The 219,161-nt window shown below is 64.6% G+C and carries 219 protein-coding genes, 1 tRNA gene and 5 pseudogenes (2 of these 225 only partly in view); 125 read left to right on the top strand and 100 right to left on the bottom strand.

Going from position 1 to position 219,161, the window contains the following annotated elements; translation table 11 throughout:
- Positions 1 to 397: the beginning of a dicarboxylate/amino acid:cation symporter gene (locus HQN78_RS14175; RefSeq protein ID WP_227106888.1), read on the bottom strand. Its footprint begins 938 nt before the window's first position; 397 of the gene's 1,335 nt are visible here — the first part of the coding sequence; the start codon lies at positions 395 to 397; its stop codon lies beyond the left edge, outside the window.
- 239 nt (positions 398 to 636) lie between these two features.
- Between HQN78_RS14175 and HQN78_RS14170 the strand changes: the two genes are divergently transcribed.
- Positions 637 to 1,362 carry an ABC transporter substrate-binding protein gene (locus HQN78_RS14170; protein WP_107798129.1) on the top strand — a complete coding sequence of 242 codons (726 nt, stop codon included), beginning with the start codon at positions 637 to 639 and terminating at the stop codon, positions 1,360 to 1,362.
- A 25-nt stretch (positions 1,363 to 1,387) separates the two neighbouring features.
- On the opposite strand, the gene HQN78_RS14165 is transcribed toward HQN78_RS14170, so the two are convergent.
- Together HQN78_RS14165 and HQN78_RS14160 are read right to left on the bottom strand one after the other, a co-directional pair.
- Positions 1,388 to 1,990: a MarC family protein gene (locus tag HQN78_RS14165; RefSeq protein ID WP_019100349.1), complete on the bottom strand. Its 603-nt coding sequence runs from the start codon at positions 1,988 to 1,990 to the stop codon at positions 1,388 to 1,390.
- Between the two features lie 196 nt (positions 1,991 to 2,186).
- Positions 2,187 to 2,480, bottom strand: coding sequence for a DUF1484 family protein (locus tag HQN78_RS14160; protein WP_158274225.1), 294 nt, complete (start codon positions 2,478 to 2,480; stop codon positions 2,187 to 2,189).
- An 818-nt stretch (positions 2,481 to 3,298) separates the two neighbouring features.
- Between HQN78_RS14160 and HQN78_RS14155 the strand changes: the two genes are divergently transcribed.
- Positions 3,299 to 3,652, top strand: a complete 354-nt coding sequence (locus HQN78_RS14155) for a type II toxin-antitoxin system HicB family antitoxin (RefSeq protein WP_081544270.1) — start codon at positions 3,299 to 3,301, stop codon at positions 3,650 to 3,652.
- Between the two features lie 91 nt (positions 3,653 to 3,743).
- Here HQN78_RS14155 and HQN78_RS25885 read toward each other — a convergent pair whose 3' ends face one another.
- A complete protein-coding gene (locus HQN78_RS25885; RefSeq protein ID WP_370646545.1) occupies positions 3,744 to 6,596 on the bottom strand; it encodes a THUMP domain-containing protein in 2,853 nt (950 codons plus the stop codon).
- A 126-nt stretch (positions 6,597 to 6,722) separates the two neighbouring features.
- Here HQN78_RS25885 and mutY point away from each other — a divergent pair, with 126 nt between their 5' ends.
- The 15 genes from mutY (at position 6,723) to HQN78_RS14075 (ending at position 22,037) form a co-directional block, all read left to right on the top strand.
- Positions 6,723 to 7,763 (top strand): A/G-specific adenine glycosylase, encoded by a 1,041-nt coding sequence (gene mutY, locus HQN78_RS14145; RefSeq protein ID WP_235089813.1) that lies wholly within the window; start codon positions 6,723 to 6,725, stop codon positions 7,761 to 7,763.
- A gap of 44 nt (positions 7,764 to 7,807) precedes the next feature.
- Positions 7,808 to 10,012: a bifunctional (p)ppGpp synthetase/guanosine-3',5'-bis(diphosphate) 3'-pyrophosphohydrolase gene (locus tag HQN78_RS14140; protein WP_107798131.1), complete on the top strand. Its 2,205-nt coding sequence runs from the start codon at positions 7,808 to 7,810 to the stop codon at positions 10,010 to 10,012.
- Between the two features lie 317 nt (positions 10,013 to 10,329).
- A complete protein-coding gene (gene deoC / locus HQN78_RS14135) occupies positions 10,330 to 11,097 on the top strand; it encodes a deoxyribose-phosphate aldolase (protein WP_107798132.1) in 768 nt (255 codons plus the stop codon).
- A 214-nt stretch (positions 11,098 to 11,311) separates the two neighbouring features.
- Complete coding sequence (deoA, locus tag HQN78_RS14130; RefSeq protein ID WP_107798133.1) at positions 11,312 to 12,637, top strand: thymidine phosphorylase; 1,326 nt, start codon at positions 11,312 to 11,314, stop codon at positions 12,635 to 12,637.
- Between the two features lie 15 nt (positions 12,638 to 12,652).
- Positions 12,653 to 13,867, top strand: coding sequence for a phosphopentomutase (locus HQN78_RS14125; protein ID WP_235084379.1), 1,215 nt, complete (start codon positions 12,653 to 12,655; stop codon positions 13,865 to 13,867).
- A gap of 70 nt (positions 13,868 to 13,937) precedes the next feature.
- On the top strand, positions 13,938 to 14,648 hold the full coding sequence (deoD, locus tag HQN78_RS14120; protein ID WP_235084378.1) for a purine-nucleoside phosphorylase: 711 nt from the start codon (positions 13,938 to 13,940) through the stop codon (positions 14,646 to 14,648).
- A 499-nt stretch (positions 14,649 to 15,147) separates the two neighbouring features.
- On the top strand, positions 15,148 to 15,576 hold the full coding sequence (rplM, locus tag HQN78_RS14115) for a 50S ribosomal protein L13 (protein WP_019102901.1): 429 nt from the start codon (positions 15,148 to 15,150) through the stop codon (positions 15,574 to 15,576).
- Between the two features lie 15 nt (positions 15,577 to 15,591).
- A complete protein-coding gene (gene rpsI / locus HQN78_RS14110) occupies positions 15,592 to 15,984 on the top strand; it encodes a 30S ribosomal protein S9 (RefSeq protein WP_019102900.1) in 393 nt (130 codons plus the stop codon).
- 156 nt (positions 15,985 to 16,140) lie between these two features.
- Positions 16,141 to 17,169: an N-acetyl-gamma-glutamyl-phosphate reductase gene (gene argC, locus HQN78_RS14105; RefSeq protein WP_107798135.1), complete on the top strand. Its 1,029-nt coding sequence runs from the start codon at positions 16,141 to 16,143 to the stop codon at positions 17,167 to 17,169.
- A gap of 219 nt (positions 17,170 to 17,388) precedes the next feature.
- Positions 17,389 to 17,721, top strand: coding sequence for an iron-sulfur cluster insertion protein ErpA (erpA, locus tag HQN78_RS14100; RefSeq protein ID WP_197083112.1), 333 nt, complete (start codon positions 17,389 to 17,391; stop codon positions 17,719 to 17,721).
- 62 nt (positions 17,722 to 17,783) lie between these two features.
- The gene (locus tag HQN78_RS14095; protein ID WP_107798136.1) at positions 17,784 to 18,635 is read left to right on the top strand and encodes a CheR family methyltransferase; all 852 of its coding nucleotides are present in this window, start codon (positions 17,784 to 17,786) and stop codon (positions 18,633 to 18,635) included.
- Positions 18,636 to 18,702: 67 nt separating this feature from the next.
- On the top strand, positions 18,703 to 19,959 hold the full coding sequence (locus HQN78_RS14090) for a D-amino acid dehydrogenase (protein ID WP_235084377.1): 1,257 nt from the start codon (positions 18,703 to 18,705) through the stop codon (positions 19,957 to 19,959).
- A gap of 115 nt (positions 19,960 to 20,074) precedes the next feature.
- On the top strand, positions 20,075 to 21,283 hold the full coding sequence (gene purT / locus HQN78_RS14085; RefSeq protein ID WP_235084376.1) for a formate-dependent phosphoribosylglycinamide formyltransferase: 1,209 nt from the start codon (positions 20,075 to 20,077) through the stop codon (positions 21,281 to 21,283).
- Positions 21,280 to 21,672, top strand: coding sequence for a group II truncated hemoglobin (locus HQN78_RS14080; protein WP_227106904.1), 393 nt, complete (start codon positions 21,280 to 21,282; stop codon positions 21,670 to 21,672). The genes purT and HQN78_RS14080 overlap by 4 nt, the downstream gene beginning before the upstream one ends.
- Before the next feature lie 74 nt (positions 21,673 to 21,746).
- Entirely contained in the window at positions 21,747 to 22,037 is a 291-nt protein-coding gene (locus HQN78_RS14075) for a hypothetical protein (RefSeq protein WP_235084375.1), read from the top strand.
- A 61-nt stretch (positions 22,038 to 22,098) separates the two neighbouring features.
- Here the strand turns inward: HQN78_RS14075 and HQN78_RS14070 are convergent, their stop codons facing one another.
- Together HQN78_RS14070 and HQN78_RS14065 are read right to left on the bottom strand one after the other, a co-directional pair.
- The gene (locus tag HQN78_RS14070) at positions 22,099 to 22,524 is read right to left on the bottom strand and encodes a PaaI family thioesterase (protein ID WP_235084374.1); all 426 of its coding nucleotides are present in this window, start codon (positions 22,522 to 22,524) and stop codon (positions 22,099 to 22,101) included.
- A 73-nt stretch (positions 22,525 to 22,597) separates the two neighbouring features.
- The gene (locus HQN78_RS14065; RefSeq protein WP_048415680.1) at positions 22,598 to 22,957 is read right to left on the bottom strand and encodes a dihydroneopterin aldolase; all 360 of its coding nucleotides are present in this window, start codon (positions 22,955 to 22,957) and stop codon (positions 22,598 to 22,600) included.
- A 73-nt stretch (positions 22,958 to 23,030) separates the two neighbouring features.
- Between HQN78_RS14065 and plsY the strand changes: the two genes are divergently transcribed.
- Positions 23,031 to 23,660, top strand: a complete 630-nt coding sequence (gene plsY, locus HQN78_RS14060) for a glycerol-3-phosphate 1-O-acyltransferase PlsY (protein WP_107798141.1) — start codon at positions 23,031 to 23,033, stop codon at positions 23,658 to 23,660.
- Between the two features lie 62 nt (positions 23,661 to 23,722).
- Here plsY and HQN78_RS14055 read toward each other — a convergent pair whose 3' ends face one another.
- Positions 23,723 to 24,682, bottom strand: a complete 960-nt coding sequence (locus tag HQN78_RS14055) for a histone deacetylase family protein (RefSeq protein ID WP_107798142.1) — start codon at positions 24,680 to 24,682, stop codon at positions 23,723 to 23,725.
- A gap of 73 nt (positions 24,683 to 24,755) precedes the next feature.
- On the opposite strand from HQN78_RS14055, the pseudogene HQN78_RS14050 reads away from it, so the two are divergent.
- From HQN78_RS14050 to HQN78_RS14035, 4 genes and pseudogenes are all read left to right on the top strand, one after another.
- Positions 24,756 to 25,610 (top strand): annotated as a pseudogene (locus HQN78_RS14050) (AAA family ATPase); the annotation flags it as partial.
- Between the two features lie 24 nt (positions 25,611 to 25,634).
- On the top strand, positions 25,635 to 26,603 hold the full coding sequence (locus HQN78_RS25880) for a DUF58 domain-containing protein (RefSeq protein ID WP_370646611.1): 969 nt from the start codon (positions 25,635 to 25,637) through the stop codon (positions 26,601 to 26,603).
- Positions 26,590 to 27,711, top strand: a complete 1,122-nt coding sequence (locus HQN78_RS14040; protein ID WP_235084370.1) for a DUF3488 domain-containing protein — start codon at positions 26,590 to 26,592, stop codon at positions 27,709 to 27,711. Before HQN78_RS25880 ends, HQN78_RS14040 begins: the two co-directional genes overlap by 14 nt.
- Positions 27,672 to 28,526, top strand: coding sequence for a transglutaminase family protein (locus HQN78_RS14035; protein WP_235084368.1), 855 nt, complete (start codon positions 27,672 to 27,674; stop codon positions 28,524 to 28,526). The genes HQN78_RS14040 and HQN78_RS14035 overlap by 40 nt, the downstream gene beginning before the upstream one ends.
- 52 nt (positions 28,527 to 28,578) lie before the next feature.
- Here HQN78_RS14035 and rpoS read toward each other — a convergent pair whose 3' ends face one another.
- The 5 genes from rpoS to nadA all read right to left on the bottom strand — a co-directional run bounded on the left by rpoS (position 28,579) and on the right by nadA (position 33,195).
- Positions 28,579 to 29,526 carry an RNA polymerase sigma factor RpoS gene (gene rpoS / locus HQN78_RS14030; RefSeq protein ID WP_019102885.1) on the bottom strand — a complete coding sequence of 316 codons (948 nt, stop codon included), beginning with the start codon at positions 29,524 to 29,526 and terminating at the stop codon, positions 28,579 to 28,581.
- Between the two features lie 49 nt (positions 29,527 to 29,575).
- Entirely contained in the window at positions 29,576 to 30,835 is a 1,260-nt protein-coding gene (locus tag HQN78_RS14025; RefSeq protein WP_235084366.1) for a peptidoglycan DD-metalloendopeptidase family protein, read from the bottom strand.
- Positions 30,748 to 31,419, bottom strand: a complete 672-nt coding sequence (locus tag HQN78_RS14020) for a protein-L-isoaspartate(D-aspartate) O-methyltransferase (RefSeq protein WP_019102883.1) — start codon at positions 31,417 to 31,419, stop codon at positions 30,748 to 30,750. The genes HQN78_RS14025 and HQN78_RS14020 overlap by 88 nt, the downstream gene beginning before the upstream one ends.
- Positions 31,401 to 32,147: a 5'/3'-nucleotidase SurE gene (surE, locus tag HQN78_RS14015; RefSeq protein ID WP_235084364.1), complete on the bottom strand. Its 747-nt coding sequence runs from the start codon at positions 32,145 to 32,147 to the stop codon at positions 31,401 to 31,403. Before surE ends, HQN78_RS14020 begins: the two co-directional genes overlap by 19 nt.
- 130 nt (positions 32,148 to 32,277) lie before the next feature.
- Positions 32,278 to 33,195 (bottom strand): quinolinate synthase NadA, encoded by a 918-nt coding sequence (gene nadA, locus HQN78_RS14010; protein WP_107798147.1) that lies wholly within the window; start codon positions 33,193 to 33,195, stop codon positions 32,278 to 32,280.
- 188 nt (positions 33,196 to 33,383) lie between these two features.
- On the opposite strand from nadA, the gene HQN78_RS14005 reads away from it, so the two are divergent.
- From HQN78_RS14005 to xerD, 8 genes are all read left to right on the top strand, one after another.
- A complete protein-coding gene (locus HQN78_RS14005; RefSeq protein ID WP_227106919.1) occupies positions 33,384 to 34,394 on the top strand; it encodes a cation diffusion facilitator family transporter in 1,011 nt (336 codons plus the stop codon).
- The gene (locus HQN78_RS14000) at positions 34,391 to 37,066 is read left to right on the top strand and encodes a bifunctional acetate--CoA ligase family protein/GNAT family N-acetyltransferase (protein ID WP_107798148.1); all 2,676 of its coding nucleotides are present in this window, start codon (positions 34,391 to 34,393) and stop codon (positions 37,064 to 37,066) included. The genes HQN78_RS14005 and HQN78_RS14000 overlap by 4 nt, the downstream gene beginning before the upstream one ends.
- A 106-nt stretch (positions 37,067 to 37,172) precedes the next feature.
- The gene (gene rpsP / locus HQN78_RS13995; protein ID WP_019102878.1) at positions 37,173 to 37,421 is read left to right on the top strand and encodes a 30S ribosomal protein S16; all 249 of its coding nucleotides are present in this window, start codon (positions 37,173 to 37,175) and stop codon (positions 37,419 to 37,421) included.
- Between the two features lie 35 nt (positions 37,422 to 37,456).
- A complete protein-coding gene (gene rimM, locus HQN78_RS13990; protein WP_227106922.1) occupies positions 37,457 to 37,963 on the top strand; it encodes a ribosome maturation factor RimM in 507 nt (168 codons plus the stop codon).
- Positions 37,963 to 38,730, top strand: a complete 768-nt coding sequence (gene trmD, locus HQN78_RS13985; RefSeq protein WP_048415670.1) for a tRNA (guanosine(37)-N1)-methyltransferase TrmD — start codon at positions 37,963 to 37,965, stop codon at positions 38,728 to 38,730. The genes rimM and trmD overlap by 1 nt, the downstream gene beginning before the upstream one ends.
- A gap of 3 nt (positions 38,731 to 38,733) precedes the next feature.
- Complete coding sequence (rplS, locus tag HQN78_RS13980) at positions 38,734 to 39,102, top strand: 50S ribosomal protein L19 (protein WP_019102875.1); 369 nt, start codon at positions 38,734 to 38,736, stop codon at positions 39,100 to 39,102.
- A gap of 85 nt (positions 39,103 to 39,187) precedes the next feature.
- On the top strand, positions 39,188 to 39,655 hold the full coding sequence (locus HQN78_RS13975; protein WP_107798150.1) for a methylated-DNA--[protein]-cysteine S-methyltransferase: 468 nt from the start codon (positions 39,188 to 39,190) through the stop codon (positions 39,653 to 39,655).
- Between the two features lie 196 nt (positions 39,656 to 39,851).
- Complete coding sequence (gene xerD / locus HQN78_RS13970) at positions 39,852 to 40,760, top strand: site-specific tyrosine recombinase XerD (protein ID WP_370646544.1); 909 nt, start codon at positions 39,852 to 39,854, stop codon at positions 40,758 to 40,760.
- Between the two features lie 53 nt (positions 40,761 to 40,813).
- Here the strand turns inward: xerD and clpA are convergent, their stop codons facing one another.
- Positions 40,814 to 43,090: an ATP-dependent Clp protease ATP-binding subunit ClpA gene (gene clpA / locus HQN78_RS13965; RefSeq protein WP_227106924.1), complete on the bottom strand. Its 2,277-nt coding sequence runs from the start codon at positions 43,088 to 43,090 to the stop codon at positions 40,814 to 40,816.
- A complete protein-coding gene (clpS, locus tag HQN78_RS13960; RefSeq protein ID WP_019101854.1) occupies positions 43,090 to 43,398 on the bottom strand; it encodes an ATP-dependent Clp protease adapter ClpS in 309 nt (102 codons plus the stop codon). The genes clpA and clpS overlap by 1 nt, the downstream gene beginning before the upstream one ends.
- 231 nt (positions 43,399 to 43,629) lie before the next feature.
- Between clpS and HQN78_RS13955 the strand changes: the two genes are divergently transcribed.
- Positions 43,630 to 43,833: a cold-shock protein gene (locus HQN78_RS13955; RefSeq protein WP_019101271.1), complete on the top strand. Its 204-nt coding sequence runs from the start codon at positions 43,630 to 43,632 to the stop codon at positions 43,831 to 43,833.
- 85 nt (positions 43,834 to 43,918) lie between these two features.
- Here HQN78_RS13955 and mdtH read toward each other — a convergent pair whose 3' ends face one another.
- Positions 43,919 to 45,121, bottom strand: coding sequence for a multidrug efflux MFS transporter MdtH (gene mdtH, locus HQN78_RS13950; RefSeq protein WP_235084363.1), 1,203 nt, complete (start codon positions 45,119 to 45,121; stop codon positions 43,919 to 43,921).
- A gap of 87 nt (positions 45,122 to 45,208) precedes the next feature.
- Between mdtH and HQN78_RS13945 the strand changes: the two genes are divergently transcribed.
- Positions 45,209 to 46,114, top strand: coding sequence for a LysR family transcriptional regulator (locus tag HQN78_RS13945; RefSeq protein ID WP_107798154.1), 906 nt, complete (start codon positions 45,209 to 45,211; stop codon positions 46,112 to 46,114).
- Here HQN78_RS13945 and HQN78_RS13940 read toward each other — a convergent pair.
- The 3 genes from HQN78_RS13940 to HQN78_RS13930 form a co-directional block, all read right to left on the bottom strand.
- Positions 46,097 to 46,765, bottom strand: a complete 669-nt coding sequence (locus HQN78_RS13940) for a GntR family transcriptional regulator (protein WP_107798155.1) — start codon at positions 46,763 to 46,765, stop codon at positions 46,097 to 46,099. The two genes, HQN78_RS13945 and HQN78_RS13940, sit on opposite strands and share 18 nt — an antisense overlap.
- A gap of 497 nt (positions 46,766 to 47,262) precedes the next feature.
- Positions 47,263 to 47,961: a bifunctional 2-polyprenyl-6-hydroxyphenol methylase/3-demethylubiquinol 3-O-methyltransferase UbiG gene (ubiG, locus tag HQN78_RS13935; RefSeq protein WP_235084360.1), complete on the bottom strand. Its 699-nt coding sequence runs from the start codon at positions 47,959 to 47,961 to the stop codon at positions 47,263 to 47,265.
- A gap of 2 nt (positions 47,962 to 47,963) precedes the next feature.
- Positions 47,964 to 49,283: a TRZ/ATZ family hydrolase gene (locus tag HQN78_RS13930; protein WP_107798157.1), complete on the bottom strand. Its 1,320-nt coding sequence runs from the start codon at positions 49,281 to 49,283 to the stop codon at positions 47,964 to 47,966.
- 254 nt (positions 49,284 to 49,537) lie between these two features.
- On the opposite strand from HQN78_RS13930, the gene HQN78_RS13925 reads away from it, so the two are divergent.
- Both HQN78_RS13925 and HQN78_RS13920 read left to right on the top strand, forming a co-directional pair.
- The gene (locus HQN78_RS13925; protein WP_235084358.1) at positions 49,538 to 52,348 is read left to right on the top strand and encodes a bifunctional diguanylate cyclase/phosphodiesterase; all 2,811 of its coding nucleotides are present in this window, start codon (positions 49,538 to 49,540) and stop codon (positions 52,346 to 52,348) included.
- Between the two features lie 32 nt (positions 52,349 to 52,380).
- Positions 52,381 to 53,322, top strand: coding sequence for a sensor domain-containing diguanylate cyclase (locus HQN78_RS13920; protein ID WP_227106930.1), 942 nt, complete (start codon positions 52,381 to 52,383; stop codon positions 53,320 to 53,322).
- A 13-nt stretch (positions 53,323 to 53,335) separates the two neighbouring features.
- Here HQN78_RS13920 and HQN78_RS13915 read toward each other — a convergent pair whose 3' ends face one another.
- Positions 53,336 to 54,238, bottom strand: coding sequence for a LysR family transcriptional regulator (locus HQN78_RS13915; protein ID WP_235084356.1), 903 nt, complete (start codon positions 54,236 to 54,238; stop codon positions 53,336 to 53,338).
- 103 nt (positions 54,239 to 54,341) lie between these two features.
- Here HQN78_RS13915 and HQN78_RS13910 point away from each other — a divergent pair, with 103 nt between their 5' ends.
- On the top strand, positions 54,342 to 55,331 hold the full coding sequence (locus HQN78_RS13910; protein WP_235084354.1) for an aldo/keto reductase: 990 nt from the start codon (positions 54,342 to 54,344) through the stop codon (positions 55,329 to 55,331).
- 8 nt (positions 55,332 to 55,339) lie between these two features.
- On the opposite strand, the gene HQN78_RS13905 is transcribed toward HQN78_RS13910, so the two are convergent.
- Positions 55,340 to 55,789 (bottom strand): hypothetical protein, encoded by a 450-nt coding sequence (locus HQN78_RS13905; protein ID WP_235084353.1) that lies wholly within the window; start codon positions 55,787 to 55,789, stop codon positions 55,340 to 55,342.
- Between the two features lie 211 nt (positions 55,790 to 56,000).
- Here HQN78_RS13905 and HQN78_RS13900 point away from each other — a divergent pair, with 211 nt between their 5' ends.
- Complete coding sequence (locus HQN78_RS13900; RefSeq protein WP_235084352.1) at positions 56,001 to 56,333, top strand: monooxygenase; 333 nt, start codon at positions 56,001 to 56,003, stop codon at positions 56,331 to 56,333.
- A gap of 140 nt (positions 56,334 to 56,473) precedes the next feature.
- Here HQN78_RS13900 and lysS read toward each other — a convergent pair.
- The 3 genes and pseudogenes from lysS to HQN78_RS13885 form a co-directional block, all read right to left on the bottom strand.
- Positions 56,474 to 57,978 (bottom strand): annotated as a pseudogene (gene lysS, locus HQN78_RS13895) (lysine--tRNA ligase).
- Between the two features lie 72 nt (positions 57,979 to 58,050).
- Positions 58,051 to 59,155 (bottom strand): peptide chain release factor 2 gene (gene prfB, locus HQN78_RS13890; protein WP_146176780.1). Its coding sequence is split into 2 segments (ribosomal slippage): positions 58,051 to 59,073 and positions 59,075 to 59,155, totalling 1,104 coding nucleotides; the frame shifts between segments, so codons are not numbered across the junction.
- A 116-nt stretch (positions 59,156 to 59,271) separates the two neighbouring features.
- Positions 59,272 to 60,252, bottom strand: coding sequence for a malate dehydrogenase (locus HQN78_RS13885; RefSeq protein WP_048411376.1), 981 nt, complete (start codon positions 60,250 to 60,252; stop codon positions 59,272 to 59,274).
- A gap of 210 nt (positions 60,253 to 60,462) precedes the next feature.
- Between HQN78_RS13885 and HQN78_RS13880 the strand changes: the two genes are divergently transcribed.
- From HQN78_RS13880 to sucD, 13 genes are all read left to right on the top strand, one after another.
- The gene (locus tag HQN78_RS13880; protein ID WP_048415654.1) at positions 60,463 to 61,197 is read left to right on the top strand and encodes a GntR family transcriptional regulator; all 735 of its coding nucleotides are present in this window, start codon (positions 60,463 to 60,465) and stop codon (positions 61,195 to 61,197) included.
- Between the two features lie 235 nt (positions 61,198 to 61,432).
- Entirely contained in the window at positions 61,433 to 61,807 is a 375-nt protein-coding gene (gene sdhC, locus HQN78_RS13875; RefSeq protein ID WP_019103264.1) for a succinate dehydrogenase, cytochrome b556 subunit, read from the top strand.
- Entirely contained in the window at positions 61,801 to 62,145 is a 345-nt protein-coding gene (gene sdhD / locus HQN78_RS13870) for a succinate dehydrogenase, hydrophobic membrane anchor protein (protein WP_043592734.1), read from the top strand. The genes sdhC and sdhD overlap by 7 nt, the downstream gene beginning before the upstream one ends.
- Positions 62,145 to 63,917 carry a succinate dehydrogenase flavoprotein subunit gene (gene sdhA / locus HQN78_RS13865; RefSeq protein WP_107798167.1) on the top strand — a complete coding sequence of 591 codons (1,773 nt, stop codon included), beginning with the start codon at positions 62,145 to 62,147 and terminating at the stop codon, positions 63,915 to 63,917. The genes sdhD and sdhA overlap by 1 nt, the downstream gene beginning before the upstream one ends.
- Before the next feature lie 13 nt (positions 63,918 to 63,930).
- Positions 63,931 to 64,641, top strand: coding sequence for a succinate dehydrogenase iron-sulfur subunit (locus tag HQN78_RS13860; RefSeq protein WP_107798168.1), 711 nt, complete (start codon positions 63,931 to 63,933; stop codon positions 64,639 to 64,641).
- On the top strand, positions 64,638 to 64,886 hold the full coding sequence (locus HQN78_RS13855; RefSeq protein WP_107798169.1) for a succinate dehydrogenase assembly factor 2: 249 nt from the start codon (positions 64,638 to 64,640) through the stop codon (positions 64,884 to 64,886). The genes HQN78_RS13860 and HQN78_RS13855 overlap by 4 nt, the downstream gene beginning before the upstream one ends.
- A gap of 53 nt (positions 64,887 to 64,939) precedes the next feature.
- Positions 64,940 to 66,232 (top strand): citrate synthase, encoded by a 1,293-nt coding sequence (gene gltA, locus HQN78_RS13850; protein ID WP_107798170.1) that lies wholly within the window; start codon positions 64,940 to 64,942, stop codon positions 66,230 to 66,232.
- A gap of 198 nt (positions 66,233 to 66,430) precedes the next feature.
- Positions 66,431 to 69,259, top strand: coding sequence for a 2-oxoglutarate dehydrogenase E1 component (locus tag HQN78_RS13845; RefSeq protein ID WP_235084351.1), 2,829 nt, complete (start codon positions 66,431 to 66,433; stop codon positions 69,257 to 69,259).
- 52 nt (positions 69,260 to 69,311) lie between these two features.
- Positions 69,312 to 70,553: a 2-oxoglutarate dehydrogenase complex dihydrolipoyllysine-residue succinyltransferase gene (odhB, locus tag HQN78_RS13840; protein WP_081544315.1), complete on the top strand. Its 1,242-nt coding sequence runs from the start codon at positions 69,312 to 69,314 to the stop codon at positions 70,551 to 70,553.
- A 54-nt stretch (positions 70,554 to 70,607) separates the two neighbouring features.
- Entirely contained in the window at positions 70,608 to 70,790 is a 183-nt protein-coding gene (locus HQN78_RS13835; protein WP_048411385.1) for a hypothetical protein, read from the top strand.
- A gap of 49 nt (positions 70,791 to 70,839) precedes the next feature.
- A complete protein-coding gene (gene lpdA / locus HQN78_RS13830; RefSeq protein WP_235084350.1) occupies positions 70,840 to 72,273 on the top strand; it encodes a dihydrolipoyl dehydrogenase in 1,434 nt (477 codons plus the stop codon).
- A 200-nt stretch (positions 72,274 to 72,473) separates the two neighbouring features.
- On the top strand, positions 72,474 to 73,646 hold the full coding sequence (gene sucC, locus HQN78_RS13825) for an ADP-forming succinate--CoA ligase subunit beta (RefSeq protein WP_235084348.1): 1,173 nt from the start codon (positions 72,474 to 72,476) through the stop codon (positions 73,644 to 73,646).
- 27 nt (positions 73,647 to 73,673) lie between these two features.
- Positions 73,674 to 74,558: a succinate--CoA ligase subunit alpha gene (gene sucD / locus HQN78_RS13820; RefSeq protein WP_043592732.1), complete on the top strand. Its 885-nt coding sequence runs from the start codon at positions 73,674 to 73,676 to the stop codon at positions 74,556 to 74,558.
- Between the two features lie 114 nt (positions 74,559 to 74,672).
- Here the strand turns inward: sucD and HQN78_RS13815 are convergent, their stop codons facing one another.
- Positions 74,673 to 75,317, bottom strand: coding sequence for a TetR/AcrR family transcriptional regulator (locus HQN78_RS13815; RefSeq protein WP_081544319.1), 645 nt, complete (start codon positions 75,315 to 75,317; stop codon positions 74,673 to 74,675).
- A 291-nt stretch (positions 75,318 to 75,608) separates the two neighbouring features.
- Here HQN78_RS13815 and HQN78_RS13810 point away from each other — a divergent pair, with 291 nt between their 5' ends.
- Positions 75,609 to 77,495 carry a methyl-accepting chemotaxis protein gene (locus HQN78_RS13810; RefSeq protein WP_107798173.1) on the top strand — a complete coding sequence of 629 codons (1,887 nt, stop codon included), beginning with the start codon at positions 75,609 to 75,611 and terminating at the stop codon, positions 77,493 to 77,495.
- Between the two features lie 131 nt (positions 77,496 to 77,626).
- Positions 77,627 to 78,061 (top strand): hypothetical protein, encoded by a 435-nt coding sequence (locus tag HQN78_RS13805; protein WP_227106984.1) that lies wholly within the window; start codon positions 77,627 to 77,629, stop codon positions 78,059 to 78,061.
- Between the two features lie 87 nt (positions 78,062 to 78,148).
- Here HQN78_RS13805 and HQN78_RS13800 read toward each other — a convergent pair whose 3' ends face one another.
- Both HQN78_RS13800 and HQN78_RS13795 read right to left on the bottom strand, forming a co-directional pair.
- Positions 78,149 to 78,601: an LEA type 2 family protein gene (locus HQN78_RS13800; RefSeq protein WP_107798175.1), complete on the bottom strand. Its 453-nt coding sequence runs from the start codon at positions 78,599 to 78,601 to the stop codon at positions 78,149 to 78,151.
- Between the two features lie 27 nt (positions 78,602 to 78,628).
- Complete coding sequence (locus HQN78_RS13795) at positions 78,629 to 79,519, bottom strand: LysR family transcriptional regulator (RefSeq protein WP_107798176.1); 891 nt, start codon at positions 79,517 to 79,519, stop codon at positions 78,629 to 78,631.
- 121 nt (positions 79,520 to 79,640) lie between these two features.
- Here HQN78_RS13795 and HQN78_RS13790 point away from each other — a divergent pair, with 121 nt between their 5' ends.
- Positions 79,641 to 80,072: a CidA/LrgA family protein gene (locus HQN78_RS13790; RefSeq protein WP_107798177.1), complete on the top strand. Its 432-nt coding sequence runs from the start codon at positions 79,641 to 79,643 to the stop codon at positions 80,070 to 80,072.
- Positions 80,062 to 80,745 (top strand): LrgB family protein, encoded by a 684-nt coding sequence (locus tag HQN78_RS13785; protein ID WP_048415644.1) that lies wholly within the window; start codon positions 80,062 to 80,064, stop codon positions 80,743 to 80,745. Before HQN78_RS13790 ends, HQN78_RS13785 begins: the two co-directional genes overlap by 11 nt.
- 181 nt (positions 80,746 to 80,926) lie before the next feature.
- Here HQN78_RS13785 and HQN78_RS13780 read toward each other — a convergent pair whose 3' ends face one another.
- Complete coding sequence (locus HQN78_RS13780; RefSeq protein WP_235084346.1) at positions 80,927 to 81,586, bottom strand: OmpA family protein; 660 nt, start codon at positions 81,584 to 81,586, stop codon at positions 80,927 to 80,929.
- Positions 81,583 to 82,053, bottom strand: a complete 471-nt coding sequence (locus HQN78_RS13775) for a Cd(II)/Pb(II)-responsive transcriptional regulator (protein WP_107798179.1) — start codon at positions 82,051 to 82,053, stop codon at positions 81,583 to 81,585. The genes HQN78_RS13780 and HQN78_RS13775 overlap by 4 nt, the downstream gene beginning before the upstream one ends.
- A 141-nt stretch (positions 82,054 to 82,194) precedes the next feature.
- Between HQN78_RS13775 and HQN78_RS13770 the strand changes: the two genes are divergently transcribed.
- Positions 82,195 to 84,567, top strand: a complete 2,373-nt coding sequence (locus HQN78_RS13770; protein ID WP_235084343.1) for a heavy metal translocating P-type ATPase — start codon at positions 82,195 to 82,197, stop codon at positions 84,565 to 84,567.
- Positions 84,568 to 84,640: 73 nt separating this feature from the next.
- Here HQN78_RS13770 and HQN78_RS13765 read toward each other — a convergent pair whose 3' ends face one another.
- Positions 84,641 to 85,306, bottom strand: a complete 666-nt coding sequence (locus HQN78_RS13765) for a putative metalloprotease CJM1_0395 family protein (protein WP_235084341.1) — start codon at positions 85,304 to 85,306, stop codon at positions 84,641 to 84,643.
- Positions 85,307 to 85,506: 200 nt separating this feature from the next.
- Here HQN78_RS13765 and HQN78_RS13760 point away from each other — a divergent pair, with 200 nt between their 5' ends.
- Together HQN78_RS13760 and HQN78_RS13755 are read left to right on the top strand one after the other, a co-directional pair.
- On the top strand, positions 85,507 to 86,013 hold the full coding sequence (locus HQN78_RS13760) for an acyl-CoA thioesterase (protein ID WP_199225795.1): 507 nt from the start codon (positions 85,507 to 85,509) through the stop codon (positions 86,011 to 86,013).
- A complete protein-coding gene (locus tag HQN78_RS13755) occupies positions 86,006 to 86,692 on the top strand; it encodes a TIGR01621 family pseudouridine synthase (RefSeq protein WP_235084340.1) in 687 nt (228 codons plus the stop codon). Before HQN78_RS13760 ends, HQN78_RS13755 begins: the two co-directional genes overlap by 8 nt.
- A gap of 28 nt (positions 86,693 to 86,720) precedes the next feature.
- On the opposite strand, the gene HQN78_RS13750 is transcribed toward HQN78_RS13755, so the two are convergent.
- From HQN78_RS13750 to ccoN, 12 genes are all read right to left on the bottom strand, one after another.
- Positions 86,721 to 87,545 carry a ChbG/HpnK family deacetylase gene (locus HQN78_RS13750; RefSeq protein ID WP_227106991.1) on the bottom strand — a complete coding sequence of 275 codons (825 nt, stop codon included), beginning with the start codon at positions 87,543 to 87,545 and terminating at the stop codon, positions 86,721 to 86,723.
- 53 nt (positions 87,546 to 87,598) lie between these two features.
- On the bottom strand, positions 87,599 to 88,006 hold the full coding sequence (locus tag HQN78_RS13745) for a GtrA family protein (protein WP_107798184.1): 408 nt from the start codon (positions 88,004 to 88,006) through the stop codon (positions 87,599 to 87,601).
- Positions 88,003 to 89,016 (bottom strand): glycosyltransferase family 2 protein, encoded by a 1,014-nt coding sequence (locus HQN78_RS13740; RefSeq protein WP_107798185.1) that lies wholly within the window; start codon positions 89,014 to 89,016, stop codon positions 88,003 to 88,005. Before HQN78_RS13740 ends, HQN78_RS13745 begins: the two co-directional genes overlap by 4 nt.
- Positions 89,009 to 90,505, bottom strand: a complete 1,497-nt coding sequence (locus HQN78_RS13735) for a glycosyltransferase family 39 protein (RefSeq protein ID WP_107798186.1) — start codon at positions 90,503 to 90,505, stop codon at positions 89,009 to 89,011. Before HQN78_RS13735 ends, HQN78_RS13740 begins: the two co-directional genes overlap by 8 nt.
- Positions 90,506 to 90,684: 179 nt before the next feature.
- Positions 90,685 to 92,061 carry a peptide MFS transporter gene (locus tag HQN78_RS13730; protein ID WP_107798187.1) on the bottom strand — a complete coding sequence of 459 codons (1,377 nt, stop codon included), beginning with the start codon at positions 92,059 to 92,061 and terminating at the stop codon, positions 90,685 to 90,687.
- Positions 92,062 to 92,507: 446 nt separating this feature from the next.
- A complete protein-coding gene (locus tag HQN78_RS13725) occupies positions 92,508 to 92,927 on the bottom strand; it encodes a YbaY family lipoprotein (protein WP_227106993.1) in 420 nt (139 codons plus the stop codon).
- The gene (locus tag HQN78_RS13720) at positions 92,927 to 93,454 is read right to left on the bottom strand and encodes a FixH family protein (RefSeq protein ID WP_107798188.1); all 528 of its coding nucleotides are present in this window, start codon (positions 93,452 to 93,454) and stop codon (positions 92,927 to 92,929) included. The genes HQN78_RS13725 and HQN78_RS13720 overlap by 1 nt, the downstream gene beginning before the upstream one ends.
- 3 nt (positions 93,455 to 93,457) lie before the next feature.
- Complete coding sequence (ccoG, locus tag HQN78_RS13715) at positions 93,458 to 94,909, bottom strand: cytochrome c oxidase accessory protein CcoG (protein ID WP_107798189.1); 1,452 nt, start codon at positions 94,907 to 94,909, stop codon at positions 93,458 to 93,460.
- 155 nt (positions 94,910 to 95,064) lie between these two features.
- Entirely contained in the window at positions 95,065 to 95,982 is a 918-nt protein-coding gene (gene ccoP, locus HQN78_RS13710) for a cytochrome-c oxidase, cbb3-type subunit III (RefSeq protein ID WP_019102683.1), read from the bottom strand.
- The gene (locus HQN78_RS13705; RefSeq protein ID WP_048410958.1) at positions 95,979 to 96,170 is read right to left on the bottom strand and encodes a cbb3-type cytochrome c oxidase subunit 3; all 192 of its coding nucleotides are present in this window, start codon (positions 96,168 to 96,170) and stop codon (positions 95,979 to 95,981) included. Before HQN78_RS13705 ends, ccoP begins: the two co-directional genes overlap by 4 nt.
- A 3-nt stretch (positions 96,171 to 96,173) precedes the next feature.
- Positions 96,174 to 96,788 carry a cytochrome-c oxidase, cbb3-type subunit II gene (gene ccoO / locus HQN78_RS13700; protein ID WP_019102681.1) on the bottom strand — a complete coding sequence of 205 codons (615 nt, stop codon included), beginning with the start codon at positions 96,786 to 96,788 and terminating at the stop codon, positions 96,174 to 96,176.
- Between the two features lie 16 nt (positions 96,789 to 96,804).
- A complete protein-coding gene (ccoN, locus tag HQN78_RS13695) occupies positions 96,805 to 98,229 on the bottom strand; it encodes a cytochrome-c oxidase, cbb3-type subunit I (protein WP_107798190.1) in 1,425 nt (474 codons plus the stop codon).
- Between the two features lie 471 nt (positions 98,230 to 98,700).
- Between ccoN and HQN78_RS13690 the strand changes: the two genes are divergently transcribed.
- Together HQN78_RS13690 and pepN are read left to right on the top strand one after the other, a co-directional pair.
- Positions 98,701 to 100,479 carry a M61 family metallopeptidase gene (locus HQN78_RS13690; RefSeq protein WP_235084339.1) on the top strand — a complete coding sequence of 593 codons (1,779 nt, stop codon included), beginning with the start codon at positions 98,701 to 98,703 and terminating at the stop codon, positions 100,477 to 100,479.
- A gap of 82 nt (positions 100,480 to 100,561) precedes the next feature.
- Positions 100,562 to 103,186: an aminopeptidase N gene (pepN, locus tag HQN78_RS13685; protein ID WP_235084337.1), complete on the top strand. Its 2,625-nt coding sequence runs from the start codon at positions 100,562 to 100,564 to the stop codon at positions 103,184 to 103,186.
- An 80-nt stretch (positions 103,187 to 103,266) separates the two neighbouring features.
- On the opposite strand, the gene HQN78_RS13680 is transcribed toward pepN, so the two are convergent.
- Complete coding sequence (locus tag HQN78_RS13680) at positions 103,267 to 103,698, bottom strand: Hsp20/alpha crystallin family protein (protein WP_235084336.1); 432 nt, start codon at positions 103,696 to 103,698, stop codon at positions 103,267 to 103,269.
- Positions 103,699 to 103,815: 117 nt separating this feature from the next.
- On the bottom strand, positions 103,816 to 105,486 hold the full coding sequence (locus HQN78_RS13675) for an SgrR family transcriptional regulator (RefSeq protein WP_235084335.1): 1,671 nt from the start codon (positions 105,484 to 105,486) through the stop codon (positions 103,816 to 103,818).
- Between the two features lie 119 nt (positions 105,487 to 105,605).
- On the opposite strand from HQN78_RS13675, the gene HQN78_RS13670 reads away from it, so the two are divergent.
- From HQN78_RS13670 to HQN78_RS13650, 5 genes are all read left to right on the top strand, one after another.
- Complete coding sequence (locus tag HQN78_RS13670; RefSeq protein WP_235084330.1) at positions 105,606 to 106,817, top strand: MFS transporter; 1,212 nt, start codon at positions 105,606 to 105,608, stop codon at positions 106,815 to 106,817.
- Between the two features lie 386 nt (positions 106,818 to 107,203).
- Positions 107,204 to 108,121 (top strand): alpha/beta fold hydrolase, encoded by a 918-nt coding sequence (locus HQN78_RS13665; protein WP_107798196.1) that lies wholly within the window; start codon positions 107,204 to 107,206, stop codon positions 108,119 to 108,121.
- Between the two features lie 59 nt (positions 108,122 to 108,180).
- On the top strand, positions 108,181 to 108,825 hold the full coding sequence (locus HQN78_RS13660) for a 2OG-Fe(II) oxygenase (protein WP_227107001.1): 645 nt from the start codon (positions 108,181 to 108,183) through the stop codon (positions 108,823 to 108,825).
- A 57-nt stretch (positions 108,826 to 108,882) separates the two neighbouring features.
- Positions 108,883 to 109,983, top strand: coding sequence for a chorismate synthase (gene aroC, locus HQN78_RS13655; RefSeq protein WP_235084328.1), 1,101 nt, complete (start codon positions 108,883 to 108,885; stop codon positions 109,981 to 109,983).
- A gap of 50 nt (positions 109,984 to 110,033) precedes the next feature.
- Positions 110,034 to 111,470, top strand: a complete 1,437-nt coding sequence (locus HQN78_RS13650) for an EAL and HDOD domain-containing protein (protein WP_107798199.1) — start codon at positions 110,034 to 110,036, stop codon at positions 111,468 to 111,470.
- Positions 111,471 to 111,557: 87 nt separating this feature from the next.
- On the opposite strand, the gene HQN78_RS13645 is transcribed toward HQN78_RS13650, so the two are convergent.
- The 3 genes from HQN78_RS13645 to HQN78_RS13635 all read right to left on the bottom strand — a co-directional run bounded on the left by HQN78_RS13645 (position 111,558) and on the right by HQN78_RS13635 (position 114,288).
- The gene (locus HQN78_RS13645; RefSeq protein ID WP_235084326.1) at positions 111,558 to 111,956 is read right to left on the bottom strand and encodes a hypothetical protein; all 399 of its coding nucleotides are present in this window, start codon (positions 111,954 to 111,956) and stop codon (positions 111,558 to 111,560) included.
- 120 nt (positions 111,957 to 112,076) lie between these two features.
- A complete protein-coding gene (locus HQN78_RS13640; RefSeq protein ID WP_235084324.1) occupies positions 112,077 to 113,261 on the bottom strand; it encodes an FAD-dependent monooxygenase in 1,185 nt (394 codons plus the stop codon).
- 94 nt (positions 113,262 to 113,355) lie between these two features.
- Positions 113,356 to 114,288 carry a LysR family transcriptional regulator gene (locus tag HQN78_RS13635; RefSeq protein ID WP_235084321.1) on the bottom strand — a complete coding sequence of 311 codons (933 nt, stop codon included), beginning with the start codon at positions 114,286 to 114,288 and terminating at the stop codon, positions 113,356 to 113,358.
- A 328-nt stretch (positions 114,289 to 114,616) separates the two neighbouring features.
- Between HQN78_RS13635 and HQN78_RS13630 the strand changes: the two genes are divergently transcribed.
- From HQN78_RS13630 to adhE, 3 genes are all read left to right on the top strand, one after another.
- Positions 114,617 to 115,000 (top strand): ester cyclase, encoded by a 384-nt coding sequence (locus HQN78_RS13630; RefSeq protein ID WP_235084320.1) that lies wholly within the window; start codon positions 114,617 to 114,619, stop codon positions 114,998 to 115,000.
- 158 nt (positions 115,001 to 115,158) lie between these two features.
- Complete coding sequence (locus HQN78_RS13625) at positions 115,159 to 116,298, top strand: carbonic anhydrase (RefSeq protein WP_235084319.1); 1,140 nt, start codon at positions 115,159 to 115,161, stop codon at positions 116,296 to 116,298.
- Between the two features lie 428 nt (positions 116,299 to 116,726).
- On the top strand, positions 116,727 to 119,396 hold the full coding sequence (gene adhE / locus HQN78_RS13620) for a bifunctional acetaldehyde-CoA/alcohol dehydrogenase (RefSeq protein ID WP_235084317.1): 2,670 nt from the start codon (positions 116,727 to 116,729) through the stop codon (positions 119,394 to 119,396).
- 60 nt (positions 119,397 to 119,456) lie between these two features.
- Here the strand turns inward: adhE and HQN78_RS13615 are convergent, their stop codons facing one another.
- On the bottom strand, positions 119,457 to 120,854 hold the full coding sequence (locus HQN78_RS13615; RefSeq protein WP_235084316.1) for a methyl-accepting chemotaxis protein: 1,398 nt from the start codon (positions 120,852 to 120,854) through the stop codon (positions 119,457 to 119,459).
- A gap of 484 nt (positions 120,855 to 121,338) precedes the next feature.
- Between HQN78_RS13615 and HQN78_RS13610 the strand changes: the two genes are divergently transcribed.
- Positions 121,339 to 122,736 carry an amino acid permease gene (locus tag HQN78_RS13610; protein WP_227107016.1) on the top strand — a complete coding sequence of 466 codons (1,398 nt, stop codon included), beginning with the start codon at positions 121,339 to 121,341 and terminating at the stop codon, positions 122,734 to 122,736.
- Positions 122,737 to 122,789: 53 nt separating this feature from the next.
- On the opposite strand, the gene HQN78_RS13605 is transcribed toward HQN78_RS13610, so the two are convergent.
- Positions 122,790 to 123,233 carry a hypothetical protein gene (locus tag HQN78_RS13605; RefSeq protein WP_235084314.1) on the bottom strand — a complete coding sequence of 148 codons (444 nt, stop codon included), beginning with the start codon at positions 123,231 to 123,233 and terminating at the stop codon, positions 122,790 to 122,792.
- A 420-nt stretch (positions 123,234 to 123,653) separates the two neighbouring features.
- Between HQN78_RS13605 and HQN78_RS13600 the strand changes: the two genes are divergently transcribed.
- Complete coding sequence (locus HQN78_RS13600) at positions 123,654 to 123,995, top strand: DUF6616 family protein (RefSeq protein ID WP_227107020.1); 342 nt, start codon at positions 123,654 to 123,656, stop codon at positions 123,993 to 123,995.
- On the opposite strand, the gene HQN78_RS13595 is transcribed toward HQN78_RS13600, so the two are convergent.
- Together HQN78_RS13595 and HQN78_RS13590 are read right to left on the bottom strand one after the other, a co-directional pair.
- Positions 123,988 to 124,368: a hypothetical protein gene (locus tag HQN78_RS13595; RefSeq protein WP_235084313.1), complete on the bottom strand. Its 381-nt coding sequence runs from the start codon at positions 124,366 to 124,368 to the stop codon at positions 123,988 to 123,990. The two genes, HQN78_RS13600 and HQN78_RS13595, sit on opposite strands and share 8 nt — an antisense overlap.
- Before the next feature lie 99 nt (positions 124,369 to 124,467).
- On the bottom strand, positions 124,468 to 125,235 hold the full coding sequence (locus HQN78_RS13590) for a hypothetical protein (RefSeq protein ID WP_227107023.1): 768 nt from the start codon (positions 125,233 to 125,235) through the stop codon (positions 124,468 to 124,470).
- 148 nt (positions 125,236 to 125,383) lie between these two features.
- Here HQN78_RS13590 and HQN78_RS13585 point away from each other — a divergent pair, with 148 nt between their 5' ends.
- Entirely contained in the window at positions 125,384 to 125,941 is a 558-nt protein-coding gene (locus HQN78_RS13585; RefSeq protein ID WP_107798210.1) for a GNAT family N-acetyltransferase, read from the top strand.
- Between the two features lie 64 nt (positions 125,942 to 126,005).
- On the opposite strand, the gene xseA is transcribed toward HQN78_RS13585, so the two are convergent.
- From xseA to mfd, 3 genes are all read right to left on the bottom strand, one after another.
- On the bottom strand, positions 126,006 to 127,358 hold the full coding sequence (gene xseA, locus HQN78_RS13580; RefSeq protein WP_235084312.1) for an exodeoxyribonuclease VII large subunit: 1,353 nt from the start codon (positions 127,356 to 127,358) through the stop codon (positions 126,006 to 126,008).
- 5 nt (positions 127,359 to 127,363) lie between these two features.
- Positions 127,364 to 127,534, bottom strand: coding sequence for a hypothetical protein (locus HQN78_RS13575; RefSeq protein ID WP_235084308.1), 171 nt, complete (start codon positions 127,532 to 127,534; stop codon positions 127,364 to 127,366).
- 374 nt (positions 127,535 to 127,908) lie between these two features.
- Positions 127,909 to 131,313, bottom strand: coding sequence for a transcription-repair coupling factor (gene mfd, locus HQN78_RS13570; protein ID WP_235084306.1), 3,405 nt, complete (start codon positions 131,311 to 131,313; stop codon positions 127,909 to 127,911).
- A gap of 572 nt (positions 131,314 to 131,885) precedes the next feature.
- On the opposite strand from mfd, the gene HQN78_RS13565 reads away from it, so the two are divergent.
- From HQN78_RS13565 to rplI, 10 genes are all read left to right on the top strand, one after another.
- Complete coding sequence (locus tag HQN78_RS13565; protein WP_235084304.1) at positions 131,886 to 134,888, top strand: EAL domain-containing protein; 3,003 nt, start codon at positions 131,886 to 131,888, stop codon at positions 134,886 to 134,888.
- Between the two features lie 68 nt (positions 134,889 to 134,956).
- Positions 134,957 to 135,712, top strand: coding sequence for a 23S rRNA (guanosine(2251)-2'-O)-methyltransferase RlmB (gene rlmB, locus HQN78_RS13560; RefSeq protein WP_107798213.1), 756 nt, complete (start codon positions 134,957 to 134,959; stop codon positions 135,710 to 135,712).
- A 179-nt stretch (positions 135,713 to 135,891) separates the two neighbouring features.
- Positions 135,892 to 136,461, top strand: coding sequence for a multicopper oxidase domain-containing protein (locus HQN78_RS13555; RefSeq protein WP_235084300.1), 570 nt, complete (start codon positions 135,892 to 135,894; stop codon positions 136,459 to 136,461).
- Positions 136,380 to 137,393: a multicopper oxidase family protein gene (locus HQN78_RS13550; protein ID WP_370646542.1), complete on the top strand. Its 1,014-nt coding sequence runs from the start codon at positions 136,380 to 136,382 to the stop codon at positions 137,391 to 137,393. Before HQN78_RS13555 ends, HQN78_RS13550 begins: the two co-directional genes overlap by 82 nt.
- A 91-nt stretch (positions 137,394 to 137,484) precedes the next feature.
- Positions 137,485 to 137,811, top strand: a complete 327-nt coding sequence (locus HQN78_RS13545; RefSeq protein WP_043632821.1) for a metal-sensitive transcriptional regulator — start codon at positions 137,485 to 137,487, stop codon at positions 137,809 to 137,811.
- A 25-nt stretch (positions 137,812 to 137,836) separates the two neighbouring features.
- Complete coding sequence (locus HQN78_RS13540; RefSeq protein ID WP_048415984.1) at positions 137,837 to 138,139, top strand: hypothetical protein; 303 nt, start codon at positions 137,837 to 137,839, stop codon at positions 138,137 to 138,139.
- Between the two features lie 313 nt (positions 138,140 to 138,452).
- Entirely contained in the window at positions 138,453 to 138,830 is a 378-nt protein-coding gene (rpsF, locus tag HQN78_RS13535; RefSeq protein WP_048410930.1) for a 30S ribosomal protein S6, read from the top strand.
- 17 nt (positions 138,831 to 138,847) lie between these two features.
- Positions 138,848 to 139,147 carry a primosomal replication protein N gene (gene priB, locus HQN78_RS13530; RefSeq protein WP_048415985.1) on the top strand — a complete coding sequence of 100 codons (300 nt, stop codon included), beginning with the start codon at positions 138,848 to 138,850 and terminating at the stop codon, positions 139,145 to 139,147.
- A gap of 5 nt (positions 139,148 to 139,152) precedes the next feature.
- Positions 139,153 to 139,380, top strand: a complete 228-nt coding sequence (rpsR, locus tag HQN78_RS13525; protein ID WP_011137185.1) for a 30S ribosomal protein S18 — start codon at positions 139,153 to 139,155, stop codon at positions 139,378 to 139,380.
- Between the two features lie 22 nt (positions 139,381 to 139,402).
- A complete protein-coding gene (gene rplI / locus HQN78_RS13520; RefSeq protein ID WP_048410928.1) occupies positions 139,403 to 139,852 on the top strand; it encodes a 50S ribosomal protein L9 in 450 nt (149 codons plus the stop codon).
- A gap of 80 nt (positions 139,853 to 139,932) precedes the next feature.
- On the opposite strand, the gene HQN78_RS13515 is transcribed toward rplI, so the two are convergent.
- Positions 139,933 to 140,268 carry a DUF2322 family protein gene (locus tag HQN78_RS13515; RefSeq protein WP_227107032.1) on the bottom strand — a complete coding sequence of 112 codons (336 nt, stop codon included), beginning with the start codon at positions 140,266 to 140,268 and terminating at the stop codon, positions 139,933 to 139,935.
- 464 nt (positions 140,269 to 140,732) lie between these two features.
- Positions 140,733 to 141,284, bottom strand: coding sequence for a hydrolase (locus tag HQN78_RS13510; RefSeq protein WP_235084284.1), 552 nt, complete (start codon positions 141,282 to 141,284; stop codon positions 140,733 to 140,735).
- Between the two features lie 170 nt (positions 141,285 to 141,454).
- On the opposite strand from HQN78_RS13510, the gene HQN78_RS13505 reads away from it, so the two are divergent.
- A complete protein-coding gene (locus HQN78_RS13505; protein ID WP_235084282.1) occupies positions 141,455 to 141,958 on the top strand; it encodes a GNAT family N-acetyltransferase in 504 nt (167 codons plus the stop codon).
- Positions 141,959 to 141,998: 40 nt separating this feature from the next.
- Here HQN78_RS13505 and HQN78_RS13500 read toward each other — a convergent pair whose 3' ends face one another.
- The 4 genes from HQN78_RS13500 to HQN78_RS13485 form a co-directional block, all read right to left on the bottom strand.
- Positions 141,999 to 142,163, bottom strand: a complete 165-nt coding sequence (locus HQN78_RS13500) for a hypothetical protein (RefSeq protein ID WP_227107035.1) — start codon at positions 142,161 to 142,163, stop codon at positions 141,999 to 142,001.
- Positions 142,164 to 142,406: 243 nt separating this feature from the next.
- Complete coding sequence (locus HQN78_RS13495; RefSeq protein ID WP_227107036.1) at positions 142,407 to 142,592, bottom strand: hypothetical protein; 186 nt, start codon at positions 142,590 to 142,592, stop codon at positions 142,407 to 142,409.
- A 151-nt stretch (positions 142,593 to 142,743) separates the two neighbouring features.
- Positions 142,744 to 142,914, bottom strand: a complete 171-nt coding sequence (locus HQN78_RS13490) for a hypothetical protein (RefSeq protein ID WP_199225798.1) — start codon at positions 142,912 to 142,914, stop codon at positions 142,744 to 142,746.
- 32 nt (positions 142,915 to 142,946) lie between these two features.
- A complete protein-coding gene (locus HQN78_RS13485) occupies positions 142,947 to 143,114 on the bottom strand; it encodes a hypothetical protein (protein WP_235084280.1) in 168 nt (55 codons plus the stop codon).
- A 194-nt stretch (positions 143,115 to 143,308) separates the two neighbouring features.
- Here HQN78_RS13485 and HQN78_RS13480 point away from each other — a divergent pair, with 194 nt between their 5' ends.
- On the top strand, positions 143,309 to 144,208 hold the full coding sequence (locus HQN78_RS13480) for a LysR family transcriptional regulator (protein WP_227107041.1): 900 nt from the start codon (positions 143,309 to 143,311) through the stop codon (positions 144,206 to 144,208).
- A gap of 201 nt (positions 144,209 to 144,409) precedes the next feature.
- Here HQN78_RS13480 and HQN78_RS13475 read toward each other — a convergent pair whose 3' ends face one another.
- From HQN78_RS13475 to purM, 11 genes and pseudogenes are all read right to left on the bottom strand, one after another.
- Positions 144,410 to 145,654 (bottom strand): uracil-xanthine permease family protein, encoded by a 1,245-nt coding sequence (locus tag HQN78_RS13475; RefSeq protein ID WP_235089806.1) that lies wholly within the window; start codon positions 145,652 to 145,654, stop codon positions 144,410 to 144,412.
- A 99-nt stretch (positions 145,655 to 145,753) separates the two neighbouring features.
- Positions 145,754 to 146,170 (bottom strand): annotated as a pseudogene (locus HQN78_RS13470) (N-acetyltransferase family protein); the annotation flags it as partial.
- 74 nt (positions 146,171 to 146,244) lie between these two features.
- Positions 146,245 to 146,877 (bottom strand): uracil phosphoribosyltransferase, encoded by a 633-nt coding sequence (gene upp, locus HQN78_RS13465; RefSeq protein ID WP_235084279.1) that lies wholly within the window; start codon positions 146,875 to 146,877, stop codon positions 146,245 to 146,247.
- A 137-nt stretch (positions 146,878 to 147,014) separates the two neighbouring features.
- The gene (locus tag HQN78_RS13460; RefSeq protein WP_107798221.1) at positions 147,015 to 147,827 is read right to left on the bottom strand and encodes an EAL domain-containing protein; all 813 of its coding nucleotides are present in this window, start codon (positions 147,825 to 147,827) and stop codon (positions 147,015 to 147,017) included.
- Between the two features lie 124 nt (positions 147,828 to 147,951).
- The gene (gene grxD, locus HQN78_RS13455; RefSeq protein ID WP_107798222.1) at positions 147,952 to 148,263 is read right to left on the bottom strand and encodes a Grx4 family monothiol glutaredoxin; all 312 of its coding nucleotides are present in this window, start codon (positions 148,261 to 148,263) and stop codon (positions 147,952 to 147,954) included.
- 79 nt (positions 148,264 to 148,342) lie between these two features.
- On the bottom strand, positions 148,343 to 149,725 hold the full coding sequence (locus HQN78_RS13450; protein WP_107798223.1) for a chloride channel protein: 1,383 nt from the start codon (positions 149,723 to 149,725) through the stop codon (positions 148,343 to 148,345).
- Positions 149,726 to 149,836: 111 nt separating this feature from the next.
- A complete protein-coding gene (locus HQN78_RS13445; RefSeq protein ID WP_370646610.1) occupies positions 149,837 to 151,087 on the bottom strand; it encodes an RsmB/NOP family class I SAM-dependent RNA methyltransferase in 1,251 nt (416 codons plus the stop codon).
- Complete coding sequence (locus HQN78_RS13440) at positions 151,083 to 152,252, bottom strand: DUF3108 domain-containing protein (protein WP_235084277.1); 1,170 nt, start codon at positions 152,250 to 152,252, stop codon at positions 151,083 to 151,085. Before HQN78_RS13440 ends, HQN78_RS13445 begins: the two co-directional genes overlap by 5 nt.
- Positions 152,253 to 152,256: 4 nt before the next feature.
- Positions 152,257 to 152,886, bottom strand: coding sequence for a phosphoribosylglycinamide formyltransferase (gene purN / locus HQN78_RS13435; protein ID WP_235084276.1), 630 nt, complete (start codon positions 152,884 to 152,886; stop codon positions 152,257 to 152,259).
- Positions 152,883 to 153,110 (bottom strand): hypothetical protein, encoded by a 228-nt coding sequence (locus tag HQN78_RS13430; protein WP_146176566.1) that lies wholly within the window; start codon positions 153,108 to 153,110, stop codon positions 152,883 to 152,885. The genes purN and HQN78_RS13430 overlap by 4 nt, the downstream gene beginning before the upstream one ends.
- Positions 153,079 to 154,116 carry a phosphoribosylformylglycinamidine cyclo-ligase gene (gene purM, locus HQN78_RS13425; protein WP_107798228.1) on the bottom strand — a complete coding sequence of 346 codons (1,038 nt, stop codon included), beginning with the start codon at positions 154,114 to 154,116 and terminating at the stop codon, positions 153,079 to 153,081. Before purM ends, HQN78_RS13430 begins: the two co-directional genes overlap by 32 nt.
- Before the next feature lie 86 nt (positions 154,117 to 154,202).
- On the opposite strand from purM, the gene HQN78_RS13420 reads away from it, so the two are divergent.
- Genes HQN78_RS13420 through HQN78_RS13410 form a run of 3 tightly spaced genes read left to right on the top strand, consistent with a single transcriptional unit; the run spans position 154,203 to position 156,668 of the window.
- Positions 154,203 to 155,297: an AI-2E family transporter gene (locus tag HQN78_RS13420; RefSeq protein ID WP_107798229.1), complete on the top strand. Its 1,095-nt coding sequence runs from the start codon at positions 154,203 to 154,205 to the stop codon at positions 155,295 to 155,297.
- Between the two features lie 10 nt (positions 155,298 to 155,307).
- Complete coding sequence (gene hda / locus HQN78_RS13415; RefSeq protein ID WP_043591991.1) at positions 155,308 to 155,982, top strand: DnaA regulatory inactivator Hda; 675 nt, start codon at positions 155,308 to 155,310, stop codon at positions 155,980 to 155,982.
- On the top strand, positions 155,979 to 156,668 hold the full coding sequence (locus tag HQN78_RS13410) for an HAD family phosphatase (protein ID WP_107798230.1): 690 nt from the start codon (positions 155,979 to 155,981) through the stop codon (positions 156,666 to 156,668). The genes hda and HQN78_RS13410 overlap by 4 nt, the downstream gene beginning before the upstream one ends.
- Before the next feature lie 89 nt (positions 156,669 to 156,757).
- Here the strand turns inward: HQN78_RS13410 and HQN78_RS13405 are convergent, their stop codons facing one another.
- On the bottom strand, positions 156,758 to 157,033 hold the full coding sequence (locus tag HQN78_RS13405; protein WP_227107052.1) for a hypothetical protein: 276 nt from the start codon (positions 157,031 to 157,033) through the stop codon (positions 156,758 to 156,760).
- A 22-nt stretch (positions 157,034 to 157,055) separates the two neighbouring features.
- Here HQN78_RS13405 and HQN78_RS13400 point away from each other — a divergent pair, with 22 nt between their 5' ends.
- The 7 genes from HQN78_RS13400 to HQN78_RS13370 all read left to right on the top strand — a co-directional run bounded on the left by HQN78_RS13400 (position 157,056) and on the right by HQN78_RS13370 (position 161,581).
- Positions 157,056 to 157,670 carry a MotA/TolQ/ExbB proton channel family protein gene (locus HQN78_RS13400; protein WP_107798231.1) on the top strand — a complete coding sequence of 205 codons (615 nt, stop codon included), beginning with the start codon at positions 157,056 to 157,058 and terminating at the stop codon, positions 157,668 to 157,670.
- Positions 157,671 to 157,672: 2 nt separating this feature from the next.
- Positions 157,673 to 158,086 (top strand): biopolymer transporter ExbD, encoded by a 414-nt coding sequence (locus HQN78_RS13395; RefSeq protein WP_107798232.1) that lies wholly within the window; start codon positions 157,673 to 157,675, stop codon positions 158,084 to 158,086.
- A 4-nt stretch (positions 158,087 to 158,090) separates the two neighbouring features.
- Entirely contained in the window at positions 158,091 to 159,113 is a 1,023-nt protein-coding gene (lpxK, locus tag HQN78_RS13390; RefSeq protein WP_235084274.1) for a tetraacyldisaccharide 4'-kinase, read from the top strand.
- Positions 159,103 to 159,285 carry a Trm112 family protein gene (locus HQN78_RS13385; protein WP_048408720.1) on the top strand — a complete coding sequence of 61 codons (183 nt, stop codon included), beginning with the start codon at positions 159,103 to 159,105 and terminating at the stop codon, positions 159,283 to 159,285. The genes lpxK and HQN78_RS13385 overlap by 11 nt, the downstream gene beginning before the upstream one ends.
- Positions 159,282 to 160,055 (top strand): 3-deoxy-manno-octulosonate cytidylyltransferase, encoded by a 774-nt coding sequence (gene kdsB, locus HQN78_RS13380; protein WP_235084268.1) that lies wholly within the window; start codon positions 159,282 to 159,284, stop codon positions 160,053 to 160,055. Before HQN78_RS13385 ends, kdsB begins: the two co-directional genes overlap by 4 nt.
- Positions 160,056 to 160,125: 70 nt before the next feature.
- Positions 160,126 to 160,782 carry an adenylate kinase gene (adk, locus tag HQN78_RS13375; RefSeq protein WP_107798235.1) on the top strand — a complete coding sequence of 219 codons (657 nt, stop codon included), beginning with the start codon at positions 160,126 to 160,128 and terminating at the stop codon, positions 160,780 to 160,782.
- A gap of 181 nt (positions 160,783 to 160,963) precedes the next feature.
- Complete coding sequence (locus tag HQN78_RS13370) at positions 160,964 to 161,581, top strand: hemolysin III family protein (protein ID WP_019100472.1); 618 nt, start codon at positions 160,964 to 160,966, stop codon at positions 161,579 to 161,581.
- 108 nt (positions 161,582 to 161,689) lie between these two features.
- On the opposite strand, the gene HQN78_RS13365 is transcribed toward HQN78_RS13370, so the two are convergent.
- The 15 genes from HQN78_RS13365 to HQN78_RS13295 all read right to left on the bottom strand — a co-directional run bounded on the left by HQN78_RS13365 (position 161,690) and on the right by HQN78_RS13295 (position 175,673).
- Positions 161,690 to 163,288, bottom strand: a complete 1,599-nt coding sequence (locus HQN78_RS13365) for a DUF3369 domain-containing protein (RefSeq protein ID WP_107798236.1) — start codon at positions 163,286 to 163,288, stop codon at positions 161,690 to 161,692.
- Entirely contained in the window at positions 163,285 to 164,829 is a 1,545-nt protein-coding gene (locus HQN78_RS13360; RefSeq protein ID WP_107798237.1) for a sensor histidine kinase, read from the bottom strand. Before HQN78_RS13360 ends, HQN78_RS13365 begins: the two co-directional genes overlap by 4 nt.
- Positions 164,830 to 164,906: 77 nt before the next feature.
- Complete coding sequence (locus HQN78_RS13355) at positions 164,907 to 165,824, bottom strand: DMT family transporter (RefSeq protein WP_107798238.1); 918 nt, start codon at positions 165,822 to 165,824, stop codon at positions 164,907 to 164,909.
- A gap of 115 nt (positions 165,825 to 165,939) precedes the next feature.
- Positions 165,940 to 167,430: an NAD(P)H-hydrate dehydratase gene (locus HQN78_RS13350; RefSeq protein ID WP_107798239.1), complete on the bottom strand. Its 1,491-nt coding sequence runs from the start codon at positions 167,428 to 167,430 to the stop codon at positions 165,940 to 165,942.
- Positions 167,431 to 167,475: 45 nt separating this feature from the next.
- On the bottom strand, positions 167,476 to 168,111 hold the full coding sequence (locus HQN78_RS13345; protein WP_107798240.1) for a flavin prenyltransferase UbiX: 636 nt from the start codon (positions 168,109 to 168,111) through the stop codon (positions 167,476 to 167,478).
- 34 nt (positions 168,112 to 168,145) lie between these two features.
- Complete coding sequence (gene rapZ, locus HQN78_RS13340; RefSeq protein WP_107798241.1) at positions 168,146 to 168,988, bottom strand: RNase adapter RapZ; 843 nt, start codon at positions 168,986 to 168,988, stop codon at positions 168,146 to 168,148.
- Positions 168,969 to 169,925, bottom strand: coding sequence for an HPr(Ser) kinase/phosphatase (gene hprK / locus HQN78_RS13335; protein ID WP_019104261.1), 957 nt, complete (start codon positions 169,923 to 169,925; stop codon positions 168,969 to 168,971). The genes rapZ and hprK overlap by 20 nt, the downstream gene beginning before the upstream one ends.
- On the bottom strand, positions 169,918 to 170,379 hold the full coding sequence (gene ptsN, locus HQN78_RS13330; RefSeq protein ID WP_107798242.1) for a PTS IIA-like nitrogen regulatory protein PtsN: 462 nt from the start codon (positions 170,377 to 170,379) through the stop codon (positions 169,918 to 169,920). Before ptsN ends, hprK begins: the two co-directional genes overlap by 8 nt.
- A gap of 121 nt (positions 170,380 to 170,500) precedes the next feature.
- Positions 170,501 to 170,815, bottom strand: coding sequence for a ribosome hibernation-promoting factor, HPF/YfiA family (hpf, locus tag HQN78_RS13325; RefSeq protein ID WP_019104259.1), 315 nt, complete (start codon positions 170,813 to 170,815; stop codon positions 170,501 to 170,503).
- Between the two features lie 67 nt (positions 170,816 to 170,882).
- On the bottom strand, positions 170,883 to 172,304 hold the full coding sequence (locus HQN78_RS13320) for an RNA polymerase factor sigma-54 (RefSeq protein ID WP_235084266.1): 1,422 nt from the start codon (positions 172,302 to 172,304) through the stop codon (positions 170,883 to 170,885).
- 3 nt (positions 172,305 to 172,307) lie between these two features.
- Positions 172,308 to 173,036 carry an LPS export ABC transporter ATP-binding protein gene (gene lptB, locus HQN78_RS13315; protein WP_227107056.1) on the bottom strand — a complete coding sequence of 243 codons (729 nt, stop codon included), beginning with the start codon at positions 173,034 to 173,036 and terminating at the stop codon, positions 172,308 to 172,310.
- On the bottom strand, positions 173,033 to 173,587 hold the full coding sequence (gene lptA, locus HQN78_RS13310; protein WP_107798245.1) for a lipopolysaccharide transport periplasmic protein LptA: 555 nt from the start codon (positions 173,585 to 173,587) through the stop codon (positions 173,033 to 173,035). The genes lptB and lptA overlap by 4 nt, the downstream gene beginning before the upstream one ends.
- Complete coding sequence (gene lptC, locus HQN78_RS13305) at positions 173,577 to 174,146, bottom strand: LPS export ABC transporter periplasmic protein LptC (protein ID WP_107798246.1); 570 nt, start codon at positions 174,144 to 174,146, stop codon at positions 173,577 to 173,579. Before lptC ends, lptA begins: the two co-directional genes overlap by 11 nt.
- Positions 174,143 to 174,667, bottom strand: coding sequence for an HAD family hydrolase (locus tag HQN78_RS13300; RefSeq protein ID WP_107798247.1), 525 nt, complete (start codon positions 174,665 to 174,667; stop codon positions 174,143 to 174,145). The genes lptC and HQN78_RS13300 overlap by 4 nt, the downstream gene beginning before the upstream one ends.
- Positions 174,668 to 174,692: 25 nt before the next feature.
- Entirely contained in the window at positions 174,693 to 175,673 is a 981-nt protein-coding gene (locus tag HQN78_RS13295) for a KpsF/GutQ family sugar-phosphate isomerase (protein ID WP_227107058.1), read from the bottom strand.
- A 119-nt stretch (positions 175,674 to 175,792) separates the two neighbouring features.
- Here HQN78_RS13295 and HQN78_RS13290 point away from each other — a divergent pair, with 119 nt between their 5' ends.
- Entirely contained in the window at positions 175,793 to 177,766 is a 1,974-nt protein-coding gene (locus HQN78_RS13290; RefSeq protein WP_107798249.1) for a cation:proton antiporter, read from the top strand.
- A gap of 78 nt (positions 177,767 to 177,844) precedes the next feature.
- Here HQN78_RS13290 and HQN78_RS13285 read toward each other — a convergent pair whose 3' ends face one another.
- The 4 genes from HQN78_RS13285 to HQN78_RS13270 form a co-directional block, all read right to left on the bottom strand.
- Entirely contained in the window at positions 177,845 to 179,995 is a 2,151-nt protein-coding gene (locus HQN78_RS13285; protein WP_107798250.1) for an AsmA family protein, read from the bottom strand.
- 63 nt (positions 179,996 to 180,058) lie between these two features.
- Positions 180,059 to 180,132 (bottom strand) — tRNA-Gly (locus tag HQN78_RS13280).
- A 120-nt stretch (positions 180,133 to 180,252) separates the two neighbouring features.
- Positions 180,253 to 180,732: an SRPBCC family protein gene (locus HQN78_RS13275; RefSeq protein WP_235084264.1), complete on the bottom strand. Its 480-nt coding sequence runs from the start codon at positions 180,730 to 180,732 to the stop codon at positions 180,253 to 180,255.
- A gap of 44 nt (positions 180,733 to 180,776) precedes the next feature.
- Positions 180,777 to 182,225, bottom strand: coding sequence for a PLP-dependent aminotransferase family protein (locus tag HQN78_RS13270; RefSeq protein ID WP_235084263.1), 1,449 nt, complete (start codon positions 182,223 to 182,225; stop codon positions 180,777 to 180,779).
- Positions 182,226 to 182,348: 123 nt separating this feature from the next.
- Here HQN78_RS13270 and HQN78_RS13265 point away from each other — a divergent pair, with 123 nt between their 5' ends.
- Together HQN78_RS13265 and HQN78_RS13260 are read left to right on the top strand one after the other, a co-directional pair.
- Positions 182,349 to 183,413, top strand: coding sequence for an FAD-binding oxidoreductase (locus HQN78_RS13265; protein WP_235084261.1), 1,065 nt, complete (start codon positions 182,349 to 182,351; stop codon positions 183,411 to 183,413).
- Positions 183,414 to 183,450: 37 nt separating this feature from the next.
- The gene (locus tag HQN78_RS13260; RefSeq protein ID WP_107798254.1) at positions 183,451 to 184,143 is read left to right on the top strand and encodes a M24 family metallopeptidase; all 693 of its coding nucleotides are present in this window, start codon (positions 183,451 to 183,453) and stop codon (positions 184,141 to 184,143) included.
- A 164-nt stretch (positions 184,144 to 184,307) separates the two neighbouring features.
- Here HQN78_RS13260 and HQN78_RS13255 read toward each other — a convergent pair whose 3' ends face one another.
- Positions 184,308 to 184,784, bottom strand: coding sequence for a nuclear transport factor 2 family protein (locus HQN78_RS13255; protein ID WP_235084259.1), 477 nt, complete (start codon positions 184,782 to 184,784; stop codon positions 184,308 to 184,310).
- A gap of 190 nt (positions 184,785 to 184,974) precedes the next feature.
- Between HQN78_RS13255 and treR the strand changes: the two genes are divergently transcribed.
- The 8 genes and pseudogenes from treR (at position 184,975) to HQN78_RS13210 (ending at position 192,361) form a co-directional block, all read left to right on the top strand.
- Positions 184,975 to 185,682 (top strand): trehalose operon repressor, encoded by a 708-nt coding sequence (gene treR / locus HQN78_RS13250; RefSeq protein WP_199225800.1) that lies wholly within the window; start codon positions 184,975 to 184,977, stop codon positions 185,680 to 185,682.
- A 233-nt stretch (positions 185,683 to 185,915) separates the two neighbouring features.
- On the top strand, positions 185,916 to 186,395 hold the full coding sequence (locus HQN78_RS13245; RefSeq protein ID WP_235084252.1) for a PTS transporter subunit EIIB: 480 nt from the start codon (positions 185,916 to 185,918) through the stop codon (positions 186,393 to 186,395).
- Positions 186,386 to 187,345, top strand: a complete 960-nt coding sequence (locus HQN78_RS13240; protein WP_235084248.1) for a PTS transporter subunit EIIC — start codon at positions 186,386 to 186,388, stop codon at positions 187,343 to 187,345. The genes HQN78_RS13245 and HQN78_RS13240 overlap by 10 nt, the downstream gene beginning before the upstream one ends.
- A gap of 16 nt (positions 187,346 to 187,361) precedes the next feature.
- Positions 187,362 to 189,013: pseudogene (gene treC, locus HQN78_RS13230) on the top strand (alpha,alpha-phosphotrehalase).
- A gap of 65 nt (positions 189,014 to 189,078) precedes the next feature.
- A complete protein-coding gene (locus HQN78_RS13225; protein WP_235084244.1) occupies positions 189,079 to 190,329 on the top strand; it encodes a carbohydrate porin in 1,251 nt (416 codons plus the stop codon).
- 122 nt (positions 190,330 to 190,451) lie between these two features.
- A complete protein-coding gene (locus HQN78_RS13220) occupies positions 190,452 to 191,243 on the top strand; it encodes an arylamine N-acetyltransferase (protein WP_107798260.1) in 792 nt (263 codons plus the stop codon).
- A gap of 73 nt (positions 191,244 to 191,316) precedes the next feature.
- Positions 191,317 to 192,003: a DUF1345 domain-containing protein gene (locus HQN78_RS13215; RefSeq protein WP_227107074.1), complete on the top strand. Its 687-nt coding sequence runs from the start codon at positions 191,317 to 191,319 to the stop codon at positions 192,001 to 192,003.
- 25 nt (positions 192,004 to 192,028) lie between these two features.
- The gene (locus tag HQN78_RS13210) at positions 192,029 to 192,361 is read left to right on the top strand and encodes a YnfA family protein (protein ID WP_346774537.1); all 333 of its coding nucleotides are present in this window, start codon (positions 192,029 to 192,031) and stop codon (positions 192,359 to 192,361) included.
- 82 nt (positions 192,362 to 192,443) lie between these two features.
- Here the strand turns inward: HQN78_RS13210 and HQN78_RS13205 are convergent, their stop codons facing one another.
- The 4 genes and pseudogenes from HQN78_RS13205 to aceB form a co-directional block, all read right to left on the bottom strand.
- Positions 192,444 to 193,055 carry a glutathione S-transferase gene (locus HQN78_RS13205; RefSeq protein WP_048415078.1) on the bottom strand — a complete coding sequence of 204 codons (612 nt, stop codon included), beginning with the start codon at positions 193,053 to 193,055 and terminating at the stop codon, positions 192,444 to 192,446.
- A 97-nt stretch (positions 193,056 to 193,152) separates the two neighbouring features.
- Entirely contained in the window at positions 193,153 to 193,842 is a 690-nt protein-coding gene (locus HQN78_RS13200) for an SIMPL domain-containing protein (RefSeq protein ID WP_107798261.1), read from the bottom strand.
- A 63-nt stretch (positions 193,843 to 193,905) separates the two neighbouring features.
- Positions 193,906 to 194,519, bottom strand: a pseudogene (locus HQN78_RS25875) (GGDEF domain-containing protein).
- 814 nt (positions 194,520 to 195,333) lie between these two features.
- Positions 195,334 to 196,929: a malate synthase A gene (gene aceB, locus HQN78_RS13190; protein WP_235084238.1), complete on the bottom strand. Its 1,596-nt coding sequence runs from the start codon at positions 196,927 to 196,929 to the stop codon at positions 195,334 to 195,336.
- A gap of 185 nt (positions 196,930 to 197,114) precedes the next feature.
- Here aceB and HQN78_RS13185 point away from each other — a divergent pair, with 185 nt between their 5' ends.
- The 4 genes from HQN78_RS13185 to HQN78_RS13170 all read left to right on the top strand — a co-directional run bounded on the left by HQN78_RS13185 (position 197,115) and on the right by HQN78_RS13170 (position 200,798).
- Positions 197,115 to 198,005 (top strand): LysR family transcriptional regulator, encoded by an 891-nt coding sequence (locus HQN78_RS13185; RefSeq protein ID WP_227107082.1) that lies wholly within the window; start codon positions 197,115 to 197,117, stop codon positions 198,003 to 198,005.
- A gap of 4 nt (positions 198,006 to 198,009) precedes the next feature.
- Positions 198,010 to 198,471 (top strand): DUF4136 domain-containing protein, encoded by a 462-nt coding sequence (locus HQN78_RS13180; protein WP_146176568.1) that lies wholly within the window; start codon positions 198,010 to 198,012, stop codon positions 198,469 to 198,471.
- Positions 198,472 to 198,782: 311 nt separating this feature from the next.
- Positions 198,783 to 200,180: an amino acid permease gene (locus HQN78_RS13175; RefSeq protein ID WP_048408754.1), complete on the top strand. Its 1,398-nt coding sequence runs from the start codon at positions 198,783 to 198,785 to the stop codon at positions 200,178 to 200,180.
- Between the two features lie 93 nt (positions 200,181 to 200,273).
- Entirely contained in the window at positions 200,274 to 200,798 is a 525-nt protein-coding gene (locus HQN78_RS13170; protein WP_235084236.1) for an O-acetyl-ADP-ribose deacetylase, read from the top strand.
- Here the strand turns inward: HQN78_RS13170 and HQN78_RS13165 are convergent.
- Positions 200,791 to 201,666, bottom strand: coding sequence for an ion transporter (locus tag HQN78_RS13165; RefSeq protein ID WP_107798267.1), 876 nt, complete (start codon positions 201,664 to 201,666; stop codon positions 200,791 to 200,793). The two genes, HQN78_RS13170 and HQN78_RS13165, sit on opposite strands and share 8 nt — an antisense overlap.
- A 194-nt stretch (positions 201,667 to 201,860) precedes the next feature.
- Here HQN78_RS13165 and cysK point away from each other — a divergent pair, with 194 nt between their 5' ends.
- A complete protein-coding gene (cysK, locus tag HQN78_RS13160; protein WP_107798268.1) occupies positions 201,861 to 202,796 on the top strand; it encodes a cysteine synthase A in 936 nt (311 codons plus the stop codon).
- Positions 202,797 to 202,886: 90 nt separating this feature from the next.
- Entirely contained in the window at positions 202,887 to 203,759 is an 873-nt protein-coding gene (locus tag HQN78_RS13155) for an ATP-binding protein (protein WP_107798269.1), read from the top strand.
- Here HQN78_RS13155 and HQN78_RS13150 read toward each other — a convergent pair.
- Positions 203,751 to 205,460, bottom strand: a complete 1,710-nt coding sequence (locus tag HQN78_RS13150) for a potassium/proton antiporter (protein ID WP_235084235.1) — start codon at positions 205,458 to 205,460, stop codon at positions 203,751 to 203,753. The two genes, HQN78_RS13155 and HQN78_RS13150, sit on opposite strands and share 9 nt — an antisense overlap.
- Before the next feature lie 352 nt (positions 205,461 to 205,812).
- On the opposite strand from HQN78_RS13150, the gene HQN78_RS13145 reads away from it, so the two are divergent.
- From HQN78_RS13145 to HQN78_RS13130, 4 genes are all read left to right on the top strand, one after another.
- Positions 205,813 to 206,019 carry a hypothetical protein gene (locus tag HQN78_RS13145; protein ID WP_235084233.1) on the top strand — a complete coding sequence of 69 codons (207 nt, stop codon included), beginning with the start codon at positions 205,813 to 205,815 and terminating at the stop codon, positions 206,017 to 206,019.
- A gap of 259 nt (positions 206,020 to 206,278) precedes the next feature.
- Complete coding sequence (locus HQN78_RS13140; RefSeq protein ID WP_107798271.1) at positions 206,279 to 206,482, top strand: hypothetical protein; 204 nt, start codon at positions 206,279 to 206,281, stop codon at positions 206,480 to 206,482.
- 124 nt (positions 206,483 to 206,606) lie between these two features.
- Positions 206,607 to 207,545 (top strand): Nudix family hydrolase, encoded by a 939-nt coding sequence (locus HQN78_RS13135; protein ID WP_235084232.1) that lies wholly within the window; start codon positions 206,607 to 206,609, stop codon positions 207,543 to 207,545.
- Entirely contained in the window at positions 207,542 to 207,970 is a 429-nt protein-coding gene (locus HQN78_RS13130) for a hypothetical protein (protein WP_235084230.1), read from the top strand. The genes HQN78_RS13135 and HQN78_RS13130 overlap by 4 nt, the downstream gene beginning before the upstream one ends.
- An 11-nt stretch (positions 207,971 to 207,981) precedes the next feature.
- Here HQN78_RS13130 and HQN78_RS13125 read toward each other — a convergent pair whose 3' ends face one another.
- The 3 genes from HQN78_RS13125 to HQN78_RS13115 all read right to left on the bottom strand — a co-directional run bounded on the left by HQN78_RS13125 (position 207,982) and on the right by HQN78_RS13115 (position 209,795).
- Positions 207,982 to 208,434, bottom strand: coding sequence for a DUF4442 domain-containing protein (locus tag HQN78_RS13125; protein ID WP_107798274.1), 453 nt, complete (start codon positions 208,432 to 208,434; stop codon positions 207,982 to 207,984).
- 89 nt (positions 208,435 to 208,523) lie between these two features.
- A complete protein-coding gene (gene sodC, locus HQN78_RS13120) occupies positions 208,524 to 209,036 on the bottom strand; it encodes a superoxide dismutase family protein (RefSeq protein ID WP_107798275.1) in 513 nt (170 codons plus the stop codon).
- Between the two features lie 96 nt (positions 209,037 to 209,132).
- Positions 209,133 to 209,795, bottom strand: coding sequence for a cytochrome b (locus tag HQN78_RS13115; RefSeq protein WP_107798276.1), 663 nt, complete (start codon positions 209,793 to 209,795; stop codon positions 209,133 to 209,135).
- 337 nt (positions 209,796 to 210,132) lie between these two features.
- Between HQN78_RS13115 and gspG the strand changes: the two genes are divergently transcribed.
- The 13 genes in view from gspG to HQN78_RS13055 are tightly spaced (at most 49 nt apart) and all read left to right on the top strand, a layout consistent with a single transcriptional unit that may run on beyond the window.
- Entirely contained in the window at positions 210,133 to 210,561 is a 429-nt protein-coding gene (gene gspG / locus HQN78_RS13110; protein ID WP_107798277.1) for a type II secretion system major pseudopilin GspG, read from the top strand.
- Positions 210,551 to 211,018 carry a transglycosylase SLT domain-containing protein gene (locus tag HQN78_RS13105; protein WP_107798278.1) on the top strand — a complete coding sequence of 156 codons (468 nt, stop codon included), beginning with the start codon at positions 210,551 to 210,553 and terminating at the stop codon, positions 211,016 to 211,018. The genes gspG and HQN78_RS13105 overlap by 11 nt, the downstream gene beginning before the upstream one ends.
- Before the next feature lies 1 nt (position 211,019).
- A complete protein-coding gene (locus HQN78_RS13100) occupies positions 211,020 to 212,201 on the top strand; it encodes a type II secretion system F family protein (RefSeq protein WP_235084228.1) in 1,182 nt (393 codons plus the stop codon).
- A 9-nt stretch (positions 212,202 to 212,210) separates the two neighbouring features.
- Entirely contained in the window at positions 212,211 to 213,791 is a 1,581-nt protein-coding gene (locus HQN78_RS13095) for a GspE/PulE family protein (protein WP_235084227.1), read from the top strand.
- A 7-nt stretch (positions 213,792 to 213,798) separates the two neighbouring features.
- The gene (locus HQN78_RS13090; RefSeq protein WP_235084226.1) at positions 213,799 to 214,518 is read left to right on the top strand and encodes a hypothetical protein; all 720 of its coding nucleotides are present in this window, start codon (positions 213,799 to 213,801) and stop codon (positions 214,516 to 214,518) included.
- Positions 214,506 to 215,039 (top strand): hypothetical protein, encoded by a 534-nt coding sequence (locus tag HQN78_RS13085; RefSeq protein ID WP_227107102.1) that lies wholly within the window; start codon positions 214,506 to 214,508, stop codon positions 215,037 to 215,039. The genes HQN78_RS13090 and HQN78_RS13085 overlap by 13 nt, the downstream gene beginning before the upstream one ends.
- Positions 215,036 to 215,626, top strand: coding sequence for a GspMb/PilO family protein (locus tag HQN78_RS13080; RefSeq protein WP_235084225.1), 591 nt, complete (start codon positions 215,036 to 215,038; stop codon positions 215,624 to 215,626). Before HQN78_RS13085 ends, HQN78_RS13080 begins: the two co-directional genes overlap by 4 nt.
- A complete protein-coding gene (locus HQN78_RS13075) occupies positions 215,623 to 216,063 on the top strand; it encodes a hypothetical protein (protein ID WP_235084223.1) in 441 nt (146 codons plus the stop codon). The genes HQN78_RS13080 and HQN78_RS13075 overlap by 4 nt, the downstream gene beginning before the upstream one ends.
- Positions 216,064 to 216,112: 49 nt before the next feature.
- Positions 216,113 to 217,024 carry an STN domain-containing protein gene (locus HQN78_RS25870; RefSeq protein ID WP_370646539.1) on the top strand — a complete coding sequence of 304 codons (912 nt, stop codon included), beginning with the start codon at positions 216,113 to 216,115 and terminating at the stop codon, positions 217,022 to 217,024.
- The gene (locus HQN78_RS25865) at positions 216,994 to 217,950 is read left to right on the top strand and encodes a type II secretion system protein GspD (protein ID WP_370646538.1); all 957 of its coding nucleotides are present in this window, start codon (positions 216,994 to 216,996) and stop codon (positions 217,948 to 217,950) included. The genes HQN78_RS25870 and HQN78_RS25865 overlap by 31 nt, the downstream gene beginning before the upstream one ends.
- A 7-nt stretch (positions 217,951 to 217,957) precedes the next feature.
- A complete protein-coding gene (locus tag HQN78_RS13065) occupies positions 217,958 to 218,434 on the top strand; it encodes a type II secretion system protein (RefSeq protein WP_107798285.1) in 477 nt (158 codons plus the stop codon).
- On the top strand, positions 218,409 to 218,795 hold the full coding sequence (locus HQN78_RS13060; RefSeq protein ID WP_107798286.1) for a type II secretion system protein: 387 nt from the start codon (positions 218,409 to 218,411) through the stop codon (positions 218,793 to 218,795). The genes HQN78_RS13065 and HQN78_RS13060 overlap by 26 nt, the downstream gene beginning before the upstream one ends.
- Positions 218,782 to 219,161: the 5' portion of a type II secretion system protein gene (locus HQN78_RS13055; protein ID WP_235084219.1), read on the top strand. Its footprint extends 79 nt past the window's final position; only the first 380 of its 459 coding nucleotides appear in the window; it begins with the start codon at positions 218,782 to 218,784; its stop codon lies beyond the right edge, outside the window. Before HQN78_RS13060 ends, HQN78_RS13055 begins: the two co-directional genes overlap by 14 nt.

Here is a 219,161-nt window from a genome sequence, read left to right as displayed (position 1 = left end):
CAATGCTGCTCATTTCCTTGGCGTTGGCCGCGTACTTGGCCACCGAGTGCGCGTCCAGCGTGCTCGGGTCCACATTGAGGCCGGCGCCGGGCTTGAGCACATTGACCACCACCAGGCCGATCACCAGCGCCAGCGTGGTGACGGCTTCAAAGTAGAACAGCGCTTTCACGCCCACGCGGCCCACTTCCTTCATATCGCCCATCTTGGCGATGCCCACCACCACGGTGGCGAAGATGATGGGGGCGATCATCATCTTGATCAGTTTGATGAAGGCGTCGCCCAGCGGTTTCATCTTCGCGCCCAGGTCGGGAACGAAGGCGCCGAGCATCACGCCGAGGAAAATGGCCAGCAGCACCTGGAAATAAAGGCGCTGGTAGAGGGGGGTTTTGGTCTGCATCGCGGTCCCTGTAGCGTTGTCTGACTTCGGCTCGGGGCGGGCCGAAGTTGTTATGCAATCAAAAGCGGGCTCTTAACGGCCCATGATTGCGGATGCTAGCAAGAGGAAGCGCGGGGACGAATTGCCGATATCCCTATGCGGGATAACCCCAACACGAAGTAAATCGCCGCTGTTGGCCAGCCGTCAGCTTCTATGCTTGGTAAGACGCGTCGTCAGAATTCCGCGGGAGGTATGCCGCCATGAAGCTCGCCTTTGTCCACGCCGCCCTGTTGCTGGGCGCGCTCGCCGTCTGCGGCCGGGCGGAGTCGACATCGCCCCGCATCCGTTTGCTGACCGAGGATTACCCGCCGTTCAACATCGCGCTGGAGGAGGGCAAGATCGGCGGCTTGTCCACCGACATCCTGCGCGAAATGTTCCAGCGCGCGGGCATCCCGTACAGCATGGAGTTGCTGCCCTGGCTGCGCGCCTACGCCATCGCCCAGCAGGAAGACAATAGCTGCGTTTACTCGACTTCGCGCACGCCCAGCCGGGAGAGTCAGTTCAAATGGGTGGGGCCGCTGGTCAGCAACTCCTGGAGCCTGTTCGCCGGCCCTCACAGCCCGGCGGGGGTGGCCGCGCTGGACGACGCGCGCGGCTTCACCATAGGCAGCTACAAGGGCTCGGGGATGTCGCAGTATCTGGCCGATCTGGGTTTCAAGCTGGAGCTGGCGAGAGCGGACGATTTGAACGCCAGAAAGCTGGTGGCCGGCCATATCGACTTTTGGGCCAGCGGCGAGTTCAGCGGCGCCTACATCGCCTCCGCCAACCGGCTGCCCATCCGACTGCTGTTCAGCTTCAACACGGTGCAGATGTATCTGGCCTGCAACCCGGGAATGGATGAGCGCATCGTGCTGAAGCTCAACAAGACGCTGCTCAATATGCAGCGTGACGGCGTGGTGGACGCGCTGCGCAAACATTACCGTTAGGCTGGGCCGCCTAGGAGCGCGAAGCTCAGTGGAATTGTTTGATGTAGGACGCCACGCCGCCCAGCAGCATCTCGATCGAGATCGCGGTCAGCACCAGGCCCATCAGCCGCTCCAGCGCGGTGATCGCCTGCTCGCCCAGCAGCTTTTGCAGCTTGCCGGAGAAGAGAAACACCAACAGCGTCACCAGCATGCAGATGGTCAGCGCCCCCAGCCATTCCAGCATCCGTTCCGGTTCGCGGGTGGACATCAGTAGCACGGTGGCCATTGCCGACGGGCCGGCGATCAGCGGCACGGCGATCGGCACGATGAAGGGCTCGCCGTGCATCTTGTCGCCGCCGAACACGCTGCCCTCGCCGGGGAAGATCATCTTGATGGCGATCAGGAACAGGATGACGCCGCCGGCCACCCGCATCGAATCATCGGTCAGATGCATCAGGTCCAGGAAGTTGCGGCCAAAGAACATGAAGGCGGACAGCACCAGGAAGGCGATCAGGCATTCGCGGTAGACCACGCGGCGGCGGCGTTCCGGCTTGACCTGCTTGAGCGCGGCGATGAACAGCGGAATATTGCCCAGCGGATCGGTGATCAGGATCAGCAGGACGGTGGCGGACAGGAAAGAGGTTTGCATGGTGTGTGCTTGCAGCGTTGAGTGGTGTCAATGGCGCGCAGGCCCTGTGCGTAAGGCTCTGGATTTTTAAGCGCGCGTCCGGGCGGGATTATCTCACGGCGATGCCGAATGGGTTAGTCCGGATTGCGACGGTTTTATTCGTTTGGCTTGCCGCCTCAGTCTGCCCGCCAGGCGGGGCTGGCGGGCGTTGACGAGATCAGCTCAGTTCCTGCAAGGCTTCATAAGCCTGTTGCAAACGACGAGCGAAGGGCTCGAGCAGACAATACATCTGCTCGCGCGCCAGATGCTCGATCTCGGACTGGTCCAGCAGCGTCAGCAGCCCGGCCAGCGCGCTGCTGATCTGGCCCAACTCCAGCGAGGCGGTGTGACAGATGTCGTGGACGTGTCGGCTGCATTGCGCCAGCCGTTCCAGTTCGGGTTCGCAGAGGCGCTGCGCGTGCAGCTGCTGGATCAGGCGGTCTAGTTCGATGAGGCTGGGGACGGGATTCATGGCTGAGCCTCCGGAAGCGGGGCGCGGGCCGGCGTGTCGCGGGCGGGGGATAGCTGAACAAGGGTAGAACCAACATGGGGAACGCTCCTTTTTCGTGGTCCGCCTGCGGGCTCGCTCTCAAACGGGCTGGCAGGCGCGTGACGAGGTTGAGAGACCGGGAAAAAGGAAACCGGTAGGCCGTTAAGGCCTCCCCGCCACGGCCCGCCGGATGGCAAGGCAATAGCGTTTCGGACGCGACTGTTACACAGTGGCATCCCCCTTTTTCCTTTATATGGGCTCTCACACCCAGCGCCGTTAAGTGAAACGGCACGCGGCGATTGTTGCCGATGGGCTGGGTGGGGTCAAGCGGCAGCGTCCAGCTGTGCTGTGTTGTCGGTCTTATCCGATGATATTGATTTTGGTACTGATTTATGGTACCAATTGAGTGTGAAACGAAAACACTTGATCACCTTGCAGTTGATCTTCACGCGTCCAGTCAGCGCCAATATCCGGTGGAGCGATATTGAGGCTTTGTTTCAGGAGCCGGGTGTAGAGCCTATTCACGATCTCGCGAGCTAGAGCGAGACAAGGCGAAAGTGGCTGAGAAAGCGGAATGTACATTTGGTACATGAGCATTTCGAAGCCGGTTTCAACGCCGTATCGCCGACGCGCAGCAGTTCGTGAATAGGGTCTGAGATTGAGGAGCGTGAAGGGAGGGATATCTGCGTTGCCTTATTCGGTGTGGTGAGGGTGTTTCATCGGCCCCATCCTTCTCCGGATACGGACAAGGGAGCGGTGGCCGCAATTAGAAAATGGCTGGAAACCAACGGGGTGACACCATGAAGAATATTCTACAGATTGAAGGCTACCGAGCTGTGATCAGCTATGACCCGGAAATCGACATGTTTCGCGGCGAGTTTCTGGGCTTGAGCGGCGGAGCGGATTTTTATGCAGGCGATGTCGCAAGCCTCAAACGAGAAGCCGAAATATCGCTGCGCGTGTATCTGGACGCATGCCGCGAGAAGGGGCTGCAGCCTCTTAAAACCTATTCGGGAAAATTCAATGTGCGCATTGCGCCGCGCTTGCATGAAATGGCGGCGGCAGCGGCGTCGGCCGAGTCCAAGAGCTTGAACGAATGGGTGGAGGCGGCGATCGAGGAGCGGGCGGAGGCCATGGACCTCAAAACGGCTTAAACACCGCATGGTTCAATCTTGGGGCCTCCGCTGGAGTGCTCCATGAAAAACGGCGAGCCATGGCTCGCCGTTTTGCTGTCCGCGCGCGGTGTTACTCCGCGGCGTGATCGTCCTGCTCGATGGCTTCGGCCTGCTCGCCCGGTTTTTCCTTGCGGGCGCTGCCTTCCACCATATTGATGACGAACAGCCGGCATTGCAGCGAGCCGTTGTACAGCGGGGTGCGGCGCTTGGGCGACAGATGGATCAGCTTGGCCAGGCGCAGGTCGCCGCTGAACAGGTTGGCGTGCCAGCCGGCGAAGTGGGCCTTCAGCCAGTCGCCCAGCAGCGGATACCACTCGGCCAGCTGGTCCAGTTCGTCCATGCGCACGCCGTAGGGCGGGTTGGCCACCAGGATGCCGTTTTCGCCGTTGGGGCGGGCGTCCAGCACGTCCATCGCCTTCAGTTCCACCAGGCCGGAGAGGCCGGCGCGTTCCAGGTTGTCCTTGGCGACGTTGATGATGGCCTGGTCGCGGTCGGAGCCGTTGATCGCCAGCTTGGCCAGCGGTTTTTCCGCGTGCTGGGCGTCCAGCAGCAGTTTTTCCCAACTGGCGGAATCGAAGCCGCGCAGTTTCTGGAAGGCGAATTTGCGTTGGCGGCCCGGCGCGCGGTTCAGCGCGATGTCGGCGGCTTCCACCAGGAAGGTGCCGCTGCCGCACATCGGGTCCAGCAGCGGCTGGCTGCCGTTGTAGCCGGTCAGCATCAGGATGCCGGCGGCCAGGTTTTCACGCAGCGGCGCGTCGCCGGTTTCCTGGCGCCAGCCGCGCTTGAACAGCGGTTCGCCGCTGGTGTCCAGGTAGATGGTGGCGCTGTCTTCGGTCAGGAAGACGTGGACGCGCACGTCCGGGTGGCGGGTGTCGACATTGGGCCGGCCCAGCTGAGCCTGGCGGAAGCGGTCGCAGATCGCGTCCTTCACCTTCAGCGAGATGAAGTCCAGGCTCTTGAAGTGGCAGCGGATGGCGTCGGTCTTCAGCTTAATGCTGTTGGACACGTCGAACCAGCGCGGCCAGTCCACATTCATCGCCAGGCGGTAGATGTCTTGCTCATTGCGGTAGCCGCCCTGGGCCAGTTGCAGCAGCACGCGGCTGGCGGTGCGGCTGTGCAGGTTGGCCGCCATCAGCAGATCGCGGTCGCCGGCGAAGGCCACGCCGCCGTCGGCGGTGGCGATGTCGCGCGCGCCCAGGCCGCGCAACTCGTCGGCCAGGATGGCTTCCAGGCCGCGCGGGCAGGGGGCGAACAAGGACAGCACGCTGTCGCGCACCTGGGTCAGGCTCGGGGCCTGGCGTTCGGACGGCGCATGACGCGGCGCGTCGGCGTGGCGATGCTCGCCGCGGGTTTCCACGCGGTGCTGGTCGCCCAGCGGTTTCAGGCTGCCGGCGCCCGGCTTGCCGAACAATTGACGGGCTTCGCCTTCGCGACGCTCGTGGCGCGGGCGTTCTTCCTGTTGCCAGCTTTGGCGCGGCGCGCGTTCGGCGTCGTCGCGGCGGACGTCGTTGTCGCGATAGGACGGCTTGCTGAACAGCTTGCGCGTGCCGCCTTCGCTACGCTCGGCCGGTTCGCCTTGCGGACGGTCCTGGCGCGGCGCTGCTTCGGCGTCGTCGCGGCGGCTGCGGTTGTCGTGTTCGGCGGATTTGCCGAACAGTTTGCGCGGCGCTTGTTCGGTGTCGTCGCGGCGGAAACGGTTGTCGCGGTCGCCGTGCTCGCGTTCCTGCCACGGTTTGCGCGGCGCGTGTTCGGCGTCGTCGCGGCGGAAACGGTTGTCGCGGTCGCCGTGCTCGCGCTCCTGCCACGGCTTGCGCGGCGCTTGCTCGGCGTCGTCGCGGCGGAAACGGTTGTCGCGGTCGCCGTGCTGGCGTTCCTGCCAGGGTTTGCGCGGCGCGTGTTCGGCGTCATCACGCTGGAAGCGCTGGTCGCGGTCGCCGTGCTGGCGTTCTTGCCACGGTTTGCGCGGCGCGTGTTCGGCGTCATCACGCTGGAAGCGCTGGTCGCGGTCGCCGTGCTGGCGTTCTTGCCACGGTTTGCGCGGCGCCTGCTCGGCGTCGTCGCGGCGGAAGTTGTTGTCGCGATTGGCCGGCTTGCCGAACAGTTTGCGCGGACCCTCTTCGCGCTGCTCGCTGTGCTGGCGTTCCTGCCAAGGCTTGCGCGGCGCCTGTTCGGCGTCGTCGCGGCGGAAGCGCTGTTCGCGATCGCTGGAAGGATTGAACGGCTTGCGCGGCTGATCGACATGGCGTTCGCCGTCGCGTTGCTGCCAGCGCGGCTTGCCCTGCGGCGCGCCTTGTTCGCCGTCCCGCTCCAGATGCAGCGGTTTGCGGCCGGACGGGCCGCGGTCGCGGCTATACGGTTTGCGTTCCGGCTCCACGTCCGCGGCGGCGTTCAGCGGCTTGCGGCCGGATGGGCCGCGGTCGCGGCTGTAGTCGCGCGGTTCGCGGTCTTCGCGGTGATGGAAGGGCTTCTTGGGGCCGCTGCCTTGCGGGCGTTCTTCGCCGTCGCGGGCGAAGCTGCGCGGCTGCCAGTTGTTGCCGCGCTCTTTATTGAAGCGATCCTTATTGAAGCTGTCTTGGCCTTCGTTGCGCTCAAAGCGCTGCTGGCCTTGCGGCCGGCGGTCGTTGCCATACGGCTTGTCGCGCCCGGCCTGTTGGTCGCGTCCCTGATAGGGGCCGCGCTTGCCGCCGTCGCGCGGGCCTTGTCCCTGTCCTGGGCCGCGGTCTTGCCAATTGGGCTTGGCGTTGCCCGGACGCGGGCCGGAATAGGGCGCGCGCGGCGCGGCGTCGGCCGAAGGCGCTTTCTTCTGGATCACGGGGCTTTTGCCGGCCGGGCTGTCTCCGCCTGCCGGCGAACTGGCCTCATTGTCGCGGCTATTGAATTCGCGGCGCATATTGGCACGCTGGCGGGAACGGAAACTGGACATGGAACTTCCTTGAGTAAGCAGACTTTTAAGCAATTCTTTGATTTTAACTTATTTGTCCGGAGGCTGCTTGGTGACAGCGAGGCTTTCCGCTACCATATCCGGTTCGATTCAAGATGATAGACGATGCTGCACAGCTCCTTCGCCGCGCGCCTGACCGCCTGGCAAAAAACGCATGGACGCCATGATCTGCCGTGGCAGGTCAGCGACCCGTACCGGATCTGGCTGTCCGAGATCATGCTGCAACAGACCCAGGTCAAAAGCGTGCTGGAATATTACCCGCGCTTCCTCGCCCGCTTTCCGGACGTGACGGCGCTGGCCGCCGCGCCGCAGGAGGACGTGCTGGCCTTGTGGAGCGGCCTGGGCTATTACAGCCGGGCGCGCAATCTGCACAAGGCGGCGCAGATGGTGATGGCCGAGTTTGGCGGCCGCTTTCCGGTCGAGCGCCTGCAACTGGAGCGCCTGCCCGGCGTGGGGCGTTCCACCGCCGCGGCGATTGCTTCTTTCGCTTTCGGCCAGCGGGAAACCATTCTGGACGGCAACGTCAAGCGCGTGCTGACCCGTTGCTTCGGCATCGACGGCTTCCCTGGCGAGAAGCCGGTGGAACAGCGTTTGTGGCGATTGGCCGAAGCGTTGCTGCCGCAGGATGCGGCGCTGATGAGCGCCTACACTCAAGGTTTGATGGACCTGGGCGCCACGGTGTGCAGCCGCGGCAAACCGGCCTGTACCGTCTGTCCCATGGTGGACGGCTGCGCGGCGGCGCGCGAGGGCCGCACCGGCGAGCTGCCGACGCCGCGGCCGAAGAAGACGGTGCCCACGCGCCATACGGTGATGTTGCTGGCCACCCATGGCGACAAGGTGTGGCTGTTGCGGCGGCCGCCCAGCGGCATCTGGGGCGGTTTGCTGTCCTTGCCGGAGTTTGAGACTTCGTTGCAGATCGAGGACTGGCTGGCGCGCAACGGCCACGGCGACGTGTTGCCGGCCTGGCCGGAACTGGAGCATGTGTTTACGCATTACCGATTGATCATTACGCCGGTGCCGCTGCGCTTGGACGCGTTGCGCGCGGAGGCGGTGATGGAGGACAGCGGGCAGTGGCTGCCCTTGTCCGTGGCCCCGGACGCCGGGGTGCCGGCGCCGGTGCGCCGGCTGTTGTTGCGTTTGGCCGAGTAGCCGAGCGCTGTCGAAACACGATTTGATTGAGTTACTGGGTTGATATGGTTTCCGTAGTTCGTTCGATGGCTGACACCCTGGCAGACGCGGCCAATCCGCAACGCTGGCTGGAGGGCTTGTCTTCTTCGCTGAGCGGAGAAGAGCAGGCGATGCTCACTCGCGCCTTGGACGAGGCGCGCGCCTTGTACTGCGGCAAGACCATGGCCCAGACCGGCGAGGACTTGTTCAGCCACGCGGTGGCCGCCGCCGCCATCGTGGCGGATCTGAATCTGTTGCCGGACGCCATCGTCGCCACCTTGATGTTCGCCGCTTCGGATTACCGTGAGGACTGGCAGCCCTGGCTCTGCGAAACCTTCAATCCCACGGTGGCGGTGCTGGTGGAGGGGGTCAACGGCGTGCGCCGCATCACCGAGCTGGCGCGCATCGACAAGCTGTCCACGCCGGAAGAGCGCGCGCGCCAGGCGGAAACCATGCGCAAGATGCTGCTGGCCATGGTGGCCGACATCCGCGTGGTGCTGATCAAGCTGGCCTGGCGCACCCAGACCATGCACTACCTGGCCGAGGTGGAGGACGAGACGGTGCGCCGCCGCATCGCCACCGAGACCCTGGATCTGTTCGCGCCGCTGGCCAACCGCCTGGGGGTGTGGCAGATCAAGTGGGAGCTGGAGGACCTGGGCTTCCGCCATACCGAGCCGGACAGCTACAAGCGCATCGCCAAGCTGTTGGACGAGCGCCGGCTGGAGCGCATCGACTATATCGACCGGCTGCTGGACACCCTGCGCGCGGAGCTGAAGAACGCCGGCGTCAAGGCGGAAGTGGCCGGCCGGCCCAAGCACATCTTCTCCATCTGGAAGAAGATGAAGAAGAAAAAGCTGGATTTCTCCGAGCTCTACGACATCCGCGCGGTGCGCATCCTGGTGGAGCGGCTGCCGGACTGCTATACGGCGCTGGGCATCATTCACGGCACCTGGCAGCCGATTCCCGGCGAGTTCGACGACTACATCTCCCATCCCAAGGCCAATAATTACCGCAGCCTGCACACCGCGGTGATCGGGCCGGAGGACAAGGCGGTGGAGGTGCAGATCCGCACCTTCGAGATGCACGAGCACGCCGAGTTCGGCGTGGCCGCGCATTGGCGCTACAAGGAGGGCGGCAAGGGCGACGCGGCCTATGAGGAGAAAATCTCCTGGCTGCGCCAGTTGCTGGACTGGCGCGAGGAGATGTCGGACCGCGAAGGCCTGGCCGAGGCGTTTAAGACCGAGCTGTTCGCCGACACCATCTATGTGCTGACGCCGCAGGGCCGGGTGATGGCCTTGCCGTTTGGCGCCACCCCCATCGATTTCGCCTATTCGGTGCACACCAATTTGGGCCATCGCTGCCGCGGCGCCAAGGTGGAAGGGCAGATCGTGCCCTTGTCCACGCCGCTGCAAAACGGCCAGCGGGTGGAGATCATCACCGCCAAGGAGGGCGGGCCGTCGGTGAACTGGCTGCACGACGGCTGGGTGAAGAGCCATCGCGCCATTTCCAAGATCCGCCAGCACATCCGCCTGCTCAACGCCGACACCGTGCGCGAAACCGGCAAGATGTTGTTCGAGCGCGAGCTGGCGCGCCACAGCCATATGCAGCCCAATCTGGGCGCGTTGGCGGAGAAGCTGGGCTACGACAAGCTGGAGGAAGTGTACGGCGCGCTGGGCCACGGCGAGCTGACCACGCGGGTGGTGTCCAACGCCATCGTCAGCTTCGCGCCGCCGCCGCCGGCGGACGTGGCGCCGGAAAGTCTGGTCAAGGCCAGCAAGGGCGGCCATGACGCGGGCGGCGTGTTGATCGAGGGCGTGGACAATCTGATGACGGTGCTGGCCAAGTGCTGCAAGCCGGCGCCGCCGGACGGGGTGATGGGCTTCGTCACCAAGGGGCGCGGCATTTCCATTCACCGCACGAGCTGCCTGACGCTGAAAAAACTGTCGGTGGAAGCGCCGGAGCGGCTGATCGCCGCGGAATGGGGCGACCAGCGCAGCAGCGTCTTCCCCATCGACATCGAAATCATCGCCATGGACCGGCCCGGCCTGCTGCGCGATCTGTCCGACGTGCTGTCGCGCGAGAAGCTGAACCTGATCGGCGTCAACACCCTGTCGCGAGACACTCGCGCCCGCATGCGTTTCACCGTGGAGGTGCGCCAGGTGCAGGACATCAGCCGGGTGCTGTCGCGGATGATGGAGTTGAGCGGGGTGCAGGAGGCGCGGCGTTTGTAAGAACCTGTTGACGATCTGCTGCGCGTCGGTAGAGAGATTGTGCGATGAGTGCCTCCTTCGAAATGCTCATGTACCACGCGTACATTCCGCTTTCTCAGCTGTTTTCGCCTTGTCTCGCCTTAGCTTGCGAGATCGTAAACACGTTCTAAGGCGCGGCCGAGTTTGCGTTGGCACAAGTTCACTGTGGCTGTGCATTGCTTTGACTTAAAGAAATTTTCATAATGGTTTTTTTGCGCCGCCGCCCGCCGGCGGCGCTGAGGTTTTGGAACGCTTGGCGAGCGCGCCTGGCCGTTCAATTTTGAAAGGTTTGTTAGCTCATGTCCGAACTGATCGCCGCGGCCCGCCGCGCCCTGTCCCTGATGGATCTCACCACGCTGAACGACGACGACACCAATGACAAGGTCGCCGCGCTGTGCCGCAAGGCCAAGAGCGACGCCGGCACCGTGGCCGCGGTCTGCGTGTATCCGCGCTTCGTGCCCATCGCCAAGAAAACCCTGCGCGAGGCCGGCTGCCCCGAGGTCAAAGTGGCCACCGTCACCAACTTCCCGGCCGGCGATGAGGACATCGCCGTCGCGGTGGCGGAAACCCGCGCCGCGATCGCCTACGGCGCGGACGAGGTGGACGTGGTGTTCCCGTACCGCGCGCTGATGGCCGGTAACCGCGAGGTGGGCGCGCAACTGGTGGCGGCCTGCAAGGACGCCTGCGAAGGCAAGACGCTGAAAGTCATCATTGAGAGCGGCGAGCTGAAGGACGAGGCGCTGATCCGCGAGGCCAGCCTGATCTCGATCCAGGCCGGCGCCGATTTCATCAAGACCTCCACCGGCAAGGTGCCGGTGAACGCCACGCTGGAAGCGGCCGGCGTGATGCTGTCCGCCATCCGCGAAACCGGCGGCGCTTGCGGCTTCAAGGCGGCAGGCGGCGTGCGCACCGCGGCCGAGGCGGCGGAATACCTGGACTTGGCCGAGCATCTGCTGGGCGCGGGCTGGGTGAGCGCCGAGCGCTTCCGTTTCGGTGCTTCCGGCCTGCTGGGCAATTTGCAGGCGGAAATTGAAGGGGGCGAGGTTAAGCCGATCAGCGGCTATTGATCGCTCGCCGTTTCATCGCCGCTGACAAAACCCCTGATGCTGCGTTGCACCGACTTGTCGTACTCAAGTACTGCCTGCGTCGGTGCGCCTTGCCTCAGGTGCGCTAAGCGGTTTTGTTAGCGGCTCTTAATTCTTGGCCGTGGCGTGGGTCCCGGCCATTATTTATTGCTCGCGGCGGGTTTCGCCGCGGCAGGCGCAAGGCAGGGAGAATGCCATGTTTTTGCCTCAGGAAATCATTCGCAAGAAACGCGACGGCCAGGCGCTGTCGCAACAGGACATCCAGCAGTTCGTTGCCGGCATTACCGATGGCAGCGTGGCGGACAGCCAAATCTCCGCGCTGACCATGGCGGTGTACTTCAACGGCATGGCGCTGGAAGAAAACGTGCACATGGCTTTGGCGATGCGCGACTCCGGCCGTCGCATGCACTGGGGCGACCTTAATTTGCCGGGCCCAGTGGTGGACAAGCATTCCACCGGCGGCGTCGGCGATGTGGTGTCGCTGATGTTGGGGCCCATGGTGGCCGCCTGCGGCGGCTTCGTGCCGATGATCTCCGGCCGCGGCCTGGGCCATACCGGCGGCACGCTGGACAAACTGTCGGCGATTCCCGGCTACAACCCCTTCCCCAGCCCGGACGAGTTCCGCCGCGTGGTCAAGGACGTGGGCGTGGCCATCATCGGCCAGACTTCTGACCTGGCGCCGGCCGACCGCCGCGTTTACGCGGTGCGCGACGTGACCGCGACGGTGGAATCGGTGGCGATGATCACCGCGTCCATCCTGTCCAAGAAACTGGCAGCCGGCCTGGACGCCCTGGTGATGGACGTGAAGGCCGGCACCGGCGCCTTCATGCCGACGATGGAGAAATCCGTGGAGCTGGCCGAGCGCATCGTCAAGGTGGGCAACGGCGCCGGCGTGGCCACCAGCGCGCTGATCACCGAAATGAGCCAGCCTCTGGCCTGGACCGCCGGCAACAGCATAGAAACCCGCGAGGCGGTGCGTTATCTGAAGGGCGACGAGCGCAATCCGCGCTTGCATGAAGTGACCATGGCGCTGTGCGCCGAAATGCTGGTGGTGGGTAAGCTGGCCAAGGACGAGGCCGAGGCGCGCGATAAGCTGCAGACCGCATTGGATTCCGGCCGCGCCGCCGAGATCTTCGGCCGCATGGTGGCCGCGCTGGGCGGCCCGGCCGACTTCATGGAGAACTATGATTCCCATATGGCGGCCGCGCCCATCGTGCGCCCGGTGTTTGCGGAACGCGCCGGCTTCGTCGGCGGCATGGACACCCGCGGCATCGGCATGGCGGTGTGCGCGCTGGGCGGCGGACGCCGCCTGCCCAGCGACGAGCTGGACTTCCGCGTTGGTCTGTCCCGCTTCGTCGAGCTGGGCCAGCGCATCGACGCCGGCGCGCCCTTGGCTTATATTCATGCGGCCGACGAAAACAGCTTCGCCGACGCGGAGCGCCGCCTCAAGGCGGCGATCCAACTGGCAGACGCGGCACCTTCCGCGCTGCCGCTGGTCTATCAGAAGATTCGCCAGCAGTAATCCCGGAGCGGCAATATGAAACGAGCCATCATTCTGATTCTGGACTCGCTGGGCATCGGCGCCGCCGCCGACGCCCCGCAGTTCGGCGATGCCGGCAGCAATACGCTGGGCCACATCGCCATGGAGGCGGCCGCCGGCCGCGCCAACGTCGGCCGCCACGGCGCGCTGACCCTGCCCAATCTGTCCCGCATGGGCTTGGGCCACGCCTGCCGCTTGTCCTCCGGCTATTTCCCGGAAGGCATGGACCCGGCCGAGCCGGTGGCGGCTTACGGTTACGCGCGCGAGCTGTCCAGCGGCAAAGACACGCCGTCCGGCCATTGGGAAATCGCCGGCGTGCCGGTGCTGTTCGACTGGGGCTATTTCAGCGATCACGACAACAGCTTCCCGCAGGAGCTGCTGGACGCCATCGTCGCCAAGGCGGAGCTGCCCGGCTATCTGGGCAACTGCCACGCCTCCGGCACTGAAATCCTGGACCGTCTGGGCGAGGAGCATATGAAGAGCGGCAAGCCCATCTTCTACACCTCGGCGGACTCGGTGTTCCAGATCGCCTGTCATGAAGAGACGTTCGGGCTGGAGCGGCTGTATCAGCTGTGCAAGATCACCCGCGAACTGCTGGAGCCCTACAATATCGGCCGCGTCATCGCGCGGCCCTTCGTCGGCGAGGGCAAGGGCCAGTTCGTGCGCACCGGCAACCGCAAGGACCTGGCGGTGGAACCGCCGGCGGCCACAGTGCTGGAAAAGCTGGCCAAGGCCGGCGGCGACGTGGTGTCCATCGGCAAGATCGCCGACATCTACGCCCATGTCGGCATCACCCACAAGCACAAGGCCACCGGCTTCGACCAGCTGTGGGACGCCACCTTGGGCGCGATGCGCGACCATGGCGAACGCCCGGCCATCATCATGGCCAACTTCGTCGACTTCGACTCCAGCTACGGCCACCGCCGCGACACCGCCGGCTACGCCCGCGCGCTGGAGGAGTTCGACGCGCGGCTGCCGGAAGTGATGGCGGCGCTGGGCGACGACGATATCCTGATCCTGTCCGCCGACCACGGTTGCGACCCCACCTGGGAAGGCACGGACCATACCCGCGAACATATTCCGGTGCTGTGCTACGGCAAGAAGGTGCCGGCGGGCTCGCTGGGCGAGCGCGCCACCTTCGCCGACATCGGCCAGACCGTGGCGGCCCACCTGGGCCTGAGCCCTATGGATTACGGCCAGTCCTTCCTGTGAGGCGAGGCTGAATGACGCACGCCCCGGCGTCTGTGCGCCGGGGCTCTTTTGAATCTGGAGACTAAAGACGATGGCGACCCCGCATATCAACGCCCAGCCGGGCGATTTTGCCGAAACCGTATTGATGCCCGGCGATCCGCTGCGCGCCAAGATGATCGCGGAAACCTTCCTGGAAGACGCCAAGCTGGTGACCACGGTGCGCAATGTGTTCGGCTACACCGGCACTTACCAGGGCAAGCGCCTGTCGGTGATGGCCCACGGCATGGGCATTCCGTCCGCCAGCATCTACACCACCGAGCTGATCAAGGACTACGGCGTCAAGAACATCATCCGCATCGGTTCCTGCGGCGCGGTGACGCCGGACATCAAGCTGCGCGAACTGTTCGTCGCCATGGGCGCGTCCACCGACAGCAAGGTCAACCGCATGCGCTTCAACGACCACGACTACGCCGCCATCGCCGATTACGGCCTGCTGCGCGCCGTGGTGGACACCGCGGCGGAGCAGGGCAAGCCGGTGACGGTGGGCAATGTGTTCTCCGCCGACCTGTTCTACGGCGTTCAGCCCAATATGCTGGAAGTGCTGGACAAGATGCAGGTCAAGGTGATCGAGATGGAACTGGCCGGCATCTACAGCGTGGCCGCGCAATACGGCGCGCGCGCGGTGGGCATTCTGACCGTGTCCGACATCATCCCCACCGGCGAGGCCACCAGCGCCGAAGAGCGTCAAACCACTTTCCGCGACATGATGGAAGTGGCTTTGGCGGCGGCGCTCAAGCTGTAAGCTTTTGCCGATTGTCAGACAGCGTGGCGGGGGCAGGGCTCCCGCCTTAGCGTTGCCAGGCGGGGAAATCAGGGTGAAAAATGAAATCGCCTTATTTTTTCCTTGCAGTGCCGCAGTGCTTTTGTCCTTGATTTAACAGAGACTCCAGCCAGATGTGGCGTAAAAAGCCACGCTTTATAGTGCAATGCACAAAAAGCCTTGCAATGAAGCAAACCTATGCAGATAATGAAACCTGCATCAGGACGTGGCATGCAAAGTGTGCGTTTTGGTGTTGTCTCCTCCATCCTCCTTCTTTAGGTGGAACTTGGCGCAACAAAGCTAGATGTTGCGCTTTTTTTTTGTCCCGCCGCCGCTAATTCCCTTATTCCGCCTGCATTTTCTCCTCTGCGCGAGCACCGCCGTCAAGTAGCCGGATTTCTGTTGTCTCACAAGGGTTTGACAGCTGGATCGGGGCTGTAATAGAATCCGTAACTTTCAAGAATTACGATGGAAGAGTTCCATGAAGACCTTTTCTGCCAAGCCGCATGAGGTTAAACGCGACTGGTTTGTGGTCGATGCCAACGACAAGGTTTTGGGCCGCCTCGCTGCTGAGATCGCCCGTCGCCTGCGTGGCAAGCACAAGCCGGAATACACCCCGCACGTAGATACCGGCGATTTCATCGTCGTGGTCAACGTCGAGAAGCTGCGCGTTACCGGTGCCAAGGCACAAGACAAGAAGTACTACCGTCACTCCGGCTACCCGGGTGGTATCTACGAGCGCAGCTTCACCGAACTGCAAGACAAGTTCCCTGAGCGCGTTCTGGAAAAAGCCGTTAAAGGCATGCTGCCGAAGGGCCCGCTGGGTTACGCCATGATCAAGAAGCTCAAGGTGTACTCCGGTTCCGAGCATCCGCACACTGCTCAACAGCCGAAAGTGCTGGAAATCTGATTTTAAGGCGTAGAAATGAACGGTAAATACTACTACGGCACCGGCCGTCGCAAGAGCTCCGTTGCTCGCGTGTTCATGCAAAAGGGCTCGGGCCAGATCATCGTTAACGGCAAGCCCGTTGATGAATATTTCGCTCGTGAAACCGGCCGCATGGTAATCCGCCAGCCGCTGGCGCTGACCGAAAACCTCGAGTCCTTCGACATCAAGGTGAACGTTGTCGGCGGCGGCGAAACCGGCCAAGCCGGCGCGATCCGTCACGGCATCACCCGCGCGCTGATCGACTTCGACACCGCGTTGAAGCCGGCTCTGTCCGCTGCTGGTTACGTGACCCGCGACGCTCGTGAAGTTGAGCGTAAAAAAGTCGGCCTGCGCAAAGCTCGCCGCGCCAAGCAGTTCTCCAAGCGTTAATTCGCCGAATTCTGTTTTCAAGAAAACCGCCTGCGTTTGCCAGGCGGTTTTTTCTTGCCTGTCGTTTCTCCGCTTCCATCCCATCCATATTGCAAGGCAGCATCGCAGTGCCTACACTGTCGTTTTTGCGACGCGCTTTTACATAAAGGAATGGGCATGATCAAGGTGGGAATCGTCGGGGGCACCGGCTACACGGGTGTCGAACTGCTGCGCTTGCTGGCGGGCCATCCGTCGGCGCGCGTGACCGCGGTCACCTCGCGCAAGGAGGCCGGCATGAAAGTGGCCGACCTGTTCCCCAGCTTGCGAGGCCGCATCGATCTGGCCTTCTCCACGCCCGACGAAGCGCGCTTGCGGGATTGCGATGTGGTGTTTTTCGCCACACCCAACGGCATAGCGATGAATGAGGCGCGAGAATTGCTGGCCGCCGGCGTGCGAGTGGTGGATCTGGCCGCCGATTACCGGATCCGGGACGTCGCCGAATGGGAAAAATGGTATGGCATGAGCCACGGCTCGCCGGACCTGGTGGCCGAAGCGGTGTACGGTCTGCCGGAAATCAACCGCGAGGCCATCCGCGGCGCGCGGCTGGTGGCGAATCCGGGCTGCTATCCGACCGCGGTGCAATTGGGCTTCCTGCCCTTGATCGAAGCCGGCGCGGTGGAGCTTTCCAGCCTGATCGCCGATTGCAAGTCGGGCGTGTCCGGCGCAGGGCGCAAGGCGGAGGTGGGCGCCTTGCTGGCCGAGGCGGGTGATTCCTTCAAGGCTTACGGCGTGTCCGGTCACCGGCATTTGCCTGAAATCCGCCAGGGCCTGGGCCGGGCGGCCGCGCAGCCGGTGGGCCTGACCTTCGTGCCGCACCTGACGCCGATGATACGCGGCATCCACGCCACGCTTTACGCGCGGCTGAAGGCCGACGTGGATGTGCAGGCGTTGTTCGAGCGCCGCTACGAGGGCGAGCACTTCGTCGACGTGCTGCCGACCGGCAGCCATCCGGAGACGCGCTCGGTGCGCGGCGCCAATGTCTGCCGCATCGCCGCGCACAGGCCGCAGGGCGGGGATACCGTGGTGGTGTTGTCGGTGATAGACAATCTGGTCAAGGGCGCGGCCGGCCAGGCAGTGCAGAACATGAACCTGATGTTCGGCCAGCCGGAGCGGGCCGGACTGGACATCGTTCCCTTGCTGCCTTGAGGCGTCGGCGCATGCGCGGAAAGAACTAGTTCGCTTGAAGACTCGCCATCGGCCCCAATATCCGACTAAAATAGTGGGTGAATGCCGCTCTGCCGGCTTTAGAAGGGGTTTGAGAAACCGCAGCGCGCACGCAGCCAGGCCGCTAGCGGACCGTTGGCGGGTTTCTCAAGGCCCCGGAACTGAATTGCGAGGTTTGACATGACTACTGCTGCAACTGAAATGCCGTCCCCGATCAACTTCAGCGCAAGCGCTTGTTCCAAGGTGCAGGAGCTGATCGCCGAGGAAGGCAATCCCGATCTGAAACTGCGCGTCTTCGTGACCGGCGGCGGCTGCTCCGGCTTCCAATACGGTTTCACATTTGACGAAATTGCAAATGAAGACGATACCGCTATAGAGAGACAAGGCGTGACCTTCCTGGTGGATCCGATGAGCTACCAGTACCTGGTCGGCGCCGAAATCGATTATCAGGAAAGCCTGGAGGGCTCCCAGTTCGTGATCCGCAATCCGAACGCCACCACCACCTGCGGTTGTGGTTCGTCGTTCTCGGTGTGATCCGGACGCGGTAGAATACAGGCTCGGGCTTTTGCCCGGGCCTTTTTTATGGGGACAACAAAATGAATAAGCCGCCACCCGTCGTCTTGCCGAAGATCGAATTCACCCGTGAGTTCGCGTTTAGCGACGCCGACTTCGAGCGCATTCGCAAACTGATCTACAAGGAAGCGGGCATTTCGTTGAACCCGTCGAAGAAAGACATGGTTTACGGCCGCCTGGTGCGTCGCATCCGCGAACTGAAGCTGCCCGGCTTCGCCGCCTACGTCGATTTCCTGGAGTCGATCAGCGGCAAGCGCGAGTTCGAACAGTTCGTCAACGCGCTGACCACCAATCTGACTTTCTTCTTCCGCGAAGAACACCATTTCCCGCTGCTGGCCGAGCATCTTAAGAAAAAAGCGACGGCCGGCGGAGAACTGGCGATCTGGTGCGCGGCCTCGTCCACCGGCGAAGAGCCGTACTCGCTGGCGATCACCGCGCTGGAGGCGGTGCCGGGCGCGCGCATCAGCGTGTTGGCCACGGACTTGGACACCAGCGTGCTGGAAACCGGGCGCAAGGGCATTTACGCCGCCGACAAGGTGGCGCGCCTGCCGCCGGGCTACGCCGCCAAGTATTTCGACAAGCAGCCGGACGGCAGCTTCCAGGCCAAGGCCCAGCTGCGCAATATGATCACCTTCCAGCGTTTGAACCTGGTGGAGAGCAACTGGTCGGTCAAGCGCCAGTTCGACGCCATTTTCTGCCGCAATGTGATGATTTATTTCGACCGCGACACTCAGTTCGGCGTGCTCAAGCGCTTTGCGCCGCTATTGAAGCCGGACGGCCTGCTCTTCGTCGGTCATTCCGAGAATTTCTATTTCGCGTCGGACTATTTCCATCTGCGCGGCAAGACGGTTTACGAGCACGCGAAGAAGCCGTAACGGCAGATCGCGGCTGGCACGGCCAATGGGCAAGCGGGTCTTGCCCATTGGCTTTTGTGGAGAGTCGATGCGAGTAGTTGTCCTGGGCGCCGGCGTCATCGGCGTATCCACCGCCTGGTTTTTGGCGGAGAAGGGCCACCAGGTGGTGGTGGTGGACCGCGCCAGCGGCGCGGCGAGAGAAACCAGTTTCGCCAACGGCGGCCAGATCTCAGTCAGCCAGTCCGAGCCTTGGGCCAATCCGCGCGCGCCGTGGCGGGTGTTGCGCTGGCTGTTGCGCGACGACGCGCCGCTGCTGTTCCGGCCGCGGCTGGATGCGCAGCAATGGCGCTGGGGCCTGGATTTCCTGCGCGAATGCCTGCCGGGACGCAGCCAGCGCAATATGCGCCAGATGGTGGCGCTGGGCTTGTACAGCCGCGACACGCTGCGCGGTTTGCGCCGGGAACTGGGCATCGATTACCAGCAATTGCAGCGGGGCATTCTGACCCTGCTGTTCTCCGATGCGGAACGGGCCCAGGCCCAGGCCGGCTGCGCGCGGCTGCAAGCGCTGGGCGTGGAGAAAAGCCTGCTGACGCCGTTGCAGGCGCTGGAGCGGGAGCCGGCCTTGGCGCGCATTCTGCCTGAACTGAGTGGGGCGTGCTGGAGCCCGGACGACGAATCCGGCAATGTCCATCTCTTCACCGTCGCCCTGGCCCAGGCTTGCGCTATGCGGGGCGTGGAGTTCCGCTTCCAGACCCGGGTCAACGCGCTGGAGCGCGCGGATGGGGAGGTGAGCGGCGTCTCCGTCACCGCGGCCGACGGCGCTTACGAGCGGCTAGAGGCGGACGCCTATGTCTTGGCGCTGGGTTCTTATTCTCCCTTGTTGGCGGCGCAGGCCGGCTTGCGCTTGCCGGTGTACCCGGCCAAGGGTTATTCCGCCACCCTGCCGATTCTGGACGCCGCCGCCGCGCCGCTGACCAGCATTACCGACGAAGCCCACAAGGTGGTGGTGTCGCGGCTGGGCGACGAGCTGCGCATCGCCGGCACCGCCGAATTGTCCGGTTATTCCACCCATCTGGAGCCGCGGCGTTGCGACTTGCTGCTGCAGCGCGGCCGCGCCTTGTTCGGCGACGCCTGCGACTGGGAGCGCGCGCGTTTCTGGAGCGGCCTGCGGCCGGCCACCCCGGGCAATGTGCCGCTGATCGGCCCCAGCCGCTTGCGGCGCTTGTATCTGAACACCGGCCACGGCACCTTGGGCTGGACCGAGGGCGCCGGCTCCGGGCGGGCGCTGGCCGAGATCATCAGCGGCGAAACGCCGGCGCTGGATTTCGCGTTCTGCCGCGCCTGAGCGATAGGTTGAACTGAAGCGAGCCGATGCCCGACGCATGGTAAAATCGCGCCGATTCGGATTCCCATCGTCCGCCGCCGGCGGGCCAAGCCATTCATTTGCAAGGAAGATCGTCATGCGTATCGGAACGCCGCAAAGTCGCAGTGCCGTCAGGGTGATGTTGTTGGGCAGCGGGGAGCTGGGCAAGGAGGTGGTGATCGCCTTGCAGCGGCTGGGCGTGGAAACCGTCGCCGTGGACCGCTACGCCGGCGCGCCGGCGATGCAGGTCGCCCACGCCAGCCACGTGATCGACATGTCGGACGCCGCGGCCTTGCGCCGGCTGGTGGAGCAAGTGCGCCCGCATCTGATCGTGCCGGAGATCGAGGCCATCGCCACCGACGAGCTGTTGCGCATCGAGGCGGACGGTCTGGCCGAGGTGATACCCACCGCGCGCGCCGCCCATCTGACGATGAACCGCGAAGGGATACGGCGGCTGGCGGCGGAGGAGCTGGGCCTGCCCACCTCGCCGTACGCCTTCGCCTCCAGCTTGGAAGAACTGCAAGCCGCAATCGACGACGGCATCGGCTACCCCTGCCTGGTGAAGCCGGTGATGTCGTCCAGTGGCAAGGGCCAGTCGCTGTTGCGCGGGCCGGAGGACGTGGCTCAGGCTTGGCAATACGCGGCCAGCAGCGGCCGGGTGGACAAGGGCCGGGTGATCGTCGAGGGCTTCATTGATTTCGATTACGAAATCACCCAGCTGACCGTGCGCGCGGCGGACGGCGCGGGCGGCATCGCCACGCACTTCTGCGCGCCGGTCGGCCATTTGCAGCGCAGCGGCGATTACGTGGAGAGCTGGCAGCCCCAGCCCATGAGCGAACTGGCCTTGCTGCGCGCGCGCGAAGTGGCCAAGGCGGTGACCGACGCGCTGGGCGGCCGCGGTCTGTTCGGCGTCGAGCTGTTCATCAAGGGCGAACAAGTGTGGTTCTCCGAGGTGAGCCCGCGGCCGCACGATACCGGCTTGGTGACGCTGGCCACCCAACGCTGGTCCGAGTTCGAGCTGCACGCGCGCGCCATCCTGGGCCTGCCGGTGGACGCGGAGATCTCCAGCGCCGGCGCGTCGGCGGTGATATACGGCGGCCTGGACGAGGCCGGCATCGTTTTTGACGGCGTGGACCAGGCTTTGCGGGTGCCGGGCGCGGACCTGCGCTTGTTCGGCAAGCCTGAAAGTTATTTGAAGCGCCGCATGGGCGTGGCGCTGGCCACGGCCGAGACGGTGGAACAGGCCCGCGAGCGGGCCAGGACAGCGGCCGCGCTGGTGCGGCCGACGACGGGGAATGAAGCGTGAGCGATGAAGTGCGGGAAATGACGCCCTACCAATTATTGGGCGGCGAAGGCGTGGTGCGTTGGCTGACGGACCGCTTTTACGACATCATGGACAGCGACCCGTCGGTCAAGCCGCTGCGCGACATGCATCCGCAGGATCTGGCCGGTTCGCGCCAGAAGCTGTTCATGTTCCTGTCCGGCTGGCTGGGCGGCCCGTCCTTGTACATGGAGGCCTTTGGCCACCCGCGGCTGCGCATGCGCCATATGCCGTTTGCGGTGGACGAGGCGGCGCGCGATCAATGGATGTCCTGCATGCGCCGCGCGGTGGATGAACTGGTGGCCGAAGATTGGTTGAAGCAAAAACTGATCGAGGCTTTTCACAACACCGCCGACTTCATGCGCAATCAATAAAAAACTTGCGGCCGGCGCGCCATTGTCCATGATGAGAGAAGGTTCTCGCATTTCATCTGGCGGAGATGGAGCGCATGGCGTGCAAGCTGTTGCTGTTGTGGCTGGGACTGTGGGCGGGCGCGGGCGCCACGGCGGCGTGTCTGCCGCAAGCCTGGGCCTGCGCCTCTCCGTCCGACGGGGAGATCAAATCCGCGCCCCGGGACGCCGGCAAGGACATTACCATCGGCGGTCTGCGCTTTGAGCGGGAGGCGGTCAGCAACCGTTTGTCGCTATCTCCGGTGCTGGACCTGAACAAGCAAGCCCAACTGTCTTTGCGTCTGACGCCCAAGCAGTTCGGCTTGCGTTTGAAAGTGAACACCGACTGAGAGCGTGTTCCCCGCGCTTGCCCGCGAGACTGTCTAACGCGCCCTAAAACAAGGCGTCGCTTCAACGTCCGGGCACAGGCGGGATTGAGTAGGTGCCGGTGACATGGGCCACCGCTTCTTCCAGCTCGGCCGACAGCAGCAAGACTTCCCCCACCGCCAAACGTTTGCCCAGCTTCAGAATGCGGCCTTCCGCGATCACGTCCGCCGGCGGCGGCTTGCGCAGGAAGTTGATGTTGAGGCTGGTGGTCACCGCCAGCTCCACCCGCCCTATCATCCCCAGCACCACCGCGTACAGCGTGGCGTCCGCCAGCGCCATCAAGGCGGGGCCGGCGATGGTGCCGCCCGGCCGGATCAGATCCGGGTTGAAGCGCATGCGCAACACCGCGCCGCCGTCGGCGATGGATTCGGTTTGGATGCCGAACAGGCGGACCAAGGGCAGTTCCTGATCGATCAGGTTCTGGAATTCCGGGACGGATAAGCGAGACATGAGGCGCTCCGGCGCTGTGATCTAAACATCATCAAGCGCCGGGGCGCGGGCGTCAATGCCCGGCGGCTCGGCTTCAGCGCGGGCGGTGGCCGCGTTCGATCAAGACGCCGACGCGCTTGACGCCGGGCAGGATGCCCAGCTTGGTGACCGAGACGCGCGCCCAGGGCGCGCCGAAGTCTTCGCGGATCACCTTGGCGATGTATTCGGCCAGCGCTTCCAGCAGCAGGAAATGCTGTTCGGACAGCGCCTTGCGCAGCCGCTCCACCACCACGCCGTAGTGTATGGTGTCGCCGATATTGTCGCTGTGACAGGGCGCTTCGCTGGGAATGCCGATTTCCAGGTCGATTTCAATGGTTTGCGGGGCTTTCCGCTCCCATTCGTAGACACCGATAATGGTGTCGGCGCGCACTTCGCGCAGGAATATGATGTCCATCAGTCTGTCTGGGAGTTGGGGTTTGCCGCCCGATACCGTAAAATCCGAAGCCTTCTATTCTAATGGATACACCATGACCACGACAGCTTTTGCCTTTGTTGTTGCGGCCTATCTGATCGGCTCGCTCTCGTTCGCGGTGATTGTCAGCAAGGCCATGGGCATGGCCGACCCGCGCAGTTACGGTTCCGGCAACCCTGGCGCCACCAATGTGCTGCGCAGCGGCAAGAAGCTGGCGGCGGCGCTGACCCTGCTCGGCGACGGGATCAAGGGCTGGGTGGCGGTGGCGCTGACCGCCTGGTTCGGGCCGCGATACGGCCTGGGCGAGCAGGCGATCGCGCTGGCGGCGCTGGCGGTGCTGATCGGCCACATGTGGCCGGTGTTCTTCGGCTTCAAGGGCGGCAAGGGCGTGGCCACCGCGGTGGGCGTGCTGTTGGGCTTCAGCCCGTGGCTGGCGCTGGCGGCGCTGGCCACCTGGCTGTTCGTCGCCTTCGTGCTGAAGATTTCCTCGCTGTCCGCCATCGTCGCCTGCGTGCTGACGCCGGTGTACGCCTACTTCATCGTCGGGCCGCAGAGCGTGTACTTCGGCAGCTGCATCATCATCGCCATCCTGGTGGTGCATCGCCACAAGTCCAATCTGATCAAGCTCTTGACCGGTCAAGAGGACAAAATAGGCGACAAGGGGACGGACAAGAGTTCTTCCTGAGCCTTGCTTAGCCCATGAAAAGGCCGTCTCTTGGACGGCCTTTTGTTTTGGCGCGGTCTGTTTCAGCCGTCGGACAGCACTCGCAGATGGGCGGCCACGCTGCGGCCGAGCGCGGACAGATCGTAGCCGCCCTCCAGCACTGAGACCACGCGGCCGTCGGCGTAGAGGTCGGCGATCTGCATCAGGTGGCGGGTCACCCACTCGTAGTCGGCCTCCACCAGCCCCAGCGAACCCATATCGTCTTCGCGATGAGCGTCGAAGCCGGCGGAAATGAAAAGAATCTGCGGCTGGAAGTCGTGCAATAGCGGCAGCCACACCGTTTCCACCGCCTCGCGGAACTCGCGGCCGCCGCTGCCGGCCTTGAGCGGCACATTGTGCATGTTCGGGCCCAGCGGCTCGTCGCCGCTATAGGGATAGAAGGGGTGCTGGAAGATGGACACCATCAAGACCCGCGGATCGTCGCGCAGGATTTCCTCGGTGCCGTTGCCGTGGTGGACGTCGAAATCTATCACCGCCACCCGTTCAAACTGATAATGGGCCAGCGCGTGGGTGACGCCGATCGCCAGATTGTTGAAGAAGCAGAAGCCCATTGCCTTGCCGCTTTCGGCGTGATGGCCGGGCGGGCGGATCGCGCAGAAGGCGTTGGGCGCCTTGTCCTCCGCCACCAGTTCCACCGCCTTGACCACGGCGCCGGCGGCGCGCCGGGCGGCTTGCAGCGTGCCGGCGGACATCGCGGTGTCCGGGTCCACGCGAAAAGTGCCTATGCTGGGAGAGCAGGATTCCAGGTATTCGAGATAGTGGGGCGGATGCACGCGGGCCAGTTGCTGTTCGGTGACCTCCGGCGCTTCGATCTCTTGCAGCCCGTCCAGAATCTGCGAGGCCATCAATTGATCGCGGATGGCGATCAGGCGCTCGGGGCATTCCGGGTGGCCGACGCCCATATTGTGTTGCAGGCATTCGGGATGGGAGATGTAGGCGGTGAGGCCTGAACGCTGCAAGCGTTTTTTCAGCCAGGTCAACACGTGCGATTCCTTGTTGCGTACAATGAACGCAGGATATCCGATATCGATAAATAGTGCGCGTTAGCAGGTGCAAATGCAATCTCTCTCCATTGCGTATCGTCAACTGAATCAGCTGATCCTGGGCAAGCCGCAGGCGATCCGCCTGGCCTTGACCTGTCTGATCGCCCGGGGTCATTTATTGATCGAGGACGTGCCCGGCGTGGGCAAGACCACGTTGGCTCACGGTCTGGCCGGGGTCTTGGGCCTGGAATATCGCCGGGTGCAGTTCACCAGCGATCTGCTGCCTTCGGACATTCTCGGCGTCAATATCTATCAGCGCGATTCCGCCTCCTTCCATTTCCATCAAGGCCCGGTGTTTTCCCAGGTGCTGCTGGCCGACGAGATCAATCGCGCCTCGCCCAAGGTCCAGTCCGCCTTGCTGGAGGCAATGGAGGAGCGCCAGGTTTCGGTCGACGGCGCCACCTATCCCTTGCCCGAGCCCTTCTTCGTCATCGCCACCCAGAACCCGGCCGAGCAGGCCGGCACTTTTCCGTTGCCGGAGTCGCAGCAGGACCGCTTCTTGATGCGCATCTCCCTAGGCTACCCGCCGCGCGAGGCCGAACTGGCCTTGCTGCAAGGCGAAGACCGCCGTCAGCTGCTGGCCAAGCTGGTGCCGGCCCTGCGTCCCGGCGAGTTGATCGCGCTGCAGCGCCAGGCCGCGGAACTGACCGTCAGTCCGGCCTTGGCCGGCTATGTGCTGGCCTTGGTCGAAGCCACGCGCCGCGACAGCCGCTTCGCCTCGGGGCTGAGCCCGCGCGCCGGTCTGGCGCTGGCGGCTGCGGCGCGCGCCTGGGCCTTGCTGGAAGGGCGCGATCACGTGCTGCCGGAGGACGTGAAAGCGGTCTTTCCCAGCGTGGCCGGCCATCGCCTGCTCGGGGAAACGGCGGCGACGCCGCCAGCGGCCTGCTCGCCCATGTTCCCATTCCTTGATCCGCGTCGCCGTCTGCGGCAATGGATGTTGCGCCGCGCGACGCCGCAGCAGCATTGCCGGCTGGAGCAAAACCGCATCTATCTGCTGCCCACCCGTTTCGGCATGACGCTGGGCCTGGTGGCGCTGGCGGTATGGATAGGCGCCTTGAACTACGACGTCAGCCTTGCTTACGCGCTGTCGTTCTGGGTGGCCGGTTTATTGCTGGTGGCCGTGCTCTTGGCTTACCGGCAGCTGGCCGGCCTGCAGCTGCGCGCGCTGGACGCGGAGCCGGTCTTCGCCGGCGACGCCGCGCGTTTCCGCGTCTTGTTGAAGCATGAGGACGAGGGCGAGCGTCAACTGAGCCTGGCGCTGGAGGAGGGGATGGAAACCCGGATTGACCGTCTACCCGGCGGAGCGGAGTTCGAGGTGGAGCTGAGCGTTTGCGGCAGCCGGCGCGGCTATATGGCCCTGCCGGCTTGCCAGGTCTGGAGCGAGGCGCCGTTCGGCCTGGTGCGCGCCAGCGCCTGGGTCAGGCTGAGGGCCCAGGTGCTGCTGTTTCCCGCGCCTTTGCAGGATGGCCAGCGCGGCCGCAGCCAGGGCGGCGGGGATCAGCCCTGCGAGCTTCCGGGCGAGGAGGAGGACTTCTCCCATCTGGACGCGTATCGAGTCGGAGATTCGCCGCGCCGCATCGCCTGGAAAGTGCTGGCGCGCCGCGGCGCGCTGGTCAGCAAGCAGTTCGCCGGGGAAGGGCGGGCCGGTTTGCTGGCCTTGGACTGGCAGGATTACGGCCGAGGCGGCGATGTGGAGCTCAAGCTGTCGCGCCTGGCCTGGCGCGTGGAGCAGTGCGAGCGCCAGCGCCAGCCCTATGTGCTGAAGCTGCCGGCGCGCAGCGTGGGGCCGCAGCCGCAACAGCGTTTATTGGCGCTGACGGCTCTGGCCCTGTATCTGGAGCGCGGCGATGAGCGTTCCTGATCGCGCCAGAGTGTGGCCGGCGCTGGCCGCGGTGGCCTTGAGCGCCGCGCCGCTATGGCTGCATCTGCCGTTTTGGCTGGTCGCCTTGGCTTTCGCCTTATTGCTGGGCAAGGCGGCCTTGGTCTGGCGGCGCAGAGTGCCTCCGGCGTTTTGGTGGTTGTTGCCGCCTTTGCTGCTGGCCGCCTGGCTGTCCTGGCGTACGCTGGGCACCCTGGTGGGGCGCGAGGGCGGTGTCGGCATTTTGCTGTTGCTGCTGGGGTTCAAGGCGCAGGAGTGTGCTCAGTTGCGGGATTGGCGGGTGTTGATCGCCCTGGGGGTGTTTCTGGCCGCCATGCCCTTGCTGTTCGACCAGTCGCCGTTGGCCGCGGCCTGGCTGACCGTGAGTTTGTTGGCGCTGACCGGCGCGATGGCGGCGCTGGAGGGCGCGCCATGGCGCGGCAGCTTGCGCTCCGCCGCGTCGGCCCTGGGCCTGGCGCTGCCCTTGATGCTGGTCTTGTTCGTGATCATGCCGCGGCTGTCCGGCCCCTTGTGGAGCATGCCCAGCGAACCGGGCAGGCAGGCGGTCAGCGGCCTGGGCGACAGCCTGGAGCCGGGCAGCGTCAGCCAGCTGATTCTGAGCCGGGAACCGGCGTTTTCCGCGGTGTTCCCGCAACGGGCGCCGCCGCGGGAGCAGATGTACTGGCGGGTCTTGTTGCTGGACCGCTTCGACGGCAGCCGTTGGAGCGGCGACGGGGAGGCGCGCGGCGCGGGAGCGGAGGGCGTCAGCGGCGGGGAGACGGTGGAGTACGCGGTTACGCTGGAGCCGGACAAGGGGCGCTTGCCGGCGCTGGATGTGCCGCTGCCGGACGAGGCGTCGCGTTTGCGGTACGGCATGGTATTGCGCGGGGACGCCAAGGACAGGAGGACTCAGCGTTTTTACGCCATCAGCCGCTTAGGCGCGCGTTATCAGGCGGGTTTGTCCGAGTCCGAGCGCGCGTTTTACCTGCGCTTGCCGCCCGGCAATCCACGCGCGCGCGCTTGGGCGCGAGAGCTGGCGGCGGGGGGGAGGGCGCTTTCGCGCAGGCCGCCTTGCAAGCGTTTCGAAGCCAGGGCTTTCGCTATACGCTGAATCCGCCCTTGCTGGACCGGCAAGACGAGGTCGATCAATTCCTGTTTTCCAGCCGGCAGGGCTTTTGCGAGCATTACGCGTCGGCACTGGCGTTTTTGGCGCGCGCCGCAGGCATGCCGGCGCGGATTGTCGTCGGTTATCAGGGCGGAGAATACAATCCGGTGGGGCGTTTCTGGCAGGTGAGGTCGTCCGACGCGCACGCCTGGGTGGAGATTTGGCTGGCGGAAAGCCGGCAATGGCTGCGCGTCGATCCCACCAGCGCGGTGGCGCCGCTGCGCCTGGCGGATGGCGCGGAACAGAGTGTGCCGGCCTTGAGGGAGCGCGGGATGGCGGGTTTGCCGCCGGCCTGGTTGCGCAATCTGCGCCAGAACTGGCAGGCCGCGGGTTTCGCCTGGCAGCAATGGGTGGTGGGCTACGATGCCGCGCGGCAGCGCAATGTGTTTCAACGCTTGGGGCTGGGCGAGAGCGTGAGCGCGAGCAGCGTGTTGCAGGCCCTGTTCGTCGGCGTCTTGCTGGCGGGTTTGCCGCTGGCCTGGTGGTGGTGGCGAGGGCGCGGACGCGAGGAGCCGATGGCGAGGGGCTGGCGGCTGTTGTTGGCGCAATTGCGCCGGCGGCGGATAGAGGCCGGTCCTTGCGACGGGCCCTTGGAGCTGTTGCGTCGCGCCAAGCCCGACCTGGCGGCAGCGGAATACGCGCAGTTGAAAACCCTGGTGAGCGAATACGTGGCCTTGCGTTATCGTTCGCGCGCCGCGGACGCCGCCCGGCAGCGGGACTGGCTGCGTCGCAGCCGCCGTTTTCGTCTGGCGCGAAAATGACGAAGCCCCCGGGGGGCCGGGGGCTGCTGGCTGCGGTCGACGCTGGCGCGCGCTACAGCAGGAAGTCCTTGGAGATGCCCTTGCGGCGCAGAATGCGGCGCAGCTGTTCCAGGCCTTCGATCTGGATCTGGCGCACGCGTTCGCGGGTCAGGCTCAGCGCGGCGGCCAATTCCTCCAGCGTGCAGATCTCGTAGCCGTTCAGACCGTAACGGCGTTCGATCACCAGTTTCTGCTTCTCGTTCAACTGGCCCAGCCATTCATGGACGAAGTGCTCCAGCTGGCTGTTGTGCAACTGGATTTCCGGCTCGTCGTGCTGCTCGTCCGGGATGGACTCGCCGATAGACAGCATCGGATCGATGTCCAACGGCGCGTCCAGCGAGGCCATGCGCTCGTTGAGGTTCATCACCTTGCGCACATCGTCCACCGGCTTGCCCACCAGGTGGGCGATTTCGTCCAGCGTCGGCTCGCGGCCGATCTGGCTTTCCAAGTGGCGCGAAGCGCGCAGATAAACGTTGAGCTCCTTGATCACGTGCACCGGCAGGCGGATGGTGCGAGATTGGTTCATGATGGCGCGCTCTATGCTCTGGCGTATCCACCAGGTGGCATAGGTGGAGAAGCGGAAGCCGCGCTCGGGGTCGAACTTCTCCAGCGCGTGCATCAGACCGATATTGCCTTCCTCGATCAGATCCAACAGCGCCAGGCCGCGGTTGATGTAATGCTTGGCGATGTTCACCACCAGCCGCAGATTGTGTTCGATCATCTTCTGCCGCGCTTCGAACTCTCCGGCCACCACGCGGCGGGCCAGAGCCAGTTCTTCCTGCGGCGTCAACAGGGCGTTGTTGCCGATATCGTTGAGGTAGATTTGGGTGACGTCGGCAACTTCTTCGTATACCGGCTGCGCTTCGCCGACTTCCTCTGCCTCCACTTCGGCAACGGCTTCCTCATTGCTTTCCTCGTCGAGAATTTCTTGCTCTTCGAGAATGTCGAGTTCGCTACTCATGTTCTACCCCCGTCTCTTTCTGATCCTGGACGGGGGCCCCGGCCGCCCGTCAGGACTTATGGTCAAGGTACTGCATCGGATCCACCGGCTTGCCGAGGCGGCGGATTTCAAAGTGCAGTTTCACTTGGTCGGCGTCGGAATTGCCCATTTCGGCAATCTTCTGCCCTCGCTTGACAGACTGGCCCTCCTTTACGAGCAACTGGCTATTGTGGGCGTAGGCCGACAGGAAGGATTTATTGTGCTTGATGATGATCAGCTTGCCGTAGCCACGCAGGCCGGTGCCGCTGTACACCACTTTGCCGTCTCCCGCCGCCAACACCGGCTGGCCGCTGCGGCCGCTGATGTCTATGCCCTTGCTGCTATCGGAATATCCCCGGATCATCTTGCCTTCGGTCGGCCACAGCCACGGCACCGCGTCTTCGTCCGTTTTCGCCGCGGGCTTGCTGGCCTCGGGCTTGCTGGACGGCGTTGCCGCCGGCGCTTCGGTCTTGGCCGGAGCGCTTGCCGTCGCCGGCGAGCCGGCGGCGCTGATCGGGGCTTGAGCGTTCTTGTTGTTGCCCGGTCCTCCCTCGCTCTGGGCGGACAGGGTTTTTGCTGCTTCTGCGCTGTATGGCAGTTTCAGGGCTTTGGGGTAGGCCTTGACACCGCCTGCTTGGACAGTTGCGCTTTCCACCGGCGCGCTGGGCTGAACCGGCGCGGCGCCGGCCGTCGGCTGGCCGGCGTTGGCCGCCGGAGGGGCATCGCCGCCGGGCGGGGTCAAGCGCAGTACTTGTCCTACTTTGATGTTGTTGTCCGGCAGGTTGTTCCAGGCCGCGACGTCCTTGTATTTCAGGCCGTTGTTCAGAGAGATGCGGAACAGGTTTTCCCCCGGCTGAACCACATGGGTCTTTTCTTTTGTTGTTGCGCCCGCCGCCGAGGCGGAGCCTATCGGCGCGGCGGACACTCCTCCGTTATCCTGGTACGGCGTCGTCACCGCCGCACTGTTGCCGCCTGTCGCGACGGGCGCCGAAGGTGGCGCGCTGCGCGCGACGGCCGGCGTTGCGCTTTCCACGGGGGCCGGTTGCTGGGCGATGCTGCTGCATCCGCTCAGGGCGATGCCGATCGAAGCCGTGAATATATATGCATAGCTGCAATGCATTTTTAGCATACTTTTGTTTTTTATAGTCTGTTTAAGTGATTTGATAAATTGTCGGACAAAGAAACTGTTGTGTTTTTGCAGTTTTAACTGCGTCCGGCAAGCAAGGGTACGAATTTCACCGGGTCCAGCCGGCTTTTCTGCAGGCCTTGCGCGGTTTTCTCTATCAGCCACAAGTACTGTTCCTCTTCGCCTATCGGCATGATCATGCGGCCGCCGTCGTTGAGTTGTTCGACCAGGGCCTGGGGGATGTTGCGCGCGGCGGCGGTCATGATGATGCCGTCGAAGGGCGCGGCCTCGGCCAGGCCGAAATGGCCGTCGCCGTGGACCAGGCGGGCGTGCACCAGCTTGGCGGCGCGCAAATTGCGTCTGGCTTTGTCAAGAATGACGCCCAAGCGTTCAATGGAGTAGACCTCGGCGCCGGTCTTCAGCAGCACTGCGGTCTGATAGCCGCAGCCGGTGCCTATCTCCAATACTTTGCCCGGTTTCTTGCCATTCAACAGGATTTCCGTCATCCGCGCCACGGTGAAAGGCTGAGAGATGGTCTGGCCGTGGCCTATGGGCAGCGACACGTCGTCGTAGGCGCGGGTGGCCAGCGCCTGGTCTACAAACAGGTGACGCGGCACGTCCGACATCGCGGTCAGCACGCGTTCGTCGGCCACGCCGTTCTGGCGCAGGCGCTCGACCATGCGGCGTCGGGTGCGGTCGGAAAGCATGCCGTAGGCCGGCTGGCCCGGCGTCAGCTGTGGTGTAGCCATGTTTTGATTCCGTCTAGTTGGCCATAGGCGGTTAAATCCAGCATCAGCGGCGTCACTGAAATATCGTTGTTGGCCAGCGCGCCGAAGTCCGTGCCCGCGCCGGCGTCCTGCACATTGCCGACCGGTCCTACCCAGTATATCGTCTCGCCGCGAGGATTCTGAGACTTGATCACCGGCTGCGCGCAGTGGCGGCGGCCCAGGCGGGTGACGGTCAATTGGCCCAGCGCTTCCGGAGCGATGTCGGGCACGTTGACGTTGAGCAGCACCGGCTCGCGGAAGGGGGTGCGCTTGCAGCGTTCCACCAGTTGATCGACGACCAGGCCGGCGCTGGCGAAGTGCTGGCCGCTATAGCCGGCCAGCGACACCGCGATGGAGGGAATGCCCAGCATGAAGCCTTCGGTGGCGGCGGCCACGGTGCCGGAGTACAGGGTGTCGTCGCCCATATTGGGGCCGTGGTTGATGCCGCTGAACACCATGTCCGGTTTGAAGTCCAGCATGCCGGTCACGGCTAGGTGCACGCAGTCGGTGGGGGTGCCGTTGACGTAGTGAAAGCCGTTGGCGGCCTTGCGCACGGTCAAGGGGCGATCCAGGGTCAGGGAGTTGCTGGCGCCGCTGCGGTCCCGCTCCGGCGCGACAACGACGACTTCGCCGTAGCGGGACAGGGTTTGCGCCAGCATGGCCAGTCCCGGAGCGAAATAACCGTCGTCGTTGCTGATGAGAAACTTCATGCTGTCTTTCTATTGTTCTTGCCGGCAAAGGTGGCCCGGCTGATTGTATCGCTCCAACGATGACGCGGAAAAGTCCGGCGTGGAAGACGGACAAACAAAACCCGCCGGTGGGCGGGTTGGGGAAAGCGGCTCAGGCGTAGTAACGCTGGCTGAATTCCAGCATGCGCTCGATCGGCAGCCGCGCCGCGTCCATCTGTTCCCGGCTGAGGTAGTCGATGCGCAAGCCCACGCCCTGCTGAGCGCGCTTGACCGCTTCTATGGTGTTCATCTTCATGTACGGACAGGAGTTGCATTGGCAGCCGGCGTAGATCGGCGCCTGACGCAGGTCCAGATCCGGACGGGCCAGTCCCATGTTGTAGAGGATGCCGTCTTCGGTGGCGACGAAGATCACCGCGTCCGGGCTGCCGGAGAATTGCTTGACCCAGTTGAGCATGCCGGAGGTGGAACCGACGTAATCGGCCTTCTTCAGCACCGGCAGCGGGCTTTCCGGATGGGCGATCAGGTATTTCTCCGCGCCGGCGACCGCGAAGGCCTCGTCCAGCGCCGCTTCGTTGAATTTGTCGTGCACCTCGCACACAGCCGACCACAGCGGCATGTCGTAGCCGTACTGATAGTTGAGGTAGCCGCCCATATTGCGGTCCGGCGAGAAGATCACTTTTTTGCCTTCGGCGTACAGGTGGGCAATGATGTCGTCCACATTGCGGCTGGTGACGATCCAGTCGGACAGCGCTTTGTGCTCGGCGCTGGAGTTGATGTAGGAAACGTGCACGTGGTCCGGGTGCTGCTTGCGCCATTTGGCCAGCGCGGCGACGTCGGTCTGTGTCACCAGCGAACAGGTGGAACCGGCGTCGGGCAGAATCACTTCCGCCTGGGGATTGAGGATTTTCGCGGTTTCCGCCATGAAGCGCACGCCGGCAAAAACGATGATGTCGGCATTGGCTTCCTTGGCGTACAAAGAAAGTTCCAGGCTGTCGCCAACCTTGTCGGCCATTTTCTGGATTTCAGGCTGGGTATAGTAATGGGCAAGCGTGACGACGCGTTTCGTCATGATGGATCGACTCCCGCCGCCATCCGGCCTTGTTGGAGCAAGGGGCGCGTGGCGACTTTGTGCGGTGCAGTAAAGAGCTATTGCTAAACAGCAAAGATTAACAATATTGTAGTGTCCGCGCCAGTCCATTCTTGTTAGGCCCTTGCGGCGAAGCGGGGCGCGATGGATTCGGCTTGCCGGAGGTCAAGATGACGTCAAGGTTCAGTCTGCATGATGATGGCTCGGCGGGCGGTGAGCATGACGACGAGCACGATTACAATCACCCGCATCGCCATCCCCACGGCGGGGTGACGGGCGCGGCGGCGCGCGCCGCCAGCATGCGCGCCTTGCGCTGGGTGGCGCTGCTGACGATAGGCTTCGCCTGCGTGGAGGCGGTGGGCGGCTGGGCGACGGGATCGCTGGCCTTGTTGTCGGACGCCGGCCATATGCTGACCGATTCCATTTCGCTGTTGCTGGCCTTGTGGGTGGCGCATATCGGCCGCCGTCCGGCGGACGAGTCGCATTCTTTCGGCCATGGCCGCGCGGAGGTGATAGGCGCGTTTCTGAACAGCCTGTTCATGTTCGGCGTCATCGTCTTCATCGCGGTGGAGGCGGTGCGGCGCTTGCTGGAGCCGCACGCGGTCAACGGCCTGGGGGTGATGGGTATCGCCGTGGCCGGCCTGCTGGTGAATGTGCTGGCCGTGTGGATTCTGAGCCGCGGCGCGCACAGCCTTAACAGCAAGGCGGCGCTGCTGCACGTGATGGGGGATTTGCTGGGCTCGCTGGCGGCGATCGCTTCCGGGGCCATCGTGTACTGGACCGGCTGGACGCCGGCGGATCCGATCTTGTCCATGCTGGTGGCCTGTCTGATTCTGTCGTCTACCTGGCGGCTGCTGCGCAAGTCGCTGGCGGTGTTGATGGAGGAGGTGCCGGCGGAGCTGGATTTCAACCGCATCGGCCGCGCCCTGGGCGGCATCGCCGGGGTGAGATCGGTGCACGATCTGCACGTCTGGACCATGGCCGCGGACCGCGTGGCCTTGTCCGCGCATTTGCAGGTGGCCGCGCCGCAGGATTGGCCGCGCATTCTGGCGGCTTGCCAGCGCATGCTGTCGCGCGAGTACGGCATCGATCATGTGACTTTGCAGCCGGAGTGGCCGTTGCCGCCGCCGGCGGGGAAAACCGTGCCGGTTACCATTATTTCCGAGGATAAGCATCAATGAGGCCGCATTACCTGACACCGTTGTTTTCGCCGCGCAGCGTCGCCGTGATCGGCGCCAGCGACACGCCGGGCTCGATCGGGCAGGCGGTGTTCGCCAATCTGCTGGCGGGCAACTTCCAGGGCAAGCTGTTTCCGGTCAACCTCAACCACAAGGTGGTGGCCGGGGTGCCCGCGGTGGCTTCGGTGCGTCAGATCAGCGAGCCCGTGGATCTGGCGGTGGTGGTGACCGCCACCCGCACCCTGCCGGCGATCATGAAGGACTGCGGCAAGAAGGGCATCAAGGCGGTGCTGCTGGCCAAGGAGTTCGCCGACAGCGAGCAGCTGGAGCGGGAGATCATCAACGAGACGCTGTCCATCAGCCGCCATTTCGGCATCCGCATCCTGGGGCCGAACGTGCTGGGCCTGATGCGGCCGGTGGCCGGCTTCAACGCCAGCAACTACACCAGCAAGGTGAGGCCGGGCAATCTGGCGCTGGTGTCGCAGTCGTCGGCGCTGTGCACGGCGATGCTGGATTGGGCGGACAGCAAGGGCATCGGTTTTTCCAGCGTGATTTCCGTGGGCAACGCGCTGGACGTCGGCTTCGGCGAAATTCTGGATTACCTGGTGGCGGACAACTTCACCCAGGGCATTTTGTTGCATGTCCACCACATTCACGACGCGCGCCGCTTCATGTCGGCGCTGCGCGCCGCGGCGCGCACCAAGCCGGTGGTGGTGATCAAGTCCGGCCGCTATGAGGACGCGGTGACCGGGGTCACACATTCCAGCAATCTGGTGGAGAGCGGCGATGTGTTCGACGCCGCGCTGGCGCGCGCCGGCGTGCTGCGGGTCGACACCATCGCCCAGCTGTTCACGGCGGCCAAGGTGCTGGCGGCCAACTACCGGGTGGGCGGCAAGCGGCTGGCCATCGTCACCAACGGCATCGGCCCCGGCGTGCTGGCCGCCGACAGCGCCTATTCCAACCGGGTGGAGCTGGCCAAGCTGTCCGATTCCACCGTGGAACTGCTCAATGGGGTCTTGCCGCGCAATTGGTCGCACGGCAACCCGCTGGACATCATAGGCGACGCCAGTCCCTCGCGTTTTCGCACCGCGGTGAAGGCCTGTCTGGACGACCCTAATGTGGATGGCGTGATGGTGGTGTTCACCCCGCAGGCCGGCACCGACCACCTGACCACGGCGCAGTTGATGATCGGCTTGCAGCGCGAATCCGCCAAGCCGTTGTTCCTGTCCTGGCTGGGCGACGCCAAGGTGTCGGAAAGCCGCGAACTGTTTTCCAAAGCCAAGTGCGCTCACTTCCGCGCGCCGGAGTACGGCATCGAAGTGTTCCGCAATCTGGCGGCTTATCAGCGCAACCAGCAGTTGCTGTTGCAGACGCCGGGGCCGCTGGAGGGCAAGCGCGCCGACCCGGACGTGGCCAAGGCGCGCAAGGTGATCGCCTCGGCGTTGAAGGACGGCCGCGACATTTTGTCCGAGCGCGAATCCAAGGAAGTGCTGGCCGCCTTCCAGATTCCGGTCAATCCCACCCGGCTGGCGCGCACCGCCAACGAGGCGGTCAAGCAGGCCGATAAGATCGGCTATCCGGTGGTGCTGAAGATCGATTCGCCGGACATCATTTATAAGTCGGACGTTGGCGGCGTGGAGCTGAACATCAGCAATGAGGCGACGCTGCGCGAGGCGTTCGACGCCATCATCGGCCGCACGCGCCAGGCGCGGCCGGAGGCGCGCATCGACGGGGTGTCGGTGCAGCCCATGCGCAAGCGCCGCTTCGCCCGCGAAGTGATGGTGGGCGTTACCCACGACGAAGCCTTCGGGCCGGTGATCACTTTCGGCGCCGGGGGCATCGCGGTGGAGGTGATGCACGACCGCGCGCTATCCCTGCCGCCGCTCAACGGCTATCTGGTGGCCAGCATGATCCGGCATACCCGCATCGGCCAATTGCTGGGCGCGTTCAAGAACCTGCCGGCGGTGGATCAGGACGAGCTGGAGGATGTGTTGCTGCATGTGTCGGAAATGGTGTGCGAGCTGCCCGAGCTGCGCGAGATGGACATCAATCCGCTGGTGGCCGACGAGCAGGGCGTGATCGCGCTGGACGCCCGCATCATCGTCCGGCCGCGGCGGCCGGATTTGAAGCGCTACGCCCATATGGCCATCATGCCTTATCCCAGCCATATGGTGGTGTGCGCCAAATTGAAGGACGGCACCAATGTGATGGTGCGGCCGGTGCGTCCGGAAGATGCGGATATGCAACAGGAGTTCGTGCGCAATCTGTCCGAGGAGAGCCGCTACAACCGCTACCTGTCCAGCATCAAGCAATTGTCGCAAAGCATGTTGGTGCGATTCACCCAGCTGGATTACGACCGCGAGATGGCGCTGGCGATGACGCGCGAACAAAAAGACGGCGAGGAAATGCTGGCGGTGGCGCGTTTCATCACCGATCCGGACAATGAGGGCTGCGAGTTCGCGCTGGAGGTGGCCGACCGCTGGCAAGGCAAGGGCATAGGCTATCTTCTGATGAGCGCCTTGTTCGACGCGGCGCGGGAGCAGGGCCTGAAAGTGATGCGCGGCGAGGTGTTGGCCGGCAATAAGGGCATGTTGAAACTGATGCACAAGCTGGGCTTTTCCGTGGAGCCGCACCCGGAAGACCGGGCCCTGACCATGGTGTCCAAGAGCTTGTAACGGCGGGCTTGACAGGCGTCTTGCATTAAGCGCTTGCAAGATAAGGGAAAACTGACCTAAAATCGTGGGCTTTTCTCATACCGTTTTTATTCAAGGACAATCGACAATGGTAGTGATTCGTCTGGCACGTGGCGGCGCCAAGAACCGTCCGTTCTACAACATCGTGGTGACCGATTCCCGTAACCGTCGTGACGGTCGCTTCATCGAGCGCGTTGGCTTCTACAACCCGGTTGCCAACGAGAAGCAAGAGCGCGTTCGTTTCACCATGGACCGCCTGAACCACTGGGTTGGCGTTGGCGCTCAAGTTTCCGACGCCGTTGCCAAGCTGCTGAAAGAGCAGAAGGCCGCTGCCTAAGCGTTCGTTGACACATCAACTGACGGACTAGGCGCATGCGCAACGAAGATCTCGTAGTGATGGGGTTTGTGCGTGGCGCCTTTGGTGTCAAGGGCTGGGTGAAAGTCCAGGCCGACACCGAATACGCTGACGGTCTGTTCGACTACCCGGTCTGGTGGCTGGGCAAGGAGAACGACTGGAAGCCGTACACATTTGAAAACGGCGCTCTCCAGCCCAAGGCGCTTGCCGCCAAGCTGGAGGGCGTGGAAGACCGCGACGCGGCCGAAGCCCTGCGCGGCATGCAAATCGCCGTGCCGCGCGAAGAGTTGCCGGCCGCCGAGGAAGGCGAATACTACTGGACCGATCTGATTGGTCTGGAAGTCGTCAATCAGCAAGGCGAAGTGCTGGGCAAAGTCAGCGAATTGATGGAAACCGGCGCGCACGATGTGTTGGTGGTGCAAGGCGCGGACGGCCAGCGCATGATTCCCTTCGTGGATCAGTATGTGCTGGAAGTTCAGCTTGCCGCAGGCAAGATCCAGGTGGACTGGGGTCTGGACTACTGATGCAGATCGACGCGGTAACGCTGTTTCCGGAGATGTTCGATTCCATTGCCCGCTTTGGCGTTAGCCAGCGGGCGCTTGATTTGGGCATTTGGGGTTTTCAGGCCTGGAATCCTCGTGATTTCACGCATGACAACTACCGCCGGGTAGACGACCGGCCTTATGGCGGCGGCCCCGGCATGGTGATGCAGATCGAGCCCCTGGCGCAGTCCATCGCGGCGGCCAGGGCGAGGCAGGCGCAAGCCGGAGCCGAGCGCAGCCATGTGATTTATCTTTCGCCGCAAGGCCGTCCGCTGACGCATGCGAAGGCGGCGGAGCTGTCGCAAAGAGCGGGCCTGATCCTGCTGTGCGGCCGCTACGAGGGCGTGGACGAGAGGTTGATCCAGCGCGAGGTCGACGAGGAGATTTCCATCGGCGACTACGTGCTGTCCGGCGGCGAGCTGCCGGCCATGGTGCTGATGGACGCGGTGGTGCGTTTGCTGCCCGGCGTCCTGAACGACGCGCAGTCGGCTTACGAAGATTCATTTGTGGACGGGCTTCTTGATTGTCCGCACTATACCCGACCCGAAGACTATCAGGGCATGCGGGTGCCGGACGTGCTGTTGTCCGGTAATCATGCGCTGATCGCTAAATGGCGGCTGAAACAGGCTCTGGGCAGGACGATGCAACGTCGCCCGGATTTGCTGCAAGGCCGTATTTTGACAAAACAGGAATCTCGGCTGCTGGCGGAGTACCAGCAGGAACAAGATCTCCAGAAAAACCAGGAGTGAATCATGGATCTGATCCAGAAACTCGAGCAAGAAGAAATCGCCCGCCTGGGCAAAACCCTGCCGGAATTCGCCCCGGGCGACACCATCGTCGTTCAGGTGAAGGTTAAGGAAGGCAACCGCGAACGTCTGCAGGCTTACGAAGGCGTGGTTATCGCCAAGAAAAACGCTGGCCTGAACAGCGCTTTCACCGTGCGCAAGATGTCCGCCGGCGAAGGCGTAGAGCGTACTTTCCAAACCTACTCCCCGCTGGTGGCTTCCGTTGAAGTGAAGCGCCGTGGTGACGTGCGTCGCGCCAAGCTGTACTACCTGCGCGGCCGTACCGGCAAATCCGCACGCATCAAGGAAAAACTGCCGGCTCGCAAGCAAGGCTAAGCCTTGTCGAGTCAGGCTTAGGCTTGATGACAGTTCAAAGCGCAAGGCGATGCCTTGCGCTTTTTTATTATCCGGAGGCGGACACATGGAATACAGCGCGGTGATCGACGCGCCGTTCGGGCAGCTGGGCATGGTATGTCTCGACGGCGCGCTGGTGAATCTGGAATTCCTGGCCGAGCGGCAAGCCCTCAGGCCGCCGGAGCCGCGCAGTCTGGAGCAGGAGGTGGCGGAACAGCTGCGCGCTTATTTCGTCGATCCGCGCTTTGGCTTCAGCCTGCCTTATCGTTTGCGGGGCAGCGAGCACCAGCAGCGCGTCTGGCGCGAGATAGAACGGATTCCCTGCGGGCAGATGGCGCGCTATCAGGATATCGCCACGGCGCTGGGCTCGTCGGCGCGGGCGGTGGGCAATGCCTGCGGGCGCAATCCGGTGCCCATCATCGTGCCTTGCCACCGTGTGGTGGCCCGCAACAGCCTGGGTGGCTTCAATCGCTCCTTGGGCCGGGAAACCGTGGACATCAAGCAGTGGCTGCTGGCGCATGAGTTCGGTTGTTGAGCGGAGGGACGCGCGCAAGGCGCCGCTTTGCGTCTGTTGAGGCGCGAGTCGAGGTCATTGCGCGAGGCCCGGGCTCGCCTTGAAGGGGAGCAGGGGAATGTTTTGCCCGCGAGGCGGACAAAGACTGAGGATTATTCAGTATGGATGTTTCGCGCGGGCGGCGGCCTGACGCGCATATCGGCGGACGACGACAATAATGGATGCGAGCAGCGAAGCAATGAAGGCGGCCGAGGAGGTCATCGACGCGTTTCTGGACCAGTTATGGTTGAGCGACGGCCTGTCCAAGAACACCCTGGCCGCGTATCGGCGCGATCTGGGCAAGCTGGCCGCGAGACTGGGAGACGAGGGCGTCAGCCTGACGGAGGCCGCTTCTGAGCACCTGGAGCAGGCGCTCTTGCTGGGCGTGGACCGAGAGAAGCCGGCGACCCGGGCGCGGATGGTGTCGGCGATGAAGCGCTTTTATCAATATCTGGCGCAGGCGGGTTTGCGCGGCGACGACCCTTGCGCGCGCTTGCGCGCGCCCAAACAGGGGCCGCGCTTGCCCAAATCCCTGTCCGAGCGGCATGTGGAAGCCTTGCTGGAAGCGCCGGACGTGGGCACGCCGCTGGGCCTGCGCGACCGCGCGATGCTGGAGCTGCTTTACGCCAGCGGCTTGCGCGTGTCGGAGCTGGTGGGCTTGACTCTGCAACAAGTGAACTTGCTGGACGGCCTGGTCAAGACCATGGGCAAGGGCAATAAGGAGAGACTGGTGCCCTTGGGCGAGCTGGCCCAGGAGTGGCTGCAGCGTTATCTGGCCGAGGCGAGGCCGGTTTTGCTGGCGGGCGCGGTCTGCGACACGGTGTTCGTGACCCAGCGCAAGGCGGGCATGACGCGGCAGATGGCCTGGCATCTGATCTCGCAGTACGCCAAGCGCCAGGGCTTGCCGGCGGTGAGCCCGCACGTGTTGCGTCACGCCTTTGCCACCCATCTGGTCAACCACGGCGCGGATTTGCGCGTGGTGCAGCTGCTGCTGGGGCATTCTGACATTTCCACCACGCAGATCTATACCCATGTGGCGCGCGAGCGCTTGAAACAGCTGCACGCCAAACATCATCCTCGCGGTTGAGATGAAAAGAAAAACGCCCGCGTCAGCGGGCGTTGCGTATTGCCGTATCAAGATCAGGCCGGTTCGGGCGCTAAGGCCTGGTGGTCGAACTGCAGCTCCACCTTGTCGTCCACCACGGTGACGGTGACTTCGCCGCCGGTGACCAGACGGCCGAACAGCAACTCGTCGGCCAGCGCCTTGCGCAGCGTGTCCTGGATCAGACGCGCCATCGGGCGGGCGCCCATCAGCGGGTCGAAGCCGTTCTTCGCCAGGTAGCGCCGCAGCTCGTCGGTGAAGTGGATGTCCACCCGCTTCTCCGCCAACTGCTGCTCCAGCTGCATCAGGAACTTGTCCACCACTTGCAGGATGATCTGCTCGTCCAGCATCTTGAACGGGATGATGGCGTCCAGGCGGTTGCGGAATTCCGGACTGAACTGTTTCTTGATGTCGCCCATCTCGTCGCCGGCCGCCTTGGTCTGGGTGAAGCCCAGCGTCGGCTTGGACAGGGACTCCGCGCCCGCGTTGGTGGTCATGATGATCACCACGTTGCGGAAGTCCGCCTTGCGGCCGTTGTTGTCGGTCAGGGTGCCGTGGTCCATCACCTGCAACAGCACGTTGTAGATGTCCGGATGCGCTTTTTCGATCTCATCCAGCAAGACCACCGCGTACGGATGCTTGTTGACCGCCTCGGTCAACTGGCCGCCTTGTTCGAAGCCGACATAGCCCGGAGGCGCGCCGATCAGCCGAGACACCGCATGGCGCTCCATGTACTCGGACATGTCGAAGCGGATCAGCTCCACGCCCAGGATATAGGCCAGCTGCCGCGCCACTTCGGTCTTGCCGACGCCGGTGGGACCGGAGAACAGGAAGGAACCGATCGGCTTTTGTGGATTGCCCAGGCCGGAACGCGTCATCTTGATGGCGCTGGCCAGCCCTTCGATGGCTTTTTCCTGACCAAAGACCACGTTTTTCAGATCGCGCTCCAGGTTCTTCAGCACGTTCTTGTCGTCGGACGACACGGTCTTGGGCGGAATGCGCGCGATCTTGGCGACGATGTCCTCGATCTCGGTCTTGTTGATGACCTTCTTCTGCTTGGACTTGGGCAGAATCTTCTGCGCGGCGCCGGCCTCGTCGATCACGTCGATGGCCTTGTCCGGCAGATGGCGGTCGTTGATGAAGCGCGCCGACAACTCCGCCGCGGTGGACAGCGCGGACTGGGTGTACTTGACGCCGTGATGGGCCTCGAAGCGGGATTTCAGCCCCTTGAGGATTTCCACGGTCTGCTCCACCGTCGGCTCGTTGACGTCGATCTTCTGGAAACGGCGCGACAGCGCGTTGTCCTTCTCGAAGATGCTGCGGTATTCGTTGTAGGTGGTCGCCCCGATACAGCGCAGGCTGCCGTTGGACAAGGCCGGCTTCAGCAGGTTGGACGCGTCCAGCGTGCCGCCCGAGGCCGCCCCGGCGCCGATCAGCGTGTGAATCTCGTCGATGAACAGAATGGCGTTACTGTCCTCGGTCAATTGCTTGATCACCGCCTTCAGCCGCTGTTCGAAATCGCCGCGGTATTTGGTGCCGGCCAGCAGCGCCCCCATGTCCAGCGCGTAGACGGTGGACTTGCCCAGAATCTCCGGCACTTCGCCGTTGACGATGCGGCGCGCCAGGCCTTCGGCGATGGCGGTCTTGCCCACGCCGGCCTCGCCCACCAGCAAGGGGTTGTTCTTGCGGCGACGGCACAGAATCTGCACGGTGCGCTCCAGCTCGGACTCGCGGCCGATCAGCGGATCTATCCTGCCGTCGCGCGCCTGCTGGTTGAGGTTCAGCGTGTAGTTTTCCAGCGCGCCGCCCGGACCGGTGGCCTGCTCCTCGCTCTCCGCTTCGCCGCTGCTGTCGCGTGGCTCCTGCGGCTGCTGCTGCGAGCGCTGCTTGGTGATTCCGTGAGAAATGAAATTCACCACGTCCAGCCGCGAAATGCCTTGCTGGTGCAGATAGTACACCGCGTGGGAGTCCTTCTCGCCGAAGATGGCCACCAGGATGTTAGCCCCGGTCACCTCTTTTTTGCCGGAAGACTGCACGTGCAGGATCGCGCGCTGTATCACGCGCTGGAAGCCGAGAGTGGGTTGAGTTTCCACCTCCGCCTCCCCGGGCACGGTGGGGGTGTGCTCATCGATGAAATCGCCCAGCTGTTTTTTCAGCTGGTCGATGTTGGCTCCACATGCGCGCAGTACTTCGGCGGCCGACGGGTTGTCGGTCATCGCGAGTAACAGATGCTCCACGCTGATGAACTCGTGGCGCTTGCGCCTTGCGTCCATGAACGCCATGTGCAGGCTTACTTCAAGCTCCTGGGCAATCATCAGTTTTCCTCCATAACGCACTGGAGCGGATGCTGGTGCGCTTTCGCATATTGCAACACCTGCTCGACCTTTGTTGCAGCCACGTCTTTGGTATAAACGCCACACACGCCGTGACCTTGCGTGTGGACTTGCAGCATGATGTGAGTGGCCTTTTCGCGGTTCATGTAGAAGAACTGCTGGAGGACCTGGATCACAAAATCCATCGGGGTAAAATCATCGTTCAATAACAAGACCTTATACATCGGGGGTGGGTTTTCCCTAACCCGGGACGCCTCTTGTATGGCATCGTCCTTGAACTGCGTAGACATGTCGGCTTTCGTGGAATCTGCGTCTTACTTCAATTTGGGTTCCCCGAGAGTTTTTTTCAAGGGGACTGGCACTTTTCCTCTACGACTTGACGATGAGCGGCGGGTTGCGTAGAAATGCAGCTGGTGCTTGGCTTAACTGTTTGGCATTTTTTTGCGCTAGGCAAGCCAGACAACTCTTATTAAGCTCTAAGTTGGTCGGCTTCACCAGCCTTTTTTTGCAAGGAAGTAAGAATGGCATTAGGTACCGTTAAGTGGTTCAATGACGCTAAAGGCTTTGGCTTCATTACTCCGGATGAAGGCGGCGAGGATTTGTTCGCTCACTTCTCGGCCATCAACATGCAAGGCTTCAAAACCCTGAAAGAAGGGCAACGTGTAAGCTTTGAAGTGGTGTCCGGTCCGAAGGGCAAGCAAGCGTCCAATATTCAGAACGCGTAACACCGGTTTTACTGTCTGTTTGTCGCAAGGCAAACAGCCCAGCTGATTGATGAAAAGCCCGCCATCCGGCGGGCTTTTGTTGTTGTCAGGCCGCTTGTTTGAGCGTCCGCGGCGCGGCGGGGCCAAACTGGCGCGCCAGCGCAATGAAGGTGAGCGCGCCCGCGGCGGCCAGCAGCAGCCAGGGCAGGCCGGCTTGATGCCGGCTTTGGGCAAAGTCGTAGAGCCAGCCGCCGGCGAGAAAGCCGCCGCCGCCGCCCAGGGCCAGGCCCAGCCGGCTGGCGCCCATATAGCTGGCTCTGGCTTCCGGACGGGCCAGGCTGGCCACCAGGGTTTCCCGCGCCGGTTCGGTGATGAGGGTGCCGAGAAAGAAGGCGGCCAGGATGAGGAAGGCGGTCAGCGGCTGCCGCGCCACGGCCATGCAGGCCAGGCTGAGGCTCATCAACGCGATGCCGGCCAGTACCCGGGTTTCCAGGCGGAAATGGCGTTCGCCCAGCCGCGCCAAAGGATAGAGCAGGCTCAGCGACAAGGCGGTTTCCAGGCCGTACATCCAGCCCACGGCCTGGGCGGTGCCGGTCAATTGCTTGATGGCGATGGGCAGCAACAGCATGATCTGCACGCTGAGCAGGTAATAACCGCTGAGCGTGAGCACCAGCTTCAGGAAACGATGATCGTTCAGCACGATGCGGATGGAGGCCAGCGCGGGCGCCCGCCGGGCGGCGACGCGGTAGTTCGGCAGCAGGCAGGCGTTTGCCGCCGCCGCCGCCAAAAACGCGATGGCGCCGCCCAGGCATACCCAGCGGAAGTCGAATTGCAGCAGCCAGGAGCCGAACAAGGCGCCGCCCACCGCGCCGGCGCTGTCCTGCATCATCAGCAGCGAATAGAAGCGGTTGCGTTCGCGCGGCCGCGTCAATTTGGCCACCAGCGCGGAGCGCGGCGGATCGAACAGCGTGCCGCCCAGGCCGGAGAGCAGGCAGGACAGCCAGAGCTGCCACGGCGCGTTCGCCAGCGCCATGGCGGCAAAGCCGGCGGCTCGCAGCAGCATGCCGGCCACGATCAGCGGTTTGGCGCCGAAACGGTCGGCCAGGGAGCCGCCGAACAAGCCCAGTCCTTGCTGGGTGAACTGGCGCAAACCCAGCCCAAAGCCCACCGCGGCCGCGGTCCAGCCCAGTTGATCGACGAAATGCAGGCTGATCAGCGGAAAGACCATGAAGAAACCAAATACCACGATCAGGTTGTCCAGCAGGATGAAGCCTTTGCCCAAGGTCCGGGCCCGCTTTAGCAGCGCCATGAAATCTCCTTATTTTCATGTCATTCTATGAAGGCTCCTGATATTCTGAAACTGACTAATCCGTAATAGTTAATATTGGATTTTCTTATGTCTATCGCGCTCTCCGATTTGCGCCTATTGCTGGATATCGCCGAGCTGGGCAGTTTCAGCCAGGCTGCCGCCAAGCGCGGCTGGTCGCAGCCCCAGGTCAGTCAGCGAGTGCAATTGCTGGAGCAGGAGCTGGGGACTTGCCTGTTTCATCGCCACCGTCGTGGCGCGGAACCCACAGCGGCCTGCCTGGCCTTTTTGCCATCGGCGCAGCAGGCGGTGTCGGCCTTGGAGCAGGGGAGGGAGATCCTGCAGGGCACGCCGGCCTTGCCCTGCCTGCGGCTGTCTTGTCTGCCGTCGCTGACTTCGGCGGTTTTCGGCCCTTTATTGCTGGACCTGGCCGAGGCGCCGCTGGAAATCCGCTGCGACACCGATCACTCGCCGCTGATCATGCAGAACCTGTTGTCCGGCCTGGTGCAGGTCGGCTTTGTGCTGCGGTGTCCGGCGATGGCGGGCATTCAGATGGAAACGCTGTGGCGCTCTCCCATCGTGGCGGTGGCGGCGGCCGGGCATCCCTTGGCGGAGCGGGAGCAGCCGCTGAGTTTGGAGGAGGTGGCGTCCTACCGGATTGCGCCCCAGTACTGGGGCGTGGAGTGCGATGAGTTGATACGCCGGCTGCGGCTGGCGCGCACCGTGGCCCAGCCCATCCATGCGATCCAGCCGGCGTCGGCGGCCAGGGAGTTGGCCTTGCGTCACGGCTTTTTGTGTTTCATGCCGGAGCTGTCGATTCAGTCCGATCTGGCCGACGGGGTTTTGCGACGGCTGAGCATTGCCGACCTGCCGGCCTGGCAGTGGGAGGTCACCATGGCCTGGCGCGCCGGCAAGCGCAGGGATGCGGGGAAGGAGCTGGTGCTGGACGCCGCCCGGGCTTTGGCCGGGCGGTGGGCCTCAATGGCGTCCGGCTAGCGATTCGGCGGCGCTTTGCGCCAGTTGGCTGTATTGCTGGCCGAACTCGGCCACCATCTGGCGCAATCTGGCGGTGTCGCGGGCGATGATGGTCTTGAGCAGGTTTTCCAGGAAGAGCTGGGTCTGGTCCATCTGGCTCTTGCCGGCGCGCAGAATGGCGAACAGGCAGCGCTGAGTCAGCGGCAGCAAGTCCTTCAGCGTGTGTTCCAGATAGCGGTTGCCGGCGTAGCGGTACAGGGTGTCGAGAAAATCGACGCCGTGGTCGTAAAAGCCGTGCAAATCGTCTTTGCGGTTGCATTCGGCCAACTGGGTGGTGACTTCGAAGAAGTGGGCCAGGTCGTCGTTTTGCCAGGAGGTGGCGAGGTTACAGACCGCTTGATCCAGCAGCAGGAACCACAGTTCGAAGAAATGGCGCACATCCTGACCGGTGATGCTGGACACCACCGCGCCGCGACGCGGGAAAATCTCCACCAGATGGCGGCGTTGCAAAATCAATAAAGCTTCGCGTACGGACCCGCGGCTGACTTCCAGTTCCGACGCAATGCGCAATTCCTGGATGCGCTCTCCGGCTTGCATCGTGCCTTGTATGATTTGTTTGCCCAGGTATTGGGCAATTTGTTCGGTCAGTGAGTCGTTCGCTTTGAACGTCATCTTGCTCTCCGGAATAGAATATTATTATTTTCCTATGTTTGATATGCGCCGGCAATCAAACTGCAACGTTTGTCTGGCAGTAGTTTGTCCGACAGATTGTTGTTATCAAAACATTATCAGCGGTTTTGGCGTCGACTGTTGTCAACTTGCCGCACTAGACAAGCGTTGCGAAGGTTTTACTTGCGCATTCATCATATCAATCATACGATTAAAACGCTTGTTTGAAATGGCTGACACGAGAGGGGCTATCAAAATAGGCGAGAGGCGACGGAGAGGCATTTCCGCCGTCTTGCGGACCCGGCCGGCGGCCGGCCCGAGCGGGAACAGCAGCCTCGCAGGCGACGAGCGGCGCAAGCCGAACGCCGCCGCAAGCGGGCCGTCCCGCGAGGGCGTCGAAGCCGGCGCGGCGTTTGCGAACTTTAGCGGGTTGTGTCCGGTGTGGAACCGGGAGTGTGATTCAGGCCTTCGCCCATGGCGAAGGCCTTTTTTCTTGCCGCTTATTCGGGACGACGGCAGGCCATCAGATAATTGACGGCGGTGTCGTCGCCCAGCGCGTAGATGCGCGTCAGCGGGTTGTAACTCATGCCGCGGACGACATCCAGCTCCAGACCGGCGTTGCGGGCCATGCGCGATAATTCCGAAGGCTTGAGGAAGCGCGCGTATTCATGGGTGCCGCGCGGCAGCATGTTCAGCACGTATTCGGCGCCGATCACCGCCAGCAGATAGGATTTGGCGTTGCGGTTGAGCGTGGAGAAAAACACCCAGCCGCCGGGTTTGACCAGGCTGGCGCAGCTGCGCACCACGCTTTGCGGGTCCGGCACGTGTTCCAGCATTTCCATGCAGGTGACCACGTCGAAGCTGGCCGGCGCTTCCTCCGCCAGTTCTTCCACCGCCACGCAGCGGTAATCCACCGCCACGCCGGACTCCAGGCTGTGCAGCTGAGCCACTTTTAGCGATTTCTTTGCCAGGTCGATGCCGGTGACGCCGGCGCCGCGCGCGGCCATGCTTTCCGCCAGGATGCCGCCGCCGCAGCCCACGTCCAGCACTTGCTTGCCGGCGATGGCCGCGCGCGCGTCGATGAAGCCCAGACGCAGCGGATTGATTTCATGCAGCGGCTTGAATTCGCCGCTCATATCCCACCATTTGTGCGCCAGCTGGCTGAATTTGTCGATTTCGGTTTCGTCTACATTAATCATGATTATTTCGCCAGAATGCGATGACGCCAATCTTCCGCGCGCGCCTTGAGCGCGGCTTCGTCCAGAGTTTTGAGTTGGCGTTGTTCCAATAGGGCCTGACCTTTGACCCAGACATGGCTGACTTGTTCGCGGCCGGCCGCGTAGACCACGTGGGAGATCGGGTCGAAGGCCGGCGCGGTTTCGATGGCGGACAGGTCGATGGCGATCAGGTCGGCCTGCTTGCCGGTCTTGATCGAGCCGACTTTGTCGGCGATGCCCAGCGCGCGCGCGCCGTTGAGCGTAGCCATGCGGATGGCGGCGGCGGCGGGCACCGAGGTGGGGTCCAGCGTGCCCACTTTGGCCAGCAGCGCCGCCAGCCGGGTTTCCGCCAGCATGTCCAGTTTGTTGTTGGAGGCGGCGCCGTCGGTGCCTATGCCCACCGCGATGCCGGCCTGCAGCATCTTGGGAATGGGGGCGATGCCGGAAGCCAGCTTCATATTGGACGAGGGATTGTGCGCCACCGACACGCCGTGCTTGGCCGCCAGTTCGATTTCCTCGTCGTTCAGATGCACCATGTGGGCGGCGATCAGGCGCGGCGACAGCAGGCCCAGCTGTTGCAGGCGGGCCAGCGGGCGCTGGTGCCGCTCCTTGACGCTGTTGCTGACCTCGTCCGCGGTTTCGTGGATATGGCAGTGGATCAGCATGTCTTCCTGTTCCGCCAGCGTCACAACCTTGGCGAAAGTGTCGTCCGACACCGTGTAGGGCGCGTGCGGCGCCAGGGTGAAGGTGATCAGTTCTTCGCCCAGGAACTGGCGGCGCTCGGCCAGGGACTTGCTGATGTAGTCGTCGGCGTTGCTGGCGTAATTGGTGGGGAACTCCAGGATGGAACAGCCGACAAAAGTGCGCATGCCGGAGGCCAGGCCGGCGCGGGCCATCGCGCCGTGATAGAAATACATGTCGTTGATGGTGGTGGTGCCGCCGCGGATCATCTCCCCCATCGCCAGCAGCGCGCCGTCGAACACGAAATCGTCGCGCACGTGTTTGCCCTCGGCCGGCCAGATATGATTGGTCAGCCAGTCCATCAGCGCCTTGTCGTCGGCGAGGCCGCGCAAGAGCGTCATCGCGGAGTGGCCGTGCAGATTGATCAGGCCCGGCATTAGCACGTGGTTGGGCAATTCCACGCGTTGATCCGCCTCCAGCGCGCCGGCTTGGTCGGCTGGAATAATCGCGGCAATCCTGCCATCCTTCAGAGCAATGGCGTGGTTTTCCAGGATTTCGCCGTCTTCCTCGACGGTAATGATCCAGCGGGCGGTGATAATTTTGTCATAACGGGACTGGGACATGGGGCAATCCTGGCGCGATTTTGAAGTGACGTGGATTGTAGGCCGAGGCTAAATGCAAGGCAATGACGGAGCGCGGGAAGCGGCGGCGAAGCAGGCCGGCGCAAGGCTTGCCGGATCCGGGCTTGACAAGGCGATGACTAGTGAATATTCCAGCATTTTGCCGCGATTATCCGGTGTATACTTTTGAAAATATGAACAACTGACGCATGGGCTCAATTGCCTGCGGCTAATGGCGAGCGATAATAAACGCAAACATGGCACACCACGCTGACGATAAATCCACAGCCAGTACCGGCCTTTCCCTCAGGGCTGTCTTTCTCATCGCCGTGGTGCTGGGCTTGCTGATTCCCGCGTCCATCATCAGTTATCTGAGTTTCAATATTCAACGGGACGCGTTGACCGCCCAGTTGGAAACCGATCAAAAACGCCTGCTGGACATCGTCGCTCTAGGCATGCAGGAGCCCTTGTGGAATCTGAGCCGCCAGGCCGGCAACCCGTTGATCGCTTCGGTGATGGAAGACGCGAGGGTGGTTTCCATCCGCGTCACCGACACCCAGTCCAATCAAATCTTTCTGTCTTCGGTGCGCGCGGAGCGCCGCATCGGCAGTGTCTCCTTTGTGGAAAAACCGGTGATCTACCGCGGCGAGGAAATCGGCCAGGTGACGCTGGAGTTTGACAATGAACACCTCGCCATCGCGCTCAACAACCAGATCAAGAATATTCTGATGATTCTGGCGGCGCAGCTGGTGTTGTCCATTCTGCTGATCATGAGCATTCTGCACTCGCGCTTCCTCAGCCCGATGAAGGCCCTGACCGAACAGGCGCGCTTGCTGGCCGAACTCAAGCTGGACCGGCCGTTCGAATGGCAGCGCCGCGACGAGATCGGCCATCTGGGCAAACACCTGGAATGGACCCGCGCGGAACTCAAGCGCTTGCTGGACGAGTTGCGCGCCAAGACGCTGGCGCTGGAAGCGGACATTTCCCGCCGCCGCGAGGTGGAGGACGCGCTGCGCCGCTCCGAGAACAAATACCGCGAGCTGTTCTGGTCCAACCTCGACGGCATTGTGATCAGCTCGCTGGATGGCCAGGTGATAGACGCCAACCCCGCCTTCCTCAACCTGATGTGCTACAGCCTGGATCAGCTCAAGCTACAGAATTTCTGGACGCTGGTGGGGTCGGAGAGCGAGGCGCTGGAGCGCTTCAATCTGGACAACAAGGTATTGCGCTTCGGCTACTGCGACGAGTTCGAGGCCACCTATATCAACCGTTTCGGCAATCCGGTGCCGGTCAGCGTCAAGACCGTGGCGATGCGCGACGCCTTCGGACGCATCAACGCGGTATGGCGCATGGTGCGCGACATCTCCGAGAAACGCGCGGCGGAGGAGAGGGTGCAACTGGCCGCCAAGGTGTTCGAGAACACCGTGGAAGGCATCATGATCACCGACGCGGACAAACGCATCCGCAGCGTCAACCGCGCTTTCACCGAGATCACCGGCTACACCCAGCACGAGGTGCTGGGCCAGAAGACCAGCGTGCTGTCCTCCGGCCGCCACGACCAGCCCTTCTACGAACAGATGTGGCAGTCCATCGCCGACCACGGCTCCTGGCAGGGCGAGTTGTGGAACCGCCGCAAGAACGGCGAGGTGTTCCCGGAATGGCTGGCGATCAACGCGGTGCGCAACAGCCTGGGCGAAATCACCCATTACGTGGCCATCTTCAGCGATCTGACCGAACGCAAGGCGGCCGACGAGCGCATCCAGTTCCTCGCCCATTTCGACGTGCTGACCAGCTTGCCCAACCGCGTGCACATGCAGGACCGGGTGGAGCTGGCTATCCACAACGCCGGCCGCGACAACGAGCGGCTGGCCTTGTTGCTGCTGGACCTGGACCGCTTCAAGACCGTCAACGAATCGCTGGGCCACACCGCCGGCGACACCCTGCTGCAGGTGGCGGCGGACCGGATCAAGGGCGTGCTGGGGCCGGGAGAGATGCTGGCGCGCCAGGGCGGCGACGAATTCATCGTGCTGCTGCCGGTGATTTCCGATCCGGGCGAGGCGGCGATGGCGGCGGAGCGCATCCGCGACGCCTTCACCGCGTCGATAGAGTTGCACAATCATGTGATCACCATCACGCCGTCCATCGGCATCAGCGTCTACCCGGACGACGGCCGCGACTACGAGACCCTGGTGCGCAACGCCGACGCGGCGATGTACCACGCCAAATCCTCGGGCCGCAACAGCTACAAGTTCTACACCGCCGACCTCAACGCCCGCGCCCGCGAAATCCTGGCGATTGAAAGCCAGCTGCGTTTCGCGCTGGAGCGCGAGGAGTTCGTGCTGCATTATCAGCCGCAAGTGGAAATGGCCAGCGGCCGCATCATAGGCGCCGAGGCGCTGATCCGCTGGAACCATCCGTCGCTGGGCGTGCTGGGGCCGGTGCGTTTCATCGAGGTGGCGGAGGAGCGCGGCTTCATCGTGCAGATCGGCAACTGGGTGATAGGCGAGGCCACGCGCCAACTGGCCGCCTGGCGCAGCCAGGGCCTGCCGGAACTGACCCTGGCCATCAATCTGTCCGCCTTACAGTTCCGCCAGTCCGATCTGGCGGATCAGATCACCTCGGCGCTGGCCACCAACGGCCTGCCCGGTCACGCGCTGGACATCGAGGTGACCGAGAGCGTGGTGATGGAGGATGCGATGGCCACCATACAGGCCATCGACAATATGAAGAATATGGGGCTGAAGCTGTCCATCGACGACTTCGGCACCGGCTATTCCAGCCTGTCCTATCTGAAGCGCTTCAAGGCGGACAAGCTGAAGATCGACCGTTCCTTCGTCCGTGACATTCCGCACGACGCCGACGACACCGCCATTGCCCGCGCCATCATCAATATGGCCAAGAACCTGAATATGAAGGTGGTGGCGGAAGGGGTGGAAACGATAGAGCAATGGCACTTCCTGCAACGCGAAGGCTGCGAATACGTGCAAGGCTACTTGATCGCCCGGCCGCTGCCGGCGGACGAGTTCGTCAAACTGCTGGCCCAGGATTGCCTGTTGCCGCAGGAGTGAGCTGACCCAAGGGCAGGGACGGGAGCGCGCGGATGACTTTCAAGATTGGCGACGAGGCGGTGGATGTCGGCAAGGAAGTGCTGTCGCGCAGCCTGGATTTCGTGCCCATTCCCATCCTGATCTCGGAATCCGACGCCAAGCTGGACCAGCCCGGCCGGCGCGTGCATCGCTATCTGAACCGCGCTTTCCTGCAGCAGATAGGCTACACGCTGGAGCAGATGCCGGACATGGAGGCCTGGTTTCGTCTGGCTTATCCCGATCCGGCCTACCGCTTGGAGGTGGAGCAGAGCTGGCTGCAGGCGGTGAAGGACAGCCTGGCGCTGGGCCGCAACCTGGCGGAGATGACGGTGAGGGTGTGCTGCGCCGACGGCCGCCTGCGCTGGTTCATCGTCACCGCGCAACTGCATGCCGATCTGCTGCCCAACTGGCACATCGTCACTTTCCGCGACGTGGACGACCTCAAGTGCGCGATGGACGAGAACGTCAGGTTGTCGCGCACGGATTTTCTCACCGGTTTGATCAACCGCCGCGAGGCGGTGCGTCAGATGGAGGCCGCCTGGCTGCAATGGCTGCAGACGCGCCGGCCGTTCGCGGTCTTGTTGTGCGATATCGACCATTTCAAACTGGTGAACGACCATTTCGGCCATGACGGCGGCGACTATGTGCTGGTGGAAGCGGCGCGCTTGCTGAGCGAGGCGTTTCCGGACTTGCTCTGTTCGCGCTGGGGCGGGGAAGAGTTTTTGCTGCTGGCCCCGGACGCCGATCAGGCCAAGGCCGCCGCCTTGGCGGAACAGGCCCGGCAGCGGCTCGCCGCCGCCAATCTGCAATGGCAGCAGCATCCGGTGCCCTTGACCCTGAGCATAGGCCATGTCTGCGCGCAGCCGGGCCTGGAAGTGGAGGTCTTGCTGCAGCGCGCGGACGCCGCCTTGTACCAGGCCAAGGCGGCGGGGCGCAATTGCTGTCGGGCGGGGTGAGGCCGGCGGGCCGTCAACGGGCGGTCATCGCCTGTCTCAGGTAGTCGATGAACGCCCGCAGTTTCGCCGGCTGATGCAGGTGGTGCGGGTAATACAGGTAGAAGGCCTCCGCTGGCGGCATCCATTCTTCCAATACGGCGATCAGGCCACCGTCCGCCAGGTGGGGTTCGGCCATCGCCTGCGGCAGATAGGCGAGGCCGAGTCCGCCCAGCGCGACGTGCAGCGCCGCCGCGGTGTCGTTGGCGGTTAGCGGCCCTTGCACCGCGACTTCAAACGGCCGGCCGGCGTCGACGAATTGCCAGCGGTAGACCTGGCCGCTGCTGGCGAAGCGATAGCGCAGGCAATCATGTTGTCGCAACATGGCCGGATGCGCGGGTACGCCGCGCGTTCGCAAATAAGCCGGGCTGGCCGCCACGCAAAAGCGGAGCGGGGCGCTGACCGCCACCGCCTGCATATCCTGTTGCAGGCTCTCGCCGAAGCGCAGGCCGGCGTCCAGACCGCGCTCCACGATATCCACCAATTGATTGTTGACGTCCAGTTCCAGCTTTAGCTGCGGATGCGCGCGCATGAAGCCGGCCAGCAAGGGATACAGCAGCAGGGCGGCGGCGGTATGCGGCAAGGTCAACTTCAGGGTGCCGCTGAGCTGACCTTGCCATTGGCGAGTGTCTTCCAGCGCGCCGTCCAACTGTTCCAGCAGCGGCCTGATCCGCGCCAGCAGCGCCTGGCCGGCTTCGGTCAGCCCAACCTTGCGGGTGGTGCGGTTCAGCAGGCGCACGCCCAGTTGCGCCTCCAATTGACGCAGCGTCTGGCTCAGCGCCGAGGGGGTGACCTCTTGCTGGGCGGCGGCGCGGGTGAAGCTGCCGTGCTGGGCGATGAGGCGGAAGGCTTGCAAGGCGTGCAGGGAGTTTTGCGGCATTGTGAAGATTTTCTACGTAATGCATGCAGATTAAGCCGGTTTTTCCGATGGAGGCAAGAGAATATGCTTCAGGCATCTTAACCGACCACGAAGGATGGCAGGCATGAAACAACGTATCCTGGGCCGTAACGGCCCCTCCGTTTCCGCTTTGGGCTTGGGCTGCATGGGCATGAGCGCTTTCTACGGCGCGCATGACGACGCGGAATCGCTGCGCACGCTGAATCACGCGCTGGATCGCGGCGTCAATTTGCTGGATACCGCGGATATGTACGGGCCTTACCGCAACGAGGAATTGCTGGCACAGCTGCTGAAGTCGCGCCGTAGCGAGGTGGTGCTGGCCACCAAGTTCGGCATCGTGATGGACCCGGCCAATCCGGCCGCGCGCGGCGTCAACGGACGGCCGGAATACGTGCGCAGCAGTTGCGAAGGCAGCCTCAAGCGGCTGGGCGTCGACGTCATCGATCTTTACTATCTGCACCGCGTGGACCCGCAAGTGCCTATCGAAGAAACGGTGGGCGCGATGGCGGAGCTGGTGCGCGCCGGCAAGGTCCGTTACCTGGGCCTGTCCGAGGCCGCGCCCGACACCTTGCGCCGCGCGCACGCCGTCCATCCCATCCACGCGCTGCAAAGCGAATACTCGCTGTGGACGCGGGACCCGGAGCAGCAAACGCTGGCCTTGTGCCGGGAGCTGGGCGTCGGTTTCGTCGCCTACAGCCCGCTGGGGCGCGGTTTTTTGACCGGGGCGATCAGAAGCCCGGACGACTTCGACGCCGACGACTACCGGCGCGGCAATCCGCGCTTTCTCGGCGAGAATTTCCGCCGCAATCTGGCGCTGGTGGACCGGGTGAAGGCCTTGGCCGAAACCAAGGGCTGCACGCCGGCGCAATTGGCGCTGGCCTGGGTGCTGGCGCACGGCGATCACATCGTCGCCATTCCCGGCGCGCGCCGCATCCGCAATCTGGACGACAATCTGGGCGCGCTGACGCTGGAACTGAGTCCGGCGGAGCGGGCGGAAATCGACGCGGTCTTTCCGCCGGAGGCCGTCAGCGGCCTGCGCTACGCGTCCGAGGTGATGGCGACGGTGCAGCGCTGAGCGCGGTTTTAGCGGTCTCGCCGCCAGTCGCGACGATCGCGCTCATGGCCGCGGCCATGGTCGTGATCGTCGTCGCCATGCCAGCCGTGGCGTTCGTGTTCGCGCCTGTACTCATGGCCGCGTTGAACCTGCTGATAACGCGGCACGTAGACTTGGCGGTACCACTCGTCGCGAACGAAGTAGACCGGGCGGCCGCAGGCGCCGTAGCGGCCGCAGTAGCGACGCCAATCCTTCATGTGGCCGGGCGGCACCCGCAGATACATCGGCGTCACCGCCACCGGGGCGGGCTGGATGACCACCGGTTGTGGATAGATCAGCTGCGGCGGCGGGAAACCGCCCAGGCTGAGTTGTCCGTAGAAGCCGGGCTGGCCGATGGTGATGGAGACGCCGGCCTGGACCGGCATGGCGCAGAGCCATGCCGAGGCGCTCAGCGCGGCGAATGCGAATAGACGTTTCATGGCGAATGTCCTTTTAGTCGTACAAGCGAGTGTTGTACTGCCAATATCGTCCGGCACTATTGCGCATGCGCGAAGCTGAAGGATGGAATGATGTCTATTGTTGGCGGAAAGGAGGTTTAGCAAACAAAAGCAAAACTTCCCGGCCGCGATGGACGGCCTGGCAAGGCGCCCTGCGTTGCCGCGAGTCTTGCCTTCTATAGGAAACGCTTTCATGCAAAAACTTCTGCAAGTCCACTTTGATTTTTCCGGTCCTTTCGGCGACGAGATGGCAAGCCGCTTGCAAGAGCTGGCGGCGTCCATCAATCAGGAGCCCGGCTTCATCTGGAAAATATGGACGGAGAGCCCGGACCGGCAAGAGGCCGGCGGCATTTATCTGTTTGCCAGCGAAGAAACGGCGCAAGCTTATCTGCGCATGCACAGCGCAAGACTGAAAGCCTTGGGGGTGGCCGAGGTCAGCGGCAGGGTTTTCGACGTGAACCTGGTGCTCAGCGAGCTCAATCATGCGGGCTTTGCGCGCGGGCCGGAGCCGCTTGGGGCCGAGTAGCCGGCAGCCCTGGTCAGCGGGACTCCGCGCCGACGGCCTTGTCCGCGCGTGAAAAGCGCAATGCGGGGGAGGGGCGCGGGAAAAGAAAAAGCCGCTCGCCGGAAGGCGGGCGGCTTGGTCGCGCCGTAGGCTTGAAGCGCTTATTCCGGACGCATCTGCGGGAACAGAATGACGTCGCGGATGGACGGCGCGTCGGTCAGCAGCATCACCAGGCGGTCGATGCCGATGCCGCAGCCGCCGGTCGGCGGCAGGCCGTATTCCATCGCGCGGATGTAGTCGGCGTCGTAGTGCATCGCCTCGTCGTCGCCGGCGTCCTTCTGCGCCACCTGGGACAGGAAGCGCGCGGCCTGGTCTTCCGGATCGTTCAACTCGGAGTAGCCGTTGGCGTGCTCGCGGCCGACGATGAACAGCTCGAAGCGTTCGGTCAGGCCCGGCTTGCTGTCGGAACCGCGCGCCAGCGGGGACACTTCCACCGGGTAGTCGATGATGAAGGTCGGGTTCCACAGCAGGCTTTCGGCGCACTCTTCAAACAGCGCCAGTTGCAGGCTGCCCAGGCCCGGCGCCGGCGGCAGCTTGCCGCCCAGGCGCTTGATCTCGCCGGCCACCCAGGCCGCGTCGTCCAGTTGGGCATCTGTGTATTGCGGGTTGTAGTGCTTGATCGCGCCGACGATGGTGAAGCGGTCGAACGGTTTGCCCAGATCCACTTCCTTGCCCTGGTAGCTGACGGTGGTGGAGTCGCAGGATACCAGCGCGCATTCGCGGATGATGGCTTCGGTCATCTCCATCATGCGCTGGTAGTCGCTGTAAGCCTCGTAGAACTCGATCATGGTGAACTCGGGTTGTGGCGCGTGCTCATCCCCTCGTTGCGGAAGTTGCGGTTGATCTCGAACACGCGCTCCAGACCGCCCACCACCAGGCGCTTCAGATACAGCTCAGGCGCGATGCGCAGGTACAAGGGCATGTCCAGCGCATTGTGGTGGGTGACGAAAGGCTTGGCCGCGGCGCCGCCCGGGATCGGGTGCATCATCGGGGTTTCCACTTCCAGATAGCCTTCGCCCACCATCACGTCGCGCACCTTCTGGATGATCTTGGAGCGCTTGATGAAGGTCTGGCGGCTGTCCTCGTTCATGATCAGGTCGGCGTAGCGCTGACGGTACTTGGTTTCCTGATCGGTGATGCCGTGGAATTTCTCCGGCAGCGGACGGATGTTCTTGGACAGCAGGCGCACTTCGCTGGCCTGCACCGTCAGTTCGCCGGTCTTGGTCTTGAACAGCACGCCCTTGACGGCGACGATGTCGCCCAGATCCCAGTGCTTGAACTCGGCGTGCAGCTCTTCGCCCACGCCGTCATTGGAGATATAGGCCTGGATGCGGCCGCTGCCGTCTTGCAGCGTGGCGAAGCTGGCCTTGCCCATCACACGTTTCAACATCATGCGGCCGGCGACGGCAACCTCGATCTTTTCGGCTTCCAGCGCTTCCTTTTCCTTGCCGGCGTGAGCGTCCTGCAGGACTTGCGCGAAGTGGCTGCGCTTGAAGTCGTTGGGGAAGGCGATGCGCTGTTCGCGGATGCTCTTCAGCTTTTGGCGGCGCTCCGCCATGATCTGGTTTTCGTCCTGGCTGGGCGATGCTTGCTCGTGTTCAGACATGTTCACTCCGTAATTCAATGCAATGGCTGTTGGCCGCCGCGCGGGCGGCGGCCGGGTTAAGCGGGTTTAGGTTCAGACGCCCTGTTTCAGGCTGGCCTCGATGAAGCCGTCCAGGTCGCCGTCCATCACGCCCTTGATATTGCCCACTTCGTAGCTGGTGCGCAGATCCTTGATGCGGGACTGGTCGAAGACGTAGGAGCGGATCTGGTGGCCCCAGCCCACATCGGTCTTGGTGTCTTCCAGCGCTTGCTTGGCCTCGTTGCGCTTTTTCAGTTCCAGTTCGTACAGCTTGGCGCGCAGCATCTGCATCGCTTCGTCGCGGTTGCGGTGCTGGGAGCGGTCGTTCTGGCACTGCACCACGATCCCGGTGGGATTGTGGGTGATGCGCACGGCGGAGTCGGTCTTGTTGATGTGCTGACCGCCGGCGCCGGAGGCGCGGTAGGTGTCGACGCGCAGATCGGCCGGATTGATGTCGATCACGAAGCTGTCGTCCACTTCCGGATAGACGAAGACCGAGGAGAAGGAGGTGTGGCGGCGCGCGTTGGAGTCGAACGGCGACACGCGCACCAGGCGGTGCACGCCCACTTCAGAGCGTAGCAGGCCGTAGGCGTATTCGCCGCTGATCTTCAGCGTGGCGCTGGTGATGCCGGCCACTTCGCCTTCGGATTCTTCCAGCACTTCCACGCTGAAGCCCTTGCGTTCGGCGTAGCGGATATACATGCGCAGCAGCATGCCGGCCCAGTCCTGGGCCTCGGTGCCGCCGGCACCGGCCTGGATGTCCAGGAAGCAGTTGTTCGGGTCCATCGGATCGTGGAACATCCGGCGGAATTCCAGCTGCGCGAGCTTGGCTTCGGCGGTGTCCAGATCGGCCTGCACGGCCAGGATGGTGTCGTCGTCGTTTTCGGCGCGGCCCATCTCGAACAATTCGGCGCTGTCGCCGACCATGGCGCTGATCTCGTCGATCACCAGCACCACGTCTTCCAGCTGTTTGCGCTCGCGGCCCAGTTCCTGGGCGCGCTTGGGATCATTCCAGATGTCCGGGTCTTCGGTCAGGCGGGAAACTTCTTCCAGACGGTCTTTTTTACCGTCGTAGTCAAAGATACCCCCGGATGTCGGCGCCACGGGTGGCCAGGTCGTCTATCTTGGCCGCGATTTGGTTCAGTACTTCGACTTCAATCATGCTCAACTCCAAATGGCAGTCTGTTAAATATAGGCAGTCGGGAAATCGGGTCTTGATCAAAGACAAAAAAGCGCACCGTAAGGTGCGCTTTTGCTGAAAAGACTTGGGATGGATCAGCCAAACAGGTGAGCGATGGCGGCGCGCTCTTCTTCCAGTTCGGCCAGGGTGAAGTTCATCCGCTCGCGGCTGAACTCGTCGATTTCCAGACCTTGCACAATCTTGTATTCGCCATTTTCGCATACAACCGGGAAGCCGTACATCACGCCTTCCGGGATGCCGTAGGAGCCGTCGGACGGAATGCCCATGGTCACCCATTTGCCTTGGCTGCCCAGCACCCAGTCGTGGACGTGGTCGATGGCGGCGTTGGCGGCGGAGGCGGCGGAAGACAGGCCGCGCGCTTCGATGATGGCGGCGCCGCGCTTGCCCACGGTGGGCAGGAATACGTCGCGGTTCCAGGCTTCGTCGTTGATCATGGCCTTGACCGGCTGGCCATCAATGCTGGCGAAGCGGTAGTCGGCGTACATGGTCGGCGAGTGGTTGCCCCATACCGCCAGCTTCTCGATGGCGGCCACCGGCTTGCCGGTCTTGGCGGCGATCTGGGACAGCGCGCGGTTGTGGTCAAGACGCAACATGGCGGTGAAGTTTTTCGGATTCAGGTCCGGAGCGGACTTCATCGCGATCCAGGCGTTGGTGTTGGCCGGGTTGCCCACTACCAGCACTTTCACGTCGCGGGCGGCGTGGTCGTTCAGCGCCTTGCCTTGAACGGTGAAGATGGCGCCGTTGGCTTCCAGCAGATCCTTGCGCTCCATGCCCTTGCTGCGCGGGCGGGCACCCACCAGCAGCGCGACCTTGACGTCCTTGAAGGCCACGTTCGGGTCGTCGGTGGCAACCATGCCGGCCAACAGCGGGAAGGCGCAGTCTTCCAGTTCCATCATCACGCCTTTGAGGGCGGTTTGGGCTTGCGGCAGGTCCAGCAGTTGCAGGATGACCGGTTGATCCTTGCCGAGCATTTCGCCGCTGGCAATGCGGAACAGCAGGCTATAGCCGATTTGGCCGGCTGCGCCGGTGACGGCGACGCGAACGGGAGCTTTCATTGGCGGACTCTCCTTTGATGTATCCGATAATGACGATATGCAGATGTTGCTCTGCAGCATTGAATGCTTTTGTGCGGCTGAGTGTAACACGGAGTATAGCCAAAGTGGGGGTGTAATCCTCATCAGAAAAGCTGATGGGTCCGGTAAAGTCTTGTATCTTATATAAGACTTGTATTTACGCTTGATTTGTTTGGTGATACAACAGAGAACATGACAGATCGACCGCTGCGTAGACAGCCGCTGTACAGCCAGATCAAGCAGCAATTGCTGCGCCGGATCGGCGATGGCGAATGGCAGGAGAACGATGCCTTGCCCAGCGAATGGGACTTGGCGGACGAGCTGGGCGCAAGCCAGGGCACGGTGCGCAAGGCCTTGGGCGAACTGGTGGCCGACGGCCTGCTGTATCGCGCGCAGGGCAGGGGCACTTTCGTGGCGCCGGCGCCCAGCGAGTGGGGCGAAGGCCTGCTGCTGACGCCGGGCCTGTTCAACGAGCAGCCGGACGATCTGGCGCGGGAGTTCCTCGGCATTTCGCGGGGCAACGCCAGCGACGACATGGCCGCGGCATTGCAATTGCGGCGCGCTGCGCCTTTATTGAGAGTTCGGCAGCTGTGGCGTTGGCACGGCATCCCGGTCGCGGTGGACGAGGCTTTTTTGCCGGCCGACGAGTTCGAGGGGCTGGACGCGCGATGGCTGCGCGGCTCGTCCGGGGTGTATCAGGCGCTGCAGCAGCGTTTCGGCATCCGTTTGAAAGTATTGTGCGAGCAGTTTCGCGCGTTGATGTTGCCGCGCGAGGAAAGCGCGCTGCTCGGCGTCACCGGCATGGTGGCCGAGGCGCCGGCCTTGAGTCTGATCCGGATTTCCGGCTCGATGGAGGGCGTGCCGCTGGAGTGGCGGCAGCGTTACTGTCTGACGCACAACTGGGCTTACACCGCCCGCCGGGCTTGACGCGGCGGGCTTTTGACGTGACGTGGACGGCTGGGCCGGCGGCGAAAAACAGGCCGCGGCCAGCCAGTTTTGCTAGAATCCCCGGGTCATATTGCACCGCGATATTCCTGGTGCGGCATGAGCGGTAATGACGGGCATCCAGCCATAACAACAACGGAGCCCTTCAAGCGGGCGGTCTCGTAGCGGACCGTCTGTTGTGTAACCTCTTGGTTCTAAAAACATCCAAGGAAGCCATATGCAGAAGCAACGACCAAAGCACCTGGATCTGGCCAAGATCAGATTGCCGATTCCCGGCATCGTCTCGATCTTGCACCGGATCAGCGGTGTTGCGCTGTTCTTTTCTCTCCCACTGTTGATTTACCTGTTGCACGGTTCGCTGAGTTCGGCCGAATCGTTCGAAACCTACCGCGCCGTGGTGGGCAACCCGCTGATGAAGCTGGTGTTGCTCGGCCTGTTGTGGGCGTATATGCACCACTTCTGTGCCGGTATCCGTTTCCTCTTCCTCGATATTCATAAAGGTCTCGAACTGCAGACCGCCCGCGCCACCGCCAAGACCGTTGTGGCCGTCAGCCTGGCGCTGACCGTGGTTCTGGGAGTTGCTCTATGGTAAATCGCAATGTCGTCGGCGCCGGCTATGGCCTGCGCGATTGGATCATGCAGCGCGTCACCGCGGTGATCATGTTGATCTACACCGTGGCTTTGGCTTTGTTCCTGTTGACCATGCCGTCCGGCTACGAAGGCTGGAAGGCGTTCTTCGGCCAGTTCTGGGTGCAGTTGCTGACCCAGGTGAGCCTGATCGCTCTGTTCCTGCACGTATGGGTGGGCATCCGCGATCTGTGGATGGACTATGTGAAGCCGGTGGGCGTTCGCCTGGCGCTGCACGTGTTCACCATCGTCTGGCTGGTTTCCTGTTTTATCTATTCCGTTAAAGTGGTCTGGGGGCTGTAATGGGTATTCCTGTTCGTCATTTCGACGCCGTTATCGTTGGGGCAGGCGGAGCAGGCATGCGCGCGGCCTTGCAATTGTCCGAGGCCGGCCTGAAGACAGCGGTGCTGTCCAAGGTATTCCCGACCCGCTCCCACACCGTTGCCGCCCAGGGCGGCGTGTCCGCTTCTCTCGGCAACTCCGAGGAAGATCATTGGCACTGGCATATGTACGACACCGTCAAGGGGTCGGACTGGCTGGGCGATCAGGACGCCATCGAATTCATGTGCCGCGAAGCGCCCAAGGTGGTGGTGGAGCTGGAGCACTTCGGCATGCCGTTCGACCGCAACGCCGACGGTTCCATCTACCAGCGCCCGTTCGGCGGCCATATGTCGAATTTCGGCGAAAAGCCGGTGCGCCGCGCCTGCGCCGCAGCCGACCGCACCGGCCACGCCATGCTGCACGCGCTATACCAGCGCAATGTGCGCGCCAATACCCATTTCTTCGTTGAATGGATGGCGCTGGATCTGATCCGCGACGCCGACGGCAATGTCCAGGGCGTGATCGCCATGGAAATGGAAACCTCGGAAATCGTCGTGTTCCAGGCCAAGGCCACCTTGTTCGCCACCGGCGGCGCCGGCCGCATCTTCTCCTCGTCCACCAACGCCTTCATCAATACCGGCGACGGCCTGGGCATGGCTTCCCGCGCGGGCATCCCGCTGGAAGACATGGAGTTCTGGCAGTTCCACCCGACCGGTGTGGCCGGCGCCGGCGTGTTGATCACCGAAGGCGTGCGCGGCGAAGGCGGCATTCTGCGCAATGCGCAGGGCGAACGCTTCATGGAGCGCTACGCGCCCAACGCCAAGGACCTGGCGTCCCGCGACGTGGTGTCGCGCGCGATGGTGACCGAGATCAACGAAGGCCGCGGCTGCGGTCCGAACAAGGATCACGTGCTGCTGGACATCACTCACCTGGATCCGGAAGTGATCATGTCCAAGCTGCCGGGCATTCGCGAGATTTCGATCAAGTTCGCCGGCGTGGACCCGATCAAAGCCCCGATTCCGGTGGTGCCGACTTGCCATTACCAGATGGGCGGCATTCCCACCAACTACCACGGCGAAGTGGTGGTGCAGGGCGAAAAAGTGCAGGGCTTCTACGCGGCCGGCGAATGCGCCTGCGCGTCGGTGCACGGCGCCAACCGCCTGGGCACCAACTCGCTGTTGGACTTGCTGGTGTTCGGCAAGAGCTCGGCCAATTCGATGATCGAGTTCATCAAGCAGCATCCGGAAGACCTGCCGGAACTGGCGCTGGCCGATGTCGAGCGCTCCGTCGCCCGCGTCGAGCGCCTGAATCAGCAGACCGGCGGCGTGCAAGTCAACGACGCGCGCGAAGCCATGCAGCGCACCATGCAGGCGCACTGCGGCGTGTTCCGCTTCAAGGACATGCTGGCCGAAGGCGTGGAGAAGATTCTGGAAGTGGAGAAGATGGTGCAGCGCACCGAGATCTCCGACAAGTCCAATGTCTTCAACACCGCCCGCATCGAGGCGCTGGAGCTGGAGAACCTGATTGAAGTGGCCAAGGCCACCATGATCTCGGCCAACGCCCGCACCGAGAGCCGCGGCGCCCATGTGCGCGACGACGCCAAGGACACCGAGGAAACCCCGAACGGCCGCGACGACAAGAACTGGCTGAAGCACACGCTGTGGTATCGCGAAGCCAACCGTCTGGATTACAAGCCGGTCAATCTGAAGCCGCTGTCGGTCGATACGATCGCGCTGAAGACCCGCTCCTACTAAGGGTTCCATCAAGATGACTACCGAAACCGTCAAATTCCGCATCTACCGCTACAATCCGGAAACCGATGCCAAGCCGTATATGCAGGACATCAGCGTGGAGATGGACTCCACCGAGCACAAGCTCTTGGACGCGCTGGTCAAGCTGAAGGTGAAGGACGACACGCTGAGCTTCCGCCGCTCCTGTCGCGAAGGCGTGTGCGGTTCCGACGCGATGAACATCAACGGTAAGAACGGCCTGGCCTGCCTGACCGACTTCCGCGACCTGAAACAGCCGATCGAGCTGCGTCCGCTGCCGGGTCTGCCGGTGATCCGCGATCTGATCGTGGACATGACCCAGTTCTTCAAGCAGTACCACTCGATCAAGCCTTATGTGATCAACGACACGCCGCCGCCGGAACGCGAGCGCAAGCAGTCGCCGGAAGACCGCAAGGAACTGGACGGCCTGTACGAGTGCATTCTGTGCGCTTGCTGCTCGACGTCCTGCCCGTCCTTCTGGTGGAACCCGGACAAGTTCGTCGGTCCGGCCGGCCTGTTGGCCGCCTATCGCTTTATCGCGGACACCCGCGACGAAGCGACCAAGGAGCGCCTGGACAACCTGGAAGACCCGTACCGCCTGTTCCGTTGCCACACCATCATGAACTGCGTGGACGTGTGTCCTAAGGGCCTGAATCCGACCAAGGCGATTGGCAAGATCAAGGACCTGATGGTCAAGCGTGCAGTATGACCGCCTACGATCCGATTGAACTCAAGCGGATCCGTTGGCGGTCCCGGCGGGGGCTGCTGGAGCTGGATCTGGTGCTGGAGAAATTCTTCGCCGGCCCCTTCGACCAGCTCGCCCCCGCCGAGATTGAGGCTTATCGGCGGTTGCTGGATTTGCCCGATACCGATTTTCTGGACGTCGTCAGCGGCAAGGCCGATCTGGACGATCCGGAAGAGATGGGCATCGTGGCGATTCTCCGTTCGCTCTGACGGCTGTGCATCACCCCAATTACAACGACCATAAACCGACTGGGAGTATTGCTGTGGAAACTGATCGCAAAGTAACGCTCACATACAACGAGGGTAAGGAAACTCTGGATTTGCCGGTCCAGAGCGGCACTTTGGGGCCGGATGTCGTCGACATCCGCACCTTCTCCAAAACCGGCATGTTCACGTTCGACCCGGGCTTCCTGGCTACCGCCAGCTGCGAGTCCGGCATCACCTTCATCGACGGCGATCTGGGCCAGCTCTACTATCGCGGCTACCCGATCGAACAGCTCGCCGAGAAGAGCGATTACCTGGAAGTCTGCTATCTGCTGCTGAATGGCGAGCTGCCGACCGCGGCGCAGCGCAAGGACTTCGAGCGCGGCATCATGCGCCACAATATGCTGCACGATCAGCTGATGAGCCTGTTCAAGGGCTTCCGTCGCGACGCGCACCCGATGGCGGTGATGGTGGGCGTGGTGGGCGCGCTGTCCGCCTTCTACCATGACTCGCTGGACATCTCCAATCCTGAGCATCGCCGCATTTCCGCGCATCGCCTGGTGGCCAAGCTGCCGACCATCGCCGCGCAAGCTTACCGCTACAACAAGGGCCTGCCGTTCTCCTACCCGAAAAACGGCCTGACCTACGCGGAAAACTTCCTGCACATGATGTTCTCCACCCCGTGCGAAGAGTACAAGGTGAACCCGGTGCTGGCGCGCGCGCTGGACCGCATCTTCACCCTGCACGCCGATCACGAGCAGAACGCCTCCACCTCCACCGTGCGTCTGGCCGGCTCCTCCGGCGCCAACCCCTTCGCGTGTATCGCCGCCGGCATCGCCTGCCTGTGGGGCCCGTCCCATGGCGGCGCCAACGAAGCCGTGCTGAAGATGCTGGACGAAATCGGCAGCGTGGAAAACGTGGCCGACTTCATGCAAGGCGTGAAGGACAAGCGCTACAAGCTGATGGGCTTTGGTCACCGCGTGTACAAGAACATGGACCCGCGCGCTTCCATCATGAAGCAGACCTGCGACGAAGTGTTGAACGAACTGGGCCTGCACAACGATCCCAAGTTCAAGCTGGCGATGGAACTGGAAAAGATCGCGCTGTCCGATCCCTACTTCATCGAGCGCAAACTGTACCCGAACGTGGACTTCTACTCCGGCATCGTCTTGTCGGCCATCGGCATCCCGGTGTCGATGTTCACCCCGATCTTCGCGCTGGCCCGCACCGTGGGCTGGATCGCCCACTGGAGCGAAATGATCTCCGACCCGGCGATGAAGATCGGCCGTCCGCGTCAGTTGTACACCGGCGCCCCCCGCCGCGATTTCATTCCGGTGGAGAAGCGCAAGTAAGCAGGAACGAGGGTTGGCTGGAGCAGGGCTTCAGCCAGCCTTTTTTTCCGGCCCGACGGCGGGCCGGGGCAGGGTCAGAATGTTATGGGAAGCACAACAAAAAGTTTTTCCGATAGCGTTTTCCCCATGCAGCAACAGGGAGTTCGCGCCAGGGCGTAGCTGGCCGGATTCCGAACAGAAACGACAAAGGGTAGCCCCATGATGCAATCCATGTACAGCCATTCTTACCTGTTCGGTGGGAATGCACCGTTCATCGAGGAGCTGTACGAACAGTACCTCGCTGACGCCAACTCCGTTCCGAACGAGTGGCGCGACTATTTCGACAAGCTGGCGCAAGCGCCGGGCGCTGCCGAACGCGATGTGCCGCACATGCCGATCCAGGAATCCTTCATTCAGCTGGCCAAGAAGCCGGCCGCCGGCCAGCGCGCCAGCAGCGGGGCGGAATGGGACACCATGCAAAAGCAGGTGGGGGTGCTGAAACTGATTTCCGCCTACCGCGTGCTGGGCAGCCGCCAGGCCAATCTGGACCCGCTCAAGCGCATGGACCAGGAGCTGGTGCGCGAACTGGACCCGGCTACCCACGGTTTGACCGGCGCCGACATGGCGGTGCAATTCAACGCCGGCTCGCTGGTGGGCCCGCAGAAGATGCCGCTGTCCGACATCCTGGCGCGCCTGAAGCAGACCTACTGCGGCAATATCGGCGTCGAGTACATGCACATCACCAAGTCGGATGAAAAGCATTGGGTGCAAAAGCGCTTCGAGGGCGATCTGTCCACGCCGCATTACGACGCGGCCAAGAAGCAGCGCATCCTGAAGCAGATCACCGCGTCCGAGACGCTGGAACGCTATCTGCACACCAAATACGTCGGCCAGAAGCGCTTCTCGCTGGAAGGCGGCGAGTCCGCCATCGCCGCGCTGGATCACCTGATCCAGAACGCCACCGGCCAGGGCGTGCAGGAACTGATCATCGGCATGGCCCACCGCGGCCGTCTGAACGTGCTGGTCAACACCCTGGGCAAGCTGCCGCGCGACCTGTTCGCCGAATTCGAAGGCAAGGCCGCCCAGCAAATGGCCTCCGGCGACGTGAAGTACCACATGGGCTTCTCCTCCGACATCCCGACCGCCGACGGCCCGATGCACGTGTCGCTGGCCTTCAACCCCTCGCACCTGGAAATCGTCAACCCGGTAGTGGAGGGCTCGGTGCGCGCGCGCCAGGAACGCCGCAAGGACACGGAACGCAAGACCGCGGTGCCGGTATTGATCCACGGCGACTCCGCCTTTGGCGGCCTGGGCGTCAACCAGGGCACCTTCAACCTGTCGCAGACCCGCGGCTACGGCACCGGCGGCACGATACACATCGTGATCAACAACCAGGTGGGCTTCACCACTTCGGACACCCGCGACATCCGCTCGACGATGTATTGCACCGACGTGGCCAAAATGATCGAAGCGCCGATCTTCCACGTCAACGGCGATGATCCGGAAGCCGTCTGCTATGTGATGCAGGCCGCGCTGGACTACCGGATGACCTTCAAGAAGGACGTGGTCATCGATCTGGTGTGCTACCGCAAACTGGGCCACAACGAGGGCGACGACCCGTTCCTGACCCAGCCGATGATGTATAAGAAGATCGCCAAGCACCAAGGCGTGCGCGCGATGTACGCCGAGCGTCTGGTGCAGGAAGGCGTGCTGAAGGCGGAAGAGGCCGACGCTCAGATCCAGGCCTACCGCGACGCGCTGGACAAGGGCGAGCACGTAGAGCAGACCGCGCTGACCAATTACAAGCGCGAACACGCGCTGGACTTCAGCCAGTACCTGGGCACCCACTGGGCGCATCCGACCGACACCTCCTTGCCGCAGGCCGACATCCAGCGCCTGACCGAGAAGTTCACCTCGCTGCCGGACGGCTTCAAGCTGCATCCGACGGTGCAGAAGGTGCTGGCCGCGCGCAAGGCGATGGCCGCCGGCGAGCAGAACGCGGACTGGGGCATGGCCGAGACCCTGGCTTACGCCAGCCTGGTGACCAACGGCTTCGGCGTGCGCCTGTCCGGCGAAGACTCCGGCCGCGGCACCTTCTCCCACCGTCATTCGGTCTTGCACGACCAAAACCGCGAGAGCTGGGACCAGGGCAGCTATGTGCCGCTGCGCAATATGTCCGACAACCAGGCCGATTTCCTGGTGATCGACTCCATCCTGAACGAAGAAGCGGTGCTGGCCTATGAATACGGCTATGCCTGTTCCGCTCCGGATCAGCTGGTGATCTGGGAAGCCCAGTTCGGCGACTTCGCCAACGGCGCCCAGGTGGCCATCGACCAGTTCATTTCCTCCGGCGAGACCAAGTGGGGCCGTCTGTGCGGCCTGACCACCATCCTGCCGCACGGCTACGACGGCCAGGGCCCGGAACACTCGTCCGCGCGCCTGGAGCGTTGGCTGCAACTGTGCGCCGAGCACAATATGCAGGTGGTGATGCCGTCCGAAGCCTCGCAGATGTTCCACATGCTGCGTCGCCAGGTGCTGCGCCCGTATCGCAAGCCGCTGGTCATCTTCCTGTCCAAGCGCCTGCTGCGCTTCAAGGATTCGATGAGCCCGATCGAAGCGTTCACCAGCGGCGGTTTCCGCCCGGTGATCGGCGACGCGGTGGTGCAGGACGCCAAGAAGGTCAAGCGCGTGCTGCTGTGCGCCGGCCAGGTGTATTACGACCTCGCCGCCGCCCGCAAGGAGCGCGGCCTGGACGACGATATCGCCATCGTCCGCATCGAGCAGCTGTATCCGTTCCCGACCGAGCAGGTGGCCGCCGAACTGGCGCGCTTCCCGCAGGCGCGCGAAGTGATGTGGGTGCAGGAAGAGCCGCGCAACCAGGGCGCCTGGTATCAGATCCGCCACCGCCTGGAAGGCCTGCTGGGCGCCAAGCAGTCGCTGTCCTTCGCCGGCCGTCCGTCGTCCGCTTCCCCGGCCGTAGGCTATATGAGCAAACACGTCGCCCAACTCAAGGCTTTCGTTGAAGAAGCCATGTCGGTCGCCAAATAACCACTGAATGAGTTCGAGGCAGCCGGAGGGCTGCCTCTACATGGAGAAGAACATGCTGATTGAAGTCACCGTCCCGCAACTGCCCGAGTCCGTATCCGAAGCCACGCTGATGAGCTGGCACAAGAAGGTTGGCCAAGCCGTCAGCCGCGACGAGAACCTGATCGACCTGGAAACCGACAAGGTGGTGCTGGAACTGCCGGCGCCCCAGGCAGGCGTGATCGTTGAAATCATCGTGGAAGACGGCGCCACCGTGGTGTCCGGCCAGCTGATCGCCAAGATCGACACCGCCGCCAAGGCCGGCGACGTGGCTCCGGCCGCAGCCGCCGCGCCGGCTCCGGCAGCCGCCCCGGCGCCCGCCGCCGCTCCGGCAGGCGGAGCCGCCATGCCGTCCGCCGCCAAGCTGGCCGCCGAAACCGGCGTGGACCTGTCCAAGGTGGCCGGTTCCGGCCGCGACGGCCGCGTGTTGAAGGAAGACGTGCAGGCCGCCAAGCAAGCCGCTCCGGCCCAGGCCGGCCCGGTGCTGGCTCCGGCCGCCGCCGGCGCCGCGCTGTCCGCCACCCCGGCCGCGGTCAATGTCGCCGCCATCCTGTCCGACCGTCCGGAACAGAGCGTGCCGATGTCCCGTCTGCGCCAGCGCGTGGCCGAGCGTCTGATCCTGTCGCAGCAGACCAACGCCATCCTCACCACCTTCAATGAAGTGAACATGAAGCCGGTGATGGACCTGCGCGCCAAGTACAAGGACCGCTTCGAGAAGGAACACGGCATCAAGCTGGGCTTCATGGGCTTCTTCGTCAAGGCCGTGGTCGCCGCGCTGAAGAAATACCCCATCGTCAACGCCTCGGTGGATGGCAACAACATCATCTATCACGGCTACTTCGATATCGGCGTGGCCGTGGGCAGCCCGCGCGGCCTGGTGGTGCCGGTGATCCGCAACGCCGACCAGCTGAGCCTGGCCGACATCGAGAAGCAGATCTCCGAATTCGGCAAGCGCGCCCAGGAAGGCAAGCTGACCGTGGAAGAACTGACCGGCGGCACCTACACCATCTCCAACGGCGGCACCTTCGGTTCGATGATGTCCACCCCCATCATCAACCCGCCGCAGTCCGCGATCCTGGGCATGCACGCCACCAAGGAGCGCGCCGTGGTTGAGAACGGTCAAGTGGTGGTGCGTCCGATGATGTATCTTGCCCAGTCCTACGACCACCGCATCATCGACGGCCGCGAAGCCGTGCTGAGCCTGGTGGCGATCAAGGACGCGATTGAAGATCCGGCCCGCCTGATCCTCGACTTGTAATCACCCGCGGCCGGGAGCGCGCTCCCGGCCTGTCTTGCGATGAATGGAGCTTGAATGCAGTTGCCCGACTGGTTTTACGGAATCGCCGCCATCCTGGCCGGCGTGGCCATAGGCTGGCTGACCTGGAAAAAACGCCGAAACGGCGTGCGCGAAGACCTGTACAGCCTGATCGGCAAAAGCATTCTCTGTCTGTTCATGATCGCATTCGGCATTCTGCTGCTGAAGGTCGGCAAGTAGACCCGGCAGCCGGCGGGCCGCGCGCCCGCCACCGACAAAGGAAAACAAGATGAGCCAATCGTTTGATGTAGTGGTGATCGGCGGCGGCCCCGGCGGCTATGTGGCCGCCATCCGCGCCGCCCAGCTGGGCTTCAACACAGCCTGCGTGGACGCGTTCAAGAACCCGGAAGGCAAGGCGTCGCTGGGCGGCACCTGCCTGAACGTCGGTTGCATCCCGTCCAAGGCGCTGCTGCAGTCGTCTGAAAATTTCCACGCGGTGCAGCACGATTTCGCCAAGCATGGCATCAGCGTCTCCGGCGCCAAGATGGACGTGGCGCAGATGATTTCGCGCAAGACCGACATCATCAGCAAGAACGCCGCCGGCATCAGCTTCCTGTTCAAAAAGAACAAGGTCGCCAACATCCACGGTCTGGCCGCCTTCAAAGGCCGCCAGGGCGAGAAATGGGTGATCGAGGTCAGCGACGGCGGCAAGGTGGTGGACACTCTGGAAGCCGGCCACGTGATCGTGGCTACCGGTTCCAGCCCGCGCGCGCTGCCGGGCCTGGCCACCGACAACAAGCTGGTGCTGGACAACGAAGGCGCGTTGGCGCTGACGGACGTGCCCAAGCGCCTGGGCGTGATCGGCGCCGGCGTGATCGGCCTGGAAATGGGCTCGGTCTGGAAGCGTCTGGGCGCGGAAGTCACCATCCTGGAAGCGATGCCGACCTTCCTCGCCGCGGCCGACCAGCAGATCGCCAAGGAAGCCTTCAAGACCCTGACCAAGGACACCGGCCTCGACATCAAGCTGGGCGTCAAGATCGGTGAAGTGAAGGCCGGCAAGAAGAGCGTCACCGTCAATTACGAACTGAACGGCGAAGCGGTCAAGGCCGAGTTCGACAAGCTGATCGTCTCCATCGGCCGCGTGCCCAACACCCAGGGCCTGGGCGCCGATGCGGTGGGCCTGCAGCTGGACGAGCGCGGCTTTGTGGCGGTGGACGACCATTGCCACACCAATCTGCCCAATGTCTGGGCGATCGGCGACGTGGTGCGCGGCCCGATGCTGGCGCACAAGGCGTCGGAAGAGGGCGTGGCCGTGGCCGAGCGCATCGCCGGCCAGAAGCCGCACGTGGACTTCGGCGTGATTCCGTGGGTGATCTACACTTCTCCGGAGATCGCCTGGGTCGGCAAGACCGAGGAACAGCTCAAAGCCGAGGGCGTTGAGTATAAGAAGGGCACTTCCGGTTTCGGCGCCAACGGCCGCGCGCTGGGTCTGGGCCAGGCGCAAGGCACGGTCAAGATCCTGGCCTGCGCCAAGACCGACCGCATCCTGGGCCTGCACATGATAGGCCCGATGGTGTCCGAGCTGGTCAGCGAAGGCGTGGTGTCGATGGAGTTCAAGGCCGCCAGCGAAGACCTGGCGCGCATTGTCCATGCCCACCCGTCCTTGTCGGAAGTGATACACGAAGCCGCTCTGGCCGCCGACAAGCGCGCTTTGCACGGCTAAGCGTTGGCCGGGTCGTGTACAATCGCGCACGGCCCGGCAAAACGGCCTCCTCGGGGGCCGGTTGACGGAGTATGCGGCGGCGGCGTTTAGCCTGGGGGGTAAGCGCCGCGCGCCAGATACATTCAAGGTTTACAAGCGACTCAAAGAAATAGGGGCGTCGGTTTCAGCCCGCCATCCATTTCTCCGAAAGGAAACCATAGATGAACCTGCACGAATACCAAGCGAAAGAGCTGCTGGCCAAGTACGGCCTGCCGGTGCAACAGGGCATTCTGGCCGCCACGCCGGAAGAAGCCGCTGCCGCTTATGACAAACTGGGCGGCAAATTCGCCGTCGTCAAGGCCCAAGTGCATGCCGGCGGCCGCGGCAAGGCCGGTGGCGTGAAAGTGGTGAAAAGCCGCGAAGAAGCCGCCGAAGTGGCCAAGGGCCTGATCGGCAAGAATCTGGTGACCTACCAGACCGACGCCGCCGGCCAGCCAGTGAACAGCGTGCTGGTGTGCGAAGACATGTACCCGGTGCAGCGTGAACTCTACCTGGGCGCCGTGGTTGACCGCGGCAGCCAGCGCGTGGTGTTCATGGTGTCCACCGAAGGCGGCGTGGAAATCGAGAAGGTCGCCGAGGAAACCCCGGAAAAGATCATCAAGATCGAGGTTGATCCGCTGGTGGGCATGCAGCCGTTCCAGGCCCGCGACGCCGCTTTCGCGCTGGAACTGAAGGGCGAGCAAGTTGCCGCCTTCACCAAGCTGATGCTGGGTTCTTACAAGGCCTTCGTTGAAAACGACTTCGCCCTGTTCGAAGTGAACCCGCTGGCGCTGCGCGAAAACGGCCAACTGGCCTGCGTGGACGGCAAGATCAACCTGGACTCCAACGCCCTGTACCGTCACCCGGAACTGCTGGCGCAACGCGACAAGAGCCAGGAAAAGGAACGCGAAGTGAAGGCTTCCGAGTTCGATCTGAACTATGTGGCGCTGGAAGGCAATATCGGCTGCATGGTGAACGGCGCCGGCCTGGCGATGGCCACCATGGACATCATCAAGCTGAAGGGCGGCCAGCCGGCCAACTTCCTGGACGTGGGCGGCGGCGCCACCAAGGAGCGCGTGATCGAAGCGTTCAAGCTGATCCTGGCCGACACTTCGGTACAGGGCGTGCTGATCAACATCTTCGGCGGCATCGTGCGTTGCGACATGATCGCCGAAGCCATCATCGCCGCGGTGAAGGAAGTGAACGTGACCGTGCCGGTCGTAGTGCGTCTGGAAGGCAACAACGCCGAACTGGGCGCCAAGATCCTGGACGATTCCGGTCTGAAACTGACTTCCGCCCAGGGTCTGAACGACGCTGCCGAGAAGATCGTCGCCGCCGTCAAGGCCGCTGCCTGAGACCCGCACTGAGCTGAGGAATACAAAATGAGCGTATTGGTAAACAAAGACACCAAAGTGCTGGTGCAAGGCTTCACCGGCAAGAACGGCACTTTCCACGCCGAGCAGGCGCTGAAAGTGGGCACCAAGGTCGTAGGCGGCGTAACCCCGGGCAAGGGCGGTTCCGAGCATCTGGGCCTGCCGGTGTTCAACACCATGAAGGACGCCGTGCGTCAGACCCAGGCCGACGCCTCGGTGATCTACGTGCCCGCAGCCTTCGCCAAGGACTCCATCCTGGAAGCCATCGACAGCGGCGTGAAGCTGATCGTCTGCATCACCGAAGGCGTGCCCACCCTGGACATGCTCTACGTGAAGAAGGCCGTGGACGAAGCCGGCATCCGCCTGATCGGCCCGAACTGCCCCGGCATCATCACCCCGGGCGAGTGCAAGATCGGCATCATGCCGTGGCACATCCACAACCCGGGCCGCATCGGCATCGTGTCCCGTTCCGGCACCCTGACCTATGAAGCCGTGGCGCAAACCACCGCTCTGGGCCTGGGCCAGTCCACTTGCATCGGCATCGGCGGCGACCCGATCCCGGGCACCAGCCACATCGACGCGCTGAAGCTGTTCCAGGATGATCCGGACACCGACGCCATCGTGATGATCGGCGAAATCGGCGGTTCCGCCGAGGAAGAAGCGGCCGAGTTCGCCAAGTCCTACGTGACCAAGCCGGTGGTCGGCTACATCGCCGGCGTGACCGCGCCCAAGGGCAAGCGCATGGGCCACGCGGGCGCCATCATCTCCGGCGGCAAGGGCACGGCGGAAGAGAAGTTCAAGGCTTTCGAGAAGGCCGGCATCGCCTACACCCGCAGCCCGGCGGAAATCGGCAAGACCATGTTTGAACTGCTGAAAAGCAAGGGCATGATCTAAGAAGCGGTTCACGATCGGCTGCGCTTGCTCTAGCTCGCGAGATCGTGGATGGATTCTAAGGCCGCAAACAAAACACCCCTGGCCAGCCAGGGGTGTTTTTTTATGCGCCGCCGTTCAGGCGTAGCGCGCGCAGACGCGGTCGAACGGTGGCCGGTAGCGTGGGTCGACGTAAGGCGTCAGCAGATAGAGCAGGCTGCGACAGCCGTCTTTCACCATGCGCTCCAGCTCGCTGGGCGTGGCGGAGTGCTTGAGCGTGGTCACCCAGCCGGTCTGCACCATCTGAAAGTGCTGGACCAGGTGCGCCAACTGCTTGTCGTCGCCCAGCAGCACGCCCTCTTCGCGCAGCCGTGAGAACAGCTGGGCCAGCTTGCCGGCCAATTGGCCGCGCGACAGCTGCTGGTGGTTTTCCGCCAGTTCCGGGTGCAGGTAGTACAGGCTGGGCATGCTCTTGGGCAGGAAGCGGAAGCTCCAGATGTGCCGCAGCGTTTTTTCCATCGCCCCCACCATCGCCTCTATCGAGTTGCTGTGCCGGAGCGCGGCGGACAACTGCTCGGCCATGCCCTTGACGTAGCGCTGGTAGAGCTCGCTGATGATCTCTTCCTTGTTGCGGAAGTGATAGTAGAGCTTGCCGGTGCTGATATTCATCCGCTCGGCGATATGGTTGGTGGTGATGACGCGCTCGCCCTCCTGATTGAACAGCTGCAAGCTGGCGTCAACGATGTTCTGAAAGGTTTGCGACCGTTCGCCGCTTTTACTCATCTTGGCCCCTTTCTGTCTAATAACCGGGCGCCGCCCATTGCCGTGGCCGCGCCCAGGCGCAAGTATCGCTCAAATTGGGGTGAAATTGTCGTGGTTAGGGCAAATTGTCGACATTTTGTGACGCAAGCGTCGGCAAGATAAGCTTCGCAGACGTTACGAGTATTTGAAATGCATGATTGAGCTGGTAGTTTGATTTAAAACATGCGCAAATATTTAAAGACATTGTTATTTTTAACAATGCATGACATCTCGTATGACGGATAATAACGCTTTTATCAGCAACGGCTTATCATGCGCTCCATCCGTCACAAGCTCACGCTGCTGACAGCGGTGTCCATTCTGGTCGCCACGCTCAGCATCACCATCACAGCCTGCCTGAATATCCGCTCCCACGCTTATCAAGAAGCGGAGCGCGAGATCAACCAGGTCGCCCAGCTACAGGGCGGCTTCGTGTCCGAATGGCTGTCGGTCCGCAAGAATCTGATCAGCGCCAGCCTCAGCCACGCCGACGACGCTCAGGTCAGCTACTATCTGCAGCAGCTGGCCAAGGGCGGCGGCTTCAATGTGATCTACGCCGGCAACGGCGTCACCGGCGACATGAAGTACTCGGTGCCGGGGCGTCCCAAGCCCAGCGCCGACTACCAGCCGGCCCAGCGTCCCTGGTTCCAGCAGTCCAAGGCCCAGGACGGCCTGATCGTCACCGATCCCTACAAGGATTCCGAGCCGGAAACCAAGGACAAGCTGGTGATCACCATCGCCGACAAGGTCAAGGGCCAGGAGATCGTGGTGGGCGGCGACATCCTGATCGACAAGCTGGTCAAGTCGGTGCTGGACATCAAGCTGGCCGGCAAGGGCCATGCCTTCCTGCTGACCAAGCAGGGCAAGATCATCGCCTATCCCAAGCCGGGCAATGAGCTCAAGCCCATCGGCAGCGTGATTCCGGCCTTGGACGAAGCCGCCTTCGCCAGCCTGTTGCAAAGCGACCAGGCCAAGAGCGTGGACATTGACGGCGGCGCTTATATGGTGGCCTTGCGCCCGATCGCCGGTTCCGACTGGGTGATGGGCGTGGCCGCGGACGAAGACGTGATCTCCTCCCAGGTCAACGGCATCATCTGGCTGATCGCCGGCGCCGTCGCCATCGTGCTGGCGGTGATGCTGACCTTCAGCTCCGCCTATCTGGGCCGCCTGCTCAAGGGCCTGTTCCAGGTGCGCGACGCGATGCGCGAAATCTCTCAGGGCGAAGGCGATCTGACCCGTCGCATCGAAGTGGCCGGCGAAGACGAGGTGGCGCAGACCGCGCAGGCCTTTAACCAGTTCGTGCAGCGGCTGAACGGCATGTTCCGCGAACTGCGCGACGAAGCCGGGCAACTGACCCAGGGCGTGATCGAAGTCAGCGGCGCGGTGAAGCGTCTGGCCGACGATTCCCACGTGTTGGCGGACATCTCCAGCTCCAACGCCGCGGCGATCGAAGAAGTGACGGTGAGCATTTCCCACATCGCCGACGCCACCCGCGAGACCGACAGCCTGGCGCGCAATACCGGCGAGCATTCGCGCGAGAGCGCCAACGATATGCAGCGCATCAGCAGCGAGATGTCGCGCACCAGCGAATCGGTGGGCGAACTGTCCGGCCTGCTGGCGTCCTTGGAGCAGCGTTCGCAGGAAATCTCCAAGATCACCAATGTGATCCGCGACATCGCCGACCAGACCAATCTGCTGGCCTTGAACGCGGCGATCGAAGCCGCGCGCGCCGGCGAGCAGGGCCGCGGCTTCGCCGTGGTGGCCGACGAAGTGCGCAAGCTGGCCGAGCGCACCGGCCAGGCCACGGTGGAAATCAGCCAGATGGTGGAAAACATTCTGGGCGAAACCGGCAAGGCGGTGCAGAACATGAACAGCACCGTCGGCGCGGTGGACAACAGCGTGGACCTGACCGCTCAGGCGCGCGCGCGCCTGACCGCCATCAGCGAGGCGATGCAGCAGGTGGTGGACAAGATCGGCGACGTGGCCCTGTCCACCAGCGAGCAGCACAACGCCACCACGGCGATGGCGCAGAGCACCGAGTCGATCAACAATCAGATCATCGACTCCGACTCCGCGCTGCAATCGGCGATGCAGACCCTGGGCTCCTTGAACGACCTGGCCCGCGGCATGCAGAGCACCTTCAACCGCTTCCGGCTCTAAACCGACTCAGCGATTGTCCGCGTAAGGAAACTCTCGCGCTTTCGCATGGTCAGTCATACAACGCCGGCTCCGTTCAGGGGCCGGCGTTTTGTTATGCTATGGATAGTGAAACGGGGATTGAAGGATTTCGGATGAAAAGACTGATGATGATGTCGGCGCTGCTGCTGACCGCCTGCGGCACCTTTCCGACCCAGGAAGGCTATGCGCAGAAGGCGTATTACTGGCAGGGGCGCGATGTGAATCAATTGCTGGCGGAGTGGGGCGCGCCGCAGAAAACCCTGAAGATGCCGAACGGCAACATGCTCTACACCTACAGCAAGGAATTCACCCAGCGCGAGCCGCTGCGCGAGAACCGCGTGTACGAGCCGGGCGCCAAGGTGACTTACAACGAGAACGGCCAGACCAAGACCATAGAAACGCCAGGACGCTGGGTCAACACCGGCATGATAGGCGGCGGTTCCACCCATTACAGCTGCACCACCAATTTCGTGGTCAATCCCAAGAGCCAGCTGGTGGAGACCGTCAGCTTCGACGGCAACAACTGCGTGGCGGTGCCGCGGCAGTGAGTTCCGGCCCCGCCGGACGGCGGGGCTGCGGACATGTAGAGCATGTTCACGATCTCGCCGGCTCGCGCCGCGGATCGTAACCGGTTCTTATTGGCCGGGCAGCTTCCATTCCCCCTTGCTGCGGAAAGGCACCCGGCCCATGCCGTTCAGGTCCTCCAGCGTGCCGTTCAGCTGGTATTCCAGCTTGCCGCCGTTGCCGGCCTCCATCGCCTTGCCGATCTGTTTCAGCCAGCCGGCCAGCGAGGTGTGCAATTGCAGGGTGACCATGCCTTCGCCCAGCGCCGGCACCGCGATGGCTTGATTGCTGAGCCCGGTGGCCAACTTTTCTCCCGCCACGTTCAGCTCCAGCGTCATGCCCTTGGCGTTCAAGGCCAGATTATTGGGATTGCTGACCCGCAGGCTGACTTCGAAACTTTGCTCGAACAGCGTGGTCTTGCCGGGTTTGACGTCGGCGATGCTGATCTGCGGTTTCTGATAGTTCAGCGCTGCGCAGCCGCTTAGCAGCAGGGCGAACAGGGCGATGCTCAGATATCGTTTCATATTCGGTTTTCCTAGGGTTGACTGGCTTTATTCCAAACCGCCCAGCACATCGCGCGTCACCGCCAGCCAGGCGCGCGCGGCGTGCGACAAGTATCCGTTCTTTTGCCAGATCAGCGCCAGATGCCAGACCAGCTTGGGTTCGGCCAGCGGAATCACGTCGTAGGCGGCGCGGTCCAGCCGCTCCACGATGGAGCGCGGCAGCAGGGTGACGCCCATATGGGCGGAGACCAGTTCCACAATGAAGTCCCAGTGCGCGCTGCGTCCCACCACGTGCAGCGGGCGGCCCAGCTCGCGGAAGGCGTCGCTGACCCGGCGCGCCAGCGTGAAATCCTGCGGGTAGAGCACGAAGGGCTGGCCGGCGATCTGTTCCAGCCTCACCACGCTCTGGCCCCGCCACTCCGAGCCGGCCGGCGCCACCAGGCACAGCGGGTCGCGCACCACGGCGAATTGATCGAAAGCCTGATTGTCCACCGGCAGCACCGCCACGCCGATTTCCAGTTCGCCGCTGCGCACGCTGCTCTCGATGGCCAGCGCGCCGTCCTCCACCATTTTCAGTTCGATCTGCGGATAGCGTTGACGGAAGCTGCTGACCACCGGCGCGAAGAAGGCCACGCCCACCATCGGCGGCAGGCCGACCACCAGTTCGCCGCGCTTGAGCGCAGACAAGTCGGACAGCTCGGTTTTCAACTGGTTCATCGCCGACAGCACGTCCAGGCCGCGCTCGTAAGTGGCCCGGCCGGCGTCGGTGAGGCGGAAGCTGCGGCCTTCGCGCAAGATCAGCGGGCAGCCCAGCTCCTCCTCCAGCTGGCGCACCATCTTGCTGATGGTGGGCTGGGTCACATAGAGGGCTTCGGCCGCCTTGGTGAAGCTTTGGCGTTTGACCACCTCGATGAAATAGCGCAGCGCGCGGATGTCCATGTGTGCTTGTCCGGATCATGTATTCCAGATTGGAATGCGTGAAATAATTTTAATTCATTTTTTGAATGCATGCCGGCGCTCTATACTCGAAACACTCCCTGTGTTGTGTAGTGGCTCAATCATGGCAAACCCGAACCTTCCCGCATTCAAGCAAGTGGCGCTGACCGTTGGTCAGGTGGCCTTGCTGAGCGTGGTGTGGATAGCGGCCAGCCAGTTGAGCAGCCATTTCCTGCCTGTGGTGCCTGCCGGCGTGCTGGGGATGTTCCTGGTGCTGGCGGCGCTCTGGCTGGGCTGGTTGCCGCTGGATTGGTGCCGCAGCGGCGCCCGCTGGTTGCTGGCCGAAATGTTGTTGTTCTTCATCCCCGCCGTGGTGGCGGTGATCCAGTACCCGGACGTGATCATGGCCGCCGGGCTGCGGATCGTGGCGGTGATCGTGTTGTCCACCTTGCTGGTGATGGCGGCGACCTCCTGGGTGGTGGACAAATGTTACCGCTTGGAAGTGGCCCTGCGCTGGCATGGCCGCCAGAAACAGGTGAAGACGCATGGAGCATGAAATCGCACTGGCCAGTTTGCTGATTACCGTTGTCTTGTACGGACTGGTCAAAAAGTTTTATCTGAAAAAGCGCAATTGGTGGAGCGCCCCGATTCTGGCGGTGCCGCTGTTGGTGATTGCGCTGGTGGTCCTGGCCAAGGTGCCGTACCGGGTGTATTTCGAAGACACCCGCTGGCTGACCTGGATGCTGGGCCCGGCCACGGTGGCCTTCGCGGTGCCGATCTACGAGCACCGGGCGATGATACGCCGTCACTGGCTGTCGCTGAGCTGCGGCGTGCTGGTGGGCATGCCGGTGGCGGTGTTCAGCTCGATCTGGCTGGCGCGCCTGCTGGGTTTGTCCGAGCTCTTGCAGCGCAGCCTGGCGCCGCGTTCGATCAGCACCCCGTTCGCCCTGGCCACGGCCTCGGGCATCGGCGCCTCGCCGGATCTGACCGCGGTGTTCGTGGTGATGACCGGGGTGTGCGGCATGTTGCTGGGCGAAGTGATGCTGGCCTGGATGCCGCTGCGCTCCAGCCTGGCGCGCGGGGCCCTGTTCGGCGCCGCCGCCCACGCGGCCGGCACCGCCAAGGCCAGCGAGCTGGGCGCCGAAGAAGGCGTGGTGGCCAGCCTGACCATGATGCTGGGCGGTTTGGCGACGGTGTTCGCCGCGCCGCTGATAGGTTTGTTGTTGTAGTTTGTGTGTGTACTTGTTGTGACCCGCATTCCCGTGGGGTGGCGTGCGGTGGTTTCTCCTCATCTCCCCAAACGAGCGTTGTTAGGGCCGACCCAGTGGGTCGGCCCCTTTTTTTGCCTATTCGCCACGGCGCGCGGGCGACAAAAAACCCGGCCGGAGCCGGGTTGGGCATCAAGATCGTTCAGCCCATTTGCTGCGGGGTGATCATGATCTCCACGCGGCGGTTGCGCGCCTTGCCGCTGTCGCTGGCGTTGCTGGCCACCGGCTGGGCCGCGCCGTAACCCATGGTGCGCACCCGCACCGAGTTGACGCCCTGGCCTTGCAGGTATTCGGTCACCGATTGGGCGCGTTTCTCCGACAAGGTCTGATTGTAGGCGGCGGCGCCGCTGCTGTCGGTGTGGCCGGCCACGGTGATCGAGGTGTCCGGGAACTGCACCAGCACGCCGGCGATGTCGCCCAGCGGTTTTTGCGCCCTGGCGCTCAGCTGATAGCCGTTGGTGGGGAAGGTGATGTTGTTGGGCAGGGACAACTTGAGCTGGTCGCCGATGCGCTCGACGGCGATCTGGCTATTCTTCAGCTTCTCGCGCAATTGTTTTTCCTGGTAATCCATATAGCCGCCGATGCCGGCGCCGATCGCGCCGCAGGCCAGCGCCGAATTGCGGGCGCCTTTGCCGCCATGGGTCAGCGCGCCCACCAGGCCGCAGGCCGCCGCGCCGCCCAGGCCGTAGAGAGCGGTCTTGCTGATCTCGGTCTGGCCGGTTTGCGGGTTGGTGGTGCAGGCGGACAGAGCCAGCGCGATCAGGGTCGCGGCGGCGGTGGCGGGCTTGAACAAACGGGTCATTGCTTCTCCACGGAAGGGTGATGGGGGTGCGGGTCCTGGCCGAAGGGCGTGTGGCAGACGCAGGGTTCGCCTTCGGACGCCTCCACCAGGGTTTGCAGAATGCCGCATTCCGCCACGGTGTGATGGTCGTGGCAGCGGTCGCGCAGCGCCAGCAGCTGTTGTTCCAGCAGGCGCAGGCTTTCCACTTGCTGATGGACCTTGCTCACCTGGCGGTCTATCAATTGATTGATGTCGTCGCAGGCCAGCGAGGAGTCGGCCTTGAACGCGGCCAGCTGGCGGATGTCGGCCAGCGACATGCCCAGCGAGCGGCAGTGCAGGATGAAATTCAGTTCGCCCAATTGCTCGGCGTTGTAGCGTCGGTAGCCGGAGGCGCTGCGCAGCGGCGCGGACAGCAGGCCTTCGCGCTCGTAATAACGGATGGTTTCCACTTCGCAGCCGGTCTGGCGCGCCAGTTCTCCAATCAGCATCTCAGTTCTCCCGCAAGACGCCCCGTTGGGCGATGGCGACGATGTGCCGCCGGGTGAGGATATTTTAGCAAAAAAGCTTGACCTTGTAGCGACTATAGGGTTTGCAATGAAGCTATATCAATCCGATCAAGGGAGGCCACCATGTTCCATCCAGCGCAAAGAAGGCGAAACAAGCTTGCTCCGCATGCCGGCCATGCTTCTTGCCGCGGCGGAGAGGGCAAGCCCGATCCGCGCCCGGCGGACGATTGCTGCGGCCATAAACTGGAGGCGGCGATGCCGGCCCAACGGCCCGCCGCCGCGCATGACCACGATCACGGTCACGACGCTGCGGGCAAGGCCTGCTCAGGCCACGACCACGGCGCGGAAGCGCCGCGCGCGGTGTCCTTGGGCGAGGGCGGCCGGCAGCAGGCGCGCTTGCACATCCAGGCGATGGACTGCCCGACCGAGGCCAAGCTGATTGAAAAAGCCCTGGGCGGTATGACGGGGGTGGCCGCGCTGGAGTTCAACTTCATCGAACGCGTGCTGCTGGTGCGTCACGATCTGCCCAATCTGGACGGAGTCAAACAGGCCATCGCCAAGGTGGGCATGAAGGCGGTGGAGCTGACGGACGCCTCGGCGCCGGTGGAGCAGCCCAAGTCCTCGCGCCGCGGCAATTGGCTGCTGGCCTTGTCCGGTTTGGCGGCGGCGGGTTCGGAAGGCGTGGCCTGGCTCAGCGGCGCGGATCAGGGCTGGGGCAGCGCGGCGCTGGCCCTGGCCTCCATCCTGCTGGGCGGTATTCCCACCTTGAAAAAGGGCTGGATCGCCTTGTCCACGCGCACGCTCAACATCCATTTCCTGATGTCGGTGGCGGTGATAGGCGCGATGCTGATCGGCCAATGGCCGGAGGCGGCGATGGTGCTGTTCCTGTTCGCCATCGCCGAGCGCCTGGAGGCGATGTCGCTGGCGCGCGCCGGCGAGGCGGTGAAGGCCTTGATGTCGCTGGCGCCGGAAACCGCCTGGTTGCAAAGCGGCGGGGAATGGGTGGAGCGTCCGGCCGCCGAAGTGGCGCCGGGCAGCCGAGTGCGGGTGCGTCCGGGCGAGCGTGTGCCGCTGGACGGCCGCATCGACCAGGGCCATAGCGCGTTCAACGAGGCGCCGATCACCGGCGAGAGCCTGCCGGTGGACAAATCGCCGGGCGACGCGGTGTTCGCCGGCAGCATCAACGGCAGCGGCGTGGTGGAAGTGCTGACCACGGCGGCGGCCAACGGCAGCGTGCTGGCGCGCATCATCGATACCGTGCGCAACGCCCAGGCCAGTAAGGCGCCGACGCAGCGCTTCATCGACCGCTTCGCCGAGATCTACACCCCGGTCGTGCTGGTCGCCGCGCTGTTGTTCGCCGTGGCCACGCCCTTGCTGGGCTGGCTGAGCTGGGGCGAGGCGGTTTACAACGCGCTGGTGATGCTGGTGATCGCCTGCCCGTGCGCGCTGGTGATCGCCACGCCGGTGACCGTGGTCAGCGCGCTGGCCTCCGCCGCCAAGCACGGTTTGCTGATCAAGGGCGGCGCGCCGCTGGAAACGGCGGCCAGGATAGACGCGGTGTGTTTCGACAAGACCGGCACCCTGACCGAGGGCGAACCGCAGGTGACCGAGGTGGTGGCGCTGGCCGACGCGGATCAGGATCAGCTGCTGCGCTGGGCTGCCGCCCTGGACGCGCATTCCACCCACCCGCTGGCCAAGGCGGTGCTGGCGGCGGCTAGCGCCCGCGGCCTGTCCTGGCCGGAGGCGGAGCAAGTCAGCGAACAGGCAGGGCGCGGCGTCAGCGGCCTGGCGGACGGCAGGAAGCTGGCCTTGGGCAGCAGCCGGCTGGCGCGGGAGCAGGGCGCTTTGAACGAGGCCTTGCAAGCCGAGCTGTCGCGGCTGGAGCTGGCCGGCCAGGGCGCGCTGGTGTTGCTGGAGGGCGAGCGCGCGCTGGGCGTGATCGCGGTGGCCGACCGGATTCGTCCGGAAGCGCCGGCGGCTTTGCGGCAATTGGCCAAGCTGGGCGTGGCGACCGTGATGTTGAGCGGCGACAACCAGCAGGTGGCGCAGGCGGTGGCGGCGCAGACCGGCATCGTCGAGGCGCACGGCGGTTTGCTGCCGGAAGACAAGCTGGAACGCATTGTCCGCTTGCAGGCCTCCGGCAAGACGGTGGCGATGGTGGGCGACGGCGTCAACGACGCGCCGGCGCTGGCCCGCGCCGATCTGGGCATCGCCATGGGCGCGGCAGGCTCCGACAGCGCGCTGGAAACCGCCGGCGTGGCGCTGATGGACGACAAGCTGGCCAAGCTGGCCGATATGCTCAGCCACGCGCGGCGCACCTCGCGGGTGTTGAAGGTGAATATCGCGGTGGCGCTGCTCACCAAGCTGGTGTTCTTCGTGTTGGCGATGCTGGGCATGGCCAGCTTGTGGATGGCGGTGTTCGCCGACGTGGGCACCAGTCTGGTGGTGATCGCCAACGGCCTGAGGCTGGCGCGCGGCGTGCGCAAGGCGGAGTGATAGAAACGACGCCTGGTTCTCAGGGCCTGTTCAACGCCGTATCGCCGAAGCGCAGCGGGTTTTGAACAGGTTCTCAGGCGTAGGTATCGATGTTGGACCCCAGCCCCGGGCCTTGCCGCTCGGGGCTGTTGACGTGTTGGCGCGCCTGCAGCGGACTCATCCCTTGCTTGCCGGCCTGTTGCTGCATCAGCTCGATGCGGGCCTGCTGTTCCATCTGCGCGGCCGCCGCGGCCACCGCGCGATCCTGGCCGGAGGGGTCGGCCGGCGCCAGCGCGGCCCTTTGCACGGTTTGGGCGTTGGAGATGGTTTCCTGCGGCGTGCTGCCCCGAGCCAGGCGGATGCCCACCTCGCCGCCTATCGCGTATTGCTTGCCGTCCGGGCCTTGCTGATAAGTGTAGGTGGCGCCGCCGCCGGCCAGCGCGCCGCCGCTGGTCAGATGGGCTTGCTCATGCTGGCGCACTTCGCTGTCTCTCGCCTTGAGCGCTTCCACTTGTTTTTGCTGCGGCTCGTCCAGGGGCTTGCCGTCGGCGCCTAGCGTGGCATTGGGCCGGGCTGGCTCTTTTTGATCGGCGGCGCTAGGATCGGCCGCGTTGTTTCCGGGCGCAGAGGCAAGCGCCGCCGGCGCCGCGGCGCTGGCCAGGTTTTGCTGGCAGGCCGGGCACTGGCAGTTGGCGCCATGGCTGGCTTGCAAGGCGTAGCCGCCATAGCCGCCGTAGCTGGATATCCCGGAAATGCTCATAAATTCATCGTCTTAGCTTGATATTTCCAGTTTAGCCGCTATGCGGGGTTTTTGTCCAAAAGCTGTTGCGGCGGCGACAGGGGCGGAAATTCCGCTAAAAACTGTTTAAAACAAGCTTAAGGGCGCAGAATACGCGGTTTCGAATCTTTGCGGGACCACGCCGGCCGGCGCCGGGCGAGGTCCGCTTTTGGGAGTATGGCATGGGGCAACAGGTGGATCAGGCGAGCCAGCGCGAACTGGTGATGTCGGTGTTGATGACGCCGGACATGGCCAATTTTTCCGGCAATGTCCACGGCGGAGTGCTGTTGAAGCTGCTGGACCAGGTGGCTTACGCCTGCGCCAGCCGTTACGCCGGCTGTTACGTGGTGACCTTGTCGGTGGATCAGGTGCTGTTCAAGCAGGCCATCCACGTGGGCGAACTGGTGACTTTTCTCGCCTGCGTCAATCATGTGGGCCGCACCTCGATGGAGGTGGGCATCAAGGTGGTGGCCGAGGATATTCAGAAGCGCACGGTGCGCCACACCAATAGCTGCTATTTCACCATGGTGGCGTTCGAAAACGGCAAGGCGGTGCCGGTACCGCCGCTGACGCTGGAAACGACGGAGCAGCAACACCGTTTCCGCGACGCCGAAATCCGCAAGAAGATGAGGATGGAAACCGAACAGCGCATGCGCCAGGCCTCCAAGCAGGACGGCGCCGATGCCTGAGGCGGCGTTCACTCTATTGCATAGCGATCCCCGCTTTTATCTGGTGGACAAGGCGCCCGGCGTCAGCTTCCACCGCGAGGGCGAGGAGGCCGGCCTGATGGAGGCCTTGCGCGCCGGCTTGAGCGACGAGGCGCTGTGGCCGGTGCACCGGCTGGACCGCATCACCTCCGGCCTGATCCTGGTGGCGCGCTCGGCCGAGACGGCGGCGCGGCTGGGCGAAGCCTTCGCCGGGCGAGAGATAGAGAAATATTATCTGGCCTTGTCGGACCGCAAGCCGGGCAAGAAACAGGGCAAGGTTGCCGGCGATATGGCCAAGGGCCGAGGCGGCGCCTGGCGCTTGCTGAACAGCCAGCAGAACCCGGCGGTGACGCAGTTCTTCAGCTATTCGCTGCAGCCGGGTCTGCGCTTGTTCCTGCTGCGGCCACGCAGCGGCAAGACCCATCAGCTGAGGGTGGCCTTGAAGTCGCAGTCCGCGCCGATACTGGGGGATCTGCTATACGGCGGAACGCCGGCGGATCGCGGCTATCTGCACGCCTATGCGCTGCGCTTCGAACTGGAGGGCGAAAGTTTCCGCTTTGTCTGCCCGCCGAGCCGAGGCGAGGCCTTCTTGTCCGAGACCTGCCTCGCGGCGTTGCGGGACTTGGGCCAACCCTGGGATTTGGGGTGGCCGGCGGCGTAAGCGGCTAGGCTGGGCCGGGGTCCGGCTTTCAGGCCGCCATCGGCGCGGGAGCGGGCGCGGCCTGGTCGAAGCGAGCCAATTCCACGCCGTATTGTCCGCAGAGTTCGACGAAGGCCTGGCTGGAGAGGAAGCGGAATTCCTTGTCCCGCGTCGCGGCGATCGGGTCTTCCTTGTCTTGAGCCGGGTGACCGGGGTGGCACATGATCAGCCCGCGGTCCGGCGTGCGGGCCAGCCATTGCTGCATCAGGCCGGCGAAGTCGGCTTGCGGCGTCAGCGAGTACATGCCGCCGAACCAGGGCGTGGTGTTGAAGCCCAGTTCGCGAGCGCCGTCGTCGAAACCGGTGCTGACGCTGCGCAGCACCAGGGCCTTGAGCCGGTTGTCGCCGGGGTGGCCCAGGCGGTCCGGAGAGCGCAAATAGGGCAGCGTCTGGCCCTGCCAGCGCTGGGCAACGGCTTCGAACAAGGCGTCGCGGACCACCGGCAGCGCATGCACATGCTGGTGGCCGTCGATGAAATCCGGCAGCCGGCCGAAATGCTGGCAGAACAGATCGATTTGCATGATGGCGGCATCACGCAGCGTCGGGCGCGACAGCTGGCGCAATTGACTCTTCATCAGCCAATGCGATAAGGGACGCGCCTGCTCGCCAAAGGGGTGAGTCAAATTGAAATGCAGGCCGATGTCGGCTTTGCCGTCGAAGGTTTTTAGCTCGGCAGCGCGGCTGGCCCAGCTGGGCGCCTGGCTCATCACGCTGGTGGCGGACAGGCGGCCGGCGGCCAGCAGTTCCAGAATGCCGGCGCTGATGGCGTCGGACTGGGCGAAGTCGTCGGCGCAGAGTGTCAGTCGTTTTGTCATGGGAGTGTGACCGCGACAAGCGGGTAAAGTTTTATATCCCTTTGTGCTGAAAATTAAGGGCTTCTGTGTAGTTTCTGTGTCGACGGCGGCTCACGGAAGGCCCATAGCTTGCTGAGCGCGAAGGTCAGCGCCGCGACGACGACGAGCACCAGCAACAGGGCGGCGCGATAATTCAGCGGGGTGAAGCGCAGCAAGAGCGCGTACATCGCCTCGTTGACGAGAAAGCTCAGGCAGGCGACGCCGAAGAAGCGCGGCAAGGCCTGGCGGTGGGGGATGTGGGCGGCTTGGAAGGTTTGCAGCCGGTGGCCCCAGTAGCTGACCTGGAAAGCGATCAGAAAGCCCAGCACATTGGCTTGCAGCGGCGCCATGCCCAGCGGCACCAGCAGCCAGGCCACCACGCCGAAATGCACCAGCATGGCGGATACGCCGACCACGCCGAACCAGAACAGCTCCCGGCTCATTCCCCTGCGTCTCCGGCGTCCGGCCGCCCGCGGCCGCTGATGCGGCTGACCAGATAGGTGGGGCGCTGTTTGACCTCGTCGAAAATACGGCCCACGTATTCGCCCAGTATGCCGATGGACAGCAGTTGCACGCCGCCGAGGAAGCTGATCGCCACCGCCAGCGTGGGCCAGCCGCTGACCGGGTTGCCGAACAGCAGGGTGTGGGTCAGCTCCCAGGCGGCGTAGCCGATGGAGCACAGCGAAATCAGGCAGCCGACCACGGTCCAGATGCGCAGCGGCATATTGGAGAAGGCGGTGAGGCCGGTGATGCCCAGGTCCAGCAGCCGGCGGTAGTTGAAGCTGCTCTGGCCGGCGCGGCGCTCGCGGGTCTGGGTCGGCATCGGGCGCTGGGTGAAGCCCACCCAGTGGTACAAGCCCTTCATGAAGCGGTTGCGCTCCGGCATCTGGCGCAGCGCTTCCACCACGCAGCGGTCCAGCACGCGGAAGTCCTGGGTGTCGGCCGGCATCTTGTGGCGGCTGCCGCTATTGGCCAGCTGGTAGAAGGCTCGGGTGAACAGGCGCTTGGCCAGCGGCTCGTCCTCGCGGCTGCTGCGCACGCTGTAGACCATGTCGTAGCCTTGGCGCCATTCCTGCAGGAACACCGGCACCATTTCCGGCGGATGCTGGAAATCGCTGTCTATCAGCACGGCCACGTCGCCCTGGACGTGGTCGACGCCGGCGGTGAGCGCGATCTCCTTGCCGAAGTTGCGGGACAGCTGGATCAGCGTCACCGGCAGACCGGCGGCGTGGGTCAGCACCTGTTCCACGGTGTCGTCGCGGCTGCCGTCGTCCACCACCACCAGTTCGTGTCGGTAGCCGGCGTCGGCGAGCAACTGATGCAGGGTTTGCAGCATCGGCACGATGTTGGCGGATTCGTTGTAGGCCGGCACCACGCAGCTGACCAGCGGATCGGCCGGGCGCTCCTTGGCGCGTTGGGCCAATAGATAGGGCGGCACAAAAGCCTCAGTCATGCTGGGCGTCCTCGTGGTGAGCTTGCCGCGCGCCCGGGGCGTCGCCGAGCAGCAGCATGGTGTCGTTCATGACCTGGAAGCGGCCCAGCGGCGCGAAGCGGGCGCGGATGTCGGCCGGCAGCCGCGCCAGCTCGTTTTCGTCGGCCACGATGAAGCTGCCGGGTTTGCCCGCCAGCCAGGCGCGCAGTTGCTGCGGGTCCTGCGTGGTGCGCGCGCGGCCGTGGGAGTAGAACTCGGCGGAGAATTCGCGGCGGCCGGCCCAATAGACCAAGGCGCTGTCCGCGCTCGGGTTTTGCGCGCGCCAAGCGGCGATCACCTGTTTCTGGGTGCGCAGGTAGCGGTTGCCGTCGTAGTGGTTGAAGGCCAGCAGCGCCAACAGCACCACGCCGCCGATCGCGGCGATCCAGGGCAGCGCGCTGCGCTTCGCGTCGTCGGCGCGCGCGCGACGCCAGAGCTCGGCGAACAGCAGCGCGCAGCCCGGCAGCATGGGCAGGGAGTAGGGGAAGATGATGTTGCCGGACATCGTGAAGAACAGCAGCGTCATCAGCGTCCACAGCGAGAGATAAAGCAGCCAGCCGTCGTCGTCGCGGCAGAGCCGCGGCAGCTTGGCCCCGTGGCGGACCAGCCAGGCCAGCATGGCGACGGACCAGGGAAAGATGGCGCCCAGCGCGTACAGCCAGATCATGCCGCGCGGCGTGGCGTGGGCGAAACCGTATTTGTCGCCTTTCCAGCCGGAATCCAGGAAGCGGCTGACGTGTTCGCCCATGATGAAGTAATCGAGGAAGCCCGGGGTGCGTTGTTCCGCCAGCGCGTACCAGGGCGCGGCGACGGCGAACATCAGCAAGACGCCGCCGATCCACGGCAGCTTGCGCCACAGCGCCAGCCATTGATTGCGCAGCAAGACCCAGAAGAAGATGGGCATGCCCACCAGCACCACGGCCAGCGGGCCCTTGGCCAACAGGCCGAGTCCCAGGCCGACAAAGAAGACATAGCCCCAGCGGCGGCTGTCGCGCGCCAGAGCGTGCCAGAAAGCGACCTGGCTCAGGGTCACGCAGAAGAGCAGCGCCGGATCGGTCATCACCGTGCCGGCGGCGCCGAGGAAGAGCAGGCCGCTGGCCAGGATCAGCGCGGCGGCCATGGCGGCGTCTCCGCCGCTGCGGCGGCGCATCAGGTGGGCGCTGAGGCCCAGGGTGGCGACGGCCAGTAGCAGCGAGGGCAGGCGCGCGGCGATTTCATTGACGCCGAACAGGCCCATGCCGGCGGCGGACAGCCAGCTGGACAGCGGCGGTTTGGCCCAGAACGGAATGCCGTAATCGTGCCACAGGGTCACCCAGTTGCCGGTTTCCAGCATCTTGCGGGCGATTTCGCCGTAGCGCGCCTCGGTGGTGTCGGTGAGCGGAATCGCCCACATGCCGGCGAGGCGGAGCAGCAATAGCAGCAGCAGGACGGCGACGGCGCCTTGCTGCCAGGAGAGACTTGATCTTTTCATTCGGGGTGGAGGGCCGTCGGCGCGCGCGGGCGCGGCGGCGAATAAGGGCCGGAATCTGGAAGCCCCGTATGATAAAGCCTTTTCTCCGGTCTGTGTTGGCCGGGGACGGCGCAAAAAAAGCCGGCGTCCGCCGGCTGCTTGCGGGGCCGGGCTGGGAGCCCGGCCGGCGACGCTTGGCCTTATTGCAGGCCGTGCATCATTTTTTTCAGTTTGTAGGACAGCGCGAACAGCACCAGCGAGCTGACGCCGGCCATGGCCACGAACAGCATGAAGAAGTCGTGCAGATTGCTGATGGCGTAGCCGAGGAAGTGCGGCACCGGCTTGCTCGGGTCCGGGTACAGTTCAGACAGGGTGCCGGCGAACTTGTTGGCGGCGGCGTTGGACAGGAACCAGATGCCCATCATCAGACCGGTGAAGCGGGCCGGGGACAGTTTCACCACCAGGGACAGGCCAATCGGGGACAGGCACAGTTCGCCGAAGGTGTGCAGCACGTACAGGCTGACCAGCCACAGCATGCTGACCTTGACGCCCGGTTCCAGGCCTTCCACGCCGAAGGCGATCACCAGATAGCCCAGCGCCAGGAAGAACAGGCCCAGCGCCATTTTCACCGGGGAGTTCGGCTCGCGGTTGTTGTGGCCCAGCTTGGTCCAGATGAGGGCGAAGATGGGCGCGAAGATCACCACCGAAATCGGGTTGATGGACTGGAAGTAGGAGGCCGGCACGGTGAAGCCGAGCAGGTTGCGGTTGGTCTGCTCTTCGGCGAAGAAGGTCAGCGAGGCGCCGGCTTGCTCAAAGGCGGACCAGAAGAAGATCACGAAGGCGGACACGATCAGGATCACCGCCAGGCGCTCTTTCTCTATGCGGGTCAGCGGGGCGTGAACCACTTTTTCGCCGCTGTCGTGGTGGCGCTTGGGCGCCATGCCGATGGGCTTGCCTTCCGGGGTCACCAGGTATTTGTTCTTGAACAGCGAGAACACGACCAGGCTCAGCAGCATGCCGAAGCCGGCGGCCATGAAGCCCCATTTGAAGTCGGCCGGGTGGCCGGTGTCGCCCAGGGTGCCGCAGACCAGCGGCGCGATCAGCGAGCCGGCGTTGATGCCCATGTAGAAGATGGTGAAGGCGGAGTCGACGCGCTTGTCGCCCTCAGGGTAGAGCTGGCCCACCATCGAGGAAATGTTCGGCTTGAACAGGCCGTTGCCGGCAATCAGCATGCCCAGGCCGCCGTACAGCAGCCAGGAGGCGCTTTGCACATTGCTGTCGTGCAGCGATCCGGAGAAGAACAGCATGAACTGGCCAATGGCCATCAGCACGCCGCCCACCAGGATGGAACGGCGGTTACCCCAGTAGCGGTCGGCGATATAGCCGCCGATCAGCGGAGTCAGGTAGACCAGGCCGGTATAAGTGCCGTAGATGTCGGCGGCGTGAGCCTTGTCGAACATCAGAGCCTTGATCATGAACAGCACGAAAATGGCGCGCATGCCGTAATAGCTGAAGCGCTCCCACATTTCGGTCACAAAAAGCAGATAGAGCCCTTTGGGATGCGAAGTGGTCGACATAGATTATTTCCTTGTGTGACTTGAGTGACACCACTTGAACGAGCAAGATCGAGTGAGGTGTTGTTGTAGTTTTTACTTGCCTTGGATTTTGTAGGCAATTTTTGATAATAACTAGGAAATGTTTGGATGTGAAAATTTTTTAATATTTGTTGCCATACAATCAGTGTTTATAGAGTAAATGCGTCACTAACTGTCTTTATTTGTCATATTTATTTGTAAGCAAAATGACATGGGTGCTGTGAGGCTTCATATTCGGGCTATTGTCGAAAATCCCGGCGGGAGAAGGGCTTAAGCGTGTTTGCGGCGCTGCCGGCCTTGGAGGGGAGGCTGAGGGCCGGGCTCGCCGGCGCTGAGGCAAAACAGCAACACTTGATCGGGCGCCGGCGGCGGCGGACAAAGAAAAAGCCCTGCGGGAAGCAGGGCCGGGAGGCGGAGCGCTTCGGCGTTTAATTGCCGCCGACGGTGTCCAGCCTCAGCTGCGGGTGTTCGTCGGCGCCGGCGCGCAGCACCTCGGTCTGGCGGCTGCTGTTGTAGCGCAGTTCGCCGTCAACGAAGATCTGGCCTTCCACCACGTAGCGACCGTCGGGTTTGATCGCCTGCTTGTCGTAGCACAGGGAGAAGTCCGCCGGGATGCTGCGCGGCTTTTCCAGGATTTGCTCGGCCAGCAGCTGCGGCGGCGCGTCCTGGCGGCTTTGATCCAGCAGGCGAACCTTGACCAGCACGTCCTTGGCCTGGGACAGCGTCGCGCTCTGCTGCGGCGCGATATTGCCGGTCAGGTAGGCGGGCACGAAGCCGCCGGCGTGGGCGGCGCTCATGGCCAGGCCCAGAGTCAGCGCGCACAGGGCGCGGAACCATCGCGTCATCATCAGTCCGCCGGCTCCAGGTTGGGGTGGCCCAGCGAGACGGTCTGGCCTTCAGCCGGCTTCCACTCGCCCTGCAGCCGCCATTGCTTGGCCTGGTCTTCCAGCAGGATGTACCAGTGGTTGGCCTTGACCGGAACTGTCGGCAGCGTGGCCTGGTAGAGATTGGGGCCGGCTTGGCGCATATCCACTTGTTGGTCGAAGTCGTCCTGAGCCGGATGCACCATGCGCATGGTGATGGTGGCGGGCAGCGCCACCTTGCTGGTGGTGATCAGCCGCAGCGTGCGCTGATCCGAGCCCACCATCAGCTGCGCGCTCAGGCCCATATTGAAGGCTTGCTTGTCGCGGCGCAGCTCCATATTGATGGCCTTGCCCTTTTTGTAATAGTCGTCGGTGACCAGGCCGTCGTCGGTGCGGATCGCGGTGGCGAGGAACATCACGCCGACGATGACGGAAATCAGCGGCAGGCCGAACAGAATCCAGGGCCAGGGCTCGCGGTACCAGGGGCGCGGAGCAGGGTGGGTGTGCTGCATGTATTACTCTCCGATGAAGCTGGACTTCTCTTCCACTTGCAGGGAAGGGTTGTTGATGGACTCGATCAGGAAGCGGATCTCGTGGCTGCCCTTGGTCGCGTACTGCGGATCGGCCTGGACGTGGACGGTGACGTCGGTGTTGCCGGTGGCCGCGACGGCGATGTCCTTGCGGTCGGCCTGCACTTTCAGGCCGGGCAAGCCCGATGCTGTGATCCTGAAATGCTGATTCTGTTCCGTAGTATTGATAATTTTAATGATATAGGTGTTTTCCAGCCAGCCGGCATCGGTTTCGCGCACCAGCGAGGCGCGGTCGCGCAGCACGTCCACCTTGAAGGGCTTGCGCATCAGCATGGAGCCGATGGAGGTGGCGATGACGACGCTGAGCACCAGCGTATACAGTATCACGCGCGGGCGCTTGAGCCGGGAGGCGATGGCCTTTTCCGGGTATTTGCCTTCCAGCGCGTTTTCCGTGGTGTAACGGATCAGGCCGCGCGGATAGGCCATTTTATCCATCACCTCGTCGCAGGCGTCGATGCAGGCCGCGCAGCCTATGCACTCGTATTGCAGGCCGTTGCGGATGTCTATGCCCACCGGGCAGACTTGAACGCAGATGCTGCAGTTGATGCAGGCGCCCAGACCCTGTTCCTTCGGGTCGCTGCCTTTCTTGCGCGCGCCGCGCGGTTCGCCGCGCTTTTCGTCATAGGAAATGATCAGAGTGTCGGCGTCGAACATCACGCTCTGGAAGCGCGCGTACGGGCACATGTATTTGCAGACCTGCTCGCGCATGAAGTTGGCCAGCAGATAGGTGAAGCCGGCGTAGAAGAACATCCAGAACGCTTCCCAGGGCCCGTAGTCGAAGCGCGGCGCGGCGGCCACCAGATCGCGGATCGGCGTGAAGTAGCCCACCAGGGTGAAGCCGGTCCACAGCGAGAACAGGATCATCAAGGCGTGCTTGGTGAATTTGAGGCGGAATTTGCGCAAGCTCATCGGCGACTTGTCCAGCTTGATGCGCTTGTTGCGGTCGCCTTCCACCCATTGCTCTATCCACAGCATGATTTCGGTGTAGACCGTCTGCGGACAGGAATAACCGCACCACAGCCGGCCGGCGATGGTGGTCCAGGTGAACAGGGCGAAGGCGCAGCACATCAGCAGCGCGGCCAGATAGACGAAGTCCTGCGGCCAGATGGTGAGGCCGAACAGGTGGAATTTGCGTTCGATCAGGTCGAAATGCAGCGCCTGGCGTCCGTTCCAGCTCAGCCAGGGCAGGCCGAGGAAGACCAGCTGGGTGCCTATGACGAAGAGCACGCGCAGATTGTTGAACAGGCCTTTGACGGCGCGCGGATAGATCTTGGTATGCGACTCGTACAGAGAAACGGTCTCGGTGGCGTCGGGCTGCTGGCCGGCCTGGCGCGGCGGTTCGACCTTGATCGGAATTTCCTTGAGCGAATCGGACATGGGCGTTTCCTTCTCTGCGGATTTGGCCAAAGCCATGCGCGGCATGGACTTGGCGAAATGCGCGGCTGCGTCGGAGCGGAGATGTTATATGAAATCATATAACATCCTCGCGAAAGAATACTGCCCGCGTGAGCGGGCAGTAGGTCGGTACCGGTTTATTGCGGCGCTTTGGGGTTGTTGGACAAGCCCCAGACGTAAGCGGTCAACAGATGCACCTTGCCTTCACCCAGGAAGTCTTTCCAGGCCGGCATCTGGTTGTTGCGGCCGTTGGTGATGGTTTCGATGATGGTTTTCTCGCTGCCGCCGTACAGCCAGTTGTTGTCGGTCAGATTGGGCGCGCCCAGCTGCGGGTTGCCCTTGCCGTCCGCGCCGTGGCAGGCGATACAGACCGTGGCGAAGGTTTCCTTGCCGCGCACCGCACGCTCCGCGTCATGCTTGCGCTTGGACAGGGAGAGCACGTAGTTGGCCACGTCCTTGACCTTTTCCTCGCCGAACGCCGCGCCCCAGGCCGGCATCTGGCCGTGACGGCCTTCGGAGATGGTGGTGTGGATGGTCTTGATGTCGCCGCCCCACAGCCACTTGTTGTCGGTCAGGTTGGGGAAGCCCTTGGCGCCGCGGGCGTCGGAACCGTGGCACTGCACGCAGTAGGTCTGGAACAGGCGCTTGCCCATTTCCTGAGCCTTGGGATCCGCGGCCACGGCCTTGACGTCCTGCTTCAGGAACTGGTCGTACAGCGGCTGATACTTGGCCTCCGCCTGCGCGCGTTCCTTCTTGTACTGGTCTACCGAGGTCCAGCCGAACACGCCTTTCCAGGTGCCGAGGCCGGGATACAGGATCAGATAGACCACGGCGAAGGCCAGGGTCACATAGAACATCAGCATCCACCAGCGCGGCAGCGGGTGGTTGTACTCGGAGAGGTCGCCGTCCCACACGTGGCCGGTGATCTCCACCTGTTCGCCCTTTTGCACCTTGATCTTGGATTGCGAAAACACCAGATAGGTCAGCCAGACGAGGCCGCCCAGCACGATCGCGGTGATCCAGATGTTCCAGAATTCGCTCACGAAATCACTCATTTTCTTGCTCCGTTGGAAGCTTGGTCTTGTTCCGCTTCCTGCACCTTGTCGTCGTCGAGGAAGGGCAGGTTGGCCGCGTCCTCATACCGGTTCTTGGAGCGCTTGCTGTAGGCGATGCCCAGCACCACGATGAAGAATGCAAAGCACACTACCGTGAACAGCGAGCGTCCGATGGTTACCCAGTCCATGGCTTAGCGAACGTTCTTCAAGGCAAGGCCCAGGCCTTGCAGGTAAGCGACCAGCACGTCCATTTCCGACTTGCCCTCCACCTGGGCCTTGGCCTCGGCGATGTCCTTGTCGGTATAGGGAACGCCCACCAGGCGCAGCGCCTTCATCTTGGTCGGCACAATGTCGGCGTCGGCCAGATTCTTGGCCAGCCACGGGAAGGCCGGCATATTGGACTCGGGAACCACGTCGCGCGGGTTGATCAGGTGCACGCGGTGCCATTCGTCGGAGTAACGGGCGCCCACGCGGGCCAGGTCCGGACCGGTGCGCTTGGAGCCCCACAGGAAGGGGTGGTCGTACACCGATTCGCCGGCCACGGAGTAGTGGCCGTAGCGCTCGGTTTCAGCGCGGAACGGACGGATCATCTGCGTGTGGCAGGTATGGCAGCCTTCGCGGATGTAGATGTCGCGGCCGGCCAGCTGCACGGCGGTGTAGGGCTTGACGCCGGCCACCGGCTGAGTGGTCGATTTCTGGAAGGCCAGCGGCAGAATTTCCACCAGACCGGCCACGCTGACGACCAGCAGGGTGAACACGATCAGATAGCCGACGTGTTCTTCGATCAGTTTTTGTATCTTATCCATGATGTTTCCTTGCGCCTCAATGAGCGTGGGCGGTGATGGCCGGGATCTTGGCGTCTACGGCACGGCCCGCGGTTACGGTGCGGAAGGTGTTGTAGGCCATCAGGAACATGCCGAGCAGGTACAGGAAGCCGCCGAGCAGACGCACGAAGTGGTACGGATAGGTGGCCTTGACCGCCTCTACGAAGGCGTAGGTCAGGGTGCCGTCCGGGTTCAGCGCGCGCCACATCAGGCCCTGGGTCACGCCGGAGATCCACAGTGCGGCGATGTACAGCACCACGCCGACGGTGGCGAGCCAGAAATGGGCTTCAACCAGCTTCAGGCTGAACATGGATTCGCGGCCGAACAGGCGCGGAATCAGATAGTACATGGAACCGATGGTGATGAAGCCCACCCAGCCCAGCGCGCCGGAGTGCACGTGGCCGATGGTCCAGTCGGTGTAGTGGGACAAGGCGTTGACGGTCTTGATCGACATCATCGGGCCTTCGAAGGTGGACATGCCGTAGAAGGACAGCGAAACCACCAGGAATTTCAACACCGGATCGGTGCGCAGCTTATGCCAGGCGCCGGACAGCGTCATGATGCCGTTGATCATGCCGCCCCAGCTCGGAGCCAGCAGCACCAGGGAGAACACCATGCCTACGGACTGGGTCCAGTCAGGCAGGCTGGTGTAATGCAGGTGGTGAGGACCGGCCCACATATAGGTGAAGATCAGCGCCCAGAAGTGCACCACGGACAGGCGGTAGGAGTAAACCGGACGGCCAGCCTGTTTCGGGATGAAGTAGTACATCATGCCCAGGAAGGCGGCGGTCAGGAAGAAGCCCACGGCGTTGTGGCCGTACCACCATTGCACCATGGCGTCCACGGCGCCGGAGTAGGCGGAGTAGGATTTCCACAGCGACACCGGCACGAAGGCGGAGTTGACGATGTGCAGCAGGGCCACGGCCAGAATGAAGGCGCCGTAGAACCAGTTGGCCACGTAGATGTGCTTGACCTTGCGGATGGCGATGGTGCCGAAGAAAACGATGGCGTAAACAACCCAGATCACCGCGATCAGCAGTTTGATCGGCCATTCCAGCTCGGCGTATTCCTTGCTGGTGGTCAGGCCCAGCGGCAAGGTGATGGCGGCCAGCACGATCACCAGCTGCCAGCCCCAGAAGGTGAAGGCGGCGAGCTTGTCGGAGATCAGCCGGACGTTACAGGTACGCTGCACCACGTAATAGGAGGTGGCGAACAGGCCGCAACCGCCAAAGGCGAAGATGACCGCATTGGTGTGCAGAGGACGCAGGCGGCCAAAGTGGAACCAGGGGCCGAAGTTCAATTCGGGCCAGACCAGTTGGGCCGCAATGATGACGCCCACCAACATGCCGACAATGCCCCACACGACGGTCATGATGGCAAATTGGCGCACCACCTTATAGTTATAAGTGGATTGCGTTTCCATTTAGGGTTTTCTCCAAGGTTGCTAACTCAGAACGTGACATATCTAATCGGCGGCTTGAAGTCCGGGAAACTGTCCCCATCTGTACCGATGTGACTGTATCCAGACGATGCCGCAGGGAAAACGACTTTTATTAAAATCAAGCGCTTGACCCAGATCGCAGCGGTACTGATGTCTGTATTAGCAGTTCATCCCGTATTGCGACAGCGCAATTTCCCCATTTAGTTAACCCGGCATTCTAAATCAATTACCCATATCGGGCCAGTTTGGACGGCCGGGGATGTCGCTTTCCCATTTGTCTTTATTTATGTCTCAAGCGAGCGTGACAGTTCTTGCAAATACTGTTGCTACTGACCGAGATTGTATTGTCTGGCGGCCCAGCCTTCTTGACCTGGATCAAGATGTCATAAAACGCAGCGTTTACCCGCGGCAAGTGCTAAAATCAGAAGGTTTTGCAACGATTGCAGGCAGATCATGACCGTTTCCGTCCGCTACACCCTATGTCCGAGCGCCCCGGAGGCGCATCTTTTCGAGGTCGTCCTGACCGTTTCCCGGCCCGCCAAGAATGGCCAGATTTTCTCATTGCCGGCGTGGATTCCCGGCAGTTACATGATCCGGGAGTTCTCCAAACATATTGTGGAAATTCGCGCGGAATCCGCGGGAAAAGCGGTGCGGCTGGTCCAGCTGACAAAAAACAGTTGGCAAGCCGCGCCAGTCAAGGGCTCGTTGGTTCTACGCTATAAAGTTTATGCGTTTGATCTGTCGGTGCGCGGCGCTTATCTGGACGCGCAGCGCGGCTTCTATAACGGCAGCAGCGTTTTCCTGGCGGCGGACGGCTACGAGAACGAGGCTTGCGAGGTGGAGATCCTGCCGCCGGAAGGCAAGGCCTACGCCGATTGGAAGGTGGCGACCAGCTTGCCGGAGCGCGGCGCGGACAAGAAAACCGGCTTCGGCGGCTATCAGGCCGCCTCTTACGACGAGTTGATCGACCACCCGGTGGAACTGGGCGCTTTCGAACGCGTCAGCTTCAAAGCCTGCGGCGTGCCGCACGAATTCGTCGTCTCCGGCCGCTTCCGCGCCGACCTCAAGCGCCTGGCGCGCGACGCCAAGAAAATCTGCGAATACCAGATCAAGCTGTTCGGCGAGCCGGCGCCCTTCGAGCGCTACGTATTCATGCTTTTCGTCGGCAAGGACATCTACGGCGGCCTGGAGCATCGCGCCTCCACCGCGCTGGTGGCCAATCGCGACGACTTGCCGCAGCAGGGCGTCGAGGAGATCGGCGACGGCTATCTGAAGCTGCTGGGTCTGATCAGCCACGAATATTTCCACAGCTGGAACGTCAAGCGGATGAAGCCGGCGGCGTTCACGCCCTACGATCTGAACCAGGAAGGCTATACCCGTCTGCTGTGGGCCTTCGAGGGCATCACTTCCTATTACGACGACTTGAGCCTGGTGCGTTGCGGCCTGATAGACGAGAAGCGCTATCTGGGCCTGCTGGCGGAAACCATCAGCGGCGTCGAGCGCGGCGCCGGCCGCTTGAAGCAGACGCTGGAGCAATCCAGCTTCGAAGCGTGGACCAAGTACTATCGACAAGACGAAAACAGCCCCAACAGCATCGTCAGCTATTACACCAAGGGCGCGCTGGCCGCGCTGGCGCTGGACCTGACCATACGCCGCGACAGCCAGGGCCGTCAGTCGCTGGACGACGTGATGCGCGCGCTGTGGCGCAAATGGCTGGACGACGGCAAGGGCCTGGCCGAGGACGAGTGGGAAAGCCAGGCGCAGGCCGTCACCGGCCTGGACCTCAAGGCCTTTTTCGATCGCGCGCTGCGCGGCGTTGAGTCCCTGCCGCTGGCCGAACTGTTGGCGGCCCAGGGCGTGGAGCTGCGCTTCGAGCCGGCGGCCAACGCCGGCGACCGCGGCGGCCTGGCGTTGAGCGGCAAGCCTGCGCCGGCCAGCCTGGGGATCAAGGCCGTGGCCGAGGCCCAGGGCGTGCGCGTGCTCAATGTCTACGACGGCGGCGCGGCGCAAGGCGCCGGCCTGTCCGGCGGCGACGTGATCGTGGCCATAGACAAGCTCAAGGCCGTGGACCTGGACAAGGCGCTGGCGCGCTACCAGCCCGGCGATAAGCTGAAACTGCACTGGTTCCGCCGCGACGAACTGATCAGCGCGCAAGTGGAGCTGCAAGCCGCTCCTACCGACGCCTGCCGCCTGCTGTTGCAGGACGGCGGCGCGCAGTGGCTGCGCCGCTAATATTCATCGGGTCGGCGCCGCTGCCCGGCGTCGTCCCCCTCCAGCCAAGACCGGCGCAGCCGGCATCGAAGGAGACGTAGACATGGCTCAACAGCCGCAAGTCAAGTACCGCAACGACTACGCAGCCCCCGCTTTTCTGATCGACCGCGTCGATCTGAGCTTCGACATCGAAGACGACGCCACCCGCGTGCACGCGCGCCTGGTGGTGACCCGCAACGACAAGGCCGCGCGCCAGGACGATCTGGTGCTGGACGGCAGCGCCGCATTGGTGGCGGTGACGCTGGACGGCGAACGCCTGGGCGAAGGCGGCTACGCGCTGGCCAACGATCAACTGACCGTGCGCGGCGTACCGGACAGCTTCATCCTGGAAGTGGAAACCGAGATCGATCCGGCGGCCAACACCAGTCTGATGGGCTTGTACGCGTCCAACGGCAATCTGTTCACCCAATGCGAGCCGGAAGGCTTCCGCAAAATCACCTATTACCTGGACCGTCCCGACGTGATGGCCAAGTTCACCACCACCATCATGGCGGACAAGCACAAATTCCCGGTGCTGCTCTCCAACGGCAACAAGGTGGGCGAGGGCATGGTGGACAAGAAGCGCCACTGGGTGAAGTGGGTGGACCCGTACAAGAAGCCGTCTTATCTGTTCGCCTTGGTGGCCGGCAAGCTGACGGCGCTGAAGGACAAGTTCGTCACCATGCGCGGCCGCGAAGTGGCGCTGGAGATCTGGACCGAACCGGCCGATCAGGACAAGACCCAGCACGCGATGGAGTCCCTGAAGCACTCGATGAAGTGGGACGAGCAGCGCTTCGGCCTGGAATACGATCTGGACATCTATATGATCGTCGCCGTCGGCGACTTCAATATGGGCGCGATGGAGAACAAGGGCCTCAACGTCTTCAACACCAAGTACGTGTTGGCGCGCAAGGACACCGCCACCGACGCCGACTTCCAGGGCGTGGAGCGGGTGATCGGCCATGAATACTTCCACAACTGGACCGGCAACCGCGTCACCTGCCGCGACTGGTTCCAGCTGTCGCTGAAGGAAGGCCTGACCGTGTTCCGCGACCAGGAGTTCGGCGCCGACATGAGCAGCCGCGCGGTCAAGCGCATCGAGGACGTCAAGGGCCTGCGCGCTCATCAGTTCCCGGAGGACGCGGGCCCCACCTCCCATCCCATTCGCCCGGACAGCTATATCGAGATGAATAATTTCTACACCATGACGGTGTATGAAAAAGGCGCGGAAGTGGTGCGCATGTATCACACCTTGCTGGGCGAAGCCGGCTTCCGCAAGGGCATGGATCTGTATTTCAAACGCCATGACGGCCAGGCGGTGACCTGCGACGACTTCCGCGCGGCGATGGCCGACGCCAACGACGTGGACCTGGGTCAGTTCGGCCTGTGGTACAGCCAGGCCGGCACCCCGGTGCTCAGCGTCAGCGGCCGTTACGACAGCGTGGCGCGCAGCTACACCCTGAACGTGCGCCAATCCTGCCCGGCCACCCCGGGCCAGGAGCAGAAGCAGCCCTTCCACATCCCGCTGGCCCTGGGTCTGGTGGGCGCGGACGGCGCCGACCTGCCGCTGCGGATGGAAGGCGAGGCCGAGGCGCAGGGCGGCACCCGGGTGCTGGACGTCAAGGCGGCGGAGCAGAGCTTCACCTTCGTCGACGTGCCGGCCGAGCCGGTGCCTTCGCTGCTGCGCGGCTTCTCCGCGCCGGTGAAGCTGGATTTCGATTGGCGCGACGACCAACTGGCTTTCCTGATGGCCAACGACAGCGACAGCTTCAGCCGCTGGGAAGCCGGCCAGACCTTGGCCGAGCGCCTGTTCAAGCAGCTGTTGACGACGCTGGCCGCCGGCGGCGAGCCGAAGTTGCCGGAAACCTTCGTCGCCGCCTTCCGCGCGGTGCTCAAGGACCATGTCGCCGATCCGGCGTTCAAGGCCTTGATGCTGGCTCTGCCTTCCGAGGCGGAAATCCTGGAGATGGTGGAGGCGGCCGATCCGGCGAGCATCCATCAGGTGCGCGATTTCGTGCTGGACGAGCTGGCGCAGGCGCTGCGCGGCGAGTGGCGCGAGGCGTACGAGCTGAGCCAGACCCGCGATTACAAGCCGCAGGACGCCGGCAAGCGCGATCTGAAGAACCGCGCGCTGGCCATGCTGAACCGCCTGGACGACGCCTGGCCGGCGGAGGCCGCCTCCAAGCAGTGCCAGGAGGCGGACAATATGACCGACCAGATGGGCGCGATGCTGGCCTTGCGCGATCGCGACGGCGCCGAGCGCGACGATTGCTTCACCGCCTTCGCCGCCCGCTGGCAGGGAGACGCGCTGGTGATGGACAAGTTCTTCATGCTGGTGGCCAGCAGCCAACTGCCGGGCACGCTGGAGCATGTGCAGGCGGCGATGCAGCATCCGGCCTTCACCTTGAAGAACCCCAATAAGGCGCGCGCGCTGATCGGCACCTTCGGCGCCAATATGGCCTTGTTCCACGCCGCCGACGGCAGCGGCTATCGCTTCCTCGCCGATCAGGTGCTGGCGCTGGACGCGATCAATCCGCAGGTGGCCAGCCGCATCGTCAACGCCTTCCGCCGGCTGAAGAAGCTGGAGCCGGCGCGTCAGGCGCTGATGCGCGAGCAATTGCAGCGTCTGGCCGGGCAAACGCTGTCCAAGGACGTGTACGAGATCGTGTCCAAGATTTTGGAAGCCTGAGCCGTCTCGCGCCGCTCAAAACAAAGCCCCGGTTTCAAACCGGGGCTTTTTTCATGGCGGCTTGGGTTGCCCGGCGCGGCTTATTCTACGCGCAGCCGTTGCCCGCCCTGTCCGCCTTGTTTCTTCGGCAGCGTCAGGCTGAGCACGCCGTTTTCATACTTGGCGCTGGCCGCGTTGCGTTCGATCTCGGCCGGCAGCTGGAAGCTGCGCGACACCGCGCCGTAAAACCGCTCGGTGCGCAGCGGGCGTTCGTCCTTGCGCTCGCTGTCCGTCTGGCGCACTTCCGCCTTGATGGTGACCAGCGGGCCGTCCACTTCCACATGGATATCCTCCTTGCCGACGCCGGGGATTTCCGCGTGAACGGTGAACTGGGTTTCGGATTCCCTCACGTCGATCTTGATCTGGCTGGGCAGGGGATCGCCGTGCAGCGGCTTGATGAAAAAGCCGGGGCTGAAGTCGCGGAACAGTTCGTCAAACAGGCTAACATTGCCGCGGGAAGGCAGGATGTTCATCTTACTCTCCTTTTAGATCAATGGATTAGATGTAAAACGGGCCCTGTTGTCGATATAGGGACGCCGCGCGGATTCTCAAGCCCCGGCGCGGGCGGAATGTGGCGGGACGCGCGCGCATCAGTCCGATTGGACAGGTCTCAGCCATAGGCCGGCGAAATCGGTCCAGCCGTTTTCGCTCATTTGCAGGCCGGCCAGCTGGGGACTGGCCTGATGGCCCTGGCGCTCATGCGATAGCGGCAGCACCCAGCCCTCGGCGCACAGCCAGTCGCCGATGGCGGCGTAACCGGCCATCCGCTGTTGGGTGTCCGGCTGGCGCTGGATGTCCTGCAATTGCGCGTTCAGCCGCGCCTGCGCCGCCGCGCCCAGGCCGCGCTGCAACGGTTGCCGGGTGCCCAACCATTCGTGGCAGCTATAGTCGCGATCGTCGTGCAAGACCTCGCTGCACAACATCAGATCGGCCTGCCGCCACCAGTCCTGATCGTGAAAAAAGGCGCGCCGGCTGAGGGCGTGGATCTCCAGGTCGATGGACAGGCCGGCCAGGCGCTGGCGGATGGCGGCGGCCAGCGGCGGAAAGCAGGGCAGGTCGTAATGGAACAGGCGCAGGCGGGCGCGGTCCAGCCGGGGGCGGCGCTCGGCTCGCGGCAAGGGATGTCGCCAGCCCGGCAGCAGGCCGGCCGCCGGCGTCTGCAGAACGTCGTTGGCCTGGACCAGCGCGGGCTCGGCCAGCCAGCGCATCAGCGGAGCGCGCTCGCTGTCCGGCAAGGCCGGGTTCAGCAGCAAATAGGTGCAGGCCGATTGCAGCGTGCCGTTGGCGTCGTCGTTGGCGTAATCCAGGCGCAGGTGGAAGTCCTGGCCGTCGTCGCCGGCGGGAATGAACCACAGCTCGATCTCGTCCAGCAGCGCCCGCTCGCGGTAATGGGCGGCGAAGGCGGCCAGGCTAAGCCGCTGCTCGCTGTGGCGCAGCGCCCGGAACGGACCGCTGCCCACCGGCAGGCGTTCGAAGTCGGCGCCGCGCCGCAAGGGGACGATGGAGCTGTTGGCGGTGGCCAGCCGCTGCGGCCATAGAAAATCTCCGTCGTCCAAGCGACAGCTGAAGGACAGCGGATCGTGGACCTCGACCGCGCTCAGGTGGCGGTATTGCCGCTGATAAGGATTGTCGGATTCGCGCAGTCGCAGCAGGCTGGCGGCCGCGGCGTCGGCCTGCAAGGGCGAGCCGTCGTGGAATTGCAGGCCGGGGCGCAGCCAGAAGCGCCAGCGCCTGGCCGCGGCGTCGCTTTCCCAGTGATGGGCCAGGCCGCCCTGCAGGCTTTGCAGCGCGCGGTCGAAACGGCATAGCCGGTCGAATATCTGCCGGACCAGATGGGATTCCAGCCGGCCGCTGACGGTGACCGGGTCCAGGCTCAGCGGCGCATGCGGTATCGGGATGCGCAGGCAGCGGCCTTGCGCGGCGCTGCCCAGGTATTGCGGCAGCGCGCTCAGCAATTGTTCGCGCCGCTGCGGCGGCAATTGGGCGAAGGCCTGCTCCAGCTTGCCGTCGCGCAGCAAGCGCTGCAGACGCTGCCATTCCAGCTGTTCCGGCGGGCAGAGCAGGCTTAGCCGCGATTTGCGGCCGCGCCCCCGGCCCGGCTCCCAGGCCAGCCAGCCGCGCTCGCGCATCTTGGCCAGCTGCAGCCGGGCGTTGCGCTCGCTGCAGTCCCACAGCGCGCACAGCTCGGCCAGCCCCGGCTGGGCGGGCTGCCGGCCGGCGTAGGCCTGGTGCAGCGCCTGATATTGTCGTTCCAGCTTCATGCTCGTTTCCGGTTGAGGGCTAGGCTAAAAGCGGAAGCAATTTGTTTGGTTCGCATCCATTTTTACATTCCGCTTTTAGCAGGATACTGGGGGCACTTCCTGTTTGCATAGGCCTTGGCATGATTGGCGAAAAAGAAATCCAGGTGCGTTGGCTGCTGGCCGGCTCCTGGTTGTTGACGATGAGCCGGGCGGTGATCGCGCCGCTGCTGGTGCTGACCCTGGGGCGGCAACTGAGCTTGAGCGGCGAGCAGACCGGCCTGCTGCTGGGCGGCGTCTTGCTGCTGTCCGCCTTGATGGGTTTGTACGGCGGCCATTTGCTGGATCGTTGGCCGCGGCGGCCGGTGTTGCTGGGCGCCGCGGCCTTGATCGCGTTGAACTATCTGGTGCTGCCGCTGAGCCAGCAGCTGTGGTGGAGCGCGCTGGCGCTGGCGCTCAGCGAGATCGGCCAGGCGGTGCACAGCATCGCGATCAAGGCCATGATCAGCGATTTGCTGCCGCCGGAGCGGCGCGGCAAGGCCTTTTCCCTGCGTTACACCCTGGCCAATGTCGGCTGGGCGCTGGGGCCCTTGCTGTGCAGCCTGCTGTTGGCTTGGGACGGGAACTGGCCGTTCTGGTGCGCGATCGCGCTGGCCGCGGCCGGCGGAGCGGCGACGCCGCGCGGCCCTTGCGCGCCCAGCCGGGAGGCCGGCGCGCCTGCGCCGGGCTTTCTGGCGACGCTGGGCCGTTTGCGGCAAGACCGGGTGCTGGTCTTGTTCACCCTGAGTTGCGCCTTGGCCAACCTGGTGTACGCGCGTTTTTCCAGCTATCTGCCCCTGTATCTGATGCAGAGTTTGCCGGAGGCCGAGGTGTTGCGCTGGATGTCGGCGCTGATCAGCTGCAACGCGGTCGGCGTGATCTTGCTGCAATACCCGCTGGGCCGGCGGATAGGCGACGCCGGCTTGATGAAAGCCATCGGCGCCGGCTTTCTGCTGCTGGGGCTGGGCACCTTGGGCTTGGGCTGGGTCCCCGGCGGGCTGCTGGGCATGTGTACGGCGATGCTGGTGTTCACCGTGGGCGAGATCGTGCTGGTGCCGGCCGAATACCTGTACATAGACGCGATCGCGCCGGAGGACTGCAAGGGCGTCTACTACGGCGCGCAGAATCTGGCCAGTCTGGGCGGAGCGCTGGGGCCGATGCTGGCCGGCTGGATGCTGGCCCGCGCGTCCGGCGGGACTTTATTCGCGGCGATGGCGAGCTTGTGCGCGCTGGCCTGGTGGCTGGCGCTGCGCGGCGAGGCCTTGCGGCAGGCCCGGGGCGGCGGCGTGTGGCAGGCTTCGGCCTTGAAGACCTGAGAACCTGTTCAAAGTCTGCTGCGCTTCGGCGATACGGCGTTAAAAACAAGCTCAAAATGCTCATGTACCACTTGTACACTCCGCTTTTTCGCTCGTTTTCGCCTTGTCTCGCCCTTGCTCGCGAGACTTTGAACAGGCTCTGAGAACTTGTTTACGATCTGCTACGCGTCGGCGATACGGTATTGAAAACGTCTTCAGAATGCTCATTACCACCCGTACATTCCGCCTCTTCAGCCGTGTCCGCCTTGTCTCGCTCTGGCTCGAGAGGCTTTGAACAGGTTCTGACGCAGGGCGGGCTTTCTCTTTGGCGGCTTTTTTGTCATGATCAAGCGCTTGTTTGAATTGTCGCGCAGACGACGAAGCAGACGCCGATACGAGGAGAAGGCATGGAAAAGCGCCAGCAGGACCGCTTTGTCGCGGTGGGCGGCGAGCAGTTGTATCTGAAACGCATTTATTGCCGCGAGGACGGCCCGCCGGTGCTGTTGTTGCACGGGGTGATGGCCAACGGCCGCACTTTTTACAGCGATTCCGGCCGAGGGCTGGCTCATTACCTGGCCGAGGCCGGCTACGATGTGTTCGTCGCCGATCTGCGGGGCCGCGGCCGCAGCCTGCCCAAGATCAGCCGCGCCTCGCGCCACGGGCAGACCGAGACCATCTGCGAGGATTTGCCGGCGCTGCATCGCCACATCCGCGAACTCAAGAACGGCGCGCCGCTGCATTGGATGGCTCATTCCTGGGGCGGCGTGCACATGTCCAGCTGCCTGATCCGCTTTCCCGAGCTGGCTGAGCAAGTGGCCAGCCTGGTTTACTTCGGCAGCAAGCGCAGCGTGCGGGTGCGCAATCTGAACAAGCTGGTGGAGGTGGATTTCATGTGGAATATCGCCTCGCGGGTCTTGATCCGCCTGTTCGGCTATCTGCCGGCGCGGCGCATCCGGCTGGGGGCGGACGACGAGAGCGACAAGAGCCATCTGCAAAGCAAGCTGTGGGCGCAGCCCAAGCCCTGGGTGGACAGCGACGACGGCTTCGATTACGGCGCCGCCGCCCAAGGCGCCCGTTTGCCGCCGGCCCTGTACTTCGCCGCCGGCCACGATCCCTGCCGCGGCCATCCGGAGGACGTGCGCCGTTTCCGCGACGAATCCGGCCCGCACCTGTCGCGGCTGCGCCTGCTGTCCCGGCGCGTCGGCCATCTTCACGATTACAACCACGTGTCATTATTGACCCATCCTGATGCCATCCGGGACCATTTCCCGCTGGTATTGGCATGGCTGCATGGTGAGTATGATCAGGTCAGCGAAAATTACTGATAAATGACATTTTCCTTGGTGCGCGGCTGTGGTAGAAATCGCGCCTGGGAGAATGAACCATGACACAAGACTTTGAAGTTTCGCCCTATTTGCTAGGGCCCGTTATCGACAACCTTGCCGAACAGGGCTGGGTCGTAGACCGCAGCCTGTTCTCTGCCGAAGACATCCGCTTGCTGCGCGAGGAATGCCTCGTCCACTGGCAGCAGGGCAAGTTCCATGAAGCCGCCGTCGGACGCGCCGCGCAGCAAAACCGCCGCAGCGAAATCCGTTCCGACTCGGTGCTGTGGCTGGAGCCGGACAATGCCGATTCCGCCGCATCCTTGTATTTCTCCAAGCTGGACGCTGTCCGCCAGGCGGTCAACCAGGCCTTCTACATGGGGCTGGAGGACTTGGAGTCCCACTTCGCCGTGTATCCGCAGGGCGCTTTCTATAAAAAACACCTGGACCGCTTCCGCGACGACGACGCGCGCGCGCTGACCGCGGTGCTCTACCTGAACGACGACTGGCCGGCCGACGCCGGCGGCGAGATGCGGCTTTATCTGGACGAGGACGGCGAGCGCCATGTCGACGTCCGGCCGGAGGCCGGCACCCTGGCGCTGTTTTTGTCCGACCGCTTCTGGCACGAGGTGTTGCCGGCCGGCCGGCAGCGTTTGTCCATCACCGGCTGGTTTCGCCGCCGCATGGCGACGGCGGCCGGCTGGTAGGCCGACGGCTCGTGCTAGAATCTTCGCCAAGGATTCCGCATACAAAGGACAGTGAAGATGTCAGGCAATACCATGGGGTTGTTGTTCACGGTGACTTCCTTCGGCGAAAGCCACGGCCCGGCCATTGGCTGCGTGGTGGACGGCTGCCCGCCGGGGCTGGAGATCAGCGAAGCCGACATCCAGGCGGAGCTGGACCGGCGCAAGCCCGGCACCAGCCGCCACGTCACCCAGCGCCGCGAGCCGGACGCGGTGGAAATCCTGTCCGGCGTGTACGAGGGCAAGACCACCGGCACGCCGATCGCGCTGCTGATCCGCAACACCGATCAGCGCAGCAAGGACTACGGCAATATCGCCGACACCTTCCGTCCCGGCCATGCGGATTACTGCTATTGGCATAAGTACGGCATCCGCGATCCGCGCGGCGGCGGCCGTTCCTCCGCCCGCGAGACCGCGGTGCGGGTGGCCGCCGGCGCCATCGCCAAGAAATGGCTGCATCAGCGCTACGGCATCGTCATCCGCGGCCACATGAGCCAGATCGGCGAAATCGCCATCCCGTTCAAGGGCTGGGAGCATGTGTCCGGCAACCCCTTCTTCGCCGCCGATCCCGAGGTGGTGCCGCAGCTGGAAAGCTATATGGACAGCGTGCGCAAGAGCCTGGACTCCATCGGCGCGCGGCTGCGGGTGGTGGCTGAAAATGTGCCGGTGGGCTGGGGCGAGCCGGTGTTCGACCGGCTGGACGCCGACATCGCCCACGCGATGATGAGCATCAACGCGGTCAAGGGCGTGGAGATCGGCGCCGGCTTCGGCTGCGTGACCCAGCGCGGCAGCGAGCACGGCGACGAACTGACGCCGCAGGGCTTCGCCAGCAATCACGCCGGCGGCGTGCTCGGCGGCATTTCCACCGGCCAGGAGATCGAAGTGTCCATCGCCATCAAGCCGACGTCCTCCATCGCCCAGCCGCGCCGCTCCATAGACAAGCAGGGCCAGCCGCTGACCATGGAAACCCACGGCCGCCACGATCCTTGCGTCGGCATCCGCGCCACGCCGATCGCCGAGGCGATGCTGGCGCTGGTGTTGATCGACCACGCCTTGCGCCATCGCGCGCAATGCGGCGATGTTTCGGTAGATACTCCCAGAATTGCCGGCCGAATCGGCTAGACTGTAAACCGTAAGCCGGGACGACGCCGGCATATCCGGTAGGATGGAACATGCTGAAAAATCTGATCAGCGGCCTGACCGGCCGTATGAAGAAATCTTCGGACTCCTCCAGCGACGAACAGGTCGTGCCCGCGCCGTTCACCGAGCTGGCGCACGACTCGCCGGCCAGCCGGCAGCTGGAAAACGCGCCGCCGCTGGATTTGCCGCCCACCCTGGGCTTTGTTTCGCACCAGCCGGTGATGGACAGGCTGCAAAGGGTGGTGGCTTACGATTTCTTCGTGCGCCAGGGCAAGCGCAATATCGCCGCCGGCAAGCAGCAAGAGTTCGACAGGCTGATGCTCAGCACGCTGCAGAATATGGACATCTTCCGCTTGCTGGCTTTCCGCCGCGCCTTTGTCCATATCTCCATCGACACCCTGGACGAGCCTATGCTGTCGAATATGCCGGCCAGCAGCGTGATCTTCGTGCTGGAGCCGTCCCAGACCGGTTCGGTGTCCGAGGAGATGATCCGGCAGCTGGACGCGCTCAAGCAAAAAGCGATGCGCTTTGCGCTGGAGCCGGCCGGCTACGATCCGGGCAGCCTGCCGGCGCACCTGCAGAACGATTTGTTCAGCCGCATGGACTTCATGATCCTGGACTTCGACGCGCCGTCCGGCAAGGTGCTGGAGCCCATTCTGGATCAACTGCCCAAGCGTTATCCCACTGTGCGCTGGATGGCGCGCAACGTCGGCACTGCCGAGGATCTGGACGTCTGTCTGCGCGGGCCGGGGCATAATCGTTTCGCCTTGTTCCACGGCCCCTTCATCGCCACCGTGCGCGCGCTGGAGGGCGGCAAGGTGGACGCCAGCCAGACCCGGGTGCTGCAAATCATGCGCATGTTGCGCGCCAATGCCGAAGCCGCCGAGATCGAGACCCAGTTCAAGCTGGACTCGGTGCTGCTGTTCAAACTGCTGCGTTTCATGAATTCGCCGGTGCACGGTTTGTCGCGCAAGGTGCAGACCATAGAGGAAACCCTGCTGCTGCTGGGCCGGGAAACCTTGTTCAAGTGGCTGTCCATGCTGTTGTTCACCGCGCGCAAGGACGACGGCACCGCGGTGTCGCTGCTGGAAAAGTCGCTGATCCGCGCCCGCCTGCTGGAGCGCATGGGCAGCTATCGCGGCAACCGGGTGGAGGCCGAGCATCTGTTCCTCACCGGCATGTTCTCCATGCTGGACGTTTTGCTCGGGGTGCCGTTTCCCGATGTGCTGGACCCGCTGGAGCTGGCCTCGCCGGTGCGCGAGGCGGTGGTGGAGCGCCGCGGCATGTTCGCGCCCTTCCTGGCGATGGCGTTGGCCTGCGAGCAGGGCGACACCGAGCAGATCGAAGCCTTGGCCAAGGTGCTGGATTTCGAGGTGGAATTGGTCAACCAGTACTATATGGACGCCGCGGTGTGGGCGCAGGTGGTCTTGCGCGACAGCGAAGTCCACAACAATGTGGAGGCGGTTTGAGGGCCTGTTCCAAATCAGGCATGACGGCGCGCTGACAGCAAACAGGCCGCATCCTCGGATGCGGCCTGTTTGCTTTCCTGTGCTTGTTTATTGGCCGTTGCCGGCCGGAGCCTGTCCCTGAGCGGCCGCATCGTCGGCGCCCGGCGCCGCGCGGCGGTCTCCCGGCGGTTCCCCATGGGGCGCGCCGGAGGGCGCGTTGCCGGGGGCCGCGCCGTGTTGCGGGCCGCCGTTGGCGTTGCCGGGAGCATGACCGCCGCCCTGTGGGCCGCCGTCATGGTTGCCGCCGCCTCCGGAGCCACCGCCGGCGCCGCCTCCCTCATGTCCGCCGCCGCCGGAACCTCCGCCGCCGCCCTCGTGTCCACCGCCACCGCCACCGCCGCCAGCCTGGCTGAGCAGCGGCCCGTGGGCAGGCGAGACGGACCAGGCGGGGGAGGAAAGGGCGCCGAGCGCGTAAAGCAGAGCCGCCAGCAATGTCAGACGTTTCATGAAATGGCCTCCTTGAGCGATGGCCGACCCGCCGCGACGGCGGCGCTGATGAGGGCCAGACGCTTCAGCATAGCCGCCAAGGGGCGATGACGCCGGCCGCTCAAGGAGACGCCGCCGGCGTCAGCCGCCTTTCAAGCCCAGCGCGTAGCGTATCGCTTCGCGTTTCAGCGGGCCGGCGTGGTTGGCCACGCGCATCCCCAGCTTGCGCGCCAGCCGCAGCGGGGCGATATCGTTGCCGAAGCCGTAGCAGAAGGCGTCCATCGCGGTCTGCATCGCCAGATTGGCCGGCTTGCGCGCGCGCTGGTAGCGTTGCAGCGCGTCGACGGCGGCGAAGTCCCGGCCTTGGGCCGCGGCTTCCCGTATCACTTCGGCCAGCTTGGCCGCGTCCTGGAAGCCCAGGTTCACGCCCTGGCCGGCCAAGGGGTGGATGGTGTGGGCGGCGTCGCCCACCAGGGCCACGCCGTCCTTGACGTAGCGCTGCGCGTGGCGGCGAGTCAGCGCGAAGCTGCCCTTGGCCACGATGCGGCGGATCGCGCCCAGCTTGCGGGGGAAGGCGGCGTGAAAGGCCGCGGCCAGCTCGGCCTCGTCCAGCGCCAGCAGCCGCTGGACGTCCGGCGGACGGTGATACCAGACCAGCGAGCCGTATTCGCCGGTCAGCGGCAAAAAGGCTTGCGGGCCGGTGGGGGTGAAGCGTTGCCAGGTGATGTCCTGCTGCGTTTGCTCTTGCTCGCAGCAAGCCACCAGCGCGTGCATGGGATAGTCCCAACTGGTGACGCCGATGCCGGCGGCGTCGCGCACCGACGAGCGCGCGCCGTCGGCGGCGATCAGCAAGCGGGCGCTCAGTTGACGGCCGTCTTCCAGCTCCACGCGGGAGGCGAAGGGCTGGTAGACGATGCGGCGGATGGCGGCCGGGGCCAGATAGTCGACGTCGGCGCATTGGCGCAGGGCCTGGGTGGCGGCCAGTTGCACCACCCGGTTTTCCACGATGTGGCCGAGCGCGGCCTCGCCGGCCTCCTCGGCGGTGAACAGCGTGCCGTCGGCTTCTTCGCCCTCCCACACCTGCATGCGCAGATAGGGGGCCGCGCGCATCGCCAGCACCGCGTCCCAGGCGCCGATGCCGGCCAGAAAGCGAGCCGAGGCCGGACTGATCGCCGAAACCCGCAGATCCGGCGGCTGGGCCGCGTCGAACGGGGCGGGCGGCGCTTGCTCCAGCACCGCAATGCTCAGGCCGTGGCCGGACAGCGCGGCGGCCAGCGCCGAGCCCACCATGCCGCCGCCGACGATGAGAATATCGCTGTATTGCATAAATCCCTTTCCAATCGTTTGCCCGCGCCTTTCGCCGAGCGCCGGGTCGCGCGCCAGCATAGCCCAGGGGAGGCGCCGCGCGTCTTGGCCTGGATCAAGCCGTTTGCGGTTCCGCCGCCAGCAGCGCGCGCAGCCGCGGCACCACGTGCTGGACGAAGATCTCGTTCTTGCGCGGCAGCGGGTGACGGTAAGGGTAGACCAGGAAGGCCGGCCAGCAATCGTGGCTCCAGCCCGGCAGCACCGGCACCAACTGGCCGGTGGCGAGAAAGCTGCTGGCCACGTAATGGGGCAGCAGCGCCAGTCCGCAGCCGGCCACCGCGCCGGACACCAGCGGCGAATACTGATTGCAGCTGAGCACCGGCCGCACCGGCATGCGCACATAGACGCCGTCCTTCTCCAGCGCCCATTCCACCGCCTCGCTGGGCGCCTTGCTGGAATCGTAGAGCACGCGGTGCAGGCGCAGGTCTTCCGGGTGTTCCAGCCTGGGCGCCTGGGCCAGGTAGCCGGGCGAGGCGTAGACGGTTTCGCGCATGAAGCCCAGCGGTTTGGCCACCAGTCCGTCGTCGTAGACATTGCGCGTGCGCACGCAAAAATCCAGCCCTTCCGCCACCGGGTCTTGCAGCCGGTTCTCCACTTGCAGCTGCATCTCCAGCCCCGGGTATTGATTGGACAGCTCGGACAGGATGGGGACCAGCAGGAACTGGGCGAAGGCGGACGCGGAGCTGATCACCAGCGGCCCTTCCACGCAATCCTGCACATTGCCGACGTCGCCGCGCACCCGGTCCAGCATCTCGCGCAGCTGGCGCGCGTGCACGGCCAGCCGCTGGCCGGCCTCGGTCAGCGCCACGCGCCGAGTATTGCGCAGCACCAGCACCGCGCCCAGCTCCAGCTCCAGTTGCTTGACCAATTGGCTGACGCGGCTTTTGGCGCAGCCGAGCGCGTCGGCCGCCGCGGTGAAACTGCCGTGGCGGGCCAGCGCGTCGAAGGCCAGCAGAGCGTCCGGAGAGGGAGGGTGGTTTGTTTTCATTTCAGAACAGTGTGTGGATATTTCACGGATTTTATTGTATGCGCATGTAGATTAGCATGCTTGCGTGATCAATAGCAGAACAATTGGAGCGCATCATGGCATTGGGAGCCTGGGGGGCGTGGAGTCGATTCTGGGGGCGGCTGGGCCGTTTGTGGTGGCAGGGCATGCAAGCCCACACGCGGCGGGCGTTGCGCGATGAAACGGAGGCGCTGGAGCGGGCGAGGTGCGCGGCGTCGAACGGAGGGCGGCAGTGCGCCAATCCGGTGGATTGCGCGCGGAACCGACGGGTGTTTCATTGACCGTGATGTCGAATCGAGGAGAAACGAAAATGCAGGATACCAGAGCGGTAGTGACGGGGTTTTTGAAGGAGGTGCGTTCCGGACGCAATCCGGACGCGGCCGGCGATTATCTGGCGCCCAAGGTATTGGCGCATCAATTGGTGGCGGAGTCGCCGCATACGCTGGAGCGCAGCCCGGCCGACTACGCCGCCCATGTGCGGGACTTCCTGCGCGACTACGGCGCCTTTGAACTGAGGGTGGACGAATTGCTGGTGGACGGAGACAAGGCTTACGCGCGCTGGACCCAGTTGGGACATGACCTGGCCGGCCTGGACGGCCGCCCGCCCAGCGGCGAGCCGCTGCGCCAGATCGGCAGCGCCTGCTACCGGGTGGCGGATGGCCGCATTGTCGAGTACTGGATACAAAGCAGCTGAGCCGCCGGCGCCGTTTGCATGTTGAGTGGCGTTAATTTAACTTATTGTCATTTTTTTGGGCTAATTACCGGTCAATTAATATCGTCTTTCAGTTTTATCAAACATAGCCGATATTGCATAAATATAATGACCGCCAAGATGACAATAAGGAGTGGTAAATGGGGATGCTTGGACGCAGGCGCCGACTGGCGCTTTGTCTCTTGTTGTTGACGGCCCAGGCTTGGGCGGAGGAGGCGGCGCCGGCCGAAGGGTCTCAGCCCAAGACGGTGATCAAGCTGCCGCTGAAGTTGAAGCCGGCGGCGCCGGAAGCCCACAAGGCGGAGCCGGCCAAGCCGGCCGCGCCGGCGGCGGAACACAAGACCGAGGCCAAGCCCGCCGCCAAGGCGGAGGCCAAAGCGGAGGCCAAAGCGGAGGTCAAGCCGGAGGCGAAGCACGCGGAAGCCAAACCGGCGGAGGCCAAGCCCGCTGAAGCCAAACACGCCGAGGCCAAACCGCCGGAGAAAATGGAACCGGCGGTGAAGATGGCGCCGCCGCCGGCGGCCAAGAATTTGAGCGAACCCAGCCCGGAAGTGCACGCGCCGGTGAAAAAGCGCCGCGTGGTCAAGCCCAAGCGCAAGGCGGTTGCTGCCGAGCACGGCGACGCGCACGCCGGCGCGCATTTGGCCTCCGAGGCCCAGCAAGTGCGCGGCGTGGTGGAGACCATAGTCGAAGCCAACGCCCGCTATATGAAGGCGCACGACAAAGCCTATTTTGAGCGCTTCGCCGAGCATCAGAGCCCGCGCGCCACCGTGGTGACTTGCTCGGATTCCCGGGTGCAAACCAATGCCTTCCACGGCGACGCGGTCAACGATCTGTTCATGGTGCGGGACATCGGCAATCAATTGGCCACCGCCGAGGGGTCGGTCGAATACGGGGTGAGGCATTTGCATACCCCCTTGCTGATCATCATCGGCCATGCCGCCTGCGGCGCGATCAAGGCCGCCTCCGGCGACTACGGCGGGCTGGAGCCGGCAATCCGCAAAGAGCTGTCCACCATCGACATTCCCAAGGGCATAGACCCCACCAACGGCGCGCTGCTGAACGTCAACAATCAGGTGGAAACCGCGATCATGACCTACGCCGGCGAGGTGGAGGCGGGCAAGCTGGCGGTGCTGGGCGCGTTCTACGACTTCCGCAACGATCTGAAGCAAGGCTACGGCAAGCTGGTGATCACCAATCTGAACGGCGAGACCGATCCGGCCAAGATCCGCGAAATGAGCCGCGCCGGCCAGTTCTTCAAATACAGTTTCATGAAATAGCGGCGCGCCGCATTTCCGCTTCGCCCATGGCCGCCGACAGGCGGCCATTCTATTTGCGCGGTGTCGGCGCGGTAGCGTCGCCGTTACAGCCGATGCGCGCGCTTTTCCTCTCATGATTCCGGTTGTGACATTTTTTCTCCGCTTAATCCGTATTTGTTTGGCAATGCGCAAAAACGAATATCGTTTTTTCGCTTAGCATGGACTTATTGATGCCGCCGCTATGGTTTCGCGTTTGCGGGCGACAGGGTTTTTCGGTGTTGAAAGCGTATCGCTGTAATGCGCTTGCTACAAAAAAGTTTTGAAGCGATGAGAATGGGCGGTGAATGGACAATATTATTGTCTAGATTTTATTTTCATAAATGAAAGTAAAATGTCACTAATTAGTCATTCTCTCGCTGCGACAGGTTTAACTGTTTGGGAGACTTGAAATGACCGTTGGCAATGAACTGGAACTGGACGCGCTGGTGGCGCGGGTGAAAAAGGCGCAGGCCGCGTTTGCCGGCTTCAGCCAGGAGCAGGTGGACCACATCTTCCGCTCCGCGGCGCTGGCCGCCGCGGACGCGCGGATACCGCTGGCCAAGATGGCGGTGGCGGAAACCGGCATGGGCGTGCTGGAGGACAAGGTGATCAAAAACCACTTCGCCTCCGAATACATCTACAACAAGTACAAGGACGATAAAACCTGCGGCGTGCTGGCCGAGGACGACACCTTCGGCACCATCACCATCGCCGAGCCCATCGGCCTGATCTGCGGCATCGTGCCCACCACCAATCCCACCTCCACCGCCATCTTCAAGGCGCTGATCTCTTTGAAAACGCGCAACGGCATCATTTTCTCGCCGCACCCGCGCGCCAAGCGTTCCACTTGCGAGGCGGCGCGGCTGGTGTTGCAGGCGGCGGTGGCGGCCGGCGCGCCGCCGGACATCATAGGCTGGATAGACGAGCCCTCGGTGGCGCTGTCCAATCAGCTGATGCACCACCCCGACCTCAATCTGATCCTGGCCACCGGCGGGCCGGGCATGGTGCGCGCCGCCTATTCTTCCGGCAAGCCCGCCATCGGCGTGGGCGCCGGCAACACCCCGGCGGTGATAGACGAGACCGCCGACATCAAGCGCGCCGTCGCCTCCATCCTGATGTCCAAGACTTTCGACAACGGCGTGGTCTGCGCGTCCGAGCAGTCCGTCATCATCGTCGATGAAATCTACGAGGCGGTGCGCGAGCGCTTCGCCAAGCACGGCGGCTACATCCTGTCCAAGCGCGAAGCGGAGGCGGTGCGCAAGGTGATTCTGCAGGACGGCAGCCTCAACGCCGCCATCGTCGGCCAGAGCGCGGACAAGATCGCCGCGATGGCCGGCATCGAAGCGCCGCCGGCCACCAAGGTGCTGATCGGCGAAGTCAGCGATGTGTCCGCCGCCGAGGCCTTTGCGCATGAAAAGCTGTCGCCGACGCTGGCGATGTACCGCGCCGGCGATTTCATCGACGCTTGCGACAAGGCCGCGGCGCTGGTGGCGATGGGCGGCATCGGCCACACCTCGGCGCTGTACACCGACCAGGATCTGCAAGGCGAGCGCATCCGCTACTTCGGCGACAAGATGAAGACCGCGCGCATCCTGATCAACACGCCGTCGTCCCAAGGCGGCATCGGCGACCTCTACAACTTCAGCCTGGCGCCGTCGTTGACGCTGGGCTGCGGCTCCTGGGGCGGCAACTCGATCTCGGAGAACGTCGGACCCAAGCACCTGATCAACAAGAAAACCGTGGCCAAGAGGGCGGAGAACATGTTGTGGCATAAGCTGCCCAAGTCGATTTACTTCCGCCGCGGCTGCCTGCCGGTGGCCTTGGAGGATCTGTCCGGCAAACGCCGCTGTCTGATCGTCACCGGCCAGTATCTGTTCGACAACGGCTTCGTCGACGAGCCCATCCGCCTGCTGAAGAAAATGGGTCTGGAGGTTGAAGTGTTCTTCGAGGTGCCGGCCGATCCCACGCTGGCGGTGGTGCGCAAGGGCGCGGACCTGGCCCACGCCTTCAAGCCGGACGTGATCATGGCCTTGGGCGGCGGTTCGCCCATGGACGCGGCCAAGATCATCTGGGTGATGTACGAACACCCGGAAGTGCATTTCGAAGACCTGGCGCTGCGCTTCATGGACATCCGCAAACGGATCTACCAGTTCCCCAAACTGGGGCGCAAGGCGGAGTTGGTGGCTGTGCCCACCACCTCCGGCACCGGTTCGGAAGTGACGCCGTTCGCCGTGGTCACCGACGAGAACACCGGGGTCAAATACCCGATCGCCGACTACGAGCTGACGCCGAACATGGCGATTGTCGACGCCAATCTGGTGATGAATATGCCCAAGTCGCTGACCGCCTTCGGCGGCATCGACGCGGTGACCCACGCGCTGGAGGCCTACGCCTCGGTGATGGCCAACGAGTATTCCGACCCTCAGGCCTTGCAGGCCTTGAAGATGCTCAAGGACTATCTGCCGTCCGCCTACCGCAACGGCGCCGGAGACCCCAAGGCGCGCGAGCAGGTGCACAACGCCGCCACCATCGCCGGCATCGCCTTCGCCAACGCCTTCCTCGGCGTCTGCCACTCGATGGCGCACAAGATAGGCGCCGAGTTCGGCCTGGCCCACGGTCTGGCCAACGCGCTCTTGATCAGCAATGTGATCCGCTACAACGCGGCCGACGTGCCGACCAAGCAGACCGCCTTCAGCCAGTACGATCGGCCCAAGAGCGTGGCGCGCTACGCTGAAATCGCCCGCCATCTGGGCCTGGAAGCCAGCCGCGACCACGAGCGGGTGGAGAAGCTGATCGAGTGGGTGGACGAGCTCAAGCGCACGCTGGACATTCCGGCGTCCATCCAGGCCGCCGGCGTGGCCGAGGCGGATTTCCTGGCCAAGGTGGACTTGCTGGCGGAAGCCGCCTTTGACGACCAGTGCACCGGCGCCAACCCGCGCTATCCGCTGATCAGCGAACTGAAGCAGCTGCTGTTGGACAGCTATTACGGCCGCGCCTACAAGGAAAGCTGGGAGCGCGAAGCGGGCGCCGAAGCCAAGTCCGAGGCGCGCCCGGCCAAGGGCAAGCTCAAGGCGGTGTGAGTCCCGCCGCCGTCCGTCAAGCCGCCGCGCCTCAGCCCGGCGGCTTTTTCACGGCGCGGCTCAGTACTTGAAATAACCTATGGTCTGCGCCAGCTCCACCGCCTGCTCGCTCATGCCGCGCGCGGTGGCGGTCAGCTGTTCCGACGCCGCGGCGTTGGCCTGCATGGAACGGCTGATTTCGCTGACGCCCTGATTGATCTGTTCCACCCGCTGCGCCTGCTGGTTGGAGGACTGATTGATTTCCTGCACGAAGCTGGCGGTGCTCTGTATCGTCGGCAACATCTGATTGAACAGTTCGCCCGCGTGTTCGGCGCGGCGCACGCTGCTTTGCGTCAGCTGGCTGATTTCCTTGGCCGCCTGCTGGCTGCGCGCCGCCAGCTTGCGCACTTCGCCGGCCACCACCGCGAAACCGCGGCCGTGTTCGCCGGCGCGCGCCGCCTCGATCGCCGCGTTCAGCGCCAGCAGATTGGTCTGGTAGGCGATGTCGTCGATGATCAGCACCTTGTTGGCGATGTCCCACATCGCGGCGATGGTCTCGTCCACCGCCTGGCCGCCGGCCGCCGCGTGCCTGCTGCTGTCGCTGGCCATCTGATCCGTGGTGCGGGCGTCGTCCCGGTTCTTCCAGACGAAGGCGGAAATCTGTTCCAGGCTGGCGCTGTTCTTGTCGATGTTGTTGGCCTGCTCCGACGCTTGCTGGCTCAGGGTGTCCACCGCCTGGCTGATCTGGCGCGCGGCGTTGGCCAGGTCCGAGGAAAAAGCGTCGATATGCGCCAGAATGCCGGCCAGCTTGGCGACCAGCCGGCGAGTGGATTCGGCCAGATCGCCCAGTTCGTCCTGGCTGGCGTAGCGCGGCGGCGCGGTCAGATCGCCGTCGGCGATGGCGTGCAGCGCCTGGCTCACCTCGCGGATGGGCCGGTGCAGCAGGCGGCGCACCAGCAGGGACAGCACCAGGACGGTGACCAGGTCCAGCAGCAGGATTTCCGCCGTCACCCGCCACAGCACCGCGCGCAGCTTCTCGCGGATTTCTTCCGTGGACACTTGCAGGCTCAGCTTGCCGACGACGCGCGCGGTCGCGCCGTCGTGAAAGACCACGGCGCGTTCGCGCGTCAGGTCCGCGTCCGGCGCCGGCGCGGCGCCGCGCAGCAGCGAGCCGTCGGCCTCGCGGCGGTAGCCGGCGAAGGGAACGCCGTTGGCGTCGCGGACGAACACGCCGCGGAGCGCGTGTTTGCCCATCTCCGCCTCCAGCACCCGCAAGCCTTGGGCGCTGTCGAAATTCCACATGGGTCCGGCCAGATTCGCCGCCAGCCGCGCGCTGATCGCGGCGATTTCTCCGTCCAGTTCCTGGCGCAATTCCTGTTGGGTGCGCCAATAGTCCAGCGCGCCGAAGGCCGCCAGCAGGGCGGACATGATGAGCATGAAGGCCAGGTTGAGCTTCAGGCTGATGCTGTGGTGCCGCATGGGTGCATGCTCCCGGCTCGATAAACCGATTCAACGCTTTATTGATAGCACCTGTCGGCTTGGGCCGGGCCGCCGGATGCCGGCGGCGGAAACGGCGGCGGGGCTTGCGTTAAATCCTTATGGCATTAAGCGGGGACGCTTGATCACAAAGCGTCGCGTTTATGCCTTTTGCGCGCATGTATATTCTGAAACATGACATGACAAGGGTCTTGAGGTAATCTCGACCCCCATGTGTTATGGGCCATAACGACAATCCAAAGCCATAGCACCGGCGGCGGCGCTGCCGTTTACCTGTTCAAAGTTTGCTGCGCTTCGTGAAAGCTGGCGCGGCGAGTTCCGCTGCGAAACGCCGATGTGCCTTGTGCGCCGTGCGCTTTCTCGGCCGTTTTCGCCTTGTCTCGCTCTTGCACGCGACGCTTTGAACAGGCTTTAAGCGCCAAGGCCACAACCCTTACGCAATACAAAGACAGTTAAAGGAGCAACTATGCAACCTGCTCAAGACACCCTGCACCGGGGTTTGGAAGAGCGGCATATCAACCTCATGGCCTTGGGCGCCACCATCGGCGTCGGCCTGTTTCTGGGATCGGCCACCGCCATCAAGATGGCCGGCCCCGCCATCATGCTGGCTTACGCCCTGGGCGGTTTCGCCATCTTCCTCATCATGCGCGCGCTGGGCGAAATGGCCATCCACAATCCGGTGGCCGGCTCATTCAGCCGCTACGCGCTGGATTACCTCGGCCCCTTGGCCGGCTACCTGACCGGCTGGAATTACTGGTTTCTGTGGCTGGTGACCTGCATGGCGGAAATCACCGCCGTCGGCGTCTATATGGGCATCTGGTTCCCGGACATTCCGGCCTGGTACTGGGCGCTGGCCGCGCTGGTGGCCATGGGCGGCGTCAACTTCATCGCGGTCAAGGCCTATGGCGAATTCGAGTTCTGGTTCGCGCTGATCAAGATCGTCACCATCGTGCTGATGATCATCGGCGGCCTGGGCATGATCGTGTTCGGCCTGGGACACGGCGGCGTGGCCACCGGCATCTCCAATCTGTGGAGCCACGGCGGCTTCATGCCCAACGGCTTTGGCGGCGTGCTGATGTCGCTGCAAATGGTGATGTTCGCCTACCTGGGCGTGGAAATGCTGGGCCTGACCGCCGGCGAAGCCAAGAACCCGAAGAAAGCGCTGGCCCGCGCCGTGGATTCGGTGTTCTGGCGCATCCTGATTTTCTACATCGGCGCGCTGTTCGTCATCCTGGCGATTTATCCGTGGAACGAGCTGGGCACCCGCGGCAGCCCCTTCGTGCTCACTTTCGAGCAGTTGGGCATCCCCGCCGCCGCCGGCATCATCAACTTCGTGGTGCTCACCGCCGCGCTGTCCTCGTGCAATAGCGGCATTTTCAGCACCGGCCGCATGTTGTACAACCTGGCCCAGCAACAGCAGGCGCTGCCCATCTTCGCCAAAGTGTCGCGTCAGGGCGTGCCGGTGTTCGCCTTGCTGATGTCGGTGTTCGCGCTGTTGGTGGGCGTGCTGCTCAACTATCTGGCGCCCAAGGAAGTGTTCACCTGGCTGACCGCGATCTCCACCTTCGGCGCGATCTGGACCTGGGTGATCATCCTGCTGGCCCAGCTGCGTTTCCGCCGCACCTTGAGCCGCGAGCAGCTGGCGGCGCTGGCCTACAAGATGCCGTTATGGCCGTATGGCTCCTACATCGCCATGGGCTTCCTGATCCTGGTGGTGGGCTTGATGGCCTATTTCCCGGATACCCGCATCGCCTTGATCATCGGCCCGGGTTGGCTGGCCTTCCTGGTGGTGGCCTATTATCTGTTGGGCTACAACAAGCGCAGCGCCGAGGAAGTGGCGCGGCTGGCGCAGAACGCTCGCTGAGCGCGCGCCGCCGTCTTGTCAGCCCGCTCTCTTGGAGCGGGCTTTTTTGCGTCTTAGCGCGGCAGCCAGCTGCCGCTCAGCAAGTAATCGCCGGCTTGCTGCCGCGTGGGGCCGCTGAGCGGATGGGCCGGCGGCGGCGCGTGCTGCCCGCAGTCGCTCTGACCGAAGCAGCGCGGCAGCGGGTTGAAGCCGGGGCAGCCCGGCGGCGGGTTGACGCCGACGCAATGCTGCATTTGCTCTCTTTGCCGCCGCTCCAGCAGGCTGGGGCTGCGTATTTCGGCCTTGACCGAGAAATCCGGACCGGCGTCCAGGTTCTTCAATTGCACCGCGCCCTTGTACTTGAGCGCTTTATCGGTTTTGTCCTTCGCCTTCATCGACGGCTTGGCGCGCGTCTCCCAAGGGTCTTTGACGGCGAAGTCGTAAGAAGGCAGAGGCGCCGCCGCCAGGCTCGCGCTCAAGGCGGCCAGCGACAGCAATAGGGCGTGTCTACACTGCATGATGGATCTTTGTCCTGCGGTGGCAATGCCGCTGGCGCCCGGCTGCTGCCAGGCAGGGAGGGGCGCGCGGAATGCTCTTGTTGGGGGAATTGGCTGGCGCGGCCGTGGCCGCGGTGGCTGAACGCCGCTCCTGTAAATTTCAATGGGAGCGGGCGGATGCTTTTTATAACATTAAAGTTTTTCAGCTGGCAATAAGATGCAATGACAGGCGAAGCGGCGCGCGGCTTAATCAGCAGGCCGCGGCTTAGAACCTGTTTACGATCTCGCGAGCTAAGGCGAGGCAAGGCGAAAACGGCTGAGAAAGCGGAATGTACACGTGGTACATGAGCATTTCGAAGGCGTGCTCACCGTGTAAGGCTCCACGACGCGCAGCAGATCGTAAACAGGTTCTTAGGCCGTTCACACTCACGGAGATTTTCTATGGCGCATTATCTGGTGGAATTGTACAGCCCGAAGCCGGCTTGGCTGGCCTTGAGTTTTTTGCACCGCACCGACTTCCTGGATCAGGTCAAAAGCAATATCGAGGCGCTGCCCGGCCTGGGCATTCAACTGCTGACCTTGAGCCAGATCGCGGCCGACGCCGATCAGGCGGCGCCCTATCGCTTCCTGGGCGTGTGGAGCCTGCCTGACCAAGAGGCCTGTGAGGGGATGCTGGCCGGCATCCGCGCCAGCGGCTGGTACGATTATTTCGATCACGTCAACGCGGTGGGCGCGGCCGGCGGCGTGGACGTGCATCTGGCGGACCTGCTGCAAGTCAAGTAAGCGCTTTGGAAACCGTTGCGGACGGCAGCTTGGGTTGTCGTCCGCAAAGAGACGTCAAAGGCGGCCGGCGGACAGCCGGCCGTTCCGCTTGCCGTTCCCGCAGCACGCGCCACTCCACGAACTCGGCGGGATCGCCGGTTTCCTTGGTCTCGAAGACCGCCGGAATGTGGAAGGGCTTGCCGGTGGCGACATTGGTGCCGGCGATGGTGACGGTCATGCCTTCTTGCAGCGGGTTAGGCCGCTCGCCGCCAGCCACGGCCACCGACCATGTGCCGCCGGGCAGCAGGCCGGCGAAGGTGGCGATGCCCTTGCCGTTTTCAATCCGCGGAATAGACCGTGGTTCATTGGGCGGGATGTCAGCGCTGACCGACACGTCGTTCAGGTGGATCTGGTAAGCGATATCCTCATGGGGGTCGGCGTCGTCGCGCAGCTGCGGCCGCGGGCGGCGGGCATGGCGCGCGGCTTGCGCGGCTCAGGGATATTTGGCGGCGATATAGCAGCGGCAGAAGCGGGCGGTCATGCCCGCGATCAGCGCGCTGGCGTCGTCGATATTGGTGAGCGCGCGCTTGGGCGGCGGGTTTTCCGACGCGCCGTGGCGGGCGTAGATGCCCAGGATGCTGGTGTTGTTGCAGGCGGCGGTGAACAGGCTGAGCTGTTCCGGATCCGCGAAGGCGTCGATGCCGGCGTCGATCTCCTTGGCGTAGTGTTTGACGCTGTCCAGTATCTTGTACAGCGTGCTCCAGGCCAGCACTTTTTCCAGCGTGGTGTTGGTGGAAATCAGGCCCAGCAGGAAGAGCAGATCGCGCAGACAGGGGTCGCGCTTGGCCAGGTAGAGCAGGTAGGACGGGTAGCGCTGGCGCGGATCTTCGTAACGGGTGTGGATCTGGTCGATCCTGGGGTTGCGGCTGAACGGGTCTTCTTCGATCCGGTGCGCGCTGACGGGATAGCTGCAGCCGTTCTCATAAGCGCTGAAGCCCAGAAACTGGATGGGCATGCTGCTCACGCAGCCGGCGGCGGCGCGCAAGGCGCCGTTGAGCAGCAGTTGCAGGCTGTAGAGGCGTTCGGATACGTGATCGGGATCGTCCAGTTCGTCGATGTGGCGCGAATAGGCGTAGAACTGCATGCCGATGTGGTCGTTCTCGTAGCCCAGATCGATGTCGTTGCCGAAGAAATGATGAGCGAGATCGGGATAGTAGCCGCCGGCGGCGACGGTGATTTCCCATTTGTGTACTGGCGACATGGGGCTTCCCTGGCGGTGGCTGGAGGGGGATGGTTGCGGGCGCGGGCCGCGCTAGGGCCGGATGCTAGCATAGCTTGAGTCCAAGCGCATAAATTGCTTGGGCCTGCGAGACTTTGGTCATGTCCGGCCAGCATTGATTGGGGAGAGGATGGCGCTTGAAGCTTTAAGCCCGGCGCCGGCATTGCCGGCCCGGCATGGCAACGGTCTGCTCTTGCGGGCGGCGGTTGCGGAGGAGATGGAGGCGGTTTATCTGATGGGCCGGGATGTTTGGGGCGAGGGCTGCTCCGAGGCCGAGTATTTGCGAATCTGCCGGGATTCGCATAAGTATCGACGCGGCAGCTGGCATGTGTTGGCGGATACGGATGGAAGCTTGCTGTGTTCGGCGATTGCCTATCGCTTGCCGTCGCTGGCGGAACGGGAGGCAGTTGGCATCGGTTCGATCGCCACGGCGCCCGCCAGGCGTGGTCAGGGCTTTGCCAGCCTATTTTTGAAGGAAGTGTTGAGCGCCTACCGAGAACAAAGTTTGGCGGAGGTGTTTTTGCTGTACGCCGATATCCACTGCGAGTTTTATCGACGCTTTGGCTTCCGAGTCTTGCCTGAGGCTTCGCAAGCGCGCGGCGATGCGCTGGGGATGATGCTATGCGCGCCGGAGCTGTGGGAGGACGCCATGCTGGCGCTGGCTGAGCGTCCTCTTGGATATTTCTGATCGGAAGCGGCAATGGGGGCGTGCGGCTTTCCGCCGGCGCCGGCCTGCGCGGGCGCCGGGGGCGTCAGAACAAGCTGGGCTGCGCGCCTTGCGGATGGTCGATCACGGCCTCGGTGCTGCCCTCGGCCAGGCGTAGGCTGACGCGTTCGCGGTCGCGCAGTTCCGCCGGGGATTTGACCGCGGTGCCGTCCTGTTTTTGCACGATGGCGTAGCCGCGGGCCAGCACCGCTTCCGGATTGAGCGCCAGCAGGGTGGCGGCCAGGGTGTCCAGTTTCTGGGCCTGCCGGTTGAGCAGATCACGACGCGCGCGCTGCAGCCGGGTTTGCAGCCGGTCCAGCGTTTGCGCGGTTTGGGCCAGGTCCGGCTGACGGCGCTGCAGCTTGCTGTCCGCCAGTTGCAGCGCCCAACGCCGTTGTTCGAACAGGCTGCCCAGCCGGCGTTGCAGCCGCTCTTGCTGGCGCTGCAGCGCTTCGCGCTGGCGTTGCAGCTTTTCGCCGGGGTGGGCCAGCCGGCGCGCCAGATAGTCCAGCTGCTGGGATTTGTCGGTCAGCAGGCGGCCGAGCGCGCGCTCCAGGCCGCGCTTGGCGGTTTCGAGCTGAGCGTTCAGGTGCTCGCGGCTGGGGGACACCAGTTCCGCGGCGGCTGTGGGCGTGGGCGCGCGTTTGTCGGCGACGAAGTCGCAGATGGTGAAGTCGGTTTCGTGGCCGACGCCGCTGACGGTGGGAATGGGGCTGGCGGCCACCGCGCGGGCGACGATTTCCTCGTTGAACGACCACAAGTCCTCGATGCTGCCGCCGCCGCGGCAGACGATGAGCACGTCCACCTCGCGCCGTTCGCCGGCGCGGCGGATGGCGTCGGCCACTTGCTGGGCCGAGCCTTCGCCCTGCACCTGGGCCGGGTAGAGAATCAGCGGGATGGAGGGCATGCGCCGGCGCAGCGTGCTGACCACGTCGCGCAGCGCGGCGGCGGCGGGCGAGGTGACGATGCCGATGGCGGCGGGGTGGACCGGCAGCGGGCGTTTGCTCGCCGGGTTGAACAAGCCTTCCGCCTGCAGCTTGGCCTTGAGTTTTTCAAAAGCCTCGTACAAACGGCCCAGTCCGGCGGAGCGCATCTGGTCGACGTTGATCTGGAAGTCGCCGCGGGCCTCGTACAGGGTGACGGTGCCCTTGAGCTCCACCTGCATGCCTTCCGCCGGGCGGAAGGGCAGTTGCGACACTTTGCCGCGGAACATCACGCAGCGCACTTGGGCGCCGCCGTCTTTCAGGGAGAAATAGGCGTGCCCGGACGCGGCCAGGGTGAGGTTGGAAATTTCGCCGCCTATCCACATCGGCGGCAGTCCGCTTTCCAGCAGATCGCGCGCCATGCGGTTGAGGGAGGAGACGCTGATGACGTCGTTCTGAGGTGCGGTAAAAAACATGATTGTCAAGTGATCCACAGCGGTGGGTGGAAAATATTTTCAGCTAAAGCGAGTTGCAACTTGGCTTGCGTAGCGTTTGATATCTCTAAAAAAATCAATAAAATCAATGACTTGATTGTTTTCTTATCCAGGGCGGCTTTCAGCTCAAAACGGCTTGGCGCTTGGCTTGAGAGCATATTTGCACAGTTTTATCAACAAAGTTATCCACAGGGTTTTCGGTTTCAATCCTGTGACGCTATTTTTTCCTGTAAAAACAAGGGGCAAGGCTTTTTGCCTCAGAGTCGCTGTCCTCGTTTATCTTGATGTTGCTCAAGTAAGCGCTTTCTTCTTTCGTCCGCAGGCCATGCCGAAGGCTTGGCATTGTCGCTTCATTATGCCTTTGGATTGGCTTGCCGGCCGCCTGGCTGCGCCGGGCGTTTGCCATCCCAAAGTGGGTGTAGTCTCTTGCTAGCCTGAGCGATAAAGGCGCCGGGACCGGGAAAGCGGCATGCGTGTTTGGCGCATGGGCATTGCCCGGCCCTCGCCGTTGCGCGAGGCCGCGCGACAGACTTTAGGAGCTTAACTCCTTCAACAGTTCCTTGACCCTGACCACGCGCAGCGCCACGTCCTGAATATCGGCCTCCACGCGCAGCTTGTCCTGTCCCGCCAGCCTGTAGTTGCGCTTGGTTTGCAGCAGCTGGATGATTTTCATCGGGTCTATCGGAGGGTTCTTGGCAAAGTGGACCTGGATGGCCACTTCGCTGGCATCCAGCTTTTGCACGCCCAAGGGCTTGGCCAGCAGACGCAGGCGGTGGCTGTCTATCAGGGTCTTGACGGTTTGCGGCGGCAGGCCGAAGCGGTCTATCAGTTCTTCGTGGATATCGTCAATTTCCTGTTCGCTCTCGCAAGTGGCCAGCCGCTTGTAGAGCACCAGCCGCTCGTGCACGTCGGGGCAATAGCCGTCCGGCAGCAGGGCCGGGCTGTGCATATTGATTTCGGTGGTGACGCCCAGCGGCGCGTCCAGGTCCGGGGTGCGGCCTTTCTTGAGATCGCGCACCGCCTGCTTGAGCATTTCGGTGAACAGGGAGAAGCCCACTTCCTGCATCTCGCCGGACTGGCCTTCGCCCAGCACTTCGCCGGCGCCGCGGATTTCCAGATCGTGCATCGCCAGGTAGAAGCCGGCGCCCAGTTCCTCGGACATCTGGATGGCTTCCAGCCGTTTCATCGCGTCCTTGGTGATGCCGTCCGGCGTCAGCAGATAGGCGTAGGCCTGATGGTGGCTGCGGCCTACGCGGCCGCGCAGCTGGTGCAGCTGGGCCAGGCCGAACTTATCGGCGCGGTTGATCAGGATGGTGTTGGCGTTGGGGATGTCGATGCCGGTTTCAATAATGGTGGAGCACAGCAGCACATTGAAGCGCTGCTGCAGGAAGTCGCGCATCACTTGTTCCAGCTCGCGTTCGCGCAGCTGGCCGTGGGCTACGCCGATGCGGGCTTCCGGCACCAGCTCCGCCAGCTTTTCCCGCATGTTTTCTATGGTGTCCACCTCGTTGTGCAGGAAGAACACCTGGCCGCCGCGTTTGAGTTCGCGCAGCACCGCTTCGCGGATCACGCCGTTGGCCATCGGGCTGACGAAGGTTTTCACCGCCAGCCGGCGGCTGGGGGCGGTGGCGATGACGGAGAAGTCGCGCAGGCCTTCCAGCGCCATCGACAACGTGCGCGGAATCGGCGTCGCGGTCAGCGTCAGCACGTCCACATTGGCGCGCAGCCGCTTCAGCTGTTCTTTCTGGCGCACGCCGAAACGATGTTCCTCGTCGATGATGACCAGGCCCAGGTTCTTGAACTGGATGTCCGGCTGCACCAGCTTGTGGGTGCCGATGACGATGTCCACGCCGCCGTCGGCCAGGCCGGCCAGCGCGGCCTTGCTTTCCTTGGCGCTGCGGAAGCGGGACAGTTCGGCGATTTTCACCGGCCAGTCGGCGAAGCGGTCGGAGAAGTTCTGGAAGTGCTGTTCCGCCAGCAAGGTGGTGGGCACCAGCACCGCCACCTGTTTGCCGCCGAGGACGGCGACGAAGGCGGCGCGCAGCGCGACTTCGGTTTTGCCGAAGCCGACGTCGCCGCAGACCAGGCGGTCCATCGGTTTGCCGGAGCACATGTCCTGCACCACGGCTTCGATGGCGCTGGCCTGGTCCGGGGTTTCCTCGAAGCCGAAACCGGCGGCGAAGGCTTCGTAGTCGTGGTGGGACAGGCTGAAGCTGTGGCCTTCACGCGCGGCGCGCTGGGCGTAGAGGTTGAGCAGCTCGGCGGCGGTGTCGCGGGCTTTTTCCGCGGCGCGCTTCTTGGCTTTCTCCCAGGCCGGGTTGCCCAGCTTGTGCAGGTGGATCTGGTCCGCCGCGCCGCCGGCGTAACGGGAAATCAGATGCAGCTGGCTGACCGGCACGTAGAGGGTGGCGCTGTCGGCGTACTCCAGCTGCATCAGCTCGGTTTCGCCTTCGCCCAGGTCCATGGACACCAGGCCGACGTAGCGGCCGATGCCGTGCTGTTCGTGCACCACCGGGTCGCCGGCCTTGACCTCGGCCAGGTCGCGCAGCATGGAGTCGGAGCCGGCGCGCGCGCTCTTGCGGCGGGTGTGGCTGCGCGCCACATGCTGGTAGAGCTCGGATTCGGTGACCACGGCGATGCCGGCGCCGGGCAGGGCGAAGCCGGTGTAGAGCGGGGCCACGCTCAGCGCCAGCGGCATGTCGCCGGCGATGAACTCGGCCCAGCCGTCCACCGGGCGCGGCTTGATGCCGTGCTCTTGCAGGAACTGGTGGACGGTTTCGCGGCGGCCCAGGCTTTCCACGGTGATCAGGATGCGTTGCCCGCCGCTGCGGATGAAGGCGTCCAGCTTGTGCAGCGGTTGTTCGGCGCGGCGCTCCACCGCCAGTTCCGGCAGCGGGGCGCAGCCTTCCGCCAGTTCGCCGTCGCCGGCCAGTTCCACGCGGGCGTAAGGCTTGAGCCGCGCCATCAGTTCGTCCGGGCGCAGGAAGATGTCGGCTGGCGGCAGCACCGGGCGCTCGGTGTCGCCGCGCGCCATGTCGTAGCGGCTTTCCACGTCTTGCCAGAAGACCTGGGCGGCCTGTTGCACATCGTGGTGCAACACGATCAGCGCGTCTTCGCCCAGGTAGTCGAACAGCGTAGCGGTGTCGTCGAAGAACAGCGGCAGGAAGTATTCGATGCCGGCCGGCCACAGGCCCTGGGAGACGTCTTTGTAAATGCGGCTCTTGCTGGGGTCGCCTTCGATGCGCTCGCGGTAGCGCTGGCGGAAGGCGGTGACCCCGCTTTCATCCGCCGGGTATTCCCGCGCCGGCAGCAGGCGGATTTCCGGCACCGGGTACAGGGTGCGCTGATTGTCCGGGTCGAAGGTGCGCAGGCTGTCGATTTCGTCGTCGAACAGATCGATGCGGTAGGGCAGCGCCGATCCCATCGGGAAGAGATCGATCAGACCGCCGCGGATGGAGAATTCGCCCGGGGCCATCACCTGGGTGACGTGGTGGTAACCGGCGGTGACCATATTGGCGCGCAGCTGCTCCACATCGAGCCGCTGTTTGGCCTGCAGGAAGAAGGTGCGTCCCAGCAGATAGCCGATCGGCGCCAGCCGCGTCATCGCGGTGCTGACCGGGGCGATGATCACATCGCATTCGCGCTGATGGATCTGCCACAAGGTGGCCAGCCGCTCGCTGACCAGTTCGCCGTGTGGGGAGAAATGGTCGTAGGGCAGGGTCTCCCAGTCCGGCAGCAGCGCCACGCGCAGCGAGGGCGCGAAGAACGGAGCTTCGGCTTGCAGGCGCTGCGCCGATTGCGCGTCGGCGGCGAGGATGAGCAGCGGACGCCGCTCTGCGGCGAGGCGGGCGACGATGTTGGCGTCCAGCCCGGCGGGCAGGCGTCCGTGACGAGTTTTCTGACTGGCGGGAGGGATCCGCGGGAGGTTATCCAGCATGCTGCTTCACTAGTTTTGGCGGTTTCGGGCTTGGCGGTTTCGGGATTATAGCAGCCGTCCGGCACGCGCCGTTTACCCGGCTTGCGCTGGGCGGGCGTCGCTTGTGTCCGGCGGGGTGAATATTTTCATCGTCATTGTCTGGCTGCATCCGGCAATTGCATATATTGTATGTCAGCCGGGTGATTTTGTTTTTCGTTTGGCATATATGCGCTTGATTTGTTAATGCAAAATTAATTTCGGCGCGCGGCGGGGCGCCGGCGCGAATGGGGGCGGGGTGGCGTGACAGTCGGATCGGCTTGCCGGGACGCGGCGGTGTTTCTGGGGTTTTTGGCGTGCACGGCTTTTTGGCCGCGCGAGCCGGTATTGGGATTTTCGCTGGCGGCCTTCCTCGCCCACGGTGTATGGAGCTATCGTTTTTTGCGTCGCGGCTGGCGCCAGTCCTGGTGGTGGCCGCTGGCCGCCGCCGCGCTGGCGGCGCAATGGTCGCCGCCGCAATGGGCGGCCCTGCTGCTGATCAGCCTGTACGCGCTGGCGCCCGGCCTGTACGCGGCCGGCCTGCGCGGGGGCTGGCGGTGCGTCAGCCGGCGGACTTGCTGCGGCTGCTGCTGCGGCTCGCCTGCTATCCCTCGGTGCTTTTGGCCGGCCTGGCCGCCGGCGCCGGCTGGCGCTGGTTCGGCATGGAGGGCTTGTGGTCGTGGGCGGCGCAGGCCTGGGGCGTGTCCGGCCTGGCCCTGTCCTTGTGCGCGCCGCCGGCCTTGTACGCGTCCGGCGCGCCGCCGACGCGGCGCCAGGTCTTGGAAACCGCCCTGATCCTGGCCCTGGCCAGCGTGATGTGGTTCAGCCTGCTGGGCAGCAGTGTCGCCTATTCGCTGCCCTGCCAATTGCTGTTTTTCCCGCTGATGCTGTGGGCGGCCTTCCGCGTCGGTTTCCGCGGCGCGGCGCTGGTGGGGGCCTGGGTGCTCGGCCTGCTGTCGCTATACGTGCTGGCGCCGGAGCTGACCATGCACGCCAGCGTGCTCAACGGCGCCAGTGAGGTGGCGCTGACCCTGGCCTTGAGTTGCGCAACCCTGCTGGTATCGGTCTTGGCCGACGGCCATCGTCAGAACGAGAGCGCGCTGCGCGAGTTTCGCGCGCGGGTGGAGTCCCTGGTCAACAACAGTCCCAATATGATGTCGCTTAAAGGGCTGGACGGCCGGTTTCTGCTGGCCAACGCCGCCTATGCGCGCCGGGTGGGGCGCGCGCCTCAGGGCATGCAGGGTCTAACGGTGGAGGAGCTGTTCGACGAGCAGGACGCCGCCCAGATCCGCGAGCAGGACGCGGTGGTGCTGTCCTGCCTGGAGCCGCGCCAGTTCGAGGAGAGCTTTCTGTTCAACGGCGTGCTCAGCCATTTGCTGGTCACCAAGTTTCCCTTGTTCGACGCCCATGGCCGCCCGGCCGGGGTGGGCAGCGTGGACACCGACATCACCCAAACCCGTCAGGAGCAGAAAGCCAAGCGCGAAACGGAGGAGCGTTACCGCGCGCTGGTGGAGCAATCGCTGGTGGGCATCTACATCCTGCAGGACGAGAAGCTGATCTACGCCAACCCCAAGCTGGCCGCCATCATCGGTTATCAGCCCAAGGAAATGGAGGGCATGGGGCTGGAGCAACTGCTGGTGCCGGGCGAGGCCGCGCGCATCCGCCAACAAATCGTCAAGCGTTACCGCGAGAACATCGCGGTGCTGCAATACGGCACCCGCGCGGTGCGCCAGGACGGCGTGGTGGTGGACGTGGAAATCCACAGCCGGCTGTTCGACTACGAGGGCAAGAAGGCCATCATCGGCGTGGTGATGGATGTTTCCGAACGGCTGGCGGCGGACGCCAATCTGCGGCTGGCGGCCAAGGTGTTCGAAAACTCGGCGGAAGGCATTCTGCTGATGGACGCCGAGGCGCGCATCATCGCGGTCAACCACGCCTTCAGCGGCATCACCGGTTACGCCGAGGCCGAGGCGCTGGGCAAGGTGTCGCGCATTTTTGGCGATCAGAAACAGCTGAGCCGGCAGGCGATGCTGGAGGCGCTGGCGGGCGGCGGCCATTGGCAGGGCGAGATGCTGGACCGCCGCAAGAGCGGCGAGTGGTATCCGGCCGAGCTGGCGATCTCGGCGGTGCGCGACGCAGGCGGCGCGCTCAGCAATTACGTGGCGGTGTTCTCCGACATCACCCTGCGCAAGCAGTCCGAGGAACGTCTGCAGTTTCTGGCCAATCACGATCCGCTGACGCAGCTGCCCAACCGCAGCAGCCTGACCACGCGTCTGGACGAGGCCATCATCAGCCTGGATTGCGCCAGCGGCTCGCTGGCGGTGATGTTCATCGACCTGGACCGTTTCAAACTGATCAACGACTCCTTTGGCCATCAGGCCGGCGACGAGTTGTTGCGCGAGACGGCGTTGCGCCTGCAACGGGCGGTGGGGGCGCGCGGCCTGCTGGCGCGGCTGGGCGGCGACGAGTTCACCCTGGTGATGACCGGCTTCAAGGACGCCGCCGCGCTGGTGACCGCCGCCGAGGACACGCTGGCGGCGCTGGGCCAGCCGCTGCGGCTGGAAAACCACGAGGTCTACGTCACCGGCAGCATAGGCATCAGCGTCTACCCCAATGACGGCACCGACGCTCAGACCCTGCTCAAGAACGCCGACGTGGCGATGTACCGCGCCAAGGAAGCAGGCAAGAACACTTACCAGTTCTTCGCCGCGGAAATGAACACCCAGACCTTCGAACGCCTATTGCTGGAGAACGGCCTGAGGCTGGCGCTGGAGCGCGGCGAGCTGGAACTGCATTACCAGCCGCAGGTGGACGCGGTCAGCCGCCGGGTGCTGGGCGCGGAAGCGCTGATCCGCTGGCGCCATCCGCAACTGGGCCTGGTGCCGCCGGGCCGCTTCATCCCGCTGGCGGAGGAAACCGGCCTGATCAAGCCCATAGGCGACTGGGTGCTGCAGGAAGCCTGCCGCCAATTGGCGGTCTGGGACCGTCAGGGCGTGGCGGTGCCGCGGCTGGCGGTGAATTTGTCCGCGCGCCAGTTCGAACAGCAGCTGCTGCCGCTCAAGGTGGCGGAGGCGTTGCGGGCGGCGGGCCTGTCCGCGGCGCGGCTGGAGCTGGAAATCACCGAAAGCATGATCATGCTCAACCCCGGCGAGGCGGTGCGCCAGCTGGGCGAATTGAAGGCGCTGGGCGTGGGGCTGTCCATCGACGATTTCGGCACCGGTTACTCCTCGCTGTCCCATCTGAAGCGTTTTCCGCTGGATACCTTGAAGATCGATCAATCCTTCGTCGAAGGCCTGCCGGACGACGGCGACAACGCCGCCATCGCCGAAGCCATTCTGGCGATGGCGCGCAAGCTGCAGTTCCAGGTGGTGGCGGAGGGCGTGGAGAGCGAGCGCCAGGCGCAATTCCTCACCAGCAAGGGCTGCGCCTTGCTGCAGGGCTATCACTTCGGCCGCCCGGTGCCGGCGGCGGAATTGCCTGCCTTGCTGGCCGGCATCGTCGCCGTGGGCGAGCAGCGGCAGCTCGGGCTGATGTCCGGCGTGGAGGTGCTGGGCAGCTGAACGCAAGCCGGTTTTGCCCTGAACCGCCGCGCGCTCTAAAATGGCGGGATTGTCATTAGAGAATCGCCATGAGCAACAAACGCCTGATCCACGGCTTTCACGCCATCAATGCCCGTCTGTGGCAGAACCCCAAGAGCCTGCTGGAAGTCTGGCTGGCCGGCGGCCGCCACGACGCCCGCGCCAAGGCTGTGCTGGACAAGGCCGCCGAGGAGGGCATCAAGCTGCACATCGTCGACAAGGAACGCCTGGACAGCATGAGCGGCAACGCCCGCCACCAGGGCGTGGCGGCGATGATAGACGCCAGCCGCAACTTCGTGCACCTGGACGACGTGCTGGACAATCTGAGCGAACCTCCCTTGTTGCTGATCCTGGACGGCGTCACCGATCCGCACAATCTGGGCGCCTGCCTGCGGGTGGCGGACGCGATGGGCGCGCACGCGGTGATCGCGCCCAAGGACCGTTCCGCCGGCCTCAACGCCACCGTGTCCAAGGTGGCGTGCGGCGCCGCCGAGGTGATTCCCTATCTCACGGTCACCAATCTGGCGCGCACGCTGCGCGACTTGAAAGACGCCGGGATCTGGATCGCCGGCACCACCATGGAGGCGGATACCGACCTCTACCACTGCGACGCCGCCGGCCCGCTGGCCTGGGTGATGGGCTCGGAAGGCGAGGGCATGCGCCGCTTGACCCGCGAGCACTGCGACGTGCTGGTGTCCATCCCGATGTTCGGCACGGTGGAAAGCCTGAACGTGTCGGTGTCCGCCGGCATGGTGCTGTCGGAAAGCCGCCGCCAGCGCACGCTGGCGCAGGCCAAGGCCGATTGAGCCCTGGCCGCCCGCACCGCCAAGCCCCCGTCCTCGGGGGCTTTTTCTTGGGCGCGGGGTTTGACTGTAATCAGATGCGAGCCTAAAAAAGTAGACAGAATACGGAACCGATCTGGCGCCGCCGCAGTCTTGTTGATACCTTACCTGGGTATCCTATTTGCGAGAGGGGGAGTGCAGTGATGGATAGACGTGGATTCATCGGCGCCGGCGCGGCGTTGGCTCTGGTTCCGTTGTTGCGGCAGGCCTGGGCGGCGCAGCCGCCCGCCGTCGATCACGCGGCGATGGGACATGGCGGCATGGGCGCGGCGGCGGAGACGATGCCGGCCGCGGCCGCTTTGGGCCTGCCGGCGGGCCTGGCTTTGCCGGCCCTGCCGCTGTTGCGCAACCAGAGCGCCTTGCCCGGCGTGTTCAGCGCGGCGCTCAGCGCCGGCGCGCAGGCGCTGCCGCTGTTGCCCGGCAAGCCCGCCACCGTGTTCTGGAGCTATAACGGCCAGGTGCCGGGGCCGACGATAGAAGTGTTCGAAGGCGACGAATTGCGGCTGCATTTCGAAAACCGCCTGTCCCAGCCCACCACCATTCATTGGCACGGCCTGCCGATTCCGGCGGACCAGGACGGCAATCCGCAAGACCCGGTGCCGCCGGGGGGAGCCGCGAATACCGCTTTACTTTGCCGCAGGGCTGCGCCGGCAGTTACTGGTATCACCCGCACCCGCACGGACATACCGCCGAGCAGGTGTATAGGGGACTAGCCGGCGTGTTCGTGGTCAAGAGCCGCAGCGATCCGCTGGCGCATCTGCCGGAGCAAAGACTGGTGTTGTCGGACCTGAAGCTGGACGCCGACGGCAAGATCGCGGCCAATAGCGAAGCCGATCGCATGGACGGCCGCGAAGGCCAGTTCCTGCTGGTCAACGGCGCCTGGCGGCCGCATCTGACGCTGGGCGTCGGCGAGCGCCAGCGCTGGCGGGTCTGGAACGCCAGCAGCGCGCGCGTGCTCAAGCTGGCCCTGCCCGGCCACGAACTGGAACTGGTGGGCAGCGACGGCGGCCTGCTGCAGCGGCCGCGACGCATTGACAGCCTGACGTTGCCGCCCGGCGGCCGCGCCGAGCTGGTGGTGACCGGACGCTTCGCGCCCGGCCACGGCGCCGGCCTGCTGGCCCTGCCGTATCGGCGCGGCAAGATGATGTCGGCCGAGCAGGACGCGAGTCTGACGCTGCTGGAGCTGCGCCGGGGCGCCGTCGCCAAAACCACGGCGCCGCTGCCTGAGCGGCTGCGCGAAATCCAGCCCCTGGGCGCGCCGGCGGTGCGGCGCAGGGTGGTGCTGTCCGAAGACATGGCCAATCCCGCCGCGATGTTCCTGATCAACGGCAAGACCTTCGACATGGAGCGGGCGGACTTCCTGGGCAAGGTGGGGGCGGTGGAGGAGTGGGAGGTCGTGAACGAGGCCGATATGGACCACCCCTTCCACATTCACGGCACCCAGTTCCAGGCGCTGGCGCGCCGCAAGGACGGCGTCTGGCGCGAAGAACCGTTCCTGGCCTGGCGCGACGTGGCCAACGTCTCCGCCGGCGAGACGCTGCGGCTGCGTTTCCGCCAGGACATGCCGGGCCTGCGCATGTTCCATTGCCACATCCTCGAGCACGAAGACGCGGGGATGATGGGCATGCTGCGGGTGGAGGCCTAGGCGGCCGCGCGCAACTGCGTCACAATGGCCGCAGCCCGGCCCGCCGGACGGCGGCCGGGCTCGCTTTGAACCCGCTTGGATTAGGATGGACATGACGCAAGAAAAACCGCAGGACGGCTGTTGCGACGCAGCGGCCCCGCTTTCCGACAAAACCGTGGTGCAGCCGGGCAAGAGCGCGCTGATCAAGCGTTTGGCGCGCATCGAGGGTCAGGTGCGCGGCATCAGCGGCATGGTGGAGGCGGACCGTTATTGCGTGGACATCCTGACCCAGGTGGCCGCGGTCAAGTCGGCGCTGGACGCGGTGTCGATGCAATTGCTGGAAAATCACATGAAAGGCTGCGTGGCGCGCGCGCTGCATCAGGGCGACGCCACCGGCATGGTCACCGAACTGATAGACGTGGTCAAAAAAGTGCGCTGAGCCGCGTCGCCGCAAAGGAATGCACATGAAAACCCCGCTCGCCGTCCTGTTGTCCCTCGCTTCCGCGCTGGCCGCGGCGGGGCCGATTCCGTTCGAGGTCTACATCAAGCTGCACAAGGGCATGTCCGAGGCCGAACTGGTGTCCCAGGCCGGCGCGCCCGATTACAGCAGCAACGGCCCCACGGTCAAAACCAAGGACGCCAACGCGGTGGTGGAAACCAGCACCCGCTCGCTGTCCTGGCTCGCCAACGACGCCGTGCCCTATACCACCACGGTGACGCTGAGCAATGGGGTGGTGGTGGATATCTCCCGCGACAAAAAGCTCTGAGAACCTGTTCAAAGTCTGCTGCGCGTCGTGAAGCGTTGTACGGTGAGTACGAGTTCAGAATGCTCATGTACCCCCCTCGTACATTCCGCTTTTTCGCTCGTTTTCGCCTTGTCTCGCCCTCGCTTGAGAGGCTTTGAACCGCGACTTGGGGCGGATTCCGAATCCCGTCTTCGCCACAGCCTTGCCGCCGTTCCGCGCGGAAGCCCCTGATTTATTTGCCTGCCGCCGGCTTAGCGCGTAGAATGCTGCGGTTTCAACCCCTTGCCTTTTGCAACTGCATGGCAAAAGGCTTCAATAGCCACAAGGAGTTAACATGCGTCATTACGAAATCGTGTTCATCGTCCACCCGGACCAGAGCGAACAGGTTCCGGCCATGATCGAGCGCTACAAGGGCATGGTTCTGGCCGCTGAGGGCAAGATCCACCGTCTGGAAGACTGGGGCCGCCGTCAACTGGCTTACCCAATCCAGAAGCTGCACAAGGCTCACTACGTTCTGATGAACGTAGAGTGCCAGTCCGAGACCCTGGCCGAAATCGAACACGCCTTCAAGTTCAACGACGCTGTTCTGCGTCACCTGACCATCAAGCTGGAGCGCGCGGTTACCGAAGCGTCCCCGATGATGAAGGACGAAAAGGCCAAGAACCTGCTGGACGCCCAGCAGCCGGCAGCCGAGGCTGAAGCTTCCGCCTAATTGGCCGGAGCAAAGTCTTGCAGAACCGTCTGGCGCTGACCGCCACGGTCGACCGAGAGGATGCGCTGAGATACACGCCCGCCGGCTTGCCGGTGTTGGAAATGTGGCTCAAGCATCAGTCCAGACAGACAGCTCACGGTTTTGATCGGGATGTGGCCTGCGAAATACAGGCCGTGCTGATAGGCGAAGACGCCCGGAAGTTTTCCGGGAAACTGGCGGGAAACACGGTGAATCTCACCGGCTTTCTGTCCCAGCGCAGCCTCAGGAATCCGCGGTTAGTGCTCAATATCGAATATGTTGAATTTGTAAAAGGTTAGTCAAAATGGCTCGTCAACTCTTCAAGCGCAAGAAGTTCTGCCGCTTCACGGCAGAAGGCATCAAGGAAATCGACTACAAATCCGTTGATCTCCTGAAAGACTTCATCGCCGAAAACGGCAAAATCATTCCGGCTCGCATCACCGGCACCAAGGCCCGCTACCAGCGTCAGCTGACCACCGCTATCAAGCGTGCTCGCTTCCTGGCCTTCCTGCCGTACACCGACCAGCACTAAGCCGGGAAAAGGAACTTAAAAGATGCAAATCATTCTGCTCGAAAAAGTTGCCAACCTGGGTCAACTGGGTGATGTGGTTAAAGTCAAGGATGGTTACGGTCGTAACTTCCTGATCCCGCAAGGCAAAGCCAAGCGCGCTACCGAAGCCAACCTGAAACAGTTCGAAGCTCGTCGCGCCGAACTGGAAGCCAAGCAAGCCGAGATCCTGGCCGACGCCAAGGTCCGCGCCGAGAAGCTGAACGAAGCCGTTGTCACCATCGCTCAGAAAGCCGGCGTTGACGGCCGTCTGTTCGGTTCCGTGACCAACGCCGACGTGGCTGAAGCCGTGACCGCCTTCGGCGTTGCGGTTAAGCGCACCGAAGTTCGCCTGCCGAACGGCCCGTTCAAGGCCATCGGCGAGTACGACATCGAGATCGCTCTGCATCACGACGTCGTGACCCCGATCAAGATCGTGGTGGTTGCCGAAGCTTAATTCCTGTTTTCAGGAACGCTTTATCAAAAAGCCCGCTCATTCGAGCGGGCTTTTTGTTTGGGCGCGCGCCGGGGCACGGATCAATCGTCCTGGCTCAGCACCAGGCGCGCGCGCAAGCCGGGCGCGTCGGCCTCGGCGATGGACAGCAGGCGGTCGATATTGGGGTGTTTGCCCGGATTGGCGCGCGCGTCCGGCGTGTGTTCGGCGTAAAGCGCCAGTCCCTCGCGCGCGGCCTTGCGGTCGATATGGCCGTGGGTCTTGATCAGGGCGTGGTAGACGCGCACCGAGCCGGCGGTGCCGGGCTGATTGTCCAGCCGGCCGACCGGCTCGCCGCTGGCGTCCAGCAGCACGATGGCGCGAATGTCGTCGACGGCGGGCAGGGTGTTGAGGATGTCCTTGAAAGCGCTTGCTTGCATGATGTGTTTCCTATTGTCGTTATCGTGGCGGGCCGCCGGGGCGGCCCGTTGAGGGGGCGTTGCGCATGGGCCGCGGCGTCGGGCCGGGCCGGATGCAAGACCGTTCCAGTGTGGCCGGGTATTAGGCGGCGGGCCGGCTGAGAAAGTTCAGCCGGCTGTCGCGCATTGCACATTTTTGGTGCGGCCGCTCTGGCATCTTGCCTTGATTTGGTGCAATGTATGCCGACAGCTCTTCATTACACCATGCTTTGGATGATTTTGTGTTGCGGATTTGTTAATGAATCAAAGGCTTGGCCTGTGATTGTTAACTTGGCACGGCAATTGCTAACTATAAAGCGATCTGGTGACGTCAGGGCATGGCCCGGCGTCTCGCGCCAGTCTCCAAAGGGGATAAGAGAGCGGCAAAGCCGCCTTGGATCGGGGTCGATCGGCGAAGCCGGCGACCCCGTTTCATTTTCAGCGCATCAGGGCTGCTCGCCCACCAGATAGCGCTGGCTCATCCGCTTGAAGTGCTCGCTGCCGGCCTGGCGCAAGCATTCGAACAGCACCATCTCCTTGCTGACGATGACGGCCCCGGCATCGCGCATCCTTTGCAAGCCCAGTTCAATGTCGGATGCCTTGCGGCTGGACACCGCGTCCGCCACCACGAAGACCCGCTTATCCAGCTCCAGCAGTTCCAGCACGGTTTGCAGCACGCAAACATGCGCTTCCATGCCGCAGACGATGACTTGCGGCCGGGCCAGCACGGCGTCCGGCAGACAGTGGGCGGCGACGCAGGAAAAATGGGTCTTCTCGACCACCTTGGGTTCCGGCGTCTGGGCGAGCAGCTCGGGCAGGGTGTGGCCCAGGCCGCGCGGATATTGCTCCGAAAACACCACCGGCAGGCCGTGGTCGCCGGCCATGCTGATCAGCCAGCGGCAGCGCGCCGCCATGCCGGCCGCGTCGACGACCGCCGGCGCGAGTTTTTCCTGGACGTCCACCACCAGCAGGCTGGCCAACTCCTTGTGCATCAGCATAATGCGCTCCTTGGGGCGTGTGAGGGGTTTGTCGCAGCATTCAGGATACCTGTTTTGACGCGGGCTTGCGCCGCGCCGAAATCCTTTTGTCATTTTCGCTTGCCGGCTTCATCCCGTTCCGTTGATGATGACTCAAAGGCCGAATCGCAATAATCGACAGGAGGTGAATCGTGGATGGACTGCATATCCGCAAGGTGGAGCCGGAAGACGCGCCCGTCTTGGCGGCGATGATGGTGTTGGAGGAGGTGGTGGCCAATACTTTGCAACTGCCCTACCAATCGGTTGAGGACTGGCGGCGGAAGCTGGCGCACACGCCGCCGCATGTGCATTCCCTGGTGGCCTGCAACGCCGAAGGGCGGGTGATAGGCAATGCCGGCCTGATAGGCGACGAGCGTCCGCGCATCCGGCACGCGGCCAGCCTGTTCATCGTCGTGCATCCGGATTGGCACGGCCACGGCGTGGGCTCCGCCTTGTTGCGGGCGCTGCTGGAGCTGGCCGACAACTGGTTGGGATTGTTGCGAGTGGAGCTGGCGGTGGTGCACGACAACGAGCCGGCGATCGCCCTGTATCGCAAATTCGGTTTCGAACTGGAAGGGAGGCGGCGGATGGAGCAACTGCGCGCCGGCCGTTATGAAGACACCTTGATCATGGCGCGTTTGCGCCGGCCGGAATGACGAAGCGCCCGCGTGGGCGGGCGCTGGCGTGGCTGCGCGCTTATTTGCCTGCGGCGTCCTGTGCTTGCGGCGCCGGCTGCTGCGTTTGCAGCTGAGCGTCCATGCGCGCGCGCATTTCCCACATATTGGACAATCCTTCGCCGGCCATCGCGGCGCCGGACAGCAGGATCAGGGACAGGGTGGTCAGTACGGTTTTCTTCAGCATGATGTTTCCTTTCATGGCAAATCGACCGGTCGACCGGCTCGGCGCAGGGCGTCGACGGAGGTCGGCTGCGGGCCTGGCGAAGCCTGTCGCTGTTTGGGCGGCCTGCATCGCCATTGAATTCTAGTGAAGGCAGGGACTTTGTCCGGCCATGGCGGTGATCAATTTGCAAACGAGTGTGAATCGCGTTTCGCGGGGCCTGGCCTCCCGCCGCGGAGCGCGGGCGGGAGGGGGCGGTTCGCCATCTTAGCTGGCGGATTGGCTGGTCTGAGCGCCGGCTGCCGCGCTTGGCTGCGCGGCGGTTTGCTTGGCGGCGATCTGGGCCTCCATGCGCTCGCGCATTTCACGGGCGTTGCTGGCGCCTTCGCCGCCGGCCATGGCGGCGCCGGACAGAATGATCAGGGACAGCGCGGTGAGTACGGTCTTTTTCATGATGGTTTCCTTTCATTGCGATCTGGCCGGGCCGGACTTGCTGCGCCCGGCGGCAGGGCTTGAGTCGACATTCTATGGCGGGCTTTGCCGCAGTGCGGTAAACGATTGTGAGCGTGTGCTAATGAGTTTTGACGGCGTTTACAAAGCCGGATTACCGGCCGGCCTGGCTGGTTTGAGGCGCTGTCGGCGCTTGCTTGGCGGCGATCTGGGCGTTCATGCGTTCGCGCATTTCACGGGCGTTGCCGGCGCCTTCACCGCCGGCCGTGGCGGCGCCGGACAGAACGATCAGGGACAGGGCTGCGATAAGGCTGTGTTTCAACATGGTGAATTCCTTGTAAAGTGTGGGATGGGCGCTTATTTGGCTTGCGGAGCCTGGGCCGAGGTTTGGGCCTGCTTGGCGTCGATCTGGGCTTGCATGCGTTCGCGCATTTCACGAGCGTTGCCGGCGCCCTCGCCGCCGGCGGCGGCTGCGCCGGACAGAACGATCAGAGACAGGGCAGCGATAAGAGTTTGCTTCAACATGGTCAAAATCCTTGTGTGATTGAGTGGCTTGGCGGCGGCGAGGATGTTCAAAATGCTAGAATCTATCCGGCGCTCCGCTAAGAAGCCGCTTAGCCTGCTCTGGCGGGCTGTGCGACTTAGTGACTGAATATTAAGGATGTTTTTTCGCCGCAGATAGCGGAATGATTTGCACTGAACCATCAGTAAATTTGAATATGAAACTATCTCTCGACGCTTTGCTGGTGCTGGACGCCATCGATAATCACGGCAGCTTCGCCGCCGCCGCGGACGCACTGTTCCGGGTGCCGTCCGCGGTCACCTATACCGTGCAGAAACTGGAGCAGAGTCTGGGCGTGCAGATCTACGACCGCAGCGGCCACCGCGCCCGGCTGACGCCGGCCGGCGAGCGCCTGCTCAAGGACGGCCGGCATCTGCTGGACGCGGCGCGTCAGCTGGAGCTGCGCGTCAGCAAGCAGGCTCAGGGCTGGGAACACCAGTTGCGCATCGTGATCGGAGACCTGGTGGATTTCGCCCAGGTGATTCCCTTGATCGCGGAATTCGATCAACTGGCCTCGGCCACGCGGCTGATTTTCCGCAGCGAGATTTTCGGTGGCACCTGGGACGCGCTGTACGACGACCGCGCCGATCTGGTGATAGGCGCGCCCAATATGCCGCCGCCCGGGGATTATTTCACTCGCACCATAGGCAGTTACGATTTCGTCTTGGTGGTGGCCGCCGGCCATCCGCTGGCGGCGGAGGATAAGCCGCTGCCGCCGCATGTGTTGCGCCAGCACCGCGCGGTGGCGATAGGCGACACCTCGCGGCGCTTGCAGCCGCGCACCGGCGGTTTGCTGGACGGCCAGGACGTGCTGACCGTGCACAGCAGCCGCGCCAAGCTGGACGTGATCCTGGCCGGCCTGGGCAGCGGTTATCTGCCGCGCTCCATGGTGGGGCCTTATCTGGCCAGCGGGGACTTGGTGGCCAAGGAGGTGGCCGAAGACAGCCCGGACCACCAGATGTGTTTCGCCTGGAAGCAGGCGCAGCCGGGCAAGGCTTTGCAGTGGTTCATTCAGCGGCTGGAGCAGGCGGTGGAGGCGGGCGAGCTGCGGCCGTGAAAAAGCCGGTGTCCGCGAGGAGGCCGGCCGGATAGGCTCAATTGCGTGGGGGTGCTTAGAGCGTGTTTACGATCCCGCGAGCTAAGGCGAGACAAGGCGAAAACGGCTGAGAAAGCGGAATGTACACGTGGTATATGAGCATTTCGAAGGCGTACTCGCCGTGCCACGTCTCACGACGCGCAGCAGATCGTAAACAGCTTCTTACACGTCCTGGCCTTCGACGATGCCGTCATGGCTGGCGGCGCGCTTGGGCAGCAAGAGGTTCAGCACGATGGCCAGCAGCGAGCACAGGCCGACGCCGGCCAGCTCGAAATCCCCCAGCTTCAGACTGAGGCCGCCGATGCCGGAGGTCAGCACCACCGAGATGATCACCAGATTGCGCGGTTCCATCAGGTCCACCTTGGCCTCGATCAGGGTCTTCAGGCCGATGGAAGCGATGGTGCCGAACAAGAGCACCATGATGCCGCCCATCACCGGCAGCGGGATGGACTGCAGCAGCGCGTTGAACTTGCCGAAGAAGGCCATGGCGATGGCGAACAGCGCGGCCCAGGTCATGGTGACCGGGTTGAAGTTGCGGGTGATCATCACCGCGCCGGTGACTTCGGCGTAGGTGGTGACCGGCGGGCCGCCGATCAGGCCGGCCACGCAGACGCCCAGGCCGTCGCCGGACAGGGTGCGGTGCAGACCGGGCGACTTGGTGTAGTCCTTGCCGGTGACGCCGCCTATCGCCATCACGCCGCCGATGTGCTCGATGGCCGGCGCAATCGCCACCGGCAGCATGAACAGCGCGGCGGCCCAATTGACTTCCGGGCTGTGGAAGGCAGGCATCGCGAACCACGGCGCGGCGGCCAGCTTGGCGAAGTCCACCACGCCGAGCAGGGCGGCGGCGATGTAGCCGACGATGACGCCGGCCAGAATGGGCACCAGCTTGAACAGGCCGCGCGCGTAGATGGACACGATGACGGTGGTGGCCAGCGAGATCGCCGCCAGCAGCATGGACACCGCGTAAGGCGTCACCTGCTTGCCGCCGGCGACGCCCATCGCCATGCCGGAGGCCGCGGAGGCCACCGACAGGCCGATGATCATGATCACCGGGCCGATCACCACCGGGGGCAGCAGCCGGTTGACGAAGGCCATGCCGCGCCAGTGGACCACGGCGGAAAACAGGAAGTACATGAAGCCGGCGCAGAATAGACCGAACTGCGTCGCACCCTGGCCCCAGGTGTGCATGGAATAAATGATGGGGCCGATGAAGGCGAAGGAGGAGCCGAGGAAGATCGGCACCTGGCGCCCGGTGTACAGCTGGAACAGCAGGGTGCCGACGCCGGCGCCCAGCAGCGCCATCGCCGGATTGAGGCCGGTCAGCAGCGGCACCAGCACCAGCGCGCCGAAGGCGACGAACAGGATCTGGGCGCCGGACACGGCCAGCTTGAGTTGTTGGAACATGGTTTTAACCTTTTGGCTCGTCTTGGTCTGAATGGGGGCGGGGGCCTGGTCCAGCCGCTTGCCCAAAATGCGCGACTGCGGTTCCAGGCCGCGACGCAGGTAGAAATTCAGCGCGGCCTGGTTGAAGTCCTTCACCTCCAGGCGGATCTCGTCGGCCGAATGCCGCCGCGCCCAGTCTTCGGCCGCCGCCAGCAGCGCGCTGCCTTGGCCTTGCCCGCGCTCAGCCGCCGTCACCACCAGGGTGGTGACGCGGCAGATGCGGCGCGGCCGCAGGAAGGGCAGGGTGAGTTCCAGCAGGGACAGGGCGATGAAAGCGCTGACCTCTCCGCCGGATTCCGCCAGCAGCAGCGCGCCGCCGGGCGCGTCCAGCAGGCCGGCCCAGAACGCGCGGTCGCGGTCGGCGGCGCCGTTGGCGGCGAAGATGTGCGGCAGCGCGCGATGGTGCTGCAGGTTGATCTCGTCGGCCAGGCGGCAGATCGCCGCGAGGTCGCTTGCGGCAGCGGGACGTATTTTCATGCTTGGGGCCGGGCTGGGCGCGCAAAAAAGCGCCGCTTCCGGAGTGGGAGCAGCGGCGCTGGACGGGCTCATGATCAGGCTTGCTTGGTGCCGAAGATCTTGTCGCCGGCGTCGCCCAGGCCGGGGATGATGTAGCCGTGCTCGTTCAGGTGGCTGTCGAGCGAGGCGGCGTAGATCTGCACGTCCGGGTGGGCGTCGTTGACGATCTTCACGCCTTCGGGCGCGGCCACCATCACCACGGCCTTGATCTGTCTGCAGCCGTTGCGCTTGAGCAGGTCTATGGTGGCGATCAGGGAGCCGCCGGTGGCCAGCATCGGGTCGATGATGATGGCGATGCGCTCGTCCAGGTTGCCGACGAACTTCTCGAAATAGGACACCGGTTCCAGCGTTTCTTCGTTGCGGGCCAGGCCGACCACGCTGATCTTGGCCGAGGGCACCAGGTCCAGCACGCCGTCCAGCATGCCGATGCCGGCGCGCAGGATGGGCACCACGGTGACCTTCTTGCCCTTGATCTGCTGGACGTCGATCTTGCCGCACCAGCCGTCTATGGTGACGCTTTCCAGTTCGAAGTCGCGGGTGGCTTCATAGGCGAGCAGGCGCGCCAGCTCTTGGGTCAGCTGACGGAATTTCATGGTGCTGGTGTCGGCTTCGCGCAGCAGGCCGAGCTTGTGTTGCACCAGCGGATGCTGGACGACGGTGATGTTCATGAGACGTTCCCATACCTTGGCAAAGAGCTGCTTTCGGCGCGGGCGCGCCAAAAGCAGCTCTTGGTATTAATTATGAAGCCGGCAGCCTTCGATGATCCCGGGCTGCCGGTGCGGGGTATTTGGTATGGGGCGGTATTTTACCCCTTTTCCCATTCCGAAATCCACTGCAAGAATTCGGCGGCGGCTCGCGGCGGGCTGCAGATATAGCCTTGCACCGCGTCGCAGCCCAGCTCGGCCAGCGTGGCCAAGTCGGCGCTGTCCTCCACGCCTATGGCCACCGTGGTGAGGCCGGAGGCCTTGGCCAGGCCGATGTCTTCGCGCAGGATGGCTTGCAGATGCTGATTGGAGCTGACGCCCTGCACGAAGGCGCGGTCCACTTTCAGCAGGCTGAAATGGCTGATCAACAGCTTGTCGGTCAGGGTGACGCCGATGCCGAACTCGTCTATGCCGATGCCGAAGCCGGCGGCGCGCAACTGGGATAGCTGCGCGTCGGCCTTCTGCCAGTGCTGGCGCAGCGTGGATTCTGAGAATTCCAGCGTCAGCTTGGCCGGCTCCAGGCCCAGGATGCGCACTTTCTGCAGCAATTGCTCGCACAGGCTTTCATCGTCCAGCGACATCGAGGTCAGGTTGATGGTGACCGGAATGTCGTGGCCGCGCTCCTGCCAGTCGCTGCAGGCGTACAGCGATTTTTCCAGGATCAGTTCGGTGAGTTCGCGAATCATGCCGCGCTCTTCCATCGCCGGCACGAAGCTGACCGGGGACAGCACGCCAAGCGCCGGGTGCTGCCAACGCGCCAGCGCCTCGGCGGCGATCACCTTGCGGCTGGAGATTTCGACTATCGGCTGAAACCAGGGAATGAGCTGATCGTTGACCAAGGCGCGCCAGATCTCTTCGATGGGCATGGCGCTGGCGGGGCTGAGGGCGGCTTTGGTTTCCTGATGTGTCGGCATGGGGCGATTTGGGTCGGGCAAGCGGATGTCACCCTGATTGTATGACATGGCGGGTGTTTTCGAAACGCTAAATTCCGCTTCAAAAACAAAGGTCCCGGCCATGGCCGGGACCTGGGAGAGGCGCTTACAGGTCTTTCAGCAGCTCTTGCAATTCACCGTTTTGGAACATTTCATACATGATGTCGGAGCCGCCGACGAACTCGCCTTTGACGTAGAGCTGCGGAATGGTCGGCCAGTTGGAGAAGTCCTTGATGCCCTGGCGGATGTCGGCGTCTTGCAGCACGTCCACGGTCGCGAACTGTTCAAGGCCACAGGCCTTGAGGATTTGCACCGCGCGGGAGGAGAAGCCGCATTGCGGGAATTGGGCCGAGCCCTTCATGAACAGCACTACCGGGTTGTCGGTCACGGTTTGCTGGATGGTTTGTTGCGCGCTCATTCAGTGGTCCTTGCTTGGATCGTCAATGTGGCTGCGGGGCCGCCTGCGGCGAAATACCCGAGCGTTTCAATGGGTTATTTTACTTTTCGGCCGCCCGCGGGTCAATTTGCTTCGCAGCGGGCGCCGCCTGCGCGGCGTGCCATTGCCGCAGGAAGATGTGCACCTGGCCGTCGTAGAGCGCGCGGCGGGTAATCAGCCGCGACACATTGGACGCCAGCAGCGCGGTGGCCATCAAGGGGATGATCATCGCCGAGGAGTCGGTCATCTCCATCACGATGATGAAGCCGGTCATCGGCGCGCGGGTCATGCCGGCGAAGAAGCCCACCATGCCCAAGAGCACGATCAGGGTCTGCGGCAGAAAGGGCAGCAGATTGGCCATGTTCAGGCCGAAGCCGGCGCCCACCGCCAGCGACGGCGCGAACATGCCGCCGGGCACCGCGCTGATGAAGCTGATGAACATGCTGAGCAGTTTGAGCAGGCCGTAGCCCTGCATGCCGGCGCCGCTGCCCTCGATGATTTCGCGGGCGCGGAAATAGCCGGTGCCGAAGGTGACGCCGTCGCTGGCGATGCCGATCACCGCCAGCGCCAGGCCGCAGCCGGCGGCGAACAGCACCGGTTTTTGCAGCCGCCACCCGTGCAGCGGGCCGGGCAGGCGCTGGGTCAGCGCCAGCATGATGCGGCAGCAGACGCCGCCGAGCAGGCCGCCGATGATGCCGCAGACCGGGATGGCCAGCCAGGACTGCTCCAGTTCCATATTCACCGACACCATGCCGAAATAGCTGTAATTGCCGAGGATGGCGGTGGCGGTCAGGCCGGAGACGATCACGGACAGCAGGATGGTGGAGCTGGCGCGCAAATCGAAGGTGCGGCCCATTTCCTCGATGGCGAACACGATGCCGGCCAGCGGCGCGTTGAAGGCGGCGGCCACGCCGGCGGCGCCGCCGGCCAGGATGAAGCTGCGCGCCGCGCCCTCGTGGCGCAGCGCCGCGTGGCGGTTCAGCGAGTATTTGATCGCCGCGCCCACCTGCACGATGGGGCCTTCATAGCCGAAGGTGGCGCCGGAGCTGATGCCGATCAGGGTCAGCAGCATTTTGCCGATGGCGGCGCGTATGGTCAGGATGCGCTCGCGCAGCGCCTGCATGCCGCCTTCCAGCGCGGCGATGGACTGCGGGATGCCGCCGCCGGCGGAGCCGGGAAAGTAATGTCGCATCAGCCAGATGGCCAGGGCGAGGCCGGCCGGAGTGATCAGCAGGCTCCAGTACGGCGAGTTGTCGTAGATGCGGGTGAAGATGGCGTGCGACAGATGGCTGCCGTTGGCGAAGACGCTGGCCATCAGGCCAATCAGAATGGCGGCGGTCCAGATCGGGATGTGGCGGCGCCACAGGACTGCGGACAAGTAGAGGTAACGCAGGCGGCGCTGGACGCGGCTGCGGACTTGTCTGGCAGTGGGGGTGTCTGGCATGGAGCCGGCCTTTGCGAATGAATATGTGAGATTTTTCTAATATTCAATGGTAAGGCGTATTGCCCGGAATGACAAACCCCGGCCGCATCAAGGGCCGGGGTTTGAGCATGCTCAGGCGTTTTTTTCCAGCACCGCGGCGAAGAAGCCGTCGGTATTGTGCAACTGCGGTTTCAGTTCCAGATAATCGCCCATTTGCAGCGAGATCTTCTGCTCCGCCAGCACCTCGTCCATTTTCACCAGCTTGAACTCGGGGTGATCGGCCAGGAAGGCGGCGACGATGTCCTGATTCTCCTGCGGCAACAGGCTGCAGGTGGCGTAGACCAGGCGGCCGCCGGCGCGCACCAGGCGGGCGGCGGAGGCCAGGATGGACGCCTGCTTGGCGTTCAGCTCGGCCACGCTGTCCGGGCTCTGGCGGAATTTCAGGTCCGGATTGCGGCGCAGCGTGCCCAGGCCGGAGCAGGGCGCGTCCACCAGCACGCGGTCGGCCTTGCCGGCCAGGCGCTTGACCTTGGTGTCGTTCTCCGAGGCCAGCAGCTGCGGGTGGACGTTGGACAGGCCGGAACGCGCCTGGCGCGGTTTCAGCTTGGCCAAGCGCTTTTCCGAAACGTCGAAGGCGTACAAGCGGCCGCTGGAAGCCATCTGCGCGCCCAGCAGCAAAGTCTTGCCGCCGGCGCCGGCGCAGAAGTCGACGACCATTTCACCGCGGCGCGCGCCGGTGATCAGGCCCAGCAGCTGGCTGCCTTCGTCCTGCACTTCGAACACGCCGGCCTTGAACAGCTCGTGCTTGGCCAGCGAGGGCTTGGTTTTGAGACGGATGCCCAGCGGAGAGTAGGGCGTGGCTTCGCACTCGAGGCCGTCGGCCTGCAGCCGGCCCAGCAATTCGTCGCGCTTCATCTTCATGGTGTTGACGCGCAGATCCAGCGGTGCGCCTTCGGCCAGGCCCTTGCCCAGCGCGATCACCTGTTCCGGCGTCTGTTCGCCCAGGCGCTCGATCACCCATTGCGGCAGTTCGGCGTCCACTTCCAGGCTGGCCGGCAGCGCCTTGCCCTTGATCTGGCCCAGCCATTCCTTTTCGCCGGCGCTGGCGGCGTCGCCCAGCTCCTTGACGTTGAGTCTGTGGATTTTCAGCAGGGCCACCAGGGCCAGCCGGCGCGGGGTGGCCTTGTCCGGCGCGATCAGCGCGCGCAGCTGCAAGAGGCGGCGCAGCGCGCCGAAGGCGGTTTCGGCGATGATGTGGCGGTCGTTGGCGCCCAGTTTGCTGTGTTCGCGGAAATAGGCCGACAGCACCGCGTCGGCCGGGCGGTCGAAGCGGATCATCTGGCCGATGACGGTTTCGATATGTTTCAGTTGATGGTGATTAATAGTCATTCTTGTGTTTTCTCGTGGGTTGCGGCGGCAGCTTCCATTGCGGCGCGCCGTTCACGTCGATGCGGACGGCTCTGAGGTCGATCCGCTTATCCTTGTCGATGCGCTTGATGCGCACCGGCAGATTGGAGAATTCCGGCGCCAGCCAGAATTCATTAATGTCGCCGTCGCCCTGGGCGCGGAACACGATGACCCGGATCTTGCCCGCGCCGGTGTCGTAAACGGCTTCGCCGCTGGGGCGCATCGGGTACTCGTACACTTTTTTGCCGGTGGTGATCTGGATCGCTTCCGGTCCCAGTTCGCCGCCTTTCAGCCCCAGTTGGAAAGCCAGGCTGAATACGTCCTGCGCGCCGGGCTTCAGGTCCAGCAGTTTGTCGCCCTGGTCGCCGTAGCGCAGCTGACCCGCATTGTAGTCGAAATGCGCGGACTCTTTGGCTTGCTCGCCGCGCCAGGCTTGTAGGCTGTCCGGCCGCAACCCGTTTTTTAGCTGGAAGCCGCCCTCGGAAAGATAGCGCAGCTTCGGGCCGATAAAGGGATTGGCGCTGATGTCCAGGCGGTAGCCGCCGTTGCCGCGGCTCCATTCCAGCGTGCCGGTGCCGGCCATGACCGAACCCCAGAACACTTGGTAGCCCAGTGTGGCCTGGCGCGGAAAGCCGCGCAGCGCGCCCTTGGGGTGAATGTAGCCGTCATCGGCGGCGGTTTCGGCCGCCGGCGCGCTGGCCTCGTCCTTGTCGTTCGCCGCTATATTGTCCGCGACCGGCGCCGACGAAGCGAGCTTTTCCTCCACACTGGGCATGGAGGCGTCGGGCTTGGCCTCCGCCAGCGGCGCGCTGCCGGCGTTCTTGTTTGGCCGCGCCTGGGCGGCCATCGGCTCCGACGCCGCCCGCGGCGCCGAGGCTTCCGCCTTTTTGGCGGCGGGCTTGGGTTTGGCCGGCGCCGGCTTGGACGCGGCCGGCCGCAATTGGGCGACCGCGCCTTGCGGCGCCGGCTTGGCCGCCGGCTCGTCGGCGTCCAGCGCCTGCATCTTGACGCTGATGCTGCGCAAGTCCTGATCCGGGGGCAGTTCCAAAGCCGCTTCCGGCAGCAGGCCGGAGCCCAGCACGCCCAGATGCAGGGCGAGCGACAGGGCCAGGGCCAGCAGGATCAGGCGACGGCTTTTCATGGGTTCAGGGCGCGGGCGCCATCAGGCTGCCGGCAAGCGCGGCGCGGCTGGCGATCTTGCCGGCGACGATGTTCAGCTCGCCGGCGACGAAGCGGCGCACTGCGGCCGGGTAGAGCCGGTGTTCCAGTTGCAGCACGCGTTCGGCCAGCGTGTCGGCGCTGTCGCCGTCCAGCACTTCCACCACGCCCTGGGCGACGATGGGGCCGTGGTCCAGCTCTGCGGTGACGAAGTGCACGGTGCAGCCGGCCACCTTGCAGCCCATTTCCAGCGCGCGCTGGTGGGTGTTGAGGCCGGTGAAGGCCGGCAGCAGCGAGGGGTGCACGTTCAGCATGCGGCCTTCGTAGCGGCGGGTGAAGCCGGCGCTGAGAATGCGCATGAAGCCGGCCAACACCACCAGGTCCGGCTGGTGGCCGTCTATCAGCTGCGCCAGCGCGGCGTCGAAGTCTTCGCGGCTGGCGAAGGCTTTATGGTCCAGCGCCGCGGTGGCGATGCCGCGCTCGGCCGCCCAGGCGAGGCCGGCGGCGTCGGGTCGGTTGGAGATCACCGCGGCGATGCGCGCGCCGGCGATCTTGGCGTCGACGATGGCCTGCATATTGGAGCCGCGGCCTGAAATCAGGATGACGATATTCTTCATGATGGAATCGACGGAGACTTTGCCAGATAGTGTTCCCAGTCGGCGGCATCGGTGATGCAGCGCAACTCTTGTTCGTGCCAGCCGCCGCCCAGGTCCAGGCAGCGATCGAGGTCGGCCAGGATGGCGGCCTCGCGATAAATGACAAACGCCGCCAGCAGGGCCAGCGGCGCCAGTAGCATCCAACGCAGCGCTTTAGGCGATCTGAGTTTGATGTTCGTCTCCATTGCGGGCGCGCACCGCGCCGATCCGGTACGCGGTCTCGCCTTCGGCCTGCAGCAGGGCGACGGCCTGTTCCGCCTGTTCCGCCGCCACGATCACCACCATGCCGATGCCGCAGTTGAAGGTCCGGTACATTTCCTGGCTATCGACCTTGCCTTCCTGTTGCAGCCACTGGAACAGCTTGGGCTGCGGCCAGGCCGCGGCGTCGATCTGGGCGACGACATGTTCCGGCAGCACGCGCGGCGTGTTCTCGGTGATGCCGCCGCCGGTGATGTGGGCCATGCCTTTGACCGGCAGCGCCTGCATCAGCTTGAGCAGAGGCTTCACATAGATGCGGGTGGGGGCGATGATGGCGTCGCGCAGGCTGCGGCCGTCCTCGAACGGCGCGTCCAGGTCCGGCTGGGCGCGGTCGATGATCTTGCGCACCAGCGAGTAGCCGTTGGAGTGCACGCCGTTGGATTTCAGGCCCAGCACCACGTCGCCCGGGGCGATGTCGCGGCCGCTGATCACGGCGCTCTTCTCCACCACGCCGACGGCGAAGCCCGCCAGATCGTATTCGCCTGTCGGGTACATGCCGGGCATTTCCGCGGTCTCGCCGCCGATCAGCGCGCAGCCGGCCTGTTCGCAACCGGCGGCGATGCCCTTGATCACGTCGGTGGCTTGGGGCACGTCCAGTTTGCCGCAGGCGAAATAGTCGAGGAAGAACAGCGGTTCCGCTCCTTGCACCAGGATGTCGTTGACGCTCATTGCCACCAGGTCGATGCCCACGGTATCGTGACGATTCCAGTCGAAGGCCAGTTTCAGCTTGGTGCCGACGCCGTCGGTGCCGGAAACCAGCACCGGTTCCTTGTATTTCTTGGAAATCTCCACCAGTGCGCCGAAACCGCCGATGCCGCCGATCACCTCCGGGCGCATGGTGCGCTTGGCATAAGGCTTGATGTTCTCGACCAGCGCGTCGCCGGCATCAATGTCGACGCCGGCATCACGGTAACTGAGGGAAGTGGTGTTCAAGGTAAACTCGCTTTCTGCAAATCTTGAAGTATTTTTACATCAAGCTTTCGCCGACGCGAAAGCAGCACATTTTAACTGAAGTCGCGATGAAACGCTCCCAAAACCGTCTGATTCCCTGGGTCATCGGCGCAACAGCTCTGCTGTTCGCCGGCTGGCTGTTGCAGCAGTTGGCGGCCGCGCTGACGCCGTTCGCGGTGGCCGCGGTGCTGGCCTATGTGCTCAATCCCGCGATGCGCTATCTGGCCGGCAAAGGCCTGCCGCGGCCGCTGGCCGCCGGCTTGGTGACGCTGGCCGGCATGGCCGCCACCTTCGCCTTGCTGCTGGTGGTGGCGCCCATGCTGTTCAAGCAGACCCAGGGCCTGATCGACCGCCTGCCGGTCTTGGTGGATTTCGCCCAGGGCCGGGTGCTGCCCTGGCTGCGCGCCGAGTTCGCCATCCAGCTGGAGCTGGACGCCGCCGGCTGGAAGCGGGTGCTGGCCGCCAACGCCGGCGCCTTGAAGAGCGCGCTGTCGGCGGTGGCCCTGCGCGCCACCCAGAGCGGTTTCATGCTGGCCGGCTTGTTGTTCAATCTCTTGTTGCTGCCGGTGCTGTTGTTTTATTTCCTGCAGGACGGGCCGCGGATGGCGGCGACGCTGGCCACGCTGGTGCCGCGGCGCTGGGCGGACGAGGTGACGGCCCTGGCGCGGGAGCTGGATAGGGTGCTGGGCGAATTCCTGCGCGGCCAGCTGTCGGTGATGCTGATCATGGCGGTGATCTTCGCGTCCAGCCTGGCCTTGCTGGGCCTGGAGTCCGGCATCGCCATCGGCGTGGTGGCCGGCCTGCTGGTGTTCATTCCCTATCTGGGCACTTTTCTCGGTTTCGCGCTGGCGGGCCTGGCCGCCGCGCTGCAGTTCGATTCCGCCGGCGAGGTGCTGCTGGTGCTGGGCGTGTTCGGCGCCGGACAATTGCTGGAAAGCCTGCTGATCACGCCTTGGCTGGTGGGCGAGCGCATCGGCCTGTCGCCGGTGGCTGTGATCTTTTCCCTGCTCGCCTTCGGGCAGTTATTGGGCTTCGCCGGCCTGCTGCTGGCCTTGCCGATGGCGGCCGCCACCTTGGTGATCTGCCGCTTTCTGGCGCGCGCTTATTTCAACACACGCTTTTATCAGCGTAAAATCAGGAATAGACATCAAAACCTAGTTTGATCGCCTTCACTTGGACCAGTTAATACTTGATTTGACGCCCACCCCCTTGCCGGCCTTCGACAATTTCCTGGCCGAACGCAACCGCGAGGTGATTACCGCGCTGACGGCCGAGGCCGGCGAGCGCTTCATCTATCTGTGGGGCGAGCCCGGCTGCGGCAAGACGCATCTGTTGCAGGCCTGGATCGCCCACGCCGAGCGGCTGGGGCGCGCCTCCATCTATCTGGACGGCAAGACCGAGCATCTGCCGGACTTCGCGCGCGAAGCCAGCTTCATCGCCGTCGACCATGTCGACGACCTGGCGCCGGACGACCAGATCACTCTGTTTTCCTTCTACAACTCGCTGAAAGAGAGCGGAGAGTCGCGGCTATTGATGGCCGGACGCCAGCCGCCGATGGCCTTGGCGGTGCGCGACGATCTGCGCACCCGCCTGGGCTGGGGCCTGGTGTTCGAAGTCAAGGCGCTGTCGGACGAGGACAAGCTGGCCGCCTTGCGCAGCCACGCCGCCAGCCGCCAGCTGTCGATTCCGGACGATGTCTACCGCTACCTGCTGACCCATTGGCGGCGCGACCTGTCCAGCCTGATCGGCATGATTGACATATTGGACCGCTATTCTCTGGCCATGAGGCGGCCGATCACCGTGCCGCTGGTGAAAAACGTTTTGCAAACCGCAAGCCCGGAACCATGACCGACACTTCTGCATTGCGCAATCTGGCGCTGTTCGACCTAGACCACACCCTGATCGCCGGCGATTCCGATTTCGAATGGCCGCGCTTCCTGATCCAGCGCGGCATTCTGGAGCAGGCGCATTACGACGAGCGCAACAATTATTTCTACCGGCAATATCAGCAGGGCACGCTGGACATCCACGAATACCTGGTGTTCGCGCTGGAGCCCTTGAAGCGTTTCAGCCGCGCCGAACTGGACGCCTTGCACGCCGACTACCTGGAACAGCACATCAAGCCCATCATCACCCGCAAGGCGCGCGATTTGCTGGCCGCGCACGCGGCCCAGGGCGACGAGATCATCATCATCACCGCCACCAACCGCTTCATTACCGGGCCTATCGCCCGCGAGCTGGGCGTGGAGCATCTGATCGCCATCGAGCTGGAGGAAGACGAGCAGGGCCGCTTCACCGGCCGCGTCAGCGGCGTGCCCAGCTTTCAGCAGGGCAAGATCACCCGTTTGCAGCAGTGGCTGGACGAGCGCGGCCTGAGCATGGACAGCTACGGCCAGAGCTTTTTCTACAGCGATTCGCACAATGACCTGCCCTTGCTGAAGCTGGTGGACCATCCGGTGGCGGTGGACCCGGACGACACCCTGCGCGCCCACGCCGAGCAAGAGGGCTGGCGGGTGATTTCGCTGCGCGATTGAGGCGCGGCAATTATCCACAGCGGCGGCTGAATAACCTTGTGGATAACTGTGTGGATCGCTTGCCGGGGCTTGGCTTTTGCTGGCAAAGGTTAAAAAAGCGGCAGCCTCCAATCATGGCGCGGATCTTGATAGTCTGGGTTGAAAGCCTTGCCTGGCGCGGCTTTCGCCGGCTTGAGTTTCGAGCGGCGCCGATGAAATGGAGCCGGCATTCGAAAGCCTTTATAAAAGATGGGTTTAGACGGCTTTGTTGACAACTCTGCGTAGTTTTCGCCGCTAAGCGCCTGTTTGAGGGCGCGGCGGCGGCGGCGCGCAGCGGAGCCGGTTGCTGAACCGGCATGGATGCCGCTAAAGTTCAGCGTTTGCAATCGTTTTTCGGAGAACCTCCTCGTGTGGTCAATCATTGAAGCGGCCGGCTGGCCGATCTGGACCATCATCGCCGCCTCGGTCGTGTCGCTGGCGATTATCTTTGAACGCCTGTTCAGCCTGAGGAAGAGCAGCGTGGCGCCGGAGGGCCTGCTGGGGCAGGCTTTGCAGGAGTACCGCCGCGCCGGCGCCAGCGAGGAGCTGTTGCGCAAGCTGCAGGAGCATTCGCCGCTGGGCCGCCTGTTCTGCGCCGGCCTGCGCAATGTCGGCGGCAATCGCGAAGTGATGAAGGAAGCGATCGAGGACGAGGGCCGCGTGGTGGCGCATCAACTGGAGCGCTTGCTGACCACGCTGGGCACCATCGCCGCGATGGCGCCCTTGCTGGGCCTGCTGGGCACGGTGATCGGCATGATCGAGATCTTCGGTTCGCAGTCGCCGGCGGGCAACAACCCGCAAGCATTGGCGCACGGCATTTCCATCGCGCTGTACAACACCGCCTTCGGCCTGATCGTCGCCATTCCCAGCATGATGTTCTATCGCCATTTCCGCTCCAAGGTGGACGGTCTGCTGGTGGAGATGGAGTCGCAAGCGGTCAAGCTGGTGGAAGTGCTGCACGGCGAGCGTAAAAACGGGGGTTGAGCATGAATTTCCGCCGAGGCCGCAGCCGCGAAGAGCCCGAGATCAACTTCATTCCCCTGATCGACGTGCTGCTGGTGATCCTGATCTTCCTGATGGTCACCACCACTTATTCCAAGTTCGCCGAACTCAAGATCAATCTGCCGGCCGCCCAGGGCGAGCAGGCCAAGACCAAGTCGTCGGAAATCACCGTGGCGGTGGCCGCCAACGGCGAAATGGCGGTGGGCGAGGCCAAGCTGGCCGCCGGCGACAAGGCGGCGCTGTTGAGCAAGCTGAAGGACGACGCCGCGGGCAAGAGCGATGTAATCGTCATCGTCAACGCCGACGCCAAAGCCACCCACCAATCGGTGGTGACGGTGATGGAGGCGGCGCGCGAGGCCGGTCTGAACCAGCTGACCTTCGCCACCCGTTCGCAATAGCCGCATGCATTGGATAGAACGGCAATGGTATCGGCCGCGCTGGTGGCTGACGGCCCTTCTGGCTCCGCTGGAAGGGCTGTTTGCCCTGTCGGCGGCGGCCAGGCGGCTGGCTTACCGCCGCGGCTGGCTGCGCGCGGAGCGCCTGGCCGCGCCGGTGGCGGTGATCGGCAACATCAATGTGGGCGGCGTCGGCAAGACGCCGCTGACCCTGGCCCTGTTGCGCGATTTGCAACAAGGCGGCGTCAAGGCGGGGGTGATCAGCCGCGGTTACGGCGGCAGCCACCGCCAGCCCACGCTGGTGCGGCCGGACAGCTCGCCGGAGGAAGTGGGCGACGAGCCGCTCTTGCTGGCCGCCGCCGGCGCGCCGGTGGTGGTGGGGCGCGACCGGGTCGCCGCCGGCCGTCATCTGCTGGCGCTGCATCCCGATTTGGAATTGATACTGACCGACGACGGTCTGCAGCATTACCGCTTAAGCCGCGATCTGGAGATCGTGGTGCTGGACGGCGCGCGCGGCGGCGGCAACGGGCGGCTGCTGCCGGCCGGTCCGCTGCGCGAGCCGTGGTCTAGGCTGCGCTCCGTCGGCGCGGTGGTGATCAATGGCGGGGACGCCGCCGGCCTGGCCTTGCCGGCCGGGCCGCGGCGTTTTGCCATGCGTTTGCGTCCGGCCGCGTTGCAGCGGCTGGACCGGCCCGAGGAGACGCGGGCGGCGGCGGATTTCGCCGGGCTGAGGCTGGCGGCGATGGCCGGCATCGGCCACCCGCAGCGCTTCTTCGACACGCTGGCCGGCCTGGGCCTGCGGCCTGAGCTTTGCCTGGCCTGGCCCGACCATCATCAATTCGCCGCGGCGGACCTGCCGGCCGACATGGACGCGGTGATCGTTACCAGCAAGGACGCGGTCAAGCTGCGGCGGGTGATTCATGATGCAGCGCAGCGTGCTAGACTATGGGTTTTGCCGGTTCAGGCGGAGTTGGAGCCTGATCTGAGCGCTTGGATTCTGGATCGACTGAAGATAAAACATGGATGCTAAATTCCTGGATATTCTGGTGTGCCCGCTGTGCAAGGGCCCGCTGGTTTTCGACAAGGCCAAGCAGGAACTGGTCTGCAAGGGCGACCGACTGGCTTACCCGATCAAGGACGGCATCCCGATGATGCTGGAAGCCGAAGCCCGCGAGCTGGCGCCGGAAGAAGAAATAAAATGAGCCGCGGCTTTTGCGTGGTGATCCCGGCGCGTCTGGCGTCCAGCCGCTTGCCGGGCAAGCCGCTGGCCGATCTCGCCGGCAAGCCCATGGTGGCGCGGGTCGCCGAGCAGGCGGCCAAGAGCGGCGCGACGCGGGTGATCGTGGCCACCGACCACGCCGATGTGCTGGACGCTTGTCGCGCTCACGGCGTCGAGGCGTTGATGACGCGCGCCGACCACGCCAGCGGCACGGACCGGCTGGCCGAAGTGGCGCAGGCCTTGAACCTGGCCGACGATGAGATCGTGGTCAATGTCCAGGGCGACGAGCCGCTGATCGATCCGGCGCTGATCGATCAGCTGGCGGCGCTCCTGGCCGCCGGCGACGCGCCGGTGGCGACGCTGGCGCATCCGTTTCACGCCGCCGCCGACATGTTCAATCCCAATGTGGTCAAGACGGTGCTGGACCACGCCGGCCGCGCATTGTATTTCAGCCGCGCGCCGATTCCCTATGCCCGCGACGCCTTCGCACAGGATGCGAGCGCGCTGCCCGCGGACCTACCGGTGCTGCGGCATATCGGCATGTACGCCTATCAGGCGGGTTTTCTGAAGACCTATAACCGTTTGGAACCGGCGCCGCTGGAGCGTTTCGAAGCGCTGGAGCAGTTGCGGGTGTTGTGGCACGGCTTCGCCATCAAGGTGGCGGTGGTCGAGTCCGCGCCGCCGGCCGGCGTGGACACGCCGGAGGACCTGGAGCGGGTGCGCCGCTTGCTGGGCGCCGGACGGAACTCATAAGCCGGGCCGCGTCGGCGCGGCCCGGATTTCGATATCAAATCATCTTATTCAAATTGACGGAGCGATCTTCATGCGACTGATCCTGTTGGGGGCGCCTGGCGCCGGCAAAGGCACCCAGGCCAATTTCATCAAGGAAAAATTCGGCATCCCGCAAATCTCCACCGGCGACATGCTGCGCGCCGCGGTCAAGGCCGGCACGCCGCTGGGCCTGGAAGCCAAGGCGATCATGGACGCCGGCGGCCTGGTGCGCGACGACATCATCATCGGCCTGGTCAAGGAGCGCATCGCCGACGCGGATTGCGCCAACGGTTTCCTGTTCGACGGCTTCCCGCGCACCATTCCGCAAGCCGAGGCGATGATCGCCGCCGGCGTGGACATCGATTACGTGGTGGAGATCGACGTGCCGGACGCGGCCATCGTCGAGCGCATGGCCGGCCGCCGCGTGCATATGGCCTCCGGCCGCACCTACCACATCAGCTTCAACCCGCCCAAAGTGGCCGGCAAGGACGATGTGACCGGCGAAGAGCTGGTCCAGCGCGACGACGACCGCGAAGAAACCGTGAAGAAGCGTTTGTCGGTTTACCACGAACAGACTGCGGTGCTGGTGGGCTTCTACGGCGAGCGCGCCGCCAGCGGCGACGCCAAGGCGCCGAAATACGTCAAGATCGACGGCACCCGCGCGGTGGAAGTGGTGCGAGACGAGGTGCTGAAGGCGCTGGGCGCCTGAGAACCTGTTCCGGGTTCTCCAAGAAGACAAGCGGGCCTTATGGCCCGCTTTTCTTTTGACGTGTAGAGAAAGGGCTGGCGCGGCGGCGGCAACAGGCGGACAATTGAACCCGGAGCCCGCGAGCGGCTCCAAAAGTTTTTGTGCGTCAAGCCGGCGCGATGCCGGCGCAAGGATAATACCTATGTATCACGGGGAACGTTTCAACGGGATTTCCCATTTGATCGGCACTTTGCTGGCCATTACCGGCCTGGTGGTGCTGGTGACCATGGCCGCGCGCGAGGGCGACCCCTGGAAGGTGGTCAGTTTCAGCCTGTACGGCGCCACGCTGGTGGCCTTGTATCTGATTTCCACGCTGTATCACAGCTTCCGCGGCCGCGCCAAGGCGGTGCTGCAGAAGTGCGACCATTCGGCGATCTATCTGCTGATCGCCGGCAGCTACACGCCGTTCGCGTTGGTGACTTTGCGCGGCGCCTGGGGCTGGAGCCTGTTCGGCGTCAGCTGGGGCCTGGCCGTGTTCGGCATCATCCAGGAACTGACCCTGGGGCGGCGCACCCGTTTGCTGTCGATGATTCTCTATGTGGTGATGGGCTGGCTGGTGCTGGTGGCCTTGCCGCCCTTGATCGAGTCCTTGCCCAGCGGCGGCCTGTTCTGGCTGGCCTTGGGCGGGATTCTGTACAGCGTCGGCATCTATTGGTTTCTCAACGACGAGAAAATCCGCCACGGCCACGGCATCTGGCATTTGTTCGTGCTGGGCGGCAGCGTCTGCCAGTTTGTCAGCGTCTTGTTCTACGTGGCCTGAGCCGAGGCTTGAAGTCCTCCGCGCCGCGGCGGGACGAAGAAGAAGGGCGAAACCAGCGCAAACGCTGCTTTCGCCCTGTTTTATCGCGGCGTGGACGCTGGCGCTCGCTCAGGCGTCCGGCAAGTCCTGCAGCCGGCGCTCCTTGACCAGGGTTTCCAGCGCGCGCACCACTTCGGGATCGAACTGGCTGCCGGAGCGGCCGGAAATGTATTCCATGGTGTCGTGTAGCGTCCACGGCTCCTTGTAGGGCCGTTTGTTGAGCAGGGCGTCGAATACGTCCACCACCGCGACGATGCGCGCCGACAGCGGGATTTCATGCGCTTTCTGCTTCCTGGGGTAGCCGTTGCCGTCGAAGTGCTCGTGGTGGCCGCCGGCGATTTCCGAGCCCAGGGACAGATAACTCATCCCCTCCACCATGCTGGCCGATCTGGCCAGAATCTGCGCGCCTATGGTGGCGTGCTGCTCCATGATCACCCGCTCGTCCGGGTCCAGCTTGCCCGGCTTGAACAGGATGTGGTCCGGCGTGCCCACCTTGCCGACATCGTGCAGGATGCTGGCCATGCCCACCATGTCCATGAATTCCTTGCCCATCAGTTCCGGATAAGCGCCGTTGTCCCGCATCTGCCCGGCGATGGCGTCGGTCAGCCGCTGCACGCGCAGCACGTGATTGCCGGTGTCGGTGTCGCGGAATTCCGCCAGATCCGCCAGCGCCACCACCGTGGCCTCCTGCGCGCTGCGCAGCTGGCTGTAGAGGTAGAGATTGTCGTAGGCGGCGGAAATGCGTTGGCAGAACACGTCGAGCAGGTCGCGCTCCACTTCTTCCAGCGGCCATTGCGGGGTGAAGTGGATGATGAACTCGCGGCCGTTGCGCGAGGTGATGTAGAGCACGTCGTAAGGGTGTTGGTAGATGCTGCGCTTCTCGGCGAAGGAGCGCAGGATCACCTGCTCCAGCTCGGGGAAGGGGCTCAGGTCGCCGCTTTGCCCCAGCGGTTCGTAATTGCCGGAGGCGGCCAGGATTTCCAGTTCCGGCCGGCCGTTGCTGCTGTCGTTGCGCACGCAAAGGATGCCGTCGCTGCCGATGTCCAGCAGCGCGCTGATCTGGCGCAGCACGCCGGAGGCGAACTCGCGCAGCGAATACAGCTGGTACAGGTCGGACGCGCTTTCCAGGATCTTGGACAGGCCTTGGCGGTTCTTCTCCAGCGACAGCAGGTTTTCGTAGGCGCGCAGCGAGGAGATGATGGTGGTGAACAGCTTTTGCACCGTCAGCTCGGTCTTGGTCTTGTAGTCGTTGATATCGTAGTTGAGGATGACTTCCTGCTCCGGCGCCTGCCCGGGCTGGCCGGTGCGCAGCACGATGCGCACCAGGCCGTTCTTCAGGTCCTGGCGGATCTGGTGCACCAGCTTCAGGCCGGCGTCCTCGCTCTCCATCACCACGTCCAGCATGATCAGCGCGATGTCCGGATGCTGGCGCACCACTTCGTAGGCTTCCTTGCCGGAGTGGGCGCTGAGCAGTTCCAGCGGCCGCTCTTTGTAGCGGATGTTGCGCAGCGCGATGCGGGTGGCGGTGTGCACGTCCTTCTCATCGTCGACGATCAGGATTTTCCACGGGTGGCGGCCGTCGCCGGCGGCGGAGGCTGGGGAGGACGCAGACGGAGCGTCATCATCGTCCAGCAGCCAGTCGTCTTCCTGGTTGGTGATGTCGCTCATGCTATGTTCTCCTTGCTCTGATTGACCGGGGCGGAGCAGGGCATGGTGATGGTGAAGGTGGTGCCTTTATTTACTTCGCTGTGCACCTCGATCGACCCGCCCAGGCGTTGCCGTACGATGTTGTAGACGATGTTGAGCCCAAGACCGCTGCCGCCGCTGCCGCGGCGGGTGGTGAAGAAGGGGTCGAACACGCGGCTCAGGTTTTCCGGCGGAATGCCCTTGCCGTCGTCGCTGAGCGTCAGCGTGATGTAATGCGGATTGTTGCGCCTGGCCTCGATCAGGATTTTGCCGCTGCTGCGGTTTTCAAAGCCGTGCACCAGGGAGTTGACCATCAGATTGGTGACCACCTGGGCGAAGGAGCCCGGATAGCTGTCCAGCAGGATGTCTTCCTCGCACTGCACGCTGATGGTGGTGTTGGCGTGCTTGAAGCGCGGCTTCAGGCTGGTGATCACCTCGTTCAGATAATCCTGCAACTGGAAGCTGCGCCTCGCCTCGCTGGTCTGATCCACCGCCACCTGCTTGAAGCTGTGGATCAGGTTGGCCGCGCGCTCGGCGTTGGACAGGATCAGATCGCTGCATTCCTTGGCGGTGTCCAGATAAGCCTGGAAGTCGCTTTTCTTGACGGTGCCGCCGTCCACCTTTTCTATGATGTGGCTGGTGGCGGTGCCCAGGTGGGAGGCGGTGGTCAGCGTGATGCCCACCGGGGTGTTGATCTCGTGGGCGACGCCGGCCACCAGGCTGCCCAGCGAGGCCATCTTCTCGGTTTCCACCAGGGTTTGCTGCGCTTCCATCAACTGGCGGTAAGCTTCTTCCGCGCGGTCGCGCTCGGCGCGGGCCACCGCTTCGGCCTCGGTGCGCTTGGCCAGATCGCCGGCGGTGCGCGCCACGATGCGGTTGAAGCCGTTGACGATGCCGCCGATCTCGTCGTCGGCGACGTGGGTGACTTGGGCGCCGCTGGCGTCCGGCGCGCGGATGGCGGTGTTCAAGGCCTGCTGCAGCCGCGCCAGCGGCTGGAACAGGAAGCGTTGCAGATTGAAGGACATGATCATGAAGATCATCACGTCCAGCAGCAGGATCTGGGCGGACAGTTCGATCAACTGGTCGCGCTGATGCTTGGCCAGCGCCTGGCGCGACAGATAGACGGTGGCGTTGCCCAAGTGCTCCTTGCCCTGGTAGACGATGGGAATGTTGAGCATGTCGTCGGAACGCGGCTCCTCCGACGGCGGCATGTCGCGGATGCTGCCGTCGCTGTCATGGCTGCGGCCCAGGCTGAGCCCGGATTCCCCCTTGACGCTGATGGCGATGATGGACGGCCAGCTCAGCTCGCTGTCCAGCGTCAGCCTGACGTTTTCATCGTCCAGCTGCCAGACGCTGTGCGGCAGCGACATCGCCAGGCGGGCTTTGACCGCGGCGCGTTGGGATTGGTAATCGGCCTCATTGCGTTCCTGGTTGTGCAAATAGGAAAACAGGCCCGTCGTCCCCAGAATGGCGGTGATCCAGGCCATCAACCAGAACATCAATTTGGTTTTTATGCTTTTCATTATGTTCACAGTTCCAAGTGCCCACACTGAATCCTAGGCAGTTCTGGCGCGAATACCAAATCCGGATGCGCGCGGAGCTAGCCGCCGCCGTCGGCGCTCAGCGCCGCGGCGGGCTTGGCGCGCGGGGCCAGTTTTTGCAGCGCCAGCCCGCTCAGGATCAGGCCCAGACCGACCAGGGTGGAGGGCAGGATGGCCTCTCCGATCAGGAAATGAATCAGCGCCAGCGACAGCAGCGGCGACAGGAAAATCAGGTTGGCGATGCGGGCGGTGCTCGGCGTCAGCTTCATTGCCGTCAGCCACAGAACAAAGGTGAAGCCCATCTCGAAGGCGCCGACATAGGCGGCGCCGGCCAGGCCCTGCCAGGCCACCGGGCCCAGCTGTCCGGTATAGGCGCACCAGGCCAGGCTCAGCGGCAGCGAGAAGGCGAAATTGAGCGTCAGGCCTATCACCGGCTCGCGCGCGTCGCGGGCGTTGAAAATCCAGTAGCCGGCCCACAGCAGGGTGGAGGCCAGCGCCAGCGCCACGCCCAGCGAGTCGGAAAAGCGCAGTTCCAGCACCTGGCCGCGGGTGCCGATCACCAGCACGCCCAGATAGCAGACCAGCGCGGCGGCGATGTCGCGGCGTTGCAGCTTTTGTTTGAGCAGCGGCACCGCCAGCAAGCTCATGGTCAAGGCCCAGGTGTAGTTGATGGCCTGGGCCTCCTGCGCGGGCAGCAGCGCGTAGGCCTGGAACAGAATCAGATAATACAGCGCCGGATTGACGGCGCCGAAGATCAGCGAGGCGCGCCAGTGGCGGCGCAGGGCCGGGGCGAGCTCCGGCAGCCGGCCCTGGACGGCGAGCAAGCCCAGCAGGCAGAAGAGAGAGGCGGCGCTGGCGTAGAGCACCAGCTGGGCCGGGCTGAGGTGGGCGAGACTGATCTTGAAGGCGCTGGCCACCGTGGACCAGGCCAGGACGGCGGCGAGTCCGTAGGCGTAAGCTTTAGATTGTGACTGCAAGGTAATCCCCAGGGTGACGGATGAGGGGCCGCGGGACGGCCATGCCGCCGGCCCGCGCGCCGATGACCCATTCTAATGCAAATGGATTTCCCCGGGGGCTTGCGGGGTTTTGGATCTAGGTGGCCTGTTCCTGCGCGCGTTCCTGGATCAGGCGGTTCAGCATCAGGCTGGCGCGCCAGGCGGTGTCGGAGGCGGACAGACCGATGGGGCCGCCGGTTTCCATTTCGAAATCGTCGCCGGCCAGGCCATGGATGTGCACGGCCAGGCTGGCGGCTTCGAACGGCTCCATGCGCTGGGCCAGCAGCGCGGCGATGATGCCGGTCAGGACGTCGCCCTGGCCGGCCACCGCCAGCGCCGGGCCGCCGCTGGTGTTCAGATGGTAGAAGCCGTCCGGGCCGACGATCAGGCTGCCGGCGCCCTTGAGCACCACCACGCAGTTGAAGTGGTTGGCCAGCCGGCGCGCGGCCATCAGCCTGTCCTTTTGCACCGTCTCGGTGCTTTGTCCCAGCAGGCGCGCGGCTTCCGCCGGATGCGGGGTCAGCACGGTGCCGGCCTGGCGCTTGGCGATCAGGGCGGCGGCGGCGTGGTCGTTGGCCAGCAGGTTCAGCGCGTCGGCGTCCAATACCAGCGCCTGCGGCAGCTGGATGACTTGGTCCAGCAGGCGGCCGGCCCGTTCTTGCTGGCCCAGGCCGGGGCCGACGGCCAGCACGTCGGCGTCGGGCAGGCCGGCCGCTTCGTCCAGCGCGGAAATCATCAGCTCCGGCACCACCGGATCCACCGGCAGCCGGTCGTCCAGCGGGCAGACATGGACTTTGCCGGCGCCGCAGGCCAAGGCGCTGCGCCCGGCCAGCAGCGCCGCGCCCAGCATGCCCGGCGCGCCGCCTATCACGCAGACGGTGCCGAACAGGCCCTTGTGGCTGTTGCGCGGCCGCAGCAGCGCGCGGACGTCCGGCTGGTTGATGCTGCCGTCCGCCGCGGGGATCAATCTGGGCGGGCAGTCCAGCAGTTCCAGTTCCACATTGCCGGCCAGATCGGCGCCGGAGGCGCTGAACAGACCGGGCTTCTGGCACAAAAAGGTCAGGGTGTGGCTGGCCTGGATCGCGGTGTTGGCCGGCACGCCGGTATAGGCGTCCAGGCCGCTGGGGCAGTCCAGCGCCAGGATGGGGCTGCCCAGCTGGTTGATGCGGTCGATCAGCGTGGTCCATTCCAGGTCGAAGTCCCGGCTCAGGCCCACGCCGAACAGGCCGTCTATGACCAGTTGCGGCGCGCGGTAGTCGCGCGGCAGATCGAACATTACATGGCCCTGGGCCTGCTCCAGCTCATGCAGGGCTTCCGAGGTGGCGGGGCTAGTGGGCTGGGTGGGCACCAGCACGTCGACGCGGAAACGACGGCGCATCAGTTCCAGCGCCGCGTACAGCGCGTCGCCGCCGTTATTGCCGGGGCCGGCGCAAATCAACAGCCGGGACGCGCTGGGCAGGTGGTGGCTGACCCAGTCCGCGGTGGCCATCGCCGCGCGCTGCATCAGGTTGTAGCCGGCGTCGGTGGCTTGGCGCTCCAGTTGGCGCAAGGCGTCCAGGCTGAGAATGCTTTGGTCTTGTGTCGGCATCCCAAGATTCCTCTTTGACCGGGCCGCAAGCGGCGCGGCGGCTGGCTAGGGGGCCGCGGGGCGGTCCGGGGCGGGCTCGCCCCAGCGCGGCGTCAATTGATTGTCGATGCGGAGCTGATCCAGAATTCGCGCCACCACGAAGTCGATCATATCGTCCACGGTCTTGGGATGAGTATAGAACCCCGGAGACGGCGGCAGGATGACAACGCCGAGACGAGCCAGCTTGAGCATGTTTTCCAGATGGATGGCGGAGAACGGCGCCTCGCGCGGCACCAGAACCAGCTTGCGCTGTTCCTTGATGCTGACGTCGGCGGCGCGTTCGATCAGATTGTCGCTGCTGCCCTGGGCGATGGCGGCCAGCGTGCCCATCGAGCACGGGCAGACCACCATGGCGTCGGCCGGGTTGGAGCCTGAGGCCACCGGCGCGAACCACTCTTCGCGGCCGAAGACCGCCAGCTGGCCGTCGCGCGCGCCGCTGCGTTGCATCAGCCATTGCCGGGCTTCGGCCGGGCGCGAGGGCAGGGTCAGGTCCATTTCCTGTTTGGCCACCACTTGCGCGGCCTGCGAATACAGCACCCAGACGCGAACGCCGGCGGCGATCAGGCAATCGATCAGCCGCAGGCCGTAGGGCAGTCCGGAGGCGCCGGTCAGGGCGACGGTGACGGTTTGGATCGGGCGCATGAATGTCTCCTGTAGGCGGGCGGCCCGAATGCGTTCAGTTCTGGCGGTAGAGCTGGCGATGGCGCACCAGCACCTGTTCGGCGGCGAACAGGCGGGCAAGGCGTTCCGTGATGTAGACCGAGCGGTGCTGACCGCCGGTACAGCCGACGGCGACGGTCAGATAGCTGCGGTTTTCCATGCTGAAACAGGGCAGCCATTTGCTGACCAACTGCTGGATGTCGTCCACCATCTGCTGCACTTCCGGCGTTTGCTGGAAGAAGTCGATGATGGGCTGGTCGCGGCCGGTGAACGGGCGCAGCTGCGGGTCGTAATAGGGATTGGGCAGGCAGCGGACGTCGAAAACGAAGTCGGCGTCCCGCGGCAGGCCGTGCTTGAAGCCGAAGGATTCGAAGATCAGGGTCAGCCGGCTGCTGTCGGCGTCCACCAGCTCGCGCACCCAGCTGCGCAGCGCGTTGGCGGACAGCTCGCTGGTGTCGATGCGGGTGCCCAGCTCCATGATCTCGGCCAGCATGTCCTGTTCCAGCAGAATGCTTTCCTCCACCGTGACGTCGGCGCCGGACAGCGGGTGGCGGCGGCGGGTTTCGGAGAAGCGCTTGACCAGGGTGGCGGGCGTGGCTTCCAGGAACAGCAGGCGCACGTCCACATGTTGGGCCCGCAGTTTTTCCATTTCCGCCGGCAAGGCGCCCAGCGACGGGCCGGAGCGGGTGTCCACGCTGATGGCGATCTGTTCGTAGCCGTAGTCGGCGTACAGCGACATCGCCTCGTGCAGCATGGTGGCCGGCAGATTGTCCACGCAGTAGAAGCCGGCGTCTTCCAGCGCGCGCAGCGCCACCGACTTGCCGGAACCGGACAGGCCGCTAATCAATATCAGGCGCATTTTCCTGGTCTCTGAGGAAGTTGGTGTGGCGTTCGATGAATTCGCGGGTGCTGTCGATGCCGCGCAGCTGCAGGATGTAGTTGCGCACCGCGGCCTCCACCAGCACCGCCAGGTTGCGGCCGGCGGCCACCGGCAGCACCACTTTGCGGATGGTGACGCCGATGATGTCCTGGGTTTCCGACTGAATGTTGAGGCGGTCCAGCGCCTGCATCGCCTGGTCGTTGGCCTTGACCAGATGGATGATCAGCCGCAGCACCTTCTTCGGCCGCACGGCGGTTTCGCCGAAGATGGTGCGGATGTTGAGGATGCCCAGGCCGCGCACTTCCAGGAAGTCGCGCAGCAAGGGCGGGCAGCGGCCTTCCAGCGTGTCGGGGCCGATGCGGTACAGCTCCACCGCGTCGTCGGCCACCATGCCGTGGCCGCGGGAAATCAGTTCCAGCGCCAGCTCGCTCTTGCCCATCGCCGAATCGCCCATGATCAGCACGCCGATCTCGAACACGTCGAGGAAGACGCCGTGCAGCACGGTGGACACCGCCAGCGCCCGCGCCAGATAGATGCGCAGCACATCCATCAGGTAGGGGCTTTCCAGCTTGGTGGTCATCAGCGGGACGTTGTGGGTGTGGCAGTAGTCGCGCAGCAGCTTGGGCACCGGCTGGTCGTTGGCCACCATCACCACCGACATGCTCTTGTGGAACAGTTGGTCCAGCGCGGTCTTGGCGGCGGACTGCTCCAGCCGGTTCAGGTAGTCCACCTCGGCGAGGCCCAGCACCTGGACCCGGTTGGGGTGGATGAAATTGAGGTGGCCGACCAGCGCCTGCGTGGGGCGCTGTTCGTCGTTGCCTATCATATTGTCGGCGCCGCCGGTGCCTGCGACCCAGGTCAGGTTGAGCTTCTGCTGGTTTTCCTGGTACAGCCGGCGGACGCTGATGCTAGGCATTGGGCACCCAATTATTGAGCAGCTGATAGAGCTCGTCGCGCAGGGGGATGCCCAGCATCTGCTCGCGCATCTGGCGGCTGGAGAACAGCTGCGCCAGTTCGGACAGCACTTGCAGGTGCAGGTCCGTGGCCTGTTCCGGCACCAGCAGCACGAACAGGCACTGCACCGGCTTGCCGTCGGGCGCGTCGAAGGGAATCGGGGTCTTCAGACGGATGAATACGCCCATCGCGTCCTTGAGGCCGCGCGCGCGGCCGTGCGGAATCGCCACTCCCTGGCCAAGGCCGGTGGAGCCGAGCTTTTCGCGGGCGAACAGGCAATCGAAGATTTCGCTGCGCGCGATGCCCCGGGTATTTTCAACCAAGAGGCCGACTTGCTCGAACACGCGCTTCTTGCTGGCGACGTCCAGATCCAGCAGGACGTGTTCGGGTGTCAGGATTTTGCCGATGAGGTTCATATTGGATTATGCATGCGGCTGAGAAAAACCCGGCAATTCTACGTTGCCTTGATAGTACTGAAAACGGGCAAGTGCAAAGAAAAGCGGGAACCCGCAGGCCCCCGCCTTCCAATTCAAGGGATTACAGGCTGGCTTCAGGCGCCGGAGCACGGTGTTCAGACTGCTTTTCCTTGTGTTTCAGCACTTGACGGTCCAGCTTGTCGATCAGCAGATCGATGGCGGCGTACATATCGGATTCGGTGGCTTCCACGTGGATGTCCTTGCCGGACAGATGCACGTTGACTTCGGCCTTTTGCACCAGTTTATCAACAGACAGAGTAACGGAAATGTCGATCACATGGTCGACATGTCGAGTAACGCGCTCCATTTTGGTTTCAACGTATTCGCGCAGGGCGGGAGTTACTTCCAGATGCAGTCCAGTTACTTTGAGGTTCATACCCTAGCTCCTTCTGGTGTTGACAGTCCGGTCGGGTCGGCCGGATCGCTGTATTCCGCCGCCTGGGTCACAGCGTCTTGCGCTGGTTGACCGGCGGTATCTGCATGGCTTCACGATACTTGGCTATCGTGCGTCTGGCAACTTGTATTCCCTGTTTGGCCAGCGCTTCGACCAGGGCGCTGTCGGACAGCGGTTTGCTCGGCGATTCGGCGTCTATCAGGCTGCGGATGTGGGCCTTGATCGCGGTGGCGGAGCACTCGCCGCCGCTGTCGGTTTCCAGCGCGCTGCCGAAGAAATACTTGAGCTCGAACAGGCCGCGCGGGCAGAGCAGGTATTTCTGGGTGGTGACCCGGGACACCGTGGATTCATGCAGGCCCAGCTCGTCCGCGATGTCGCGCAGAATCAGCGGGCGCATGGCCACTTCGCCGTGTTCAAAGAACGATTGCTGCCGTTCAACGATAGCTTCCGCCACTTTCAGGATAGTGTCAAATCGCTGCTGGATGTTCTTCACCAGCCATTTGGCCTCCTGCAGCCGCGAGGACATTTCGCCGTTGCCGCCGCGGTTTTCCGCCAGCAGCCGCGCGTACATCTGGTTGACGCGCAAGCGAGGCACGGCGCCGCCGTTGAGGGCGGCCACCCAGCGTCCCTTGCGTTTTCTGACCGAGACGTCGGGGATCACGTACTGGGTGTCGCTGGCGCCGAAACCGGCGGTGGGGCGGGGGTTGAGGCGGGCGATCAGCGCCTGGGCGGCGCGCAGCGCGGCGTCGTCCACGCCCAGCTGTTTTTTCAGCCGGGTGTAGTCGCGGTTGCCCAGCAAGGCCAGGTGGTCGCGAACGATGGCCAGCGCCAGGCCGCGCTGCGGCTCGTCCGGGTCCAGCCGCTGCAATTGCAGCGCCAGCGCTTCCGGCAGCGAACGCGCGCCGACGCCGGGCGGGTCGAACTGCTGCAGCAGGCGCAGGCCTATCATCAGCTCGTCGGCCTCGATTTCCAGTTCCAGCGGCAGGTGGCTGGCGATGTCTTCCAGCGTCTGGCCCAGATAGCCGTCGTCGTCCAGCTCTTCAATCAGCAGCTGGACGATGGCCTGATCGCGCGTAGGCAGCGCCACTTCGCCCAACTGCGCCAGCAGGTGCTCGCGCAGGCTGATAGGACAGGGCACGTTCAGCATCGGGTCCAGCTCGTCGTCGCCGTCGCCGCGGCGTCCGCCGCTGCCCCAGTCGCTCAGTTCGCCGGTCTCCGCGCCGCGTTCGCCGTCGTCGCCGGAGGCGTCGTCGCGGCTTTCCGCCGGGGCCTCCGGTTCCTGGGCGGCGGCGTCCGGCGCTTCGCCCTGCGGCGCTTCGTCGCCGCGCTCCAGCAAGGGATTGTCCAGCAAGAAGCGCTCGACTTCGGTCTGCAGGTCGAGGGTGGACATCTGCAGCAGCTTGATCGATTGCTGCAGCTGCGGCGTCAGGGTCAGCTGCTGCGATACCTTGAGCTGAAGTGTCTGTTTCATCGCTTACAGGTGGAAGTGTTCGCCAAGGTAAACTTCGCGCACCTTCTCGTTGTTGACCAGTTCTTCCGGCTCGCCGGAGGCGAGCACCGAGCCTTCGCTGATGATGTAGGCGCGGTCGCAGATGCGCAGGGTTTCGCGCACATTGTGGTCGGTGATCAGCACGCCGATGCCGCGTTCCTTCAGGAAGGAGATGATTTTCTGGATGTCGATCACAGCGATCGGATCGACGCCGGCGAAGGGTTCGTCCAGCAGGATGAAGCGCGGCCGGGTGGCCAGCACGCGGGCGATCTCCACGCGGCGGCGTTCGCCGCCGGACAGCGACAGCGCGCTGCTGTCGCGCAGGTGGCCGATATTGAGGTCGTCCAGCAGCAGGTCCAGTTCCTTGTCCAGTTCCTTGCCCTTGAGGCCGGACACTTCCAGGATGGCGGCGATGTTCTCCTCCACCGTCATGCGGCGGAAGATGGAGGCTTCCTGCGGCAGATAGCCGAGGCCCAGGCGCGCGCGCTGGTGGATGGGGTAGTGGGTGATCACCTGATCGTCCAGGCGAATCTCGCCGTCGTCGGCGCCGATCAGGCCGACGATCATGTAGAAGCTGGTGGTCTTGCCGGCGCCGTTGGGGCCGAGCAGGCCCACCACTTCGCCGCTGGCGATTTCCAGCGCCACGTCCTTGACCACGGTGCGTTTCTTGAAGCGCTTGCGCAGGCGCTCCACCTTGAGCACGCTTTGCGTCATTTGGCGGCTCCGCTGGCGGGTTTGGCCGTCGCCGGCTGGGAGGCGGTGTTCTTGGGCTGCAGGATCACGGTGACGCGGCCCTTGTTGGGGCCGGTGGCGGTGCCGCCGGTCACTTGGTAGGTTTCGTTCTGGGTGTTGTAGGTGATCACATTGCCCACTACCAGGTCGCCTTCGCGCTTGACCCGGGCGTTGCCGGTCAGCACCGCGAGGTTGGCCGCGCTGCTGTAGTCGAGGCGGCTGGACTGGCCTTCCACCCATTCGTTCTTGCCGTCCATTTTCTGGCGGAAGGTGACGATGCGGCCGGTGGCCACCAGGGTCTGGTTTCCCTGCTTGTCCTGGGTGGCGACGACTTTGTCGGCGTTGAGCCGCAAGGTGCCCTGGATGATCACCACATTGCCTTCGCAAGTGGACACGCCCTTGATCTGGTCCATGGTGCAGCCGTTGTCGCTGGTGATTTCCATCGGCTTGGTGCGGTCGGCCTGTTCGGCGTGGGCGACGGAGGCGGCGGCCAGCGCCAGGCCGGCCAGCAGGAGACGGAGCTTATTTTTCATAAATGATCTTGGTGTGAGACAGCAGGTTCAACAAACCTGTCTGTTGCTGGTAGACGAAGCCCACGGAGTTGCCGTGCGATTTGCCCTGAAAGAATACGGTGGGCGCGGCGGAGCGGGCGATTTTCTTGCCGGTGTCGACATGCATGGCGCTGGTGACGACCTTGGTCTCCGGCTTGTCCGCGGCGGCGGGCTGGATCATGGTCGCCTTCTTGTCGAAATAGGCTTGCTGGGTTTTGTTGTTGTAACGGCCGACGTCGCCGATCAACTGGTATTGCAGCGCGCCTTGCTGGTACTGGTAGAGCTCGGGGTTTTCGAAGAAGGCGTCGTCCTTGCCCGGGTATTGCCACATGCGCGAGGCGATCAGCCGCTCGTAGAGCTTGCCTTGCGGGTCGAAGCGGGTGGCGATCAGGTGTTCGGCCACGTACTCGGGCTTGTCCGGGTCCAGTTCGCGGCGGTTGCTGTCCCAGCGCGAGACCTGGTCCAGCCACACGGTCAACAGGCCGGTCAGGCCCACCAGCAGCAGCGGGAACAGGCGGTGGGAGCGCAGCAGGCGGATCATGCCAGATACCTGGCCAGGATGGCGTCGAAGGAACCCTGGGCCTGCATGATCAGCTCGGCCAGCTCGCGCACCGCGCCCTTGCCGCCGGAGCAGCCGGTCACGTAGTGGGCGCGCTGGCGCACCAGAGCCGGCGCTTCCGGCACCGCGACGGCCAGGCCGACGCGGGTGATGATGGGCAGGTCGATCAGATCGTCGCCGATGAAGGCGCATTCCTCGGCCGTCAGGCCGGTGAGTTCCAGCAGTTCGCCCAAGGCCAGTTTCTTGTCGTGCACGCCGCCGTAGTAGTGGTCGATGTGCAGCGCCTGGGCGCGATGCTCGACGCAGCGGTCGGCGCGGCCGGAGATGATGGCCAGCTGGACCCCGGTGGATTGCAGCAGGCGCAGGCCCAGGCCGTCCTGCACATTGAAGGATTTGCTTTCTTCGCCGTGGGCGTTGTAGTAGATGCGGCCGTCGGTCATCACGCCGTCCACGTCCATGATCAGCAGCTTGACCTTGCGGGCCTGCTCAAAAATGCTTTGCATGCTTGTCCTTGCTAATGCCGGCGACTCAGATCACGCCGGCCTTGAATAGATCGTGCAGATGCAGCGCGCCTATCAATTTGTTGCTTTCATCTACGACCAGCAGGCTGGTGATCTTGTTCTGTTCCATCAGGAACACCGCCTCGGTGGCCAGCTTTTTGGGGCTGATGGTGCGCGGCGAGCGGCTCATCACCTGATCGATGGTCAGATCGTAAAGGTTGGCGGAACGTTCCAGCGTGCGGCGCAGGTCGCCGTCGGTGTAGACGCCCAGCAGGGCGTCGTCGGCGGCGCAGACGGCCAGCATGCCCAGGCGCTTGCGGGACAGTTCCAGCAAGGCGTCCTTCAGCGGCGTGCCCGGCGCCACCCGCGGCAATTCCTCGCCGCTGTGCATGATGTCGGAAACGTGGACCAGCAGCTTGCGCCCCAGGCTGCCGCCCGGATGCGACAGCGCGAAATCGCCCTGGCCGAAGCCGCGCGCGTCCATCAGCGTGACCGCCAGCGCGTCGCCCAGCGCCATCTGCACCGTGGTGCTGGTTGTGGGGGCCAGGCCCAGCGGGCAGGCTTCCTTCTCCACGCGGGCGTCCAGGTGGATGTCGGCCTCCTGCGCCATGGTGGAGCTTTCGCGTCCGGTCATGCAGATCAAGCGCACGCCCTTGCGCTTCAAGGCCGGCAGCAGGGCGATGATTTCGTCGCTTTCGCCGGAGTTGGACAGCGCCAGCACGATGTCCTGGGCGGTGATCATGCCCAGATCGCCGTGGGCGGCCTCGCCCGGGTGAACGAAGAAGGCCGGCGTGCCGGTGCTGGCCAGCGTGGCGGCGATCTTGCGCGCCACGTGGCCGGACTTGCCCATGCCGGTGATCACCAGACGGCCGGCGCTGGCCAGGATCAGGTCCACGGCGGCGAGAAAGTCGCCGTTCAGGCTGCGCGACAGCGCGGTGAGGGCTTCGGACTCTATCTGCAGGACTTCCCGGGCCAATTGGAGCCGGGACGGAGCTTGTACTTTTTCCATAATTCGAAAGTATATCAAAGGTTATAATCGCTGAACGCAGGCTGGTGCATCTTTTGCTTGGCATGTGTTAAAAATTGCAGTCTTTTTCCTTTCTCTCGCTTCAGGAGCCCCGCCGCGCGATGCATTCGTCACTAGCCCCTATCGTCTTGGTTCTGCTGGCCGCGGTGTTGTCGGTGACCTTGTGCCGCAGCCTGAAAGTGCCGGCCATGCTCGGTTATCTGGTGGTGGGCTTTCTGGCCGGCCCCGGCGTGATGAATCTGATTCCGCAAGGCGAGGAAACCGCCTTTCTCGGCGAGATCGGCATTGTCTTCATGATGTTCTCCATCGGCCTGGAGTTTTCCCTGCCCAAGTTGCGCGCGATGCGGCAGCTGGTGTTCGGCGTCGGCTTCGGTCAGGTGGCGGCCACCATGTTGCTGGTGGGTCTGGCGGTGGGCTGGCTCAGCGGCAGTCCGCTGACCGGTTTCGCCGTCGGCGGTGCGCTGGCGATGTCGTCCACCGCCATCGTCAGCAAATTGCTGAACGAGCGTCTGGAGCTGAACCAGGCCCATGGCCAGCTGGCCATTGGCGTGTTGTTGTTCCAGGACATCGCGGTGGTCCCCTTGCTGATTCTGTTCCCGGCCTTCGCCGGCGGCAGCGACACCTTGTGGATGGACCTGGGCCTGGCGGCGCTGAAGGTGGTGGTGGTGCTGGCCTTGCTGCTGTTCTTCGGCCAGCGCCTGCTGCGGCCGTGGTTCCATCTGGTGGCGCGCCAGCGCTCGGGCGAGCTGTTCATGATCAATGTGCTGCTGGTGACGCTGGGCGTGGCCTGGCTGACCGAGCTGTCCGGCCTGTCGCTGGCCTTGGGCGCCTTTGTCGCCGGCATGTTGATTTCGGAAACCGAATACCGCTATCAGGTGGAGGAGGACATCCGGCCGTTCCGCGACATTCTGCTGGGCTTCTTCTTCGTCACCGTGGGCATGAAGCTGGAACTGACGGTGTTGTTCGAGCGTTTCGGCGAAGTGCTGCTGATGCTGGCCCTGCTGCTGCCGATCAAGGTGGCGGTGGTGTTCGGCGTGGCGCGCGGCTTCCGCCACAAGTCCAATGAATCCATGCGCGCCGCGCTGGCCCTGGCTCAGGGCGGCGAGTTCGGCTTTGTGCTGCTGGCGCTGGCCTTGAACCTGCATCTGGTGCCGGCCGGCACCGCTCAGGCGGCGATCGCCGCGATTCTGATCTCGATGCTGATCGCGCCCTTCCTGATCCTGTACGGGGACAAGATCACCCGCCGTCTGATCAAGCAGGATTGGATGTTCCAGGCGCTGGACCTGCACCATATGTTGGTGGAGAGCATGTCCAAGAGCGACCACGTGGTGATCTGCGGCTACGGCCGCAGCGGTCAGGCGCTGGCGCGCTTGCTGGAGGCGGAGGAGATCCCGTTCTTCGCGCTGGACATGGACCCGGAGCGGGTGCGCGAGGCCGGCGAGGCCGGCGATCCGGTGGTGTTCGGCGACGCCGGCAAGCACGAGGTGCTGGTGGCGGCCGGCCTGATGCGCGCCAAGGCGGTGGTGGTGACTTTCGCCGACACCCACGCGGCCTTGCGTATTTTGAGTTCGGTGGAGCATGCGCGGCCGGGGCTGCCGGTGATCGTGCGCACGGTGGACGACAGCGATATGGATCAGCTGCGCCACGCCGGCGCCGACGAGGTGGTGGCCGAGGTGATGGAGGGCAGCCTGATGTTGGCTTCGCAGGCGCTGCTGGTGGTCGGCGTGCCGCCGAGCCGGGTGGTGCGCCGCATCCGCGCGGTGCGCGAGGAGCGCTACGGCCTGTTCCGCGGCTTCTTCCGCGGCGTCAGCGACGAGGGCGAGGGCATGGACGAGGCCTTGGTGCCGCGGCTGCAGAGCATTCAGGTCTGCACCGGAGCGGCGGCGGTGGGCCAGCCGTTGGCCAATCTGCATCTGCGGGATTTGGGCGTGGAATTGAAGGCGATCCGCCGTCAGCGGGTGCGGCGCACTGATTTCGACGACAGTTTCGAGGTGGAGCAGGGCGACGCGCTGGTGTTGCTGGGCACGCCGGAGCAACTGGCGCTGGCCGAGTACCGGATTCTGCAGGGGGAGTAAGGACCGGCGGGAGGACGTCGAACGGCCCTCGCGGCGTGAGCCGCGGGGGCCGTTCGTCTTGATGCTGTTTGTCGGGCGTTAAGGCAGGATGGTGGTGATCTGCTTTTGCAACTGCTGCTTCAGCGCCTGCTGCTTTTCCACCTCGGTCTTCTTGCCCTTGACCATGGCGTTGAAGTCCAGCGCGTAGACCGGCGCGTTCAGCGGGCCGGTGATCTTCAGCGGCACGTTGACGCCCTTGAGGCGGGCGAAGGCCAGCGGGTTGGCCTGCACGTCCATGGTGTAGTCGACGATGCTTTGCTTCAGGTCTATCTTGCCGCCGCCGCCCACATTCATCAGCTGGGAAGCGAGCTTCAGGTCCTGGCTGCGCGCCACGCCCTTGTCCAGGCGGAAGCTGCTGGACAGCGTGGCGAAGGTGGTTTTCTGGTCGTTCTGCGCGGCGCTGTTCCATTCCTTCAGCTCGGCCGGCAGGTTCTTCAGCGCCGCCACCAGGTCGATGCCGGTCAGCGCGCCGTTGTTCAAGCTCATCTGCACATTGCCGCTCAGGGTGTCGCGCAGCTGGGCGAAGGATTTGCCGTCGGCGTTGATGTCTATCTTGCCGTTGCCCTTGCCGTCCAGGCGGCTGAAGTTGAACAGGTCCACCAGCAGCGGGCGGATCTTCATGCCCTGCAGCGTCTGGTTCACTTTCAGCTGCGGCACGTCGCGGCGGCTGAGGCTGGCGTCGCCTTGCAGCCTGCCTTCGTAGATGTCGGCCGACATCTGGTCCAGCTCCAGCTCGCGCGGGTTGATGCGCACATTGCTGCTGATCTGCTTGATGCGGAAGCGGCCCACCGCCAGCTCGCCCACCGCCACCTTGCCGGTGAGGTCGAACAGGTCCAGCCAGTCCAGCGGGATGTCGCCGGTGTTCTGGAAGATGGCCACCGGATCGCCCTTGCTTTCCGGCAGGTAGCGGTTCAGGTCCAGACGGCCCACCGACACCGTGGCTTCGTGGCGCGGCTTGATCAGGCCGTACTGGCTGACGGTGACGGCGAGGTCGGAGCCGTCCATCTTGCCGGCGACGCGCAGATTGAAGCGCGGCTCGTCCAGATCGCCGTCCAGCGCGCCGTCCATGGTGGACACCAGCTTGCCGCGCGGCAGCAGCGGGGTGGTGATGGTGGAGGTCAGCGCCAAGGGCTGCATCCGCAATTGATTCATGCCGGCCAGGGACAGCGGCGCGTTGAGCTTGACGTTGACCTTGGTGGAGCCGGCCAGCCAGTTGAAGTCGCCGTGCAGCTTGTCGGCGTACAGGCCGGCTTCGTTGAGTTTGAGGTTTTCCAGCGCGGCTTCCAGCTGGTACTGGCTGCGCGCGTAGCTGAGCTTGGCGCTCAGCTGGCCGGAAGGCATGGTCAGCTCGTCGAAGCTGGCGTTGATCTGCGGCAGCGCCAGGTGGACTTCGCTGCTGGGCCGCTCGCTGCTGAAGGCGAGCGCCACATTGCTGCCGGTGGCCTGCAAGGTGGCGAAATTGAGTTTGTACTGGCCGCTGACGGTGAGTTTGCTTTCGCCCAGGCCGGGAACCTGGGTCATCGCCACCGCGTCCAGCGCCTCCAGGCTGACCTGGTCGTCCTGGATGGACAGCGGCGTGTTGACCGCCAGGCGCACCGGGCGCGAGCCCTGTTCCAGGATGGCGCCGGCGCTGAGGCTGGCGCCGCCGCGCAGATCGTCCGCGTCCAGGCTGATGCTGGCGACGCGGCTGTCGGTATGGGTCATCTGGTCGGACAGCACCAGGGTGCCCTCGCGTATCTTCAGCGTGTCCAGCTTGATGGAGAAGCTGCTCTGGCTATGGCGCTGAAACAGATCGGCGATGGACAGGCGGCCGTCTTCGCCGCGGCTGATGTTGGCGCTGGGGCCGTACAGCGCCACCGAGCTCACTTCGCGGTTGCCGAACAGCAGTGGCCACCAGGCCAGGCCGACGCGCAATTCCTCCACGCGGGCAAACGGCGTTTGCTGGCCCGGTTCGGAGACAGAGAGCTTTTCGATCTGGATGCCGGGAGAGGGGAACAATATCGGGGTGACGCGGCCTTCGATGCTGATGACGCGGCCGGTGTCCTGCAAGGCGTGCGACAGGGTGCCGCGCACCTGAGCTTCATTAAATTGCCAGTAGATCAGCGATTGCACCAGCACGACGACCGCCACTAGCGCGGTGAGGCTGTAAACAGCGATGCGAAGCCACAGCCGGCCGGAGTTCAATTTCATGGGTGGATGCTCGGATGGGCCATGCCAGCGGTTTGATCTAGGTTACGGGTTGGGAAATCGGACTGGAGCGGGTGAAGGGAATCGAACCCTCGTCGTAAGCTTGGGAAGCTTCTGCTCTACCATTGAGCTACACCCGCGCGTTTTCGGCTAGAGCGCCCGAATGTAGCGTTTTTTGCCTGTTTTGGCAAGGCGCGCCGCCGCTGTGGGCGGTTCCGGCGACGGCGCGGGCGCTAAGCGATTGATAAAAAAGCACACGCTCAAGAGCCTCCGCCCAGCCCGGCCAGCAGGTCTTCCAGTTGATCGGTGGCCTGGCCCCAGCCGCTGGCGAAGCCCATCGCCTCGTGTTCGCGCAGGTCGGCCTCGGTCCAGTGCAAGACGTCCGCGCGGTAATGCGTCTTGCCGTCGCGGGGCTGGAATTCCAGCGTCACGGTCATGAAGGGCTTGGCCGAAGGCAGCCAGGCTTCGGTGTAAGCGTCGGTGAACACCAGACGGCGCCCGGGCCGCACTTCCAGATAGACGCCGCGATTGGGGAAGTCCTGTCCTTCCGGACTGCGCATCACCACCAGGCTGGAGCCGCCGGGCCGGACGTCCAGTTCGGCCGAGGCCACCGTCCACGGCCGCGGGGTGAACCATTGGCATAGCAGTTCGGGGTCGGTCCAGGCGCGGTAAACCTGTTCCGGCGGAGCGTCGATCAGGCGTTCCAGCGTTAGCCGGTAGGGGGCGTGGGCTTGGCTCATGCGCGGCCTTTAGGGTGAGGGTGTCGGCTCAGATTAGTTCTTTGTCATGAGCTCCGCAATCCCGTTGCCGGAATTTGCCGGCGCAGCGCCTGCGCCAGGCGGGCGACGCCTTGCTCCAGTTGCTCCGCTTCCAGCGCGCCGAAACCCAGGCGCAGCGCCGGGATGTCGCGGCCGTCGTCGGCGAAGGCGCCGCCGGGCAGGAAGCGTACGCCCGCGCTGCGCGCGTCCGCGCCCAGCCGCGGCATGTCCACCCAGGACGGCAGCCGCAGCCAAAGCGCCAGCCCGCCTTCCGGCAGCTCGTATTCGGCCAGGCCGGCCAGATGGCGGTCTATCGCGTCGGCCAGCGCCTGGCGGCGCGCGCGGTAGATGCGCAGCGCGCGGCGGAGATGGCGTTTCAGTTCGCCGCTGTGCATCAGTTCGGCCACCGCCAGTTCGGTGACGGCGTTGCCTTGGCGGTCTATCAGCATGATGTCGGCGGCGCAGCGCTGGATGAGGGCGGGCTCGGCCACCAGGTAGCCGACGCGCAGCCCCGGCGCCAGCACTTTGGACAGGGAGCCGACGTAAACGATGCGCTCGGCGGCGTCCAGGCTGGCCATGGGCAGCACCGGGCTGCGGCTGTAGTGGAATTCGTGGTCGTAGTCGTCCTCGATGATGGCGAAACCGTAGCGTCGCGACAGGGCCAGCAATTGCAGCCGGCGTTCGGCCGGCATCATCCGCGTGGTCGGATACTGGTGGTGAGGGGTCAGGTAGACGGCCTTGACCGGCTGGCTCCGGCACAGCCGCTCCAGCGCGTCCGGACGCATGCCGGCGGCGTCCTGTTCCACGTCCAACGGCCGCGCGCCCAGAGAGCGAAAGGCTTCGCGCGCCGGCGGATAGCTGAGCGCGTCCAGCGCCACCGCGTCGCCGGGCCGCAGCAGCGCGCGGCCGGCCAGATAGATGCCCATCTGGCTGCCGCGCACCAGGCAGATGCGTTCGGCGTCGGCGTTGAGCCCGCGCTCCATGTCCAGCATTTCCGCCAAGGCCTGGCGCAAGGGCAGTTCGCCGCGCGGGTCGCCGTAGGCCAGACGCCCGGCGCGGGCCGCGGCGATCAGCGCGCGGCGGTAGGCGCGGCCCAGCACGTCGAAGGGAATCAGCCGCGAATCCGGCACGCCGTCGCCAAAGTCGATGTCGTCGTGCGCGGGGACGCTTGCGGGCGTCCGCGCGGCGGCCGGCGCGGACCGCGGCGACAGCAGCGGCAGGCTGGGCGCGACGAAGGTGCCGCGCCGGCCCTGCGTCAGCAGCCAGCCTTGCGCCGCCAGTTCCTCGTAGGCCAGCACCGCGGTCTTGCGGTTGATGCCCAGCTGCGCCGCCAGTTCGCGGCTGCCCGGCAGCGGCGCGCCCGGCCGCAGCCGGCCGCGTTGGATGTCGGCGCTGATCTGCTGGGCGATTTGCAGATGCACCGGCAGCCCGCCGTCTCTATCCAGGCTCAGTTGCAAATCCCATTTTCGCAGCATGCCGCGGACTCCTTTCCTGGCTCTCGTTCCCGTTTCTGGACCATCAATCTTATCAAAACTGGATGTTTTTGCTGGTCCAGCGGCAGCTTAAAGTGATCGGGATGGACATTCAAGGAGCGGCAAATGACACAAGAGGCAGACAGCGGCGCAGGCCGCTACCGGCTGGCGGCGATAGAGAGGCTGGGGCGCGAGGTCTGCGGTCTGCAGCTGGAGTGCGCCGACGCGGCGCCGCTGTTTTTCCGCAGCGGGCAATTCGTTTCGGTGACGGCTCCGGGCGGGCTGACGCGCAGTTACTCGATGGCGGCGCCGCCGCGCGCCGACGGCGGCGTGGAGTTGCACGTGCGGCTGCAGCCGGGCGGGGCGTTTTCGGAATGGCTGCGCCGGCAGGCGCGGCCGGGCGACGCGCTTTGGCTGCAAGGGCCCTACGGCGATTGCGTGTGGCGGGAGGACTCCGGCGTCGATCAGGCCGTGATGCTGGCCACCGGCACCGGGATCGCGCCGCTGCGGGCGATGTTGCAGCAGGGCCTGGGCGCGGCCGGGCGGCGGCCGGTGACCCTGTACTGGGGCGGCCGCAAGGCGGACGACCTGTATTTGCTCGAGGAGCTGCGAGCCTGGGAGCGCGAGCGGCCGGGATTCCGCTTCGAGCCGGTGCTGTCCGAGCCCGATCCGGGCTGGGACGGCCGGCGCGGTTTCGTCCAGCAGGCGGCGGCCGAGGATTTTCCCTGTTTGCGCACCGCGGAGGTCTACGCCTGCGGCGCGCCGGCGATGGTGGATGCGGCGCGCCGATTGCTGACGCGGCAGCGCGGCTTGCCGGAAGAGCGTTTCCTGGCCGACGCCTTCCAGCCGGCGGCGTCGGCCGCGCCGAGCGCGGCCCTCATGGCGGTGAGCGTTCGCGCCGCGGACGGCGGGGAGCGGCGGCTGGAAGCGCCCGCCGCCGGCAGCCTGATGCAGGCGCTGGCCGCCGCCGGCCTGATGCGCGGCGTCTGCGGCGGGCAGGCCGCCTGCGGCACTTGCCTGGTGCGCGTCGAGCCGGACTGGTTGCCGCGTTTGCCGGCGATGGAGCGCGCGGAGCGTCGGCTGCTGGCGGCGCTGGAGCTGTCGGAGGCGGACGAGGGCCGCTGCCGGCTGGCCTGCCAGATCGCCCTGCAGCCAAGCTTGCACGGTTTACAGATAGCCATACCCGGGTAGGCGACCGCCTGCCCGCACTCAAGCACAGGAGCATGAAATGGAAGCAAGCATTGAACAATCGGCGCTGGAGGGCGTGGGCCCGGCCTTCGATCCGCAGCAATTGATGGCGGTGCGGGACAAAACCCGGCAGGCGATCGCCCTGATCGCCGCGGCGATGCGGCCGGGCATGCTGGAGGAGGACGCGGTGGAACAGGCCAAGGACATCCTGGCCGAGCGCGGCATGCTGCGCGGCTGGCACGACGTCTACGTGCGTTTCGGCCGCAACACGCTGAAGACTTTCGGCGCGGCCTCCGATCCCGGCGTGCGTCTGGGCGAGGACGATATTTTCTTCATCGACATCGGCCCGGTGTGGAAACAGTGGGAGGGCGACGGCGGCGACAGCTTCGTCACCGGCGCCGATCCCGAGATGGCGCGCTGCGCCGCCGACGCCCGCGCCATCTTCCACGAGGTGAGGCGCAAATGGGCGAGCGAGGGCTGTAGCGGGCGCGAGCTGTACCGCTTCGCCGAGGACTGCGCCGCCGGCCGCGGCTGGGCCTTGAACCTGGATCTGTCCGGCCACCGGCTGGCGGACTTCCCGCACGCGGCCATCCACGAGGGGCCGCTGGCGGAGGTGGACTTCACGCCGGCGCGCATGCTGTGGGTGTTGGAGATCCACATCCGCCATCCGTCCCGGCCTTTCGGCGCTTTCTTCGAGGACATGTTGCTGGAGGATGCCTGCTTCGCGGAGTGAGGGCCGCCTAGGTCTGGCTTAGAGCCTGTTCAAAGTCTCGCGAGCGAGAGCGAGACAAGGCGAAAACGAGCGAAAAAGCGGAATGTACTCGTGGTACATGAGCATTTTGAGCTTGTACTCGCCGTGCAAGGCGGCCTGAAGCGCAGCAGGCTTTGAATAGGTTCTTACAAGCCCAGTTCGCTCAGACCGGGATGATCGTCCGGCCTGCGCCCCAGCGGCCAGTGGAACAGGCGCTCGTCCTCGCGGATGGCTAGATCGTTGATGCAGGCGTAGCGGCGCTGCATCAGGCCGTCGGCGGCGAACTCCCAGTTTTCGTTGCCGTAGGAACGGAACCACTGGCCAGCCTCGTCCCGCCATTCGTAGGCGAAGCGCACCGCGATGCGCTCGCCGTCGTGAGCCCATAGTTCCTTGATCAGCCGGTACTCGTGTTCGCGCCGCCATTTTCGGCTGAGGAAGTCGATGATCTGCGCGCGGCCGCGCGGGAATTCGGCGCGGTTGCGCCATTGGCTGTCTTCGGTATAGGCCTGGGCCACGCGTTCCGGATTGCGGCTGTTCCAGCCGTCTTCGGCCAGGCGGACCTTGAGGATGGCGCTGTCGCGATCGAAGGGCGGCAGCGGCGGGCGGAGTTCTGGTGCGTGCATGACGACGTTCCTGTCTGGTGAGGGAAGGCGCCCAGTGTGCGCCGGGCCGGCGGCAGGCGGAATATCCGCGGCGGACAATGCAGTGTTGCGCGGAGCGGAAGAACGCGTCCGGCGCGGACTGGCGCGCCGCCCGCGCTTGAGGCAGACTGCCGGACTGGGGCGCTCCGCCAGATCTTGCCGAATCCACGCCGTGAACAAATACAGCCAAATCTTTTCCGACATCGTCGCCGACATCGACAACCAGCGTTACCAGCAAGGCGACCGCATTCCTTCCGAAACCGAGCTGATGCAGGGCTACGAGGCCAGCCGCGGCACCGTGCGCAAGGCGGTGGACATGTTGCAGGAGCGCGGCTATGTGCAGAAGATTCACGGCAAGGGCGTGTTCGTGCTGCGCTCCGGCAATATCGAGTTCCAGCTCAGCGGCATCGTCAGCTTCAAGGAGGCGCATCAGCACCTGGGTCGCCGCGTCAGCTCCCGGGTGGCGGAGATGGAGACGGTGCCGGCGGACGCGCAACTGGCGCGTCTGCTGGACGTGCGCGAGAAAACCCCGCTGCTCAAGATCAAGCGGGTGCGCAATATCGATAATGAAAACGTGATCCTGGACATCAATTACTTCGTGGCCAGCCTGGTGCCGGGCCTGGACCGGGAGGCCGCCGCCGGCTCCATCTACGAATTCATCGAACAGCGGCTGGGCCTGAACATCAGTTACGCGCGCCGGGTGATAGAGGCGCAGGCCTGCGGCGACGACGATCGCCGCTATCTGGATCTGAACGGCATGGACCACGTGATCGTGGTCAAGAACCACACCCATCTCTACGACGGACGTCAGTTCGAATACACCGAGTCCCGCCACCGGCTGGACAAATTCTTCTTCTCCGACGTCGCCCGCCGCAAATAGCGGCGCGGCGGCGCGCGCCGTCATTCCTTGATCTGAAGCGATCCGTCGCGCCTGTTGCGTTCACGCACGGAGGCGTTTGATTTTGCGCAAACTCGTCTATACGAGTGTTGACACAACTCGTCTGTACCAGTTAGCGTGCCATCAGCATCGGCGGCGCTTGCCAATATCGCCGCCAGGTTTGATAACGGGCTAGACGGCGCAGACCGTCGGCCGAGAGATACAGGGACCCTCAGATGAGCCACGATTACCAGAAGATAGCCGCGCAGATACTCGAAGCGGTGGGCGGCCGCGACAACCTCCAGCAGGCCGCGCACTGCATTACCCGGCTGCGCCTGTCCTTGAAGGACGAAAGCCGGGTGGACCAGGAGGCCTTGCGCCAGGTGGACCTGATCAAGGGTCAGTTCAGTCACGGCGGCGTGTTTCAGATCGTGATCGGCTCCGGCGACGTGGACCGGGTCTACCAGCCCTTGATCGAACTGGCGGCGCTGCAGCGCGCCACCGTGGCCGAGGTCAAGGCCAGCGGCGATCAGAAGCAGGGCCGCTTGCAACAGCTGGTCAAGGTGTTCTCCGACGTGTTCATGCCCATCCTGCCCGCCATCATCGTGGCCGGCCTGCTGATGGGCTTGAACAATCTGCTGGGCGCCAAGGGCATGTTCATCGACGGCAAGAGCCTGCTGGACGCCTACCCGGGCCTGGACGGGGTGTGGGGCTGATCAATATGATGGCCAACACCTCCTTCGTCTTCCTGCCGGCGCTGGTGGGCTGGTCGGCGGCCAAGCGCTTTGGCGGCAGTGAGGTGCTGGGCATCGTGCTGGGCCTGCTGCTGGTGCATCCGGACCTGCTCAACGCCTGGAACTACGGCAAGGCCGCCGCCGGCCTGGACGGCGCCGCGCTGCCGTATTTCGATGTGCTGGGCTGGTTCCGCATTGAGAAAGTGGGCTACCAGGGGCAGATTCTGCCCATCCTGGCCGCCACCTGGGTGATGTGCAGGGTGGAGCTGTGGCTGCGGCCGCGGGTGCCCAATTCCGTCCAGCTGCTGGTGGTGCCCATCGTCACCATCGTGGTCAGCGGGGTGCTGGCGCTGGCGGTGATCGGCCCGGTGGCGCGCCACCTGGGCATCGCCATCACCGACGCGCTGGTCTATGTGTTCAACCTGGCGCCCGTGCTGGGCGCGATGCTGTTCGGCGCCTTGTACGCGCCGCTGGTGTTGACCGGCATGCACCATATGTTCATCGCGGTGGATCTGCAGCTGATCGCCAACCAGGGCGGCACCTTCATCTGGCCGATGATCGCCTTGTCCAATATCGCCCAGGGCAGCGCCGCGCTGGCGATGTTCTGGCTGGCGCGCGCCAGCAATGAGAGGAGCATGGCGTCCACCTCGGCGATTTCCGCCTTCTTCGGCATCACCGAGCCGGCGATGTTCGGCGTCAACCTGCGCTACAAGCTGCCGTTCTACGCGGCGCTGGCCGGTTCCGCGCTGGCGGCGGCCACCATCACCCTCAGCCATGTGCGCGCTTCGGCGATAGGCGTCGGCGGCCTGCCGGCCTTCATCTCCATCATTCCGCAGCAGATTCCGATGTTCCTGGTGGGCATGGTGGTGGCCCTGGTGACGCCGTTCGCGCTGACCTGGGTATTGGCGCGCCGTCAGCTGCCGCAGTCCTGATACGAAAGCCGTTCCGATGAACAAGAATTTGAAATCCGCGGTGGTGTACCAGATTTACCCCAAGAGCTTTTACAGCCACCACGGCACGGCCACCGGCGATCTGCTGGGGGTGGCGGACAAGCTGGACTACCTGGCCTGGCTGGGGGTGGATTATCTCTGGCTGACGCCGTTCTACCGCTCGCCGCAGCGCGACAACGGCTACGACGTCAGCGATTACTACGCCATAGACCCGGCCTACGGCAGCATGGCCGATTTCGAACTGCTGCTGGCCGAGGCGCGGCTGCGCGGCATCGGGGTGATGCTGGACATCGTGGTCAACCACACTTCCACCGAGCATCCGTGGTTCCGTCAGGCCTTGCAGGGCCGGGACAATCCCTATCGGGATTTCTACATCTGGCGCGACCGGCCCAATAACTGGCGCTCCAAGTTCGGCGGATCGGCCTGGAGTGGGACGAGGCCAGCGGCCAGTATTATCTGCACCTGTTCGACAAGACCCAGGCGGATCTGAACTGGGACAACCCGGCGGTGCGGCGCGCGGTGTTCGACATGATGAACTTCTGGGCGGACAAGGGCGTGTCCGGTTTCCGGCTGGACGTGATCAATCTGATTTCCAAGGACCCGGCCTTTTCCGAGGACGACAGCGACGGCCGCCATTTCTACACCGACGGCCCACGGGTGCACGAATACCTGCAGCAGATGCACCGCGAGGTGTTCGCCGGCCGCGATCTGATGACGGTGGGGGAGATGTCGTCCACCTCGCTGGAGCACTGCGTCGCCTATTCGCATCCCGAGCGGCGCGAGTTGTCGATGACCTTCAACTTCCACCATTTGAAAGTGGATTACCCGGACGGCGAGAAATGGCGCGCGGCGCCCTTCGATTTCATCGCGCTCAAACGCATCCTGTCTGATTGGCAGCGCGGCATGCACGAGGGCGGCGGCTGGAACGCGCTGTTCTGGTGCAACCACGATCAGCCGCGAGTGGTGTCGCGCTTCGGCGACGCCGGCCGCTACCGGCTGGAGTCCGCCAAGATGCTGGCGACCACGCTGCACGGCCTGCAAGGCACGCCCTACATCTATCAGGGCGAGGAAATCGGCATGGCCAACCCCGGCTTCGCCGATATCGACGACTACCGCGACGTGGAAACCCGCAACGCCTATCGCCAGCTGCTGGCCGACGGCCTGGGGCGGGAAGAGGCGATGGCGGCGATCCGGCAGAAGTCGCGCGACAACTCGCGCACGCCTATGCAATGGGACGACGGCCGCTTCGCCGGCTTCTCGCGGCGCGAGCCGTGGATAGGGCTGGCGCCGGACGCGGAGACGGTGAACGTCGCCGCCGCGCGCCGCGACCCGGACTCGGTGCTGCAGCATTACCGGCGTTTGATCGCGCTGCGCAAGCAGTACCCGATCTTCAGCGACGGCGATTACCGCTGCCTGACGCCGGACGATACGGCGCTATGGGTCTACGCGCGGACCGGAGCGCGCGAGAAGCTGCTGGTGATCAGCAATTTCAGCGCCGAGGAGCGCGACTATTCGCCGCCGGCCGACTACCTGGGCCCGGATCACGCCTGGCAGCTGCTGTGCGCCAATTATGCCGACGCGGCGGCGCATCCCGCCCGGGCGCGGCTGCGGCCTTACGAATCGTTGATGTACCGCGCCGTTCTGAACTGAGCCTCAGATTTTCGAGGAGTGAATCCTCTGCGAGCTGCCGGCATTCCCGGCCGGCAGGCCGCGCTGTGCCCAAAACTAAGGGAAATGGAGAGAACAATGACTCAATTCGCACCCCGCGGCCTGGCCTTGCTGGCCTTGTCCGCCCCCTGCTGTTTCCCGGTGTCGCGCAAGCGCTGGATTTTCACGGCTACGCCCGCCTGGGCGCCGGCGGATCGGACGGCGGCGGCAAACAGAGCTGCTTCCAGCTGGCCGGCGCCGAAACCAAGTACCGGCTCGGCAACGAATGCGAGCAGTACGCCGAACTGGAACTGGGCCAGCAGCTGTTCCAGGCCGACAACGGCAGCAAGCTCAGCGTGGTGGGCATGGCCAGCCTGTACAACCGCAACGGCCATTCGCTGACTTTCCAGGGCGACAACGGCAATGTCCGGCTACCGCAGGCCTACGCCAAATGGAGCGACATCCCGCAGCTGAACGGCGCCACGCTGTGGGCCGGCCGGCGCTACTACAAGCGTCACGACGTGCATATCGCCGACTTTTATTTCTGGAACCCCAGCGGCACCGGCTTCGGCCTGGAGGATTTCAAGCTGGGCCAAGCGCTCAAGCTCAGCTACGCCTTCTCGCGCAACGACAATTGGTGGCAGGCGGACCAGGCCAATAAGCATGATCTGCAATTGGGCGGCATCGCCGTCAATCCCGGCGGCGAACTGAGCCTGGGCCTCAGCTACATCCAGCGCGCCGGACAGGTGGCGGGCGCGAACAGCGGCTGGTCGCTCAGCGCGCTGCACGAGCAAAAAGGCGTGTTGGGCGGCCGCAATCTGTTCTCGCTGCAATACGGGGTGGGACCGGGCACCGGCCTGGGCGGCACCGGCAGCCTCGTCAGCGACAGCGGCGCGCGCCGCAGCCGCCTGGTGGAGGCGCTGGACTGGCAGGCCACGCGCGAGTTCGGCGGCCAGCTGATGCTGGCCTGGCAGCGCGACGCGCGGCCGGACGGCGGGCAGACCTGGTGGTCGGCCGGCGCGCGGCCGGTCTACGCCTTCGGCGAGCGCTTCAAGCTGGCGGCCGAGCTGGGTTTCGACCGGGTCAAGGCCGCCGACGGACAGGTCCGCACCCTGAGCAAGTTCACCATCGCGCCGACGCTGGCGCTGGACAAGGCGTTCTGGAGCCGGCCGGAACTGCGCTTCTTCTACACCTACGCGCGCTGGAACCGCGCCGCCCAGCAGGCGGCCGCGCCCGGCTCGACGCTGGCCGAAGGCGGCGCCTTCGGCAACGCGCTCAGCGGCTCCACCTTCGGGGTGCAGCTGGAGCATTGGTGGTGAGCGGCGTTTGAGCGCAAGGGGGCGGACCATCAAATTTTTTGAACGTCTCGCCCGGATAATTGATCTGTCGATCCCGTCCGGCGGCTGTTAGATTGCCTGTCTGACGCTAGACGGGAGGGACTATGCCGGACATCAACGCTCTTTTTCGGGCCCGCGTCGGCTGGGACGCGCAGCGGCCGCTGGCTTTCGAGGACATCGACGCCTTGCTGCGCGAGACGGCCTTGAGCCTGCCGTTTGAAAACCTGAGCCTGTTCCAGGGCGGGCCCGAGCCCATCAGCGAGCACAGCCTGCTGGAAAAAATCGCGCTGCGCGACGAAGGCGGCCTGTGTTACGAACTCAATCCTTTGCTTTATCTCTTCCTGCGCCGCAACGGCCTGGAAGCCAGCCTGATCCGCGCGACGATCTTCGATGAAGACAGCCAGGACTGGTTGCCGCTGGGCGGCACCCATGTCGCCATTCTGCTGTGGCATCAAGGCCAGGGCTATCTGCTGGATTGCGGCTACGGCCTCAAGCAGCCGCTGCGCATGGTGCCGCTGTGCGGCGAAGTGGCGCGCTCCGCCAACGGCGACTACCGAGTGGCCTGGCCGGCCGGCGCCGGCTTCGCGCAACTGGAGCGGCGGCCGCCGGGGGAGGGCGAGAGCTGGCGCATCGCCTACGGTTTCGATCTGGACGACGAGATCGCCGATTGCGGCGCGCTGAGCGAGATCCAGCGCCGCATCGCCGAGGATCCGCGCTCGCCGTTCAACAAGAGCCGGCTGATGGCCCTGCTGACCGCCGAAGGCAGCCGGGTGCTGACCGAGGACGCGCTGACCGAGACCCGCAACGGCAGGCAATGCCGGCTGACACTGGCGCCGGGCGAGTTCGAGACCTTCCGCCGGCTGTTCACCCGGCGCTTTAGCGCGTCGCCGGGCTGAGCGGCGAGGGCTTGCCGCCCGCGCCGGGACAGGTACACTGAGGCCCTGATCCATTGCCGGGAGTTTCGCCGCCATGTCCGCCCTGTTTCGCTCCGTCCGCCGGTTCGCGCCGGCGCGCATGCTGCTGGCCCGTCCGCGGCTGGTGATCGCCGCCGCCGTCGGCCTGCTGACCGTGCTGGCGCTGCCCTGGCTGTTGCCGATGCGGGAGATCACCCGCTACATCGTCGGCTGGAACGCCGGCGCCGCGCTCTATCTGGCGCTGGTGGCCTGGATGATGTTCAGCGAGGGCCGTCAGCACATCCGCCATTGGGCCAGGCTGGAGGACGAGGGGCAGACGCTGGTGATGACGCTGGCCGTTTTGGCGGCGCTGGCCAGCCTGGCCGCCATCGTGCTGGAGCTGGCGGCGGTCAAGGACCTGCACGGCTGGCCGCGCGCCGTCCACGTCGCGCTGGCCATCCTGACCATTTTTTCCTCCTGGGCCTTTATTCACGTGATGTTCGCGCTGCATTACGCGCGCGCCTACTACGCCGCCCACGCGCGCGGCCTGGCGCCGGGCCTGGAGTTTCCCGGCAAGGAGGAGCCGGATTACGGCGACTTCCTCTATTTCGCCTGCATCATAGGCACGTCCGGACAGACGGCCGACGTCAGCTACACCACCAGCGCCATGCGCAAGGTGGGCACGCTGCATTGCGTGCTGTCCTTCTTTTTCAACGCCACGGTGTTGGCCTTGATGATCAATATCGCCGCCGGCCTGATCTGATGCCGGCGCGCAGCGAGACCCCATGTTGAATGCTTTGAAATTATTGCTCTTGTTCGGCCTGACCGCGGTGGCGGAAATCGTCGGCTGTTACTTGCCCTGGCTGTGGCTGCGCAAGGAGGGGCCGTGGTGGCTGTTGCTGCCGGCGGCGCTGGCCTTGACGCTCTTCGTCTGGTTGCTCAGCCTGCATCCGGCGGCGGCGGGCCGGGTCTATGCCGCCTACGGCGGCGTCTACGTGGCGGTGGCGCTGTTGTGGCTGTGGCTGGTGGACGGCGTGCGGCCCAGTGTTTGGGACATGGCCGGCGCGGCGGTGGCCTTGTGCGGGATGGCCATCATCATGCTGGCGCCGCGGCCGGTCTGAGAACGGATTGTCTATCCGCCGCGTGGCGAGACGACATGAAAAAACCGGGCTTGGGCCCGGTTTTTTTTGACGGCGGCGCGGCTCAGGCGGCCGGCGGCAGGGTGTCGGCGAAGGACGGCCGCGTCATCAGCCGCTCCAGCAGGCTGGCCAGATTGGGATGGCTGTCGCGCCAGTCTATTTCCGGGAAGCGGAAATCCAGATAGCCCAGGCAGGCGCCGACGGCGATATCGGCCAGGCTGTAGCTCACGCCGTTGCACCATTGGCGGTCGGCCAGATCGGCGGCGAGCGCGGCCAGGCCGCGGTCTATCTTGCCGCGTTGGCGCGCGATCGCTTCCGGCATCTGCTTGTCGTCCGGGCGCCGTTTTTCCAGCACGATGGCCACCGCGGCGTCGACGATGCCGTCGGCCAGCGCTTCCCAGCGGCGGGTGGCGATCAGCAGGCGGTTTTCCTGCGGCAGGATGCGCGACACCGGGGAGATATTGTCCAGATACTCGGCGATGACGCGCGAGTCGTACAGCGTCGAGCCGTCATCCAGTTCCAGAACCGGCACCTTGCCCAGAGGATTGTAGTCGCCGACGCGGGTATCCGCGTTCCACGGCACGTCCTCCTCCAGCGGGCAGTCTATTTTCTTTTCGGCCAGCACGATGCGCACCTTGCGGGCGTAGGGGCTGGTCAACGAGGCGATCAGTTTCATGTTTCGGGTCGTTCTGGATGATGGCTGGCGAAGTGCTCGCCGGACGCGAGGCCTGGCGAGCGACTACTTTAGCGCAATGCCGTGGCGGCTGGAAGGCTTACTTCAACTCCACCTTGCCGCTGACTTGCAGTTGCAGTTGCGATTGTCCTGGCTGCAGGTCCGGTTGGGCCACTTCCGCGTTGGCTGCCATGCCGGCGGCCTTCATCATCATCGGCGGGCGGAAGATGGGCGACTGGCTGCCTATGTCCAGTTCCTTGATATTGCTGACGTTTTTGCCAATCGCCTTGGCGGCGATCTTGGCCTGGGCTTCCAGATTGGCGATGGCCTCCGGCAGCATGCTCTGCTCGGCTTCCTTGCGCGCCTGGTCGGACACGCTGAATTGCAGTCCTTGCAGCAACAGGTTCTGTTGCAGTTTGGCCATCAGTTCGGCGGCCTGGGTGAAGTCGCGGCTCTTCAGCTGGATTTCCACCCGGCCTTGCCAGCCCTGAATCTTGCCGTTTTTGTCGTAATTGGGCCAGGTGTTGTAGCCGCCGCTGGACAGCTGCACCTTGGAGTAGTTGCGGCCCAGCGCAATGCCCTGGGCGGCGGCCTTGTTAAGCCTATCGGCCAGCACCGCCGGCTGGGCGTTGCTCATTTGCTGGTAGAAGGTGGCGCTGATCTGGTCGTTGGCCACTTCGCGCTGCGCGCTGGCGGACAGATTGAGCTGGGTGCTTTCGGCCAGCGCCGGGGCGGCGCTGACGGCGAACAGGGTTCCGAGGCTGGCAAGCAAGAGAGTTGGTTTGTTCATGTGTCGATTCCCATGACATTGTTGTCTTGATCGGAAAAGTCCGATTTGCAGTGTGTAGGCCCATCATGCCCGAGAAAAGTTTCCGACGGCATACTGCCCTTCGGCCAGTTCTATCCGGTTGCGGCCGTTGCGCTTGGCCCGGTAGAGCTGGCCGTCCGCGGCGCGGAACAGGCTGGAGAGGCCGTCGTAAGGCTGCTGGCTGGTGCTGGCCACCCCGATGCTGACGCTGACGCGCAAGGGCGGGCGGCGGCGGCCGGTTGCGGCCGCAGCGCGTCCACCGCGCGCAGGATGCGTTGCGCGGCCGCGTGCGCGTCCTCCAGGCCGGTGCGCGGCAGCAGCATCACGAACTCCTCGCCGCCGTAACGGCCGACGATGTCGTCGCGGCCCGCCTCCGCGCGCAGGCAGGCGGCCAGTTGCTGCAGCACCAGGTCGCCGCACTGGTGGCCGTAGCGGTCGTTGATGCTTTTGAAGTGGTCCACGTCCAAGAGCAGCAGCGCCAGCGGCTTGCGCTCGCGCCAGGCGCGGCGGCAGGCGGCCTCGGCCAGTTCGCGGAAGCGGCGCTGGTTGAGCAGATTGGTCAGGCCGTCGTGGCTGGCCTGGTGCTGGGTCCGCTCCAGCGCGCGCTCGTAGCAGATGTACAGCGCGCACAGGATGAAGCTGAAGCTGAGCCAGTGCATGCCCAGCGAACTGAGCATGGTGAAGCGCATCGCGTCGGCGTCGTAGACCTCGCCGGCCCAGCCGGCGTGGACGATGCGCGCCAGCGCCAGCAAGGCGTACAGCAGGCAGACCGTCAGCGCCATCTTGCGGCCGGCGCCGCCGATGCGGGAATGTCCGGGCCACAGCTCGCGCGCGGCCAGCAGCCAGGCGATCAGATAAACCAGGCAGACCGCGGCGGTGCGGCGTCCCATATCGGCCGGGCCGGCCAGTATATAGGCGCTCATGCCGGCGGCCGCCAGCAACAGGCTTTGCCAGACGCGCGGACGCTTGCCGTTCAGATGGCGGATGCCGCAGAGCGCGACGGGATGGAACAGCATCCACAGCAGATTGTTGAACACCAGTTGCGGCCACGGCGGCAGGCCGATGGGCAAGAGGCTGAACACGCCGCCCAGGCTGACGCAGACGCCGGCCGCGCAGAAATACAGAAAGGCCCGCTCGTCGCGGTTGCGCAGCCAGAACATCGTGATGACGGCGGTCAGCACCAGGCCGTAACCGGTGGTGCTGAGCACGGTGGCCTGGAAGTCGAGGATGCTTTGCATGTAGGAGTCTGTTCAAAGTCCGCTGCGCGCGTTGAAAGCTCGCGCGGCGAGCGCGGCGCCCTGTGTCGCGGGCGGGCGCCAGAGCTTGAACAGGCTCCGAGGCGGGCGCGCTTTGCAAGGTGAATTATGACAAGCGGCCCATCATAGGGCCCTTGTCCATGCTCTTCAATCCGCAAAGCTACGCAGCCGGGCTGACAAATCCCGACAATGAGGCCGCCGGGATTCATTTGTCCTGTCAGGCCAGGTATTCGTATCCCGGCAGCGTCAGGAACTCGACGAAATCGTCCGAGGTGGTCAGCAGATCGAACATCGCCGCCGCGTCGTCGTACTGGCGGGTCCAGCGCGCGCCGTACTCGGCCTTGAGCTTGGCCGTCTCCGCCGCGTGCAGCTGGCGGAACAGCTCGACGGTGACTTTGCGGCCATCGTCCAGCACGCCCTTGGGGCTGCGCATCCATTGCCAGATCTGAGAGCGGGAGATCTCGGCGGTGGCGGCGTCTTCCATCAGATTGTGGATGGGCACGCAGCCGTTGCCGGAAATCCAGGCGCCCAGGTACTGGATGCCGACATTGATGTTCATCGCCAGCCCGGCTTCGGTGATCGGCGCTTCCGGCTGGAAGTTGAGCAAGTCGGCGGCGCCGACCTGAACGTCCGGCCGCTGCTTGGCGATCTGGTTGGGCGCGTCGCCCAGCACCTTGCCGAAGGCCTCGGCGGCGATGGGCACCAGGCCGGGGTGGGCCACCCAGCCGCCGTCGTAGCCGTCGGCGGCGTCGCGTTCCTTGTCCGCCCGGACGCCGGCCAGCGCCTTCTCGTTGGCCTCCGGATCGTTCTTGATCGGAATCAGCGCCGCCATGCCGCCTATCGCCGGCGCCGCGCGGCGATGGCAGGTTTTCAGCAGCAGCAGCGCGTAGGCGCGCATGAAGGGCACCGTCATGGTGATCTGGGCGCGGTTGGCCAGGCAGAAGTCGCGGTTCTGGCGGAATTTCTTGATGCAGCTGAAGATGTAGTCCCAGCGGCCGGCGTTGAGGCCGGCGCTGTGCTCGCGCAATTCGTACAGGATTTCGTCCATTTCGAAGGCGGCGAGTATGGTTTCGATCAGCACCGTGGCCTTGATCGTGCCCTGGGGGATGGACAGCTCCTGTTGGGCGAAGACGAACACCTCGTTCCACAGCCGCGCTTCCAGATGGCTTTCCATCTTGGGCAGGTAGTAATAAGTGGCGCTGCCCGAGCCGCGCAAGAATTCGATGTTGTGGAAGAAGGACAGGGCGAAGTCGAACAGCGCGCCGGAGACGATGTCGCCGTCCACCTTGACGTGCTTTTCCATCAAATGCCAGCCGCGCGGCCGCAGCAGCAAGGTGGCGGTGTCGGCGTTGAGCCGGTATTGCTTGCCGTCCGGGTTGGCGAAGGAAATGGTCTTGCGGTAGGCGTCGCGGACATTGATCTGGCCGTTGATCTGGTTGTCCCAGCTCGGGCAGTTGGAGTCCTCGAAGTCCGCCATGAAGCTCTTGGCGCCGGAATTGAGCGCGTTGATCATCATCTTGCGGTCCACCGGGCCGGTGATTTCCACGCGGCGGTCCAGCAAGTCGTCCGGCAGCGGAGCGATCTTCCAGTCGCCGGCGCGGACGGCGGCGGTGTCGGGCAGGAAGTTCGGCAGCTTGCCGGCGTCCAGTTCCGCCTGGCGCGCGGCGCGGGCGGCCATCAGCTCGCGGCGGCGCGGCTCGAAGCGGCGGTGCAGCTTGGCGACGAAGGCCAGCGCGTCGTGGCTGAGGATGTCGGCGTAGGCCGGGGTGAGCGTAGCGAGGATTTCCATCCCCTGGGGAAGCGCGGCTGCCATGCTGGGACTCCTTTGCATCGTTGGACGGGGCGGCGAGCGGACGCGCCGGGACGGGCGGCGCCCGCGTCCGGACCTGGGACAGTGAAACGGGACCTGGCTAGTCTATCTAGGCAAAGCGTAAAAAAAAATGCATATATAGACATATCATCTTTTACTTTTTGTTAGCTAATCGTGGGGCGGCCCGGATGTTGAAACAATTGGAGACCTTTGTCGCCGTGGTGTCGCAGGGCAGTTTGTCGGCCGCCGCGCGCCAGGAGGGCGTGGTGCCGGCCATCATCGGCCGGCGTATTGACGCGCTGGAGGAGAGGCTGGGCGTCAAGCTGCTGACCCGCAGCACGCGCAGCCTGGCGCTCACTCAGGAGGGAGCGGCCTTTTTCGAAGACTGTCAGCGCATCCTCGCCGACCTGGAGGACGCCGAAGCGGCGGTGGCTTCCGGCAGCGGCCGCGCGCGCGGCCATCTGCGGGTGTCGGCGCCGGCCGGCTTCGGCCGCAAGCATGTGGCGCCGCACATCGCCGGTTTCCAGCTACGCCATCCGGACGTCAAGGTGACGCTGGATCTGTCGGACCGGCTGGTGGATCTGCAGCGCGACCGCATCGATTGCGCGATCCGCATCTCCGACCTGGCCGATTCCTCGCTGGTGGCGATTCGGCTGGCGGAAAACCGCCGCGTGGTGGTGGCGGCGCCGGCCTATCTGGCGCGTCACGGCCTGCCGCGCCGCTTGGAGGATCTGGCCGAGCACAACTGCCTGTCGCTGGGCGAGAGCCAGAGCCGAGGCTGGGCGTTCCGCCGCGACGGCGAGGCGGTGAACCTGCGCGTGAGCGGCCGGCTGGAGTGCAACGACGGCGCGGTGCTGCACGACTGGGCCTTGCAGGGCCTGGGCCTGGCCTGGCGTTCGCTGTGGGAGGTGAAGGACGATTTGTCCGACGGCCGGCTGGTGACGGTGCTGGATGAATTCTCCGCGCCGGATTATCCGGTGTGCGCGGTGGTGCCGCAGCGCCGCCTGCTGCCGGCGCGGGTGCGGCACTTCGTCGACTATTTGCGGTCAGTGTATGCTGACGCGGCTTATTGGAATTGAGGCGATGAAGATGAAAACAGCGATGGCGGCGCTCTTGGCGCTGCTGGCGGCCGGCCCGTCCTGGGCCGGCGCGGGCACGGTGGGACTGAGCTGCCTGCCGTCGGCCGGTGCCGGCGTGGACATGCGCGAGTGGCTGCTGGACCGGCTGGTCTTGAAGGGGGCGGCGGTGGACGAGGCGCGTCCGCAATGGAAGCTGTGCTTCAAGCAAAGCCAGCAGCGCCAGGTGTATTGGCCGGCGGACGGCTGGTACGCCGGCGGCTGGCGCGATTGGCGTTACGGCGGCGGCATGTATTGGTCGCCGGACTATCAGGTGCGCACGGTGCGCACGCTGGCGCTGGAAGTGGTCAACAGCGCCGACGGCGCCGTGCTGTGGCAGGGCCAGCAGGAATTGGGCGACGGCGACAACGGCCGTCAGCAATTGGAGAACGCCGCGCGCAAATTGATAGATTTAATGCCATTGCCATGATTTGTTTTGCGCTATGATGACACGCAGGGTTTGATGGCCGCGGGCTATATGGGGTTTCCCGTATTGCCGGCGGCGGGCCCTGCGGTACTATCGCATTCTTCCCCGGCATGAACTGCGTGGATCGGCGGCTTAAGCACCGCGCTCGACAACGGCAAGCCCTTGTTATCGCGTTTATTTAAAGCCAACGACAGACAGAGCAGCGGGGAGAGGACACAACAGATCATACAGGCCCTATCCGAGTATGAAGCGCCCGCCGGGACAGCGGGCGCTTTGTCGTTGTACCGGACGGCCGTTACGGGACAGTGAAACAAATGAGTTTGATGCGCAAAAAGAGCGTCCAGGGAATGCTGGCTACCGCTCAGACCTCGCGTGGGCTTCGCAAGGAGCTTTCCGCTTTCGACCTTACCATGCTCGGCATCGGCGCCATCATCGGCACCGGCATCTTCGTGCTGACCGGCACCGGCGCCACGGTGGCCGGCCCCGGACTGGTGCTTTCCTTCGTGATCAGCGCCTTCGCCTGCGGCTTCGCCGCGCTGTGCTACGCCGAGTTCGCTTCCATGCTGCCGGTTTCCGGCTCCACTTACACTTACGCTTACGCCACGCTGGGCGAGATGATCGCCTGGATCATAGGCTGGGATTTGCTGCTGGAATACCTGCTGGCCTCGTCGGCGGTGTCGGTGGGCTGGTCCGGTTATTTCCAGAGCCTGCTGTCCGGCTTCGGCGTGACCCTACCTGAATACCTGACCGCCGCCGCCGGCTCGCTGCCGGGCAAGCAGACGCTGTTCAATCTGCCGGCCTTCTGCGTGGCGATGGTGATCACCGCCTTGCTGGCCTTCGGGATCAAGGAATCCAAGCGCGTCAACAATGTGGTGGTGCTGATCAAGGTGGGCGTGGTGTTGTTGTTCATCGGCATCGGCGTGTGGCACGTCAAGCCGGTGAACTGGCAGCCGGCACTACCCTTCGGTTTCTCCGGCGTGTTCCACGGCGCCGCCATCGTGTTCTTCAGCTTCATCGGCTTCGACGCGGTGACCTGCGCCGCCGAGGAAGTGAAGAACCCGGCCAAGGACATCCCGCGCGGGGTGATCTGGTCGCTGGGCGTGTGTTCGCTGCTCTATGTGGTGGTGGCCGCCATCATGACCGGCATCGTGCCTTATATGCAGTTCGCCGGCGTCGACCACCCGGTGTCGCTGGCCTTGCAAGTGGCCAAGCTGGACTGGTTCGCCGGCTTCGTCGATCTGGGCGCCATCCTCGGCATGATGACGGTGATCCTGGTGATGACTTACGGCCAGACCCGCATCCTGTTCGCGATGTCGCGCGACGGCCTGCTGCCCAAGATCTTCTCCGAGGTGAACCCCAAGTACGGCACCCCGTACAAGGCCACCTGGCTGATCGGCACCATCATCGCCTTGCTGGCCGGCTTCGTGCCGCTGCACACCCTGGCCGAGCTGGTGAACATCGGCACCCTGGCCGCCTTCACCCTGATCGCGCTGTCGGTGATCGTGCTGCGCAAGCGCGAGCCCGATCTGCCGCGCAAATTCGTCTGCCCGGGCGTGCCCTACATCCCGACGTTGGCCATCCTGTGCTGCGGCTTCCTGATGACTCAGCTGTCGCTGCTGACCTGGCTGTGCTTCATGGCCTGGTTGTTGATCGGCCTGGTGGTGTACTTTGGCTATTCGCGGCGCAACTCGCTGTTGAACAATCCTGCTTAAGGCGGAAAAAGGAAAAAGCCGGCGTCAGCCGGCTTTTTTTGCGCCCGGCGCCGGCGGGCGGATAATGGCGGCTTGGACGGAGGAGGGGACGCAATGGAAGCGAAGACCGAATTGACGGCATGGCAGGGCGACATCACCACGCTGGCGCTGGACGCCATCGTCAACGCCGCCAACACCCGCTTGCTGGGCGGCGGCGGCGTGGACGGCGCCATCCACCGCGCCGCCGGACCGGAACTGCTGGCGGAGTGCCGGAGCTTGCACGGCTGCCGCGTCGGCGAGGCCAAGCTGACCGCCGGCTACCGGCTGCCGGCGCGGCATGTGATCCACACCGTGGGCCCGGTGTGGCAGGGCGGCGCCCACGGGGAGGCGGAGCTGCTGGCCGCCTGCTACCGCAACAGCCTGGCACTGGCGGCGCGGCATGGTTTGGACGGCATCGCCTTCCCGGCGATCAGCTGCGGCGTCTACGGCTATCCGCAGCAGCAGGCCGCCGTTATCGCGGTGGAGACGGTGCGCGCTTGGCTGGCGCGCGAGCCGCATGGCCTGCGGCGGGTGTTGCTGGTGGCCTTCGACGACGCGATGGCCGGCCGCTACCGGCAGTTGCTGGCCGGCGTTAGCTGACCTCGCCCTTGGACGGACGCGGCAACTGTCCGCCGCAGTGCTTGCAGAAGCGCGCGTCCCAGTCGTGGCCCTCGGTGAAGCAGTGCGGGCACAGCCGGGTGCCGGACACCGCCTCCGCGGTCTTGCTCTTGGCGCCGCTGCCGCGCGCGATTTCGGCGGTGACGATGCCGGTGGGCACCGCGATGATGCCGTAGCCGGTGATCATCACCACGCTGGCCAGCGCCTGGCCCAGCGGCGTCTTGGGCGTGATGTCGCCGAAGCCCACCGTGGTCAGGGTGACGATGGCCCAGTAAATGCTGACCGGGATGCTGGTGTAGCCGTGCTCCGGTCCTTCGATCACGAACATCAGCGTGCCCAGAATCACCACCAGCAAGACCACGGTGACCAGGAAGACCGTGATCTTGCGGCGGCTGGCCAGCATCGCCCGTTTCAGTTCGCTGGCCTCGCCGATATAGCGCGTCAGCTTGAGGATGCGGAACATGCGCAGCAGCCGCAGGATGCGGATATCCGCCAGGAAGCGGCTTTCCGGGATGAACAGACCCAGATACATCGGCAGCACCGCCATCAGATCGATGACGCCGAAGAAGCTTTTCACATAGCGCATCGGTTTATGGATGCAGATCAGCCGCAAGGCGTATTCAATAGTGAACAGAATGGTGAAACACCAGTCTAGAATCTTGAGCTGGACGCCCCAGGCCGCTTGTATGCTTTGCACGCTCTCCAGAATCACCGTCAGCACCGACAGCAGGATGGCGACAATCAGCGCCAGGTCGAAGATGCGGCCGGGCCGGGTGTCTGCCTCGTAAATGATGATGTAGAGCTTGCGGCGCCAGCCGGTGAGCGGGATCAGGGTTTCCTGTGTGGGCATAGGCGGGGAATGGACCTTGGTCTGCGGGTGATGGGCGATGGTTTCAGTGTAGCCGCCGGGCCGCGGAGAGCGCGTGGCCGGCTGAGACTGCCAAGTTTGTCGATTATAAGCAAACAATATTTTGGATCGTCGCTCGGCTTGTTTATGATGCTGGGTAATATGGTTTTCTTCAAAACTGTCTGTGGAGAATAAAGATGCGAATTGCCAATGCAGTGACGGATTTGATCGGCAACACCCCGCTGGTGCGGCTTAATCGGGTGACCGACGGCTGCGGCGCCACCGTGGCGGCCAAGCTGGAGTTCTTCAACCCGGCTCACAGCGTTAAGGACCGCATCGCGGTGGCGATGATAGACGCCGCCGAGCAGGCCGGCAAAATCGGCCCGGACACCACCATCGTCGAACCCACTTCCGGCAATACCGGCATCGGCCTGGCCATGGTCTGCGCCGCGCGCGGCTACAAGCTGGTGATCACCATGCCGGAAACCATGAGCCGCGAACGCCGCCAGCTGCTGCGCGCCTACGGCGCCGAGCTGATCCTGACCCCGGGGCCGGACGGCATGGGCGGCGCCATCGCCAAGGCGCGCGAGCTGGTGGAGCAGAATCCGGACAGCCATTTCATGCCGCAGCAGTTTGAGAACCCGGCCAACCCGGCCATCCACCGCAATACCACCGCCGAAGAAGTGTGGAACGACACCGACGGCCAGGTCGACATCTTCGTCGCCGGCGTGGGCACTGGCGGCACCATCACCGGCGTGGGCGAAGTGCTGAAGGCGCGCAAGCCCGGCGTGCAGATCGTGGCGGTGGAGCCGGACGCCTCGCCGGTGCTGTCCGGCGGCGCCAAGGGCCCGCACCCCATCCAGGGCATCGGCGCCGGTTTTGTGCCGGCCATCCTCAACACCGGCATTTACGATGAAATCATCCGCGTGAAGAACGAGGACGCGATGGAGACCGCGCGCGCGGTGGCCGCGCGCGAAGGCCTGCTGGTGGGCATCTCTTCCGGCGCGGCGGTGTGGGCGGCGCTGGAACTGGCCAAGCGTCCGGAAAACGCCGGCAAGCTGATCGTGGTGGTGATTCCCTCCTTTGGCGAGCGCTATTTGTCCACGCCCTTGTTCCAACATCTGGCGGACTGAGTTCGGCCGCGGCCGCGGCCGCGAACATCGACAGCCTGGCGGCTTTCTGCCAGGCTGTTTGTTTTTGTCGTTTCGCATCGAGGGGAAATCATGGAGCAGTTGCAAGCCTTCCTGGCCCGGGCCGAAGCCATGCTGGCGCGCCTGGAGCCCTTGCTGCCGCCGGCGCGGCCGGAGCCGGATTGGAGCGCATTGGCTTTCCGCTGGCAGCGCCAGGGCATGGCCGGCTGGCTGGAGGCGGTGGCGGAGCCGCACGCGCCGGAACTGGAGCGGCTGACCCATATCGACGCTCAACGCGCGCAATTGCTGCGCAACACCCGCCAGTTCGTCAAGGGGCGGCCGGCCAACAATGTGCTGCTCACCGGCGCGCGCGGCACCGGCAAGTCCTCGCTGGTCAAGGCGCTGTTGCCGGCCTTCGCCGCCAAGGGCCTGCGCATCATCGAGGTGGACAAGGCGCAGCTGGGCGATCTGAACCGCATCGTCGAGATGGTGGCCGGACGCAAGGAGCGTTTCATCCTGTTCTGCGACGATCTGTCCTTCGAGCAGGGCGACGACGCCTACAAGGCGCTGAAGACCGCGCTGGACGGCGGCCTGGCGCGCCGCGTCGACAATGTGCTGGTGTACGCGACGTCCAACCGCCGTCATCTGATGCCGGAAAAAATGAGCGAAAACCGCGAAGGCTGGGTGCAGGACGGCGAAATCCATCCGGGCGAGGCGATAGAGGAAAAGGTGTCGCTGTCCGACCGTTTCGGGCTGTGGCTGTCCTTCTATCCCTTCGATCAGGACGCCTATCTGGCGGCGGCGGCCGAGTGGCTGGCGCATTTCGGCCTGAAGCTGGACGCGGAGGCGGAAAAGGCGGCGCTGCACTGGAGCCATCTGCGCGGCAGCCGCTCCGGCCGCGTCGCCTGGCAGTTCGCCTGCGACTGGGCCGGGCGCGGCGCCAAGGAGCGCAAAGCCTTATTGTGATTTCAAATAGCGCAGGCCCACGCTCTTGACCTGGCCGTCGGCGGCCGCGCGTATCACCATCTCCAGCCGGTCCAGCCGCAGCACGTCGCCGGCCACCAGCGGGTAGCCGCAAGCGCGCTTGCAGTAGTCGGCGATGCTGTCGGCGCGGTCGCGGTCGCTCAGATTCAGGCCGTAGCTGTCGGCCAGATCGGCCAGCCGCGCCAGGCCGGACACGGTGAAGTAGCCGTAATAGGGGTCTTCGCCGGGCGGGTGGAAGGCTTCGCCGGCCGTTTCCAGCGCCGGGCCGGGGCCGATCAGGCAGGCCCAGTCGCCGGCGCGCAGCGTCTGGCTCGCCGTCGGTTCCAGCGCTTGTTCGTCGCGGTACAGCGCCGCCAGCCGCACGCCGCTGGGCAAGGCCAGCTCGCCGGCCAGCTGGCCTTCGGCCGGGCTGTCTGCGCTTACCTGGCAGGAGGCCGCCTCATAGCGGGCTTCCTGGCCGCTGACCACCGGTACCCGGTGCTCCACGTCCGGCCGCGCCGGCAGTTTTAACTTCAGCCTTTCAGCCAGCGGCGCGATGGTCCAGCCCTGGAACAGCAGCGACATCATCACCACGAAGAAGGCCACGTTGAAGAACAGCTGGCTATTGGGCAGCCCCGCCATCAGTGGAAAAATGGCCAGAATCACCGGCACCGCGCCGCGCAGGCCCACCCAGCTCATGAACAGCTTTTCCGCCTTGGGCACCGGGAAGGGCAGCATGCACAGCCATACCGCCAGCGGCCGCGCCACCAGCATCAGCACGATGGAGATCGCCAGCGCGTAGGGCGCCACCGGCAGCAGATTGGACGGCGTCACCAAGAGGCCCAGCACCAGGAACATGGTCACTTGCGCCAGCCAGGCGTAGCCGTCGTGGATATTCAATAGATTGGGCAAGTCCGCCACCCGGGCGTTGCCCACCACGATGCCGGCCAGGTAGATGGCGAGGAAGCCGCTGCCGCCGGCCGCCGTGGTCAGGCTGAACAGCGCGCCGGCAGTGCCCAGGCTGAACAGGGCCAACATCGCGCCGCGCGGCCCCAGGCGCTGGAACAGCCAGACCATGGCCTTGCCGCCGGCCCAGCCGGCCAAGGCGCCCAGGCCCATCTGTTTGACGAACAGCCACAGCATGGCGGCGACGCCGGCGTCCTGGCCCTGCTGGCCCAAGACCCCGATCAGCGCCGAGGTCAGGAACACCGCCATCGGATCGTTGCTGCCGGATTCTATCTCCAGCGCGCTGCCGACGCGGCGGTTGATCTCCAGGCCGCGGCCGGACAGGAGGGCGAACACCGCGGCGGCGTCGGTGGAGCCGACGATGGCGCCGATCAGCAAGCCCTCCAGCCAGCTTAGATTCAGCACCCAGGCGGCGAACAGGCCGGTCACGCCAGTGGTGATCAAGACGCCCAGCGTGGCCAGCACTCCGGCCGGCTTCAGGCTGATGCGGAAGCTGTCCTGGCGCGTGCGCAGGCCGCCGTCGAACAGGATCACCACCAGGGCGATGGTGCCGACCACATAGCTGAGCTGGTAATTGCTGAACACGATCTTGCCGGGGCCGTCCTCGCCGGCCAGCATGCCCAGCGCGAGGAAGACCAGCAGCAGCGGCGCGCCGAAGCGGGAGGCGATGGAGGACACCACCAGGCTGGCGAGGAATACCAGCGAGCCGGCCAGAATGAGTGAGTTTAAGGTGTCCAAGTGCAAGCTCCTTCGGCGGGATGGGGGAGGTCATGACGAAATCGATCAAGCCCGGCGGCGGAGCGCAAAAGGCCTTCCCAGTGTCGCTACACGCGGCAACGAAATGACAATCGGGATAAATGTGCAGATTTCGCAGGTTTACGGAGCTAATGGTAACACTTTGAGGCTTATCGGCCGTGCTTGAAACGGGCAATCCGTTAATTTTTGCGCTCTAACGGGGCATGATCATTTTATTTTGGGTGTTAATACTGCCAAATATATGACGAAACAGTTATTTTAATGCTTAGATTAATGTATATTAATTATGCATTTTTTGTTTGTATTTAAATGATAAATAATTATTGAGGTGAGTATGATTATCCGTAAAATTGCCCTGCTGGTGGCGGGTCTGAGCGTGTCCTGGATGGCTTTTGCTTCCATGGCTCCTTGGTACCTATGGGAAAGCAAGTCCGACGGCCATCTGGTGTGCTCGCAATTCTCCTATGGACCGGGTTGGGTTTTGCTCAATAGCATTCCTTACAAAGACGCGGGTTGCCGCGTTCAAGGCCGTCCTGGCTGATCGGGGGCTGCTGCCGACGGCTACGGCCCAGAGCAGCGCGCGCCATTCCGGACGCGGGTAGGAAGACGAGGGCGCCGCGGCGCCCTTATTGCTGCGTGTTAGTTAGGGGGAGGCGCGCAGAGTTTGGCGCATTCTTCCTGGCAAAGTGGCATGAGACGCTTTATGCCAACAGTATGATGCAGTATATTGTCATGGCATTTTCCAGCCTGGCCGCTTCATCTTGGCCGTGGTGTCCTTCACTTTGTCTGAGGTATGCGCAATGACTCGCAAAATCATTCTGGCCCTGGCGGCCTTGTCCTTCCCCTTGATGACCCTGGCCGCGCCGGCGCCCTGGTATCTGTGGCAAAGCAAGCTCGACGGCAAGCTCGCTTGCTCGCAATTCTCCCTGGGTCCGGGCTGGACGCAGTTCAGCTCCCAGCCTTATAAGGACGCCGGCTGCACCAAGCCGGGCCGCCCGGGTTGAGGTCTTAGACCGTTGGTTGAGTCAATAAGGGCGCCGCGGCGCCCTTATTGCTGGGGGCGCTTGCGGTAGAATGCGCTGCCGGCCGCGAAGAGCCGGAACGATATTCACCGGGCAAGACCAAGCAATGAGCGACAGCAAGATCATCGAGGTAGTGGCCGGCGCGCTGATGCGGCCGGACGGCAGTTTCATGCTGGGCAGCCGGCCGGAGGGCAAGCCTTACGCCGGTTACTGGGAGTTTCCCGGCGGCAAGGTGGAGCCGGGCGAAAGCGGCGAACAGGCGCTGGCGCGCGAACTCTACGAGGAAATGGGCATTGAAACGCTGGCCGCGACGCCGTGGCTGAGCAAGGTCCATCATTATGAGCACGCCTCGGTGCGGCTGCGTTTCTTCCGGGTCTGGTCCTGGCGCGGCGAGCCGCAGCCGCGGGAAGGCCAAAGCTTCGCCTGGCAGGAGCCAGGCGCTTGCACGGTGCAGCCCATGTTGCCGGCCAACGGGCCCATTCTCAAATCGCTGGAATTGCCGGCGGCCTACGCGATCACCTGCGCGCAGGAAATCGGCGTGGACGCTCAATTGCGGCGGCTGGAGCAGGGGCCGGCCTGGGGCATGGTGCAGGTGCGCGAGCCGCAGATGGCGCGCGCCGAGCTCGCCGATTTCGTCGCCAAGGCGGCGGCCATCGTCCATGAGCGCGGCGGCAAGCTGATGGTCAACGCCGATCCGGCCTGGGCGGCGGAATGGCCGGTGGACGGCGTGCATCTGAACACGACGCGGCTGGCCTCGCTGAAGGAGCGCCCGGCGTTCGCCTGGGTGGGCGCCTCGGCGCACGAGGCGGCGCAAGTGGCGCGGATAGGCGAACTGGGCCTGGATTACGCCTTGCTCGGCCATGTGGCCGCCACCGCCAGCCATCCCGGCGCGGCGCCCTTGGGCTGGGACGGTTTCCGGCTTTGTCTGGCGGACGGCGCGCCGACGCCGGTCTACGCGCTGGGCGGCATGAGCATGGATGATCTGGAGGCCGCCCGCCGCCACGGCGCGCATGGGGTGGCGCTGATGCGGGGGGCTTGGCGATGACGGCCAAACAGCGTAAATGGCTGGCGCTGGGGGGCGTTTTGCTGCTGCTGGCCTGTATCAAGTTCGGCCTGATTTACCGCTGGTACAGCGAGCGGCAAGCGGTCAAGCCGTCGCCCTTGGCCTGCGTCGCCGGCCAGGCGAGCTGCGCCCTGCCGGGCGGCGGCGTCTGGCGTTTCGCCTCGCCGCCGCAGCACGGCAGACCGTTTGAAATCCGCTTGCAGGGCGTTGCGGCGCGGGAAGCGCCGCAGGTGGAGTTCAATATGGCCGACATGGACATGGGCTTCAACCGTTACACCTTTGTGCGCGACGGCGCGGACTGGAAGGCGACGGTGGCGCTGCCGCTGTGCGTCAGCGGCAGCCGCGACTGGCTGGCCGTCCTGAGTCTGGACGGCAAGCGCTACCTGCTGGCGTTTTCCGCGCGCTGAAGCGCGGCGCCTCATTTCTTCTTGCGTTTGATGTACAGCGTCTTGAACACCCTCGCCACCAGCTCGTTCTGTTGATCGACGATGTCCACCTGCAATTGCGGCAGGTATTTGTCGCCCGAGGCGGTGCGCAGCCTGATGTCCTCCAGCATGCCCGGCGCCAGCCGGAAGCGCGCGCTCACCGTGCCGCGGCCCGGCTTGACGTAGTCGATGCTGCCGCTCTTGTCCCACACATAGTAGTCCCGCCCCAGTTGGTGCATCAGCATCAGCATGAAGAAGGGATCGGTCATCGCGTACAGGCTGCCGCCGAAATGGGTGCCGACATAGTTGCGGTTGCTGAAGCCCAGTTTCAGCCGCACTTCGATATCGCTGAAATCGGCGGCCAGCCGTTTGACGCGGATGCCGGCGCCCAGGAAGGGCGGCCACAGATTGAGCAGGAATCGGAACAGCCAGGCGGGTGGTTTCATCTCGGTTGAAACGGTCGTTTGAATTCTGTCATCGTCAATAAAAAAACCGGCCTTGTCAATCGCGCCGGTTTTTCCTTGCCGAGTACGGTTTATTCGACCACGCCGCAGGCCATGCGCGCGCCGCCGCCGCCCAAGGGCTGCGGATGATCGCTGTGATTGTCGCCGCCGGCGTGCACCATCAGCGCGCGGCCGGAGAAGTCCGCCGCTTTCAGCCGCGGCGCCAGCACCGGATAACTCGCCTTGCCGTCGGCGCCCACGTACAGCGCCGGCAGATCGCCCTTGTGGCCGCGGCCGTAAGGGCCGGCGTGCGCGCCGGTCTTGTCCGGGTCCCAGTGGCCGCCGGCGGCGCCGGCCGGCGTGACCGCGCCGTTGGCGCCGACGGACGGCGCGCAAGAGGGTTTTTCATGGACGTGGAAACCGTGCACGCCGGGCGGCAGTTTTTCAAGCTTGGGCGTCAACAGCGCTCCGTAGGGCGTGTCCTCAATCAGGACGCTGCCGGCCGGGCCGGCGTCGCCCTTGGCGTCGACGAAGGACAGCTCCACGCTTTGCGCCAGGGCCAGCGCGGGCAGACAGCACAAGACGGCGGATAGGGGACGTAACATGGGTAGGTTCTCCGTATAGGCGGGGAACAGTCAAGACCTCGATTGTGCCATCCCGGTTCCAGGCCGGAGCCTGGCTGTTCGGGTGGGGCGCGCGCGTCAGGAGGCCAGCCGGTCCGCGGACGTCAGTTCCTCGTTCTGCGCCAGGGTGTCCGGCGAGCAACGGTGGCAGTCGGCCGCGGCGGGAGCCGCCGCCGGCGCCGGCCGCCGCCAGCTCATGCGCCGCAGCGTGTCGTCCTTCAGCGCGACATGGTGCCAGACGGCGGCGGCGATGTGGACGGCGAGCAGACCGTAGAAGATCCAGCCCAGCCATTCGTGCAGGCCCACCGTCGCGGCGACCAGGGCCGGGTCGGCCGCGACCAGGCGCGGGAAGTCGAAGCCCAGCAGCGGCATCGGGATCGCCAGCCCCTTGGCGTTGACGATGATCCAGCCCAGCAGGCAGGACGCCAGAATGAGGCCGTAGATGGCCAGATGGGCGGCATGGGCGCAGGCGCGCTGCGCGCGGCTGCTGCCGGCCAGCGGCGGCAGCGCCGGACCGGCCAGCCGCGTGGCGGCGCGCAGCAGGGTCAGGAACAGCAGGGCCATGCCGCAGCCTATGTGCACGATCATCACGCTGCGCATGTCGGCGACGGCGTGGCCGGCCAGCAGGTGACGCAAGCCGCCGGCCAGCGCCAGGGCTGCCATCAAGAGCACGCTCAGCCAGTGAAACAGGATTTGCAGACGCGGATAGCCAGGGTTGGCGGCCGGGGCGGAAGAGGGCATGCGTTTCTCCAAGGCGCGGCCGCTGGGACGGATGCCCGCGGCGCGTTCGATTAAAAACGCTATTCAAGCGCCGCCGCCGGCGACGGCGCCATGATTCTGAAACCATTCTCAAGCCGCCCGTCCGCGCCGCCGGACGCCCTTCCCGGCGCCGGCCGTCAGGCCCCGCCGCGGCCGTTTTAGATTCCTTTCAGAAATATTGAGAACGGCGAAAGCCCCGTGTGAGCATGCGCTGGCAAGGGGCGGAACCGTCGCCGTCCCTGCCGGGGTCCGGCGCGGACGCCGCTTATATCTTCCAGCGCACGCTCTTGCGGCGCGGTTTTTTGGACAAGCGAATCTTATGACGACGATGAACGCTAGACGGCGCTCCGCCGGACAAGGCGGCTTCACGCTGCTGGAATTGCTGGTGGTGCTGCTGATCATCGCCCTCTTGGCCGGTTATGTCGGGCCCAAGCTGTTTTCCCAGGTGGACAAGGCCAAGGTCAAGGCCACCCAGGCGCAAATGAAAACCCTGGGCGACGCCTTGGCGCAATACCGGCTGGACGTCGGCGGCTATCCCAGCGCGGAACAGGGGCTGGGCGCGCTGCTGAAGGCGCCGCCGGGCGTGGCCGGCTGGCATGGGCCCTATCTGGCCAAGGATGTGCCGATGGACGCCTGGGGCCGGCCGTATCAATGGCGGGTGCCCGGCGGCGAGAGCGAGGCTGAGATCGTATCCCTGGGCGAGGCCGGGCGGGCGGGAGGCGACGGTGAACTGGTCCATGCGCTGTAAGGGACTGCTGCCGCTGCTGGCCGCCTGCGCCGCGCTGGCCGACGGCGCGCAGGCGGCGGCCAATTGCTGGCGCGAGGCCGGCGCGCGCCACCGGGTGGATCCGCTGCTGCTGTATTCCATCGCCAAGGTGGAATCGGCGCTGAATCCGCGCGCCGTCAACTACAACAAGGACGGCAGCCACGACATCGGCCTGATGCAGATCAACAGCCTTCATCTGCCGGGGCTGGCCAAGCGCGGCATCACGCGTCAGCGCCTGCTGGACGAGCCCTGTCTGAGCATACAGGTGGGCGCGTCCATCCTGGCGGACTTCATCGCGCGCTACGGCTACACCTGGCGCGCGGTGGGCGCTTACAACGCCGGCGGCGCGGCGACGCGCGAAGGCGCGCGCAAGCGCTATGTGGACAAGGTGTGGCGGCAGTATCTGCAATTGCGCGCCGAGCGCGAGGCGAGGGGCTGAGATGGCGGCCTACCGGATCAGCGTCCTGGCTCAGGGCGAGGTGAGGACGCGCCTGGTGCGGGCGGACAACGAGGCCGCCGCGCGGGCCCAGCTGGGCGTGGACGACGGCCTGGTGCTGGAGGCGAGGCGCGAGGCCGGCGCGGAGGGCGCGCTCAAGGGCGCGGCGCTGGGCTTGCTGCTGCAGGAGCTGTCGGCGTTGCTGGAGGCCGGCCTGGCGCTGATCGAGGCGCTGGAAGCGCTGCGTGACAAGGCCGGCGGCGGCGACAAGGCCTTGCAGGGCGTGCTGGACCGGCTATTGCAAGCGCTGTACCAGGGCCAGCCGCTGTCGCGCGCGATGGAGGCCCAGCCGGAAGCCTTCCCGGCCTTGCTGGCGGCCACCGTGGCCGCGTCCGAAGGCAGCGGCCAGCTGCCGGCGGCGCTCAAGCGCTATCAGTATTACGAGCTGCGCATCGTCGCCATCCGCAAGCGGGTGACCGGCGCCCTGGTCTATCCGGCGCTGGTGCTCTCCGTCGGCTTCGGCATTCTGCTGTTCATGCTGTTCTTCGTGATTCCCCGTTTCGCCGTGGTGTTCGAATCGCTGCGCGAACTGCCGGCCAGCGCCGCCGCCATGCTGTGGTGGGCGCGCCTGGTCCAGGCTCACGGCGGCTTGCTGGGCGCGGGCCTGGCCGTCGGCCTGACTGGGCTGTGCCTGCTGCTGCGCGCCCGGCGAACCCAGCGCGCGCTGCTGAGCTTGTTGTGGACGCTGCCCCGGTTGCGGGATGTCGCGCGCCTGTTCGTGCTGGCGCGCTTTTACCGCACCGCCGGCTTATTGATCGCCGGCGGCACGCCGGCCCTGCAGGCCTTCGACTTGTCCGCGGGGCTGTTGCCGGACGCCTACGCGCAGCGCTTGGCGCGCGCGCTGGAGGAGTTGCGCGCCGGCCGGCCGGTGGCGGACACCCTGGCACGCCACCAACTGACCACGGCGGTGGCGGAGCGCTTATTGCGCGTCGGCGAACAAAGCGGCGATCTGGGCGGCATGTGCGAGCGCATCGCCCAGTTCCACGACGGCGCGCTGGATCAGGCGATCGAAGTGTTCAGCAAAGTGTTCGAGCCGATTCTGATGTTGGCGGTGGGCGGCCTGGTCGGCCTGATCGTCGCCCTGCTGTATATGCCGATATTCGAACTGGCCGGCGGCATGGGCTGAGGAGACGTGATGCGAGCATTGATGGACCCGACGACGACGGCCGGCTGGCAATGGCGGCGCGAGAGCGGAGAGGAAGACCTGCCGCTGGCCGAGCTGCTGAACCGGCAGCTGGAGCGCGAGCCGGCCAGCCTGCCGCAGGCGGCGCGGCTGTTGGGCCTGGCCGCGCTGAGCGAGGCCCAGGTGGGGGAGGCGGCGGCGCGCTTCGATCTGCTGCCGCTGCCGGAAGCGCTGTCCTGCCGGGCTGCGCCGCTGGAGTGGCGGGGCGAATTGTACCTGCTGCTGGCCGAACCGCTGCGGCTGGACGCGCGTCTCGGCCTGCAAAACCGGCTGCTGGGCCGCGGCCAGCGCTTCGCCCTCAGCCTGCCCGGCGTGGCCGACGCCTGGCTGAAACAGGCCGAGGCCCGCGAGCGGGTGATGGACGGCGCGGCGGTGGACCTGGTCGAGGACAGCCTGGCCAAGGCGGTGGAGTCTATCTCGCTGACCAGCCTGGCCAAGGACGAAAGCCCGGTGATCCGCCTGGTCAACATGACCTTGTACGACGCGCTGCAAAGCCGCGCCAGCGACATCCACCTGGAGTCCCGCGACGACGGGCTGCAGATACGCTACCGCATCGACGGCGTGATGCAGGTCATACGCAAGGTGCCGGGGCAGTTGGCGGCCAGCCAGACCATGTCGCGGCTGAAAGTGCTGTCCAGCCTGGACATCGCGGAAAAGCGCGTGCCGCAGGACGGCCGCTTCAAGGTGGCGCTGCAAGGCCGCGAAGTGGACTTCCGCGTGTCCATCATGCCGGGCGCCCACGGCGAAAACGCGGTGCTGCGCCTGCTGGACAAATCCCCGCGCGGCGACAGCCTGAACCTGGACAGCCTGGGCTTTCACGGCGAAACCGCGCGCCGCGTGCGCGCGCTGGCGCAACTGCCCTACGGCCTGACCCTGATCACCGGGCCCACCGGCAGCGGCAAATCCACCACCTTGTACGGCGCGCTGGCGGAGATCAATACCGGCGAGGAAAAGATCATCACTATCGAAGACCCGGTGGAGTACGAGATGGCCGGCATTCTGCAAATCCCGGTCAACGAGAAAAAGGGCCTGACCTTCGCCCGCGGCCTGCGCTCCATCCTGCGCCACGATCCGGACACCATTCTGGTGGGCGAGATCCGCGACGCCGAAACCGCGGCCATCGCGGTGCAGTCCGCGCTGACCGGGCACCGCGTGCTGTCCTCGGTGCACGCCAACGACGCCTTCAGCGTGATAGACCGCTTTCTCTACATGGGCGTGGAAGCGGCCACTTTCCTGGAGGCGCTCAACGGCGTGGTGTCGCAGCGCCTGGTGCGCCGGCTGTGCGTCGCCTGCGCCGGCGCCGGTTGCGAGCATTGCCGCAGCGGCGGTTTCCACGGCCGCATCGCGCTGGCGGAAGTGCTGCGCCTGGACAGCCGGCTCAAGGAGGCGCTGCTGGAGCGCTCGCCGCAGAAGCGCCAGCAGGCGCTGGCGCAATGCGCCGATTATCAATCGCTGCGCGACGCCGCCCTCGAGGCGGTGGCGCGCGGACTCACCACCTATCAGGAGGTCAGCCGTGCCGTGGCCATGGAATGACAGAACCGTGTTGATCGACGCCGAACTGGCGACCTTGCTGCCGCCGGCCGGCGCCCCGGCCCAGCCGTGGCGTTGCCGCCATCACGGCAAACCGGCCGAGGCGCTGACCATGCTGCTGGGCGGGGCCGCGCGCCGGCGTCCGGCCTGGCGCAACCGCGTGCGGCTGCTCTTGGGCTATCCGTGGGCGCACAGCCAGCTCTTGCCGTGGCAAGACGGCTTGTCCGGGCAGCGCGCCCAGTGGCGCGCCTATGCGCGGGGTCTGCTGCGCGAGCGCGGCGTCGCGGGCGAACTGGACATCCGCCTGGCGCCGGCGGCTTACGGCGCGGCGCGGCTGGCCTTCGCCGCCCAGGCCCCGCTGCTGGCCGATTTGAGCGCGGCGGCGCGGGCGGCCGGCTGGCGCTTGGCCGGCTGCCGCGATCTGCTGTCGTCCTGCCTGCAAGCCCATCCGCGCGCGTTGGCGTCGGACGCGTTGGTGTTGGCGGAGGCCGGGGCCGTCACCTGCCTGTGGCGCGGCGAGCGCGGCTGGGAGGATCTGATCACCCTGGCGCTGGCGCCGGAACAGAGCGCGGCCGAGGGCGTGGCGGCGGCGGAGGCGCTGTGCGGCCGCGAGCCCGGCGGCGACTACGATTGGTGCGCGACCCATGACCCGGCACAGCCGCCGGCGGCGCGGGCGCGTTGGCTGGGCTTTGCCCATCCCCTGCTTGCGAGCCAGCCATGCGCCGCCTGAACGCCCGCGGTCTGGACTTCAGCCGCCCCGAGGCGAGCGCGCCGTTGGCCGGCGTCGCCGCCATGCTTTTGTTGATGCTGCTGGCGGCGCTGGGCTGGCGGCAGTGGGAGTTGGAACGGTTGGCGGAGGATACCGCGGCCTGGGAGCGGCGGCAGGAGCAACAGCGTTTTCTGCGCGAGCGCGAACAGCGCCGCGCCCAGGCCGCCTCGCCGGAGGCGCGCAAGGCCCAGGCGTTGCTGCTGGTCCAGGGCGACGATCAAACCCGGCTGCGCCCGGCGCTGCTGCGGGCGATAGAACAAGCCTGGTCGCCGCGGCTGGGCATCTTGTCCCTGCATCTTGAGGGCGCGGGCAAGCAGGCCCGGCTGGAGCTGAGCGCGGCGGACGTGCGGGAAGTGTTCCATTTCGTCGAGAGGCTGAACCAGTCGTCCGGCCATGGTCGGGCGCGGCTGCTGCGGCACGGGCTTAAGCCCGGCGATCCCAATCAGGCGGTGCTGGCCACGGTGCAGGTGGCTGAGCGATGAGGACCTGGATGCGAGACGCCGGCCGCCGGCTGGCGGCCTTTAAACGCGGCGGCCGGCCGGCCGGCGGCGGACGGCATTGGCGGGCCCGGCTGCGCTGGCATCGGCAGACGCTGGCCTGCCGGCTGGGGCGCGGCGGCCGGCTGTCGCTGGCGGCCTGCTGTCTGCTGTTGGTCTTCGGCGCGCTGGAGCAAGAGACGCGGCAGGCGGATTTGCAACAGCGCCGCCAGCAATTGAGCGCGCCGACGCCCGCCTTGCCGGCGACGGCGGGGCGCGAGCGGCAATGGCAGGCCCAGCTGCGGCTGGCGCTGGCCCCGCGCAAGCTGGCCTTGCTGGAGCAGCTGCGCCAGTCCGGCCTGAGCGTGCATGAGGCCAGTTATCGCGAAGAGGCGGAAGCCGGCGGCGCGTTGCGCCGCGTCTCGGTGGAGCTGAGCGCCAGCGGGCGTTATCCGGAACTGACGGCGGCGCTGGGCGCGCTGACGGCGCAGCCGCTGTTGCGCTTGGAGGCGCTGACGCTGGACCGGGCGCGAACTGATACCGCGACCTTGAGCATGCGCATGCGCTTCAGCCTGCTGGGAGCCGGACAATGAGGCGGCGGGCCCATTGGCTGAGCGGCCTCGCGCTGGCCTGGGCGGCCTTGGCCCAGGCGCAAGAGCCGCGGGCCGACGGCGTCGACCTGTTTCCGGTCCAGAGCTGGGCGTCGCTGCGCGAAGAGGCCAAGCCCGTCGTCCCGGCGGCGGACGCCGCGCCGGCCTTGGCTGCGCCCTTGCCGCCGCCGCTGGAAGCCGCGCCGCCGCCGTTCAGCGCCGTGGGCGAATGGCGGCAGGACGGCCAGCGCGTGGTGGTGCTGGAAGGCCGGGCGCGCAGCTACCTGCTCTGCGTCGGCTGCAAGACGCCCAATGCGCTGCAGCCGGGCGCCCGGCTGACGGAGCAATACACGTTCAAGGCTCTGGAGGCGGAGCGCGCGCTGCTGCTGGACGCCGAAGGGCGGGAGCACTCGATCCCGCTGACTCCATTGGCTCACTGAGGCGTCGCCGCCACCGCGACGACGCCGTTTTCACCAGGCATTAGGCATCATGAAACATTGCAAACCCACACTGCTGGCCCTCGCCCTCGGTTTGACCCTGGGCGGATGCGCGCTGCCCGGACCGGTCAAGAAAATCTTCGGCCCGGCCGATCAGCCCGGAGCGGAAGAACAATTGCGCGCGGCCGAAACCGCCTTGCGGCAGAAGCCCGACGATGTGGAACGCCGCAAAAACGTCGTGGCCAAGAGCGCGGCGCTGGCGGAGGAGGCCTTGCGGGCGGCCAAGACCAAGATGGACGCCAGCGACGACGCTGCCGCGCTGGCGGAGGTGAGCCGGTTGCTGGCGCTGGCGCCGGAACATATGCGCGCCCAGCAGCTGAAACGGCAGTTGGAGCGCCGGCTGCGGCTGAAACTGGAGCTGGACGCCGCCGCCGAAATCGGCGCGCAGCGCCCGCAAGAGGCTTTGGAGCGGCTGGGCCGCATCCTGCAGGAGCAGCCCGGTTACCGGCAGGCGCAAGCCTTGCGCGACGAGCTGCAAAGCCGGGAGGCCGCCCGCCGCGACGCGCGTCCCAGCCTGGCCGAGGCGTTGCGCCAGCCGGTGACGCTGAACTTCAAGGTTCAGCCGATTTCCAGCATCTTCGACGCCATCTCGCAATTGGCCGGCATCGATTTCGTGTTCGATCCGGAAGTGCCCGTCGCCGCCCCGGCCAGCATCGTCGCCAGCCGGACCACGGCGGAAGACGCCATCAATCTGCTGCTGCGCACCCATCAGCTGGAGAAAAAAGTGCTCAGCCGGCACAGCATGCTGATTTATCCGGCGCGCTCGGAAAAAGCCAAGGAATACCGGGAGCTCATGACCCGCGCCTTCTACCTGAGCCAGGCCAACGCCAGCCAGGTGCTGGCCGCGCTGCGCCAGATCAGCTCGCCAAGAACGTGCATCTGGACGAGCGCACCAATGCGGTGATCGTGCGCGACACGCCGGAAGTGATGGCGGTGATAGAGCGGCTGGTGGCCAGCCTGGACATCGCCCAGTCCGAAGTCACCATGGACGTGCAAGTGCTGGAAGTGAACACCAACGACGTGCTCGACGTCGGCGTCGACTATCCGGCGGAACTGCGGTTTTCGGTGCTGCCGAAAGAGGGCTCGGACAGGGTGACGGTGGGCGATCTGCTGGGCCTGAACCGCGACGGCATCGGCGTCGGCGGCAGCAACGGCGGCGATCTGGGCGCGGCGATCAAACTGCTGCAAAGACAGGGCAAGACCAAGGTGCTGGCCAACCCCAAGATCCGCGTGCGCAATATGGAAAAGGCCAGCATCAAGATAGGCGAGAAAGTGCCGGTGGTCACCACCACCAACGCCAACGGCGTGGTGACGGAATCGGTCAACTACCAGGACGTCGGCCTGATCCTGCAAGTGGAGCCGCGGATCAGCCTCAGCAACGAGGTCAGCGTCAAGGTCAATATGGAAGTCAGCAATCTCAAGAGCGAAGTCAAGACCGCCGGCGGCGGCACCGTCTACCCGATGAGCACCCGCAACGCCGAAACCGTGATGACCGCGCGCGACGGCGAAACCCAGGTGCTGGCCGGCCTGGTCAAACAGCAGCACGACCGCAGCAGCAGCGGCCTGCCCGGTCTCAGCACCCTGAGCTGGCTGGGCGGCCTGTTCGGCAGCCAGAAGCGCGGCGTCGAAAACACCGAGCTGATCCTGCTGCTGACCCCGCGCATAGAACGGGCGCTGGACCTGCCGGCCGCCTCCAACAGCTATTTCCATTCCGGCACCGAAAGCCGGCTGAGCGTGGAACCGCTGCGGACCGAGGCGCAGCCGCCCGCCGCCGCGCCCGCGCGGGACACTTCCGCGCCGGCGCTGGACAGCCCGCTGGCCGCGCCCTGAGGTGCTTATGCCGCGTCAAACCGGTTTTACCCTGATCGAGACGCTGGCCGCGCTCACCCTGTTGGCGCTGTTGCTGAGCGCCAGCCTGCCGCTGAGCGAACTGGCCAGACGGCGGGCCCAGGAGGCCGAGCTGCGCCACAGCCTGCGCCAGATCCGCACGGCCATCGACGCCTACCGGCAGGCGGTGACGGACAAGAAGATAGACGCTTCTCCGGATCGGAGCGGCTATCCGCCCAGCCTCGCCAGCCTGGTGGACGGCGTGCCGGACAAGAGCGACGCCGCCGGCGGCAAGCTCTATTTTCTGCGCCGTCTGCCGGCGGATCCGATGTGCGAAAGCTGCGACGGCGCGGACCCGGCGGCGAGCTGGGACACGCGCGGCTACGACAGCTCGGCGGAAGCCTTCGCCTCCGGCGGCGACGTATACGACATCCGTTCCAAGAGCCTCAGAAAGGGCATCAATGGCATACCCTACCAACAATGGTGAAGCGGCGCGCGGCTTCACCCTGATCGAGCTGCTGGTGGTGATGAGCATCATCGGCGCGCTGATGGCCCTGATCGGCCCCAACTACTTCAAGCAGCAGGACCGCGCCCGCGAAACCGTGCTGCGCCACAATCTGGCCGCGCTGCGCCAGGCGATAGACGACTACCGCGCCGACCACGGCGCCAATCCGGCCGCCTTGCAAGAACTGGTGGCCGGCCGCTATCTGCGCGAACTGCCGCTCGATCCCATCGCCGGCCGGCGCGACGGCTGGCAAGCCAAACCGGCGGAGGAGGGCGGCGTCGGCGACGTGGCCAGCGGCGCGCCGGGAACCGGCCTGGACGGCAGCCGCTATGGCAGCTGGTAAGCAGCGCGGGCTGGCCTATCTGGGAGCGCTGACGCTGGTGCTGGCCATGAGCGCGGCCCTGGGCGCGGCGGCCGGCGCCTGGAGCCGGCAACAACAAGGCGACAAGGAGGAAGAGCTGCTGCACATCGGCCTGCAATTGCAGCGCGCCATCGCCTCCTACCATCGTTCCGGCCCCGCGCCGGCCTATCCCAAAACGCTGGAGGCCCTGCTCAAGGACGAACGCGTGCCCTTCACCCGCCGCCACCTGCGCCGCCTCTACGCCGATCCGCTCACGGGCAAGCCGGAATGGGGGCTGATCAAGGGCGCGGACGGCGGCATCGTCGGCGTGCACAGCCTGGCGGAAGGCCGGCCCTTGAAGCAGCGGGG

Source organism: Chromobacterium sp. Beijing, assembly GCF_021496765.1.
GTDB lineage: Bacteria > Pseudomonadota > Gammaproteobacteria > Burkholderiales > Chromobacteriaceae > Chromobacterium.
This window is presented reverse-complemented; position numbering and strand designations above follow the sequence as displayed.

What these genes read in the sequence shown, in the direction of transcription:
- HQN78_RS14170 (WP_107798129.1), top strand. Translation starts at nt 637, where the DNA reads ATGAAGCTCGCCTTTGTCCACGCCGCCCTGTTGCTGGGCGCGCTCGCC.
- HQN78_RS14165 (WP_019100349.1), bottom strand. Translation starts at nt 1,990, where the DNA reads ATGCAAACCTCTTTCCTGTCCGCCACCGTCCTGCTGATCCTGATCACC.
- HQN78_RS14160 (WP_158274225.1), bottom strand. Translation starts at nt 2,480, where the DNA reads ATGAATCCCGTCCCCAGCCTCATCGAACTAGACCGCCTGATCCAGCAG.
- HQN78_RS14155 (WP_081544270.1), top strand. Translation starts at nt 3,299, where the DNA reads ATGAAGAATATTCTACAGATTGAAGGCTACCGAGCTGTGATCAGCTAT.
- HQN78_RS25885 (WP_370646545.1), bottom strand. Translation starts at nt 6,596, where the DNA reads ATGTCCAGTTTCCGTTCCCGCCAGCGTGCCAATATGCGCCGCGAATTC.
- HQN78_RS14140 (WP_107798131.1), top strand. Translation starts at nt 7,808, where the DNA reads ATGGTTTCCGTAGTTCGTTCGATGGCTGACACCCTGGCAGACGCGGCC.
- deoC (WP_107798132.1), top strand. Translation starts at nt 10,330, where the DNA reads ATGTCCGAACTGATCGCCGCGGCCCGCCGCGCCCTGTCCCTGATGGAT.
- deoA (WP_107798133.1), top strand. Translation starts at nt 11,312, where the DNA reads ATGTTTTTGCCTCAGGAAATCATTCGCAAGAAACGCGACGGCCAGGCG.
- HQN78_RS14125 (WP_235084379.1), top strand. Translation starts at nt 12,653, where the DNA reads ATGAAACGAGCCATCATTCTGATTCTGGACTCGCTGGGCATCGGCGCC.
- deoD (WP_235084378.1), top strand. Translation starts at nt 13,938, where the DNA reads ATGGCGACCCCGCATATCAACGCCCAGCCGGGCGATTTTGCCGAAACC.
- rplM (WP_019102901.1), top strand. Translation starts at nt 15,148, where the DNA reads ATGAAGACCTTTTCTGCCAAGCCGCATGAGGTTAAACGCGACTGGTTT.
- rpsI (WP_019102900.1), top strand. Translation starts at nt 15,592, where the DNA reads ATGAACGGTAAATACTACTACGGCACCGGCCGTCGCAAGAGCTCCGTT.
- argC (WP_107798135.1), top strand. Translation starts at nt 16,141, where the DNA reads ATGATCAAGGTGGGAATCGTCGGGGGCACCGGCTACACGGGTGTCGAA.
- erpA (WP_197083112.1), top strand. Translation starts at nt 17,389, where the DNA reads ATGCCGTCCCCGATCAACTTCAGCGCAAGCGCTTGTTCCAAGGTGCAG.
- HQN78_RS14095 (WP_107798136.1), top strand. Translation starts at nt 17,784, where the DNA reads ATGAATAAGCCGCCACCCGTCGTCTTGCCGAAGATCGAATTCACCCGT.
- HQN78_RS14090 (WP_235084377.1), top strand. Translation starts at nt 18,703, where the DNA reads ATGCGAGTAGTTGTCCTGGGCGCCGGCGTCATCGGCGTATCCACCGCC.
- purT (WP_235084376.1), top strand. Translation starts at nt 20,075, where the DNA reads ATGCGTATCGGAACGCCGCAAAGTCGCAGTGCCGTCAGGGTGATGTTG.
- HQN78_RS14075 (WP_235084375.1), top strand. Translation starts at nt 21,747, where the DNA reads ATGGCGTGCAAGCTGTTGCTGTTGTGGCTGGGACTGTGGGCGGGCGCG.
- HQN78_RS14070 (WP_235084374.1), bottom strand. Translation starts at nt 22,524, where the DNA reads ATGTCTCGCTTATCCGTCCCGGAATTCCAGAACCTGATCGATCAGGAA.
- HQN78_RS14065 (WP_048415680.1), bottom strand. Translation starts at nt 22,957, where the DNA reads ATGGACATCATATTCCTGCGCGAAGTGCGCGCCGACACCATTATCGGT.
- plsY (WP_107798141.1), top strand. Translation starts at nt 23,031, where the DNA reads ATGACCACGACAGCTTTTGCCTTTGTTGTTGCGGCCTATCTGATCGGC.
- HQN78_RS25880 (WP_370646611.1), top strand. Translation starts at nt 25,635, where the DNA reads ATGTTCCCATTCCTTGATCCGCGTCGCCGTCTGCGGCAATGGATGTTG.
- HQN78_RS14040 (WP_235084370.1), top strand. Translation starts at nt 26,590, where the DNA reads ATGAGCGTTCCTGATCGCGCCAGAGTGTGGCCGGCGCTGGCCGCGGTG.
- rpoS (WP_019102885.1), bottom strand. Translation starts at nt 29,526, where the DNA reads ATGAGTAGCGAACTCGACATTCTCGAAGAGCAAGAAATTCTCGACGAG.
- HQN78_RS14020 (WP_019102883.1), bottom strand. Translation starts at nt 31,419, where the DNA reads ATGGCTACACCACAGCTGACGCCGGGCCAGCCGGCCTACGGCATGCTT.
- surE (WP_235084364.1), bottom strand. Translation starts at nt 32,147, where the DNA reads ATGAAGTTTCTCATCAGCAACGACGACGGTTATTTCGCTCCGGGACTG.
- nadA (WP_107798147.1), bottom strand. Translation starts at nt 33,195, where the DNA reads ATGACGAAACGCGTCGTCACGCTTGCCCATTACTATACCCAGCCTGAA.
- HQN78_RS14005 (WP_227106919.1), top strand. Translation starts at nt 33,384, where the DNA reads ATGACGTCAAGGTTCAGTCTGCATGATGATGGCTCGGCGGGCGGTGAG.
- HQN78_RS14000 (WP_107798148.1), top strand. Translation starts at nt 34,391, where the DNA reads ATGAGGCCGCATTACCTGACACCGTTGTTTTCGCCGCGCAGCGTCGCC.
- rpsP (WP_019102878.1), top strand. Translation starts at nt 37,173, where the DNA reads ATGGTAGTGATTCGTCTGGCACGTGGCGGCGCCAAGAACCGTCCGTTC.
- rimM (WP_227106922.1), top strand. Translation starts at nt 37,457, where the DNA reads ATGCGCAACGAAGATCTCGTAGTGATGGGGTTTGTGCGTGGCGCCTTT.
- trmD (WP_048415670.1), top strand. Translation starts at nt 37,963, where the DNA reads ATGCAGATCGACGCGGTAACGCTGTTTCCGGAGATGTTCGATTCCATT.
- rplS (WP_019102875.1), top strand. Translation starts at nt 38,734, where the DNA reads ATGGATCTGATCCAGAAACTCGAGCAAGAAGAAATCGCCCGCCTGGGC.
- HQN78_RS13975 (WP_107798150.1), top strand. Translation starts at nt 39,188, where the DNA reads ATGGAATACAGCGCGGTGATCGACGCGCCGTTCGGGCAGCTGGGCATG.
- xerD (WP_370646544.1), top strand. Translation starts at nt 39,852, where the DNA reads ATGGATGCGAGCAGCGAAGCAATGAAGGCGGCCGAGGAGGTCATCGAC.
- clpA (WP_227106924.1), bottom strand. Translation starts at nt 43,090, where the DNA reads ATGATTGCCCAGGAGCTTGAAGTAAGCCTGCACATGGCGTTCATGGAC.
- clpS (WP_019101854.1), bottom strand. Translation starts at nt 43,398, where the DNA reads ATGTCTACGCAGTTCAAGGACGATGCCATACAAGAGGCGTCCCGGGTT.
- HQN78_RS13955 (WP_019101271.1), top strand. Translation starts at nt 43,630, where the DNA reads ATGGCATTAGGTACCGTTAAGTGGTTCAATGACGCTAAAGGCTTTGGC.
- mdtH (WP_235084363.1), bottom strand. Translation starts at nt 45,121, where the DNA reads ATGGCGCTGCTAAAGCGGGCCCGGACCTTGGGCAAAGGCTTCATCCTG.
- HQN78_RS13945 (WP_107798154.1), top strand. Translation starts at nt 45,209, where the DNA reads ATGTCTATCGCGCTCTCCGATTTGCGCCTATTGCTGGATATCGCCGAG.
- HQN78_RS13940 (WP_107798155.1), bottom strand. Translation starts at nt 46,765, where the DNA reads ATGACGTTCAAAGCGAACGACTCACTGACCGAACAAATTGCCCAATAC.
- ubiG (WP_235084360.1), bottom strand. Translation starts at nt 47,961, where the DNA reads ATGATTAATGTAGACGAAACCGAAATCGACAAATTCAGCCAGCTGGCG.
- HQN78_RS13930 (WP_107798157.1), bottom strand. Translation starts at nt 49,283, where the DNA reads ATGTCCCAGTCCCGTTATGACAAAATTATCACCGCCCGCTGGATCATT.
- HQN78_RS13925 (WP_235084358.1), top strand. Translation starts at nt 49,538, where the DNA reads ATGGCACACCACGCTGACGATAAATCCACAGCCAGTACCGGCCTTTCC.
- HQN78_RS13920 (WP_227106930.1), top strand. Translation starts at nt 52,381, where the DNA reads ATGACTTTCAAGATTGGCGACGAGGCGGTGGATGTCGGCAAGGAAGTG.
- HQN78_RS13915 (WP_235084356.1), bottom strand. Translation starts at nt 54,238, where the DNA reads ATGCCGCAAAACTCCCTGCACGCCTTGCAAGCCTTCCGCCTCATCGCC.
- HQN78_RS13910 (WP_235084354.1), top strand. Translation starts at nt 54,342, where the DNA reads ATGAAACAACGTATCCTGGGCCGTAACGGCCCCTCCGTTTCCGCTTTG.
- HQN78_RS13905 (WP_235084353.1), bottom strand. Translation starts at nt 55,789, where the DNA reads ATGAAACGTCTATTCGCATTCGCCGCGCTGAGCGCCTCGGCATGGCTC.
- HQN78_RS13900 (WP_235084352.1), top strand. Translation starts at nt 56,001, where the DNA reads ATGCAAAAACTTCTGCAAGTCCACTTTGATTTTTCCGGTCCTTTCGGC.
- HQN78_RS13885 (WP_048411376.1), bottom strand. Translation starts at nt 60,252, where the DNA reads ATGAAAGCTCCCGTTCGCGTCGCCGTCACCGGCGCAGCCGGCCAAATC.
- HQN78_RS13880 (WP_048415654.1), top strand. Translation starts at nt 60,463, where the DNA reads ATGACAGATCGACCGCTGCGTAGACAGCCGCTGTACAGCCAGATCAAG.
- sdhC (WP_019103264.1), top strand. Translation starts at nt 61,433, where the DNA reads ATGCAGAAGCAACGACCAAAGCACCTGGATCTGGCCAAGATCAGATTG.
- sdhD (WP_043592734.1), top strand. Translation starts at nt 61,801, where the DNA reads ATGGTAAATCGCAATGTCGTCGGCGCCGGCTATGGCCTGCGCGATTGG.
- sdhA (WP_107798167.1), top strand. Translation starts at nt 62,145, where the DNA reads ATGGGTATTCCTGTTCGTCATTTCGACGCCGTTATCGTTGGGGCAGGC.
- HQN78_RS13860 (WP_107798168.1), top strand. Translation starts at nt 63,931, where the DNA reads ATGACTACCGAAACCGTCAAATTCCGCATCTACCGCTACAATCCGGAA.
- HQN78_RS13855 (WP_107798169.1), top strand. Translation starts at nt 64,638, where the DNA reads ATGACCGCCTACGATCCGATTGAACTCAAGCGGATCCGTTGGCGGTCC.
- HQN78_RS13845 (WP_235084351.1), top strand. Translation starts at nt 66,431, where the DNA reads ATGATGCAATCCATGTACAGCCATTCTTACCTGTTCGGTGGGAATGCA.
- odhB (WP_081544315.1), top strand. Translation starts at nt 69,312, where the DNA reads ATGCTGATTGAAGTCACCGTCCCGCAACTGCCCGAGTCCGTATCCGAA.
- HQN78_RS13835 (WP_048411385.1), top strand. Translation starts at nt 70,608, where the DNA reads ATGCAGTTGCCCGACTGGTTTTACGGAATCGCCGCCATCCTGGCCGGC.
- lpdA (WP_235084350.1), top strand. Translation starts at nt 70,840, where the DNA reads ATGAGCCAATCGTTTGATGTAGTGGTGATCGGCGGCGGCCCCGGCGGC.
- sucC (WP_235084348.1), top strand. Translation starts at nt 72,474, where the DNA reads ATGAACCTGCACGAATACCAAGCGAAAGAGCTGCTGGCCAAGTACGGC.
- sucD (WP_043592732.1), top strand. Translation starts at nt 73,674, where the DNA reads ATGAGCGTATTGGTAAACAAAGACACCAAAGTGCTGGTGCAAGGCTTC.
- HQN78_RS13815 (WP_081544319.1), bottom strand. Translation starts at nt 75,317, where the DNA reads ATGAGTAAAAGCGGCGAACGGTCGCAAACCTTTCAGAACATCGTTGAC.
- HQN78_RS13810 (WP_107798173.1), top strand. Translation starts at nt 75,609, where the DNA reads ATGCGCTCCATCCGTCACAAGCTCACGCTGCTGACAGCGGTGTCCATT.
- HQN78_RS13805 (WP_227106984.1), top strand. Translation starts at nt 77,627, where the DNA reads ATGAAAAGACTGATGATGATGTCGGCGCTGCTGCTGACCGCCTGCGGC.
- HQN78_RS13800 (WP_107798175.1), bottom strand. Translation starts at nt 78,601, where the DNA reads ATGAAACGATATCTGAGCATCGCCCTGTTCGCCCTGCTGCTAAGCGGC.
- HQN78_RS13795 (WP_107798176.1), bottom strand. Translation starts at nt 79,519, where the DNA reads ATGGACATCCGCGCGCTGCGCTATTTCATCGAGGTGGTCAAACGCCAA.
- HQN78_RS13790 (WP_107798177.1), top strand. Translation starts at nt 79,641, where the DNA reads ATGGCAAACCCGAACCTTCCCGCATTCAAGCAAGTGGCGCTGACCGTT.
- HQN78_RS13785 (WP_048415644.1), top strand. Translation starts at nt 80,062, where the DNA reads ATGGAGCATGAAATCGCACTGGCCAGTTTGCTGATTACCGTTGTCTTG.
- HQN78_RS13780 (WP_235084346.1), bottom strand. Translation starts at nt 81,586, where the DNA reads ATGACCCGTTTGTTCAAGCCCGCCACCGCCGCCGCGACCCTGATCGCG.
- HQN78_RS13775 (WP_107798179.1), bottom strand. Translation starts at nt 82,053, where the DNA reads ATGCTGATTGGAGAACTGGCGCGCCAGACCGGCTGCGAAGTGGAAACC.
- HQN78_RS13770 (WP_235084343.1), top strand. Translation starts at nt 82,195, where the DNA reads ATGTTCCATCCAGCGCAAAGAAGGCGAAACAAGCTTGCTCCGCATGCC.
- HQN78_RS13765 (WP_235084341.1), bottom strand. Translation starts at nt 85,306, where the DNA reads ATGAGCATTTCCGGGATATCCAGCTACGGCGGCTATGGCGGCTACGCC.
- HQN78_RS13760 (WP_199225795.1), top strand. Translation starts at nt 85,507, where the DNA reads ATGGGGCAACAGGTGGATCAGGCGAGCCAGCGCGAACTGGTGATGTCG.
- HQN78_RS13755 (WP_235084340.1), top strand. Translation starts at nt 86,006, where the DNA reads ATGCCTGAGGCGGCGTTCACTCTATTGCATAGCGATCCCCGCTTTTAT.
- HQN78_RS13750 (WP_227106991.1), bottom strand. Translation starts at nt 87,545, where the DNA reads ATGACAAAACGACTGACACTCTGCGCCGACGACTTCGCCCAGTCCGAC.
- HQN78_RS13745 (WP_107798184.1), bottom strand. Translation starts at nt 88,006, where the DNA reads ATGAGCCGGGAGCTGTTCTGGTTCGGCGTGGTCGGCGTATCCGCCATG.
- HQN78_RS13740 (WP_107798185.1), bottom strand. Translation starts at nt 89,016, where the DNA reads ATGACTGAGGCTTTTGTGCCGCCCTATCTATTGGCCCAACGCGCCAAG.
- HQN78_RS13735 (WP_107798186.1), bottom strand. Translation starts at nt 90,505, where the DNA reads ATGAAAAGATCAAGTCTCTCCTGGCAGCAAGGCGCCGTCGCCGTCCTG.
- HQN78_RS13730 (WP_107798187.1), bottom strand. Translation starts at nt 92,061, where the DNA reads ATGTCGACCACTTCGCATCCCAAAGGGCTCTATCTGCTTTTTGTGACC.
- HQN78_RS13725 (WP_227106993.1), bottom strand. Translation starts at nt 92,927, where the DNA reads ATGATGACGCGATGGTTCCGCGCCCTGTGCGCGCTGACTCTGGGCCTG.
- HQN78_RS13720 (WP_107798188.1), bottom strand. Translation starts at nt 93,454, where the DNA reads ATGCAGCACACCCACCCTGCTCCGCGCCCCTGGTACCGCGAGCCCTGG.
- ccoG (WP_107798189.1), bottom strand. Translation starts at nt 94,909, where the DNA reads ATGTCCGATTCGCTCAAGGAAATTCCGATCAAGGTCGAACCGCCGCGC.
- ccoP (WP_019102683.1), bottom strand. Translation starts at nt 95,982, where the DNA reads ATGAGTGATTTCGTGAGCGAATTCTGGAACATCTGGATCACCGCGATC.
- HQN78_RS13705 (WP_048410958.1), bottom strand. Translation starts at nt 96,170, where the DNA reads ATGGACTGGGTAACCATCGGACGCTCGCTGTTCACGGTAGTGTGCTTT.
- ccoO (WP_019102681.1), bottom strand. Translation starts at nt 96,788, where the DNA reads ATGGATAAGATACAAAAACTGATCGAAGAACACGTCGGCTATCTGATC.
- ccoN (WP_107798190.1), bottom strand. Translation starts at nt 98,229, where the DNA reads ATGGAAACGCAATCCACTTATAACTATAAGGTGGTGCGCCAATTTGCC.
- HQN78_RS13690 (WP_235084339.1), top strand. Translation starts at nt 98,701, where the DNA reads ATGACCGTTTCCGTCCGCTACACCCTATGTCCGAGCGCCCCGGAGGCG.
- pepN (WP_235084337.1), top strand. Translation starts at nt 100,562, where the DNA reads ATGGCTCAACAGCCGCAAGTCAAGTACCGCAACGACTACGCAGCCCCC.
- HQN78_RS13680 (WP_235084336.1), bottom strand. Translation starts at nt 103,698, where the DNA reads ATGAACATCCTGCCTTCCCGCGGCAATGTTAGCCTGTTTGACGAACTG.
- HQN78_RS13675 (WP_235084335.1), bottom strand. Translation starts at nt 105,486, where the DNA reads ATGAAGCTGGAACGACAATATCAGGCGCTGCACCAGGCCTACGCCGGC.
- HQN78_RS13670 (WP_235084330.1), top strand. Translation starts at nt 105,606, where the DNA reads ATGATTGGCGAAAAAGAAATCCAGGTGCGTTGGCTGCTGGCCGGCTCC.
- HQN78_RS13665 (WP_107798196.1), top strand. Translation starts at nt 107,204, where the DNA reads ATGGAAAAGCGCCAGCAGGACCGCTTTGTCGCGGTGGGCGGCGAGCAG.
- HQN78_RS13660 (WP_227107001.1), top strand. Translation starts at nt 108,181, where the DNA reads ATGACACAAGACTTTGAAGTTTCGCCCTATTTGCTAGGGCCCGTTATC.
- aroC (WP_235084328.1), top strand. Translation starts at nt 108,883, where the DNA reads ATGTCAGGCAATACCATGGGGTTGTTGTTCACGGTGACTTCCTTCGGC.
- HQN78_RS13650 (WP_107798199.1), top strand. Translation starts at nt 110,034, where the DNA reads ATGCTGAAAAATCTGATCAGCGGCCTGACCGGCCGTATGAAGAAATCT.
- HQN78_RS13645 (WP_235084326.1), bottom strand. Translation starts at nt 111,956, where the DNA reads ATGAAACGTCTGACATTGCTGGCGGCTCTGCTTTACGCGCTCGGCGCC.
- HQN78_RS13640 (WP_235084324.1), bottom strand. Translation starts at nt 113,261, where the DNA reads ATGCAATACAGCGATATTCTCATCGTCGGCGGCGGCATGGTGGGCTCG.
- HQN78_RS13635 (WP_235084321.1), bottom strand. Translation starts at nt 114,288, where the DNA reads ATGAAAACAAACCACCCTCCCTCTCCGGACGCTCTGCTGGCCTTCGAC.
- HQN78_RS13630 (WP_235084320.1), top strand. Translation starts at nt 114,617, where the DNA reads ATGCAGGATACCAGAGCGGTAGTGACGGGGTTTTTGAAGGAGGTGCGT.
- HQN78_RS13625 (WP_235084319.1), top strand. Translation starts at nt 115,159, where the DNA reads ATGGGGATGCTTGGACGCAGGCGCCGACTGGCGCTTTGTCTCTTGTTG.
- adhE (WP_235084317.1), top strand. Translation starts at nt 116,727, where the DNA reads ATGACCGTTGGCAATGAACTGGAACTGGACGCGCTGGTGGCGCGGGTG.
- HQN78_RS13615 (WP_235084316.1), bottom strand. Translation starts at nt 120,854, where the DNA reads ATGCGGCACCACAGCATCAGCCTGAAGCTCAACCTGGCCTTCATGCTC.
- HQN78_RS13610 (WP_227107016.1), top strand. Translation starts at nt 121,339, where the DNA reads ATGCAACCTGCTCAAGACACCCTGCACCGGGGTTTGGAAGAGCGGCAT.
- HQN78_RS13605 (WP_235084314.1), bottom strand. Translation starts at nt 123,233, where the DNA reads ATGCAGTGTAGACACGCCCTATTGCTGTCGCTGGCCGCCTTGAGCGCG.
- HQN78_RS13600 (WP_227107020.1), top strand. Translation starts at nt 123,654, where the DNA reads ATGGCGCATTATCTGGTGGAATTGTACAGCCCGAAGCCGGCTTGGCTG.
- HQN78_RS13590 (WP_227107023.1), bottom strand. Translation starts at nt 125,235, where the DNA reads ATGTCGCCAGTACACAAATGGGAAATCACCGTCGCCGCCGGCGGCTAC.
- HQN78_RS13585 (WP_107798210.1), top strand. Translation starts at nt 125,384, where the DNA reads ATGGCGCTTGAAGCTTTAAGCCCGGCGCCGGCATTGCCGGCCCGGCAT.
- xseA (WP_235084312.1), bottom strand. Translation starts at nt 127,358, where the DNA reads ATGTTTTTTACCGCACCTCAGAACGACGTCATCAGCGTCTCCTCCCTC.
- HQN78_RS13575 (WP_235084308.1), bottom strand. Translation starts at nt 127,534, where the DNA reads ATGCTCTCAAGCCAAGCGCCAAGCCGTTTTGAGCTGAAAGCCGCCCTG.
- mfd (WP_235084306.1), bottom strand. Translation starts at nt 131,313, where the DNA reads ATGCTGGATAACCTCCCGCGGATCCCTCCCGCCAGTCAGAAAACTCGT.
- rlmB (WP_107798213.1), top strand. Translation starts at nt 134,957, where the DNA reads ATGAGCAACAAACGCCTGATCCACGGCTTTCACGCCATCAATGCCCGT.
- HQN78_RS13555 (WP_235084300.1), top strand. Translation starts at nt 135,892, where the DNA reads ATGGATAGACGTGGATTCATCGGCGCCGGCGCGGCGTTGGCTCTGGTT.
- HQN78_RS13545 (WP_043632821.1), top strand. Translation starts at nt 137,485, where the DNA reads ATGACGCAAGAAAAACCGCAGGACGGCTGTTGCGACGCAGCGGCCCCG.
- HQN78_RS13540 (WP_048415984.1), top strand. Translation starts at nt 137,837, where the DNA reads ATGAAAACCCCGCTCGCCGTCCTGTTGTCCCTCGCTTCCGCGCTGGCC.
- rpsF (WP_048410930.1), top strand. Translation starts at nt 138,453, where the DNA reads ATGCGTCATTACGAAATCGTGTTCATCGTCCACCCGGACCAGAGCGAA.
- rpsR (WP_011137185.1), top strand. Translation starts at nt 139,153, where the DNA reads ATGGCTCGTCAACTCTTCAAGCGCAAGAAGTTCTGCCGCTTCACGGCA.
- rplI (WP_048410928.1), top strand. Translation starts at nt 139,403, where the DNA reads ATGCAAATCATTCTGCTCGAAAAAGTTGCCAACCTGGGTCAACTGGGT.
- HQN78_RS13515 (WP_227107032.1), bottom strand. Translation starts at nt 140,268, where the DNA reads ATGCAAGCAAGCGCTTTCAAGGACATCCTCAACACCCTGCCCGCCGTC.
- HQN78_RS13510 (WP_235084284.1), bottom strand. Translation starts at nt 141,284, where the DNA reads ATGCTGATGCACAAGGAGTTGGCCAGCCTGCTGGTGGTGGACGTCCAG.
- HQN78_RS13500 (WP_227107035.1), bottom strand. Translation starts at nt 142,163, where the DNA reads ATGCTGAAGAAAACCGTACTGACCACCCTGTCCCTGATCCTGCTGTCC.
- HQN78_RS13495 (WP_227107036.1), bottom strand. Translation starts at nt 142,592, where the DNA reads ATGAAAAAGACCGTACTCACCGCGCTGTCCCTGATCATTCTGTCCGGC.
- HQN78_RS13490 (WP_199225798.1), bottom strand. Translation starts at nt 142,914, where the DNA reads ATGTTGAAACACAGCCTTATCGCAGCCCTGTCCCTGATCGTTCTGTCC.
- HQN78_RS13485 (WP_235084280.1), bottom strand. Translation starts at nt 143,114, where the DNA reads ATGTTGAAGCAAACTCTTATCGCTGCCCTGTCTCTGATCGTTCTGTCC.
- HQN78_RS13480 (WP_227107041.1), top strand. Translation starts at nt 143,309, where the DNA reads ATGAAACTATCTCTCGACGCTTTGCTGGTGCTGGACGCCATCGATAAT.
- HQN78_RS13475 (WP_235089806.1), bottom strand. Translation starts at nt 145,654, where the DNA reads ATGTTCCAACAACTCAAGCTGGCCGTGTCCGGCGCCCAGATCCTGTTC.
- upp (WP_235084279.1), bottom strand. Translation starts at nt 146,877, where the DNA reads ATGAACATCACCGTCGTCCAGCATCCGCTGGTGCAACACAAGCTCGGC.
- HQN78_RS13460 (WP_107798221.1), bottom strand. Translation starts at nt 147,827, where the DNA reads ATGCCGACACATCAGGAAACCAAAGCCGCCCTCAGCCCCGCCAGCGCC.
- grxD (WP_107798222.1), bottom strand. Translation starts at nt 148,263, where the DNA reads ATGAGCGCGCAACAAACCATCCAGCAAACCGTGACCGACAACCCGGTA.
- HQN78_RS13450 (WP_107798223.1), bottom strand. Translation starts at nt 149,725, where the DNA reads ATGCCAGACACCCCCACTGCCAGACAAGTCCGCAGCCGCGTCCAGCGC.
- HQN78_RS13440 (WP_235084277.1), bottom strand. Translation starts at nt 152,252, where the DNA reads ATGAAAAGCCGTCGCCTGATCCTGCTGGCCCTGGCCCTGTCGCTCGCC.
- purN (WP_235084276.1), bottom strand. Translation starts at nt 152,886, where the DNA reads ATGAAGAATATCGTCATCCTGATTTCAGGCCGCGGCTCCAATATGCAG.
- HQN78_RS13430 (WP_146176566.1), bottom strand. Translation starts at nt 153,110, where the DNA reads ATGGAGACGAACATCAAACTCAGATCGCCTAAAGCGCTGCGTTGGATG.
- HQN78_RS13420 (WP_107798229.1), top strand. Translation starts at nt 154,203, where the DNA reads ATGAAACGCTCCCAAAACCGTCTGATTCCCTGGGTCATCGGCGCAACA.
- HQN78_RS13410 (WP_107798230.1), top strand. Translation starts at nt 155,979, where the DNA reads ATGACCGACACTTCTGCATTGCGCAATCTGGCGCTGTTCGACCTAGAC.
- HQN78_RS13395 (WP_107798232.1), top strand. Translation starts at nt 157,673, where the DNA reads ATGAATTTCCGCCGAGGCCGCAGCCGCGAAGAGCCCGAGATCAACTTC.
- lpxK (WP_235084274.1), top strand. Translation starts at nt 158,091, where the DNA reads ATGCATTGGATAGAACGGCAATGGTATCGGCCGCGCTGGTGGCTGACG.
- HQN78_RS13385 (WP_048408720.1), top strand. Translation starts at nt 159,103, where the DNA reads ATGGATGCTAAATTCCTGGATATTCTGGTGTGCCCGCTGTGCAAGGGC.
- kdsB (WP_235084268.1), top strand. Translation starts at nt 159,282, where the DNA reads ATGAGCCGCGGCTTTTGCGTGGTGATCCCGGCGCGTCTGGCGTCCAGC.
- adk (WP_107798235.1), top strand. Translation starts at nt 160,126, where the DNA reads ATGCGACTGATCCTGTTGGGGGCGCCTGGCGCCGGCAAAGGCACCCAG.
- HQN78_RS13370 (WP_019100472.1), top strand. Translation starts at nt 160,964, where the DNA reads ATGTATCACGGGGAACGTTTCAACGGGATTTCCCATTTGATCGGCACT.
- HQN78_RS13365 (WP_107798236.1), bottom strand. Translation starts at nt 163,288, where the DNA reads ATGAGCGACATCACCAACCAGGAAGACGACTGGCTGCTGGACGATGAT.
- HQN78_RS13360 (WP_107798237.1), bottom strand. Translation starts at nt 164,829, where the DNA reads ATGAAAAGCATAAAAACCAAATTGATGTTCTGGTTGATGGCCTGGATC.
- HQN78_RS13350 (WP_107798239.1), bottom strand. Translation starts at nt 167,430, where the DNA reads ATGCCGACACAAGACCAAAGCATTCTCAGCCTGGACGCCTTGCGCCAA.
- HQN78_RS13345 (WP_107798240.1), bottom strand. Translation starts at nt 168,111, where the DNA reads ATGCGCCCGATCCAAACCGTCACCGTCGCCCTGACCGGCGCCTCCGGA.
- rapZ (WP_107798241.1), bottom strand. Translation starts at nt 168,988, where the DNA reads ATGCGCCTGATATTGATTAGCGGCCTGTCCGGTTCCGGCAAGTCGGTG.
- hprK (WP_019104261.1), bottom strand. Translation starts at nt 169,925, where the DNA reads ATGCCTAGCATCAGCGTCCGCCGGCTGTACCAGGAAAACCAGCAGAAG.
- ptsN (WP_107798242.1), bottom strand. Translation starts at nt 170,379, where the DNA reads ATGAACCTCATCGGCAAAATCCTGACACCCGAACACGTCCTGCTGGAT.
- hpf (WP_019104259.1), bottom strand. Translation starts at nt 170,815, where the DNA reads ATGAACCTCAAAGTAACTGGACTGCATCTGGAAGTAACTCCCGCCCTG.
- HQN78_RS13320 (WP_235084266.1), bottom strand. Translation starts at nt 172,304, where the DNA reads ATGAAACAGACACTTCAGCTCAAGGTATCGCAGCAGCTGACCCTGACG.
- lptB (WP_227107056.1), bottom strand. Translation starts at nt 173,036, where the DNA reads ATGACGCAAAGCGTGCTCAAGGTGGAGCGCCTGCGCAAGCGCTTCAAG.
- lptA (WP_107798245.1), bottom strand. Translation starts at nt 173,587, where the DNA reads ATGAAAAATAAGCTCCGTCTCCTGCTGGCCGGCCTGGCGCTGGCCGCC.
- lptC (WP_107798246.1), bottom strand. Translation starts at nt 174,146, where the DNA reads ATGATCCGCCTGCTGCGCTCCCACCGCCTGTTCCCGCTGCTGCTGGTG.
- HQN78_RS13300 (WP_107798247.1), bottom strand. Translation starts at nt 174,667, where the DNA reads ATGCAAAGCATTTTTGAGCAGGCCCGCAAGGTCAAGCTGCTGATCATG.
- HQN78_RS13295 (WP_227107058.1), bottom strand. Translation starts at nt 175,673, where the DNA reads ATGGAAAAAGTACAAGCTCCGTCCCGGCTCCAATTGGCCCGGGAAGTC.
- HQN78_RS13290 (WP_107798249.1), top strand. Translation starts at nt 175,793, where the DNA reads ATGCATTCGTCACTAGCCCCTATCGTCTTGGTTCTGCTGGCCGCGGTG.
- HQN78_RS13285 (WP_107798250.1), bottom strand. Translation starts at nt 179,995, where the DNA reads ATGAAATTGAACTCCGGCCGGCTGTGGCTTCGCATCGCTGTTTACAGC.
- HQN78_RS13275 (WP_235084264.1), bottom strand. Translation starts at nt 180,732, where the DNA reads ATGAGCCAAGCCCACGCCCCCTACCGGCTAACGCTGGAACGCCTGATC.
- HQN78_RS13270 (WP_235084263.1), bottom strand. Translation starts at nt 182,225, where the DNA reads ATGCTGCGAAAATGGGATTTGCAACTGAGCCTGGATAGAGACGGCGGG.
- HQN78_RS13265 (WP_235084261.1), top strand. Translation starts at nt 182,349, where the DNA reads ATGACACAAGAGGCAGACAGCGGCGCAGGCCGCTACCGGCTGGCGGCG.
- HQN78_RS13260 (WP_107798254.1), top strand. Translation starts at nt 183,451, where the DNA reads ATGGAAGCAAGCATTGAACAATCGGCGCTGGAGGGCGTGGGCCCGGCC.
- HQN78_RS13255 (WP_235084259.1), bottom strand. Translation starts at nt 184,784, where the DNA reads ATGCACGCACCAGAACTCCGCCCGCCGCTGCCGCCCTTCGATCGCGAC.
- HQN78_RS13245 (WP_235084252.1), top strand. Translation starts at nt 185,916, where the DNA reads ATGAGCCACGATTACCAGAAGATAGCCGCGCAGATACTCGAAGCGGTG.
- HQN78_RS13220 (WP_107798260.1), top strand. Translation starts at nt 190,452, where the DNA reads ATGCCGGACATCAACGCTCTTTTTCGGGCCCGCGTCGGCTGGGACGCG.
- HQN78_RS13215 (WP_227107074.1), top strand. Translation starts at nt 191,317, where the DNA reads ATGTCCGCCCTGTTTCGCTCCGTCCGCCGGTTCGCGCCGGCGCGCATG.
- HQN78_RS13205 (WP_048415078.1), bottom strand. Translation starts at nt 193,055, where the DNA reads ATGAAACTGATCGCCTCGTTGACCAGCCCCTACGCCCGCAAGGTGCGC.
- HQN78_RS13200 (WP_107798261.1), bottom strand. Translation starts at nt 193,842, where the DNA reads ATGAACAAACCAACTCTCTTGCTTGCCAGCCTCGGAACCCTGTTCGCC.
- aceB (WP_235084238.1), bottom strand. Translation starts at nt 196,929, where the DNA reads ATGGCAGCCGCGCTTCCCCAGGGGATGGAAATCCTCGCTACGCTCACC.
- HQN78_RS13185 (WP_227107082.1), top strand. Translation starts at nt 197,115, where the DNA reads ATGTTGAAACAATTGGAGACCTTTGTCGCCGTGGTGTCGCAGGGCAGT.
- HQN78_RS13180 (WP_146176568.1), top strand. Translation starts at nt 198,010, where the DNA reads ATGAAGATGAAAACAGCGATGGCGGCGCTCTTGGCGCTGCTGGCGGCC.
- HQN78_RS13175 (WP_048408754.1), top strand. Translation starts at nt 198,783, where the DNA reads ATGAGTTTGATGCGCAAAAAGAGCGTCCAGGGAATGCTGGCTACCGCT.
- HQN78_RS13170 (WP_235084236.1), top strand. Translation starts at nt 200,274, where the DNA reads ATGGAAGCGAAGACCGAATTGACGGCATGGCAGGGCGACATCACCACG.
- HQN78_RS13165 (WP_107798267.1), bottom strand. Translation starts at nt 201,666, where the DNA reads ATGCCCACACAGGAAACCCTGATCCCGCTCACCGGCTGGCGCCGCAAG.
- cysK (WP_107798268.1), top strand. Translation starts at nt 201,861, where the DNA reads ATGCGAATTGCCAATGCAGTGACGGATTTGATCGGCAACACCCCGCTG.
- HQN78_RS13155 (WP_107798269.1), top strand. Translation starts at nt 202,887, where the DNA reads ATGGAGCAGTTGCAAGCCTTCCTGGCCCGGGCCGAAGCCATGCTGGCG.
- HQN78_RS13145 (WP_235084233.1), top strand. Translation starts at nt 205,813, where the DNA reads ATGATTATCCGTAAAATTGCCCTGCTGGTGGCGGGTCTGAGCGTGTCC.
- HQN78_RS13140 (WP_107798271.1), top strand. Translation starts at nt 206,279, where the DNA reads ATGACTCGCAAAATCATTCTGGCCCTGGCGGCCTTGTCCTTCCCCTTG.
- HQN78_RS13135 (WP_235084232.1), top strand. Translation starts at nt 206,607, where the DNA reads ATGAGCGACAGCAAGATCATCGAGGTAGTGGCCGGCGCGCTGATGCGG.
- HQN78_RS13130 (WP_235084230.1), top strand. Translation starts at nt 207,542, where the DNA reads ATGACGGCCAAACAGCGTAAATGGCTGGCGCTGGGGGGCGTTTTGCTG.
- HQN78_RS13125 (WP_107798274.1), bottom strand. Translation starts at nt 208,434, where the DNA reads ATGAAACCACCCGCCTGGCTGTTCCGATTCCTGCTCAATCTGTGGCCG.
- sodC (WP_107798275.1), bottom strand. Translation starts at nt 209,036, where the DNA reads ATGTTACGTCCCCTATCCGCCGTCTTGTGCTGTCTGCCCGCGCTGGCC.
- HQN78_RS13115 (WP_107798276.1), bottom strand. Translation starts at nt 209,795, where the DNA reads ATGCCCTCTTCCGCCCCGGCCGCCAACCCTGGCTATCCGCGTCTGCAA.
- gspG (WP_107798277.1), top strand. Translation starts at nt 210,133, where the DNA reads ATGACGACGATGAACGCTAGACGGCGCTCCGCCGGACAAGGCGGCTTC.
- HQN78_RS13105 (WP_107798278.1), top strand. Translation starts at nt 210,551, where the DNA reads ATGCGCTGTAAGGGACTGCTGCCGCTGCTGGCCGCCTGCGCCGCGCTG.
- HQN78_RS13100 (WP_235084228.1), top strand. Translation starts at nt 211,020, where the DNA reads ATGGCGGCCTACCGGATCAGCGTCCTGGCTCAGGGCGAGGTGAGGACG.
- HQN78_RS13095 (WP_235084227.1), top strand. Translation starts at nt 212,211, where the DNA reads ATGCGAGCATTGATGGACCCGACGACGACGGCCGGCTGGCAATGGCGG.
- HQN78_RS13085 (WP_227107102.1), top strand. Translation starts at nt 214,506, where the DNA reads ATGCGCCGCCTGAACGCCCGCGGTCTGGACTTCAGCCGCCCCGAGGCG.
- HQN78_RS13080 (WP_235084225.1), top strand. Translation starts at nt 215,036, where the DNA reads ATGAGGACCTGGATGCGAGACGCCGGCCGCCGGCTGGCGGCCTTTAAA.
- HQN78_RS13075 (WP_235084223.1), top strand. Translation starts at nt 215,623, where the DNA reads ATGAGGCGGCGGGCCCATTGGCTGAGCGGCCTCGCGCTGGCCTGGGCG.
- HQN78_RS25870 (WP_370646539.1), top strand. Translation starts at nt 216,113, where the DNA reads ATGAAACATTGCAAACCCACACTGCTGGCCCTCGCCCTCGGTTTGACC.
- HQN78_RS13065 (WP_107798285.1), top strand. Translation starts at nt 217,958, where the DNA reads ATGCCGCGTCAAACCGGTTTTACCCTGATCGAGACGCTGGCCGCGCTC.
- HQN78_RS13060 (WP_107798286.1), top strand. Translation starts at nt 218,409, where the DNA reads ATGGCATACCCTACCAACAATGGTGAAGCGGCGCGCGGCTTCACCCTG.